At 30.2% G+C, this 230,686-nt stretch carries 236 protein-coding genes (2 of these 236 cut by a window edge); 170 read left to right on the forward strand and 66 right to left on the reverse strand.

Going from position 1 to position 230,686, the window contains the following annotated elements; translation table 11 throughout:
- From ACY2IJ_RS02285 to ACY2IJ_RS02345, 13 genes are all read left to right on the forward strand, one after another.
- A protein-coding gene (locus ACY2IJ_RS02285) for a TolC family protein (RefSeq protein ID WP_476725552.1) crosses the window boundary here: on the forward strand, window positions 1-315 show its 3' end. It extends 1,008 nt beyond the left edge of the window; the window shows 315 of its 1,323 coding nt (coding positions 1,009-1,323); the start codon falls outside the window, past its left edge; its stop codon occupies window positions 313-315.
- 56 nt (window positions 316-371) lie between these two features.
- Entirely contained in the window at window positions 372-1,556 is a 1,185-nt protein-coding gene (gene xerA / locus ACY2IJ_RS02290; RefSeq protein WP_476725553.1) for a site-specific tyrosine recombinase/integron integrase, read from the forward strand.
- A 1,260-nt stretch (window positions 1,557-2,816) separates the two neighbouring features.
- Window positions 2,817-3,530, forward strand: coding sequence for a RipA family octameric membrane protein (locus ACY2IJ_RS02295; RefSeq protein WP_476725554.1), 714 nt, complete (start codon window positions 2,817-2,819; stop codon window positions 3,528-3,530).
- 824 nt (window positions 3,531-4,354) lie between these two features.
- Window positions 4,355-4,837 (forward strand): hypothetical protein, encoded by a 483-nt coding sequence (locus ACY2IJ_RS02300; RefSeq protein WP_476725555.1) that lies wholly within the window; start codon window positions 4,355-4,357, stop codon window positions 4,835-4,837.
- Between the two features lie 829 nt (window positions 4,838-5,666).
- Window positions 5,667-5,942, forward strand: coding sequence for a hypothetical protein (locus tag ACY2IJ_RS02305; protein ID WP_476725556.1), 276 nt, complete (start codon window positions 5,667-5,669; stop codon window positions 5,940-5,942).
- Window positions 5,943-7,028: 1,086 nt separating this feature from the next.
- Window positions 7,029-7,670 (forward strand): hypothetical protein, encoded by a 642-nt coding sequence (locus tag ACY2IJ_RS02310; RefSeq protein WP_476725557.1) that lies wholly within the window; start codon window positions 7,029-7,031, stop codon window positions 7,668-7,670.
- Between the two features lie 255 nt (window positions 7,671-7,925).
- Window positions 7,926-9,119, forward strand: coding sequence for a TlpA family protein disulfide reductase (locus ACY2IJ_RS02315; RefSeq protein ID WP_476725558.1), 1,194 nt, complete (start codon window positions 7,926-7,928; stop codon window positions 9,117-9,119).
- A 214-nt stretch (window positions 9,120-9,333) separates the two neighbouring features.
- Window positions 9,334-10,431 carry an Lnb N-terminal periplasmic domain-containing protein gene (locus tag ACY2IJ_RS02320; protein ID WP_476725559.1) on the forward strand — a complete coding sequence of 366 codons (1,098 nt, stop codon included), beginning with the start codon at window positions 9,334-9,336 and terminating at the stop codon, window positions 10,429-10,431.
- A gap of 1,371 nt (window positions 10,432-11,802) precedes the next feature.
- Window positions 11,803-12,642, forward strand: coding sequence for a hypothetical protein (locus tag ACY2IJ_RS02325; RefSeq protein ID WP_476725560.1), 840 nt, complete (start codon window positions 11,803-11,805; stop codon window positions 12,640-12,642).
- A 223-nt stretch (window positions 12,643-12,865) separates the two neighbouring features.
- On the forward strand, window positions 12,866-13,867 hold the full coding sequence (locus tag ACY2IJ_RS02330; RefSeq protein WP_476725561.1) for a hypothetical protein: 1,002 nt from the start codon (window positions 12,866-12,868) through the stop codon (window positions 13,865-13,867).
- 271 nt (window positions 13,868-14,138) lie between these two features.
- Window positions 14,139-15,143 (forward strand): IS30 family transposase, encoded by a 1,005-nt coding sequence (locus ACY2IJ_RS02335; protein ID WP_476725562.1) that lies wholly within the window; start codon window positions 14,139-14,141, stop codon window positions 15,141-15,143.
- A 71-nt stretch (window positions 15,144-15,214) separates the two neighbouring features.
- Entirely contained in the window at window positions 15,215-16,273 is a 1,059-nt protein-coding gene (locus ACY2IJ_RS02340; protein ID WP_476725563.1) for a type I restriction endonuclease, read from the forward strand.
- A gap of 214 nt (window positions 16,274-16,487) precedes the next feature.
- Window positions 16,488-17,162, forward strand: coding sequence for a hypothetical protein (locus tag ACY2IJ_RS02345; RefSeq protein WP_476725564.1), 675 nt, complete (start codon window positions 16,488-16,490; stop codon window positions 17,160-17,162).
- A 238-nt stretch (window positions 17,163-17,400) separates the two neighbouring features.
- Here the strand turns inward: ACY2IJ_RS02345 and ACY2IJ_RS02350 are convergent, their stop codons facing one another.
- The 15 genes from ACY2IJ_RS02350 to ACY2IJ_RS02420 all read right to left on the reverse strand — a co-directional run bounded on the left by ACY2IJ_RS02350 (window position 17,401) and on the right by ACY2IJ_RS02420 (window position 33,448).
- Entirely contained in the window at window positions 17,401-18,141 is a 741-nt protein-coding gene (locus ACY2IJ_RS02350) for a Mom family adenine methylcarbamoylation protein (RefSeq protein WP_476725565.1), read from the reverse strand.
- Between the two features lie 173 nt (window positions 18,142-18,314).
- On the reverse strand, window positions 18,315-21,455 hold the full coding sequence (locus ACY2IJ_RS02355; RefSeq protein ID WP_476725566.1) for a phage tail protein: 3,141 nt from the start codon (window positions 21,453-21,455) through the stop codon (window positions 18,315-18,317).
- Between the two features lie 6 nt (window positions 21,456-21,461).
- Entirely contained in the window at window positions 21,462-21,776 is a 315-nt protein-coding gene (locus ACY2IJ_RS02360; protein WP_476725567.1) for a hypothetical protein, read from the reverse strand.
- Window positions 21,776-23,539, reverse strand: a complete 1,764-nt coding sequence (locus tag ACY2IJ_RS02365) for a phage head spike fiber domain-containing protein (RefSeq protein ID WP_476725568.1) — start codon at window positions 23,537-23,539, stop codon at window positions 21,776-21,778. Before ACY2IJ_RS02365 ends, ACY2IJ_RS02360 begins: the two co-directional genes overlap by 1 nt.
- Before the next feature lie 73 nt (window positions 23,540-23,612).
- Window positions 23,613-24,527 (reverse strand): hypothetical protein, encoded by a 915-nt coding sequence (locus ACY2IJ_RS02370; protein WP_476725569.1) that lies wholly within the window; start codon window positions 24,525-24,527, stop codon window positions 23,613-23,615.
- Window positions 24,517-27,978, reverse strand: coding sequence for a hypothetical protein (locus ACY2IJ_RS02375; RefSeq protein ID WP_476725570.1), 3,462 nt, complete (start codon window positions 27,976-27,978; stop codon window positions 24,517-24,519). The genes ACY2IJ_RS02370 and ACY2IJ_RS02375 overlap by 11 nt, the downstream gene beginning before the upstream one ends.
- Complete coding sequence (locus ACY2IJ_RS02380) at window positions 27,978-28,172, reverse strand: hypothetical protein (RefSeq protein WP_476725571.1); 195 nt, start codon at window positions 28,170-28,172, stop codon at window positions 27,978-27,980. Before ACY2IJ_RS02380 ends, ACY2IJ_RS02375 begins: the two co-directional genes overlap by 1 nt.
- A gap of 11 nt (window positions 28,173-28,183) precedes the next feature.
- On the reverse strand, window positions 28,184-28,666 hold the full coding sequence (locus ACY2IJ_RS02385; protein WP_476725572.1) for a hypothetical protein: 483 nt from the start codon (window positions 28,664-28,666) through the stop codon (window positions 28,184-28,186).
- A gap of 1 nt (window position 28,667) precedes the next feature.
- Window positions 28,668-29,168, reverse strand: a complete 501-nt coding sequence (locus ACY2IJ_RS02390) for a hypothetical protein (RefSeq protein WP_476725573.1) — start codon at window positions 29,166-29,168, stop codon at window positions 28,668-28,670.
- 26 nt (window positions 29,169-29,194) lie between these two features.
- The gene (locus ACY2IJ_RS02395) at window positions 29,195-29,656 is read right to left on the reverse strand and encodes a hypothetical protein (RefSeq protein WP_476725574.1); all 462 of its coding nucleotides are present in this window, start codon (window positions 29,654-29,656) and stop codon (window positions 29,195-29,197) included.
- Window positions 29,653-30,228: a hypothetical protein gene (locus ACY2IJ_RS02400; protein ID WP_476725575.1), complete on the reverse strand. Its 576-nt coding sequence runs from the start codon at window positions 30,226-30,228 to the stop codon at window positions 29,653-29,655. The genes ACY2IJ_RS02395 and ACY2IJ_RS02400 overlap by 4 nt, the downstream gene beginning before the upstream one ends.
- Window positions 30,225-30,701, reverse strand: a complete 477-nt coding sequence (locus ACY2IJ_RS02405) for an N-acetylmuramoyl-L-alanine amidase (RefSeq protein WP_476725576.1) — start codon at window positions 30,699-30,701, stop codon at window positions 30,225-30,227. Before ACY2IJ_RS02405 ends, ACY2IJ_RS02400 begins: the two co-directional genes overlap by 4 nt.
- Window positions 30,701-31,186: a phage holin family protein gene (locus ACY2IJ_RS02410; RefSeq protein WP_476725577.1), complete on the reverse strand. Its 486-nt coding sequence runs from the start codon at window positions 31,184-31,186 to the stop codon at window positions 30,701-30,703. Before ACY2IJ_RS02410 ends, ACY2IJ_RS02405 begins: the two co-directional genes overlap by 1 nt.
- Before the next feature lie 59 nt (window positions 31,187-31,245).
- Window positions 31,246-32,367: a hypothetical protein gene (locus ACY2IJ_RS02415; RefSeq protein WP_476725578.1), complete on the reverse strand. Its 1,122-nt coding sequence runs from the start codon at window positions 32,365-32,367 to the stop codon at window positions 31,246-31,248.
- A 61-nt stretch (window positions 32,368-32,428) separates the two neighbouring features.
- The gene (locus tag ACY2IJ_RS02420; protein ID WP_476725579.1) at window positions 32,429-33,448 is read right to left on the reverse strand and encodes a hypothetical protein; all 1,020 of its coding nucleotides are present in this window, start codon (window positions 33,446-33,448) and stop codon (window positions 32,429-32,431) included.
- 173 nt (window positions 33,449-33,621) lie between these two features.
- Here ACY2IJ_RS02420 and ACY2IJ_RS02425 point away from each other — a divergent pair, with 173 nt between their 5' ends.
- The 6 genes from ACY2IJ_RS02425 to ACY2IJ_RS02450 all read left to right on the forward strand — a co-directional run bounded on the left by ACY2IJ_RS02425 (window position 33,622) and on the right by ACY2IJ_RS02450 (window position 39,843).
- Window positions 33,622-34,080: a transcriptional regulator gene (locus tag ACY2IJ_RS02425; protein ID WP_476725580.1), complete on the forward strand. Its 459-nt coding sequence runs from the start codon at window positions 33,622-33,624 to the stop codon at window positions 34,078-34,080.
- A gap of 1 nt (window position 34,081) precedes the next feature.
- The gene (locus ACY2IJ_RS02430) at window positions 34,082-35,611 is read left to right on the forward strand and encodes a hypothetical protein (RefSeq protein ID WP_476725581.1); all 1,530 of its coding nucleotides are present in this window, start codon (window positions 34,082-34,084) and stop codon (window positions 35,609-35,611) included.
- A gap of 2 nt (window positions 35,612-35,613) precedes the next feature.
- Window positions 35,614-36,024: a phage protein Gp36 family protein gene (locus tag ACY2IJ_RS02435; protein WP_476725582.1), complete on the forward strand. Its 411-nt coding sequence runs from the start codon at window positions 35,614-35,616 to the stop codon at window positions 36,022-36,024.
- A gap of 1 nt (window position 36,025) precedes the next feature.
- On the forward strand, window positions 36,026-38,686 hold the full coding sequence (locus ACY2IJ_RS02440) for a phage portal protein family protein (RefSeq protein WP_476725583.1): 2,661 nt from the start codon (window positions 36,026-36,028) through the stop codon (window positions 38,684-38,686).
- A 138-nt stretch (window positions 38,687-38,824) separates the two neighbouring features.
- A complete protein-coding gene (locus ACY2IJ_RS02445; RefSeq protein ID WP_476725584.1) occupies window positions 38,825-39,331 on the forward strand; it encodes a phage virion morphogenesis family protein in 507 nt (168 codons plus the stop codon).
- A 2-nt stretch (window positions 39,332-39,333) separates the two neighbouring features.
- Window positions 39,334-39,843 (forward strand): hypothetical protein, encoded by a 510-nt coding sequence (locus ACY2IJ_RS02450; protein WP_476725585.1) that lies wholly within the window; start codon window positions 39,334-39,336, stop codon window positions 39,841-39,843.
- Here ACY2IJ_RS02450 and ACY2IJ_RS02455 read toward each other — a convergent pair.
- The 18 genes from ACY2IJ_RS02455 to ACY2IJ_RS02540 all read right to left on the reverse strand — a co-directional run bounded on the left by ACY2IJ_RS02455 (window position 39,840) and on the right by ACY2IJ_RS02540 (window position 50,204).
- On the reverse strand, window positions 39,840-40,157 hold the full coding sequence (locus ACY2IJ_RS02455) for a hypothetical protein (RefSeq protein WP_476725586.1): 318 nt from the start codon (window positions 40,155-40,157) through the stop codon (window positions 39,840-39,842). The two genes, ACY2IJ_RS02450 and ACY2IJ_RS02455, sit on opposite strands and share 4 nt — an antisense overlap.
- A 214-nt stretch (window positions 40,158-40,371) precedes the next feature.
- Complete coding sequence (locus tag ACY2IJ_RS02460; protein ID WP_476725587.1) at window positions 40,372-40,551, reverse strand: hypothetical protein; 180 nt, start codon at window positions 40,549-40,551, stop codon at window positions 40,372-40,374.
- A gap of 118 nt (window positions 40,552-40,669) precedes the next feature.
- Complete coding sequence (locus ACY2IJ_RS02465; RefSeq protein WP_476725588.1) at window positions 40,670-41,230, reverse strand: DUF4468 domain-containing protein; 561 nt, start codon at window positions 41,228-41,230, stop codon at window positions 40,670-40,672.
- A 251-nt stretch (window positions 41,231-41,481) separates the two neighbouring features.
- Window positions 41,482-41,859 carry a hypothetical protein gene (locus ACY2IJ_RS02470; protein ID WP_476725589.1) on the reverse strand — a complete coding sequence of 126 codons (378 nt, stop codon included), beginning with the start codon at window positions 41,857-41,859 and terminating at the stop codon, window positions 41,482-41,484.
- Between the two features lie 124 nt (window positions 41,860-41,983).
- Complete coding sequence (locus tag ACY2IJ_RS02475) at window positions 41,984-42,196, reverse strand: hypothetical protein (protein ID WP_476725590.1); 213 nt, start codon at window positions 42,194-42,196, stop codon at window positions 41,984-41,986.
- 8 nt (window positions 42,197-42,204) lie between these two features.
- Complete coding sequence (locus ACY2IJ_RS02480) at window positions 42,205-42,534, reverse strand: DUF7220 family protein (protein ID WP_476725591.1); 330 nt, start codon at window positions 42,532-42,534, stop codon at window positions 42,205-42,207.
- Window positions 42,524-42,787 carry a hypothetical protein gene (locus tag ACY2IJ_RS02485; RefSeq protein WP_476725592.1) on the reverse strand — a complete coding sequence of 88 codons (264 nt, stop codon included), beginning with the start codon at window positions 42,785-42,787 and terminating at the stop codon, window positions 42,524-42,526. The genes ACY2IJ_RS02480 and ACY2IJ_RS02485 overlap by 11 nt, the downstream gene beginning before the upstream one ends.
- A gap of 109 nt (window positions 42,788-42,896) precedes the next feature.
- The gene (locus ACY2IJ_RS02490; RefSeq protein ID WP_476725593.1) at window positions 42,897-43,352 is read right to left on the reverse strand and encodes a hypothetical protein; all 456 of its coding nucleotides are present in this window, start codon (window positions 43,350-43,352) and stop codon (window positions 42,897-42,899) included.
- The gene (locus ACY2IJ_RS02495) at window positions 43,349-43,666 is read right to left on the reverse strand and encodes a hypothetical protein (RefSeq protein ID WP_476725594.1); all 318 of its coding nucleotides are present in this window, start codon (window positions 43,664-43,666) and stop codon (window positions 43,349-43,351) included. Before ACY2IJ_RS02495 ends, ACY2IJ_RS02490 begins: the two co-directional genes overlap by 4 nt.
- 162 nt (window positions 43,667-43,828) lie before the next feature.
- Window positions 43,829-44,446: a hypothetical protein gene (locus ACY2IJ_RS02500; RefSeq protein ID WP_476725595.1), complete on the reverse strand. Its 618-nt coding sequence runs from the start codon at window positions 44,444-44,446 to the stop codon at window positions 43,829-43,831.
- Between the two features lie 12 nt (window positions 44,447-44,458).
- On the reverse strand, window positions 44,459-44,839 hold the full coding sequence (locus ACY2IJ_RS02505; RefSeq protein WP_476725596.1) for a hypothetical protein: 381 nt from the start codon (window positions 44,837-44,839) through the stop codon (window positions 44,459-44,461).
- A gap of 137 nt (window positions 44,840-44,976) precedes the next feature.
- Complete coding sequence (locus ACY2IJ_RS02510; RefSeq protein ID WP_476725597.1) at window positions 44,977-45,645, reverse strand: hypothetical protein; 669 nt, start codon at window positions 45,643-45,645, stop codon at window positions 44,977-44,979.
- 3 nt (window positions 45,646-45,648) lie between these two features.
- The gene (locus tag ACY2IJ_RS02515) at window positions 45,649-46,293 is read right to left on the reverse strand and encodes a DUF3164 family protein (protein WP_476725598.1); all 645 of its coding nucleotides are present in this window, start codon (window positions 46,291-46,293) and stop codon (window positions 45,649-45,651) included.
- A complete protein-coding gene (locus ACY2IJ_RS02520; protein ID WP_476725599.1) occupies window positions 46,284-46,673 on the reverse strand; it encodes a helix-turn-helix domain-containing protein in 390 nt (129 codons plus the stop codon). Before ACY2IJ_RS02520 ends, ACY2IJ_RS02515 begins: the two co-directional genes overlap by 10 nt.
- Window positions 46,666-47,055 (reverse strand): hypothetical protein, encoded by a 390-nt coding sequence (locus ACY2IJ_RS02525; RefSeq protein WP_476725600.1) that lies wholly within the window; start codon window positions 47,053-47,055, stop codon window positions 46,666-46,668. Before ACY2IJ_RS02525 ends, ACY2IJ_RS02520 begins: the two co-directional genes overlap by 8 nt.
- Window positions 47,055-47,924, reverse strand: a complete 870-nt coding sequence (locus tag ACY2IJ_RS02530; protein WP_476725601.1) for an AAA family ATPase — start codon at window positions 47,922-47,924, stop codon at window positions 47,055-47,057. Before ACY2IJ_RS02530 ends, ACY2IJ_RS02525 begins: the two co-directional genes overlap by 1 nt.
- Window positions 47,925-47,983: 59 nt before the next feature.
- Window positions 47,984-49,990: a hypothetical protein gene (locus ACY2IJ_RS02535; RefSeq protein ID WP_476725602.1), complete on the reverse strand. Its 2,007-nt coding sequence runs from the start codon at window positions 49,988-49,990 to the stop codon at window positions 47,984-47,986.
- Window position 49,991: 1 nt separating this feature from the next.
- Window positions 49,992-50,204: a hypothetical protein gene (locus ACY2IJ_RS02540; protein ID WP_476725603.1), complete on the reverse strand. Its 213-nt coding sequence runs from the start codon at window positions 50,202-50,204 to the stop codon at window positions 49,992-49,994.
- Window positions 50,205-50,283: 79 nt separating this feature from the next.
- Between ACY2IJ_RS02540 and ACY2IJ_RS02545 the strand changes: the two genes are divergently transcribed.
- From ACY2IJ_RS02545 to ACY2IJ_RS02740, 40 genes are all read left to right on the forward strand, one after another.
- Window positions 50,284-50,985 (forward strand): S24 family peptidase, encoded by a 702-nt coding sequence (locus ACY2IJ_RS02545; RefSeq protein ID WP_476725604.1) that lies wholly within the window; start codon window positions 50,284-50,286, stop codon window positions 50,983-50,985.
- Between the two features lie 1,118 nt (window positions 50,986-52,103).
- Window positions 52,104-53,681, forward strand: a complete 1,578-nt coding sequence (locus tag ACY2IJ_RS02550; protein ID WP_476725605.1) for a tetratricopeptide repeat protein — start codon at window positions 52,104-52,106, stop codon at window positions 53,679-53,681.
- A 1-nt stretch (window position 53,682) separates the two neighbouring features.
- The gene (locus ACY2IJ_RS02555) at window positions 53,683-53,904 is read left to right on the forward strand and encodes a hypothetical protein (RefSeq protein WP_476725606.1); all 222 of its coding nucleotides are present in this window, start codon (window positions 53,683-53,685) and stop codon (window positions 53,902-53,904) included.
- Between the two features lie 211 nt (window positions 53,905-54,115).
- The gene (locus tag ACY2IJ_RS02560; protein WP_476725607.1) at window positions 54,116-54,862 is read left to right on the forward strand and encodes a DKNYY domain-containing protein; all 747 of its coding nucleotides are present in this window, start codon (window positions 54,116-54,118) and stop codon (window positions 54,860-54,862) included.
- Window positions 54,863-55,708: 846 nt separating this feature from the next.
- A complete protein-coding gene (locus tag ACY2IJ_RS02565) occupies window positions 55,709-56,527 on the forward strand; it encodes a hypothetical protein (RefSeq protein WP_476725608.1) in 819 nt (272 codons plus the stop codon).
- Between the two features lie 38 nt (window positions 56,528-56,565).
- Window positions 56,566-57,369 carry a hypothetical protein gene (locus ACY2IJ_RS02570; RefSeq protein ID WP_476725609.1) on the forward strand — a complete coding sequence of 268 codons (804 nt, stop codon included), beginning with the start codon at window positions 56,566-56,568 and terminating at the stop codon, window positions 57,367-57,369.
- A gap of 226 nt (window positions 57,370-57,595) precedes the next feature.
- Window positions 57,596-58,231, forward strand: a complete 636-nt coding sequence (locus ACY2IJ_RS02575) for a hypothetical protein (protein WP_476725610.1) — start codon at window positions 57,596-57,598, stop codon at window positions 58,229-58,231.
- A gap of 218 nt (window positions 58,232-58,449) precedes the next feature.
- Window positions 58,450-59,136: a hypothetical protein gene (locus ACY2IJ_RS02580; RefSeq protein WP_476725611.1), complete on the forward strand. Its 687-nt coding sequence runs from the start codon at window positions 58,450-58,452 to the stop codon at window positions 59,134-59,136.
- 206 nt (window positions 59,137-59,342) lie between these two features.
- Window positions 59,343-60,053: a hypothetical protein gene (locus ACY2IJ_RS02585; protein ID WP_476725612.1), complete on the forward strand. Its 711-nt coding sequence runs from the start codon at window positions 59,343-59,345 to the stop codon at window positions 60,051-60,053.
- Between the two features lie 1,406 nt (window positions 60,054-61,459).
- Window positions 61,460-61,795 (forward strand): hypothetical protein, encoded by a 336-nt coding sequence (locus tag ACY2IJ_RS02590; protein ID WP_476725613.1) that lies wholly within the window; start codon window positions 61,460-61,462, stop codon window positions 61,793-61,795.
- Window positions 61,796-61,802: 7 nt separating this feature from the next.
- Window positions 61,803-62,084: a hypothetical protein gene (locus ACY2IJ_RS02595; protein ID WP_476725614.1), complete on the forward strand. Its 282-nt coding sequence runs from the start codon at window positions 61,803-61,805 to the stop codon at window positions 62,082-62,084.
- A 2,083-nt stretch (window positions 62,085-64,167) separates the two neighbouring features.
- Window positions 64,168-64,761 (forward strand): hypothetical protein, encoded by a 594-nt coding sequence (locus ACY2IJ_RS02600; RefSeq protein ID WP_457829572.1) that lies wholly within the window; start codon window positions 64,168-64,170, stop codon window positions 64,759-64,761.
- A gap of 829 nt (window positions 64,762-65,590) precedes the next feature.
- Window positions 65,591-66,439 carry a phosphoribosyltransferase-like protein gene (locus ACY2IJ_RS02605; RefSeq protein ID WP_476725615.1) on the forward strand — a complete coding sequence of 283 codons (849 nt, stop codon included), beginning with the start codon at window positions 65,591-65,593 and terminating at the stop codon, window positions 66,437-66,439.
- 4 nt (window positions 66,440-66,443) lie between these two features.
- Window positions 66,444-66,758 carry a hypothetical protein gene (locus ACY2IJ_RS02610; RefSeq protein WP_476725616.1) on the forward strand — a complete coding sequence of 105 codons (315 nt, stop codon included), beginning with the start codon at window positions 66,444-66,446 and terminating at the stop codon, window positions 66,756-66,758.
- 165 nt (window positions 66,759-66,923) lie between these two features.
- Window positions 66,924-67,958 carry a reverse transcriptase family protein gene (locus ACY2IJ_RS02615; RefSeq protein ID WP_476725617.1) on the forward strand — a complete coding sequence of 345 codons (1,035 nt, stop codon included), beginning with the start codon at window positions 66,924-66,926 and terminating at the stop codon, window positions 67,956-67,958.
- Between the two features lie 220 nt (window positions 67,959-68,178).
- Complete coding sequence (locus ACY2IJ_RS02620) at window positions 68,179-69,012, forward strand: hypothetical protein (RefSeq protein ID WP_476725618.1); 834 nt, start codon at window positions 68,179-68,181, stop codon at window positions 69,010-69,012.
- 751 nt (window positions 69,013-69,763) lie between these two features.
- A complete protein-coding gene (locus tag ACY2IJ_RS02625) occupies window positions 69,764-70,447 on the forward strand; it encodes a hypothetical protein (protein ID WP_303457010.1) in 684 nt (227 codons plus the stop codon).
- 236 nt (window positions 70,448-70,683) lie between these two features.
- Window positions 70,684-71,382: a hypothetical protein gene (locus ACY2IJ_RS02630; protein WP_476725619.1), complete on the forward strand. Its 699-nt coding sequence runs from the start codon at window positions 70,684-70,686 to the stop codon at window positions 71,380-71,382.
- A 1,342-nt stretch (window positions 71,383-72,724) separates the two neighbouring features.
- On the forward strand, window positions 72,725-72,952 hold the full coding sequence (locus ACY2IJ_RS02635) for a hypothetical protein (RefSeq protein ID WP_476725620.1): 228 nt from the start codon (window positions 72,725-72,727) through the stop codon (window positions 72,950-72,952).
- 2 nt (window positions 72,953-72,954) lie between these two features.
- Window positions 72,955-73,317, forward strand: a complete 363-nt coding sequence (locus tag ACY2IJ_RS02640; protein ID WP_476725621.1) for a hypothetical protein — start codon at window positions 72,955-72,957, stop codon at window positions 73,315-73,317.
- Between the two features lie 171 nt (window positions 73,318-73,488).
- Window positions 73,489-74,196, forward strand: coding sequence for a DUF1963 domain-containing protein (locus ACY2IJ_RS02645; RefSeq protein ID WP_476725622.1), 708 nt, complete (start codon window positions 73,489-73,491; stop codon window positions 74,194-74,196).
- 259 nt (window positions 74,197-74,455) lie between these two features.
- Window positions 74,456-75,136, forward strand: coding sequence for a 2'-5' RNA ligase family protein (locus tag ACY2IJ_RS02650; protein WP_476725623.1), 681 nt, complete (start codon window positions 74,456-74,458; stop codon window positions 75,134-75,136).
- 1,461 nt (window positions 75,137-76,597) lie between these two features.
- Window positions 76,598-77,344, forward strand: a complete 747-nt coding sequence (locus ACY2IJ_RS02655; RefSeq protein ID WP_476725624.1) for a DKNYY domain-containing protein — start codon at window positions 76,598-76,600, stop codon at window positions 77,342-77,344.
- Window positions 77,345-78,160: 816 nt separating this feature from the next.
- Window positions 78,161-78,769, forward strand: a complete 609-nt coding sequence (locus ACY2IJ_RS02660; protein WP_476725625.1) for a hypothetical protein — start codon at window positions 78,161-78,163, stop codon at window positions 78,767-78,769.
- Between the two features lie 1,006 nt (window positions 78,770-79,775).
- A complete protein-coding gene (locus tag ACY2IJ_RS02665; RefSeq protein WP_014798146.1) occupies window positions 79,776-80,099 on the forward strand; it encodes a helix-turn-helix domain-containing protein in 324 nt (107 codons plus the stop codon).
- The gene (locus ACY2IJ_RS02670; protein WP_476725626.1) at window positions 80,096-81,094 is read left to right on the forward strand and encodes a DNA cytosine methyltransferase; all 999 of its coding nucleotides are present in this window, start codon (window positions 80,096-80,098) and stop codon (window positions 81,092-81,094) included. Before ACY2IJ_RS02665 ends, ACY2IJ_RS02670 begins: the two co-directional genes overlap by 4 nt.
- Entirely contained in the window at window positions 81,087-82,136 is a 1,050-nt protein-coding gene (locus ACY2IJ_RS02675; protein ID WP_476725627.1) for a DNA adenine methylase, read from the forward strand. Before ACY2IJ_RS02670 ends, ACY2IJ_RS02675 begins: the two co-directional genes overlap by 8 nt.
- Window positions 82,084-83,250 (forward strand): HNH endonuclease, encoded by a 1,167-nt coding sequence (locus ACY2IJ_RS02680; RefSeq protein ID WP_476725628.1) that lies wholly within the window; start codon window positions 82,084-82,086, stop codon window positions 83,248-83,250. The genes ACY2IJ_RS02675 and ACY2IJ_RS02680 overlap by 53 nt, the downstream gene beginning before the upstream one ends.
- Before the next feature lie 914 nt (window positions 83,251-84,164).
- Window positions 84,165-85,259: a DUF695 domain-containing protein gene (locus ACY2IJ_RS02685; protein ID WP_476725629.1), complete on the forward strand. Its 1,095-nt coding sequence runs from the start codon at window positions 84,165-84,167 to the stop codon at window positions 85,257-85,259.
- A gap of 745 nt (window positions 85,260-86,004) precedes the next feature.
- Entirely contained in the window at window positions 86,005-86,727 is a 723-nt protein-coding gene (locus tag ACY2IJ_RS02690; protein ID WP_476725630.1) for a peptidase associated/transthyretin-like domain-containing protein, read from the forward strand.
- 848 nt (window positions 86,728-87,575) lie between these two features.
- Window positions 87,576-89,009, forward strand: a complete 1,434-nt coding sequence (locus ACY2IJ_RS02695) for an MBOAT family O-acyltransferase (protein WP_476725631.1) — start codon at window positions 87,576-87,578, stop codon at window positions 89,007-89,009.
- Window position 89,010: 1 nt separating this feature from the next.
- Window positions 89,011-89,919, forward strand: a complete 909-nt coding sequence (locus tag ACY2IJ_RS02700) for a hypothetical protein (protein WP_476725632.1) — start codon at window positions 89,011-89,013, stop codon at window positions 89,917-89,919.
- A gap of 851 nt (window positions 89,920-90,770) precedes the next feature.
- Window positions 90,771-90,992, forward strand: coding sequence for a hypothetical protein (locus tag ACY2IJ_RS02705; RefSeq protein WP_476725633.1), 222 nt, complete (start codon window positions 90,771-90,773; stop codon window positions 90,990-90,992).
- Entirely contained in the window at window positions 90,992-91,294 is a 303-nt protein-coding gene (locus tag ACY2IJ_RS02710; protein WP_476725634.1) for a type II toxin-antitoxin system RelE/ParE family toxin, read from the forward strand. The genes ACY2IJ_RS02705 and ACY2IJ_RS02710 overlap by 1 nt, the downstream gene beginning before the upstream one ends.
- Window positions 91,295-91,533: 239 nt before the next feature.
- Window positions 91,534-92,283, forward strand: a complete 750-nt coding sequence (locus tag ACY2IJ_RS02715) for a hypothetical protein (RefSeq protein ID WP_476725635.1) — start codon at window positions 91,534-91,536, stop codon at window positions 92,281-92,283.
- 962 nt (window positions 92,284-93,245) lie between these two features.
- On the forward strand, window positions 93,246-93,605 hold the full coding sequence (locus tag ACY2IJ_RS02720; RefSeq protein ID WP_476725636.1) for a hypothetical protein: 360 nt from the start codon (window positions 93,246-93,248) through the stop codon (window positions 93,603-93,605).
- Window positions 93,606-93,647: 42 nt separating this feature from the next.
- Entirely contained in the window at window positions 93,648-93,851 is a 204-nt protein-coding gene (locus ACY2IJ_RS02725) for a hypothetical protein (RefSeq protein ID WP_476725637.1), read from the forward strand.
- 316 nt (window positions 93,852-94,167) lie between these two features.
- Window positions 94,168-94,545, forward strand: coding sequence for a lipocalin family protein (locus tag ACY2IJ_RS02730; RefSeq protein ID WP_476725638.1), 378 nt, complete (start codon window positions 94,168-94,170; stop codon window positions 94,543-94,545).
- 64 nt (window positions 94,546-94,609) lie between these two features.
- Window positions 94,610-95,056, forward strand: coding sequence for a hypothetical protein (locus ACY2IJ_RS02735; protein WP_476725639.1), 447 nt, complete (start codon window positions 94,610-94,612; stop codon window positions 95,054-95,056).
- A 514-nt stretch (window positions 95,057-95,570) separates the two neighbouring features.
- Window positions 95,571-95,972, forward strand: coding sequence for a hypothetical protein (locus tag ACY2IJ_RS02740; protein WP_476725640.1), 402 nt, complete (start codon window positions 95,571-95,573; stop codon window positions 95,970-95,972).
- 230 nt (window positions 95,973-96,202) lie between these two features.
- Here the strand turns inward: ACY2IJ_RS02740 and ACY2IJ_RS02745 are convergent, their stop codons facing one another.
- Both ACY2IJ_RS02745 and ACY2IJ_RS02750 read right to left on the reverse strand, forming a co-directional pair.
- Entirely contained in the window at window positions 96,203-96,634 is a 432-nt protein-coding gene (locus ACY2IJ_RS02745; RefSeq protein WP_476725641.1) for a hypothetical protein, read from the reverse strand.
- Window positions 96,615-97,061: a hypothetical protein gene (locus tag ACY2IJ_RS02750; RefSeq protein WP_476725642.1), complete on the reverse strand. Its 447-nt coding sequence runs from the start codon at window positions 97,059-97,061 to the stop codon at window positions 96,615-96,617. Before ACY2IJ_RS02750 ends, ACY2IJ_RS02745 begins: the two co-directional genes overlap by 20 nt.
- A 335-nt stretch (window positions 97,062-97,396) precedes the next feature.
- On the opposite strand from ACY2IJ_RS02750, the gene ACY2IJ_RS02755 reads away from it, so the two are divergent.
- The 40 genes from ACY2IJ_RS02755 to ACY2IJ_RS02950 all read left to right on the forward strand — a co-directional run bounded on the left by ACY2IJ_RS02755 (window position 97,397) and on the right by ACY2IJ_RS02950 (window position 134,659).
- A complete protein-coding gene (locus tag ACY2IJ_RS02755; RefSeq protein ID WP_302885371.1) occupies window positions 97,397-97,636 on the forward strand; it encodes a ribbon-helix-helix domain-containing protein in 240 nt (79 codons plus the stop codon).
- Window positions 97,629-97,916 carry a type II toxin-antitoxin system RelE/ParE family toxin gene (locus ACY2IJ_RS02760; protein WP_476725643.1) on the forward strand — a complete coding sequence of 96 codons (288 nt, stop codon included), beginning with the start codon at window positions 97,629-97,631 and terminating at the stop codon, window positions 97,914-97,916. Before ACY2IJ_RS02755 ends, ACY2IJ_RS02760 begins: the two co-directional genes overlap by 8 nt.
- A 262-nt stretch (window positions 97,917-98,178) precedes the next feature.
- Entirely contained in the window at window positions 98,179-99,087 is a 909-nt protein-coding gene (locus ACY2IJ_RS02765) for a hypothetical protein (RefSeq protein WP_299782894.1), read from the forward strand.
- 1 nt (window position 99,088) lies between these two features.
- The gene (locus ACY2IJ_RS02770; RefSeq protein WP_299782896.1) at window positions 99,089-99,616 is read left to right on the forward strand and encodes an SLATT domain-containing protein; all 528 of its coding nucleotides are present in this window, start codon (window positions 99,089-99,091) and stop codon (window positions 99,614-99,616) included.
- A gap of 1,523 nt (window positions 99,617-101,139) precedes the next feature.
- Window positions 101,140-102,057: a DNA adenine methylase gene (locus ACY2IJ_RS02775; RefSeq protein WP_476725644.1), complete on the forward strand. Its 918-nt coding sequence runs from the start codon at window positions 101,140-101,142 to the stop codon at window positions 102,055-102,057.
- The gene (locus tag ACY2IJ_RS02780; protein WP_476725645.1) at window positions 102,041-102,874 is read left to right on the forward strand and encodes a type II restriction endonuclease; all 834 of its coding nucleotides are present in this window, start codon (window positions 102,041-102,043) and stop codon (window positions 102,872-102,874) included. Before ACY2IJ_RS02775 ends, ACY2IJ_RS02780 begins: the two co-directional genes overlap by 17 nt.
- 9 nt (window positions 102,875-102,883) lie before the next feature.
- Complete coding sequence (locus ACY2IJ_RS02785; RefSeq protein ID WP_476725646.1) at window positions 102,884-103,144, forward strand: hypothetical protein; 261 nt, start codon at window positions 102,884-102,886, stop codon at window positions 103,142-103,144.
- Window positions 103,144-104,022, forward strand: a complete 879-nt coding sequence (locus ACY2IJ_RS02790) for a DNA-methyltransferase (protein ID WP_476725647.1) — start codon at window positions 103,144-103,146, stop codon at window positions 104,020-104,022. Before ACY2IJ_RS02785 ends, ACY2IJ_RS02790 begins: the two co-directional genes overlap by 1 nt.
- A 283-nt stretch (window positions 104,023-104,305) precedes the next feature.
- A complete protein-coding gene (locus tag ACY2IJ_RS02795; RefSeq protein WP_476725648.1) occupies window positions 104,306-104,773 on the forward strand; it encodes a DinB family protein in 468 nt (155 codons plus the stop codon).
- 1,136 nt (window positions 104,774-105,909) lie between these two features.
- Entirely contained in the window at window positions 105,910-106,422 is a 513-nt protein-coding gene (locus tag ACY2IJ_RS02800) for a DUF6933 domain-containing protein (RefSeq protein WP_476725649.1), read from the forward strand.
- Window positions 106,423-106,676: 254 nt separating this feature from the next.
- Window positions 106,677-106,940 carry a hypothetical protein gene (locus ACY2IJ_RS02805; protein WP_476725650.1) on the forward strand — a complete coding sequence of 88 codons (264 nt, stop codon included), beginning with the start codon at window positions 106,677-106,679 and terminating at the stop codon, window positions 106,938-106,940.
- A gap of 569 nt (window positions 106,941-107,509) precedes the next feature.
- Window positions 107,510-107,836, forward strand: coding sequence for a hypothetical protein (locus ACY2IJ_RS02810; RefSeq protein ID WP_476725651.1), 327 nt, complete (start codon window positions 107,510-107,512; stop codon window positions 107,834-107,836).
- On the forward strand, window positions 107,833-108,219 hold the full coding sequence (locus ACY2IJ_RS02815; protein ID WP_476725652.1) for a hypothetical protein: 387 nt from the start codon (window positions 107,833-107,835) through the stop codon (window positions 108,217-108,219). The genes ACY2IJ_RS02810 and ACY2IJ_RS02815 overlap by 4 nt, the downstream gene beginning before the upstream one ends.
- 1,491 nt (window positions 108,220-109,710) lie before the next feature.
- Window positions 109,711-110,004 (forward strand): nucleotidyltransferase family protein, encoded by a 294-nt coding sequence (locus ACY2IJ_RS02820; RefSeq protein ID WP_476725653.1) that lies wholly within the window; start codon window positions 109,711-109,713, stop codon window positions 110,002-110,004.
- Window positions 109,997-110,347 (forward strand): HepT-like ribonuclease domain-containing protein, encoded by a 351-nt coding sequence (locus ACY2IJ_RS02825; RefSeq protein ID WP_476725654.1) that lies wholly within the window; start codon window positions 109,997-109,999, stop codon window positions 110,345-110,347. The genes ACY2IJ_RS02820 and ACY2IJ_RS02825 overlap by 8 nt, the downstream gene beginning before the upstream one ends.
- Window positions 110,348-111,190: 843 nt before the next feature.
- The gene (locus ACY2IJ_RS02830; protein ID WP_476725655.1) at window positions 111,191-111,814 is read left to right on the forward strand and encodes a hypothetical protein; all 624 of its coding nucleotides are present in this window, start codon (window positions 111,191-111,193) and stop codon (window positions 111,812-111,814) included.
- An 816-nt stretch (window positions 111,815-112,630) separates the two neighbouring features.
- Entirely contained in the window at window positions 112,631-113,929 is a 1,299-nt protein-coding gene (locus ACY2IJ_RS02835) for a Fic family protein (protein WP_476725656.1), read from the forward strand.
- A 1,369-nt stretch (window positions 113,930-115,298) separates the two neighbouring features.
- A complete protein-coding gene (locus ACY2IJ_RS02840; protein WP_476725657.1) occupies window positions 115,299-116,270 on the forward strand; it encodes a hypothetical protein in 972 nt (323 codons plus the stop codon).
- Window positions 116,271-117,009: 739 nt separating this feature from the next.
- On the forward strand, window positions 117,010-117,576 hold the full coding sequence (locus ACY2IJ_RS02845; protein WP_476725658.1) for a hypothetical protein: 567 nt from the start codon (window positions 117,010-117,012) through the stop codon (window positions 117,574-117,576).
- A 528-nt stretch (window positions 117,577-118,104) separates the two neighbouring features.
- The gene (locus ACY2IJ_RS02850) at window positions 118,105-118,764 is read left to right on the forward strand and encodes an ATP-binding cassette domain-containing protein (RefSeq protein WP_476725659.1); all 660 of its coding nucleotides are present in this window, start codon (window positions 118,105-118,107) and stop codon (window positions 118,762-118,764) included.
- Between the two features lie 841 nt (window positions 118,765-119,605).
- Window positions 119,606-119,908 carry an antibiotic biosynthesis monooxygenase family protein gene (locus ACY2IJ_RS02855; protein WP_476725660.1) on the forward strand — a complete coding sequence of 101 codons (303 nt, stop codon included), beginning with the start codon at window positions 119,606-119,608 and terminating at the stop codon, window positions 119,906-119,908.
- On the forward strand, window positions 119,898-120,233 hold the full coding sequence (locus ACY2IJ_RS02860) for an avidin-fold protein (protein WP_476725661.1): 336 nt from the start codon (window positions 119,898-119,900) through the stop codon (window positions 120,231-120,233). The genes ACY2IJ_RS02855 and ACY2IJ_RS02860 overlap by 11 nt, the downstream gene beginning before the upstream one ends.
- A 241-nt stretch (window positions 120,234-120,474) precedes the next feature.
- Window positions 120,475-121,242 (forward strand): hypothetical protein, encoded by a 768-nt coding sequence (locus ACY2IJ_RS02865; protein ID WP_476725662.1) that lies wholly within the window; start codon window positions 120,475-120,477, stop codon window positions 121,240-121,242.
- A gap of 214 nt (window positions 121,243-121,456) precedes the next feature.
- Window positions 121,457-122,071, forward strand: coding sequence for a peroxiredoxin family protein (locus ACY2IJ_RS02870; protein ID WP_476725663.1), 615 nt, complete (start codon window positions 121,457-121,459; stop codon window positions 122,069-122,071).
- A gap of 210 nt (window positions 122,072-122,281) precedes the next feature.
- Window positions 122,282-122,716, forward strand: a complete 435-nt coding sequence (locus ACY2IJ_RS02875) for a PH domain-containing protein (RefSeq protein ID WP_476725664.1) — start codon at window positions 122,282-122,284, stop codon at window positions 122,714-122,716.
- 277 nt (window positions 122,717-122,993) lie between these two features.
- Window positions 122,994-123,227 carry a hypothetical protein gene (locus ACY2IJ_RS02880; RefSeq protein WP_167897024.1) on the forward strand — a complete coding sequence of 78 codons (234 nt, stop codon included), beginning with the start codon at window positions 122,994-122,996 and terminating at the stop codon, window positions 123,225-123,227.
- Window positions 123,211-123,516 (forward strand): type II toxin-antitoxin system RelE/ParE family toxin, encoded by a 306-nt coding sequence (locus tag ACY2IJ_RS02885; RefSeq protein WP_476725665.1) that lies wholly within the window; start codon window positions 123,211-123,213, stop codon window positions 123,514-123,516. Before ACY2IJ_RS02880 ends, ACY2IJ_RS02885 begins: the two co-directional genes overlap by 17 nt.
- A 955-nt stretch (window positions 123,517-124,471) precedes the next feature.
- Entirely contained in the window at window positions 124,472-124,783 is a 312-nt protein-coding gene (locus ACY2IJ_RS02890) for a nucleotidyltransferase family protein (RefSeq protein ID WP_476725666.1), read from the forward strand.
- The gene (locus ACY2IJ_RS02895; protein WP_476725667.1) at window positions 124,773-125,108 is read left to right on the forward strand and encodes a HepT-like ribonuclease domain-containing protein; all 336 of its coding nucleotides are present in this window, start codon (window positions 124,773-124,775) and stop codon (window positions 125,106-125,108) included. Before ACY2IJ_RS02890 ends, ACY2IJ_RS02895 begins: the two co-directional genes overlap by 11 nt.
- A gap of 719 nt (window positions 125,109-125,827) precedes the next feature.
- Window positions 125,828-126,055 (forward strand): PH domain-containing protein, encoded by a 228-nt coding sequence (locus ACY2IJ_RS02900; protein WP_476725668.1) that lies wholly within the window; start codon window positions 125,828-125,830, stop codon window positions 126,053-126,055.
- A 285-nt stretch (window positions 126,056-126,340) separates the two neighbouring features.
- Window positions 126,341-126,907 (forward strand): hypothetical protein, encoded by a 567-nt coding sequence (locus ACY2IJ_RS02905; protein WP_476725669.1) that lies wholly within the window; start codon window positions 126,341-126,343, stop codon window positions 126,905-126,907.
- Between the two features lie 348 nt (window positions 126,908-127,255).
- The gene (locus ACY2IJ_RS02910) at window positions 127,256-127,501 is read left to right on the forward strand and encodes a helix-turn-helix domain-containing protein (RefSeq protein WP_476725670.1); all 246 of its coding nucleotides are present in this window, start codon (window positions 127,256-127,258) and stop codon (window positions 127,499-127,501) included.
- 162 nt (window positions 127,502-127,663) lie between these two features.
- Window positions 127,664-128,512 carry an IS3 family transposase gene (locus tag ACY2IJ_RS02915; RefSeq protein WP_476726530.1) on the forward strand — a complete coding sequence of 283 codons (849 nt, stop codon included), beginning with the start codon at window positions 127,664-127,666 and terminating at the stop codon, window positions 128,510-128,512.
- A 130-nt stretch (window positions 128,513-128,642) separates the two neighbouring features.
- The gene (locus tag ACY2IJ_RS02920; protein WP_476725671.1) at window positions 128,643-129,101 is read left to right on the forward strand and encodes a hypothetical protein; all 459 of its coding nucleotides are present in this window, start codon (window positions 128,643-128,645) and stop codon (window positions 129,099-129,101) included.
- A gap of 261 nt (window positions 129,102-129,362) precedes the next feature.
- The gene (locus ACY2IJ_RS02925; RefSeq protein ID WP_476725672.1) at window positions 129,363-129,884 is read left to right on the forward strand and encodes a hypothetical protein; all 522 of its coding nucleotides are present in this window, start codon (window positions 129,363-129,365) and stop codon (window positions 129,882-129,884) included.
- Between the two features lie 256 nt (window positions 129,885-130,140).
- Window positions 130,141-130,302, forward strand: a complete 162-nt coding sequence (locus tag ACY2IJ_RS02930) for a hypothetical protein (RefSeq protein WP_157359368.1) — start codon at window positions 130,141-130,143, stop codon at window positions 130,300-130,302.
- Window positions 130,295-130,903, forward strand: a complete 609-nt coding sequence (locus ACY2IJ_RS02935) for an ATPase (protein ID WP_476725673.1) — start codon at window positions 130,295-130,297, stop codon at window positions 130,901-130,903. The genes ACY2IJ_RS02930 and ACY2IJ_RS02935 overlap by 8 nt, the downstream gene beginning before the upstream one ends.
- 873 nt (window positions 130,904-131,776) lie before the next feature.
- Window positions 131,777-131,998: a hypothetical protein gene (locus ACY2IJ_RS02940; protein ID WP_167899306.1), complete on the forward strand. Its 222-nt coding sequence runs from the start codon at window positions 131,777-131,779 to the stop codon at window positions 131,996-131,998.
- Window positions 131,998-132,315, forward strand: coding sequence for a type II toxin-antitoxin system RelE/ParE family toxin (locus ACY2IJ_RS02945; protein WP_476725674.1), 318 nt, complete (start codon window positions 131,998-132,000; stop codon window positions 132,313-132,315). Before ACY2IJ_RS02940 ends, ACY2IJ_RS02945 begins: the two co-directional genes overlap by 1 nt.
- Window positions 132,316-134,443: 2,128 nt before the next feature.
- The gene (locus tag ACY2IJ_RS02950; protein WP_476725675.1) at window positions 134,444-134,659 is read left to right on the forward strand and encodes a hypothetical protein; all 216 of its coding nucleotides are present in this window, start codon (window positions 134,444-134,446) and stop codon (window positions 134,657-134,659) included.
- Here ACY2IJ_RS02950 and ACY2IJ_RS02955 read toward each other — a convergent pair.
- On the reverse strand, window positions 134,643-134,882 hold the full coding sequence (locus ACY2IJ_RS02955) for a hypothetical protein (protein ID WP_476725676.1): 240 nt from the start codon (window positions 134,880-134,882) through the stop codon (window positions 134,643-134,645). The two genes, ACY2IJ_RS02950 and ACY2IJ_RS02955, sit on opposite strands and share 17 nt — an antisense overlap.
- Window positions 134,883-134,902: 20 nt before the next feature.
- Here ACY2IJ_RS02955 and ACY2IJ_RS02960 point away from each other — a divergent pair, with 20 nt between their 5' ends.
- Together ACY2IJ_RS02960 and ACY2IJ_RS02965 are read left to right on the forward strand one after the other, a co-directional pair.
- Window positions 134,903-135,097: a hypothetical protein gene (locus ACY2IJ_RS02960; RefSeq protein ID WP_476725677.1), complete on the forward strand. Its 195-nt coding sequence runs from the start codon at window positions 134,903-134,905 to the stop codon at window positions 135,095-135,097.
- A gap of 175 nt (window positions 135,098-135,272) precedes the next feature.
- On the forward strand, window positions 135,273-135,503 hold the full coding sequence (locus ACY2IJ_RS02965; RefSeq protein WP_476725678.1) for a hypothetical protein: 231 nt from the start codon (window positions 135,273-135,275) through the stop codon (window positions 135,501-135,503).
- Here ACY2IJ_RS02965 and ACY2IJ_RS02970 read toward each other — a convergent pair.
- Complete coding sequence (locus ACY2IJ_RS02970) at window positions 135,487-135,732, reverse strand: hypothetical protein (RefSeq protein WP_476725679.1); 246 nt, start codon at window positions 135,730-135,732, stop codon at window positions 135,487-135,489. The two genes, ACY2IJ_RS02965 and ACY2IJ_RS02970, sit on opposite strands and share 17 nt — an antisense overlap.
- Window positions 135,733-136,421: 689 nt before the next feature.
- Between ACY2IJ_RS02970 and ACY2IJ_RS02975 the strand changes: the two genes are divergently transcribed.
- The 19 genes from ACY2IJ_RS02975 (at window position 136,422) to ACY2IJ_RS03065 (ending at window position 151,781) form a co-directional block, all read left to right on the forward strand.
- Complete coding sequence (locus tag ACY2IJ_RS02975) at window positions 136,422-137,624, forward strand: toll/interleukin-1 receptor domain-containing protein (RefSeq protein ID WP_476725680.1); 1,203 nt, start codon at window positions 136,422-136,424, stop codon at window positions 137,622-137,624.
- 262 nt (window positions 137,625-137,886) lie between these two features.
- Window positions 137,887-138,225: a type II toxin-antitoxin system RelE/ParE family toxin gene (locus ACY2IJ_RS02980; protein ID WP_167899352.1), complete on the forward strand. Its 339-nt coding sequence runs from the start codon at window positions 137,887-137,889 to the stop codon at window positions 138,223-138,225.
- Between the two features lie 2 nt (window positions 138,226-138,227).
- A complete protein-coding gene (locus ACY2IJ_RS02985) occupies window positions 138,228-138,512 on the forward strand; it encodes a helix-turn-helix domain-containing protein (RefSeq protein WP_302885337.1) in 285 nt (94 codons plus the stop codon).
- Between the two features lie 343 nt (window positions 138,513-138,855).
- Window positions 138,856-139,935, forward strand: a complete 1,080-nt coding sequence (locus ACY2IJ_RS02990; protein ID WP_476726531.1) for a Fic family protein — start codon at window positions 138,856-138,858, stop codon at window positions 139,933-139,935.
- Window positions 139,936-140,749: 814 nt separating this feature from the next.
- Window positions 140,750-141,346, forward strand: coding sequence for a hypothetical protein (locus tag ACY2IJ_RS02995; RefSeq protein ID WP_476725681.1), 597 nt, complete (start codon window positions 140,750-140,752; stop codon window positions 141,344-141,346).
- A 275-nt stretch (window positions 141,347-141,621) separates the two neighbouring features.
- Window positions 141,622-142,014, forward strand: a complete 393-nt coding sequence (locus tag ACY2IJ_RS03000; protein WP_476725682.1) for a transposase — start codon at window positions 141,622-141,624, stop codon at window positions 142,012-142,014.
- Window positions 142,015-142,028: 14 nt separating this feature from the next.
- Entirely contained in the window at window positions 142,029-142,877 is an 849-nt protein-coding gene (locus tag ACY2IJ_RS03005; protein ID WP_476726530.1) for an IS3 family transposase, read from the forward strand.
- A 130-nt stretch (window positions 142,878-143,007) separates the two neighbouring features.
- The gene (locus ACY2IJ_RS03010) at window positions 143,008-143,466 is read left to right on the forward strand and encodes a hypothetical protein (RefSeq protein WP_476725671.1); all 459 of its coding nucleotides are present in this window, start codon (window positions 143,008-143,010) and stop codon (window positions 143,464-143,466) included.
- Window positions 143,467-143,764: 298 nt separating this feature from the next.
- On the forward strand, window positions 143,765-144,058 hold the full coding sequence (locus ACY2IJ_RS03015) for a type II toxin-antitoxin system HigB family toxin (RefSeq protein ID WP_457829685.1): 294 nt from the start codon (window positions 143,765-143,767) through the stop codon (window positions 144,056-144,058).
- A gap of 2 nt (window positions 144,059-144,060) precedes the next feature.
- Window positions 144,061-144,417, forward strand: coding sequence for a helix-turn-helix domain-containing protein (locus tag ACY2IJ_RS03020; protein WP_457829684.1), 357 nt, complete (start codon window positions 144,061-144,063; stop codon window positions 144,415-144,417).
- 261 nt (window positions 144,418-144,678) lie between these two features.
- A complete protein-coding gene (locus ACY2IJ_RS03025; RefSeq protein ID WP_476725683.1) occupies window positions 144,679-145,071 on the forward strand; it encodes a transposase in 393 nt (130 codons plus the stop codon).
- 14 nt (window positions 145,072-145,085) lie between these two features.
- A complete protein-coding gene (locus tag ACY2IJ_RS03030) occupies window positions 145,086-145,934 on the forward strand; it encodes an IS3 family transposase (RefSeq protein ID WP_476726532.1) in 849 nt (282 codons plus the stop codon).
- 46 nt (window positions 145,935-145,980) lie between these two features.
- Window positions 145,981-146,562 (forward strand): Crp/Fnr family transcriptional regulator, encoded by a 582-nt coding sequence (locus tag ACY2IJ_RS03035; RefSeq protein WP_476725684.1) that lies wholly within the window; start codon window positions 145,981-145,983, stop codon window positions 146,560-146,562.
- 194 nt (window positions 146,563-146,756) lie between these two features.
- Window positions 146,757-147,143 (forward strand): YybH family protein, encoded by a 387-nt coding sequence (locus tag ACY2IJ_RS03040; RefSeq protein ID WP_476725685.1) that lies wholly within the window; start codon window positions 146,757-146,759, stop codon window positions 147,141-147,143.
- Between the two features lie 15 nt (window positions 147,144-147,158).
- Window positions 147,159-147,527, forward strand: coding sequence for a DoxX family protein (locus ACY2IJ_RS03045; RefSeq protein ID WP_476725686.1), 369 nt, complete (start codon window positions 147,159-147,161; stop codon window positions 147,525-147,527).
- Between the two features lie 80 nt (window positions 147,528-147,607).
- Entirely contained in the window at window positions 147,608-148,084 is a 477-nt protein-coding gene (locus ACY2IJ_RS03050; protein WP_476725687.1) for a hypothetical protein, read from the forward strand.
- Window positions 148,085-148,090: 6 nt separating this feature from the next.
- Window positions 148,091-149,086 (forward strand): MBL fold metallo-hydrolase, encoded by a 996-nt coding sequence (locus ACY2IJ_RS03055; protein WP_476725688.1) that lies wholly within the window; start codon window positions 148,091-148,093, stop codon window positions 149,084-149,086.
- A 161-nt stretch (window positions 149,087-149,247) separates the two neighbouring features.
- Window positions 149,248-149,658 carry a hypothetical protein gene (locus ACY2IJ_RS03060; RefSeq protein ID WP_476725689.1) on the forward strand — a complete coding sequence of 137 codons (411 nt, stop codon included), beginning with the start codon at window positions 149,248-149,250 and terminating at the stop codon, window positions 149,656-149,658.
- A gap of 365 nt (window positions 149,659-150,023) precedes the next feature.
- Entirely contained in the window at window positions 150,024-151,781 is a 1,758-nt protein-coding gene (locus tag ACY2IJ_RS03065; protein WP_476725690.1) for a PAS domain-containing sensor histidine kinase, read from the forward strand.
- 56 nt (window positions 151,782-151,837) lie between these two features.
- On the opposite strand, the gene ACY2IJ_RS03070 is transcribed toward ACY2IJ_RS03065, so the two are convergent.
- Window positions 151,838-152,191, reverse strand: coding sequence for a winged helix-turn-helix transcriptional regulator (locus ACY2IJ_RS03070; protein WP_476725691.1), 354 nt, complete (start codon window positions 152,189-152,191; stop codon window positions 151,838-151,840).
- Between the two features lie 156 nt (window positions 152,192-152,347).
- Here ACY2IJ_RS03070 and ACY2IJ_RS03075 point away from each other — a divergent pair, with 156 nt between their 5' ends.
- The 3 genes from ACY2IJ_RS03075 (at window position 152,348) to ACY2IJ_RS03085 (ending at window position 155,544) form a co-directional block, all read left to right on the forward strand.
- Window positions 152,348-153,301: a 2OG-Fe(II) oxygenase family protein gene (locus ACY2IJ_RS03075; protein ID WP_476725692.1), complete on the forward strand. Its 954-nt coding sequence runs from the start codon at window positions 152,348-152,350 to the stop codon at window positions 153,299-153,301.
- A 255-nt stretch (window positions 153,302-153,556) separates the two neighbouring features.
- Complete coding sequence (locus ACY2IJ_RS03080) at window positions 153,557-154,162, forward strand: Crp/Fnr family transcriptional regulator (protein WP_476725693.1); 606 nt, start codon at window positions 153,557-153,559, stop codon at window positions 154,160-154,162.
- A gap of 80 nt (window positions 154,163-154,242) precedes the next feature.
- Complete coding sequence (locus ACY2IJ_RS03085; RefSeq protein WP_476725694.1) at window positions 154,243-155,544, forward strand: T9SS type A sorting domain-containing protein; 1,302 nt, start codon at window positions 154,243-154,245, stop codon at window positions 155,542-155,544.
- Window positions 155,545-155,552: 8 nt separating this feature from the next.
- Here the strand turns inward: ACY2IJ_RS03085 and ACY2IJ_RS03090 are convergent, their stop codons facing one another.
- Entirely contained in the window at window positions 155,553-157,892 is a 2,340-nt protein-coding gene (locus ACY2IJ_RS03090; protein ID WP_476725695.1) for a hypothetical protein, read from the reverse strand.
- 53 nt (window positions 157,893-157,945) lie between these two features.
- Window positions 157,946-158,317 (reverse strand): nuclear transport factor 2 family protein, encoded by a 372-nt coding sequence (locus ACY2IJ_RS03095; protein WP_476725696.1) that lies wholly within the window; start codon window positions 158,315-158,317, stop codon window positions 157,946-157,948.
- A gap of 246 nt (window positions 158,318-158,563) precedes the next feature.
- On the opposite strand from ACY2IJ_RS03095, the gene ACY2IJ_RS03100 reads away from it, so the two are divergent.
- The 10 genes from ACY2IJ_RS03100 to ACY2IJ_RS03145 all read left to right on the forward strand — a co-directional run bounded on the left by ACY2IJ_RS03100 (window position 158,564) and on the right by ACY2IJ_RS03145 (window position 166,247).
- Window positions 158,564-158,917, forward strand: coding sequence for a hypothetical protein (locus ACY2IJ_RS03100; RefSeq protein WP_476725697.1), 354 nt, complete (start codon window positions 158,564-158,566; stop codon window positions 158,915-158,917).
- A 29-nt stretch (window positions 158,918-158,946) separates the two neighbouring features.
- Entirely contained in the window at window positions 158,947-159,573 is a 627-nt protein-coding gene (locus tag ACY2IJ_RS03105; RefSeq protein ID WP_476725698.1) for a Crp/Fnr family transcriptional regulator, read from the forward strand.
- Window positions 159,574-159,644: 71 nt separating this feature from the next.
- Window positions 159,645-160,094, forward strand: coding sequence for a DMT family transporter (locus ACY2IJ_RS03110; RefSeq protein ID WP_476725699.1), 450 nt, complete (start codon window positions 159,645-159,647; stop codon window positions 160,092-160,094).
- The gene (locus tag ACY2IJ_RS03115; RefSeq protein ID WP_476725700.1) at window positions 160,091-160,825 is read left to right on the forward strand and encodes a GNAT family N-acetyltransferase; all 735 of its coding nucleotides are present in this window, start codon (window positions 160,091-160,093) and stop codon (window positions 160,823-160,825) included. The genes ACY2IJ_RS03110 and ACY2IJ_RS03115 overlap by 4 nt, the downstream gene beginning before the upstream one ends.
- Before the next feature lie 268 nt (window positions 160,826-161,093).
- The gene (locus tag ACY2IJ_RS03120) at window positions 161,094-162,731 is read left to right on the forward strand and encodes an ATP-dependent nuclease (protein ID WP_476725701.1); all 1,638 of its coding nucleotides are present in this window, start codon (window positions 161,094-161,096) and stop codon (window positions 162,729-162,731) included.
- Window positions 162,732-162,733: 2 nt separating this feature from the next.
- On the forward strand, window positions 162,734-163,861 hold the full coding sequence (locus ACY2IJ_RS03125; protein ID WP_476725702.1) for a UvrD-helicase domain-containing protein: 1,128 nt from the start codon (window positions 162,734-162,736) through the stop codon (window positions 163,859-163,861).
- 144 nt (window positions 163,862-164,005) lie between these two features.
- Complete coding sequence (locus ACY2IJ_RS03130) at window positions 164,006-164,446, forward strand: hypothetical protein (RefSeq protein WP_476725703.1); 441 nt, start codon at window positions 164,006-164,008, stop codon at window positions 164,444-164,446.
- 26 nt (window positions 164,447-164,472) lie between these two features.
- Window positions 164,473-164,877, forward strand: a complete 405-nt coding sequence (arfB, locus tag ACY2IJ_RS03135; RefSeq protein WP_476725704.1) for an alternative ribosome rescue aminoacyl-tRNA hydrolase ArfB — start codon at window positions 164,473-164,475, stop codon at window positions 164,875-164,877.
- A gap of 94 nt (window positions 164,878-164,971) precedes the next feature.
- Entirely contained in the window at window positions 164,972-165,787 is an 816-nt protein-coding gene (locus ACY2IJ_RS03140; protein WP_476725705.1) for a DUF6597 domain-containing transcriptional factor, read from the forward strand.
- Between the two features lie 85 nt (window positions 165,788-165,872).
- Window positions 165,873-166,247, forward strand: a complete 375-nt coding sequence (locus ACY2IJ_RS03145; protein WP_476725706.1) for a VOC family protein — start codon at window positions 165,873-165,875, stop codon at window positions 166,245-166,247.
- Between the two features lie 87 nt (window positions 166,248-166,334).
- Here ACY2IJ_RS03145 and ACY2IJ_RS03150 read toward each other — a convergent pair whose 3' ends face one another.
- From ACY2IJ_RS03150 to ACY2IJ_RS03160, 3 genes are read right to left on the reverse strand one after another with little or no spacing between them, the layout of a single operon-like run.
- Complete coding sequence (locus ACY2IJ_RS03150; protein ID WP_476725707.1) at window positions 166,335-166,790, reverse strand: hypothetical protein; 456 nt, start codon at window positions 166,788-166,790, stop codon at window positions 166,335-166,337.
- Window positions 166,791-166,803: 13 nt separating this feature from the next.
- The gene (locus tag ACY2IJ_RS03155) at window positions 166,804-167,181 is read right to left on the reverse strand and encodes a hypothetical protein (protein WP_476725708.1); all 378 of its coding nucleotides are present in this window, start codon (window positions 167,179-167,181) and stop codon (window positions 166,804-166,806) included.
- Between the two features lie 6 nt (window positions 167,182-167,187).
- Complete coding sequence (locus ACY2IJ_RS03160; protein ID WP_476725709.1) at window positions 167,188-167,751, reverse strand: RNA polymerase sigma factor; 564 nt, start codon at window positions 167,749-167,751, stop codon at window positions 167,188-167,190.
- Between the two features lie 235 nt (window positions 167,752-167,986).
- Between ACY2IJ_RS03160 and ACY2IJ_RS03165 the strand changes: the two genes are divergently transcribed.
- The 5 genes from ACY2IJ_RS03165 to ACY2IJ_RS03185 all read left to right on the forward strand — a co-directional run bounded on the left by ACY2IJ_RS03165 (window position 167,987) and on the right by ACY2IJ_RS03185 (window position 172,733).
- Window positions 167,987-169,810 (forward strand): DEAD/DEAH box helicase, encoded by a 1,824-nt coding sequence (locus tag ACY2IJ_RS03165; RefSeq protein WP_476725710.1) that lies wholly within the window; start codon window positions 167,987-167,989, stop codon window positions 169,808-169,810.
- Between the two features lie 102 nt (window positions 169,811-169,912).
- The gene (locus ACY2IJ_RS03170) at window positions 169,913-170,389 is read left to right on the forward strand and encodes a DUF6452 family protein (RefSeq protein ID WP_476725711.1); all 477 of its coding nucleotides are present in this window, start codon (window positions 169,913-169,915) and stop codon (window positions 170,387-170,389) included.
- The gene (locus ACY2IJ_RS03175) at window positions 170,370-171,122 is read left to right on the forward strand and encodes a DUF6048 family protein (protein WP_476725712.1); all 753 of its coding nucleotides are present in this window, start codon (window positions 170,370-170,372) and stop codon (window positions 171,120-171,122) included. The genes ACY2IJ_RS03170 and ACY2IJ_RS03175 overlap by 20 nt, the downstream gene beginning before the upstream one ends.
- A 5-nt stretch (window positions 171,123-171,127) precedes the next feature.
- A complete protein-coding gene (locus ACY2IJ_RS03180; RefSeq protein ID WP_476725713.1) occupies window positions 171,128-172,087 on the forward strand; it encodes an isopenicillin N synthase family dioxygenase in 960 nt (319 codons plus the stop codon).
- Window positions 172,088-172,382: 295 nt separating this feature from the next.
- Window positions 172,383-172,733 carry a translation initiation factor gene (locus tag ACY2IJ_RS03185; RefSeq protein ID WP_476725714.1) on the forward strand — a complete coding sequence of 117 codons (351 nt, stop codon included), beginning with the start codon at window positions 172,383-172,385 and terminating at the stop codon, window positions 172,731-172,733.
- Here the strand turns inward: ACY2IJ_RS03185 and ung are convergent.
- Window positions 172,706-173,416 (reverse strand): uracil-DNA glycosylase, encoded by a 711-nt coding sequence (ung, locus tag ACY2IJ_RS03190; protein WP_476725715.1) that lies wholly within the window; start codon window positions 173,414-173,416, stop codon window positions 172,706-172,708. The two genes, ACY2IJ_RS03185 and ung, sit on opposite strands and share 28 nt — an antisense overlap.
- 73 nt (window positions 173,417-173,489) lie before the next feature.
- Here ung and ACY2IJ_RS03195 point away from each other — a divergent pair, with 73 nt between their 5' ends.
- From ACY2IJ_RS03195 to ACY2IJ_RS03205, 3 genes are all read left to right on the forward strand, one after another.
- The gene (locus ACY2IJ_RS03195) at window positions 173,490-175,700 is read left to right on the forward strand and encodes an endonuclease MutS2 (protein WP_476725716.1); all 2,211 of its coding nucleotides are present in this window, start codon (window positions 173,490-173,492) and stop codon (window positions 175,698-175,700) included.
- A 45-nt stretch (window positions 175,701-175,745) separates the two neighbouring features.
- Window positions 175,746-178,568 carry a TolB family protein gene (locus tag ACY2IJ_RS03200; RefSeq protein WP_476725717.1) on the forward strand — a complete coding sequence of 941 codons (2,823 nt, stop codon included), beginning with the start codon at window positions 175,746-175,748 and terminating at the stop codon, window positions 178,566-178,568.
- A 264-nt stretch (window positions 178,569-178,832) separates the two neighbouring features.
- The gene (locus tag ACY2IJ_RS03205; RefSeq protein ID WP_476725718.1) at window positions 178,833-179,579 is read left to right on the forward strand and encodes a hypothetical protein; all 747 of its coding nucleotides are present in this window, start codon (window positions 178,833-178,835) and stop codon (window positions 179,577-179,579) included.
- Between the two features lie 161 nt (window positions 179,580-179,740).
- Here the strand turns inward: ACY2IJ_RS03205 and ACY2IJ_RS03210 are convergent, their stop codons facing one another.
- Together ACY2IJ_RS03210 and recF are read right to left on the reverse strand one after the other, a co-directional pair.
- Complete coding sequence (locus tag ACY2IJ_RS03210; RefSeq protein WP_476725719.1) at window positions 179,741-180,061, reverse strand: DciA family protein; 321 nt, start codon at window positions 180,059-180,061, stop codon at window positions 179,741-179,743.
- Window positions 180,061-181,143 (reverse strand): DNA replication/repair protein RecF, encoded by a 1,083-nt coding sequence (gene recF / locus ACY2IJ_RS03215; protein WP_476725720.1) that lies wholly within the window; start codon window positions 181,141-181,143, stop codon window positions 180,061-180,063. The genes ACY2IJ_RS03210 and recF overlap by 1 nt, the downstream gene beginning before the upstream one ends.
- Before the next feature lie 138 nt (window positions 181,144-181,281).
- On the opposite strand from recF, the gene ACY2IJ_RS03220 reads away from it, so the two are divergent.
- From ACY2IJ_RS03220 to ACY2IJ_RS03260, 9 genes are all read left to right on the forward strand, one after another.
- Complete coding sequence (locus tag ACY2IJ_RS03220; RefSeq protein ID WP_476725721.1) at window positions 181,282-182,058, forward strand: tetratricopeptide repeat protein; 777 nt, start codon at window positions 181,282-181,284, stop codon at window positions 182,056-182,058.
- Window positions 182,058-182,537 (forward strand): 6,7-dimethyl-8-ribityllumazine synthase, encoded by a 480-nt coding sequence (ribH, locus tag ACY2IJ_RS03225; RefSeq protein ID WP_476725722.1) that lies wholly within the window; start codon window positions 182,058-182,060, stop codon window positions 182,535-182,537. Before ACY2IJ_RS03220 ends, ribH begins: the two co-directional genes overlap by 1 nt.
- A gap of 72 nt (window positions 182,538-182,609) precedes the next feature.
- Window positions 182,610-182,891, forward strand: coding sequence for a hypothetical protein (locus ACY2IJ_RS03230; RefSeq protein WP_476725723.1), 282 nt, complete (start codon window positions 182,610-182,612; stop codon window positions 182,889-182,891).
- Window positions 182,892-182,905: 14 nt separating this feature from the next.
- A complete protein-coding gene (mutL, locus tag ACY2IJ_RS03235) occupies window positions 182,906-184,786 on the forward strand; it encodes a DNA mismatch repair endonuclease MutL (RefSeq protein WP_476725724.1) in 1,881 nt (626 codons plus the stop codon).
- A 5-nt stretch (window positions 184,787-184,791) separates the two neighbouring features.
- A complete protein-coding gene (locus ACY2IJ_RS03240; RefSeq protein WP_476725725.1) occupies window positions 184,792-185,511 on the forward strand; it encodes a rhomboid family intramembrane serine protease in 720 nt (239 codons plus the stop codon).
- Between the two features lies 1 nt (window position 185,512).
- Window positions 185,513-186,361, forward strand: coding sequence for a rhomboid family intramembrane serine protease (locus ACY2IJ_RS03245; protein WP_476725726.1), 849 nt, complete (start codon window positions 185,513-185,515; stop codon window positions 186,359-186,361).
- Between the two features lie 3 nt (window positions 186,362-186,364).
- Window positions 186,365-187,372, forward strand: coding sequence for an endonuclease/exonuclease/phosphatase family protein (locus ACY2IJ_RS03250; RefSeq protein ID WP_476725727.1), 1,008 nt, complete (start codon window positions 186,365-186,367; stop codon window positions 187,370-187,372).
- Between the two features lie 14 nt (window positions 187,373-187,386).
- Entirely contained in the window at window positions 187,387-187,773 is a 387-nt protein-coding gene (locus tag ACY2IJ_RS03255; protein WP_476725728.1) for a hypothetical protein, read from the forward strand.
- A gap of 10 nt (window positions 187,774-187,783) precedes the next feature.
- Entirely contained in the window at window positions 187,784-188,584 is an 801-nt protein-coding gene (locus ACY2IJ_RS03260) for a carboxypeptidase-like regulatory domain-containing protein (RefSeq protein WP_476725729.1), read from the forward strand.
- Here ACY2IJ_RS03260 and ACY2IJ_RS03265 read toward each other — a convergent pair.
- Window positions 188,577-189,254: a DUF2461 domain-containing protein gene (locus ACY2IJ_RS03265; protein WP_476725730.1), complete on the reverse strand. Its 678-nt coding sequence runs from the start codon at window positions 189,252-189,254 to the stop codon at window positions 188,577-188,579. The two genes, ACY2IJ_RS03260 and ACY2IJ_RS03265, sit on opposite strands and share 8 nt — an antisense overlap.
- 290 nt (window positions 189,255-189,544) lie before the next feature.
- On the opposite strand from ACY2IJ_RS03265, the gene ACY2IJ_RS03270 reads away from it, so the two are divergent.
- From ACY2IJ_RS03270 to ACY2IJ_RS03285, 4 genes are all read left to right on the forward strand, one after another.
- A complete protein-coding gene (locus ACY2IJ_RS03270) occupies window positions 189,545-189,814 on the forward strand; it encodes a substrate-binding domain-containing protein (protein ID WP_476725731.1) in 270 nt (89 codons plus the stop codon).
- A 156-nt stretch (window positions 189,815-189,970) separates the two neighbouring features.
- Entirely contained in the window at window positions 189,971-191,302 is a 1,332-nt protein-coding gene (locus tag ACY2IJ_RS03275; RefSeq protein WP_476725732.1) for a cytochrome ubiquinol oxidase subunit I, read from the forward strand.
- Between the two features lie 3 nt (window positions 191,303-191,305).
- Entirely contained in the window at window positions 191,306-192,379 is a 1,074-nt protein-coding gene (gene cydB / locus ACY2IJ_RS03280; RefSeq protein WP_476725733.1) for a cytochrome d ubiquinol oxidase subunit II, read from the forward strand.
- Window positions 192,380-192,627: 248 nt separating this feature from the next.
- On the forward strand, window positions 192,628-192,927 hold the full coding sequence (locus tag ACY2IJ_RS03285; RefSeq protein WP_476725734.1) for a hypothetical protein: 300 nt from the start codon (window positions 192,628-192,630) through the stop codon (window positions 192,925-192,927).
- An 80-nt stretch (window positions 192,928-193,007) separates the two neighbouring features.
- Here ACY2IJ_RS03285 and ACY2IJ_RS03290 read toward each other — a convergent pair whose 3' ends face one another.
- The 11 genes from ACY2IJ_RS03290 to ACY2IJ_RS03340 all read right to left on the reverse strand — a co-directional run bounded on the left by ACY2IJ_RS03290 (window position 193,008) and on the right by ACY2IJ_RS03340 (window position 207,114).
- Window positions 193,008-193,313, reverse strand: coding sequence for a DUF3817 domain-containing protein (locus tag ACY2IJ_RS03290; RefSeq protein WP_476725735.1), 306 nt, complete (start codon window positions 193,311-193,313; stop codon window positions 193,008-193,010).
- Window positions 193,310-193,774, reverse strand: a complete 465-nt coding sequence (locus tag ACY2IJ_RS03295; protein ID WP_476725736.1) for a hypothetical protein — start codon at window positions 193,772-193,774, stop codon at window positions 193,310-193,312. Before ACY2IJ_RS03295 ends, ACY2IJ_RS03290 begins: the two co-directional genes overlap by 4 nt.
- A gap of 67 nt (window positions 193,775-193,841) precedes the next feature.
- Window positions 193,842-194,432 (reverse strand): TetR/AcrR family transcriptional regulator, encoded by a 591-nt coding sequence (locus ACY2IJ_RS03300; protein WP_476725737.1) that lies wholly within the window; start codon window positions 194,430-194,432, stop codon window positions 193,842-193,844.
- A gap of 58 nt (window positions 194,433-194,490) precedes the next feature.
- The gene (gene hemG / locus ACY2IJ_RS03305) at window positions 194,491-195,036 is read right to left on the reverse strand and encodes a menaquinone-dependent protoporphyrinogen IX dehydrogenase (RefSeq protein WP_476725738.1); all 546 of its coding nucleotides are present in this window, start codon (window positions 195,034-195,036) and stop codon (window positions 194,491-194,493) included.
- Window positions 195,037-195,334: 298 nt separating this feature from the next.
- On the reverse strand, window positions 195,335-197,155 hold the full coding sequence (locus tag ACY2IJ_RS03310) for a leucine-rich repeat protein (protein WP_476725739.1): 1,821 nt from the start codon (window positions 197,153-197,155) through the stop codon (window positions 195,335-195,337).
- A gap of 214 nt (window positions 197,156-197,369) precedes the next feature.
- Entirely contained in the window at window positions 197,370-199,079 is a 1,710-nt protein-coding gene (locus tag ACY2IJ_RS03315; protein ID WP_476725740.1) for a cytochrome-c peroxidase, read from the reverse strand.
- A 188-nt stretch (window positions 199,080-199,267) separates the two neighbouring features.
- A complete protein-coding gene (locus ACY2IJ_RS03320) occupies window positions 199,268-200,821 on the reverse strand; it encodes a hypothetical protein (RefSeq protein WP_476725741.1) in 1,554 nt (517 codons plus the stop codon).
- Between the two features lie 316 nt (window positions 200,822-201,137).
- A complete protein-coding gene (locus ACY2IJ_RS03325) occupies window positions 201,138-202,949 on the reverse strand; it encodes a cytochrome-c peroxidase (protein ID WP_476725742.1) in 1,812 nt (603 codons plus the stop codon).
- Window positions 202,950-203,056: 107 nt separating this feature from the next.
- A complete protein-coding gene (locus ACY2IJ_RS03330) occupies window positions 203,057-204,574 on the reverse strand; it encodes a PhoX family protein (protein ID WP_476725743.1) in 1,518 nt (505 codons plus the stop codon).
- 306 nt (window positions 204,575-204,880) lie between these two features.
- Window positions 204,881-206,467 carry a phosphoinositide-specific phospholipase C-related protein gene (locus ACY2IJ_RS03335; protein ID WP_476725744.1) on the reverse strand — a complete coding sequence of 529 codons (1,587 nt, stop codon included), beginning with the start codon at window positions 206,465-206,467 and terminating at the stop codon, window positions 204,881-204,883.
- 296 nt (window positions 206,468-206,763) lie between these two features.
- On the reverse strand, window positions 206,764-207,114 hold the full coding sequence (locus ACY2IJ_RS03340) for a 4Fe-4S dicluster domain-containing protein (protein ID WP_476725745.1): 351 nt from the start codon (window positions 207,112-207,114) through the stop codon (window positions 206,764-206,766).
- A 76-nt stretch (window positions 207,115-207,190) separates the two neighbouring features.
- Here ACY2IJ_RS03340 and ACY2IJ_RS03345 point away from each other — a divergent pair, with 76 nt between their 5' ends.
- From ACY2IJ_RS03345 to ACY2IJ_RS03355, 3 genes are all read left to right on the forward strand, one after another.
- A complete protein-coding gene (locus ACY2IJ_RS03345; RefSeq protein WP_476725746.1) occupies window positions 207,191-208,261 on the forward strand; it encodes an acyl-CoA reductase in 1,071 nt (356 codons plus the stop codon).
- A gap of 84 nt (window positions 208,262-208,345) precedes the next feature.
- Complete coding sequence (gene serC, locus ACY2IJ_RS03350) at window positions 208,346-209,404, forward strand: 3-phosphoserine/phosphohydroxythreonine transaminase (RefSeq protein WP_476725747.1); 1,059 nt, start codon at window positions 208,346-208,348, stop codon at window positions 209,402-209,404.
- Between the two features lie 32 nt (window positions 209,405-209,436).
- Complete coding sequence (locus ACY2IJ_RS03355; protein ID WP_476725748.1) at window positions 209,437-210,387, forward strand: D-2-hydroxyacid dehydrogenase; 951 nt, start codon at window positions 209,437-209,439, stop codon at window positions 210,385-210,387.
- 73 nt (window positions 210,388-210,460) lie between these two features.
- Here ACY2IJ_RS03355 and ACY2IJ_RS03360 read toward each other — a convergent pair whose 3' ends face one another.
- Complete coding sequence (locus tag ACY2IJ_RS03360) at window positions 210,461-211,381, reverse strand: family 16 glycosylhydrolase (RefSeq protein WP_476725749.1); 921 nt, start codon at window positions 211,379-211,381, stop codon at window positions 210,461-210,463.
- Window positions 211,382-211,453: 72 nt separating this feature from the next.
- On the opposite strand from ACY2IJ_RS03360, the gene ACY2IJ_RS03365 reads away from it, so the two are divergent.
- The 9 genes from ACY2IJ_RS03365 (at window position 211,454) to ACY2IJ_RS03405 (ending at window position 220,384) form a co-directional block, all read left to right on the forward strand.
- Window positions 211,454-212,173: an NYN domain-containing protein gene (locus ACY2IJ_RS03365; RefSeq protein ID WP_476725750.1), complete on the forward strand. Its 720-nt coding sequence runs from the start codon at window positions 211,454-211,456 to the stop codon at window positions 212,171-212,173.
- A gap of 49 nt (window positions 212,174-212,222) precedes the next feature.
- Window positions 212,223-213,254 (forward strand): agmatine deiminase family protein, encoded by a 1,032-nt coding sequence (locus tag ACY2IJ_RS03370; RefSeq protein WP_476725751.1) that lies wholly within the window; start codon window positions 212,223-212,225, stop codon window positions 213,252-213,254.
- Between the two features lie 117 nt (window positions 213,255-213,371).
- Window positions 213,372-214,256: a carbon-nitrogen hydrolase gene (locus tag ACY2IJ_RS03375; RefSeq protein WP_476725752.1), complete on the forward strand. Its 885-nt coding sequence runs from the start codon at window positions 213,372-213,374 to the stop codon at window positions 214,254-214,256.
- Between the two features lie 119 nt (window positions 214,257-214,375).
- The gene (locus tag ACY2IJ_RS03380) at window positions 214,376-214,693 is read left to right on the forward strand and encodes a GIY-YIG nuclease family protein (RefSeq protein ID WP_476725753.1); all 318 of its coding nucleotides are present in this window, start codon (window positions 214,376-214,378) and stop codon (window positions 214,691-214,693) included.
- Between the two features lie 286 nt (window positions 214,694-214,979).
- Complete coding sequence (locus tag ACY2IJ_RS03385) at window positions 214,980-216,263, forward strand: chloride channel protein (RefSeq protein WP_476725754.1); 1,284 nt, start codon at window positions 214,980-214,982, stop codon at window positions 216,261-216,263.
- 126 nt (window positions 216,264-216,389) lie between these two features.
- Window positions 216,390-217,583 (forward strand): saccharopine dehydrogenase family protein, encoded by a 1,194-nt coding sequence (locus ACY2IJ_RS03390; protein WP_476725755.1) that lies wholly within the window; start codon window positions 216,390-216,392, stop codon window positions 217,581-217,583.
- 83 nt (window positions 217,584-217,666) lie between these two features.
- A complete protein-coding gene (nspC, locus tag ACY2IJ_RS03395) occupies window positions 217,667-218,803 on the forward strand; it encodes a carboxynorspermidine decarboxylase (RefSeq protein WP_476725756.1) in 1,137 nt (378 codons plus the stop codon).
- A gap of 107 nt (window positions 218,804-218,910) precedes the next feature.
- Complete coding sequence (locus ACY2IJ_RS03400) at window positions 218,911-219,102, forward strand: cold-shock protein (protein WP_167187329.1); 192 nt, start codon at window positions 218,911-218,913, stop codon at window positions 219,100-219,102.
- 160 nt (window positions 219,103-219,262) lie between these two features.
- On the forward strand, window positions 219,263-220,384 hold the full coding sequence (locus ACY2IJ_RS03405; RefSeq protein ID WP_476725757.1) for a PAS domain-containing sensor histidine kinase: 1,122 nt from the start codon (window positions 219,263-219,265) through the stop codon (window positions 220,382-220,384).
- On the opposite strand, the gene ACY2IJ_RS03410 is transcribed toward ACY2IJ_RS03405, so the two are convergent.
- A complete protein-coding gene (locus ACY2IJ_RS03410) occupies window positions 220,377-220,886 on the reverse strand; it encodes a flavodoxin (protein WP_476725758.1) in 510 nt (169 codons plus the stop codon). The genes ACY2IJ_RS03405 and ACY2IJ_RS03410 overlap by 8 nt on opposite strands.
- Window positions 220,887-221,045: 159 nt before the next feature.
- Here ACY2IJ_RS03410 and pflB point away from each other — a divergent pair, with 159 nt between their 5' ends.
- The 4 genes from pflB to ACY2IJ_RS03430 all read left to right on the forward strand — a co-directional run bounded on the left by pflB (window position 221,046) and on the right by ACY2IJ_RS03430 (window position 226,554).
- Entirely contained in the window at window positions 221,046-223,274 is a 2,229-nt protein-coding gene (pflB, locus tag ACY2IJ_RS03415) for a formate C-acetyltransferase (protein ID WP_476725759.1), read from the forward strand.
- A gap of 105 nt (window positions 223,275-223,379) precedes the next feature.
- Complete coding sequence (gene pflA, locus ACY2IJ_RS03420) at window positions 223,380-224,168, forward strand: pyruvate formate-lyase-activating protein (RefSeq protein WP_476725760.1); 789 nt, start codon at window positions 223,380-223,382, stop codon at window positions 224,166-224,168.
- Between the two features lie 12 nt (window positions 224,169-224,180).
- A complete protein-coding gene (locus ACY2IJ_RS03425; RefSeq protein ID WP_476725761.1) occupies window positions 224,181-225,437 on the forward strand; it encodes an L-lactate MFS transporter in 1,257 nt (418 codons plus the stop codon).
- A 112-nt stretch (window positions 225,438-225,549) separates the two neighbouring features.
- On the forward strand, window positions 225,550-226,554 hold the full coding sequence (locus ACY2IJ_RS03430; RefSeq protein ID WP_476725762.1) for a P-loop NTPase family protein: 1,005 nt from the start codon (window positions 225,550-225,552) through the stop codon (window positions 226,552-226,554).
- Window positions 226,555-226,645: 91 nt separating this feature from the next.
- Here ACY2IJ_RS03430 and lgt read toward each other — a convergent pair whose 3' ends face one another.
- From lgt to ACY2IJ_RS03460, 6 genes are all read right to left on the reverse strand, one after another.
- The gene (gene lgt, locus ACY2IJ_RS03435) at window positions 226,646-227,458 is read right to left on the reverse strand and encodes a prolipoprotein diacylglyceryl transferase (protein WP_476725763.1); all 813 of its coding nucleotides are present in this window, start codon (window positions 227,456-227,458) and stop codon (window positions 226,646-226,648) included.
- Window positions 227,459-227,466: 8 nt separating this feature from the next.
- On the reverse strand, window positions 227,467-227,709 hold the full coding sequence (gene yidD / locus ACY2IJ_RS03440) for a membrane protein insertion efficiency factor YidD (protein ID WP_476725764.1): 243 nt from the start codon (window positions 227,707-227,709) through the stop codon (window positions 227,467-227,469).
- A 7-nt stretch (window positions 227,710-227,716) separates the two neighbouring features.
- On the reverse strand, window positions 227,717-229,195 hold the full coding sequence (cysS, locus tag ACY2IJ_RS03445) for a cysteine--tRNA ligase (RefSeq protein ID WP_476725765.1): 1,479 nt from the start codon (window positions 229,193-229,195) through the stop codon (window positions 227,717-227,719).
- Window positions 229,196-229,315: 120 nt separating this feature from the next.
- Window positions 229,316-230,011, reverse strand: a complete 696-nt coding sequence (locus ACY2IJ_RS03450; protein WP_476725766.1) for an FKBP-type peptidyl-prolyl cis-trans isomerase — start codon at window positions 230,009-230,011, stop codon at window positions 229,316-229,318.
- Window position 230,012: 1 nt separating this feature from the next.
- Window positions 230,013-230,540, reverse strand: a complete 528-nt coding sequence (locus ACY2IJ_RS03455) for an FKBP-type peptidyl-prolyl cis-trans isomerase (protein ID WP_476725767.1) — start codon at window positions 230,538-230,540, stop codon at window positions 230,013-230,015.
- On the reverse strand, window positions 230,530-230,686 hold the 3' portion of the coding sequence (locus ACY2IJ_RS03460; protein ID WP_476725768.1) for a DHH family phosphoesterase. It continues 875 nt past the right edge of the window; only the last 157 of its 1,032 coding nucleotides appear in the window; the start codon falls outside the window, past its right edge; the stop codon is at window positions 230,530-230,532. Before ACY2IJ_RS03460 ends, ACY2IJ_RS03455 begins: the two co-directional genes overlap by 11 nt.

Below are 230,686 nucleotides of genomic sequence, written 5' to 3' on the forward strand. Positions count from 1 at the left end.
TTAGAAAACGAAAAACTATCTAAACAAAATATTTTGATAGAAATAGAAAGAGATTTTAACAATGCGTGGGAGGATTATCACAATAAATATAAAATTTATCAAGTACAAGAATTAAATATCAAAACAGCTCAAAATAATTTTGATAGAACCCAAGAAAAATTCAAATTAGGACAAGTTAATTCTATTGATTTTAGACAAGCACAACTCAATCTATTAAACGTACAATTAAACAAGAGCCAAGCAAAATATCAAGCCAAACTTGCCGAACTACAATTGTTGTTTTTAAGTGGAGATTTGTTAAATCAACAATTTTAAACACTGATAGACAGTAACTAAATCTTCTTTTTAGTATCTTTAGAAATATGGAGACTATGAAAAAGACTGAAATAACAATAGACATTTCAAAACATAAAAAACAAAGTGTATATACTTTGTCTTTTGTGTTTGATTATGAATTGAAAGAAATTTGTAGAACATCTGGAGCAAAGTGGAGTTTTAGCAAAAAGATTTGGTATTTTTCTATGAATGAAATTACCAAAGAAGAATTAATAGCTTTGTTTAAGAATAAGGCTATTTTAAAATTTACACCCATTTTTAAAACCGATGCATCTAAATTAAATTTATCGCCTTTAAAAACTCAATTATCAGAAAAGCAAAAAAAGCATTTAAATAGTTTTTACAAATACCTAAAAGGGAAAAGATTTAGTGAAAGCACCCTTAAAACTTATTGCTATTTAGTGGCCGAATATTTGTTAGCAAAAGAAACAAACACAGACATTACTACAAGATCAATAGAACAACATGCAGAGAATTATTTAATACCCAAAAAAGTATCCGTAAGTACCCATAGACAATATATAAGTGCTATGAAACACTACTTACATTTTACAAATTCCAATGAAGAAATTGATTTTTCTGCATTAGCTCCAAAAAAAGATAAAAAACTGCCCAATGTACTATCTAATAAAGAAGTTATTGAACTTATTAGAGTTACCAAAAATTTAAAACACCGATTGTGTATTGCTCTAATATATTCCTCTGGTTTACGAATTGGCGAGTTGATTAATTTAAAATTATCGGACTTTGATTTAGACAGACAATTATTAAAAGTAGTAAAAGGAAAAGGTAGAAAAGACAGATATGTTCCTATTGCACAAGTGATTGCTCCCCTATTACAAAATTATTTGGTTACGTACGAACCCAAAACTTATTTAATTGAAAGTCTAGATAAAGGGACTAAATATTCTCCAGAATCTATCAGAAAAATATTAAAAACCAGTTGCTCTAAAGCTAAAATACACAAAAGGGTTACTCCACATACATTAAGACATAGTTACGCTACTCATTTACTAGAAAACGGAACCGATATTAGGTATATACAAGAACTATTAGGTCATTCTAGACCCGAAACGACGATGGTTTACACACATGTTAGAAGTCAGGATTTACAAAAAATCACCAATCCGTTAGATTTATTTGTTAAACAAATTGAACAACAGCAAAAAAATACTATTTTTATCCAAAAAGAAACACCAAAAGGTACTGATATCCTGTAAATAAAATTGTTATTCAGTACCTTTTAGTGGGATATAACAAGTTAACTTTAACAATAGTAAAATTCGGTCGAATTTTTAGCAGTTTCAGAAATCATAAAAATTCTTAGAAACTTGAGACCACGTCTCGCCTACTTTTTTTCTAAACTTTTTACTTGCTGATAATTCATAAATATAAAACCTAATAACTTTTTTACTTATTGAGAAAGTTAAACTTACTGAAAGATTTCTTCTTCTAAATCTTGATTACGCTGAATTTTAAAGTAGCAACGCTGAAACAACTCTTGCGTTTAATGAAACAGTAGCAATGCAAAAAATTATGCTTTGAAAGTCTTTTAAAAATGAAAATGAAAAATTTAATAAAACTATAATTTTGCTGAAATTACTCTTTCAGCTTAATGAAGCAGTAGCAACGCTGAATTTTTAGTAACTACACTAAGTTTCAATGAAAGTTCAAAATAAAATGAAACTTATAAAATTGCAAAAGTTAACAACGCATAAAAACAATTTGGGTTTGGTTTCTTTCCCAATGTTCTGTACTTTTAAACTATAAAAATCGCTCGGTTCGAAAAGTCTGCGACGTTTTCTCCCCAAACTGATTTTTATACAAAACCGTTGGTGTTTAATATCTCCGAAGCTAAGGACTCCCCCATTTTTTTAGCTTCTATCGAAGGTATGTGATAACGAAGCCACTCTTTTTATCTTTTGATAGGTAAAATGAAGAATGAATTTACCTATCATCAAACTGTTCGATTGCATCGTTGAGAGCTCGCTCTCAGTACGTTGGAACGTACAACAGTTTGAAGTTATTCAATAAATATTTAAAAATCAAGTATTTATAGTTTTATAACAAGATTATTTTTTATTGAATAAAATTGAAAAGATAAAAAGAATGGCATAAATGTTAGTAGCCTTCGATAGAATTTTCAGCAGACATTCCTTATTCCTAAATAAAGAATATATACTGAAAAGTAAAAACTTGGGGAAGCGTTTTATAGCTCGTAGCAACGTGTTCGGAGATACTCCGTATCAAATAGATAAAAATAATGTCTTCGACAAATGAGAATAGTGACATGATACTAAACACAACAGTGTATATAAAAAATAGCGGTATTCCTGTGATATCAATGGTTTATTTTTCTAAATTTATACTATATATAGTAACGAAAAGTTAGTGCTTTAAAATTCGCTACTTTTCATATACTTTTAAGTTGGCAACAAGGAAAAAAATCATTGCTTTATTAATTAAAACTACTACTACAATTGGATATTAAAACTAAAATTGAAAAAATTATTTCTATAATATTTCGAAAGAGATATTTATATAATATATTGGAAAATGAGATTTATTATAAAAGTTTTGGTATTGAAAAAAATCAAACAGGAGAATATAAAGTAAAAAATGAAATATTATTAGGAAAAGCATACCAAAAAGCCTGGGACAACAGAGACTTTGAAATAAATAAATTTTGGACAAGAGCTGCTTATTTTTGGGGATTTATTGTATTAATTTTTGGAGGTTTAATAACTCTTTTAACTTCAGAACATAATGAAATTGCTATTAACTTACGATTAGATTTATATCTAATTGCCCTCGGATTAATATTTTCAATAGCTTGGTATTTAGTAATGAAAGGAAGTAAGAGTTGGCAAGAAAATTGGGAAGCTCACATTGACTTTTTAGAAAATTATGTTTCTGGACCAATCTATAAAACCGTTCACTACAAAGGAAATAGATTTTATTCAGTATCAAAAATAAATGAATTATTAGCTTTACTTGTAATTTTGGTTTGGTTAAGTTTTTTTATTCAATATTATTCTGAAAACTTCATCTTTTCGTTAAACTTTAAAGAAATAGACTATCAAGCGACAATAACTTTATTTGTTACTATTGCTTTTACATCTTCTATGAGGTTTGGGTATGCCTTAGGAATTTATAAAACAAAAAAAACTGGATTTTTAGACAGATGGTCATAAAAACCCAGTTGCCAACACCGGCTAAACTTCATGCGGGTTTTGTTCCAACTTCAAAGTTTTGTGTATATTTACCAAGTCGCCAAATCTTGTTGATTTGGCTTTGTGAAACCAAAGAAACAAATCCAAACAAAAAGCTTCGGCTTAGTACGTGTTCGAAAATCTTGTCGATTTTCTTCCCGCACAAAGCCTAGCCAAAACCGTTGGTGTTTAATATCTCCGAAGCTAAGGACTCCCCCATTTTTTTAGCTTCTATCGAAGGTATGTGATAACGAAGCCACTCTTTTTATCTTTTGATAGGTAAAATGAAGAATGAATTTACCTATCATCAAACTGTTCGATTGCATCGTTGAGAGCTCGCTCTCAGTACGTTGGAACGTACAACAGTTTGAAGTTATTCAATAAATATTTAAAAATCAAGTATTTATAGTTTTATAACAAGATTATTTTTTATTGAATAAAATTGAAAAGATAAAAAGAATGGCATAAATGTTAGTAGCCTTCGATAGAATTTTCAGCAGACATTCCTTATTCCTAAATAAAGAATATATACTGAAAAGTAAAAACTTGGGGAAGCGTTTTATAGCTCGTAGCAACGTGTTCGGAGATACTCCGTATCAAATAGATAAAAATAATGTCTTCGACAAATGAGAATAGTGACATGATACTAAACACAACAGTGTATATAAAAAATAGCGGTATTCCTGTGATATCAATGGTTTATTTTTCTAAATTTATACTATATATAGTAACGAAAAGTTAGTGCTTTAAAATTCGCTACTTTTCATATACTTTTAAGTTGCCAGTAATAAGACCAAAATCGAGAAATGATTAAACTGATTTTTATTTTTATTGTAATTGAGGTTCTTTTCTTGATACCCTCTTACTTTTTATACAGAAAAATTTTAAAAAGAAAATCTGGAACTAAGAACTTGAAGTTTTACTCTTTTTTGGCAACACTATTGATGCCTATTATATGGACAGCATTGTTAATTGGAATCTGCTACGGAATAATAAATCCAATATTGAGGTCGAAAGATTTTAATTCAGAAGACTGGATTGAAAATACAAACTCTAGATACAGAATGGTTAACGACTTAAAAAAAAACGTATTAATCGGAAAGAACAAAACAGAAGTTCTTGAAATTTTAGGCAAGAATGACGGAGAATGTGGATACAAAACAAGCCCGAACACAATTTGTTATCTTGTGCCTGAACCTGATAATATTGGAGTTTTAGATCATTATGAATTAGTTATTCTGTTTAATGAATTTGGAGAAGTTGTTGAAGTAACTTCCGAAATGATTTAAAAGCGGAATAAAAACTACTGGCAACAACGGCTAAAGTTAATGTGGGCTTGATTTCTAATCCGATGTTTTGTGTATATTTACTAGGTCGCTAAATCCTTTTCGATTTAGCTTTTGATAACAAATTAAAAAACTAAACAAAAAGGCTTCAGCTTAGTGCGTGTTCGAAAATCAATGATTTTCTTCTCCCACACTAACCTTAAGCCAAAACCGTTGGTGTTTAATATCTCCGAAGCTAAGGACTCCCCCATTTTTTTAGCTTCTATCGAAGGTATGTGATAACGAAGCCACTCTTTTTATCTTTTGATAGGTAAAATGAAGAATGAATTTACCTATCATCAAACTGTTCGATTGCATCGTTGAGAGCTCGCTCTCAGTACGTTGGAACGTACAACAGTTTGAAGTTATTCAATAAATATTTAAAAATCAAGTATTTATAGTTTTATAACAAGATTATTTTTTATTGAATAAAATTGAAAAGATAAAAAGAATGGCATAAATGTTAGTAGCCTTCGATAGAATTTTCAGCAGACATTCCTTATTCCTAAATAAAGAATATATACTGAAAAGTAAAAACTTGGGGAAGCGTTTTATAGCTCGTAGCAACGTGTTCGGAGATACTCCGTATCAAATAGATAAAAATAATGTCTTCGACAAATGAGAATAGTGACATGATACTAAACACAACAGTGTATATAAAAAATAGCGGTATTCCTGTGATATCAATGGTTTATTTTTCTAAATTTATACTATATATAGTAACGAAAAGTTAGTGCTTTAAAATTCGCTACTTTTCATATACTTTTAAGTTGCCAAACATTAAACTGAAATCTTGAAATTAAACAAACCACATCTAAAATTACATAAAATAGATAATCAACTTGTACTTGATATTGATACGTGGGAGCTAACAAATATTATAGACGATTACTTAACTGAAGAAGCTGATATTGTTTATGAATTTTATAAAGAACTACCAACTCAAGAATATAGAAAATTTCGACTTTTCTTTGCCGAAAAACATTCAGAAACTAAACTTTTAAAAATTTTAGAAGATTATACAGATAAAGAACTTATTGATATTGTGAAGTCTCAACAAAATAAATGAATTGTATTTTACGTGTTTCAATTAGCGTAATGCTCCATTAATAATTATTTGATAAATTATTATAATATGAAAAATGGTGTCCAATATTATGTTATAGAAACTGTGAGAAATTTACTTTTCTTGAAATTTTCTATTAACAAAATAACTTTTCTAGTCTTTGAAAATTGATTTACAAGAGTAATGCGTAAGAAATTATTGTAGCTCTGGGAAACTTAAAAGTCTTTGAAAACCTTAAATTAAAAACTAAATATTTTAATTCAAAAACAACGTTTGAAAAAAACGTTAGGCAACACCGGCTAAACTTCATGCGGGTTTTGTGCTAACTTCAAAGTTTTGTATATATTTACTAGGTCGCCAAATCTTGTTGATTTGGCTTAGTTTAACTAAAAAATACAAACCCAAACAAAAAGCTTCGGCTTAGTCCGTGTTCGAAAATCTTGTCGATTTTCAAGCCCGCACAAAGCCTAGCCAAAACCGTTGGTGTTTAATATCTCCGAAGCTAAGGACTCCCCCATTTTTTTAGCTTCTATCGAAGGTATGTGATAACGAAGCCACTCTTTTTATCTTTTGATAGGTAAAATGAAGAATGAATTTACCTATCATCAAACTGTTCGATTGCATCGTTGAGAGCTCGCTCTCAGTACGTTGGAACGTACAACAGTTTGAAGTTATTCAATAAATATTTAAAAATCAAGTATTTATAGTTTTATAACAAGATTATTTTTTATTGAATAAAATTGAAAAGATAAAAAGAATGGCATAAATGTTAGTAGCCTTCGATAGAATTTTCAGCAGACATTCCTTATTCCTAAATAAAGAATATATACTGAAAAGTAAAAACTTGGGGAAGCGTTTTATAGCTCGTAGCAACGTGTTCGGAGATACTCCGTATCAAATAGATAAAAATAATGTCTTCGACAAATGAGAATAGTGACATGATACTAAACACAACAGTGTATATAAAAAATAGCGGTATTCCTGTGATATCAATGGTTTATTTTTCTAAATTTATACTATATATAGTAACGAAAAGTTAGTGCTTTAAAATTCGCTACTTTTCATATACTTTTAAGTTGGGCTTAATTTATGAAAAAATACAGTTTTCTTACAAAGATTAATGCATCTCAATATATAATGGATATGTATGAAAATGAATATCTTTATTTTAAACCACTTAAAGATTTTAGAAGTCCAGTAAATGATAAAACAGGAAGATTAGATCCTAGAGAGCTTAATTTAAAAAACATTCAAGTAAATAATTTAACTATAACTTCTGAAGAAAAACCAATTGAATTACATAAAATATTTAAAGATTTTAAGTGTCAATATACTGAACAACTAAAAAACCCTAAAATTAATTGCTGTTCTTTATTTTGGTTCGAATTAGAAACTAACAAAGAAAATAAATCATTCCATTTTGAACTTTTAGAACTTGGAGATAAAGCATTGATAATTCATAATATTAGTGAATTTTTTAAAATACTTGATGAATCAATAGAAAAAGAAAATTTAGAATACTCTAGAAAAAAAGTTTCATATTACTCTCCATATTCACATAATGGAGAAATTACACTTCACGATAAAGATGAAAAATATCAATATCAAAATGAATATAGAATTCTAATAACTCAAACTAAAGAAGAAGCGATAAAGATAAGCATACCTGGATTAAAAAAAATTAGTCTAGTTATTGACTCGAAAGATTTAAATAAGTTAATAATTAAGTAAAAACTAAGCCCAACACCGGCTAAACTTCATGCGGGTTTTGTGCTAACTTCAAAGTTTTGTGTATATTTACTAAGTCGCCAAATCTTGTTGATTTGGCTTAGTTAAACCAAAAGAAACAAAACCAAACAAAAAGCTTCGGCTTAGTACGTGTTCGAAAATCTTGGCGATTTTCACCCGCACAAAGCCTAGCCAAAACCGTTAGCATAAATAGCTCACTCAAAATCTGAATTGAAATAAGAAACTACAATTAAATAAATGAAAAAAACCTTAATCACTATATCTAAAATCATATTAGGTATTTTCTCAATAGCTCTTCCCTTTTTCATTATTGTATTCCTATTAACTAATTTCATACGGATATATGAATACGACCAATTGAAATGGATTGCATTATTAATTTGCGCAATAGGATTTTACATTTCTGGTTTAATAAATAGAAAAACACCTTTAAAGCTTGTTCCTTTACTTTATATATCACTTCTCATATTTATTCCAATGAGGTGCTTTTATTTTCCTCTAATTTATTTTCTTGTCTTATTTGCAACAATAAGTTTATTAATAACTAGAAAAGAGGTTAATAAAACAATGAAATTAGCTTCAATCACAGTAATGAGCGGACTATTTGTATATTTCCTTTTTTCACAACCTCTAATTATCAGACAAGGAGAATCAATAAAATTAGACCAATATGGCGAATTAATAAACGGAAAGAGAATTTGGGATTTTACTGAAAAGAAGAGCAACTTGTTACCAGAGTCAGTTTTTTTAGATTCACAATCTAAATCGTTTGACATAAAATCTTTGAAAAACAAAACATTATATATTTCGTTTTGGGCTACTTGGTGTGGACCTTGTCGTGCAGAAAAACCAGAACTTGAAAAACTAAAAGCAAATTTCAAGAATAATTCAGATATAGTGTTTATAGACATTTCTGTGGATGGAGACGAAGATAAATGGAAAGAACATATTGTATCAAATAAACCTTCAGGAATTCAACTAATATCAAAAGACTATGCAAAAACAAGAAATTTATTCAGTTTATCTGGAATTCCTGCTCATCTAGTTGTTAACACGAAAGGAGAATTTGGAAAAGCAAGAAGTATTGAAAACGCATATTCTCTTTTATCAGATTCTGTTCATCTGAATAAATTTATTTATAGAAAATTAACAAAAAAAACAAATTCATTTGATATTGATAATTATAGAATGGTAAAATATGTAGAATTAGATTCTACAAATACAATATACTATACAACGAATGAGAAAAATAGATTATTAGCTACTCAATTAAATAATAATCTAGATACAATGAGAAAAAAGGAGAAATCAAAATTCATAAATCTATTAATTGAAAAATTTCCAACTCAAAATAACGATTCGCTTATTTATAAAGTTATTTTTAGTAAAAGTAACATAGAAAATGTTGAATTAGAATCGGAAAATGAATAAACTAAATACAAAACTACTTATGCTAACACCATATATAATTTATTGCTGGCTACTCGCCTACTTACGAAAATCCTCGCGGACTTTCTTTGTCGGTAATTATTTACTAAATTAGTTGCTTAAACCACGCAACAAACCATATACAAACACGTTGCCAGTAATGGTAAAAAAATGAGAGGAAATAAAAATCTATAACCAAATTGAATTTGAAACAAACTTGAAAAAATTATTATTATTTACACTTCTGATTAGTCAATTAAGCTTTGCCAATGACTCTATCGAAATAAGTATCTTAACTTGTTCAGCTGGTCAAGAAGTCTATTCTGTTTTCGGACACTCTGCAATTAGAGTGATTGACAAAGAAAAAAACATAGACCAAGTTTATAATTTTGGAATGTTTGATTTCAATACACCAAATTTTGAATATAAATACTTGAAAGGAAAATTAAAATACTATATCGGCATTCAAGAGACACAAAACTTTATTAAAATCTACACTCACGAAAACAGATTAGTTTCAGAGCAAATTTTAAATCTAACATCACAGCAGAAACAGAATCTTTTCAGTAAACTTCAATTTTTATACAGACCAGAAAATAGATATTATCTATACTCTTTTTTAGACAAAAATTGTTCCACAGAAATTCGAGATTTATTAAACCAAGTCGGAATATTTTTCCAAAATAGTGAACTTAAAGAATCTAATAGAGATTTAATTAGTTCATACTTATTTGAAATGCCATGGCTTAAATTGGGAATCAATTTGGTGTTAGGAAAATCATTGGACGGAAATTCTACTCGTAAGCAAAGTATGTTTCTGCCAGACTATCTACAAAAAGAAATTGGTGCTTTTGAGTTAAATGGAGAAAAACTAGTAAAATATAAACAAACACTAAACTTATTAGAAAGTAAGAGTACATATAATATTCAGAAAACATTCTCACCAATATTAGTCTTTTCAATTTTAACTTTGTTATTTCTATTTTGGTTTCCTATTCCTATTAGAATAATAACCAGTTTCAGTGTTGGAATTATTGGCTTATTCATCCTTGGATTATGGCTGTTTTCTGGACACGAAGAAGTCAAATCTAATCTAAATATTATTTGGTGCAATCCTTTGTATCTACTATACATTCCTTTACTAATCAAAAACAAAACTAATAGAATATTGAGTTTGACATTAATGGGCACATTGAGTATTTCTGTACTAATTTGGATTTTCAACGTACAAATTTTTGATGTATCAATATTACCAATATTAACGCTTTTGGGGATTTTAAACTTTATAGAAATAAAAAAAACAAGAACGGAATAAACATTTAACAAACGGAATCTAAAAACCACTACAGGCAACACCGTATAAAATTAATGTGGGTTTTTATGGTTTTCCCAAAGTTTCTGGCTTATTTACAAGGTCACTTATTCTTATTTAAGTATTTTTAGGTCGACAAGATAAAAACATAAAATAAGTATAAGCTTGTGGATCGGCTGACAATTTTTCGATTGTCTACCTCCCACACTAATCTTATACAAAAACGTTAACTTTAACAATAGTAAAATTCGGTCGAATTTTTAGCAGTTTCAGAAATTATAAAGATTCTTAGAAAATTGAAACCACGTCTCTCCTACTTTTTTACTAAACTTTTTGCTTGCTGAAAATTTATAAACTTAAGATCTAATAACTTTTTACTTGTTGAGAAATTTTAACTTACTGAAAGATTTCTTATTCTAAATCGTGGTTACGCTGAATTTTAAAGTAGCAACGCTGAAATAACTCTTGCGTTTAATGAAACAGTAGCAATGCAAAAAATTATACTTTGAAAGTTTTTTAAAAATGAAAAATTTAATAAAACTATAATTTTGCTGAAATTACTCTTTCCGCTTAATGAAACAGTAGCAACGCTGAATTTTTAGTAACTACGCTAAGTTTCAATGAAAGTTCAAAATAAACTGAAACTTATAAAATTGCAAAAGTTAACAACGCATAAAAACAATTTGGGTTTGGTTTCTTTCCCAATGTTCTGTACTTTTAAACTATAAAAATCGCTCGGTTCGAAAAGTCTTCGACGTTTTCGCCCAAACTGATTTTTATACAAAACCGTTAACTTTAACAATAGTAAAATTCGGTCGAATTTTTAGCAGTTTCAGAAATTATAAAGATTCTTAGAAAATTGAAACCACGCCACTCCTACTTTTTCACTAAATTTTTTGCTTGCTGAAAATTCATAAACTTAAAAACTAATAGCTTTTTACTTGTTGAGAAATTTTAACTTACTGATAAGTTTCTTTTTGTAAATCGTGGTTACGCTGAATTTTAAAGTAGCAACGCTGAAATAACTCTTGCGTTTAATGAAGCAGTAGTTAAGTAAAAAGTTATGCTTTGAAAGCCTTTTAAAAATGAAAAATTTAACAAAACTATAATTTTGCTGAAATTACTCTTTCCGCTTAGTGAAGCAGTAGCAACGCTGAATTTTTAGTAACTACGCTAAGTTTCAATGAAAGTTCAAAATAAAATGAAACTTATAAAATTGCAAAAGTTAACAACGCATAAAAACAATTTGGGTTTGGTTCATACTCCAAAGTTCTGTACTTTTAAACTTAAAAATCGCTCGGTTCGAAAAGTCTGCGACGTTTTCGCCCAAACTGATTTTTATACAAAACCGTTGTAAAATATATTCAAAAAATAATGAAAGAAATTTTAAAATCATTTATTGAAGTTTCTAATGAAAGAATTAAAAATCCTTTGATAGGAACTTTTATTTTTTCATGGATTATAATAAACTGGCGACCAATAATCATACTTTTCTCTTCAGAAAAAAATATAACAGAACGAATTCAAATAATTGATAATAATTACTCCTCTATATCAACATATCTAATAATACCATTATTTATTTCATTGTTCTATGTAGTTGTAATTCCTTACTTAATGTGGGGGATTGATAAAATAATTAAAAGCTCAACAATAGGGAGAAAGGAAAACTTAACTGATCAGATAATTAAAGATTACGAGGGCAAACAAAAAATTGCAGTTGAGGAGAGTAAATTAGAGGACATAAAATCTAACTATCGAGATAAATCAAATCTCAATAAACAAATTGAAAAATTACGCTTACAATTAGATGAAAGAGATGAAATACTCAACAGTCAAAATTCTGAACTAGAGTTTTTGAAAAGTGAAAACAATGAATTAACAAAACAAATTAATAATATTAATCAAGAGAAGTCAAAAAATGAGACTAATGAGTTGCATGAATTGTATTTTGATTTTATGAATTCTGATTTATATAACCAATTTAAAAACATCGGTATAAATATTAGAAACAAACAAGATTTTCCAAAATCCACAGACGAGATTTTAAAAGAAAAATATTTAATGGAAAATATTATTCGAGAAATAAATGACGAAAACAATTTTGGTTATGAATTCACTGAAAAAGGTTTGTTTTTTTGGAAAGAATACTTAAAACGAATTAAATCCGAAGAAGATTCAATAAAAGCTAATATAGACGATTTACCATTTTAAAAAAATACATTTTACAACACCGGCTAAACTTCATGCGGGTTTTGTGCTTACTTCAAAGTTTTGTGTATATTTACTAAGTCGCCAAATCTTGTTGATTTGGCTTTGTGAAATCAAAAGAAACAAAACCAAACAAAAAGCTTCGGCTTAGTACGTGTTCGAAAATCTTGTCGATTTTCAATCCCGCACAAAGCCTAGCCAAAACCGTTAGCAATAATTAAATTCTATGAAAATCATAAAAATCATTACTGTGAAATTTGACACTTCTCCACCAGGTTTAACAGATTTCAATTATTTAATTGATGATATTTTAATTAGATTTCATAGTACTTATAAAACCGAAAAAGAGGAATATTTTATTTTTTCTGCTGAACTAAAAAAAATAGATTTTTTAATAGAATCTGAAACTATAAAAATCGAGGAAAACATAATTAATAATCTTAATAAAAATTTAGAAGACACAATAAACTTAATTTCCTTAAGTTCAAATACAGGTAAAAAAATATTTTCATCAAAACCTTCTATATTTCTTGAAAATGAAGATAAAAATGATATTGAGATACTTGAAAATTTAAAAAAAATCGCTTTTATAAATATAATAAGTCTAGCAAGCTACAATATTCAACATACTTTCAATTTAAATTTTTGTTCAACAAATTTAAATGATAGACTTGATGGAGTTAAAATATATTCAGAAGCAAAATCTTCAAAAACTTCATCTGGAAAATTTAGAGAATTAATAAGACTATTTGAAAAAGGATTTAAGAGTTCAAACAGTGGTTTAATTAAACCTCTTTCAGAGTTTTTGCTATCGCAAACAAAATTAAATTATAAAAAATCAGAAATAGAAAGGTGGATTAATATGAGAAATAAATCTGTTCATGCTACTTGTAAAGATGGTTTTTTAATTGATAGAGAAGTAATTTCTTTAATTCCACGATTAGAGCAAGCTGCAATTGATATACTTTTTAATAAATCTATATGGGGTGATAGATCTATAAGCAGGAGAGATTTATTTGAGTTTAAAAAAGGTATTTATGACTCTGACAATACGATATTTATTCCTCCTGAGACTAATGAAAACTTAAGTTTAATTTTCTTTGATGAAAGTCAAACATTTCCAATAAACCTAAAAGCTAATTTTGACGATAAAATGATACCCAAAAATTGGTGGTATCAGAAAGAAGAATTTCATCTTTTTAAAAATACAATTAAAATAATAAAATAACTATTGCTAACACCGGCTAAACTTCATGCGGGTTCTGTGCTTTCTCAAAGTTTTGTGTATATTTACTAAGTCGCCAAATCTTGTTGATTTGGCTTTGTGAAATCAAAGAAACAAATCCAAACAAAAAGCTTCGGCTTAGTTGCGTGTTCGAAAATCTTGTCGATTTTCAATCCCGCACAAAGCCTAGCCAAAACCGTTGCCAAAAATTTAAACCAAGAGGGCTCTATTCAATAACTTAACGCAACAAATCTAATTTTATAGATTTGTTATTATGGAAGTAAAAAAACATAGAAGACTTACCTTAAAAGAAAGGGTCCAAATTGAGACTCTTTTAAATGAAAATAGATCCAAAGCTTACATCGCTAAACAGCTCAATAGATCAAGATCAACAATCACCAGAGAAGTAAATAAATTAGTTATTAATTCTAATGATAAATATGATGCTCATTTATCTCATTGGTGTGCTAAAGATGATTACTTAAACAAAAGAAATCTAGATAAAATCAGTACACATAAACCTTTAAAATATTTTGTATATAAAGGTCTTTTGTCTGAATGGACTCCTGAGCAAATAGCTGGTAGAATTAAGGAACTTTACCCTAATGATCCTATCATGTCTATTTCTCATGAAGCCATTTATAGACACATTTACACTAGACCACAAGCTAGTTTAAACAAAAAACTTATCAAACTGCTAGTGCGCAAAAAAACAAGACGTAGACCTGTTAAAAAGAAACGTGGAACTGGTAGTAAAATAATCAACCAAATCAGTATTGACAATAGACCTAAGCATATTGAACTTAGAGAAGAAATAGGACACTGGGAAGGTGATTTAATGATTGGTAAAAATCAAAAATCTGCTATTGGAACAATTGTAGAACGAAAATCCAGGTATACTTTAATCGTAAAACTAAAAGCTAGAAATTCAAAAGAAGTTGCTAAAATGTTCTCTAAAATTCTAAATAAACTAAACCCTATATTCAAAAAAACGATGACTTACGACAACGGAATTGAAATGGCTAGACACGAAATAATAACACAAAAAACAGGTATGGAAATATACTTTGCTCACCCCTATTCTTCGTGGGAAAGAGGAACTAACGAAAACACTAATGGACTCATCAGAAGATACCTCCCAAAAGGAACAGATTTTAATCTAATTGATGAAAAATTACTCATCAAAATTCAAGATAAACTTAACAATAGACCTCGAAAAATAATTGGTTATAAAACACCTAAAGAAATTATGGATTTTGAACTAAAAAACGTAGCTTAGTTTCAATCAAAAAAAAGCAACGTTTGTTGCGTTACAACATTGAATGCAGCATAATTTAATAAAAAATAGATATGGAATTACACTCTCAATTAAAAGGATTGTCTGAGAAAATTGAACAATTAAAAGATAAAATTGAAACAGAAGAAGCTACAAAAAATGCTTTTATTATGCCTTTCATAAACATTTTAGGCTATGATATTTTTAATCCTACAGAAGTAATACCAGAATTTACAGCAGATTTAGGATTAAAAAAAGGTGAAAAAGTAGATTATGCTATTTTCCAAAATGAAAATCCTATTTTAATTATTGAGTGTAAAAATTGGAAACAAGATTTAAATATTCATAACTCTCAATTGTTTAGATATTTTCACGTTACTAAAACAAGATTTGCACTTCTTACAAATGGAATTATATACAAATTTTACACAGATTTAGATGAAACAAACAAAATGGACGAAAAACCATTTTTAGAATTTGATATAACTAAACTTAAAGACAATACAATTAAAGAAATTGAGAAATTTCATAAATCAAAATTTAATGTTTCACAAATTGTAGATAATGCAAGTAATCTTAAATACACTAGAGAAGTTAAATCTTTAATTGATGAAGAAATTACTAATCCTACACAAGAATTTATAAAATTATTCGCTAACAGAACTTATGGTGGTCGTTTAACAGCTAAAATAATGGAAGAATTTACAGAAATAGTAAATAAAGCTTTCAACCAAATTATTAGTGAAAAAGTTAATGATAGATTAAATTCTGCATTAAACAAGGAACAAGAAAAACAACAAGCGGAAGAAGAAGTAATTGAAGAATCTCCAAAAAGTAAAATTGAAACTACTGAAGAAGAAATAGAAGGTTATCAAATTGTAGTTGCAATATTGAGAAGAAAATTACCAAAAGCTAGAATTGTATACAGGGACACACAATCATATTTTGGAATTTTATTAGACGATAATAATAGAAAGCCTATTTGTAGACTTCATTTAAATGGAGGTATAAAATATATAAGTTTATTTGATCAAGACAAAAATGAACTAAAGGAAAAAATTGAAACAATTGATGATATTTACAATTTTGAAAATCAATTATTAAATACAATTGACAATTACATAAATGAATAAAAAACTTTTGGCAACACCGGCTAAACTTAATGCGGGTTCTTTGCTTTCTCAAAGTTTTGTGTTTATTTACTAAGTCGCCAAATCTTGTTGATTTGGCTTTGTGAAATCAAAGAAACAAATCCAAACAAAAAGCTTCGGCTTAGTCCGTGTTCGAAAATCTTGTCGATTTCCTTCCCGCACTAAGCCTAGCCAAAACCGTTGGCAAATATAAAAAATGAAAAAACTACTGATACTATTATTCTTTATTTCAAGCTTCTCATTTGCTGAAAGTATAAAAGATTCTCTACAAATAATTGAACTAAAAAACGAAATTCATATTTTAAAAAACCAAGTTGATACTTTAGAAAATTCAACCGACAGAATATTAAATAGTCTTTATGTTACAATTGGTTTTATTCTTGCTGCTGTACTTGGATTGAATATTTGGAATCTGATTGTATATAATAAAAAACAAAACAGTTTAATAAAGAACGAGATTGAGGATGCTAAAAATAAATTGAATAACACTATAAAAGAAAAAACTTCAAAAATTCCAGATATAATAAGTGACTCTCAAAAAAGAATAATGAAAGAGCATTTCAGAGATTTTAGTGAATTAAAACTATCGGAACTATCTAAACATTCAAAGCATATTGAATACGACTTAACTCAAACAGAGAGTGATTCTATTATGAAATTTTTAAGACTAGCTAAAGAAAGAGATGAAAACCTTGGCTATGGAGAGTTTTATGTTAAAAAAGGGTTACTTGCACTAGAAAGTTACTTGAAGTCAAATGGTTATATATATCATACTGATGTTGACTCACTACTAAAAGAATTAAAATCAGAAAAATATAACGATTATGAGAATTATACAAATAAAATAATCGAACTATTAAAATCAAAATAACATTTGCCAACACCGGCTAAACTTCATGCGGGCTTCTGTCCTACTTCAAAGTTTTGTGTATATTTACTAAGTCGCCAAATCTTGTTGATTTGGCTTTGTGAAACCAAAAGAAACAAACCCAAACAAAAAGCTTCGGCTTAGTCCGTGTTCGAAAATCTTGTCGATTTTAAAAACGCAAAAACCACATGTACCAAAAAATCCGAAAAATAAAAAACTAGATGTCCTAAAACAAAAAACACTACTCAGGTAGTGCTTTTATCATTGTACAAAGCCTTTCTTTTATCTTTGCTTTATCTCTAGCCCAACAGACTTTCTCTTCTCCTTTTGAATACTCAGGGTATGGAACTTCTTTAAATTTATGAAATACGACTTTTTTACAAAACGGGTAAATATACCTATGTGTTTTTACTTTAAATTCCTCTGTCTCTCCTGACAAATAAGCTAAATTATTTCTCATATATCCTCTTGGAGAAGTAGTATTGGTTAATATTTGCTGATGTACAACCTCATTAGTTCGTTTGTTTCTTAAAAATACTGTGTAGTGAAAACCATAATATTTGAAATTGGAAGCCTTATAAATTGTTCCGCAACCTAAACGACCATCTGCAAATGATTGTACTGCTACGATGTTCTTATCCATCTTTTTAAGCAACTTTAAAGAGTTTCCAATCAGTATAGATTCTGAATTGTGTGTTAATTCATCACTAATCCACATTCTATTAAGCTCAATCATCCAAGCATCTTTGTTAGGGTGTCTAAATAAATCTGCTTTTAAATTTTTCATATATCCATAAGAAGCAACACCTAAACATTTTTCTAAATTATCTTGCTTAAATATTCCAAAGTTATATTTACCAAAACCTGCATTATTCCATTTTTTAGAATAGTGATTTTTTATTATTAATTCTTTTGCTAATTGTTTAGCTATTGGTTTTATAACTAAAAACCCCATTCTTTTTGACCAAATTTGTTTCTCCATTGTTTTAATTATTATATACATTTGTAAAGCCAAACCTTACAAACACAAAGAACCCAAGAACAACTAGAAGACATTTGTCCTCCAGTAGCTCTTGGGCTCTGTGTTTAAAAAGGTTTGGCGACTATTTTAAAGCTGGAGGACTTTTATACTTACACCTCCGTTAAGTGTTTGGTTTAACCATTGATATATTGAGCTATCCAGTAAATACCATCATATATAAACATCCATGCATCTCCCCATCCAACATGTATTCTTTCTATTATTTGATTGCTAAACAAATCAACACCATTCCCATACACATAAACACTTTCATTTAAAGCTCTCTTTACATAGTGAGTTTGTCCTTTTTTTGGATTAAGCGGTAAGTAAACGTTTGATGTTGTATTAGGATAGCAACTCAACCAAACAGTTTCTTCATCAATTGTATAAGATGTGGCTGAAGTTCTTTCTGTTTTTAAAAATAATCCGTTTACTAATAGTTTGTCAAACCTACCTCCAAATGCATCGCTCTGCCCGTTATGACCTCCGTAAACTCCATACTTTTTATAGTTACCTGTTCCGTACACAACACCCGAAACGCCTGCTAAAAAATTAGTGGGATTAATTATTTGACCTATTGGGTGATGGCCAATACCAGCGATTGACGTTCTTGAAGGGTTAACTGAGCTTCCTCCTTGTGTAAGTAGAATATTTCCTCCGTTTGTCACAATACCACCTCTCTCAATTCTTGAAATCCTTCCCGATGTATCATTTATTATTATACTCCCGATACTAGCGTCTAATTCAATGTCTGGCTCAGTGGTGTTATCCGATACAATTTTACCATCTTGAATAATCCAATCTCCTATATTAGCACCGTTGGCAAAAAGAGTGTTAGTTGCAATGCTTTCAAACTGTGCTCCAAAATCATCCCAATCAGCAGGAACGTATGAACTTGGAGAAGTAGCATTTGTACCAATGTATAGTTTATAGTCAGAACCATATTTTACAACGTCTTGACGTTTAGAATTGTTATAATAGGTTTTACTTGTGTCAAAAACACCTCTAAAAACTATCGCAGCACCAGCACTTCCTGTGTCTCCTGTATCACCTTTTATTCCTTGAATACCTTGTTCTCCCTTTTCGGCTGAAATCACCCAATTACTCGTGGTTGGTAAACTAGAACCAGGAATTGCAGAATTATAAGTATAAGTTGCTCCGTTATAACTTACTTGCTCGTTTTGGTAGTAAGTTCTTACTGGATCATATTCACCTGTAAAAACAGTTACTGAAAAAGTATCTCCGCTAAGTGATTTTAGTTTAACATTCAACAATGTTAATTGATTAGCTTCTGTAACATTCCAATCTAAACTACTTTGTGTATTACCTAATTTAAAAGCATTACCTTCTAAATCAAAGAAGTTTAAGCCATCAAAAGATTGAATTTTACCTGTTTTAATCGTTCCACCGTTAATAAAAGTCATTCCTTTGGTAAAGTCATAATCTCTACGACCATCAGCAACGTTGTAAAGTATTCCTAAATTAAAGATATAATAACCTGCTTCGCTTTCAGTTTCTTTAGGAGTTTCTGACAGTTCCCAAACACCTGTTAAAGCTACTTTACTACATTTTGCATAAACGTAATAGTTTTTAGTAGAGTTTAATGAAGTAAAAGTTTCTTCTGACATTTCCCATACATAACCTAAGCCATCTATTTCAATTTCATAGTGTACTAATTGGCCGTTTGAAATTTTAAAACTGTTTACATTACCTTCAAAATTCGCTTGAATAGTTACTTTATTTAAACCAAAATTTTGAGACTTAGCTCCAGCAGTTAACATTAAAGTAGAAATGCTTTCGGGCTTAATGTGTTCTGGATCAAAATATCCATCTGGATCATAAACCAAACCTTGCAATTGACGTGTTCTATTTACTGCTTGTCTGTAATTTTCAGCCTGTGTTCTATCTACGTTATTGGTAGTAATTTTATTGACTACTGTTTGTTTGATTAATCTATCGGCAGTACTATAATTAATTTCATCAGAAATTGTAGCAGTTACATTGTATTCATTTGATAAAGGATATGATAGTTCGGTAACTCTTAAATTAGTATCTACTCCTAAATCTTCATCTACTAAATTAACTACATAACCTACTTTTAAATCAATACCGTTATCACGTAAGTACTTTTCATCATTCGCTAAATTATAGCTTACTTTTGGTTGACTGTTTTGGTTTAAATACTCAAGCGTTTTGGCTTCTAATTCCGTTTCTGCTGTATCAATGTAGCTTTGTGGCATATTGATATCAACCAACGTGTATTCATCGCCTATAGCTGGTTTGTTAAGTGAGTTTGGAAGCACATAATCGTTATCTTCTTCAAAATAATTGAAAGTAATTTCCTTAGTTGAATGATTATAGCTATTAATCTCAAACTCATAACCAGCCAAATCTCCTGTTTTAAAAACTATTTTTGCAACTACTCCTTCAAGTAAATAATCATTAATATTAAAATCAATAGAAGTATCTATAAGTTTATTTTCTGAAGAAGTAGATGTAATTGTTCCTGTTCTTTGTGGATAAATTGTATCATCAGTAAAAACACCTTCTTTTACTCCGTATAAATCAATGTTGTTCTCTAGGAATAAGTCCTCAAAAACAAGTCTTTTCTTACCGCTTCTATAATCGTATTTTAAGTTTTTTTCGGCTCCAAAACCATAAACACGAGTTACTACGTTTTCATTATCAATAGCTTCCCTTGTAAGTCCTGTCAACCCTTTTTGCCTACCATATTCAAATACAATAGAAGTTGTAGTTTCAACTTTCTCAACTAAAGATATTTCTTTCCCAACTACATTGAATTCTAGTTCAAAAGTTTCTGCAATTGTATTTAAAGCACCTCTACAGTTTAAGTTGGTGTAAGTAATAGTTTTACTTTCAGTTGTGTCTACAGTTCCTAAAGTCCAACCAGCATCAATTGTATTTATGTTAGTTAACAATAAGTTTAAATGGTCTGTAGCGTTTCCATGATAAGAAAACTCACTTGCTCCCTCATCCATAAAAAGCTTATCATACAATGTGTAAACTCCAGCTTCAAAAACAATAGTGTATTTGTAACTTATGGTACTAATTTTCTCCATTAACGGAGGTCTATTAATAGAATAGTTGTTCCCTTTATGAACTATGTAGTCTTTTATTTGAATATCAATAGGTGAAGTAGTGTAAAACGTAGATGTGATTTTATGTTCTCCCATTAGTTTTTGGGAGAACTTTGTATTCTTATCTATGCTTACACTTGCTACTTCTACACTATTTCTTAATATGGATAGGTTCATATTGATTTACTCATGTTTATTCGTTAAATAATCTAAACCAGCTATATTTATTTGGCAGCCCCCTTTTGGCTCTACTCTATAATTAATCATGTAGTTAGGCTGTGTATTTCCTATATAAATTACATCAACCATTAAACCTTGCTCATCAAAAACAGCAGGTTGCGTTACTTCTCCTTGCTCGTTAATTACAGCTTCTGAAATTTTAAACTTACCTGTAATAATTTGAGTGAAAATATCTTCACTCTCTAATTGTTCTATAATTGTATTAGCTTGACTTTCATCTTCAAACCAATACTTCGCTATTTTGTAGTTGTTTTTCATTATAAAATTGTTTTGTCTATTGCGAAATCATCTCCCACAGCGTAGTTGTAGGTAGATATCTTGTTTAAAAAAATATCTCCCTTTAATCTTAAATTTTCAAAAGGTAGCTCTGAAACGCCTAAATTCTCTTTCACCTTAATACCATTCAAATAAACAGATATCTTTCCTAGGCTTATAGATAATAGCATTTTGAATTTATTGCCGGTAATAAAAGTGCTATTCTCAGTAGTTACCCCTCCAATTCTTAATGTAAATTTACCATCTCCAATAGCTATAACATCATTTAAGCTACTGTTATTTCTAAGCATTACATCGTAGAAGGCTCCTGATATTGGCGTATACTTCTCAACATCAATAAAAAATGAAAAAGCATCTTGTGAAAACACCTCATATGTCACTAAATCAGTAAAATAAAGCTCACTCTCTAGAGATCTATTTAAAAGTAAATCATTGTCAATCTCAGCAGTGAAAGTTAAGTTTTGTTCTAACTTAGCATCGTCAATCAATAATCCTTTGTTTACATCTCCCAAGTAAATAGAAGATGCTCCATTATGGGCGTATATTCTCGTAGAAATGATATTGGTTGCGTCAGACAACCCTCCAACAATTACTCTCTTCCACCCATTACCTCTATCTAACACGTGGGCTGTAGCGTTTGAGAAATTTCCTTGCGTGTCGATAGTGTATGTGTCGTTTATTAAATCAAAAACAACATCTATTCGATTAGCAATGCTATCTCCTCTTAATCTAACTTGTGCAAAATTTCTACCGTTAGGCTTTACGTTATAACCTGTAAAATACTGCTTAGAGGTAGTATCCTTGGTGTTTTGTTGTTCAATCTGGTGCGTTGATGTAGTAGCAGTTTCTTTTAAAAACGTTGCAGATTGACTACCTCTTGGAGAAACAGCATAGTTAGGTACTATATTAAAATTAGTTTTCAACCATCTGATGTCCGTAAAATCTCTATTTTTTAACAATAAGTTCATAGATAATGGAGATATCCTTATACAAGCTTTTCCAAAAGAATAATCTAAAGGCACTTCATCAATAGCCTTAGATGTTAAAAAACCATTTCTTGAAAACTCCCATTCTGTAGATGCCCTAGTAAAAACACCATCACTGTTATATTTTTTAAATGATGGGACTAAAGCTTCCGCAGAAGTGTAAGGCAACACAATGATAGATGCGTTATTTTCATCATCTAATTCTTTAGAAATTTTATAAAAGTCAACTGTTTTACCGACAGCCAAGGCATCAACTCTCTTAGCGTGAGCATAAGCATCTGAACCTGTTAACAATATTTGTTCTCTAGCATTATTTAACTGTGCTTCGGTTTCTAAATCATCAGCAACAATAGCAATATTATCTTCATTAGTATCAACATCTTCAATTACATCATCAACTTGACCTTGCTCCGCTTTCGTGTTATACAAATCATTCACGCCATTCATTGCAGAAGTAGCAAGCCCCCATACATCATTAATCGCATCAACAATACTTGTTTTAATAGTTGTTAATAAACTAGCCTTATCTCCAACATCTAAAATCAAGTCATCTACCTTATCATCTAAGTCATCGTGGTTCTGTTCTATATCTGCCAATTGAGCATTGGTATCTGGAGGAGTATTTGCTACCTTATCACGCTCTGCATTTGTGTAACGTTTGGTATTTGTTCCCTCGGCCAAATCATCGGTAGTAAACAAATTCCAAAGCTTTTGAATTGTTGTGTGTTCGGCAGCACCTGTATCAACGTTACCAACCATAAGCTTATCAGTCTTTTTAAGACTAATACGCTCGAACATTCCTAACCAAAATTCTTTTATTCCTGACATAGTTTTATCCTTTTACTGTTATATTACCTCCGTTATTATCTGTGATTAAATCTCCAAAATTGTCCGCTAAATTGAATTGAACATCTTTTAGCCAATCATTATCATTCAAGCACAATTCAACATCTATAAGAGCTACTGCAATGTTGCTTCCTACTTTTATGTTTTTAACCTTAAAACCATCAATTGCCCAAGCCTCACGACCTGTATTATCAATGTTGATTTGTCTTAGTCCCTCACTAGCCAATTGCTTGTGTAAAATGCCTATGCTAGTGGTTAATTCTGATATAGTACTCTTGTGAGCAACCAACGTAATACTTGCTTTATGTAAGGCTGATTTAGTCAACTGAAAACCTTCATATCCATAAGTAGAATAGTTTTGCTTTTTAATAGCCATTCTATTCATATTGTCCTCAATCTTTTGAATAAACATTCCTAAAGATTGAAATGGCACTCCATCTATTCCGTATACTTGGTAATCCGTTGGTTCTGGAATGGTTACATCAGGAATCTCTACCACTGGCTCACGGAAAGTGATATTTACTTTTGCCCAACCATTATTGATATAATCTACTTTGATTTCGTCTTTAACATACACATCAAAAGTTCCGTACGGAGTTTCAAAAGGAACCCTATCAGTAAAACCATTTAAAACCTTATAAAAGTCTTTTAAACGATATACTACATCTGCTCTATCAATCGCTTTAAATAAAGCCGAAAATTCAATATCTCTACCATCAAAAAAAATCTCATCAGAACTTACATATGGCTCAACTCCATTATGATCTCCCCAATTGTGGTAGGTTTTCTCTATACGTTTTGGCATATCCAAAAAACCACCAATAGCCAAATTAGAGCCAGCAATTCGCCCAGGAATAAATCCGTAAGTAGATATATCTATATTGTTTATTTTATAAACCATAACCGCTATCTCTTGTTGTGGTTGAACCTCCTTGAGTATTTGTCTTGATTGCTCTTAATTCTGTAATAGCCAAATCTAACCTTGCAACTGTGTTGGCTGTGTTTACTTCCGTATTGGCGGAATGTAACAACAATGAGTTTAACACGTTAAATCCTTTTCTACTGATGTCTAAATTCTCTTGTGAAATGGTTTTAATTTCTTTAGTAACATCATACTGACCTCTAAAAAGACCTGTTAACTCGCTTCCAGTTTCTTCTGTTAACTCTCTCCTTATTGCTCCTGTTAAACCTTGAGAACTTGTAGATCCCGACAAATCTATTCCTGATTGATTAAAAGCGTCTATGTATTCATTTCCAGCCTGTACAACTTCGTTATACATAGCCTCAAATTTGCTTCGTTCACTTTCATCTATTACACCATCTTCTAAAAACTTAGCCAACTCATCTTGTAATAATTGCATCTTAGGTTGTATAATGGCATTGTCTAAACCTGCCAGCATAGCATCTTGTAAAATACTAGTAATATCATCTCCAAAGTCTTGAAGGGTTCTTTTACCATTTGCAAAACCCTGTTTTATACTATCACCAATGGCACGGGCGGTATTCCCTACAACTTCATTTTGTAGATCTATTTGTAGGGCTCTTTGTGCCTCCTCAATACTTCCATACTCCTCACGTAATTTTACCAACTGATCATAAGCCTCTTTAGCATCACCAGTTAAAGGAGTTTCTGAGTTTATTTTTTCTAATTTTTCAAACAACTCGTCCGTTATTTCTACATCTTCGGGCTCAAACCATTTTATAGTTTTTGTAATTGTTGTTGCTTTACCTCCACCTCTTACAACTTTATCGACTTCTTTTTCTAACCATTTTCCTGCTCCAATTAATTCAGCTACAGACTTCTTAACCTCTACAACTCTTGTTTTTCTCCCTATGCCTAAAAAACCACCATACTTTTCAGTATACTTATCTGTTACAGTTTTAGATTTTAACAGTTTGTCAAAAACATCTTGCTGATCCTTTAAATTACTTTCTGCATTTTTTTTGTTCGTCTCATACTCTTCCTTAATAATCTCTACTCTTGATTGGTACAAATCATTAATTTTAGCTTCATTAGTTAACCTTTCTCTTAACTTGGCATTGTAAAGTAATTGAGCGTTAAATATTTCATCTTGCCATTGTTTCAGTTCCTCACGTGCTTGCCTCTCACTTTCTCTAGCAGCTTTTGATATATTTAGTATTCCTGTAATGGCTCTTATTCCTGACTGAATACCACCAACAACATCTCCCGACATAAACGAAGCTACAGAAGAGGCAGCATCTAAACCTACATCGGCAACTTGCCCCATTGTACTTATGGTATCTCCTAAACTTTCATCAAAACCACTTACAGCATCGCCTAAGGGTTCAAATTCACTTGTAATAGCAGAAATGGAACTTGCTATTTTAGAAAACTTATCTTGTGTACCACTACCAACCGCATCCTCAGCCTTTTTAATTTTATCTAAAATTTGTTTGGCTGCTTGTTCCGATATTCTTCCTGCAGCTAGCAATGAAGCAACCATTTGCTTGGCAGACTTAATTACTGTTTTTGCTGCCTTAACAGATAAATCTTCTACTCCGTTAATTAAAGCTTTGTACTCTTTGGTTTCTTTTACATGAGCATCGTCTAAATTGTTAAGTGTCTTTTTTTCTTTGGCATTTAAAACTTCTAATTCTGCAGTATTTCCATCCGCTATAAGTTGTTTTCTTATTTCCTGAAAATCACTTATTATTTTATTTCTCTTGGTCTCATAACCTTGTAAAGAAGCTAACAGATCATTGTATTTTTTTTCATCGGTTGCTTTGGCCTCATCACTAACGCCCGATAACAATTGCACACGTTCTGTTTGTCCACCTGTGGAAGCTCCCGTATTTACAGCTATAACTGCCTTTTGGTTTTCAGCAACTTTACTGTTTACATATTCCAAATAGCTATCAAACTCCCCGAGCTCTTCTTTGTACTTTTCTTTAGCCTTTTGAACACCAAACTGTTTTTTATACGTTTCGTAGGCTTCATATAATTTCTTTTTTTCCTCTAAATCTGTTTTTAACTTATCCGTTTCTTGGCGGTAGGTTAAATCTTGTAATGCTTTGGTTTCGGTAGCATTTAAACCCGATATACTTATTTGCTTATCCTTGTTTTTTGGATCTGCATTAAATTTTTCTACTTCGGCTCTAATCTTGGTAAACTTGTCTTTTAAAGCCTGTATTTCCTCTTCATTACTGGTAAAACCTTTACGGGCATATTCTTTATCAATAGCTTCTAATTTCTCTAATAATTTAGTGTGTTCATCAACTATATTTTGTGTAGAACTTCCATCTAAATTCAACCCAAATTTATTTTTAAGCTTGTCAATTTTTGTTTCAAAATCCTGCTTCATTTTCACATCGTTGTCCAATATTTCAGCCTCTTCTTTTTGCAAGGCTTTTCGTTTTTTAATGGTTGCTGCTAATACAGCTAAATTTCCATATTTGCTATTCCTTGATGTTACACGTTTGTTTTTTTCAAAAAAGGCTAAAATTTCTTCGTCAGACATCCCGTTTAATCCCTCTACCTTATCATTATTTTGTTTAAGGGATAATTCTTCATTTTCTAGCTGATTTTGTTTCTTATGATTTTCAGCTAAATTTTTAGCAGCTTCATTTAACAATACCGTTGCTGCAGCTTTGTATAATGTTGCTTTTATGTATGCTGGAGCTTTTTCATTTAAGTTTTTTTCGGCAGTTGCCAAATCATTAACTTTTCCTAATGCATTTCCTAAACTTTCATTGTATTTATCTACTGCTGTTTTTTTATCAAGCAATCCTTTTCTTGCTGCATCAACATGAGACTTTACAGCTATAAAGTTTTGAATTGCTTTTTGGTACTCTGTATTATCAAAAGCATTAGCCAAAGCTTCTTGGCTTTTTTTAACGCTATCCAAAGCATCTTTTCCTTTTAACAGGCTACCAATCCAGTTTCCTATTTCTTTACCGTAAACAGTTAATAGTGTTATTCCTACAGACAACACCGTTTGCCAACTAAACCCAGCTTGTAGTAATTGTTTCCAAATTGGTACTGCTTTTTGACCCGATGCAGTTAAAGCTTGGTTTTGAGCCCTTAATCGGGTAATTTCATCAGCAAGTATTGGAATGTTGTTAGAAACTGCCATAAAACCAGTTTGCATGGAATAGGTAAACGCTGGCAGTTCTCTAGTTAATTGGTTAATGGAGTTTTGCATTCCATTCCACTGGGGTTTGTTATTTGCCAGTGCTTTAGTTTGAGCCTCTATGGATCTATTGGCACGTTCAACGCTTTCCTCGGCACTTTGGGCAGCACCCGAAATACTGTTTTTAACGTTTTTAGAAGCTCTATCTACCTCCTTATCGTTAATTAAAAACGCTACATCTATTGGCTCAAAATTATCCATTAACCTCTTTGTTTTCTTCGTTTAAGTAGTTCTTTACCTGTTTCTTGTTTTGCTACCTCTTTTACATGCTTAAAGTTGCTTCGGTCAGCCATCATTAATAAAATATTGGCTCTTGATACTTTCCACATAGCCTCATGCCACGTTAAATTGGTGTCTTTAAAAATTTGAAACTTTAATCCCCAAGGGCTATGCATTCCTGTTTGGACTAACTCCCCTGTGCTTTTTGACCCAGTGTTGGTGTCGTAATCTTCATTTTGCGAACCAATTTGGTAGTATTCATAAAATCCTCTGTTCCGCTATGCAACACTAGTATTTTTACCATTGTTAACATATCTACTGGCTGACAGTTCCACAACAGGTATTTTGCCAATGGTTTGGTGAACAACCATCCTGTTACATACCCATTTAAAATGGCTACAGCTACACACTTTGCAATGGTTTTTCCGTGCTTGGCTCTTAACTCCATCGCTTTTTCTATACTAATACTATCTAACTCATCTGCTGTAATACCTGTGCTTAAATAGTAGCTAGAAAATCTCAACATAGTTCCCTCGTAAGGGCTTGTAATGGTTAACTTTATAGTCTTTTTAAAGAGCCTTAAGAAAAAAGGCGATCGGATAGGAATCTTTACGCCTTTTTGCAATAAGGTATCTGCAGTTCTTTTTTCTACACTAGTGTTTTCTTGCATACTAAACCTCCTCAATAGTTACTGGGGCTGAATCATCAACTGGCAATAATGGAATAAATGTTGTCTTTAACATTTCTACATCAGAATCGTTTAGTTTTCTATCAAACACTGCTACCACACAAGCTCGTTTATAAACAATCTCTACATTGTCCTTGGTTACAAACTTTACTTGCTTTTCTATAACCTCCTGCTTAGTTGCTTTTTCTAAAGTAGTTTTTCCGTCTACAGTTGCGGCAGTTCCTCCCTTTAACAAGGCTACATTTTCTAAGCTTAAATCAAAGAACGATACAACTCCAGTTTCCTCTCCAGCTTCTGTTAAAATAACTTTTGGTACTGTTTTACCCTCCGAATAATGTGGAGTTCTTGTAGGGTCAGCCTCAATAATTTCTAAGGTTTTTTGATACACAAATTTTGTTAAATCCACAGGGTTAATTGGCGTAACTCCATCAGCATCTAAGTCGCTAACTATTAAGGATTTTAAACCATATCTATACTTTGCCATAATTTCTAATAATTTTTAAGGTTGTTTTATTCTGTTTTGTTTGCATCCGTAGTGTCTCCAGTTCCGTCTCCTTCAGTAGCATCTCCAGTTACATCATCGGCATCTACATCAATGTTGTCTGTCAATACTTTTACACGGTCTTCAATCAACTCAAATAGCCCCTTACGCTTCTGACCATTTGTTTCTGCTAATTTTAAACGCTCTAACTCCTCTAGGGTTTTAATTCTTTTAATTACAGGTGTTAATTGCGGAATTGATAAACTTAAAGTTGCTTTAAACTCTATCTCCTTTCCATCTTTATTTTTAGTACTTCCCACAAATTCCGCTCTTTTACAGTGTTGTACTTTTTTGTCTATTAAAACTCCAGCGTGACTTTCGGCAGCATTTACATTGGTGAATCCTTGCGCATCACTGGTTACGTGTAACTCATCAATATTTGGATGGTTCTCAAACATTTTTTTGATTTTCTCTTCTCTTTGATTTTTCATTTTATCAAGGTTTTAAAAGGTTTTAAAATTGTTTTTAAAGGGGTGAAAAAATAGGACACTATGAACACCACTATTGCCAAAATGGTTGCAATGAGCCAAAAGGGTATTTTCCATTGTTTCCGCTCATTGGTACTGACAACAGCCTCTTTACTGGTACTATTTTCTTGTGTTGTTTTAATAGCTTTTTCTTTTTGGCTATTTTGTCGCACCACCTTTGTTTTGGTAGTACTTGTAGGTTTAGAGGCCGCCTTGTAGCTTACTCCTGTTTTTGTAATGCTTATATCTAAAGTTTGTCCGCCACTTTCAACGGCAACCACAACAGGCTTGTCTGTTAATTCGGGCAATGGAAAGTTTCCTTCTAGTGTTCCGCCATAATTGGTTGTTTCAGTTTCTAAGCTGGTAATAGCAGTAGAATCTTTTTCAACTAACAGGGTTTCATCAATTTTAAGCGTAGCTTCTTTTTGACTATCTAAAGTCTTTTTATGAGAACCACAGCTCATCATTATTCCTGACGCTAAAATCACGGCCATCGTTTTACCAATAGAACCACATCCTATTATTACTGTTTTCATTGTTGTAAATTTTTGTATTCGGGAATAGCATCAAAAGAGGGACACTCTTTAGAGCGTTCATTTGGCTCAATAATTCCGTTATGGTTTAAGTCTGGAGACAAATCTCTATGTCCCAATATTTGCACCTCGGCAGGATTACCTCCATTGGCTTCAATCCACTCTTGGGCTTCCATAATACAGCTTAGAATGGCAAACTTTTGTTCCTCCGTTCTAGTATCTTTGGCCACTTTGTAATTATCAGGATCTACTCCACCTATGTATGAAATATGTATAGACTCATGGTTATGGCCTTTAACACCATTGGTTACATGGCTAAAATCATATAGCTTGTGAATAGTTCCATCAACAGCTATTACTCTGTGATATCCACCAGTACGCCAACCTTTAGATTTCCAGTAAGCTTGTATAGAGGCTAAGTTTCCAAAACCAGCTGTACAATGAATTACTATTTTTTTAACGGCTGTTGCTTTCATTACCCCATTATTTTTGTTAATAGATTTCTTATTTTTTCGGCTAGTTTTTTAATCACATAAGTAACCGCATCAAACTCTGCCAACTCCTCTCCTGTATAAATAGAATAGCTATTGGCTACGCAAGAATATCCCTCTGCTACTACCAAAGCAGCTAACAAAGTGTTTACTACTTTTAAAGCGTTTTCTTTGTCAAAAACACCCCAAACAACACCAGCAACTACAGGAATAACAAACATGACTATCTTTGCTAAAATGCCCTTTTTCGCTTTTTTAGAAGTTGGGTTTTCTAGTGTTTTAACCACCGAGGACTTTCCCCAGCCTAAAAACATATCCAATATTTGTAAGCCTAACAAAGCGTAAAAAACATAAGGATCAATTCCCTTGCTACTTAACCATCCATAAACAAGTGGAAACACATACACCACGGATTTTAACATTCCTAAAAAGGAAGTATCTGTTTTTAACATGGCGGTTTCTGTTTTCATTTAAAGGAGGGTTTCAAAAAAAGCTCTAGCCCTTATAACCGCTAGAGCTTTTTATTTATTTAGGCTGTTTTAGCTTGTTTTAACAAAGCAATTCCTGCGTAGTCTGCTCTACGAGCTCTACCTCCTGAACGAGCCAAGAATGAGTACACATCTCCGTACATGGTTGGGTCTCCTAATTGCTCAAAAGCTTCAACACCACCATAAGCAAACTCTACTGCTTTTTCGTACCAAAACAAACTTGCTTCATCATCCGTAGCAGAACCAACTGCCTCAGGTGCTAACAATTCCCCTGCATTGTCTAAACGAACAACAGATTGTCTTGTCATAAACTTAAACCCTTGAGCAACATACATCACACCCTTTCTTCTTTCCTCTTCGGTTACCTTTTGCATTGCAGTTGCTGTTACAAGGTCGTTTGCTGGGAACATTTCCGCCTCCATTTCTGCTGTTAACAATGCATACATTTTTCCATTTTTCCAAGTACCTTGCTTTGTGAAAAAAGTTTTCATCTTTTGTGCATCGGTTAAAGTAGCTTTTTTACGAGTTCCTGTAGCAGCTGGGGCTGTTGCTGGAGTTGATTCTCCTGAAGTTTCTAATACACTTGTACTTGGCAAAGCACTTGCAGCATACCCAGTTGTAGCAGGAGAACGTAACCAGTTTTGTAAGGTTTCTTCTGCAACTACTTGTCTCAACTTATCCATATCTTCCCCTAAGACTGAATCACGCTTGTCATAAGACAATTCTTGCGTATCTGCATTAGGAATTAATACAGGGTCTGTAGTATATTCATCTAACACATACACTACATCAGTATCAGTACGTTTTCTAATATTTGCTGGTAATGTACCTCTGTTTTTTACCACGTTCCCACTTCCTCCTGACTGTGGTATATGTACAACTTTTGAGGCAATAACATTTTGATCTGCATCATGGGAATGCCTTAAAAATTCGTTGTCTTTAAAAATTTCCTCTTCAATATGGTTTTGCCAAATTTCAACTTGAATTGCCATAAAAGCAATGTTGGGCATTTCTACAAAACTCAAAACCGTTCCTGTAGCAAATGCTACTACTGGAGCAGCTGCCATTACTGTTGGACTAACACCTACCGTTAAAAACGCCACAAACAGCACCATCAACAAGTTATAGGCATAGTTTTTAATTTTAAAATTCGCTTTTTTCATAATATCTACTTTGTTTAATAATTGTTTTAAAATGTTTTTAAAGCCTTATAAATACTAGCTTTTACTTTTCTTGCCAGTCTTTGTCAAACTCTTCTTTGTACTTGGTTTTAAACAAGTCAAAATTGTCGGCCTTTAATTTTACCAACAGTCCTTGTTTGTCTAATTCTTTCCACGAAAGCGTTTGCATTTTGTCCTCCGTTGCTGGTTTTTCAATAGTCCCCATGACATCAGGATTTTTTGCCATTCCGTCTAAAACAGCCTTTGTACCATCATAATCTTTGGTGGCTAATTTTACCCAGCCTTCCTTTTGGTCTGCCGTAATTTTTTTATCGTCAAAAGCATCATCTACCAACGTTTGAATTTTGGTATCCATTTTCAACTTTACTTCAGCCTTGTACTTGGTTTCAAACTCGGTGGCATTGTCCTCCGCAGCTTTCTTTTCTTGGCTCAATGTGGCAATGGTATTTTTTTGCGTTGCAGCAAGCGTTACCAATCCATTAATTTTTGCCAAAAACTCTTCATCTTTAGCATCTTCGTTTAAACCAAGCTTTACCGCCAAGTCTGATGCTTTTAATTGAACTAGTTTCATATTTGTATCGGGTTTTAAAAATTGTTTCTCTATTTGAGCCAAAGACAGCGTGATGAGATTATCGCTCGTGTCGTACAATGCTATTTCTACAGCTCCAGCGTTAGAACTTATATCCACAATACTGATCTCTTTTAGTACCGACCTTACCAGCCATAACTCACCATCTATCTTTTTCCATTCCAACGGAAGCAATCCAGCCGATAAAGCTCTAAGCGTTCCGTTCTCTAGTTTTTTATAAAGTGTTAATGCAAAATCGTCCGTATCATCTAAGGTTAAGGCACAGGTTAATTTGTTGGCCTCAAACTTTAAATCCAAAGCATTACCAACGGGTAAAATTTCTGTTTTTACATCGCCTTTTGGACGTTTATGCATCCATAAAAGAACTGGGTTGCCATTGTATTCATCAATTTGAATTCCTGAGGTTAATACATGAAAACCATCCATGTTTTTACGCTCATCAGACACCACATATCTTTTGTTTACTTTTTTCATTTACGTGCTATTTACACAGCAAATTAATGGGGCTTTTTAGCCTAAAAAAAATTCAGAATTTGTAAGCATGTAGTAACTGTATGCTAAGCATACACTGTGGTGTATGCTTACAGAAAAGCAATTTTAAAACAGCCTGTTGTTAGTGCAACTTTGTGCCATATATAGTTACTGTTATGGCAAAAAAAAGACTTACAAAAGATGAAATTAGAGCCCGTTTAGACTGGGCTAAAACAGAAATTACCCGAAACAATTTAAGTCAAAAAGAAGCCTCCGAAAAAGTGGGACTAAGCGTAGTAACTATTAATAAATATTACCACGAAGAGAACTGGGAGAAGTACAAAAAAAACCTATTGCTTACCCGTGAAGAGCAAATGGCCAATTTGTACGATGAGTTAACCGAAATTAACGAGTATATTAAAACATTGCCCGAAGGTCAACGCTTTGCCGACAGCAAACTAGGAGATGTACGTAGAAAACTGGTAAAGGACATTAAGGAATTGGAAACCACTGCCAGCCTGCCCGAGATTATTCATGCCTCTCAAAAAATAATGGAGTTTATCCGAAAAATAGATTTAACCAAAGCACAGGAGTTTTCGGGCTATGTAGATGCTTATATAAAATCCCAATTGTAACATGAGTAAAGTAGATGACAAAAGAGCTCTAGACCAATGGGAGAAGTATTTAAAAGCATTAAAACGTGCTACTGTAATAGATACTACCGAAACAGCCGAAGAGCGTTTAAAAAGAATTGAATATTTAGAAGCCAACCCTGAAGAATGGTTTAAATATTACTTTCCTAATTATTACAGTTCCGAACCTGCAGATTTTCATAAAAAATCTACTAAAAGAGTTTTAAACAATCCTGAATATTACGAAGTACGTGTATGGTCTCGTGAGTTGGCAAAATCTGCTCGTACCATGATGGAATTTACCTATTTAGCTCTTACAGGTAAAAAACGTTTTTTCATCATTGCATCGGCCAGCGAGGGAGCAGCTACCAAATTATTAAAGCCTTACAAACTCAACTTTGAAAATAACCAGCGTATTATAAACGATTATGGTAAGCAACAAACGTTGGGAGATTGGACAGACAGTGCTTTTACCATAAAAGCTGGTGCCACCTTTATTGCTTTAGGTGCTGGACAATCGCCTCGTGGATTGAGAAACGAAGAAATTAGACCCGATGCCATTTCTGTAGATGATTTTGATACGGATGAAATTTGTAGAAATCCCGATAGAGTGCAACAAAACTGGGATTGGCTAGAACAAGCCCTGTTTGCCACCCGATCTATTTCTAAACCTTTATTAATTATTTTCTGCGGAAACATCATTGCCGAGGAATGTTGTATGAAAAAAGCCGTTAAGGTTGCAAAAAAACTAAAAACAGGCGGACATGTACAAGTAGTAAATATTAGAGATAAAAACGGAATATCTACATGGCCAAACAAAAACACAGAAGCAAACATAGATCGTGTGCTCTCTTTAATTTCTTGGTCATCGGCACAAAAAGAGTATTTCAATACACCTATTACAGAGGGTAAAGTATTTAAAAAACTACACTATGGTAAAATAAAGCCATTACACATGTATAAGTTTTTAGTAGCCTATACAGACCCTAGTTACAAGAAAAAAGGAGATTACAAAGCCACCTGTTTAATTGGTAAATGGAAAGATGAGTATCACGTAATTAAAATGTACTGTGCCAAAACTACCACCGCCAAAATGATTGACTGGTACTATGAAATAAAAGCCTTTGTAGGCGATAAAGTTCCCGTGTATTACTACATAGAATACCCTTGGATTGATGAACCGCTAAAAATAGAATTAAAGGCAGCAAACAAAAGACATGGAACATTTATAAATCCTGTGCCCGATGAACGTAATAAGCCTGATAAATACTATCGTATTGACACCAATTTAGAGCCTTTAAACCGTAACGGTAAATTGATATTTAATGAAGATTTACAAGGCACGGAAAATATGGAAGCAGCCGAAGGTCAGTTTTTAGCACTTAGCCCAAACAGCAGCAACAAAGTAAACGATGATGCTCCTGATAGTGTGGAAGGTGGTAAATACATAGTAGATTCTAAAACCATGAGCAACGCAACCATGATAGATGCCATAGGACATCACAGAGGAAGTATCAACGCTAAAAAATATTAATCATGTTACAAATACAAGATTTTAACACACACCTATACACCGAAGTCATTAACGTTATTAGCCGTGATGATAACCAAGTATTGCAAACTGCCATTAACGCTGCAGAAAGCGAAGCTAAAGGCTATTTATCAAGATACAACATAGAAGAACTGTTTAATGCTACTGGAGAAGATAGAGATCCAATTCTTTTAATGTTTTTAAAAGATATGGCTATATGGCATTTTATTGTAGTCGCAAACCCTAGTGTAGATATTGAGTATAGAAGAGACCGCTACAACGATGCTAAAGATTGGCTGGTAAAAATTCAAACAGGAAAAGTAAGCCCCGTAGGCTGGAACTACGCAAACAATACCGAAGAGCCTGCTCCTGAAATACATGTAACATCAAGTCCTAAACGAGAAACCCATTTTTAACATGAAAACCGAAAAAAAAATAAACGTAAAAAAAGCTGGAGAAGCTCCAAAAAGCGTTGTCGTTCAGCAAATAGATGTTAGACCTAACAACAGAACCACACAAGACGTACCCAAATGGCGAAGCGCTTTACAAAGTGCCGAAGCTCGTACGCCTCGCAGAACCTTGTTGTATGATTTGTATGCTGATACTGTATTGGACGATCAGGTAATAGCTGTATGGGGAAAACGTTTAGATGCTGTTACAACAGCAAACTGGCAGTTTTTAGACAGTGATGGTGTTCCTGTTGACGCTATCAATCAAATGATAGATTCTATTGGTTTTGATGAATTGTTAGAAGAAATTTTAAACGCTAAAGCTTGGGGATATTCTATGTTTGAGCCTAAATTCTTTTTAAATCCTAGCGGAAAATGGGAAGTTACGCCAAACTTAATTCCTCGCCTAAACATGAGACCCGAAAAAGGAATTGTGGCATATCAAGCTACAGGCGATGATGGTATTAATATTCGTGAAGGAAATTACACCAAAACCATTATGGAGGTTGGAAAAGAAAAAGACTTAGGTTTATTACTTCCTGCTAGCTTACCCGTAATTTTAAAACGTGGTGGTATTGGAGATTATGCTATGTTCGTGCAAGTATTTGGTAGCCCCATAGTAGATGCTCTTTGGGATGGATTTGATCCTAAACAAAGACTTGAATTGTTAAACGCCATTAAAGAAATGGGAAATGGTGGGGCTTTAATAAGACCACAAGGAACTGAAATAAAGCTGCTAGAAAACAAACAAGCTGGTAACGAGCCACACAGCAACTTTTTAAACTTTTTAAATAAGTGTATTAGTAAGGTATTATTAGGAACTACAGAAACTACCGAGAGCAGTAATACAAGTGGTTACGCACAAAGTAAAACCCACGAAAACCAAGACAACAAAAAACACGATGCTGACATTACATTTGTCCGTAAGGTATTAAACTCACGTTTTATTAAGGTATTAGAAGCTCATGGCTTTGATACTGCAGGTGGAGAGTTTGATGTAAAAGGAGAAGATACCAGTCTAACTACTAAGGAAATGTTTGAAATGTACATGGAAATGAAAGCAAAAGGAATTCCTATTGATGATGATTTCTTTTACGAAACCTTTGGTGTTCCCAAACCTGATAATTACGACGCACTAAAAAAACAACATCAAGCAGCACCTCCTGAACCACCAAAAAACAAAAAGGTAGATGTTACTGGTAAAGAAGCTAAAAAAGAACCCAAAGAAAAAGAGGTAAAACTTAGCTGGAAACAACGTTTTATAAACTTATCAAGTTTTTTTCTAAACGCCCCAGCGGAAACGACTGGGGCGAACAAACCGACATGTTGTGGAAATCACCACATGATTAAATTAAGTGCTTCAGACAGTTTTAAAAACGCTGAACTGATCAACCGAATTGCAGATAGTAATGGAACATTAACGTTTGACAAAAATTTGTTTGATTTTACCAGCAGTACCCTTTTAAAAGCTTTTTATAAAGGTTTTAAAAAGGAACTAGAAACATTGGCCTACAACGTTGGTTTTGAGTTTGACACCGATGATCCTGCCATGCTTACTGCGTTTGAACAAAACCTTTTTCGCTTTGCAGGAACTAAGTCTTTAGCATTAACACAAGAACTAAATCAGTTGTTTAGAAACGCTAAAAACTTTGATGAATTCTATCAGCAAGCTTTAGCAAGAACGGATGTACACAATAAAATGTGGCTGGAAACAGAATACAACACCGCTTTGTTAACTGGAGAAGCTGCAGCAACGTATCATAGGCTAATGGCACAAGCCGACATATTTCCATATTGGGAATACAAAACCGTAGGCGATGATAGAGTAAGAGCCGAACACCAAAAATTAGACGGAATAATTCTGTCAGCTAAAGATGAACGTTGGAACAAACTATTTCCTCCTAACGGATGGAGCTGTAGATGTTATATTGTACCTAGATTACGTAATGAGGTTACAGATGAAAAGTTAACAGAATCTAAACTAAAAGCCGATAACTACTTAAAAAGCAAAACATTTGCTAAGGAGGTAGAAACGGGCTGGGGTGTTAATAGAGCTTTATTAAAAGAAGTCTTTACAGCCAATCAAATATACATGGTAAAACATCCAAATAAATCATCTAAAAACATCAACAATTTAGGAGCTAATGATTTTAATTTAAAAAGTTACAGTCAAGCTAAAAAAATAGCAAGTGAAAATTACCCAAAGTACCAGGGAACTAGTCAACAGTTTTATGATGCATTAAATGAATTTAATGGGGTAAAAATAATCAGAGATTACAACAACAGACCTCTCCATATTGTAAGAGACGATTACGAAAGGCACATTAACAAAACAGATGACAGAGTAATTCTTTTAAATGCTTTACAAGACACGTTACAAAATCCTGATGAAGTATGGTCTTTAGCAGACAGACCTCAGAAAGCAGTTGAAGCTGAGAAAAAAGAAAAAAAGTACAAGGCTAAAATTTACAATGAAGTAACCTATTTAAAATACTATTTAGACGAAACAATACTTGTAAAAACACATTTAAGAAATGGAGTGCTTGAAATTAAAACATGGGTAAACCTATGGGAAAAGAAAAAGATTATAGAAAGCTACAGAAAAGGGCTATTGATTCAAAACAAATAAAAAAGGCCTTGTACTAATACAAGGCCTTTATGGGTTGACTAATTTACCTCACGACTCTATGCACAATGAAACCTCCATAACCCACTAGGTTGATTTCATCTCACCAAGATAAAAAAGCTTATCACAAAGATACACAAAATGAGTGCACAACAACAAATAAACAATTGGTTTGCAAACTGGGAACACAAGTTTGAAACTGCTGTACCTAATATTATTGCAGAAACTGCTACAGAATATTATCAGGAAAGCTTTAAAAAAGAAAATTGGAACAATGTGCCTTGGCAACCATTAAACCCTAAATACGCAAGTAAAAAAACTCGTGGAGCGGGCAGAATATTAACCGCTAGTGGAATTATGCAACGATCCATTAGGCCAACAACAGTTACCAGTGCAAAAATTGTAATATCTGCAGGTAACAGCAAAGTACCATATGCTAGGCTGCATAATTTTGGTGGCAGACAAAGAGGAACTCGAAAAGTACGTAGTTACACCAATACAAATTTTATGGGTAAAGGTAAACGAGTAAACATTAGAGCACACACCCGAAACGTCAACTACATTGTTCCTAAACGTCAATTTATGGGACATAGTAATATTTTAAATCAAAGAATTATAACTCGCCTTAAAACGGCTTTTAATCAATAACTATGGAGAATTTATACATCATTATTATAGAACGTTTAATTTTTGCTTTTCCCGAGCTAAAATGGATTGATATTAATAAGGGACAAATGAGAGAAGAAAGGCCTCCTGTGGCTTTCCCTTGTGCTTTAGTAAACATCAATATGCCTAATTGTAAAAACTTAAACGATGTACAACAACATTGCAAAGCTTTTGTAACCATTGATCTTTGTTTTGATTTTACTGCCAACAGATCTGCCAGTGCTTTTTCTGTTGAAGAACGCAAAAAAAGTTTTGAATACTTGGCTTTAAGCCGTAAGCTATATCAAAAATTACAAGGTTGGGAAGCGGAAGGACTTAGTCCTTTGAGTAGAGTTAGTACAGACGAGCCGTTAATTAGAAATGGTTATAAAATAACTGCTAGTACTTTTGCTGTAGAGTTTAAGGATGAAAGTTTTAAACCTTTGTATTTGTCAGATAATTTTGGAAACCAAATAAACAACGGAGGTTTTCCAATACAAGTAAACACCATTTAAGACCAGTTAAACCAAGGGTATAACTTTTTTAATTCTGTGGTACTAGTTTGATTTTCTATCAGCTCTTTTATCTGTTGCTCCTGTTCCATTAAAATCCCTACAATGGTATTGGGAGTAATATAAAATTCATTGTACAAAGCCATTAAACAATCATCGTAAAGCTTTCGAAGTATTTCTGCATGATAGTAGTACCTACACCCCATAATAATGGCTCTACGCTCTAACGATGCGTTTCTTTGACTCTTTTTACCAATATTATCAGGTATAGAGCTTTTTATTAATTGTGTATGTAGTTTGTGTTTTCCTCTAGTCATGGCTACTACAAAAATAAGCCAAGAACTTTGGGAGTAAAAAAAGAGTTACACAACAAAACTGCCTGTTTTTACAAAAACCTAGTGTTTACATGGTTTACAGCGTTTTTTACTGCACATACCCCTATGTTTTGGGTAGTATAAAAGCACAAAACCCCTTGTTTTATAAAACCCATAAAAAAGCAAAAGCCCCTACTTTCGTAGAGGCTTTTTTTATTTAAGTAAATTCACACAATATCCAATGTCCAATATCAACTTGATCTGTTACATAAACTTCGAGACCTAAAAAGGGATACTTCATTTTAGTGTAGCTTTCCATTTTTTGAGGTTGCTTATTTAAGGTATGGTTCATTATAACACCATATTTTAATACTTCATCAGGTTCATTATAACTCATAGCAAGCGATGAGATGTATTTGAAGTCTAAAGGATGACATTTTAAGTATGTAGGTCTCTTAAAGTGTTTTTCCATATAATCCAATTTAGCCTGTGTAACTGATTGAAATGTTAATTGTTTACCACTCATTTTTTTGCTGATTAAAAATTGCTTTTAAAAAACTTAGTTCTTTGTTTGCAAATGTATTTAAATCTTCTAGAGCTTTCTTATACTTTACAGATCCATCTTTATTAAACACTCCAAACCTGCTTCCAGACATTGAAAACTTTTGATATCCAACGTACATGGTTTGCAATTCGTCTCTTGTAGAATAAGTTGTCATATTACAAATGGGAGCTTCCACCTTCATTTTTCCATCTTTAAACTGTAACATGAGGTTGTATTTATTTTCAAACGTATGAAAAGAGTTTCTTCTTATTCTTTGATTATCTATTGCATGAATGTTTACAGATTCACTTTCTACTACGCTTAAAACATCTTTTGAGGACTTAAAAACGCCATTATAAGCTATCAAAGTAGCCTTATATATCTCCTCCTTGGTTTTGTTAGGAAATTCTAACACCACATAATCTTTTGTAGGATCTTGCTCATTTACAAAGCCCGCAGGAGTTAATTTAAAGGTTTGAGCATTCATAAATAAGCTCATTAAACCAAATACAACAATTATTATACTTTTCATAATACTATTTTTTTTCAAAGTTAATACTAAAATCTAATTATGCTATTTAGCATATATTTTGTTTTATATGCTGATTAAGGTATATTTATTAAATGAATAATTTTAGACAAAACAGACATTACGTAGGCTTAATAGGAGTTATTATATTAATAATACTTAGCTTACTAGCTGAACTATATAAGTGGCTGTTTTAAAAAAAGGTATTGTTATCCGTTGTTCAAGCCAATTAATTAAAAAAGGCTGAATCGTAGCTACTCTTTAAAATCTAATTCAGTTTGATTTATTTCTAATTCTATATATTTTTTACAAATCAAAACAACTTGCTCCCAGTAATCATCTTCAATAGCACTTTCGAAACTGTCAAACAAATCTGAATCACCCTCACAAAGAACGCAATTACTATCATTCTCCAAATGTCTTCTGTAAACTTGAAATGAATAATGTTTACCATAAAAAGTAGATTCAAAAAAATAAACCTCTCCTTTTATGTCTTTTGGCTCATCCCAATCATTAACATTTACATGTTCTAATTTAATTGTTAAGTTTTCACTCATTTGAAACCTAGAACATAATAAGTCTAAAGGCTCATTAAAATTGTTAAACGCTTTTTTTAATACTTCTAATTCCATGATTTATTTTTTTAAGTTATTTAAGTTGTTATGCATTTGGCTTTCTACGGCAGCCACAGCCTTTTTTAATCAACTGGCAAGAACACCGCATAAAAAACATTTCACGATTTTTTATACATGTCAGTTATACACCACTTAACCAATCAACATCAATCGGTTGATATAGATAATCACTTTCAGTTACTTTTCTACGCTTACACCACTTGCATTCATAATATTTATTGATTACACCTCTTTGATATATCCAATTGTGGATTCCAATTTTACAAAAACGATGTATAACAAATGCTGTAATGCAAGCCTTGGTTTGTGCAGATTTGGTGAGTAATCTTTTCATACATTCAATTATTTAGTTTTTAAAGTCTCTTTTAGCTCTTTAATTTCAGCTCTTAACACCTCCATTTCTCCAAGTGTTTGCAATAGTTTTTTGTAGTACGTTAAATTCATTTCTGCACTTTTGCCCTTACTACAAGTTTTCTTATTAAACCACCTTCTAATTACATAACCCCTTATAATGCTTATTATGGTATAAAAAACAGTAATACCAACGTTTTTAATGGGAGAGCTTTCAAAGCCAAATAAGGGCATTACAAAAAAGGTACTGGCCAAGCTTACTATAAAACCTACACCAGTATTGGTGCAGGTTTCTATAATTGATTGTTTTTTAGTTTGCATTTGTTACAAGCTTTAAATTCGTGCATCTAACACCATAAATAGCAACCTTAGTTAAAGGATCTATAACATCAAACATGTATTGGTTTAAGTTTTCTCCTTTTTCTATTATTCGTTGAGATTTACCAGTTATAGCAACTGTTGTATTCTTTAGAATAGTCTCTCCTCCAATATTACTTACATCTTTAAGTAATATTGCTTTTACACCCTCCCAATTAGACGATGATTTTCCTTTGTAAATTGATTCTTTTATCATTTATTTTTTTTTTAATCGTTAAACATGATATCTAAAGCCAGTAATATAAAAACCGCTAACGCAACGGCTATCTCTGGATATTCATTAAGTAGTTCAAAAAAATTTCTCATCAGCCTAGTGTATTAAAATCATCTTCAAACATTCTTTTGTTTAAAAACGTTGCTGGATAAGCTTTGTCTATGGTTTTTTTGCGGTGCAAGTACCCATCATACTCTTTTATTTTTTTTAGAGCTGTTAACTTATCGGCCTTACTTAGTCTATTCCAAGCCTTTTCTGCCGTGTGTTTAGATACTTTTTTATTGTAAAGGCTGTAAAAAGCCTCAAAACTTATATCAGGTTCCCCCTTTATTACCTCTAAATTTTTAAGAGGAATTATATGAGAATTCATATCTCTTTCTAAATATGGAAAACGTTGGGGTTGAAAAAGCCATTGTACTTGTTTAGGGCTTAACTCTCCCTCTTCCAATATCCATTCCTTTAAAAAGCCGTTTAAATCGTATTTAAACACCCAAACATTAGGAAAGTTTTTGCCTTTTACGGTGTAAGTGGTTAGTAAATCTTTCATGCTGTTAGTTGGTTTATTTTATCGGTTACCATTCTTACGGTGTTGCGTTGGTACTCCGTGTTACACAATTCAAAACTATTTCTAAGAAGTTGCTCAAATACAATGGCTTCGTACACCTCGTAGGTTATTTTAAACTCGCCTACCTTATAGGTTCTGTCTACCTGCCTTTTTCTAAGTTTTTGTATTAACTGCTTGGCTATTGCGTGGTTTTTGGTTTCTTCTTGTGTTTTGGGCAAGGCCTTTAAAGCTTGGTCTAAAATGTTTATCACAATAGCCAATTTGCTTTCATCGTATACTATTTTAATTTTTTCCATTTTCTACTTTTTTAGGTGGTGGTTGAAAAGCCGCTAAATATCCATCGGGGTAAACAAGCACATAGCTTTCTAGTTTACACCTAAGCGGGAGCGTTCTTATTAATATTTGGTCTACTGGTACCAGTTCCGCTGTTTTACTGTTGTTTCTAAATAATTTTATCATTACAGGCCTTTTATTAGTTTATCTACTTCTATTAAAAATTCGTAATTACCCATTTTTTGTATAGCCTCTGCCGTATTTTTATACCCCAAATACTTGGCACAAACTGTGTTTACCTTTTCCTTGGTTTTGGCATTAATAATGGCCTCTTTAAACACTTTTTCGGGCTTAGTAATATAGTGTTGCTTAATTCGTAATATTGTCATTTGGCTAGTGTTATAGCTTTTTGCAATGGCCAATAATGTTTCCCCCTTTTTTATTCGCCTTAAAACTATTGGCAAATCAGCATCTTTAATCTTTGAGGTTTTATGTCTTTTGGTTCTACTGGTTCTAACTCTAGAACCTTGCTTGCCCCAAAATAAATTGGTGTGATGATCGTTATCGGGATTAAAATCTTTACGTTGTATGGTAAAGCTTAAATCGGGTCTCATATCATTGTAACACTCACACACTAATTTTGCCACACTATGCGTTCTACCCATAAAGTGCACATTTCTGTAGGCGTAATTGTTTCTGCCTTTTTTATGATAAGTTCTAGGAACTAAAGGCTTGTTTTTGTAAATGATTTCTGTACCATCTTCATTTACTTGTAAATCTTGTATAATTGGATGTTGTTTCATTTTTAAAAGGTTTTAAATGCTTTCTAAAAAGCTTTTATACATTTTCTCGAACACACTTACTACTTTGGGTAAATCTTGCAAAGGAATAGCGTTTAAAGGTTTGTGAGGGGTTGTATGCTTTACACACCAGCTGTCTATTCTTTTTATATCTACACTTCCATTGGACAACTCCCAGCTCATTTCATGAGCCATGGATAATATTTTGTTAACCATTTTATCTTTTTTACTAATACCGTTTAGCTCCTGTATTAAAGCTTGCGTTTCTTTATGGTTTAAGTTTTCTAGCTTGGTGGTTCTACCGTTGCTAAACCTGCGTGCCATGTTTATTTCTTCGGATGGAATTCCCTCTTTATACAAGAGAACTCTAACATATTTTACTTGTTTTTCGGTCATTTTTAATAAATCTTAGTGTTTACAAGGGGTGTAGCGTTTTTTATTGCACATACCCCCTTGTTTTCAGTTCCTTTTTTATACAAAACCCCTAAGTTTTGGCGGGGCTGTATTGCTTTTAGCCTAGTAGTTTGGCTAAGTTATTTTGCTAAGTTTTTGGTAAAAAACAGCGGGTTTCTGTGTCTAGCTTCCTGCTCCCAAACTACGTATGGCTCTGTACCTCCATATCTGTTTTTTTCAGGAAAAATAATATAGTCTTTTGCTAAAAAAATAGTTCCTCCATCAAAGGCTACTCTCTCACAAATACGCTTCTTAAAAGTTCCATTTTTAGAAGTATGCATTATAAAAACAAAACCTTTTTTATGCCCATACTTTTCCTTTAAAAACCTATAATCTTCCCAAGTAAAACCTGTATAATCAAAACTGTCTATAAATATATAATCCTCACTATTTCTCTTTTTTAACCTACTATCTAAATCTTCTAGTAGTGACACTCCATTTGGTATGTTTCCCAATGGATCTACAACTAAAAAATTACCATTGTGTTCTTCCATATTATTACGTATTGTCGCTAATTGCAAATCAGCTCCATGACGTTGTTCATAGCTCAACCACAACACTTTTCCTTTTGTCGCTAATAGCTTTGCAAGTTTTATACATCCTTCAGTTTTTCCATTTCCAGAAAAACCTCCAATAGACAAAATAAACGATGTTGTTAAGCTCCCCAGCAAGCCTTTAAACTCACTACCTTCTAAGTCTAAAAACTTAAATTTCTTTTGATGAAATTGCTTTATTCCTAATACTTTCATGGTCTATAAACTTGAAAATTGTAGACTGATATCATGCCATTTATCCATGTCATCTTTGTTGTAAGCTCTTAGGTAAAGTGCTGTGCCCACCACTACTTGATTTTCCTCTATAATCTTAAAATTCTTAGTTAATACAGGATCGTTAATTTTATTGACTTCAGCTCTTAGCTTAGATAGTAGTTTAGGATCGTAATCTCCAGCTCCATTTTTAGCCAAAATGGTATCTAAAAGGCTATATGCTACTTTAGAACGCTGTTCAAACTTGTCCTTAAAATATTCCTTAACCCCTTGTATTCCTACTAAAGCCTCTTCATTAAAGCCCATGCGTTCGGCTCTATCTACCACCACTTTTAAAGTTTTTGATTTGTTGGTTAAGCTAAATTGCTTTTGTTCTTTGGGCTCGGCATCTTGCAAATCAAACATTTCATTCCATAGAGCGTTCCCCTCTGTAACAGCATCTTTTTTAAGGTCGCTCATAATTTGCTGTAAGTCCATAAACTGAGACACCACCTCTCTTACAAAGTTTTCTTTTTTTTGCTCAAAGGCTTTTACTTTTTGCTCCTTAGCTTTTTTTTCTTGTTGCTCTACTTTTGCTAGGGCTTTTGCTAAATCTTCTTTACTTACTGATGTTAAATCTACTACTGACATTGTTTCTTTAATTTATAGTTAATACTTTCTAATTCTTTTTGTTTCTCGTATACAATGGCTGGCTCTTTACATATATTGGCGGTTAAAAAAGCTTCTAGTTCCTCCTTTTGTTTTGTTAATATACTTTGCTCTATACTCATGGCTTTTTGCTTAAATTTTGGATAGGTATTAATGTAAAATCCCATATCTCTAATGGCATCATACACGTAAACTCTGTCTATATTTAAAAGTGTTGCTATATACTTTTTACTTGCCGTGTTTCTTAAAAAATAACAGACCATTTTACGAACTTCGGGCAAATCTCCCTTTCGGCTTTTCCCTTTCAAATCCTGATACGTTACACCATAATAATTGGCTATTTCTATAATAATATCAAGCATGCTTTATTCTTTTAAATACAACTTCCGCCATCATGTGAGCATAGCTTTTTTCTAAGTGCAGGTTTGTTTGTGAAAAAATGTAACTATTGGGATTATTAAACTCTAGGTAAAATGCGTAGGTCTGTAGCTCCTTAGGCATGCTTAAAAACCTTTGGTCTCTTTTATGCCAATGGTTTTTCCACCAAGACCAAAACTCTTTGATTTCCGCCACTTTCTGAGTTTCTGAGTAATTACCCTCGGTTTCTAAATTTAAATAGCTAAAACCCATGTTAAACTGAATTCTACAATATTGCTCATGTGGTATACTTACAACCTGTTGAACTTGATCTTTTACCGACAAACTGCGTTGTTTTACGGCCTGAGTATGTGTGATTGTTTTCATTATGCAGACATTTTTAAATAAGCCATTACTTTAATTTTTACACTTCTTAAATCCCCCTCTGATGAATTGTATATTTCTGTGATAGTTTCCTCGTTGTATACTCCATTAGCTTTGCATACAGCAGCTACATCGTTCCTATTTGGTTTTGGCACTACCAAAAACAGCCTACCTATACGAGAGTGTATTTCGGGATACCCTTTTTTACCTTTTAAAACCCCATCTTCTATGCGTTTACGAAGGAACTCGGTTGCCTGTATAATTAGCCCACATTTATCTTCTAAGGCATTGTATAACGATATAAAGAAGTACAGTACCTTATCGTTTAACTTATCTGCCTCATCAATTATAATTAAGGGCTGTTCCAGCTTTAGCAAATGTTTAATAATGGCATTCATCATTTGAGCCAAGCTTTGTCCGTAGCCATTCTTTCCCATAAGGTTTAAAATTTCCTCTAAAAAAGTACGTGGTGTAAAATACTCGTTGCTCTTTATAACAAATACGTTACCCTCTGTTTGTGCTACTGCTGGAGTGGTTTTTCCATGACCCGTAGAGCCTACAATACCTAAGGTTTGAGAGTTTAATCTTGCGGCTGCATATGCTTGCTCTAAAAATAAATACCCCCTAATCGGTGCAATGTTCCACCCGTTACGAACCGACACCTGTTTTTGTAGGTTTCTCCAAGCATCATCACTTAAAGCTTCCCACTTTTTATTAAGTATTTGGCTTATATAGCTATTACTTACATTGGTTAACAATTTTGATGCTTTGTTGGCAGAACCCCCAGCCACATTTGCAATGTAGTTGCGTAAATCGTTGGTAATTTGTTCTTTGATTTCATCAGAAATCACTTCATTTGTAGTGTAAATCATTTTTTTACATTTTATTTGGAGTAGCTACTTGGCGGAGTAGCTGCTCTGTTAATAATTAATTATCTTCCGTACATCTGCTTGTAGATGTCTGTTTCTTCCTCTTCCTCGCTGGGCTTTATATCAATAACTTTTGCCCCGTTATTCATGGCCGTAATTACTTTTTGATCTTGGTGAGTAACTTCTTTTACCAGTACCCCTGCTTGTAGCCTACTTTCGGCATTTATACCTTTTCGTTCTAACAATGCCTTTCTATCATCAATTTGGGCTTGTAAAAGTGGCATAATGCTCCTTTTATCTTCTAGTAACTGGTTCAAACGCTCCTTATCTCCCTCCTCAAAATCTGCAATTGCAGAGGGCAACAATTCGTAATTATGAGCTAAAAACCTCAATCCTTTATGATCCGTAACTAGTACAGTGCTTAAGTTGGTTTCATCGTAAATTACTTGTACTTTTTTACCTGCATGCTTTAAAATAATTTCTTGAGACAGCTCATAAATCAACTCCTGCCCATTAATGGTTGGAGTAATTCCTGCAGCGGTTATTCCGTTTAAATAATTGTGTGTTTTACCATATACCTCTAAATATTTTTCTGTGCTTAAAACTCTCTTTTTAGCTTTTTCAGAAGTTAAAAAAGCCTGTACCCATTCTTGTTGTCTAGTCAATTCAGAGCCTTTACGCTTGGTGGTTCTCATAGCGTTTATAAAAGCTTCTATTTGTTTTGGGGCTTCGGATACATGAGGAAAGTATGCAGGCTTTAAATTATCTGCATTTAATTTTTGCTTTGCAGTAATGTTGTGCCCGCTGTAGTTGCTTGGAAACATACGTTTTAATACCGAGTGCCACACCGTACCAAAAGAACGCTCTACATATTTTGCCTGTGAATTACTTACTCCTGATGGAGTAAATACAGCCATGCTATTGTAAAACTTTTGTAATTCGGTTGGTTTTTTAGGGTTTGGAGATACATGCCAGCGGTCTGTATTAATTTGTTGCCATGTATATAAATCTCCAGTAAGTGCTGCCACATGTCTTTGTGCATTACGATATGCTTCTTTTACCAGTTCATCGGTAACGGTATCGCCTATTGCATATCCTAAAATATAATCGTTAAAGGCATCTATTACTACATATAAAGAAGGTCTGTACCAATCATTAGTAGCCGTTTTATAAAACAAATCTAGTACGTTATCATCAGAGTTTATAAGTAACAAAGGGGCTGATGGTCTTTTTCTACGTGCCTGCTTAGACAATAAGTTGTAAGTTTTACCCTTACCCTCTCGCTCTAATAAAAGTTCATTTTTCCATTTTTTTCGCCAATACCCCACAGCTTCGGGTGTAATGGTTTTGTAGCCGTTTTCACTAGCCCACCTGTTGTACTCTGCAGCAATAATAACATCAGAGTGTTTATTACGCATGGCTAACATTTCCTTTAAATATGCTTGCGGTACTCCTTCCTCTATTTTTATACTAAAACTGTTACCAAACTTGTGTGTTTCTATTAAAAACTCGTAACCATTTTCATTATATCCCTTTATTTTTTCACGTAATCGCTTAGGAGTTTTAGGCAAACTCACCTGTCTTGTTTTAATTAAATCTATAACCGCATCCCAAAACTTTGCTATGCTAATATTTAACTCCTGTTTAATCAGTTTTTTATCTGCAGTTAACTTAATTAACATGTTTAACCATTCTGCAGCTTCGGTATATCTTCTTACATAGTTTATTTGTGGTTTACCCTGTAAACTATAATCAGAACTTGGCAACATTTCGCCATTAGGTAGTATATAGCCCCTGTAAAAAGTATCTGCCTCATGATCCTTTATTATATGTTCTAGCAAAGGCTGTTTACAAACGTATGAGTACGGACAACCATAATAATCTTTAACCATACCCCTATGCTTTACTGGCATCGTTTCGTATTCTATGTAAACGGTTCTACCATTTCCCCCAGTTCCATGAGTGGTGTAGTTATTCTTTTTCTTGTGATAATCGTAAATATCCTTCGTAACCACTACAGGAACTAACTCGCTATAGGCCAAACAAAGCTTTCCGTCTAAATACACCATACTACAAGTTTTTTAATTTATAAATGAGTAAAGACTTATGCTCGTTAGCAATTTCATCTATTGCACGAATGGTTTTAGCCTGCACGCTATTCCTGTTTGATGTACGTGCAGCTTTTACTGTAACAACAGAACAGCCTAAAATATCAGCTATCTCACTTTCAGAAACAGCGTAATTTTTAGGACATCTAGTTTTTTTTATTTTACTTTTGCTCATATTTGTATACCATTGAGTATACAAATATACAAACAAGTTTGTGTTAATCAAGCATTATTGAATTTTAAATCAAATATATTTGAAAAAAGATACTAACATATTTGAAAGAATAGAAATTGTAGCAGCTAAAAACGGATTTAGCTCTATCAATAAATTTTGTCTAGAGGGATTAAAATATAAATCTTCAGAAAAGATAAATAGACTAAAAGACCCTAACAAAAAGCCCTCATTTGATATACTTGAGGATATAGTTAATAACTTCAATGTAGATGCTAATTGGCTAATAACTGGAGAAATCGATTATAAGGATACATCAACTTTTCAGGAACCTGAATTCGTATACGAATCTAAAACAGACATCAAGATAGCATCTCAAAAGATACCTTTATATGATGCGGAAGCTGTTGCGGGTATTGTTCCAGTATTTGAGGATTTTAATACACAAACCCCTGTAGACTATCTTCAAATACCCAACTCTCCAAAGTGTGATGGAGCGATGTACGCCACAGGTGACAGCATGTACCCTATAGTTAAAAGTGGAGATATCCTAGGATATAAAGAAATCAAAGATTTACAACACGATATCTTTTGGGGTCAAATATATATACTATATATTGAAGTTGCTGGAGACATTCTAAAAACAGTAAAGTACATACACAAAGGGTCAGATGCACATCATGTAAAGCTTGTATCAGAAAACAGACACCACGAACCAAAAGAAATACATCTAAAAAAAATAAAGGCAATTGCTCAAGTAAAATTAACAGTTAGATTGAATTAAAAACTTACAATACCCCTACCTAAAACAAATACAAACAAGTTTGTATTTGTAAGTTTTATACCTATAGCCCTACCCCTAAAACATTATTTTCAACATGAAACTCCGCCCAAAAACTCCGCCCAACCCTCCGTGCAACTCTCGTTTTTGAGTGCATTACCCAATCTCCATATTATTTATAAACAACATATGACCTAAATAAACACGGCTAGCCCTTAAAAGGCTTTTTAAAACAAAAAGTCCTGCAAAACATAGCTTTACAGGGCAATTTATAGTATGGCTTTAAAATGCTTTTAAAAAGAGTTTAACAATCCTTTTAAAACTTAAAGCAATATTTAAGCAAATTTAAGTAAATAGTACATGTTGTTTTTTAGGCAATTTTATAAAAACCCTTATTTTATTGGGAGTTTCGGGCATTTTTATACTATATGTTTTGGTACATCTTGTTTTATCCCCCTTAATTTTCTTCCCGCACAAAGCCTAGCCAAAACCGTTAGCTTTAACAGACAGTAAAATTCGGTCGAATTTTTAGCAGTTTCAGAAATTATAAAAATTTATAGAAAGTTGAAACCACGTCTCGCCTACTTTTTTACTAAACTTTTTACTTGCTGATAATTCATAAATGTAAAACCTAATAACTTTTTTACTTGTTGAGAAAGTTAAACTTGCTGAAAGATTTCTTCTCCTAAATCGTGGTTACGCTGAATTTTAAAGTAGCAACGCTGAGATAACTCTTGCGTTTAATGAAACAGTAGCAATGCAAAAAGTTATTCCTTGAAAATCTTTTAAAAACTGAAAATGAAAAATTATACTCTACCGAAAATCACCCTTGCGTTTATGAAAGTAGTAGCTCTCTCAAATTTATTGTTTCAAAATACTTTTTTATAAGCTGAAAATGAAAGTTATTTTAAAATTCAGTAATTACGCTAAGTTTCATCGAAAGTTCTAAATAAAATGAAAACTGGAAAGCTGCAAAAGCTAACAACGCATAAAAACAATTTGGGTTTGGTTTCTTTCCCAATGTTCTGTACTTTTAAACTATAAAAATCGCTCGGTTCGAAAAGTCTCCGACGTTTTCGCCCAAACTGATTTTTATACAAAACCGTTGGCAAAACATTTATATGAAAAATAAAACAAAAAATCTTATAATAATTTTTTATACAATAGCTTGTAGTTTATATGCTCAATCTAACTTTTCTATTGGGTTTGACAAAGGATATAAAGAAGGTTATTGTCATGATAAAGGAATAAACTGCATTGAACCTATTTCCCCCATAGCTCCTATACCAAAAGTAGGTGAAGATATGGATAGTTACACAGATGGTTATAATAGAGGATTTCAGATGGGGTTAACATCAAACAAGAGTAACACATCTTCACAATTATCAAATATTACTACTAGAATCAAGGCAACTCCTGGTATTGTTCAAGAAGGACTTTTTTCAAAAAAAAATAACTTTAAAAATGATTCTAAAGAAAAATATCTTTATAATCTTTTTGAAAAAATGAATAACGATTATGAAAATGATAATTTTGAAAACATGTTATCAAATGCAAATAAAATCATAAAAATTGTTCCTTCTTTAGGAATTACATACTATTACAAAAGTGTGGCTTTATATGGCTTAGGTCAAACATTAGGTGCTTATAACAATTCAGTTAAAGCAATAAAAAAAAGAGAAGTAACTTCTAGCATGAAAGATGGATACAGTTTTATGCATAAAGAAATGAATGAGTATTTAAAGAATCTAATGTCTCAGAATAAATTTATTGAAGTAATAAATACTACAAAAGGTTTTTGGTTTGACACAACTTTAAAAAATTATTACAGAGGTTTTGGTTACTATTTTTTGAATGATTACAAATCAGCAAAAAAATATTTTAAAAAAGTAAAAAACAATGAATTAATTGAAAGATATTTAATTAGTATTAAAAATAAAGAATACTTACCGAATCCTTTTACTACATCAAAAGTTACAAATTCTAAAAATAATTCGAGTTTATCCAATAGTAAAGAAATACTTTCGAAAGCTTATGAACTATTGAAAATAGGTAAGTATAGTGAAGCTATCAGCAAACTTAAACCTTTAGAGAGTCAAATTCAAAATAGTACTATAATAGATGAAAAAATTGTCTATTATACATATTATCTTCTAACAGAATGTTTTAAGAATCAAAATGACACGATAAAAATAATTGAATATTCAACTAAGGTTATTAATCATAAGATTGACGATAAAGTTGGCTCTTATTATTTTTTGCGAGCAATAAATAAAAGTAAACTTAAAGATTATTATGGTGCTAATAATGATTATCAATATTTAATTGATAACTATAAGAAGATTGACTGCAAAATTGACTTATCTACTTTATATAATAATATAGCTTACAATTTTGTATTAATGAACAAACTTCAAAAAGCAAAACCTATGATTGATAAAGCATTGTCTCTTAATAAGAGTCTGAACTATATTTGGGATACTAAAGGTGAATTAGAGTACAAACTTGGAAACTATGAAAATTGTATAAATGCCATGGCAAAAGCTATATCAATAAAACCAGACTCAAACTCACATTATTACAAAGGTCTTGCTGAAATAGCTTTAGGTTTAAAAGAAAAGGGTTGTAACGAATTGTCAAAATCAGGAGAAATGGGTAATGCTAAGGCATATTTAATAATAAATGAAAAATGTAACTAAAATGAATAATTCAGAATTTTCAAAGAGATACTGGTCTGAACTAAAAGTATTAGTGAATAATATGATATCTAATTCTCCTCTTCATTCAAATAAAGAAAAATATATAACAGAATGCTGGACTATTTTAAAAGACAAACTTGAAAGCTATAATCTTGAGGAAAATGATTTTAAAGAAATTTACGTCAAATTAAGAAAACAAATTGAAAGGGGAATTCTTAAATAAAACGTTTGCCAACACCGGCTAAACTTCATGCGGGTTTTGTGCTTACTTCAAAGTTTTGTGTATATTTACTAAGTCGCCAAATCTTGTTGATTTGGCTTAGTTAAAACCAAAGAAACAAATCCAAACAAAAAGCTTCGGCTTAGTCCGTGTTCGAAAATCTGGCCGATTTTCAAGCCCGCACAAAGCCTAGCCAAAACCGTTGTATGTAATTATGACAAAAAAAAGTGCATTCAAAATATTTATCTTTTTAATAGTAACACTATCACTCACGGGTTGTTCTCCATATGATATTCGTGAGGACGGTGTATATTTTATAGAATGGAATGCTGCACAAGGTAGAGTTGAGAAAAAAATTAACAGAGCCGATAAAAATTCTTTTAAGCACATAAGTGGTAGTTATGGAAAAGATAAAAATTTTGTCTTTTTTAAAAGAAAAATTATTAATGGTGCCGATCCAAATTCATTTAAAAGAATAAAAAGAGGATACTCTATCGATAAAAATAGAGCTTATTATTATGGTGATTCAATAGCAAATTCTAGTAGCAAACAGTTTGAAATAATCGATAATTATTACTCCAAAGATTATAAAGATATCTATTATAGAAATCAAGCTTTAAATGTTTGTTCTGTTGAGAATTTTGAGTTTGTTTTTCACGACAGTATTGAAAATAAGTATAGACGTTGGACAAGAGATGGTTGTAATTATTTCATTAATAATATCAAAGTGCCATCATCCGAATATGATAATTTAAATGTATATCCTAAAAGCGGAGGAATTTCTTCGGATTCTAAAAATGTTTATCACTATAATAGAAATATTTGTTACGACTCTAAAGGAATAAAAATATTAGACACAGTTGATATTAAAACCTTTGAAGTGTATGGATTTATTAAGTGTCGAGATAAATACGGTAATATTAACTTATATAATACTATGAAACAAATCAGATTAAAATAACTACACACAACACCGGCTAAACTTCATGCGGGTTTAGTGCAAACTTCAAAGTTTTGTGTATATTTACTAAATCGCCAAATCTTGTTGATTTGGCTTTGTGAAAACCAAAGAAACAAATCCAAACAAAAAGCTTCGGCTTAGTCCGTAATCGAAAATCTGGCCGATTTTCAATCCCGCACAAAGCCTAGCCAAAACCGTTGGTGTTTAATATCTCCGAAGCTAAGGACTCCCCCATTTTTTTAGCTTCTATCGAAGGTATGTGATAACGAAGCCACTCTTTTTATCTTTTGATAGGTAAAATGAAGAATGAATTTACCTATCATCAAACTGTTCGATTGCATCGTTGAGAGCTCGCTCTCAGTACGTTGGAACGTACAACAGTTTGAAGTTATTCAATAAATATTTAAAAATCAAGTATTTATAGTTTTATAACAAGATTATTTTTTATTGAATAAAATTGAAAAGATAAAAAGAATGGCATAAATGTTAGTAGCCTTCGATAGAATTTTCAGCAGACATTCCTTATTCCTAAATAAAGAATATATACTGAAAAGTAAAAACTTGGGGAAGCGTTTTATAGCTCGTAGCAACGTGTTCGGAGATACTCCGTATCAAATAGATAAAAATAATGTCTTCGACAAATGAGAATAGTGACATGATACTAAACACAACAGTGTATATAAAAAATAGCGGTATTCCTGTGATATCAATGGTTTATTTTTCTAAATTTATACTATATATAGTAACGAAAAGTTAGTGCTTTAAAATTCGCTACTTTTCATATACTTTTAAGTTAGGCACAAGCTAAAAAAAAATCTCGCTGAATAAGAAAATATAATTTTAACTATGATTTGTGAATTACATAAAGAAAATTCTGAATTAAGAGAAAGTCATATAATCCCTAAATTTGTATACAAATGGATGAAAAAAACAGGAACAAGCAGATTAAGACAAGTAAAAAATATTAATATTCCACTTCAAGACGGAATAAAAAAATATATGCTATGTCAAGATTGTGAAAACCTATTTTCAAAACCTGAAAAATGGTTCAGTGAAAATGCTTTTTATCCTTACTTAAAAGACAATAATTTTAATTTACCAAATAATGAGAATTTAAAATACTTTATTACTTCTGTGCTTTGGAGAGTACTTAAATACTTCAAAGACGATGGAAATAATTATAATTTTAAATCCGATTTAGATAAAGCAGAAAATATTTGGAAAAATTATCTTTTAAACGACAATACAATTTTTGAATATAATAATATGCATTTAATCTTAGTTGATAATTCAACTTTCATTACCAAAGAAGCAGATTTATATTTTTCACGAGCTGTTGATATTGATATTGCAGAAAATGACGAAATATGTTTTGTTTATGCTAAATTTTCTAAATTCATTCTTATTGGAGAAATTATAGGATTTAACGATAAATCTTTTGAAAGGACTAATATTTTAAAAGAAAAAGAATTTTCTTCATCAAATCAGGAAATTAATGATAATAGAATTTTAGATTTTTTTAAAAGTAGAATTAACCAATCTCCTAACTACGAAGATTTATCTGAAAATCAAAAGAAAAAAAATGATAAATATCACGAGAATAGACTTGAAAATTATTCAAAAAGTGAATACAAAAAAATCGTAAATAAATACAGAACCATTTAATAAAAACGGTTAAAAATAAATTAAAATTAACAAGCATAATGAATTCATTAAAAAATCACTTTGTACTATTTGTTATATTAATGGCAACAAATACGAGTTTTAGTCAAGACAGAACTAACACAAAAACAATATCGGAAGTAAAAAACACTAATTTTCTAAAAAAAGTTAAAGGATGGTATTTTGACGATGATAATGGTAAATGGATAGAAAATCAGAATATGATTTATTATAAATCAGCATCAATGAGATATTCATTTGCTCATAGAAATTTAGATTCAATGACAATAAATAAAATATTATTAAAAGATATTCCATATTATGTATTACTAATTAATAAAGAATCTGGATATTATGAATACCCAACAATAAAAGAAGATTGGAAATCTACAAGAAGTGTCAAATATCTTATATTTGATAAAGCTGAATACATAAAAATCAAAAATTCACTAAACGAATACAATGAAAAAGTCGTTTTAATTGATATTTTTTCAGACGGAGAATTAGATGACCGATTTGACAAATTATCTAATAAAAGGATTTTAATAGATATTGAAAATAATATAAAGAAAGTTGAATCCGAAATACAAATTTTTAAAGAAAAATGGGACAAAAGTAAATCTCTAAGAAGGAGAAATAAAAATGATTTTAAAAAATATTACTATGAAAGTAATTATAAAGCTTACAGACACTATTTTCCAATTTCAAATCAAATAATTGATAATAAAAAAATAATCAGATTTTTATTTATTCTGGATGATTATGATGTTAAAAATTATGATATTCTAAAAGAATATTATTTTGAAACAGAGCAACTTGAATTTAAAAAAATATTCATTGAATAATAAAGCCAGTGCCTAACACCGGCTAAACTTCATGCGGGTTTTGTGCTTACTTCAAAGTTTTGTGTATATTTACTAGGTCGCCAAATCTTGTTGATTTGGCTTTGTGAAATCAAAGAAACAAATCCAAACAAAAAGCTTCGGCTTAGTACGTGTTCGAAAATATTGTCGATTTTCACCCGCACAAAGCCTAGCCAAAACCGTTGGGCAATATTAGAAAAAAATAATAATGAGTAATTTACCAAAAAACAATAAAAACGATATTATTATTAGTGTTGCAAAATCTATTGGAGGAATAGTTCCTTTTGCAGGAAGTCTTATCGGAGAAATTGTTGAATTGGGTCTGAAACCAAGATTAACAACAGGAATGGATATCTGGATGAATGAAATTTCTGAACGTATAGAATTAATTGAAGGTGAAAATTCAAAAACAATTATTGAAAAACTATCTAAGAATGAAGAATTCATATCAATTTTAATTGAAGCTTCACAAAGAGCCGCGAAAACACATTTACCTAAAAGAAAATTAATTCTACAAAATATTGTTGTAAACTCATTGAAAGAAAAATATTCTTTTAATAAACAAACTTTATTTTTAACCTACCTTGACAGAATATCAGAAATACATATCATTATTTTATATTACTTAAACGAAAACTATAAATTCGTTAATGGTGAAATAAAAACAGGGTTTGAAGGTAAAGAAATTGATAAATTAACTTCTCCTAACAATTCAAGTATTAGTTATCATCTGAGACAAGAATTGTCTAATTTAGTTTTTATAGATGTTACAACAATTAATGAAGTGGGATATCCTTATCTAAGTATTCATGGAAAAGAATTTTACGATTATATAATGTCGTAAAACATTGCCCAACACCGGCTAAACTTCATGCGGGTTCTGTGCTTACTTCAAAGTTTTGTGTATATTTACTAAGTCGCCAAATCTTGTTGATTTGGCTTTGTGTAACCACAAAAAACAAATCCAAACAAAAAGCTTCGGCTTAGTCCGTGTTCGAAAATCTTGTCGATTTTCAAGCCCGCACAAAGCCTAGCCAAAACCGTTAACTACAAGCGAATAAAATGAAATTCGAATTAGACAAAGTAGTTCCTTGGGGACGAAATTTAAAAGAATATAAAGAAATGTTTAATCTATCTGAAAATGACTTAGATAAAAACATAATTAGTTTTGGAGATGGTCCTGCTAGTTTTAACTCTGAATTAAATAGCATTGGAAAAAAATGTGTTTCAGTAGACTTAATATATCAATACTCTGAAAATCAACTTAAAGAACGTTTTGAGGTCGTTAGAAAACAAGTAATGAAACAGGTTAAAAATAATCCTAATAATTTTACTTGGAAGAATATTAAAAATCCTGATGAATTAGAAAGTTTAAGAATAAATTCTATGAATGACTTCTTGAAAGATTTTTCAAAAGGAAAAAAAGATGGAAGATATATACACCATGCTTTACCTGAAAAACTAACTTTTAAAGAACAAATATTTGACTTAGGTTTAAGTTCTCATTTCCTATTATTATATCCGAATCTTGGAATTAACTTCCATATTGAAGCTTTGGAGGAAATGTTGAGAGTCTGTAAAGAAGTTCGAATATTTCCTATATTGAATTTAAATGCTGAGAAATCAGAAATGTTAGATGATATTATTTTACATTTTGAAAAAAATTATTTACTAAAAATCGAAAAAGTAAATTATGAATTTCAGAAAGGAGGAAATGAAATGCTCATAATAAAAAGAAATAGCCAGTAGTTAACACCGGCTAAACTTCATGCGGGTTCTGTGCTTTCTCAAAGTTTTGTGTATATTTACTAAGTCGCCAAATCTTGTTGATTTGGCTTTGTGTAACCACAAAAAACAAATCCAAACAAAAAGCTTAGGCTTAGTCCGTGTCCGAAAATCTTGTCGATTTTCACCCGCACAAAGCCTAGCCAAAACCGTTGGGGTACATTAAAAAAATGAGAAAGACATTATACATTTTAGTTTTTTTAATTTTATCTAGTTTTCAATACTCTAATGAAAATATAGATTTAGAAAAGAAAATAATGTCTGACATTTTTTTCGAAATATTGAAACAAATCATTCCACCACCTCCACCACCATCTCCTCCTAACGCTGGTTATTTTCAAAGAATTAAAGCAAAAGATGGGACATATTATTACGCAGATGTTACCGATAGACCTATACCTAAAAAGAGTGATAAAAGATTAATACTTATTGTTGATAGCATTCAAGAAATTTCAGATAATGAAACACAAATTATTAGAGAAAAAATGAATATCAAATTAAATAAATATTCTGAAGAAGATTTAATTTGGAAATATGAAAAAGAACACAAATCAGAAATTAAATTTTATAGAAACCTTGAAAACATAAATTTGAATTATAAAATTGACTTAAAAAAATTCAATCATTCTAAACTTTTTAAATTTGACTATAGTTCTAAATATCCTCCTGAAAATTTAATTTGGGAATGGAAAAAAGAGAATAATTCAAACCTAATAGCTTGTATAAAATTCTCAAAAATCATATTTAATAAAGATAAAAATTATGGTTTTTTAATTACTCAAATTAATTACGGAAATGAAGATGATAGAAAAGTGATTTTTATAATTAAAAAAGACGTAGACAGATGGATTATAGTAGATAAATCCTTTCTAATTTCCTGAATAAAAAAACGTACCCCAACACCGGCTAAACTTCATGCGGGTTTTGTGCCAACTTCAAAGTTTTGTGTATATTTACTAAGTCGCCAAATCTTGTTGATTTGGCTTTGTGAAACCAAAAGAAACAAATCCAAACAAAAAGCTTCGGCTTAGTCCGTGTCCGAAAATCTTGTCGATTTTCAAGCCCGCACAAAGCCTAGCCAAAACCGTTAGTTTTAACAATAGTAAAATTCGGTCGAATTTTTAGCAGTTTTAGAAATTATAAAGATTCTTAGAAAATTGAAACCACGTCTCTCCTACTTTTTCACTAAACTTTTTACTTGCTGAAAATTTATAAACTTAAGATCTAATTGCTTCTTACTTGTTGATAAATTTTAACTTACTGAAAGATTTCTTTTTGTAAATCGTGGTTACGCTGAATTTTAAAGTAGCAACGCTGAAATAACTCTTGCGTTTAATGAAACAGTAGCAATGCAAAAAATTATGCTTTGAAAGTCTTTTAAAAATGAAAAATTTAATAAAACTATAGTTTTGCTGAAATTACTCTTTCCGCTTAGTGAAGCAGTAGCAACGCTGAATTTTTAGTAACTACGCTAAGTTTCAATGAAAATTCAAATAATGCTGAAACTTAAAAAATTGCTAAAAACTAACACCGTATAAAAACAATTTGGGTTTGGTTTCTTTCCCAATGTTCTGTACTTTTAAACTATAAAAATCGCTCGGTTCGAAAAGTCTTCGACGTTTTCTCCCAAACTGATTTTTATACAAACCCGTTGGTGTTTAATATCTCCGAAGCTAAGGACTCCCCCATTTTTTTAGCTTCTATCGAAGGTATGTGATAACGAAGCCACTCTTTTTATCTTTTGATAGGTAAAATGAAGAATGAATTTACCTATCATCAAACTGTTCGATTGCATCGTTGAGAGCTCGCTCTCAGTACGTTGGAACGTACAACAGTTTGAAGTTATTCAATAAATATTTAAAAATCAAGTATTTATAGTTTTATAACAAGATTATTTTTTATTGAATAAAATTGAAAAGATAAAAAGAATGGCATAAATGTTAGTAGCCTTCGATAGAATTTTCAGCAGACATTCCTTATTCCTAAATAAAGAATATATACTGAAAAGTAAAAACTTGGGGAAGCGTTTTATAGCTCGTAGCAACGTGTTCGGAGATACTCCGTATCAAATAGATAAAAATAATGTCTTCGACAAATGAGAATAGTGACATGATACTAAACACAACAGTGTATATAAAAAATAGCGGTATTCCTGTGATATCAATGGTTTATTTTTCTAAATTTATACTATATATAGTAACGAAAAGTTAGTGCTTTAAAATTCGCTACTTTTCATATACTTTTAAGTTGTATGTAAGTGCGCAGAAAAATTATTTAAAACAGATTTATGAAATTATATACACATTGTAGATCATGCAGAGAGGAAATAAAAGTTAAATCATTTTCTCAAACTAGACATGATTTACAAATGGAAAAATCTAGAGAATTTGATATAAACTGCCCACATTGCGGAGTCGTTGAGAAAATACATATCAATGATGTCAAAGCTCAAAATAATAAAATGATTATTGTACTTGGAATTCTTACTGGAATAGTTGTTACGATTGGATTATGGATGTATTTTGGTGCAATTGGGACAATTAGCTTTATTATTCCAATATTATTTTGGAATCAAGAAAACAGAGCCGTGAAATCCTTTAATTCATACTTGATAAAGAGATAGGACATCTATGAATGGACATTTTTCACAGTTTCAAAAAAGAAATGCAGCCCAAGAAAATCATAAAAAATCTCTTTTATATAGAGCTCGCAAAAAGAGAAAACTTTATTTTGGAGAGAAAGAACCGTCAGAGGATTTTGATTTTTTAAAAATGTCGGATGATGAACTTATAAAATTTAAGAAAAAAACTAAGGCTAAGGCAAAGATTAAAAACAGAATTATTTGGACAATAACGATTATAATTTCTATACCGATAATCTATTATTATTTAAAACTAACCGATTCCATATAAACACCTACATACAACACCGTATAAAGTTAATGTGGGTTTTTATGGTTTACTCCAAAGGTTTGTGTCTTTTTACTATGTCACTTCTACTTATTTAAGTATTTTTAGGTCGACTAAGATAAAAACACAAAATAAGTATAAGCTTAGTGCTAGGCTGATAATCTAGCGATTATCAACTCCCACACTAACCTTATACAAAAACGTTGGTGTTTAATATCTCCGAAGCTAAGGACTCCCCCATTTTTTTAGCTTCTATCGAAGGTATGTGATAACGAAGCCACTCTTTTTATCTTTTGATAGGTAAAATGAAGAATGAATTTACCTATCATCAAACTGTTCGATTGCATCGTTGAGAGCTCGCTCTCAGTACGTTGGAACGTACAACAGTTTGAAGTTATTCAATAAATATTTAAAAATCAAGTATTTATAGTTTTATAACAAGATTATTTTTTATTGAATAAAATTGAAAAGATAAAAAGAATGGCATAAATGTTAGTAGCCTTCGATAGAATTTTCAGCAGACATTCCTTATTCCTAAATAAAGAATATATACTGAAAAGTAAAAACTTGGGGAAGCGTTTTATAGCTCGTAGCAACGTGTTCGGAGATACTCCGTATCAAATAGATAAAAATAATGTCTTCGACAAATGAGAATAGTGACATGATACTAAACACAACAGTGTATATAAAAAATAGCGGTATTCCTGTGATATCAATGGTTTATTTTTCTAAATTTATACTATATATAGTAACGAAAAGTTAGTGCTTTAAAATTCGCTACTTTTCATATACTTTTAAGTTGGTGTTTAATATCTCCGAAGCTAAGGACTCCCCCATTTTTTTAGCTTCTATCGAAGGTATGTGATAACGAAGCCACTCTTTTTATCTTTTGATAGGTAAAATGAAGAATGAATTTACCTATCATCAAACTGTTCGATTGCATCGTTGAGAGCTCGCTCTCAGTACGTTGGAACGTACAACAGTTTGAAGTTATTCAATAAATATTTAAAAATCAAGTATTTATAGTTTTATAACAAGATTATTTTTTATTGAATAAAATTGAAAAGATAAAAAGAATGGCATAAATGTTAGTAGCCTTCGATAGAATTTTCAGCAGACATTCCTTATTCCTAAATAAAGAATATATACTGAAAAGTAAAAACTTGGGGAAGCGTTTTATAGCTCGTAGCAACGTGTTCGGAGATACTCCGTATCAAATAGATAAAAATAATGTCTTCGACAAATGAGAATAGTGACATGATACTAAACACAACAGTGTATATAAAAAATAGCGGTATTCCTGTGATATCAATGGTTTATTTTTCTAAATTTATACTATATATAGTAACGAAAAGTTAGTGCTTTAAAATTCGCTACTTTTCATATACTTTTAAGTTACCCTACATAGTCGAAAAAATTCCAAAAATAAAGTTTGGGAATCAGTGTGGGTAAATTCCAAAAATTAATATTTCTAAGCTTTGAAACTTTTTCTACAATACGTATTCAAATTTCCATTGCTTGTTGGTTCAGTAATTTCTCCTAAAATTCTTTTCACGATAATTTTCTAGAAAATAAATAGTTCTTAAGTCCACTGTTTAAGTAGCTTTGCTGAATTTTTAAAACTTTTACTTGAAAGTTTATCACAAGATAAAAAAGAACTTTAAAAACGCTGAAAATGAATTCGTAGCTACGTTGAGTTTTAAGAATTTTGCTTCCAAAATAGTTAGTTTTTAATGAAAGGTTTTTATTCCTTGAAAACTGAAAAGAATTTTCTTTTAAATAAGAAATTAAAACTTCTCGAAAATTAAAATTAGTAACTCTCCTAATATTTCTATTTACCGAAAAATTCCAGTAGTTAAAATACGATAGGGTAACACCGGCTAAAGTTCATGTGGTGTCTGTTTTTAACTTCAAAGTTTTTTCTATATTTACTAGGTCGCTAAATCCTTTTTGATTTAGCTTTTGACAATAAAATTTAAAACTAAAAAAAAGGCTTCAGCTTTGTGCGTTCCTGAAAATCTAGCGATTTCCCGCACCACACAAACCATAGCCAAAACCGTTGGCTGTAATTAAAAACGACCGAAAAATGACTCCAAAACAAGTCGAAAGAATTCAAAATAAAATCAAAAAAATTAAACATGAACTTGCTGCAGATAAAAAACATTGGGGAGGATTTTATCATGACGGTAGAGGACTTAGATATTTACCACCAGAATTATATTTAAAATTAAACGATTATTCTGGAGCTCTAAGATATTTTAATTGGTTTGACAAAAACTTCCCTGAAGATTCTGGATTTCCAATATTTCTCTTTGAATGGACAATTACCCTTTTCAAAAAGAAAAAAATTAAACTTGCTGAGAAAAAAGCTTTAGAAACATTTTATTCTAATACTTATTTAATTGACATGTTTTTAGGAAATGAATTACTACACTTTGATAAGTCCGAAAGTTCAAATTGGGAATACTCAAGTTTAGTAGAAAATTTAAAATATTCGAAAAACCAAGAAGAACTCAATGATTTTACTAAATGGTTGAAAAACTTTACAACAACTGAAACATTTTACGATTTTGCTAATAAATTCATTAAAATTGAAACAGAATTAAAAAATGAACCTGTCGGAAAGAAAAGATCAAATCTTGTTAATGAAAAATACAAATTACTCGAAAATCTGAAATAAAAAACTACAGCCAACACCGGCTAAACTTCATGCGGGTTTTGTGCTTACTTCAAAGTTTTATGTATATTTACTAGGTCGCCAAATCTTGTTGATTTGGCTTTGTGAAACAAAAAGAAACAAAACCAAACAAAAAGCTTCGGCTTAGTTGCGTGTTCGAAAATCTGGCCGATTTTCAAGCCCGCACAAAGCCTAGCCAAAACCGTTGGTGTTTAATATCTCCGAAGCTAAGGACTCCCCCATTTTTTTAGCTTCTATCGAAGGTATGTGATAACGAAGCCACTCTTTTTATCTTTTGATAGGTAAAATGAAGAATGAATTTACCTATCATCAAACTGTTCGATTGCATCGTTGAGAGCTCGCTCTCAGTACGTTGGAACGTACAACAGTTTGAAGTTATTCAATAAATATTTAAAAATCAAGTATTTATAGTTTTATAACAAGATTATTTTTTATTGAATAAAATTGAAAAGATAAAAAGAATGGCATAAATGTTAGTAGCCTTCGATAGAATTTTCAGCAGACATTCCTTATTCCTAAATAAAGAATATATACTGAAAAGTAAAAACTTGGGGAAGCGTTTTATAGCTCGTAGCAACGTGTTCGGAGATACTCCGTATCAAATAGATAAAAATAATGTCTTCGACAAATGAGAATAGTGACATGATACTAAACACAACAGTGTATATAAAAAATAGCGGTATTCCTGTGATATCAATGGTTTATTTTTCTAAATTTATACTATATATAGTAACGAAAAGTTAGTGCTTTAAAATTCGCTACTTTTCATATACTTTTAAGTTACCTGCAAGCGCAAGAAAAATAGAGAAATTTGAAAAAAAAAATACATATTGATATTGTAATGAAATTATATTCTTTGTTTTCTGACAAGAAATGGAATGAAATTGACGGAAATCAAAAAGTTTTTGAGAATTTTTGCAAGTTAACCGACAACTTATCAGAGGAACAAACAGAATTAATTTTTGAATTGACTGAACGTTATAAATGGATTACTTTAAACGAATATAATTCTAGGTTAACGAAAATGCTCAAAGGTCTTTATGAAAAACAATTAGACGGTATAAAAACAATTTACTTATTCCCTATTATAAAACCAGAGGATGAGGAAAAAATAAAAAGTGGGAACACTATTATATATATGATTCGTGGGATAAAACCATTTTTAGATGAATATGATAAAATAAATTTTAAAGAGTTAAATAAGTTTGATTTAATAAAAGAAGAAAATTTAAAGTTAAAAGAAAATGAATTACTTCTCTTAGTAGATGACTATGTCGGTTCAGGTGAAACATTAAAATCGACTTTGAATGAAGTATTAAAAAACAAATCAGTTTCAAATAAAAATGTTGTAGTTGCTTCAATTATGCTTCAAGAAGAATCATTAGAACACTTAAACTCACTTAATATCAACTCGTATTCTAGTGATATTGTTAAAAAAGAAATATCTCAACATTATAAATCTCCTATTTTAGAAGAAAAAACTAGAATAATGGAAGAAATTGAAAAATTAATACCAGGCGGTAGTCATTTCTCATTTGGTTATGAACAATCAGAAGCTCTAGTAACAATGATTAGAACTCCCGACAATACATTTCCTATTTTTTGGAAAGAACATAAGAAAAATGGTGAGAAATTTAAAGCACCATTTCCTAGAAGTTAATACAATGGAAGAACATAATTTATATACATTATTGAATATCATTAAAAGTAATGGTGATATAAAACGGTTAACACGCAAAGGATTAACCTTTAAAGAAATTGCAGAATTAACTAAACTAGCTATAACAAAAGAATTTATTAGTTATGAAAATAGTTTAGTAGCAATCTCAGATAAAGGACTAAAAAAAATAAAAGAACTAGATGAAAGATACAAGGTAATAAACAAAGATTTATGGATAGAGGCAGAAAACAATAGTAAAATCCCAAAATTGGAAAAAGATTTTATATTTTTGCCTAATCAAAATGAAATTCATTTTTGAATCCATATGAAATTTGGGTGGTGATGTCACTTACCCGTATTGTGAACATAATTTCAAGCTTAAGGAGCTTTTAAAATTTTAAAATCAGAGATATTTAAAATTTCAAAATCTCCTTTATTCCGAACGGGGGCTCTGTGTAGTCCCCCGCTCTAAAGGATTTAAATAATGAATAATAATTTTAATAAATATAAAAAAGGATTTACAGAAAAAGCTATTAATAATGGCTATTCAGAAGATAATATCCAAAAGTGTTTAGCCTATGCTGAACCAATAATTTCAAAAGGATTTCCAGTAATTTATAATACTTCGCACTTAAGTTCTTTAGTTGGTTACAATAAAAACTATCTAAAAAGGGCTGTTCTTCATACAAAGTATTTTTACAGAAAATTTAGTATTACAAAAAAAAGTGGTGGAACTAGAACCTTATTAGAACCACTTCCTAGCTTGAAAGAAATTCAAAATTGGATATTAACTAATATTTTATACCAACATAAAGTAAGCAAATATGCAAAAGGATATATTCCCAATAGAAGTATAAAAGACCACGTTAAATACCATACAAACGAGAAAACTGTATTGACACTTGATGTCAAAAAGTTTTTCAATACAATTTCATTCAGTCTAGTAGAAAATATTTTCTTAGAAATTGGATATTCTAAAATAATCTCTAACCTATTAACTAAACTTTGTTTTTTAGAAGGTGAGTTACCGCAAGGAGCTCCAACTAGTCCATATATTTCTAACATAGTACTTATAGATTTTGACAATACAATATCAAAGTATTGTGCTGAAAATGAGCTAAAATATACCCGATACGCAGATGATTTAGCATTTTCTGGCGAGATTAAGAAAACTGCATTAATAAAATTAGTAAGGTCAGAACTAAAGAAATTAGGTTTGAAATTAAATAATGATAAAATAAACTTGATGAAACAAAATCAACCTCAAATCATTTCAGGTATTGTCGTCAATAAAAAAGCTCAAGTACCTAAATACAAACGTAATAAAATTAGAAATGAAATGTTTTATATTAAGAAATTTGGTCTTGAAAATCATTTAATTAAAACAAAAGAGTCTAAGTCATATTATTTAAAAAACTTAATTGGTAGAATAAACTACCTCTTATCAATTAATTCAAAAGACACAGAATTTATAGAATACAAAGCATATTTAAACGAGCTAGGAAAAGCCAGCAGGTAACAATGTATAAAAATAATAAGGGTCAAGTGCCAAACCCAAAGTTGGTTCATATTAACAAAGTACGCCAAATTTACAATTTGACGGTTAAAAGAAAAATAACAGTAAAATTGTAAATTTGGCTAAGTGCTAAACCGAAAGTAAGTGCATTTTTAATCCCTTACTATTCTTATACTAACCGTTACCTACAATTAAATAACGAAAAAAACAAAGTGAAATTTTTATGAAAAAAAAGAAATTATTTATTACAATATTTAGTCTTTTACTAATTGTATCCTGTGATAATGAAGATAACTTAACGAATGAAGAATTTAATAATCTTGAAAAATATAATGAAGAAATAATACAAATTATTGTTCCTAATACATCTGAAATAAAAATTGGTAGCATATATAATTTAGGGTCAGATAAATTTCGTCCTAATTTAATTAATGAAATTGAATCTGAATCTTATAATATTGAAGGTGGATCATTTGCTGGAAAAAGTGGACCTGATGCATATACTAATATGGAATTATTAGAAAGATTAAAATTAAATAGAGCTAATCATATTCCTGAAAATGATAATATTATAAAAAAATTCGAAATAGATTACACAATAAATAACTCTCTGAGAAAACATCTATTTGAATTAGACCCTAATAATTCAACTATTCTTTTTAATCATTTAAATATGAAAGGGTTTACTGAAAAATTAACTAATGATACTTCTATTTTAGCTAGTAATGACTACTATGTTAATTCAATATTAAAAGGCCTTCAAATAGTATATATCGAATATTATCAAGTAAATCCAAAACACAAACTTGGTATAGAAGGTATAAAAAAAGCTTTACAAAAAAGATTTGCTAGTAGTTCATTAGCAGAGGAAGAATATATTGAAATAGAAAACACTTTAAAATCTGATGGAGTATATTGTAAAAAAGTATTATTTTCTACAATAGATAATTCTGAGATACGAAAAATAACATCTATGAAATTGTACGAAGAGTACATGAAAAACACAAATCACAGTATTGTTGATTTTAAACCTATCAAATTAATTTTAACTAAATAAAAGTAGGTAACAACGTATATAAAAAATAGCTCACAAAGTGCAAGACATAAATTTTTGCACTTTTTTATTACTTTAGTTTTAATATTGAAAATATAGCAACTCAACACGCAACTTTTCATATACAAACCCGTTGGTGTTTAATATCTCCGAAGCTAAGGACTCCCCCATTTTTTTAGCTTCTATCGAAGGTATGTGATAACGAAGCCACTCTTTTTATCTTTTGATAGGTAAAATGAAGAATGAATTTACCTATCATCAAACTGTTCGATTGCATCGTTGAGAGCTCGCTCTCAGTACGTTGGAACGTACAACAGTTTGAAGTTATTCAATAAATATTTAAAAATCAAGTATTTATAGTTTTATAACAAGATTATTTTTTATTGAATAAAATTGAAAAGATAAAAAGAATGGCATAAATGTTAGTAGCCTTCGATAGAATTTTCAGCAGACATTCCTTATTCCTAAATAAAGAATATATACTGAAAAGTAAAAACTTGGGGAAGCGTTTTATAGCTCGTAGCAACGTGTTCGGAGATACTCCGTATCAAATAGATAAAAATAATGTCTTCGACAAATGAGAATAGTGACATGATACTAAACACAACAGTGTATATAAAAAATAGCGGTATTCCTGTGATATCAATGGTTTATTTTTCTAAATTTATACTATATATAGTAACGAAAAGTTAGTGCTTTAAAATTCGCTACTTTTCATATACTTTTAAGTTGGCAAACAGTAAAAATCGTTCTAATGAAAAAGAAGATTATATTTTTAACATTATCGATTTCAATTTTATTTTCTTGTAATCGGAAAAATGAGGAGTTAAAACTTCAAAATGATATACTGACTAACAAAATATCAAAACTTGAGAATATAATAGATTCACTGAATTTATTACCCACAGTCAAATTTGAGAAAATAGCAATAAAAGATAAAATTCTAGATTCAATTCTTGATTTAAAGAATCAAAAATATGTGAAAGATTTGAATCTTAATTATTTGAAAACAAAAGATTCTATTATCTCGAGTGAGTACTTAAATTTTGCGAAAGAAAATAAGAAGTCTATATTATCATTATTAGCGTTCCAGCGGATTAAGAATATTGATTTTAAACAAAGCATGATCAGTTATAATCAGCTTAACGGAAAATGGAAACTTGATAGCATCTCTGGAATTTGTTTTAACGAAGATTATAAGACAAAAACTAGTGAAGAAATAATTTTCACGAAAGACAAAAAAATCAAGTTTATCAAAAACAATAAATTGATTAAAGAGAGTAAATTTTATTTAAAATATTCACGTCTTTGGGGAGCCGAATTACACTTTTTAGAAAAAAAAGCACCTCTATATATAAATATTAAAGAAAATGGAATACTATCATTAAGTCGATTTGCAATTGGAGCAGGAACTAAAAATTATGAAAGGGTTAAATAAAACACCGTTAGCCAACACCGGCTAAAATTAATACGGGTTTTGGTGCTTACTCAAAGTTTTGTGTATATTTACTAAGTCGCCAAATCCTTTTTGATTTGGCTTTGTAATAAGAAAATTAAAACCAAAAAAAAGGCTTCGGCTTAGTCCGTGTTCGAAAAGGCTATGCTCCTTTTCTTCCCGTACTAATCCTAGCCAAAACCGTTGTATGCAATTTGACCAAAAAAAATTGAATAAATATGAAAATACCGAAGTGGCTTAAAATTGTTTGGTGGATTGTTCTAATCGGAATTACCACACGAACACTTCAATTAAGATATGAAGATATTATTTCAGGGAAATCCGTTCCCTTTGATGTTTTTGTATTTATAATTTGGGTCTCATTGATGTTAGCACCATTATTTCAAGAGATAAGTATTTTCGGAATTAAGTTAAAGCAATCAATTGACGAACTTAAAAGTCAAATTAATGAAGTGAAAAATGAGATAAGCAATAAAAACACATTTAATCCGACAATAAACTTAACACCAACCGCTGACAATAAAATTCAAGATTTAGAAGATAAATACTCGAAAATTTTAGATAATATCCTTAAAAATAAAGGAATAAATCCAGAATCTAAACCGAAGAATACTTTTAATGTGCCAGAATCGAATCAGTTTCTATTTGCAACAAGATTCAGAATTGAAAACGAGTTGAGACGAATATGGGAATATTCAATTGGAAGTCAACAAGAAAGACGAAAAACTTCAGTTACACATATTTTGAGAGATTTGACAGATAACAGAATAATAACTAAAGATGTTTACTATCCATTGAGGGAAGTCATTGCAATTTCGAATTACGGAATTCACGGAGAAGATGTATCTGAAAAGCAAGTAGATTTTGTGAAAGATATTGCACCGAAATTAATTGCGACATTAGAAGAAATTGAATAAAAAAACTGCATACAACACCGGCTAAACTTCATGCGGGTTTTGTGCAAACTTCAAAGTTTTGTGTATATTTACTAAGTCGCCAAATCTTGTTGATTTGGCTTTGTGTAACCACAAAAAACAAATCCAAACAAAAAGCTTCGGCTTAGTCCGTTCTCGAAAATCTTGTCGATTTATCAACTCCCACACTAAGCTTAGCCAAAACCGTTAACTTTAACAATAGTAAAATTCGGTCGAATTTTTAGCAGTTTCAGAAATTATAAAGATTCTTAGAAAATTGAAACCACGCCACTCCTACTTTTTCACTAAATTTTTTGCTTGCTGAAAATTCATAAACTTAAAAACTAATAGCTTTTTACTTGTTGAGAAATTTTAACTTACTGATAAGTTTCTTTTTGTAAATCGTGGTTACGCTGAATTTTAAAGTAGCAACGCTGAAATAACTCTTGCGTTTAATGAAGCAGTAGTTAAGTAAAAAGTTATGCTTTGAAAGCCTTTTAAAAATGAAAAATTTAACAAAACTATAATTTTGCTGAAATTACTCTTTCCGCTTAGTGAAGCAGTAGCAACGCTGAATTTTTAGTAACTACGCTAAGTTTCAATGAAAGTTCAAAATAAAATGAAACTTATAAAATTGCAAAAGTTAACAACGCATAAAAACAATTTGGGTTTGGTTCATACTCCAAAGTTCTGTACTTTTAAACTTAAAAATCGCTCGGTTCGAAAAGTCTGCGACGTTTTCGCCCAAACTGATTTTTATACAAAACCGTTAACTTTAACAATAGTAAAATTCGGTCGAATTTTTAGCAGTTTCAGAAATTATAAAGATTCTTAGAAAATTGAAACCACGTCTCTCCTACTTTTTTACTAAACTTTTTGCTTGCTGAAAATTTATAAACTTAAGATCTAATAACTTTTTACTTGTTGAGAAATTTTAACTTACTGAAAGATTTCTTATTCTAAATCGTGGTTACGCTGAATTTTAAAGTAGCAACGCTGAAATAACTCTTGCGTTTAATGAAACAGTAGCAATGCAAAAAATTATACTTTGAAAGTTTTTTAAAAATGAAAAATTTAATAAAACTATAATTTTGCTGAAATTACTCTTTCCGCTTAATGAAACAGTAGCAACGCTGAATTTTTAGTAACTACGCTAAGTTTCAATGAAAGTTCAAAATAAACTGAAACTTATAAAATTGCAAAAGTTAACAACGCATAAAAACAATTTGGGTTTGGTTTCTTTCCCAATGTTCTGTACTTTTAAACTATAAAAATCGCTCGGTTCGAAAAGTCTTCGACGTTTTCGCCCAAACTGATTTTTATACAAAACCGTTGGCAATAATATATGACATTCGAAGAACAGAAAATAAAATTTGTTGAAATTCTTACTGAAAGTAAAGAATATAATAAAGATGTTGCACTTCAAAGAATCGTTGAAATTATTAAGTCAATCAATACTTTGAAAGTTTTCAAAAAAGAAAAAAAACTAATAAATAGAATAGCAATTGACTCTGTAGAAAATTGGAATACAATTGAATTAATTTTGAATTTTACCGAAAATATAGATTCTTAAAAATGAAATATAGTATTCCAAACAAACGAGAATTGACAAAATACGAAATTGAATTTCTGACATACTTGTTTGAAAAAGAAAAAGCGGAATGGACAAATCTAATCGGAAATCTGAAAGTAATTGCAAGATGTGGTTGTGGAAAGTGTCCGACTGTAATATTTGGAAAAACATTTGACTCGGAAATTCAAAACGGAAATTTAATAATAGATTACGCTGGAAAAGGTAAAAGCGGAGAATTAATTGGAATATCATTATTCGGAACTGACAAAATGCCGACTGAATTAGAATTTTACTCAATTGACGGAAAATCTGAAACTATAGAAATTCCAAAAATTGAAACTCTAAAAAATTTAAAAGAAATTTGAATTAAATAAAAAATACTATTGCCAACACCATATATAATTTATTGCTGGCTTTTTGCTTACTTACGAAAATCCTCGCGGATTTTCTATTCGGTTTTTATTTGCTAAATTAGGTGCTTAAACCACGCAACAAACCATATATAAACAAGTTGCCAGTAATAAAAAAGAGCGAAATTGACAATTAAGGAAGTAAAAGATAAAATTTCAAAAAACACTACTGTTTTTACTGTTGGAGGATTTAGACCTGAAAATACCATTCAAGAAAGTTGGATTGGAAAAGTTTCAGCATACAAAGCAGAGGAAACTATTCCAACCGACAAGAACGGAGAATTAATGTTTCCTTTGGCTCAAATTTATATCCCGAATTTACCATTCATTCATCCGAAAATATCGAATACAAAAATATTAACTGTTTTTATCTCAAATGAATATCCAGAATGTTTAGAAAAAATGGGAGAAAATTGGGTAATAAGAGAATACAATAGTTTAGACGAAATTGAGAATAAAGATTTATCAAATCCAAAATCTTTTATTAATCCATTTCCTCTAAAAGCCGAAAAAAGGCAAGATTGTCCTATTTGGGATGGTGGTGGTTTATCAGACGAATTAGAAGACAAAATAATCGAACTTGAAAACAATGGAGAAATTGAAGATTATTATGATATAGCTGACTTTCATCAGTATGAACATAAAATAGGTGGATTTCCTTCCTATTGTCAATCTGGAATTGGAATTTACGATGGATTTGGAGACGGATTTGAATTTGTATTCCAAATAACATCTGACGAAAAAATAAACCTTAATGTAATCGATAGTGGAAGTTTAATGTTTGCTAAAAACGACCAAACTAATGAATGGAGTTTATATTATGATTTTTACTAAACGAATAAAAAAAACTACTGGCAACACCGGCTAAACTTCATGCGGGTTTTGTGCCAACTTCAAAGTTTTGTGTATATTTACTAAGTCGCCAAATCTTGTTGATTTGGCTTTGTGAAACCAAAGAAACAAATCCAAACAAAAAGCTTCGGCTTAGTCCGTGTTCGAAAATCTTGGCGATTTTCAACCCCGCACAAAGCCTAGCCAAAACCGTTAGGCTACATTAAAAAAACATCCGTAATAATTTGAAATTTTTTGATTAATGAATCTGGAAAGTCACTATAAAAAACTTTATAATGAATCAATAAGTAAAATCTCTTCCGAAAACTACGAAATTGATAATTTAATAGATTCTAACAAAGACAATAGGTTTGGAATAACTCTCTTAATAAGACCTCCAACTGAAATAAAGAATAGAATACAGAGGTTTATTAAAGATATTAAGGAAATTGAACCTAATCAATATTTTTATCCAAATTCTGATATCCATATTACTGTTATGTCAATCATTTCTTGTTATGAAGGATTTGATATAAGTACTATTGATTTAGAAAAATATATTGAGTTGACCAAAAAGTGTCTTATTGAAAAGAAAGATTTAAATATATCTTTTAGAGGAATTACTGCCTCGACTTCTGGAATTATGATTCAGGGATTTATGGATAATAACGAACTAAATGAAATTAGAGACAGGTTAAGAAAAGAATTTAAAAACTCTAATTTGGAGCAAAGTATAGACAAAAGGTATTCAATACAAACAGCTCATTCTACGATTGTGCGATTTAGAAAGGAATTAAGTCAAAAAAGGAAATTATTAAATTTTTTAGAAGAAAATGTTAATTACGAATTTGGAACTTTTAAAGTAAATGAATTTGAACTTGTTTATAACGATTGGTATCAAAGAAAGAAATACGTGAAAGAAATACATAAATTTATTACATGAAATAACGTAGCCTAACAACGGCTAAACTTAATGTGGGTTTTTATTCCTTTCTCTAAGTTTTGACTTCTTTACTTTGTCCGCTTAAACTTATTTGATTAGTTTTAACTGACGAAGATAAAAACTAAAATAAGTCTAAGCTAAGTGGCTCGTCCGATAAATCTTTGATTTATCAACTCCCACACTAAGCTTAGCCAAACCCGTTAGCCAGCATAGGTCAGAACCGCTAAAACTAAAAGTAAACCACTTCCCTACTTTATTATTCTCTTTATATAAAAAATTTAATAGCTGAAAGATTTTTACAATTATTTTGAAAAAGTCGTTTAAAGGTATTTTTCGGTTAGCTCGCTGTTTTTTTATTCAGTTGTTTAAGAACTTGTTGATAGTTTATTTCTAATCGATAAATATCTTTATAAATCGTTGCTAAGCAAAAAAGTAGTCGAGAAAACATTATTTCATTGAAAGTTTTTTAAACACTGAGAAAGTAGTTTAAAATAAGCTTGAGAAGTTTTTATTTATACAAAGTTGTTTCTTAATCGATAGATTATTTTTGAAAATTAGTGTTGAAATTTAATTTAAGAGTATTTTAAACGCTGATCATAAAATCAATAAAGCTAATTCTAAAAAAGAAAACCCAAAAAAGAAATCTTAAAAGCTGAAAGTTTAAGTTTTTAATTCTAAAAAATTATCTCTTGCTGAAATATTTTTCAAAGATTGAAAAATACGCAGGCTAACACCGCATAAAAACAATTTGGGTTTGGTTCGTACTCCAAAGTTCTGTACTTTTAAACATAAAAATCGCTCGGTTCGAAAAGTCTTCGACGTTTTCTCCCAAACTGATTTTTATACAAAACCGTTGGTGTTTAATATCTCCGAAGCTAAGGACTCCCCCATTTTTTTAGCTTCTATCGAAGGTATGTGATAACGAAGCCACTCTTTTTATCTTTTGATAGGTAAAATGAAGAATGAATTTACCTATCATCAAACTGTTCGATTGCATCGTTGAGAGCTCGCTCTCAGTACGTTGGAACGTACAACAGTTTGAAGTTATTCAATAAATATTTAAAAATCAAGTATTTATAGTTTTATAACAAGATTATTTTTTATTGAATAAAATTGAAAAGATAAAAAGAATGGCATAAATGTTAGTAGCCTTCGATAGAATTTTCAGCAGACATTCCTTATTCCTAAATAAAGAATATATACTGAAAAGTAAAAACTTGGGGAAGCGTTTTATAGCTCGTAGCAACGTGTTCGGAGATACTCCGTATCAAATAGATAAAAATAATGTCTTCGACAAATGAGAATAGTGACATGATACTAAACACAACAGTGTATATAAAAAATAGCGGTATTCCTGTGATATCAATGGTTTATTTTTCTAAATTTATACTATATATAGTAACGAAAAGTTAGTGCTTTAAAATTCGCTACTTTTCATATACTTTTAAGTTGTGTGTAATTATGACAAAAAAAAGTGCATTCAAAATATTTATCTTTTTAATAGTAATACTATCACTCACGGGTTGTTCTCCATATGATATTCGTGATGACGGTGTATATTTTATAGAATGGAATGCTGCACAAGGTAGAGTTGAGAAAAAAATTAACAGAGCCGATAAAAATTCTTTCAAGCACATAAGTGGTAGTTATGGAAAAGATAAAAATTTTGTCTTTTTTAAAAGAAAAATTATTAATGGTGCCGATCCAAATTCATTTAAAAGAATAAAAAGAGGATACTCTATCGATAAAAATAGAGCTTATTATTATGGTGATTCAATAACAAATTCTAGTAGCAAACAGTTTGAAATAATCGATAATTATTACTCTAAAGATTATAAAGATATCTATTATAGAAATCAAGCTTTAAATGTTTGTTCTGTTGAAAATTTTGAGTTTGTTTTTCACGACGGTATTGAAAATAAGTATAGACGTTGGACAAGAGATGGTTGTAATTATTTCATTAATAATATCAAAGTACCATCATCCGAATATGATAATTTAAATGTATATCCTAAAAGCGGAGGAATTTCTTCGGATTCTAAAAATGTTTATCACTATAATAGAAATATTTGTTACGACTCTAAAGGAATAAAAATATTAGACACAGTTGATATTAAAACCTTTGAAGTGTATGGATTTATTAAGTGTCGAGATAAATACGGTAATATTAACTTATATAATACTATGAAACAAATCAGATTAAAATAACTACACACAACACCGGCTAAACTTCATGCGGGTTTTGTGCTAACTTCAAAGTTTTGTGTATATTTACTAAGTCGCCAAATCTTGTTGATTTGGCTTTGTGAAACCAAAGAAACAAATCCAAACAAAAAGCTTCGGCTTAGTACGTAATCGAAAATCTGGCCGATTTTCAAGCCCGCACAAAGCCTAGCCGAGACCGTTGGTGTTTAATATCTCCGAAGCTAAGGACTCCCCCATTTTTTTAGCTTCTATCGAAGGTATGTGATAACGAAGCCACTCTTTTTATCTTTTGATAGGTAAAATGAAGAATGAATTTACCTATCATCAAACTGTTCGATTGCATCGTTGAGAGCTCGCTCTCAGTACGTTGGAACGTACAACAGTTTGAAGTTATTCAATAAATATTTAAAAATCAAGTATTTATAGTTTTATAACAAGATTATTTTTTATTGAATAAAATTGAAAAGATAAAAAGAATGGCATAAATGTTAGTAGCCTTCGATAGAATTTTCAGCAGACATTCCTTATTCCTAAATAAAGAATATATACTGAAAAGTAAAAACTTGGGGAAGCGTTTTATAGCTCGTAGCAACGTGTTCGGAGATACTCCGTATCAAATAGATAAAAATAATGTCTTCGACAAATGAGAATAGTGACATGATACTAAACACAACAGTGTATATAAAAAATAGCGGTATTCCTGTGATATCAATGGTTTATTTTTCTAAATTTATACTATATATAGTAACGAAAAGTTAGTGCTTTAAAATTCGCTACTTTTCATATACTTTTAAGTTAGCCACAATTTGAAAAATAGCATTGGAAAATTTAAATAACATAGAAACTTACATAAAGGTATTTGTTGGAATAATTGGAGTAATTGCTGCATTTGGAAAATTAAGAGAAAGTTTTGCCTCTATAAAAAGAAAACAGGAACTGAAACTTGATTTAGAGATTTTGGAAAAATTAAAATCAAATGACAAATTTGAGAGCTCCGAAATTGAAGAGAAAATAAATTATAAGCTTAAAAAAGCATTTGAAGACCGAACTGAAAATTTGACAAATTTTTTTGTTGGAATTGCGGTATTTGTAGGTTTCGGATTTTGGACTCTTGACATATTTAAAAGCTCCAACGAATTTAATGGTTGGATAATTTTGACTTTATTTTGTTGTTTAACTGGACTAACTTTGATTTTTAGTAGCGACAATAAAAAAGAAAAAAAAGGAATTTTCTATCAAATTGGTTTTTATGACAAAGAAAATTTTAGAATCGGAATAGTAATTACACTTTTGACTGGAATTATGACAATCATTCTAATTTGGAAACTAGATGGATTTTCATTTTGGCAATTCCTTTCGGGATTATTTTTTGTAATTGGAATTGGAAGTCTGATAAAAAATATAAAACGAATAAAAAACGGTGGCTAACAACGGCTAAAGTTAATGTGGGCTTGATTTTATTCTCGATGTTTTGTGTATATTTACTAGGTCGCTAAATCCTTTTTGATTTAGCTTTTTGACATAAAATAAAACTAAAAAAAGGCTTTAGCTTAGTGCGTGTCTGATAAATCTCTGATTTATCTACTCCCACACTAACCCTAGCCAAAACCGTTGGTGTTTAATATCTCCGAAGCTAAGGACTCCCCCATTTTTTTAGCTTCTATCGAAGGTATGTGATAACGAAGCCACTCTTTTTATCTTTTGATAGGTAAAATGAAGAATGAATTTACCTATCATCAAACTGTTCGATTGCATCGTTGAGAGCTCGCTCTCAGTACGTTGGAACGTACAACAGTTTGAAGTTATTCAATAAATATTTAAAAATCAAGTATTTATAGTTTTATAACAAGATTATTTTTTATTGAATAAAATTGAAAAGATAAAAAGAATGGCATAAATGTTAGTAGCCTTCGATAGAATTTTCAGCAGACATTCCTTATTCCTAAATAAAGAATATATACTGAAAAGTAAAAACTTGGGGAAGCGTTTTATAGCTCGTAGCAACGTGTTCGGAGATACTCCGTATCAAATAGATAAAAATAATGTCTTCGACAAATGAGAATAGTGACATGATACTAAACACAACAGTGTATATAAAAAATAGCGGTATTCCTGTGATATCAATGGTTTATTTTTCTAAATTTATACTATATATAGTAACGAAAAGTTAGTGCTTTAAAATTCGCTACTTTTCATATACTTTTAAGTTGTAAGTAATGCGAAAATCGAGCTAAAATTGAACATTTGAACTAAAAAAGCCAACCACACAAACAGCACATTTATTTTTTTGCCAACGCGAAAAGCCAACGCTTAAAAAAAATAAAAGAGCTATTTCTTCCCACCACAAAAAAACAACAAACTTGATATAAAAATCGCAAATTATTATTACATTTGCTAAAAATAGGTCAAATCATTTTTTGATAAAACTATAAATATGGCAAGTTTCGGACATTTTATTAAAACGGAAAGAGAAAAGAGAGAGTGGACACAAACTGAATTTGGAGCTAAAATCGGAATTAATTCAAGTGCAATCAGCAGAATTGAGAACGGAACTCAAAAGTTTAGCAAATCCAAATTGAAATCACTCGCTACTTTATTCGAATATGAGTTGCAAAACATAACGGACTTATTCTTTGCCGACAAATTTGCAAGAGAAGCTTTTAAATACAAATGTTCAGATTCTATTTTTTCAGTAGCAGAAGACACAGCAAATTACATTAAAAATACCAACGTTAAACAAGCTGAATTAGATTTATGAAAACTACATTAAAATACATAGACTTGTTTTCCGGAGCTGGTGGCTTCTCTTTAGGTTTTGATAACAAAGGTTTTCAAAATGTTTTCTCTATTGATATTGAGTCAAGTTTTTGTGAAACATATAAACACAATTTTTCGAATCATCAACTTATTGAAAAAGACATTTGTGATTTATCCGACTCTGAATTAAAATATCTCAAAGAGTTTGACGAAATAGATGTTGTAATTGGTGGACCACCTTGCCAAGGATTCAGTATTGCAGGAAATATTGGTCGAAAATTTGTTGACGACCCAAGAAATAGATTATTTAAAGAATTTGTAAGAGTTGTAAAAATTATTAAACCAAAATTCTTTGTAATGGAGAATGTTGCAAGATTATACACTCACAACAAAGGTGAAACAAGAAACGAAATAATAAAAGATTTTGAAAAACTTGGATATAAAGTGGACTGTAAGATTTTAAATTCAGCAGATTACGGTGTTCCTCAAGTTAGAAAAAGAGTAATATTTATTGGCACTTCAACAAATCAAAAAATAGAATTCCCACAAAAAGAAGTAGAAAACTATGTTTCTGTAAAAGAAGCATTGTCAAAATATCCAAAATTAGAATCTGGTGAGGAATCTTCAATTCCTAACCATATTGCAATGTCACATTCAGAACAAATGCTTACCAAAATGAGTTATGTTTCTGATGGTGGAAATAGAAATGAAATTCCTGTAAAAATTAGACCAAAGTCCGGTGATGTTAGAAAATATATAAAATACGCAAGTGACAAACCTTCGGTTTGTGTTACTGGCGATATGCGTAAAATCTTTCATTATGAGCAAAATAGAGCATTAACAGTCCGTGAACTTGCAAAATTACAGTCTTTTCCTGATAACTTTATTTTCAAAGGAAATAGAATATCACAACAACAACAGGTAGGTAATTCTGTTCCGCCTAAAATGGCAGAAGCAATTGCAAAAGTAATTATCAAAATGAGTAAAAATGTTTAAGTATCCTAAAGTCAACTATATTGGCAATAAAGAAAAAATTGCACAATGGATTTGTGACCAATTCCCAAAAGATGCTGAAACACTTTTTGATGCTTTTTCTGGAGGTTGCTCTTTAAGTTATGAAGCCAAATGTAGAGGTTTAGAAGTTTATACAAATGACATTTTAAAAATAAATTATCATATTGCTAATGCTTTAATCAAAAACAATAAATCTCTTTTAACCAAAGAGGATATTGATATCATATTTTCGGGCAAACCTTTTGAAGGTTTTATGTTCGATAATTATTCGGAAGTATATTTTTTTCCAGAAGAATGCAAAGAACTTGATTTATATAGAAAGAATATTGAAAAGTTAGATTCAGAAGAAAAAAAATCATTGGCTTTTTCTTTAATAAGAAGAGCTATGATAAGAAAAATGCCATATTCTCGCTTTAATCTTAATTGGGACAAAATTGTTCAATTACGTGATGAAGAATACAGTTATGAAAAGTACAAACGAAGAAGAGCTTATCACAATCAACCATTCAAATTTCATTTCTTAAAAAATTTAGATGACTATAACAATGCTGTATTTAATAACAACAAAGAAAACAAAGCATATAATGATGATGTTTTTAATTTATTAGATACAGTTTCAGCAGATATTATTTATTTAGACCCACCATACACAGGTACAATGAATAATTACTTTGGCTTTTATGGATTAGTTGATGATTTTATTACTTCAAAGAAAACAAAGCCTTTCGAGAATAATTTTATCAATAAAAAAATTGCAGTTGAGTTGTTTGACAATTTATTTTCAAAATTGTCAAATTTCAAGTATTGGTATTTAAGTTATAATAATTCTTCCTATCCTTCAAAAGATGAACTTCTTTATTTGTTAAAAAAGTATTCAGATAATGTACAAGTGATTGAAAAAAAACACGTTTACAAAATCACAGGAAAAGAAAAAAAAGAAACGAATAAGGAGTACTTATTTATAGTAGAAAATGAGTTTTATAAAAAAAATATTAAAAAAGATTATGCCACAGCAGAATTATGAAGAATATTGGAAATTGACTTTGGAATATACTGATTTCAATGATGATAAATTTCTAACAACTCTACAACTTTTAGTAAATAAAGTAGACGAACTTAACTCTGACGGAGATTATGTTTACAATTCCCAAGATTATAAGGACTTACAACGAGCTGTTTTAAATGCAGTGCCAAAAAGTTCTTCTAACATAAACAATCAACTTGGTTCTACGCGAAAAGCGATTAATCAATGTATTAAATTAGGTTTTGTAAATCCCGAATTTAAATCTTATCATCCAAATACAAAAGATTATTTAACAGCACGTTCCAGTAGAAGACGACAGACTTTATTTTCTAAAATAGTTTATTCTAATGCAAAATTCAATAGTTCAATTACAAATTCACATAATTGGAGTCAGATAAATTTTCTATTAAAAACATTAGAAGAAATTGGTAAACTAACTAAAAAAGATATCATTGCCTTAATGACAATTGATATTGCAAACTACGAAAGGGAATATGTAACCGAAAGCGAGTTAAATAGTATTCGTCAAGAAGCAGAAAGTAGTGGTTTTATAGAAAGAAAATATAATCAAATAGGCTACTTAAATAATATATTAAACAAGTTAGACGATGTTGTTTTCATAAGAAGAGGAAGAAGTGATTATGAACTCTATTTTGAAGAAGATGCTGTAATTATATTTGGAGCTGATTACAAAGACAAAGCTTATCTTAAACACATTGAGAAGAAAAGAGACCCATACCTACATAGATTATACAAAAATCAATTACAAGAAGAATGTGAGGAAATTTACGGAAACCCAAAATGCGTTTTAGAAAGGTTATCATATCCTGTTTTAATTGCCAGCCATATTAAACCTTTCATTGATTCAAATGAAATTGAAGCTTATGACCCTGACAATGGATTGTTATTAAGTCGAACTATTGATTCTCTATTTGATTTAAAATATATCTCATTTGAAGATAATGGAGATATGATTTTTTCTAATAGAGTTTCAAGAGATGTAAAAGATTTTTGGGAAGATTACAAACTTGAAAATACTATTTTGAATGAAAAGAGAAAAGAATATCTGGCACACCATAGAAACTTAATGGCTGAAATAGATGCCAGAGCTTAAAGCCATACACATTCGCAATTCGCTACAGCCAACGCTACGCCAAAAATCGCAAAAGAGTATGTCTTGCCAACGCTCACATTTGAACTAAATAACAAACATCGGAAAACCAAGCAGAACGTGAAGCACTACTTACAACAACGTGTATAAAACATAGCTATTACAGGCTTTCCGAGAGGTTTTTGTATATTTACAAAGTATGCCAAATTTTTTATTTGGTTATATTTATAAAAGAAAATTAAACATAAAAATAAAAAATTCGGCTCGTGTAAAATCCGAAAAGTTAGTGTCTTTTTACACGCTACGTTTCATACACAAAACCGTTGCCCAACACAATGTCGAAATCATGTCTGATTTCCCGCAGTTAACAGGAAAAGTCAACTATTCTAAGGAAATTTAGTCATCACGCTGCTCGCAAAATTATCATTGAAAGTTAAGTTTTAATAGGATAGTTTAACTTAAAATTGAAAAGACAGTCGAAACGCTAAAAATTGTAGCTCTGTAAATGAATCACTAACAACGCTGAATGAAATCAGTTGGCTACGAAAAAATAAACCAGTAGAAGCGCTGAAAAACGCAACTTCGTGAATAAATCAGTCGCAACGCTGAACGAAAAGTAGCTGTGAAGAATAAATCTTCAAGCTCACAAAGCATTATTAATAATTTAATAAACACGAAAACTGAGCAGTAACTGTGTTTTAAAAGTGTAAAACGGTGAAGTGAAAACGTAGCTGCGGAAATTGCGTAGGGCAACACCGTATAAAAACAATTTGGGCTTGGTTTCCTTCCCTAAGTTCTGTACTTTTAAACTAACTAAATCAGCACGGTCCGAAACTCTTGCGAGCTTTCTCCCCAAACTGATTTTTAATACAAAACCGTTATGTGCAAGGCGAAAAAAAATCCGAACTAATAAGAAGATGAGTTTTTTAAAATCAATATTTAGCACTAAACAAGAACCTATAAATTCATACTCTGATTTTTGGAATTGGTTCGAACAGAACGAAAAAAAATTCCATAATGTTCTAAAAGACCAAGGAAATATAAACAAAGTATTTTTTGACAAACTTGCCCCAAAACTGAACGAATTAAAAGATGGATTTTGGTTTCTTGCAGGTATGTACGATGAAAATACAGCAGAATTGATTTTAACAGCCGATGGAATAATAAAAAACATTGCGTTTGTTGAGGAATTGGCACAGTCTGCACCGAAAATGAAAGGTTGGAAAATTACAGCACTCAAACAACCCTCTGACTTAAATCAATTCGGAATTGAAATGGACGGTTATAAATTTGACGAAAGTAAAATGAGCTTTTATTCAACTGACCATAAACAAATGCCAGACGAAATAGATATTACAATTGCTCATAAAGATTTCAGCGAAGAAAACAGAACTGTAATGACAAATGGCGTTTATCTTGCTTTAGATAATTCTCTTGGCGAATTGAATTCAGTTACCACGATTGACAACGTGAATATAATTAATCCGAAAGATGCTACTTCAGACTTAATCCCATTAGAAAAACTAAAGGACTTTTTGACTTGGCGAGAAAAAGAGTTTGTTGAAAAATATAAAGGTTTCAGACACAACACAGAAAACGATAACTATTCTGGACTCGAAGCGACTTTAAAAAACGGACTTCCATTAGTTGCGGTTATCAACACAGATTTATTGAATTGGGACAGTAAAGCATCTCATCCTTGGATTGCAGTAATGGAAATAAAATATGATGGGAAAAATAACAATGGTATGCCTGACGATTCCACTTATCAACTTCTCAACGAAATTGAGGATAAAATAATGGCAGAATTAAAAGATTCAAATGGCTATTTAAATATTGGTAGACAAACGGCAGATTCAGTTCGAGAGGTTTATTTCGCTTGTGTTGAATTTAGAAATCCATCAAAAATATTACACGAAATAAAAAAAGAATATAAAAATAAAATCGAGCTGGACTTTGACATTTATAAGGACAAATATTGGCAATCATTTAACCGATTTAATCCGAATTGAAAAAAGCCCAGCACATAACAATGGCTATAAGTAATTGCTTGTTCTCGCCTACTTCTGAAAATCCTCGCGGATTTTCAGTTTGATGTCTACTTGCAAAGTTTAACGCTAAACCACGCAACTACTCATAGCCGAGACCGTTGGTGTTTAATATCTCCGAAGCTAAGGACTCCCCCATTTTTTTAGCTTCTATCGAAGGTATGTGATAACGAAGCCACTCTTTTTATCTTTTGATAGGTAAAATGAAGAATGAATTTACCTATCATCAAACTGTTCGATTGCATCGTTGAGAGCTCGCTCTCAGTACGTTGGAACGTACAACAGTTTGAAGTTATTCAATAAATATTTAAAAATCAAGTATTTATAGTTTTATAACAAGATTATTTTTTATTGAATAAAATTGAAAAGATAAAAAGAATGGCATAAATGTTAGTAGCCTTCGATAGAATTTTCAGCAGACATTCCTTATTCCTAAATAAAGAATATATACTGAAAAGTAAAAACTTGGGGAAGCGTTTTATAGCTCGTAGCAACGTGTTCGGAGATACTCCGTATCAAATAGATAAAAATAATGTCTTCGACAAATGAGAATAGTGACATGATACTAAACACAACAGTGTATATAAAAAATAGCGGTATTCCTGTGATATCAATGGTTTATTTTTCTAAATTTATACTATATATAGTAACGAAAAGTTAGTGCTTTAAAATTCGCTACTTTTCATATACTTTTAAGTTGTATGTAACTATGAAAACTAAAAAAAAATCTTTATCATATTGCTGTTCTGAATCATTTGATTCAATGACAACTGTAGGAATTGACATTAAATTATGTTCTCAATGCAACGAAAATGTTAATGATTATACGAAATTTAATAATATCACAAATGAAAAAGGTTGTGGTAGGTTCAATTTGAATCAATTAGACTCTATTAAAAGGATTTACAAGACTTCAATTTATTCTGCGCCCATAACATTACTTGCTTTTCTTGGATTAGTAGTAACTGATATGAAAGCTGAAAAATTAAATGAAATATGCACTGAATCTAATATCATTGATCAAAAAAAGACAACTTCAATTACAGGAAAAATAACAGATAATAAAACAGGTAAAAAACTATCTCACATTGAAGTAACAGCAACAATAAATAAAAAAGTTATTTATTCAACGACTAGTGACACTGATGGTAATTTTAAATTAGAAATCGATACAAAAAAATATAATATAGCAGATATTTTTATTCATTTTGACTTTGTTGGTTTTAAATCTAATACGATAAATTATAAATCATTACCTCAAGATTTAGAAATAAAAATGGAGGCTAGTATTCATGAGATAAGCGAAACAACAATTTTTGCAACTGGAAGAATTGCTCCTATAGAAACCCTGAACCATAGAGAAATAGATTCAATAAATAATTCAATTGAATGGATTGAGGAATGCGAAGAGATTATTGAAGACGAAAAATAAAAGCTACATACAACACCGGCTAAACTTCATGCGGGTTTTGTGCCAACTTCAAAGTTTTGTGTATATTTACTAAGTCGCCAAATCTTGTTGATTTGGCTTTGTGAAACCAAAAGAAACAAAACCAAACAAAAAGCTTCGGCTTAGTACGTGTTCGAAAATCTAGCCGATTTTTAATCCCGCACAAAGCCTAGCCAAACCCGTTGGTGTTTAATATCTCCGAAGCTAAGGACTCCCCCATTTTTTTAGCTTCTATCGAAGGTATGTGATAACGAAGCCACTCTTTTTATCTTTTGATAGGTAAAATGAAGAATGAATTTACCTATCATCAAACTGTTCGATTGCATCGTTGAGAGCTCGCTCTCAGTACGTTGGAACGTACAACAGTTTGAAGTTATTCAATAAATATTTAAAAATCAAGTATTTATAGTTTTATAACAAGATTATTTTTTATTGAATAAAATTGAAAAGATAAAAAGAATGGCATAAATGTTAGTAGCCTTCGATAGAATTTTCAGCAGACATTCCTTATTCCTAAATAAAGAATATATACTGAAAAGTAAAAACTTGGGGAAGCGTTTTATAGCTCGTAGCAACGTGTTCGGAGATACTCCGTATCAAATAGATAAAAATAATGTCTTCGACAAATGAGAATAGTGACATGATACTAAACACAACAGTGTATATAAAAAATAGCGGTATTCCTGTGATATCAATGGTTTATTTTTCTAAATTTATACTATATATAGTAACGAAAAGTTAGTGCTTTAAAATTCGCTACTTTTCATATACTTTTAAGTTGTGCGTCATGGAGAAAAAACTCGAAAAACTTAAACATTTAGAATAAAAGAATGCTATTTAACTCTATTGATTTTGCAATATTCTTGCCCATTATATTTATTCTATATTGGTTCGTCACTAATAAGAACTTAAAGCTACAAAACTTATTAATTGTACTATCAAGTTATATTTTTTATGGATGGTGGGATTGGCGGTTTTTATCATTAATTCTTTTTAGTACTGTAATAGATTATTTAATTGGTATTAACTTATCAAAACAAGAAAGTCAAACTAAAAGAAAAATTCTATTATGGACAAGCATTCTTGTAAATCTTGGATTTCTTGGTTTCTTTAAATACTACAATTTTTTTCTAGATAACTTTATTACAGCTTTTTCCTTTTTTGGCACTAACATAAGTGCTAATTCTTTAAACATAATTTTACCTGTTGGAATTAGTTTTTATACCTTTCAAACATTAAGCTACACTATAGACGTTTACAAACGCAAACTTGAACCAACTAAAGACCTTATTGCTTTTTCTGCTTTTGTAAGTTTCTTTCCTCAATTAGTTGCTGGACCAATTGAACGAGCAACAAATTTATTACCTCAGTTTTACACCAAGCGTTCTTTTGATAATAAAAGTGCTATGATAGGCATCAGGCAAATAGTTTGGGGTTTATTTAAAAAAGTTGTGATTGCTGATACCTGTGCACAATATGCAAATGAAATATTTAATACTTATGAGATATATTCGAGTACAACATTAATCATTGGTGCTGTTTGTTTTACTTTTCAGATTTATTGTGATTTTAGTGGCTACTCAGATATCGCTATAGGATTATCAAGACTATTTGGATTTAAGCTTATGAAAAACTTTAATTACCCTTACTTTTCAAGAGATATAGCTGAGTTTTGGAGAAGATGGCATATATCATTATCTACTTGGTTTAGAGATTATCTTTACATTCCACTTGGTGGGAGTAAAGTAGAAAAGTATAAAGTCATTAGAAATGTTTTTATCATATTTATTGTAAGTGGGTTTTGGCATGGAGCAAATTGGACTTTTATTGTTTGGGGAACACTAAATGCCTTATACTTTCTTCCTTCAATGTTAAATAATAAAAACAGAAGGCATCTAAATATTATAGCAGAAAATAAAAATACCCCAAGTTTAAAAGAATTATTTTTTATGGCTAAAACTTTCATTTTAGTTGTTTTTGCATGGATATTCTTTCGAGCGGAAAATATGCAAACAGCTATTGCTTATATTAAGAAAATATTTGTTTTTAGTTTAGAAATCGAAAGATTACGAATAGAACGCTATTCTATTGAAATTTTTCCTTTAATTTTCTTATTAATCATAATAGAATGGTTTGGAAGGCATAAAGATTTCCCTTTGTTCAAGGATAACAAATATCAATTAAAAACAATCATAATTATTTTATTAATTCTAGTATTGGGTAATTTTTCGGATATGAATGATTTTATATATTTTCAATTTTAAAATGAAGATTTTTTTAAAAAACATAGCATTATTGTCTATCGCATTAATAATAATGAGTATCGTTCTTGACAAGAGCTATACATATATTCACTACAATGGAGCTCCGAGAAACATCCCAGATTACATAATGGGCTTACAAAAGAAAGATTCGTTTGATTACGTTGTTTTAGGTTCTTCAAGAGTTTTACATAATATAGATATTAACTTAATAGAACAAGAAACTACTAAAAAAGGATTTAATTTTGGAATTCCTGGTTCTAGCGTTTTTGAAATTAAGTTATCTGTACAACAAATTATAAAAAGAAAAATAACAAAAAACATCTATATTCAAATAGACTATATATGGAATGAATTTTATAGTGGTGGAGAATGTACTGTTGATTGGCTAACATACATTAACGAAAAGGATATATGGAATGAATTTCAAAAAATTGACAAGAATAATGAATATGTTCTTTATAAAAAAATTCCTTTTTTAAGATATTGTGAATATGGCTCAAAATTGGGGTTTAGAGAATTAATAATGTCGTTGTCCAACAGGAAAATGTCAGTTATAGATGACAGCAAAGGTTTTGTTCCTCTATTTGGAAAAATAAAAAACACTGAAGAAACAATGACATATATTTTAAAAGATGAATTTAACCCTCATCTAAAAGATATTATAGAGTTATGTGAAAAAGAAAATATAAGTTTATATTTTTTTACTTCTCCGATATACAATTTTAAAGGAAACAATAAAGTTCTGAAAAATAGTTTACCAAATTATAAAGATTTTTCAAACGTTATTCCAAATTCAAAATATTACCAAGATAATACCCATTTAAATAATAAAGGAAGTAAATACTTTACAAAACTGTTTATGAACGAATATTTAAAAGCACGAACGCACAACACCGCATATAAAAAATAGCGGTTTAATCGCTTAAACGAAATAAAATCAATAAATCAAAGGTCAGTTATAATCCGAAAAATTAGTCCACTAAACCCACTACTTTTCATATACAAAACCGTTAGCCAGCATAGGTCAGAACCGCTAAAACTAAAAGTAAACCACTTCCCTATTTTATTATTCTCTTTTTATGAAAAATTCAATCGCTGAAAGATTTTTACAATTACATTGAAAAAGTCGTTTAAAGGTGTTTTTCGGTTAGCTTCGTTGTTTTTTTATTCAGTCGTTTAACAACTTGTTGATAGTTTATTTCTAATCGATAAATATCTTTACAAATCGTTGCTAAGCAAAAAAATAGTCGCGAAAACATTATTTCTTTGAAAGTTTTTTAAACACTGAGAAAGTAGCTTAAAATAGGCTTGAGAAGTTTTTATTAATGAATATTTTTAATGTCTGATAGAGAATTTTATAATTCGTAGCTATCCTAAAATTATTATTGAAAAATAAATTTACTCTTAAAATATTTTTAAAAACCTCCAAGTTTTGAAAGCTTAATTCTAAAAACGAAAACAAAAAAAGAAATCTTAAAAGCTGAAAGATTAAGTTTTTAATTCTAAAAAAAACTATCTCTTGCTGAAATATTTTTCAAAGGTTGAAAAATACGCAGGCTAACACCGCATAAAAACAATTTGGGTTTGGTTCATACTCCAAAGTTCTGTACTTTTAAACATAAAAATCGCTCGGTTCGAAAAGTCTTCGACGTTTTCTCCCAAACTGATTTTTATACAAAACCGTTGTACAGCATTAAATAGTAACACTGAAAAACTATATTCAATTCGAAATTTCCTACTTTTGTAATAAATCTTTTAATTATGGATATACAAGCTGAAAAATTAGAATTAATGAAATTGTTGTTAAACACAAACAATCCTTCAATACTTGAGTCTATAAAAAATATTTTAAAGAAAGATAAAACTTCTGATTTTTGGGATGAACTTAGTTCTGAACAACAAAACGAAATCGATAATGCTGATATAGAGATATCTCAAGGAAAAACTACAAATTATGAAACTTTTATGGCTTCTCACAGATAATGAGTAGAACTGTAATTATTTCAAAAACGGCTGAGAAAAAACTTGAAAAACTATTTGAATTTCTTGTTGAAAATTGGAGCCTAAAAGTTAAATCTGACTTCATAAAGAAGCTGGATAAAAACATAAACTTAATAAAAATTAACCCTGAAAGTTTTCCTCAATCTGAAAAGAAAGTTGGGTTACATAAATGCGTAATTACAAAACAAACATCTTTATTCTACAGACATAACAGTAAAAAAATTACAATTGTTACGATATTTGACACACGTCAAAATCCTAATAAACTGAAAAAAGAAATATAAATAGTGAAATAACGCAGTACAACACCGGCTAAACTTCATGCGGTTTTATTTCTAACTTCAAAGTTTTGTGTATATTTACTAGGTCGCCAAATCTTGTTGATTTGGCTTTGTGATAACCAAAGAAACAAATCCAAACAAAAAGCTTCGGCTTAGTCCGTAATCGAAAATCTGGTCGATTTTCAATCCCGCACAAAGCCTAGCCAAAACCGTTGGCTATAATAAAAATGAACAAAAAATAAATGAATCTTGATTATTTTTACAAAGTAATTCAATTTGGTATACATTCATACGATTTTGATAAAGTTGAGTCCCCTATTGAACAATATTTTTTAAATCATTTAGAGAAATTTCTCAATTATGAGACGGAAGTTCAAGTACAATATCCATTAAAAACAATCAGTGGAAACTTTAGAGGAGACATAGCTTTAATTAATAATAATAAGAAAATAATTATTGAATGCGATGGTAAAGAATTTCACACAAAAGAAGATGATAAATGGTATGATGAATGGAGAGATTCATTAATCTTATTTGAAAAGAGAGCGGAAGCTATTTATAGATTTAAAGGAACAGACATCTATAACAATATCTATTCTCTAATATATTTACTTTATAAATATGAACCTGAATTTTTTGAAGAATCTTATATTAACAGAATTGAGAAAAAAGAAATCTTCGACTATTTAGGTTATGAGAAAACAATGGAAGGTTCTTATATTAATGATAATGAAGAAAATATAAAATTTCAGATAAAAGTCGAGAGAAAAAAATTAATCGAAGACTTTTCTCGTTATTGGTTAAAGTATATTTTATTTTCTATGGTTAATCCCGAAAAGAATATAAAAGAATTAATATCAATTATGAAAAATGAAATATATGGAGGAGAAACAGAAATTAATCAACTCATTGAAAAATTAATAATTAAATTTCCAGTATTTACAAAAACTAATGTTGAAGATTTATTAAAATCTGCTGTAACTGAAATATAACCTAATAATTACTATAGCCAACACCGGCTAAACTTCATGCGGGTTTTGTTTTAACTTCAAAGTTTTGTGTATATTTACTAAGTCGCCAAATCTTGTTGATTTGGCTTTGTGAAAACAAAGAAACAAAACCAAACAAAAAGCTTCGGCTTAGTCCGTGTTCGAAAATCTTGTCGATTTTCAACCCCGCACAAAGCCTAGCCAAAACCGTTACCTTACATAGTCGAAAAAATCGCAAAATAAAGTTTGGGAATCAGTGTGGGTAAACTCCAAAAATCAATATTTCTAAGCTTTGAAACTTTTTCAATCATACGTATTCAAATTTCCATGGCTTGTTGGTTCAGTAGTTTTTCCTAAAATCTTTTCACGATAGTTTTCTAGAAGATAAATAGTTCTTAAATCTGTTGTTTAAGTAGCTGTGCTGAATTTTTAAAACTTTTGCCTGAAAGTATATCACAATATAAAAATGTACTTTAAAAACGCTGAAAATGAATTCGTAGCTACGTTGAATTTTGAGATTTTTGCTTACAAAATAGTTAGTCTTTTAATGAATGGTTTTTATTCCTTGAAAACTGAAAAAAGTAGCAACGCTGAATTTTGAAACTTCAAAAAACTTAAAAGAATTTTATATTAAATAAGAAATTAAAACTTCTTGAAAATTAAAATCAGTAACAACGCTAATATTTCTATTTCCCGAAAAGTTCCAGTAAATAAAATACGATAAGGTAACACCGGCTAAAATTAATACGGGCTCCTGTCCTACTTCAAAGTTTTGTGTATATTTACAATGTCCGCCAAATCTTGTTGATTTGGCTTAGTCAAAACAAAATAAACAAAACCAAACAAAAAGCTTAGGCTCAGTCCGTTCTCGAAAATCTTTTCGATTTTCAATCCCGTACTAATCCTAGCCAAAACCGTTGGCAAATATTTTGAAAAAAACATAAATAACGTAATCGACAAACCATATGAAATTAGATGAATTCGTTTCTGAAACATTAAAATCTATAATAAAAGGAGTTAAAGAATCTCAAGAATTTGCTTTAGAAAACGGAGCAAGAATAAACCCTCATATCGACGAATGGGATATGAATAAAAATAATATTTTATCAACTTTTTATAAAAATGAAGATGGTTTAAGAACAATTTCTAAAGTTGATTTTGACGTAGCTGTAACAACTTCTAATGAACAAGAATCAGGAATCAATGGAGGTGTCAGTGTTTATTCTCTAAAGCTTGGTGGAAAATCTTCTGATGTTGATAAAAAAGAATCTATATCTAGAATTCAATTTTCTGTTAATGTTATTTTACCCAACACTAAACCCTAATAAAAATTGAAAATAAAATAATATATATATATAGAAAAAATCTTGTTGTTTGAAGACGTTACTTTAGAAAACTTATCTAATTCGAAAGCTAAAATTATATTGAATAAAGATAAATTACTCATAATCGAAAATAGATTAAAAAAAGAGCCTTCTGGCAAAATCATATTAAAAGAGTCAGGAAATACAATTGTTGTTGGTTTTTCTAAAGATTTGACAAGAGAAATTTCTCAGAGAATGTATAGCTAATTTATAATCAGTTATCTTTATTTAAGTTTAATAAAATACCTAAGTAAAAAATAGAATTATATATTGAAACTGAATTAAAAAAACATGCAGAAAAACATTAGCCAACACCGGCTAAACTTCATGCGGGTTTTGTGCTAACTTCAAAGTTTTGTGTATATTTACTAAGTCGCCAAATCTTGTTGATTTGGCTTTGTGAAAACCAAAAGAAACAAATCCAAACAAAAAGCTTCGGCTTTGTCCGTGTTCGAAAATCTTGGCGATTTTCTTCCCGCACAAAGCCTAGCCAAAACCGTTGGCAAATATTAAAAAAGAAACAATGAAAAAACTATTAACTTTAATATTTTTAGTATTTATACTTAATTGTGGTTACTCTCAAGATTCTAATAAACTAATTGGTACTTGGAAGTTTTCAGAAGTGACAACTTCAAATCCTAATTGTAAAGAGGTAAATTATTTTCCTGTTAATTCATTCCATTTTAATAATAATGGTACTGCGGAATTTAAATCTGGTGAAGTAACGGCTAAAGCGAACTATAAACTAGAAAATAGTAGCATTAAATTAACAGACTTATCTGAAAATGGAGTAAAACAAAAAGGGTCTGCAGAATTTAAAATAAAGAAAATAACTGAAACGACACTTACATTGAGTGTTCAATATGAATGCGGTAGTATTGACATAATCTTTAAGAAGTAATAATTTCAATAGTATTTATTATAAAATGAAATTTTTAAATTTTGTGTTACTAATGTAAAAAATCATGGAAAGACTAAAGTCAAAATTAATTATAATTGTTCTTTTATTCGGGATAAGTATCAACGCTCAAACTGACGATATCAATTTAATCTTTGGTAAATGGAAAGAAGCTGAAATTAATATTGACAATAAAATTGTTGAAATTGGAATTAGAAGAGGTGGAATTTCAAATATTGTATTCAATGAAGATAAAACGATAATTTATTCTGGAAGTTTCAATTGTGGCTTTGGCTCTTACAAAACAGGGATATGGAATTATAATGAACTTGAAAACATAATCAATATTGAATATTCGGATATTAAAGGATATAGGAATAACGAAAACGCTGTGTTGACAGAAGATACTAAACATCAAAATTTTAATATCATTAGATTAAATAAGTCAGAATTAATTCTTAATTATTTAAATGATTCTAATAAAAAACTATACTTCTTGAAAATTAAAAAATAAGACTAAAACATTAGCCAACACCGGCTAAAATTAATGCGGGTTTAGTTCTTACTTCAAAGTTTTGTGTATATTTACTATGTCGCCAAATCTTGTTGATTTGGCTTTGTGAAATCAAAGAAACAAAACCAAACAAAAAGCTTAGGCTTAGTACATGTCTGAAAATCTTGGCGATTTTCTCCCGCACTAATCCTAGCCAAAACCGTTGCCAAGCATTAAAATGAATGAAAAATATTATAAGAAATTTAAACATTATATCTCTATTTATTTTTATTGTTTGTATGATAATTGAACAGCTTAGATTTATTGGGGCTTATTTTTTTACATATGTAGTTATTTGGGTTTATTTAATTTTTTTAATAACTGAAATTAGATTTCTAATTTTAACTAAGCCAAAATTTGTGAATTATTTAAAAGAAAACCTAATTGGATTTATCGGATTAATTACTTTTCCTTTACTATACGTTGTACCAATATTGATCTAAGAAAATATTATAAATATAAAAAAACATCAATTTTGACTCTTGGAATTTTATTTACAACAATTAGTTATTACACATACGTCATGTATGATTTTACAAAAGGAGTCCAAACAGATATTAACAATAAGATAAATCATTTTCCAAGAGACTTTGAAGTGTTCGAAAAAATTAAAGATGGAACTTGGTTAAATCTAAATGATTCATTAGCAACTGTGAGAATTACTAAATATGAATGGATTTTTAAATATAAAGGTATCGCTATTGATTCTACGGATATCTATAATTACAATATAAAGACAAATAACAATTCTAAAACTCTATTATTAACAAATCGAAATGATACTCTTAAATATGTAATAGAGAATTTAACAACAGAAGATTTAGAAATTGTTTATTTACCTAGAGGGAATTTTCATAATTATAAGCGAATTGAATAAAACGCATGGCAACACCGGCTAAACTTCATACGGGTTCTGTGCTTACTTCAAAGTTTTGTGTATATTTACTAAGTCGCCAAATCTTGTTGATTTGGCTTAGTTTAACTAAAAAATACAAATCCAAACAAAAAGCTTCGGCTTAGTCCGTGTTCGAAAATCTGGTCGATTTTCAAGCCCGCATAAAGCCTAGCCAAAACCGTTGGCTAAAATTAAGTCGAAAAAATAAAAAGTTAACATTGATTTTCTAAGCAGTACAGCCTTATTTCTTCCAATGATTCTCTCGCTATTTCTAAATTACCATCTTCAATCATATAATTCTTATACCTAGAGCTATGACATATGTCGTATAAAGATTTATAACTAACCCATATTTCGTCATTTGTGTTTTTCTCGACAAAAAACTTCATTGATTCATGCGGTGTACCTCCTATAAACTTATTAAATATAGATTTATAATCATTGTATGAATTAAATTCAATCTTCTCTCCTGTTTTAGGATGAGGATAATCATTAGGAAACAAACAACCTTCAAAAAACTTCATTGAGGAATAAAAAGCTGTAGTAACTTCCCAATCTTTAAACTCTCCACTTTCTTTTAAAAAATTATGAGCTTTTAAGTTGTGAGAAGCATGGTCGTAAGCACTATAATTCTTCTTTCCCATACTTAAAAACAAAACCGTCTGAAATAATATTTTCCGTAACTATTTCAGAAGAATACGATATAATTGAAAAATCTAACTCTATCCTAGTATTAGTATTATTGATATTTCTAGCTGTGTTATAAGACTTGCTTCTTTTTGTTTTGTTAAAATAATCTTCATCATTTATAATCACTAAACACTTGAAAGTTTCAAAATCAACTATTTTTATAAACATTTCCTTAACGTCAATATCGAAATCCTTTAGTTTAGATTTTAATAAAGAAGATGAATGAGCAGCAGATTGAAGATTTTTTTGAAAATCTGAACTAATTTCATTTTTTAAATCTTCTCTACCTCTTGTATATGAGGAATGTAGTAACTCGCCAATAGAAACCTTATCTCCACCAACTATACCAAAATCCAAAAGATTGAAATTATCACTTATCATAAACAGTATTAAATATAAAATATTTACACCGACAAAGTTAATATAAAATCAATATTAATTAATTAGAATAATTCTAAATTAACTTCAGCCAACAACAGCTAAAAAACATAGCTTTTTTTGTGCTTAATCAAAGTTGGTCTTTTATTTATTTTGTGTAGTTTTAATTTGAAAACTAATCGACTAGTTTAAACGCTACGTTTCCTAGCTAAACCCGTTACCTGTAATAATTATAAAAAAATAAGTTGATAATAATTCCTGAAATTTTTAAAGATAATGATACATTTTATTTTGTCGAAAAATTTATTTGGTGTAAATTTACATCAAAATAGAATCTCATGACAAGACAAAGTATTTCATTTACACAACCAAATGATGAATGGTTAAAATCTCAAGTTGACAACAAAGAGTATTCTAGTAAAAGTGAACTTGTTAATGACTTGATAAGACAAGCTAGAAAGCAACAAAGAAAAATAGATTGGATAAGTGCCAAGCTTGAAAAAGCTGAAAATAGTGGATTTACAAATGACAGTAAAGAAGAAATTTTAGCACAATCGAAATCTTTGCTTAATGGCTAAATACAAATTAAGTAATACTGCTAAAGAAGACTTAGTGAGAATTCATCATTATGGAGTTGAAAAATTTGGAATGGCACAAGCTGACAAATATTTTGACTCTTTTTTTGAGTATTTTGAAATTATAGCTCAACGTCCGTTCTCATTTGAATCTATCGATTTTATAAAAGAAGGATATAGACGTTGTGCGTGTGGTTCTGATAGTATTTATTATAGAATTAATAATGACATTGTTGAAATTATGGCTATAATTGGAAAACAAGATTTGAATAATATCATTTAATACAAAAATTACAGTTGCCAACACCGGCTAAACTTCATGCGGGTTTTGTTTTAACTTCAAAGTTTTGTGTATATTTACTAGGTCGCCAAATCTTGTTGTCCCGATGCTTCGGGATGGCTTAGTTAAAACCAAAAGAAACAAAACCAAACAAAAAGCTTCGGCTTAGTCTGTGTTCGAAAATCTGGCCGATTTTCAAGCCCACACAAAGCCTAGCCAAAACCGTTAGCTGTAATTTACCACGAAACTCAAAATCAACCAATTAATGAATCAAAACAAAAATATTAGCGATTCTGAATTTAGGACTTATTACGAACCTCTACTAAAAGGTTATGCTGAAGAATTTAAATCTGTTATAAAACCTAAGAATGATATTGGTAAACTAATATTTACTGATTCAAAAACAATCTCAATAGAGAAACTTAAAAGTATCATTAAAAAAGAAAATGATATATACACAGAATCTTTGATTTATAGATTAATTGGTGTTAGAGAAATAATTTACTGTAGAGAAAACAAGCAAAAATTAAATATAAAGTACGTCTGGGAACTAATTTCAAAGTCAATTAAAATTATTCCAAACAATTATACTATTTCATCAATTGGTTCACAAGGTTTTTTATCTATTCCATTATATAAGTTTGATAAATCTTTAGAAAGTTTTGATTTTCTTAGATTACACATTTGGGATGATTCATTAAATCAATATATTGATTTAGAAAAATGTGAAAACTTTTCAGTTCATACACATACATTCTATGCAGAAAGTTGGGTAATAACAGGGAAAATAATCAATAATAGATTTGACTATAATATTAATTCAGACAATTCTAATCATTCGTTTTTTAAAGTAGTTTATAACGATTCATTAAACGAAGTAAATCAACACACTTCTAAGGCTGTAAATGAAAAAATAGATATAGAGCTTTACCAAACATCCAAAGAAATACATTTCGAGAACGGAAACTATAAAATAGAAGCTGGAAAATTGCATAAGTCAGGTCATACAAATTCACCTTTGACTTCTGCCACTTTTTTTTCTTTCACAGGAAAAAATGGATTGGATAAATCAATTGTAATTGGACCTAAGCATATTTCAGAATCTATTATAAATCGAAAAATGATTATCGACCCAACAGAACTATTAAATAAAATCGACCAACAACTTTCATAAAATGGAAAAGAAAAAAACTATGCTTTTAGATTGGATGAGAAAGGTTCACCAATTAGAATATGCTCATTGTTATCAATCTGAATATTATAGAAAGATTGAAAAAAGAATAGGAATTTCAGCTTTCGTTTTATCAACAATGGTCGCTTTTTCTTATAAATTTCCTTCAATAGAAAATGAATGGTTTAATACTTATCTGTTCTTTCTAAACAAAGAATACTTCTTACCTTTTCTTTTATTTGTTGTTGCGTTATTTACAGGTTTACAAACTTTTTTAAAGCCTAATGAAAAATCTGATATTCATAGAAAACTTGGTCTTGAATATGAAAAAATTAGACATACAATTGAAATAACTTTAACGAAAGAAGAATCTGAATTAAATATTGATAGAGAGATATTAAAAATAAAAAAAACTTGGGATTCTATGAATACAGTATATGTTATGGAAAGATATTTTATAGATGGAAAAAATAAAGTGAAATCACTAAAAAAATACCCAAAGGAATTAAGCTTTTTGGAAGATATAAAATAAAAACTACAGCTAACACCGTATATAATTTATTGCTAGTTCTAGCCTACTTACGAAAATCCTATCGGATTTTCTATTCGGTTTTTATTTGTTAACTTAGTTGCTTAACCACGCAACAAACCATATACTTTTAAGTTAGCCAGCATAGGTCAGAACCGCTAAAACTGAAAGTAAACCACTTCCCTACTTTATTATTCTCTTTTTATGAAAAATTCAATCGCTGAAAGATTTTTACAATTATTTTGAAAAAGTCGTTTAAAGGTATTTTTCGGTTAGCTTCGTTGTTTTTTTATTCAGTCGTTTAAGAACTTGTTGATAGTTTATTTATAATCGATGAATATCTTTACAAATCGTTGCTAAGCAAAAAAGTAGTCGAAAAAACATTACTTCATTGAAAGTTCTTTAAACACTGAAAAAGTAGCTTAAAATAAGCTTGAGAAGTTTTTATTTATACAAAGTTGTTTCTTAATCGATAAATTATTTTTGAAAATTAGTGTTGAAATTTAATTTAAGAGTATTTTAAACGCTGATCATAAAATCAATAAAAGCTAATTCTAAAAAAGAAATCTTAAAAACTGAAAGCTTAAGTTTTTAATTCTAAAAAAAAACTATCTCTTGCTGAAATATTTTTCAAAGATTGAAAAATACGCAGGCTAACACCGCATAAAAACAATTTGGGTTTGGTTCGTACTCCAAAGTTCTGTACTTTTAAACATAAAAATCGCTCGGTTCGAAAAGTCTTCGACGTTTTCGCCCAAACTGATTTTTATACAAACCCGTTGGTGTTTAATATCTCCGAAGCTAAGGACTCCCCCATTTTTTTAGCTTCTATCGAAGGTATGTGATAACGAAGCCACTCTTTTTATCTTTTGATAGGTAAAATGAAGAATGAATTTACCTATCATCAAACTGTTCGATTGCATCGTTGAGAGCTCGCTCTCAGTACGTTGGAACGTACAACAGTTTGAAGTTATTCAATAAATATTTAAAAATCAAGTATTTATAGTTTTATAACAAGATTATTTTTTATTGAATAAAATTGAAAAGATAAAAAGAATGGCATAAATGTTAGTAGCCTTCGATAGAATTTTCAGCAGACATTCCTTATTCCTAAATAAAGAATATATACTGAAAAGTAAAAACTTGGGGAAGCGTTTTATAGCTCGTAGCAACGTGTTCGGAGATACTCCGTATCAAATAGATAAAAATAATGTCTTCGACAAATGAGAATAGTGACATGATACTAAACACAACAGTGTATATAAAAAATAGCGGTATTCCTGTGATATCAATGGTTTATTTTTCTAAATTTATACTATATATAGTAACGAAAAGTTAGTGCTTTAAAATTCGCTACTTTTCATATACTTTTAAGTTGTGTTTCATACTGATCCAGCCGCATATTTTAGCACTTTCGGTTTTGCCACCACACAATTCCAACGCTAAAAAAACCAAAAGAGCTAAAATTTCCCAACGCTTGAATTGAAATTAATAATGTATTTTTACAGTTAAATGAACAGAGAAATATGACAAACATAATTGCAAAACCCTTTTTAAAATGGGCTGGTGGAAAAACGCAACTAATTGAACAAATTGAAAATCAATTACCTGAAAATATAATTGAAAACAATTTCACTTATATTGAGCCGTTTGTTGGTAGTGGTGCAGTTTTATTTTGGATGCTTGAAAAATTTCCAAATTTGGAGAATGCAGTTATTAATGACATAAACATAGACTTAACAAATTGTTATATCTCAATAAAAGAAGATGTAGAAAATCTGATAAATATTCTTTCAGAATGGCAAAGTGAATATTATCTTTTGGCTCAAAATGACGTAGAGAAAAAGGAATATTATTACGCTAAAAGAACACTGTTTAATTCAAGGAATTCAAATCAAACAACCCAAAGTGCATTATTCATTTTCTTAAATAGAACCTGTTTTAATGGCCTTTTTAGAGTTAATCGTAAAAATGAATTTAATGTTCCTATTGGAAGCTACAAAAAACCATTAATTTGTAATAGTGAAAATTTAAGAGCTGTTTCAAAAGTTTTACAAAGAGTAGAAATTTTAAATGGAGATTATTCAAAAACCCTAAATTTTGCTACAGAAAATACTTTTTTCTACTTTGATCCACCATACAAACCATTAAGCGAAACTTCAAGTTTCAATTCTTATGCAAAGGACGAATTTAATGATGCTGAACAAATACGATTAAAAGATTTTTGTACTGAATTAGACAACTTAAATCATCAATGGATTTTAAGTAATTCAGATGTTAAAGGAAAAAATCCAAATGACAATTTCTTTGATGATTTATATTCAGATTTTAGTATTCATCGAGTAAATGCTCGGAGAAGCATAAATGCAAATCCAAATAAGCGAGGAAAACTAACAGAGTTACTAATAACAAATAACAACAGAAAATATGCCCAAATCGTTTAATGATTTTTTATCACAATTAAGTACAACAAATTCAACACTTGATTTTTTTGTAGATTTTGAAAAAATCACAAGAAATGTAGATGCAATTTCTATAAAATTAAATCAACTAAATTATTTAATTGGTCAAGAAGATTTAAAAGAAGCAGTTAATAAACTATTTGAAGAAAATAAAAGTTGTTTTTCTGTTCTCGATATAATTATTGCAGTAAGAAATAATCGTCCAGTTTTAGATGATGATGGTAATATAAAAGAGCTTTACAGTTATTTTCAGACTTCTGAATTAGTTTATGAGTATTTAGAAAAAACTGGACTTGCTGATGTTTTCAAAAATAAACAAGTAAAAAACTTGGTAGATTATGTTTTTGGAATTGAAGTAGGTCTTGATACGAATGCACGTAAAAACAGAGGTGGTAAAAATATGGAAAAAGCTATCTCAAAAATATTCAACAAAAATGATATTCCGTTTCAAGCAGAAGTTAAACACACAACATTCCCAGAACTTATACATTTTGGTGAAGATGTAAAAAGATTTGACTTTGTAATTAAAACAAAAGAAAACACATATTTAATTGAAACCAATTTTTATAATGGTGGTGGTTCAAAATTAAATGAAGTCGCTAGGTCATACACAGATCTTGCACCCAAAATTAACCAGTATGATAAATTTGAGTTCGTTTGGATAACTGATGGTCAAGGTTGGTTTTCAGCAAAAAATAAATTGCAAGAAGCATTTGCACATATTCCACACGTTTATAATTTAAAAACTTTACCTATTTTTATAGAAAAGATAAAAAAAGAAGAAATTTTAAATTTTTAAAAACATATTATGGCTTGCAATAAGAATCACGATAAAACAGATAACATAGTTAAAGATTTACCAATCGGACAAGAAGGTGTTGGAAGACACAAATGCGCATCTTGTGCGTATGAAATTGGCTACGAACACGGAATTCAAAAAGCTGAAAATATTAATTTAGCAAATGTATTAAACAATTTAGAAGAAAGTCAAAAAGGAGACAGAAGACATAGAAGTCCACACGCTGCATATTCTTTAGGTTATTATAATGGTGTTGTAGACAGTTATTAATGATAAGTCCATACTACAAATCGACTGATAAAAAATTCTGTCTCTTAAAAGGAGATTCTATGGAATTACTTCCAAAAATCAATCATAAGTTTGATATGGTTTTTGCAGATCCACCTTATTTTTTATCTAATAACGGTTTGTCAATTCAAAGTGGTAAAATTGTTTCAGTAAATAAAGGAAAATGGGATAAATCACTTGGAACGGAACATATAAACAATTTTAATAGACAATGGCTTTCATTAGTTAGAGAAAATATGAAAGAAGATGCTACTATTTGGATAAGTGGCACAATGCACAATATATTTAGTGTTGGACAAATTCTTACGGAGTTAGACTTCAAAATATTAAATATTGTTACTTGGCAAAAATCAAATCCACCACCAAATTTTTCTTGTAGGTATTTCACACATTCAACGGAACAAATAATTTGGGCGAGAAAAAACGAGAAAACACCTCATTACTTCAACTATGAATTAATGAAACAACTCAATGGAGACAAACAAATGAAAGATGTTTGGAAACTTCCTGCAATCGCACCTTGGGAAAAAAGCTGTACAAAACATCCAACTCAAAAACCTTTATCAGTTTTAACTCGTTTAATTTTAGCATCGACAAAACAAAACGCTTGGATTTTAGATCCTTTTGCTGGAAGTAGTACAACAGGAATTGCGGCAAATTTGTCGAATAGACGTTTTTTAGGAATAGACCAAGAACAAGAGTATTTGGAAATTAGTAAAAATCGAAAACTTGAAATTGAAAACCCGAAAATTGCATCTAAATACAGACAAAAACTACAAGGATTTAACAATCAGAAAGAACTGGATTTATTTTTAGCGAAAGAACCAGAAGCTGAATACGGAACTGAATTAATTTTATGATGTGCCAACGCTAAAAGCCATACACATTTGCAATTCGCTTCAGCCATCACACAAGCCAAAAATTGCAAAAGAGTATGTCTTTGCCAACGCTACAAACTGAACAAAAAAAAGTACGAAAACACAACAACGTATATAAAAAATAGCGGTTTAGTCGCTTAATCGAAACAAAATGAATAAATTAGAGGTCAGTTATAATCCGAAAAGTTAGTGCATAAAACCCGCTACTTTTCATATACAAGACCGTTGGCTGTAACGTAAAAGGACATTCTAGAAAATAAAGAAAATGACTCAATCTGAACTCATAATTTTAAATTTTACTGAAATAAGGAGAAGAAGTATAAAACTTTGGAATGGGCTTCCTGAAAAATATTATAATTGGAAACCAGACGAAAAAGCAATGACAGCCATAGAAATGGTAAGACACGTTTTAGAAGCCGATTATGGATGGAATATTATAATAAACAAAAGAAGTATTACAAATTATAAAACTCCATGGGAAAATCGACCATTCATTAGTGTAACTGACGAAATTGAATTTGCAGAACCCTATAGAAAAACATTTATAGAAAGTGTTAGACAATTTTCAGATATAGAATTAAAAAATAATGAAATCGTTCATCCTGGAAATGGAGATAAAAAAATCCTTGGAGAGTATTTATTACGAATTGGATATCACGAATCTGTTCACGCTGGACAATTCCTTTCATATTTAAGAACAATGAAAATTAATAGACCTGAAATATGGGATTAAAAAAACACTACAGCCAACACCGGCTAAACTTCATGCGGGTTTTGTGCTTACTTCAAAGTTTTGTGTATATTTACTAAGTCGCCAAATCTTGTTGATTTGGCTTCGTGAAACTAAAAAGAACAAATCCAAACAAAAAGCTTCGGCTTAGTCCGTGTTCGAAAATCTGGCCGATTTTCAAGCCCGCACAAAGCCTAGCCAAAACCGTTGCCAAACATACCTCGTAGCTATGAAAGATGAAATAATTGCAATTATATTTTCTACAGTCATTTTATCTTCAATATCCTATTTATTAGTTTTTTTTAGAAAGTTTAAGTTTTCATATCAAATATTAATTGGAATATTCAATATCATAACGGCTTATATCTTTTTTTACTCTTCAATAAAAATCAATTTTATTAATTATTTTGCTTTATTTAATCTTGTACTTTCTATTGTTTTCTATTTTGAAAAATGGTTCATTAAAACTCGTATGTCCCGAATATTCACAATTTCAATAATGTGGATTGTGAACGTACTTAACTTGTTATTGTGTTTTTCTGGAATGGGTGCCATAGGTTTATTTTTTACGCTCCCATTTACTATTTTAATTGGTTTGCTATTACTTAAGAACAATGAAAAAAGTAGTCTTTATAGCTTAATTTTTAACTTATTGATTTCATGGGGATTATTAATAATGGTTTTAGCTTGGGAAATAAAACACTTATGAAAAACAGTAAATCCTAAACTCCTTTGAAAATCATAACAAATTTTAAATTTACAATTAGCACGAAAACTTATAGTTATGTTTGAATTTATCGTAGCCATTCGAATTAAAAAGTAACTCCGTTGAAAAACAATTGAGTTCTGAATAAGTAACAACATGAATTTAAAATGTTAGACTTCGGTTTGAATTTTTTGATATGAGTGCATTTTAAAGTCTGAAAAAACGTTAGGCAACACCGGCTAAACTTCATGCGGGTTTTGTGCTTACTTCAAAGTTTTGTGTATATTTACTAAGTCGCCAAATCTTGTTGATTTGGCTTTGTGATAACCAAAGAAACAAATCCAAACAAAAAGCTTCGGCTTAGTACGTGTTCGAAAATCTTGTCGATTTTCTTCCCGCACAAAGCCTAGCCAAAACCGTTACACACAAGCTGATGACTGAAATTTTTACTACTAAGAAACTTGAAAAAATAATTCATAAAAAAATTGAAAACAGTCATCTAATTGTTGAAAAAAATCTTGGAAATTGGAATGCAACAATTTTTTACATCGCAAAAAAGAAATGCATACTTATTTCTAATGCTGAAACATTTTTTTCTGTAGTAATTCCTAGATTTTCAATGAAAGATATTAATGTAATTGACAAACTATTCATTGAATGCTTGTACAATCAACTGGAATGCGAGAAAATAAATATTGAATTTGAGACAATTTCTTCAATGATTGGTAAAGTAAGGTTTCATTCAACTAATAACAATCGACAAATGACAGGTATTCTTAATTATAATGTTGAAAAAATGAATTATTTTAAATACGATTATCCTGTTTTTAACTCTTCTGTAATTCGAGAAATGACTGAAAAGCTTAATAAAACTCCTTTTAAACAATTAGGTTGGAAATCTCCTCATGAAGAAATGAAGTCTCTTTTGAAGAAAAATTTAAACTAAATAATATTGAAAAATATTCTAAGCTGAAAAAGCCAGTGTGTAACACCGGCTAAACTTCATGCGGGTTTTGTGCAAACTTCAAAGTTTTGTGTATATTTACTAGGTCGCCAAATCTTGTTGATTTGGCTTTGTGAAAACCAAAGAAACAAAACCAAACAAAAAGCTTCGGCTTAGTTGCGTGTTCGAAAATCTTGGCGATTTTCAACCCCGCACAAAGCCTAGCCAAAACCGTTACCAAACATTAAACTGAAATCTTGAAATTAAACAAACCACATCTAAAATTACATAAAATAGATAATCAACTTGTACTTGATATTGATACGTGGGAGCTAACAAATATTATAGACGATTACTTAACTGAAGAAGCTGATATTGTTTATGAATTTTATAAAGAACTACCAACTCAAGAATATAGAAAATTTCGACTTTTCTTTGCCGAAAAACATTCAGAAACTAAACTTTTAAAAATTTTAGAAGATTATACAGATAAAGAACTTATTGATATTGTGAAGTCTTAACAAAATAAATGAATTGTATTTTACGTGTTTCAATTAGCGTAATGCTCCATTAATAATTATTTGATAAATTATTATAATATGAAAAATGGTGTCCAATATTATGTTATAGAAACTGTGAGAAATTTACTTTTCTTGAAATTTTCTATTAACAAAATAACTTTTCTAGTCTTTGAAAATTGATTTACAAGAGTAATGCGTAAGAAATTATTGTAGCTCTGGGAAACTTAAAAGTCTTTGAAAACCTTAAATTAAAAACTAAATATTTTAATTCAAAAACAACGTTTGAAAAAAACGTTAGGCAACACCGGCTAAACTTCATGCGGGTTTTGTACTAACTTCAAAGTTTTGTGTATATTTACTAGGTCGCCAAATCTTGTTGATTTGGCTTAGTTTAACTAAAAAATACAAACCCAAACAAAAAGCTTCGGCTTAGTCCGTGTTCGAAAATCCGCAGATTTTCAATCCCGCACAAAGCCTAGCCAAAACCGTTGTAAAATATTTTGCAAAAAATTCTATACATATTAATAATATTTTGTTTTGGATTCAAATTCGCTGATAAAAATTGCGATTTGAATGACGGAAAATATAAAGTTATTTATGACAAACAGTTTTCTGACTACCCAAAATTTGAATTTGAAATAGTCGGACAAAACTTAACCGAAATAAACTCTGAATTGAGTCGTAGATATAAAATTGAAAATATTGGAGAGAATTCTTTTAGATTAAAATCTCTTGAAAAACAAAAAGACTCGTTAACTGAATTTCAAAAAATGTTAACGTCAAGTGGAAAACCATATTATGAGATTACAGATTGTAAAAATGATACAATTGATTTTACAATGCGAGTGAATTTACACGTGATTTCACATTCTGGAAAATTTGTACGTATAAAATGAGTTTATTTAAAACAACATATAACTATACTATTGATAATAATCATTTTGAAAAATTAAAAAGTAAATCGAATAATAATTTATCGAAAATATTTATACCTGTAAGTATTGGTAGAGCTGGAGATCAAAAAATTGAAACTTCAATTATTTCAAAAAAAACAAACGAAAATAAAATAAAACTTCAAATAACATCAAATATTAAGAAAATCAGTAATGGAATTATAATAGGAATAATTCTAATCACTTTATTCGTTGGATATTTATATAATGTAACTGCTTCTTTATCTTTATTGATATTTATCTTTTTACCAATAGCAATAATTTCTATTAATATAACTAAGTCAAAAGTTCAAAATCAAACAATTGAATATTTGAAAAACATATAAATAAAAACATTTTACAACACCGGCTAAACTTCATGCGGGTTTTGTGCTTAATTCAAAGTTTTGTGTATATTTACTAAGTCGCCAAATCTTGTTGATTTGGCTTTGTGAAAACCAAAGAAACAAAACCAAACAAAAAGCTTCGGCTTAGTCCGTAATCGAAAATCTTGTCGATTTTCAAGCCCGCACAAAGCCTAGCCAAAACCGTTAGTTTTAACAATAGTAAAATTCGGTCGAATTTTTAGCAGTTTTAGAAATTATAAAGATTCTTAGAAAATTGAAACCACGTCTCTCCTACTTTTTCACTAAACTTTTTACTTGCTGAAAATTTATAAACTTAAGATCTAATTGCTTCTTACTTGTTGATAAATTTTAACTTACTGAAAGATTTCTTTTTGTAAATCGTGGTTACGCTGAATTTTAAAGTAGCAACGCTGAAATAACTCTTGCGTTTAATGAAACAGTAGCAATGCAAAAAATTATGCTTTGAAAGTCTTTTAAAAATGAAAAATTTAATAAAACTATAGTTTTGCTGAAATTACTCTTTCCGCTTAGTGAAGCAGTAGCAACGCTGAATTTTTAGTAACTACGCTAAGTTTCAATGAAAATTCAAATAATGCTGAAACTTAAAAAATTGCTAAAAACTAACACCGTATAAAAACAATTTGGGTTTGGTTTCTTTCCCAATGTTCTGTACTTTTAAACTATAAAAATCGCTCGGTTCGAAAAGTCTTCGACGTTTTCTCCCAAACTGATTTTTATACAAACCCGTTAGCCAGCATAGGTCAGAACCGCTAAAACTAAAAGTAAACCACTTCCCTACTTTATTATTCTCTTTATATAAAAAATTTAATAGCTGAAAGATTTTTACAATTATTTTGAAAAAGTCGTTTAAAGGTATTTTTCGGTTAGCTCGCTGTTTTTTTATTCAGTTGTTTAAGAACTTGTTGATAGTTTATTTCTAATCGATAAATATCTTTATAAATCGTTGCTAAGCAAAAAAGTAGTCGAGAAAACATTATTTCATTGAAAGTTTTTTAAACACTGAGAAAGTAGTTTAAAATAAGCTTGAGAAGTTTTTATTTATACAAAGTTGTTTCTTAATCGATAGATTATTTTTGAAAATTAGTGTTGAAATTTAATTTAAGAGTATTTTAAACGCTGATCATAAAATCAATAAAGCTAATTCTAAAAAAGAAAACCCAAAAAAGAAATCTTAAAAGCTGAAAGTTTAAGTTTTTAATTCTAAAAAATTATCTCTTGCTGAAATATTTTTCAAAGATTGAAAAATACGCAGGCTAACACCGCATAAAAACAATTTGGGTTTGGTTCGTACTCCAAAGTTCTGTACTTTTAAACATAAAAATCGCTCGGTTCGAAAAGTCTTCGACGTTTTCTCCCAAACTGATTTTTATACAAAACCGTTACCTAACATTAAAAAATCTCGTTGATAACTTATCATCACTTAATTTTAATTATCTTTGAAATATGTTAATGATAGATAAAAATATAAAACGAGTTAAAACTTTATGTAAAAAACATAAGGTCGAAAAATTGTATCTATTTGGTTCTGCTACAAATGAGACATTTTCCGAGAATAGTGATATTGATTTTCTTGTGAAATTTAACGTATCTGACTTAAGTTTATATTTTGATAATTATATTTCTTTTAAGGAAAAACTTGGAAAAATATTTAAACGAGATATTGATTTAGTAGAAGAACAAACTCTGAAAAATCCTATTTTAATTAATTCAATTAATAAGAACAAAGAATTAATTTATGGATGAAAGAATACTTAAATGGTTGTACGATATCCATTTTGCTCTAGAAGAAATTGAATCTTATTTTGAAAATACTGAAAAAGACTTTTTTGAGTATAGAAAAAACACAATGCTTAAAAGAGCTGTGGAAAGAGATTTAGAAATTATCGGAGAAGCTGTTAATCGAATTTTAAAACGAGATCCAAACTTTGAAAAGTTAATCTCTAATGCAAAAGCTATAATTGGTTTGAGAAATCAAGTTATACATGCATACGATAATATCTCAGATGAAAATATTTGGTCAATTATTATAAATCATATTCCGAAACTTAAAAAGGAAGTTAAAAGTTTAATATCTGACAACAAATAAAAACGTTAGGTAACACCGGCTAAACTTCATGCGGGTTTAGTGCTTTCTCAAAGTTTTGTGTATATTTACTAGGTCGCCAAATCTTGTTGATTTGGCTTTGTGAAATCAAAGAAACAAAACCAAACAAAAAGCTTCGGCTTAGTCCGTGTTCGAAAATCTTGTCGATTTTCAACCCCGCACAAAGCCTAGCCAAAACCGTTGGCTCACATAAGTCTGAAATTCGGTCGAATTTCACGCAGTTAAAAGAATGCTGATACTTTTTCTCAAAAAAACCTGAAATTAAGTCTGACTCAAAATTTTTAAAAAAAGCATTTTTTCCAGCGAAAATTAACTCTTTTTCTAGCTGAATAATATTGAGGTTTAATCGTTCGTTTTATTTGCGTAAAAACTCTGTTTGAAAACTATTTATTCATTGATAAATTTTAATTGCTGATAAATAAATAAACTTAGGTTTCGTTCTAAACTGTTCGCTTAAATATAATTCTTTGATAAAACCTGTTTAAAATAAAAAATTGTGTCCTAAAGTTTCGTGTTGAACTGTACGCTGAAAAACCTTCGTTGATAAATTTGTTCACAGTCGATAAATATTTATTAGCAAAACGTAGAATTTATCGTAGTAACGCGATTTAAATGTCATTGTGTTCAATTTTGAAACTTGTAATTTCCATAGTAACATTTTTTAGTTGAGGAAATTACGTCAGCCAACACCGTTTATAACTTATTGCTAGGTTATTTATTTCCAAAAGTTTGTTCTTGTTTTATTATATTTGGTTAATGGCTGAAAAGTCGCTGTTTTTTAACATCGCAACAAGTCATAAACAAACACGTTAGGCATTATTAAAAATGACAGATAACCAAATTCACATATTAGTTGAAATAATAATACTTATATTAACACTATACTTAATTTTCTTTAAAAACTATTTTAAAAAGAAAGGAGAAAACTTAGCGACAAAAGAAGATATTGGAAATATTACTAGGAAAGTCGAATCTGTTAAAATAGAATACCAAAAAAATCTTGAGGAAATTAAATCTCAAATTAATATTATTAATAAAAGAAATGAAATTCTTCTAAAAGAAAAAATAAGAACATTTCTTGAAATTCAAAAAACTATAAACGATTGCAAAAAATATTGTGAAGCAAGATATGGAGATTATTTAGGAAGTGATTTTCATCCGAACACAGATTCTATTCCAGAAGACACTAATAAAGGTTTACTAACATACTCCACAGAGTTACATTATCAAGAGCGAGACAATTTTATTTTTTTAACTAAAAAATCGAGAAAACAAATTCAAAATGTAGTTTCTACATTAACCAGTTATTGTAATATGGAAATTGCAATTCTTGATAATGAGTTTGATGCTAAATACGGAGATAGTATAATGAAAAATTACAAGAAAATTGAAACGGAATTAGATAAATTACTTGAAATATTATTCGAAGAATTAAATAACAATGCCTAACACCGGCTAAACTTCATGCGGGTTTTGTGCTTACTTCAAAGTTTTGTGTATATTTATTAAGTCGCCAAATCTTGTTGATTTGGCTTAGTTATAACCAAAAGAAACAAATCCAAACAAAAAGCTTCGGCTTAGTACGTAATCGAAAATCTGGCCGATTTTCAATCCCGCACAAAGCCTAGCCAAAACCGTTGCCTTTAACAGCGCAAATTTCGTCCGAAATTTCGCAGTTAGCCGAACGGTTTCTTTTCTTAGAAACTTGAAATAACGTTACTCCGCATTTTTTTAAACCAAACATGAAAGTTCTCTCTTTTAAATGAGATTTAAACCATTCACTCTCTAAATCCTTGATATATTATTATAAACGATACATATTACTCTAGCTTCTTTTAAAATATCGTGACAACGCTGAATTTAAATTGTAAACGTTGAGAATTTATTAAAAACTGAAAACTAATACGCTTTGAGAATTTCTAACTGAGTGTTTGAATTTATATTCCAACGCTGAGTCTGGAATTATTGAGATTTACTCAATGAATTGTAAAGTAGAATCCCTGAAGAAAATGAAAAACTAAGAATTGAAAATTAATGATCCGTACTGCTAAAAGGCAACAACGCATAAAAACAATTTGGGCTTGGTTTCTTTCCCTAAGTTCTGTACTTTTAAACTAACTAAATCAGTACGCTCGAAAAGGCTATGCCCTTTTCTCCCAAACTGATTTTTATACAAAACCGTTAGCTTTAATTAAAAACCTATGTAAATTTGGTGACAACGGAAAACATTGTTATTTTTGAACTACAATTTAACAATGTTTAATTATGAAGCTTGAAAAACCACCAGTAGTAAAATTAGATTTAGAAATCTTAGAAAAAGTTACTTCTACAGAATATTCTGCTTTTTTAAATAAAACAGATTTACGTTATTTTTATTGGGATGAATTAAAATATAGAGATAATTTACCTTTAAATTCTCAAACAGAAAATTGGTCACTAGTTAAAACACATAGAAAATTAAAATACCAAAAACTAACATTTGGTAAACATGTTTTCAATTATTATTTATCATCTCATCAACTTAAAGAATTACATGAATTTGACTTAAAGCTAATTGGAGGACTAAAACAAAACCCCATAATGCCTTCTGATAGATTCGAATATTTTAAAAGTTCCATTTTACAAGAAGCAATATCTTCATCACAAGTGGAAGGTGCAGCTACAACAACTGAGGTTGCTAAGGACATGTTAAAAACAGGGAGAAATCCTAAAAATGAATCTGAACAGATGATTTTTAATAATCTAAAAGCAATTCATTTTATAAACGAGTTTATTGATCAAGAACTAGATTTTAAATTCATTATAGATCTACATAGTATCATGACTCTTAAAACTGAAGCTGAGAGTTGTGCGGGGGATTTTAGAACAAAAGAAGTTTTTGTTACAGACCATGTAGATGGTGAAATTGCTCACATACCACCACATCATGAAGAGGTACTGAATCTTATGTCTGAATTATGTCAATTTATTAATAATGACAATGAATTTATTCATCCTATTGTTAAAGCATCTATTTTACATTTTATGATTGGTTACATACACCCTTTCTTAGATGGTAATGGTAGAACTGCAAGAGCACTTTTTTACTGGTATTTAATTAAAAAAGAATATTCACTAATTAAGAGTATATCAATCTCAAAAGTAATTTTAGAATCTAGAACACAATATGATAAAGCATTTTTAAAAACTGAAAATGATGAAAATGATTTAAACTATTTCATTAATTATTCTATTAAAAATTTACGAGTTGCTTTTGAGAAACTATCTCAATACCGAGATAAAAAAATACGAGAGAGAGAACAGGCAAACTCTATAGCTTATAAACTAATTCAAAAAGGTCTTAACAAAAGACAAGCAGATCTTCTTGGGTATTTTTATATGAAAAACAAAAATTCTATTACGCTTAAAGATTATTCTGAAAAAAACGAAATAGTTAGACAAACAGCAAGTAAAGACATGAAAGAGTTAATTAAAATAGGATTAATTTTAGAAAATAAAAAAAATAAACCCATAAGATATGTCTTATCTTCAAATGAAAATATTAATAATTTTATAAATAACTAAAGCTAACACCGGCTAAAAAACATTTGGGCTTTCCTTCCTTTCCCCAAGTTTATTACTTTTTACTTGGTCACAAAAGCCTTTTACATTATTTTTAGTTACAAATAATTAAAAGGCTTTTGTTTGTTACGTGGCTGAAAATTCCGTTACTTTTTAACCCAAACATTCCCTAGCCAAACCCGTTAGTTTTAACAATAGTAAAATTCGGTCGAATTTTTAGCAGTTTCAGAAATCATAAAAATTCATAGAAAGTTGAAACCATGTCTCGCCTACTTTTTTTCTAAACTTTTTACTTGCTGAAAATTCATAAACTTAAAATCTAATAGCTTTTTTACTTGTTGAGAAATTTTAACTTACCGATAAGTTTCTTTTTGTAAATCGTAGTTACGTTGAATTTTAAAGTAGCAACGCTGAAATAACTCTTGCGTTTAATGAAACAGTAGCAATGCAAAAAATTATACTTTGAAAGTCTTTTAAAACTGAAAATGAAAAATTTAATAAAACTATAATTTTGCTGAAATTACTCTTTCCGCTTAGTGAAGCAGTAGCAACGCTGAATTTTTAGTAACTACGCTAAGTTTCAATGAAAGTTCATAATAAATTGAAACTTATAAAATTGCAAAAGTTAACACCGCATAAAAACAATTTGGGTTTGGTTTCTTTCCCAATGTTCTGTACTTTTAAACTATAAAAATCGCTCGGTTCGAAAAGTCTGCGACGTTTTCTCCCCAAACTGATTTTTATACAAACCCGTTGGTGTTTAATATCTCCGAAGCTAAGGACTCCCCCATTTTTTTAGCTTCTATCGAAGGTATGTGATAACGAAGCCACTCTTTTTATCTTTTGATAGGTAAAATGAAGAATGAATTTACCTATCATCAAACTGTTCGATTGCATCGTTGAGAGCTCGCTCTCAGTACGTTGGAACGTACAACAGTTTGAAGTTATTCAATAAATATTTAAAAATCAAGTATTTATAGTTTTATAACAAGATTATTTTTTATTGAATAAAATTGAAAAGATAAAAAGAATGGCATAAATGTTAGTAGCCTTCGATAGAATTTTCAGCAGACATTCCTTATTCCTAAATAAAGAATATATACTGAAAAGTAAAAACTTGAGGAAGCGTTTTATAGCTCGTAGCAACGTGTTCGGAGATACTCCGTATCAAATAGATAAAAATAATGTCTTCGACAAATGAGAATAGTGACATGATACTAAACACAACAGTGTATATAAAAAATAGCGGTATTCCTGTGATATCAATGGTTTATTTTTCTAAATTTATACTATATATAGTAACGAAAAGTTAGTGCTTTAAAATTCGCTACTTTTCATATACTTTTAAGTTGCCAACAATATGAGAAAAACTTTGAGACAGACATTAACATTAGGATTTTTATTAATCGGAATAGCTGTTTTTGGACAAGAATTTGAATTTGATATTCACAATACTTCACTAAATCAATATTTAGAAATGGAGAAAAAGTTGGGTAGCGAAAAAATTCCGAATATCAGAAATCACGTATCTTTTGATGGAACTGCTCAACCAATAAAATTTAAAAGAAAACAAAAAGTAATTTCTGACCTTGTTGCTTATTACTATTTCAAAGAAAAAGATTCTGTAATGTCTCATATACTTTATGAATGGGACGAAAGTTTACTAACGTTAAAGTCTAATACTAACGACAAAAAATCGAAGAAATATCAAAAAGCCCTAATCAAAAAACACAATGATTTAGAAAAGACTATTACAGATATTTATGGAAAACCTGAATCGGAAGGAGATTTATCAAATCTAAAACAAGCAAATGAAAAAGGCGGTTTAAAAAAGAAAGATAAATGGTTTCCGAATGATAGTACTGAAATCGAAATGTACACTTCTGTGTCAAACTATTACGAAAAGAGAGGAATGGTTACAATTGCACCAACTCATAGAATTAGATTGTACATTAGAAACACAAAAAAAGAAAAGAAAATTGAACCTAAATTAAGCGAGAAAAAGCTTGACACGTTGAAAATAATATCACAAGAATTTATTCAAACTTTAGGAAATAAAGATTTAGTAAAGTCAAAAGAATATTTATCAGAATTAATACTAAAAACTGTGACAGATGAACAGTTAAATATATTGATTGACAATTTAGACTTTAAAAGAGAAACGGAATTGATTTACAGCGGAATTCAAGCTGGACTTGATGGAAGCGTTTTTACAATGCTTCAATACAAATATAAAGATGACAACTCAAATCCACCGAACGAACTGATTAAAATAATATTTGACGATAAAAATAAAGTTGTTGGAATACAGCCAATTAAATTACAAGGAAAAACAAAGGATTAAAAAATACTGTTGGCAACACCGTGTATAATTAATGGCTGGTTCTCGCCTACTTACGAAAATCCTCGCGGATTTTCTATTCGGTTTTTATTTGCTAAATTAGGTGCTTAAACACGCCACTAATCATACACAAAACCGTTAGTTTTAACAATAGTAAAATTCGGTCGAATTTTTAGCAGTTTCAGAAATCATAAAAATTCATAGAAAGTTGAAACCATGTCTCGCCTACTTTTTTTCTAAACTTTTTACTTGCTGAAAATTCATAAACTTAAAATCTAATAGCTTTTTTACTTGTTGAGAAATTTTAACTTACCGATAAGTTTCTTTTTGTAAATCGTAGTTACGTTGAATTTTAAAGTAGCAACGCTGAAATAACTCTTGCGTTTAATGAAACAGTAGCAATGCATAAAGTTATTCCTTGAAAGTCTTTTAAAAATGAAAAATTTAATAAAACTATAGTTTTGCTGAAAATTACTCTTTCCGCTTAATGAAGCAGTAGCAACGCTGAATTTTAAAGTAGCAATGCTATGTTTTTTATTCTTTGAAAAATTTAAATAATGCTGAAACTTAAAAAATTGCTAAAAACTAACAACGCATAAAAACAATTTGGGTTTGGTTTCTTTCCCAATGTTCTGTACTTTTAAACTATAAAAATCGCTCGGTTCGAAAAGTCTGCGACGTTTTCACCAAACTGATTTTTATACAAAACCGTTGGCTAACATTTTTGAATCTCCGTAAATAAATGAAAAATACAGAAGAAAAAGTTGAACTAATATACCAACTCCTTAACGAAATGAAGCCTAACGAGATTTTTGATTTTAACTTTAGTATTCTAAGAAATAGAATATCATTAACTGAATACAAAGAAATTGAGGAAAAAATTTTAAATCTTGATGTAGTAAGAATCGTAAAACAACCAAACACTAATAAAACTATAAATGGTGTATCGTATTTTATCATAAAACAAAAAGGAATTGAAGTTCGGAAAAGTAAAAAATTAATCAAGAAGCTACTTGAAAACAAAAAGCCTTTAGATTGGTACAAAATTACCCCTATCATATTAACTATTATTTTTGGTTCTGTAACTGCTTATTATTTAAAATCAAATTACGATTTGAAAGCAAATGGATTGAATCTAATAAAGATAAATGACTCTCTAACAAAACACAACGATTTTTTAACAAAACACAACGTTGCTCTAGAATCTGAACTTTTAATTTATAAAGACTCTTTTGCTGAAACAACAAAAAACATAAAAGAATTGAAAATAAAGATGTTAGAAAATATTGAGTCCTCCAAAAACAATTGAAAAATTTTGAAATATATTTTATTTTCATAATAATTTGATATTTAATTTATCATTCATTGAAAACGGTTGAATGAATTTACCGCGTGAAAAACGATTAGCCAACACCGCATATAAAAACCAGCTTGTTTGTGCTTTCTCGTTATTTGTTGTTAATTTATTTTTTTTAATCTTGGCTGAATGGTCGCTGAATATCTAACGCTGATTTTCATATGCCAGAACGTTGGCTACCATAATGAAAATCATCAGGTTGATATTGATTTTTTATAGATTATATGCTTTTTTAAGTTTTATAATTAATCTCGCTTGTGTATCAATTATTAGCACATGGAGAATTAGAGGAATCACAGCAGTATTTTGGTTTAAAATATTCACATTGGGCTTTACTTACTACTATATAAATAATCATAAAAAAGAAGAGTTTTTTTATTATAAAAATCTTGGACTTTCTAAAAAAAACTTATGGATTTCAACCTTTACAATTGATTTATCTTTATTCATAACAATAATAGTTCTAACACTTAAATTCACATGAAAAATATTCTTGAAATAGATAGTGTTCTCCTTAAATTTAAATCTACAGTTATTCTAAATAATGTTTATTTAAAAAGTGAAACTGGAATAATAACAGGACTGTTAGGAAGAAATGGAACAGGAAAATCGTCTCTTATGAAAATTATATATGGAGAAATTATTCCTAATGATAAATCTATAAGAATTAATAATTCATCGTTATTTAAATCTGCTCGTTCTCCAAAAGATATTAGATATCTTCCACAAAATAAATTTATTCCTATGTATTTAACAGTGCAAAGGTTATTGAAAGATTTTAATCTAGATTTTTCAGATTTAACATCATTTTTTCCTGAATTTCAAAAGCATTACAAATCAAAACTGAAAAATTTATCTGGTGGAGAAAGAAGAATTATTGAAATTTATTTAATACTTGTTTCTAAAACTAAATTTTGCATGCTAGATGAACCGTTTTCTCAAGTAATGCCTATGCATATTGAAACAATTAAAAAACTAATAATTAGAGAAAAACAAAATAAAGGAATTATCATAACAGATCATATGTATGAACATATAACTGAAATCAGTGATAGTTTATATGTTATAAATAATGGGAAAACACATTTAACAAACAGTATTAAAGATTTACAAAAATTAGGATACATTAGAAATTCATAGAAAATTACGGTAGCTAACACCGGCTAAACTTCATGCGGGTTTTGTGCTAACTTCAAAGTTTTGTGTATATTTACTAGGTCGCCAAATCTTGTTGATTTGGCTTTGTGAAATCAAAGAAACAAAACCAAACAAAAAGCTTCGGCTTTGTCACGGCTCGAAAATCTTGGCGATTTTCTTCCCGCACAAAGCCTAGCCAAAACCGTTAGCTTTAACAGGCAGTAAAATTCGGTCGAATTTTTAGCAGTTTCAGAAATCATAAAAATTCTTAGAAAATTGAAACCACTTCTCTCCTACTTTTTTTCTAAACTTTTTACTTGCTGATAATTCATAAATATAAACCCCAATAACTTTTTACTTGTTGAGAAAGTTAAACTTACTGAAAGATTTCTTCTTCTAAATCTTGGTTACGCTGAATTTTAAAGTAGCAACGCTGAAATAACTCTTACGTTTAATGAAACGGTAGCAATGCAAAAAGTTATTCCTTGAAAATCTTTTAAAAAATGAAAATGAAAAATTATACTCTACCGAAAATCACCCTTGCGTTTATAAAAGTAGTAGCTATGTCAAATTTATTGTTTCAAAATACTTTTTTATAAGCTGAAAATGAAAGTTATTTTAAAATTCAGTAATTACGCTAAGTTTCATCGAAAGTTCTAAATAAAATGAAAATTGGAAAGCTGCAAAAGCTAACAACGCATAAAAACAATTTGGGTTTGGTTTCTTTCCCAATGTTCTGTACTTTTAAACTATAAAAATCGCTCGGTTCGAAAAGTCTGCGACGTTTTCGCCCAAACTGATTTTTATACAAAACCGTTGTGTGTAAGTCAAAAAAAAACTAAAAATGATATTAGAAGTAGCAATACTCAACGTAAAAAACAATCTTCAAGAGAAATTCGAGAAAGATTTTGTTGAAGCTAGTCAATACATTAGCTCAATTGAAGGTTATAAAGGACATACTTTAAAAAAATGTGTTGAAATTAAGAATCAATATATTCTTCTTGTTAATTGGATAGATATCGAAAGTCATGAAATTGGTTTTAGAAAATCTGAACAATATTTTAAATGGAAAGAATTATTGCATGATTACTACGATCCTTTCCCTACTGTAGAACACTATGAAACTATTTACAAAAATGAATTATAACGGGAAAAAATTTAAAGCTATTAGTAATACTAAAAATGGAGAAACATCTGAAGAAACTATATTTGAATATAAACAAGTAGAAAACATTTTGACTTCAGAATATTCTGGTGGAAAAATTAAAACAGGTCATTTAATCGGAGTAATTTCTAAAAATGGAAATATTGAAATGAGATATCATCAATTAAACTACGAAAATGAATTAATGACAGGAATATGTAAATCTACACCTGAAATCTTACCAAATGGAAAAATTCGTTTATATGAAGAATGGGAATGGACATCAGGAGATAAATCAAAAGGTAAATCAATAATAGAAGAAATATAAAAATAAGAGATTAGAAAACCTACACACAACACCAGCTAAACTTCATGCGGGTTCTGTGCTTACTTCAAAGTTTTGTGTATATTTACTAAGTCGCCAAATCTTGTTGATTTGGCTTTGTGAAACCAAAGAAACAAATCCAAACAAAAAGCTTCGGCTTAGTACGTGTTCGAAAATCTTGTCGATTTTCAATCCCGCACAAAGCCTAGCCAAAACCGTTGGTAGTAAATTGAAAAAAAAAATTATGATAGAAAATTATATATGGATTTCTAACCATGAAATTAATAAAGAAGACAAAACTTCAATAGATAATTTCTTAAAAAAAGTTAATCATTTAAAAGGTTTGAGAACTAGACCTAACTTGAGATTTACATTCTATCCAGTTTCAAAAAACGAGGTTAATAATAATTTAAAAATATGGGATTATATAAATAAAAACAAAAATTCATTAAACGATGAATATTACATATTTAACTTAGGACTTCCTGAAAATATGTTGAATTTTTTAAAGTTTTCAAAAAGAACAAAATTATTTAACCCTATCATTCTTGGAATTGCTACAAAATATGTTCTCGATTATGATAAAAGAGAAATAATGAGAGAGCAAGTTTATGAACCTATATTTGATAAAGCATTAAATTTAGTAGATAAATATTTTTCAGACTTTTTAATTAGCAGCGAATTTCATGAAAAATATTGTTATGATTTCCCTGAATATTATAATACAAAATTGAAATCTCAATTTGATAAAGCTTTTAAAGAATATGTAGGTGATTCTTCAATACTACCTTTTATTTGTCCGTGGAAAAATAATAAAAAATATGATACAACTATTTTTGAAACTGGTGAATTTGATTTAAAAATCCCTATTGCATATATGACAAAAAAAGACTGGGACGTTGTTGTTATTACTGGTGAAAAAGATACACTTGAACGAGCAGAAAGTAGAGCTGATGTATTTTATATGTGGAAATATGATTTACCAAATAATCATGTTGGATTAGAAATATAAAATCTACTACCAACACCTGCTCATAGTTAATGCGGGTTTAGTGTTTTCTCAAAGTTTTGTCTATATTTACTAAGTCCGCCAAATCTTGTTGATTTGGCTCTGTGATTAAAAAGAAACAAATCCAAACAAAAAGCTCTGGCTAAGTGCTTGTCCGAAAATCTGTCGATTTTCAAGCCCGCACTAACCATAGCAAAATACGTTACAAGCAAGCAAAATGAAAAAAATAATATTCATAATATGTTTGACATTTAGTTTAACTTCTTGTCGAAATGAAAAAAAGCGAGAAATAACTCCCAAATTAGTTCATAAAAATGTTGATCTTAACGATAAATATGTTGACTTTTCAATGAAAGATGAAAACAGAAAAACTAGATGGGTTTCTGACTTAAGAGATGAATATACTTTATTAGAATTTTGGTCTTCATCATGTACTCCATGTAGAATGCAAAATCGTGAACTTGTGAAAGTTTATGAAAAATATCACTCTAAAGGATTTGAAATTATTAGTGTTTCCTTAGACAAAAACAAAAAAGAATGGTTAAAAGCAATCAAAAAAGATAAATTGAAATGGATAAATTTAAATAACTTGAAAGGATGGAAATCTCCTGTTTTTAAATCATATTACGATAGAGGAATACCTTTTAGCTACTTAATCGGCCCTAATGGAAAAATTATTGGAAAAAAACTACATCCTAAATCATTGAATGAAGCTTTAGAGATATTAATAGATAAAAAAGGACTCGACAGATTACCATACATTAGAACTCGCAAAAAAATGTATACTAAAAAAATTGATACTTTAATCTATTTAAAAAAAGCCAGCTTGTAACACCGGCCAAAATTAATACGGGCTCCTGTCCTACTTCAAAGTTTTGTGTATATTTACTAAGTCCGCCAAATCTTGTTGATTTGGCTTAGTCAAATAAAAAGAAACAAATCCAAACAAAAAGCTTAGGCTCAGTCCGTGCTCGAAAATCTTGTCGATTTTCACTCCCGTACTAATCCTAGCCAAAACCGTTGTACATAAGCATAGAAAAAAATGAAATTTAAAAGTAGAAAAGCTACCTTTTTCAAGTTATTTACTGGATTTTTTGTAGCATTAATGTTAGTATTAACTTTTGTAGAAGTTTATTTTAGAGGCTTAAATGAACCCATAAATATCTTTGTGACTATATTGATGTTGTCTACAGCGGGATTAATTCTTTGGACTTATTTTGGAACTATATATGAATTAAATAAAACTGAATTTAAATATAAAAGTGGTCCTGTTAGTGGTAAAATGAAAATTGAGAAAATAACCGAAATAATTCTTAATGGTAATACATTTGTTGTAATAAAGCCTGCAACAGCTTCGAATGGTTTAATTATAAAATGTGGAATCTACGATGAAGTTTATATTACTCCTGAAACTAATGAGCTTTTTATTGAAAAAATCCTTGAATTAAATAATAAAATCAAAATAACGAGAAAATAAAGTCTCTAAAAAAGCCAATGTACAACACCGACTAAACTTCATGCGGGTTTTGTGCTAACTTCAAAGTTTTGTGTATATTTACTAAGTCGCCAAATCTTGTTGATTTGGCTTTGTGAAAACCAAAGAAACAAATCCAAACAAAAAGCTTAGGCTTAGTCCGTGTTCGAAAATCTTGTCGATTTTCAAGCCCGCACAAAGCCTAGCCAAAACCGTTGGGTAACATTAAAAAGTAGCACCGAAAAACTATATTCAATTAGAATTTTATTACTTTTGAAATATGGAAATGAATATTCAAAATACTAAAATAGAATTAATACAGTGGTTAACAACTCTTAACGACAAATCACTGATTGAGAAAATATTAGAGCTTAGAAAATCTGAGACAGCAGATTGGTGGAATGAAATTTCTGAATCTGAAAAAAAATCTATTGAAAAAGGTATTATAGATGCTGACAATGGAAATCTAAACTCTCACTCTGAAGCTAGAAAGGTATATGAAAAGTGGTTATAAGGTTGAATGGACAGATAACGCTTTAAATGAATTAAAGGAAGTTTTTGAATATTTAGAGTTAAAATGGACTGAAAGAGAATCTAAAAAACTTTCTCAGAAAATTGAAACTACAGTTAAACTAATAGCTGAAAATCCTTCTTTATTTCCTCAGTCTAAACATTTAAAGGTTAGAAAAGCTGTAGTACATAAATTGAATACTATCTATTACAGAGAAAATAACAATAATAAAACTGTTCAAATATTATCTTTTTTTAGTAATCGAAAGAACCCTAATAAATTGAAAGTATAAAAACGTTACCCAACACCGGCTAAACTTCATGCGGGTTTAGTGCTTACTTCAAAGTTTTGTGTATATTTACTAAGTCGCCAAATCTTGTTGATTTGGCTTTGTAAAAACCAAAGAAACAAAACCAAACAAAAAGCTTCGGCTTAGTTGCGTGTTCGAAAATCTGGCCGATTTTCAAGCCCGCACAAAGCCTAGCCAAAACCGTTAGCCAGCATAGGTCAGAACCGCTAAAACTAAAAGTAAACCACTTCCCTATTTTATTATTCTCTTTTTATGAAAAATTCAATCGCTGAAAGATTTTTACAATTACATTGAAAAAGTCGTTTAAAGGTGTTTTTCGGTTAGCTTCGTTGTTTTTTTATTCAGTCGTTTAACAACTTGTTGATAGTTTATTTCTAATCGATAAATATCTTTACAAATCGTTGCTAAGCAAAAAAATAGTCGCGAAAACATTATTTCTTTGAAAGTTTTTTAAACACTGAGAAAGTAGCTTAAAATAGGCTTGAGAAGTTTTTATTAATGAATATTTTTAATGTCTGATAGAGAATTTTATAATTCGTAGCTATCCTAAAATTATTATTGAAAAATAAATTTACTCTTAAAATATTTTTAAAAACCTCCAAGTTTTGAAAGCTTAATTCTAAAAACGAAAACAAAAAAAGAAATCTTAAAAGCTGAAAGATTAAGTTTTTAATTCTAAAAAAAACTATCTCTTGCTGAAATATTTTTCAAAGGTTGAAAAATACGCAGGCTAACACCGCATAAAAACAATTTGGGTTTGGTTCATACTCCAAAGTTCTGTACTTTTAAACATAAAAATCGCTCGGTTCGAAAAGTCTTCGACGTTTTCTCCCAAACTGATTTTTATACAAAACCGTTAACTGCAAGCGAATAAAAAAACATTAAAAATTAGAAAATCATTTAAATAATGTAAATTTGTATCTAAAGCTGAATAATTATGATACAAAAACTTCTTTCTAATAAAATTAATGAACTACGAAATATTTGTAGTTCACTGAAAGTTAAAAAGTTATATGCTTTTGGCTCTGTTGTATCAAATCAATTTAAACCAGAAAGTGATATCGACTTTTTAATAACTTTTGATGATAATATTTCAGTTGAACAATACACCGAAAATTACTTCTCTCTTCACTATAAATTAAAAGAAATCTTTAATAGAAAAATTGACTTAGTTACTGAAAAATCATTGAAAAACCCATATTTCATTGAAAGTATTAATGAATCTAAAGAATTAATATATGAAGCGTGAAGTTAAAAAGTATCTTTACGATATAAAAATATCGATAGAATCTATTAATGAATATTTAGGAAATGAAAGAGATTTCTTCAAATACGAAGAAAACAAGATTCTGAGAAGAGCTGTTGAACGTGAAATTGAAATTATTGGAGAAGCGACTAATCGAATATTAAAAATTGAACATGAAATAGTAATTGAAAATGCACGGAAAATAGTTGACACTAGAAATTGGGTAATTCATGCTTATGGCAGTGTTGACAATACTATAATTTGGGGAATAGTAACAATTCATTTGCCGAAACTTTTAATAGAAGTTGAACAATTACTAGAAAAATAAAAAGCCAGCAGTTAACACCGGCTAAACTCCATGCGGGTTCTGTGCTAACTTCAAAGTTTTGTGTATATTTACTAAGTCGCCAAATCTTGTTGATTTGGCTTAGTTAAAACTAAAAGAAACAAATCCAAACAAAAAGCTTCGGCTTAGTCCGTGTCCGAAAATCTGGTCGATTTTCAATCCCGCACAAAGCCTAGCCAAAACCGTTGTAAACAAGCAGTAATTGAAAAATGGGATTAAAGAAAATATTCGAAAAACCTGAAAATGGATTGTTTTTTGGAACATGTTACCGTTTAGGAAAAAAACATAATATTAACCCTAACGTTTTGAGAGTTCTATTTACAATTCCATCTATATTGTTCATCTTCCCTATTTTAATTTACACAATTATAACATTTATTAACGTCTATACTCCTAAAACGAAAAACGAATATGTGATACGACTTGTTCTTTGGTTTATTATTGCACTAATATTCTATAAATTAACTAACCCTATGATAATTGCATTATTATATGTAGTTGCAAATTATATTCAATAACCATAAAACAATTAAACCACCATGAAATTTAAGAGTAGAAAAGATTTATTCATGAAAATTTTCACAATTGGAATGTGTGGGTTTTTAACAACAATTCTTTTAATTGGAATTAATATTGAGTGATATAATAACTTGAATTTTATTTTTCTAGACTTATCAATTTTAGCAGTAATCGGATTCCTATTGTGGTTATATTTTGGAACTGAATATGAATTGACCAAAACTGAATTAAAATATAAAAGCGGACCTCTAAAAGGATTGATTAAAATCGAAAAAATCACTAAAATAATTGTTAGAGGAACGCTTTGGTCAGGAGTCAAACCTGCTACAGCACTAAATGGATTAATAGTAAAAGTTGGAGGTTTTGATGAAATCTATATTAGTCCTAAAACTAATGAATCATTTATTTAATGAAATTTTAAAATTGAATACAAACATAAAAGTAACGAGAACATAAATTCGAGAAAAGCCAGTTTACAACACTGGCTAAACTTCATACGGGTTCTGTGCTTACTTCAAAGTTTTGTGTATATTTACTAAGTCGCCAAATCTTGTTGATTTGGCTTAGTTTAACTAAAAAATACAAATCCAAACAAAAAGCTTCGGCTTAGTCCGTGTTCGAAAATCTTGGCGATTTTCTTCCCGCACAAAGCCTAGCCAAAACCGTTACCTAACACTAAAAAACTAGACAATAATTTGAAAATAAAGATTGAAACAGGAAATCTAATAATGCATTTAGTTGTGTTTATAGTATTTGTTGGAATTTTATCATTTGGGATAGGGAAAGTCAATATATATACTATAGCATTCCCATTATTTTTTACTCTTATTAACATCTATTTTGAAGAGGTATATTATCATAAAGTAACATCTAAAAGAAGGAAGAAAATTTATGAACTAATCTCTGAAAAGTATGGTAATGGAAAAATTACTAAAAATGAATATTTTAAGAGTCTAATTGAAAATAGGAACATTCTTTTCTACTATCATAGTTCAATTTATAAATTTAGAATAAATAATTTTTTATCAATATACATTGATATATCAGATTTAAATGAAAACATTAAACAATTTTGTCGAATTCATTTCCATTGTAAAAAAATAGAAGGCCGAGACTATATTTGTTCTAATGCGAGTTCTTCTTTATTCAGTAATTCGTTGAAAACATTAACTAAAAATTCTGAAAAATCAATCAAGGATATTATTATGAAAAGTGAAAAATATATTGCTGAAAAGGAACAACAAATACATAATAAAAGTTAGGAATTAGATTCATATCTTAGTAAAACAATTTTGAAACACTATGTATTAAAAGTTAACATTTCCTACGTTCTGAATAAAGCATTAGGTAACACCGGCTAAACTTAATGCGGGTTTCTGTCCTACTCCAAAGTTTTGTGTATATTTACTAAGTCGCCAAATCTTGTTGATTTGGCTTAGTTAAAACCAAAAGAAACAAATCCAAACAAAAAGCTTCGGCTTAGTCCGTAATCGAAAATCTGGTCGATTTTCAATCCCGCACAAAGCCTAGCCAAAACCGTTGGTGTTTAATATCTCCGATGTAAAATCCTGAAATAGGTTGACTAAAAATTCATCAATAATTAGTCACTTATGGAAAGTAAACAAAAACAACCCTGCCGAAAAAAAACGTACACTAAAGTAGGTTTTGAACTCAAATTATTCATTATTGACCAAATTCAAAATGGTCAAATTTCTACCAATTTTGCTGCTAAAAAATATAACGTTCCAAGATCTTCTATCGATTATTGGATTAAAAAATATAGTACTTTAGACCAAAAGAAAAAAGCAATGAGCAAACAGGACGAAATCAAAAAATTGAAAGAAAAAAATTGCTGAACTTGAATTCGTAAAAGATTTTCAACAAGACATCATCGCTGATATGGAACTCATCACTGGAGCCGAATTGTCAAAAAAGTCATTGCCCAAAACATTAGCAGACGAGATTCAGAAAAAGAAACAAAACCGTTTAAAAGAAAATGGTTAACTCAATGTTTTGGGATTAGTAAACAAGCTTTCTACAAACGCTTGAAAAATCATCAAAAGCAACTACATAACGAACAAATTATTATCAAACTTGTAAAGGAGTGTCGTAACAAAATTGGACAGTTTTTAGGAGCTAAAAAACTGTATCATGAACTCAAAAATAAGTTCAAAAACCTTGGAATTAAAATTGGAAGAGATAAGTTTTTCACACTTCTTAAAAACCATAAACTACTGATTAAGAGAAACAAAAACTATCATGTAACCACCAATTCAAAACACATGTTTTACAAATACAAGAACTTAATTAAAGACAAAACACCTACCAGAGCCGAACAAGTTTGGGTTACGGATATCACATACATTAAAACAGATAAAGGACATGCATACCTGGCACTCGTAACAGATGCTTATTCTAAGCAAATTATGGGTTATAAGATAGATAATAACATGAAAACTGAACTCTGCTTAGATGCACTTAAAATAGCTATCAACAATAGAAAATATCCTAATCAAAAATTGATTCATCACTCTGATAGAGGTTTCCAATACTGCAATCCTACCTACACTAAGTTTGCGGAAGATAATGGAATAACAATGAGTATGACTGAACAATACGACCCTTACGAAAATGCAATTGCAGAAAGAATGAACAGAACTTTAAAATATGAATATGGACTAAAACATGTCATAAAAAATCTTAAATTAGCAAAAGCGATCACTAAAAAGGCGGTCCATATTTATAACAATCTTCGTCCACATTGTAGTCTTGATTTATGCACTCCGAAACACGTGCACCTAAATCAAAATATAAACTACAAATCGTACCGAAGAAATAAAAACAAACTGGAATTATTAACCTTTTAAATAACCAAAAAAAGGTCAACCTATTTCAGGACAATACAACCATCTTCAAAAAATGAACATCGATTTTTTTAGCTTATTAGAATTCTTATTTCATTCTTTCATGTTATTTGTAATTCTTCTAATAACTACAATGATTCTAAGAATACTCTTTTTTTCACATATTAGACAAAGAATCGTGATACTCTCAGCTTTTTTAATATCTATCACATTTGGGATATACAAAGGTTGGAGAGTTACAAACCCTCCTGATAGTAGATATATTTATCTATATGAAAAGTGGACAAACACAAAACTACCTAGTAATGTAAATGTTTTGAAAAAAGATATTCTAAATGGTTTTAACGATGGCTATGAATCTGCAATCTTAGAATTAAAAGATACTTTGACAATAAGAAGATTAATGAATGAATCCGTTAAATCTGAAAAAATTAGAATTGAACAACTCGATAAAAAATTTGGCCATTTTCACTCAGGAATTTTAAAAAATGAAAACATAGATTTTGATTTAGTAATTTATAATGAAAAAATATATTCTAAAACAGGATTTTCTTTGAAACAAAAAAAAATAGTCATTGAAAAATTTTATTAAAGTTTTTAAAAAATAGAATCTGATAGAAAACCTACACACAACACCGGCTAAACTTCATGCGGGTTTTGTGCTTTCTCAAAGTTTTGTGTATATTTACTAAGTCGCCAAATCTTGTTGATTTGGCTTTGTGAAAACCAAAGAAACAAATCCAAACAAAAAGCTTCGGCTTAGTACGTGTTCGAAAATCTTGTCGATTTTCAAGCCCGCACAAAGCCTAGCCAAAATCGTTGTAACTAAGTTTGAAAAAAAATAAATTGAATAATGAATACAGTATTTGAATTAGTAACTTTTGACAAGAAAAAAACAAAATATATAAAATACCTCTTGAGTTCTTTAATGCCAGCTTTTGTTCTTACATTGATTCTTAAGAGAACAGAGAATGAAACGATTGTAATTATTGGGTTTATTGTTGTTTTAACTATCTTTTTATTAACAGTAGCAGCGTATTTTTTTATAAAACCATATGAAAAACAAGGAAAAATAACTTTGAATCAAGAATTATTGAAAATTGAAGAAAATGAGAATATAATAGAATTTAAGTTGTCTGAAATAGAAAAAATGGATATTGAATATTTAACTGGTAAGAAAGGTGAAAAAAGACCAATAATTACTCAGTATAATAGAAATTTTATCAGATTAAAAGATTATCAGAATAAGGAAAAATCATACTCATTTCTTATTGAGAATAATATTTCTGCTAAAAATATTTTTAAATTAGAAAATATTTTAAATGAAAAATATAACCAAATAAGAGTTCGAAATGTTTATGGTCAAAACGGATAAAACCTAGTTACAACACCGGCTAAACTTCATGCGGGTTTTGTGCCAACTTCAAAGTTTTGAGTATATTTACTAGGTCGCCAAATCTTGTTGATTTGGCTTTGTTAAAACCAAAGAAACAAAACCAAACAAAAAGCTTCGACTTAGTCCGTAATCGAAAATCTTGTCGATTTTCAACTCCGCACAAAGCCTAGCCAAACCCGTTGGCAAATATTTTCGTGCAAGATTTTTTGAAATATTTTTTTTGTAAATTTGCTGTATGAGTAAAAAAGAAGACATACAAAATTATATCTCTAATCTGAAAAATAGATTAAAAGATGAACTTCCTCGAATTTCAGAAGAGATTCGTGTCTATGAAGAAAAACTTGCAGAAGGAAAATTAAATCCTAATCCTACACCAGGACCTCAATTTAATGGATAAACCAAAATTATTAGTAATTGCTGGTTGTAATGGTTCTGGAAAATCTTCTTTTTCGAAAGCTTTCACAGAAGGAGGAATAAAACCTTATGATTATGATAAAGTCTATAAAGAAAAGTATGAATCTCTAATTGATACTGAATTTAGAGATAGAATGGCTCATAATCTTGCTAGAAAAGATCTAGAAAACACAATAAAATCTTCTATAAAAAACAGAACTGATTTCTGTTATGAAACAAACTTCAACTCTACTCCACTATATTGGCCTGAGGTTTTTAAATCTGAAAATTATAGAATCGAAATAGTTTTCTTCTGCCTAGATTCAATTGAAAAAGCAAAAGAAAGAGTTCGTATTAGATTTGAGAATGGTGGACATTTTGTACCAGATAATGAAGTCAAAGAAAGATATGAATTAGGTTATAAACACTTAAATGAAAATTGGAAGTTTTTTGATTCTGTTACTCTTTTTGAAACAAGTAAATACAATGATACTCCTAATCACTTATTTACAATTGAAGAAGAACAATTTATATTAAAAAATGATTTTCCTAAATATCTAGAAAAATTCATTCCTAGCATAAAAGAGTTAAATAAAAAACATTAGCCAACACCGGCTAAACTTCATGCGGGTTTTGTTCCAACTTCAAAGTTTTGTGTATATTTACTAAGTCGCCAAATCTTGTTGATTTGGCTTTGTGAAACCAAAAGAAACAAAACCAAACAAAAAGCTTCGGCTTAGTACGTGTTCGAAAATCTAGCCGATTTTTAATCCCGCACAAAGCCTAGCCAAACCCGTTGGTGTTTAATATCTCCGAAGCTAAGGACTCCCCCATTTTTTTAGCTTCTATCGAAGGTATGTGATAACGAAGCCACTCTTTTTATCTTTTGATAGGTAAAATGAAGAATGAATTTACCTATCATCAAACTGTTCGATTGCATCGTTGAGAGCTCGCTCTCAGTACGTTGGAACGTACAACAGTTTGAAGTTATTCAATAAATATTTAAAAATCAAGTATTTATAGTTTTATAACAAGATTATTTTTTATTGAATAAAATTGAAAAGATAAAAAGAATGGCATAAATGTTAGTAGCCTTCGATAGAATTTTCAGCAGACATTCCTTATTCCTAAATAAAGAATATATACTGAAAAGTAAAAACTTGGGGAAGCGTTTTATAGCTCGTAGCAACGTGTTCGGAGATACTCCGTATCAAATAGATAAAAATAATGTCTTCGACAAATGAGAATAGTGACATGATACTAAACACAACAGTGTATATAAAAAATAGCGGTATTCCTGTGATATCAATGGTTTATTTTTCTAAATTTATACTATATATAGTAACGAAAAGTTAGTGCTTTAAAATTCGCTACTTTTCATATACTTTTAAGTTAGCTAAAAGCTTGAAAAAAACTTTTTTAAAGACAAAATCGTTTACAAAATTAGATTTTTGTATTTTTGAGTAAATAATTTTATTATGGATATACAAGGTAGAAAATTAGAATTTATTGAAGAATTTATAAAAATTCAGAAAGAAGATGTATTAGCTCGTTTTGAAAATCTTTTAAAGAAAGAAAAATCAGTTGAGTTAAAACCTTTTTCTATCGAAGAATTAAATAACAGAATAGATAAATCTGAAAACGACTTTAATAATAACCGATTCAAAACAAGCTCTCAAATATTAGCTAAATATCAATAATGAAATATACTGTCATTTGGTCTGATTTCTCAGAAAAACAATTAGATGAAATATTTGAATACTATTGTGATGAAGTAAATAAAAGAACTGCTAAAAAAATTGTTAAACAAATTTTAACGGAGCCTAAAATACTTGAAAACAATCCTTTCCTTGGACAAATTGAAAATTCATTAACTCATCGAAAAATTTCTTATCGATACTTAATTTGTAATAATTATAAAATTATTTATTCAGTAGATGAAAACGAATCTCTCATAAAAATAGCTGACGTTTTCAATACCTTACAAGATCCTATTAAAATTAACCGAAACGAATAAACGCCATTAGCTAACACCGGCTAAACTTCATGCGGGTTTTGTGCTTAATTCAAAGTTTTGTGTATATTTACTAAGTCGCCAAATCTTGTTGATTTGGCTTTGTGAAAACCAAAGAAACAAAACCAAACAAAAAGCTTCGGCTTAGTCCGTAATCGAAAATCTTGTCGATTTTCAAGCCCGCACAAAGCCTAGCCAAAACCGTTAGTTTTAACAATAGTAAAATTCGGTCGAATTTTTAGCAGTTTTAGAAATTATAAAGATTCTTAGAAAATTGAAACCACGTCTCTCCTACTTTTTCACTAAACTTTTTACTTGCTGAAAATTTATAAACTTAAGATCTAATTGCTTCTTACTTGTTGATAAATTTTAACTTACTGAAAGATTTCTTTTTGTAAATCGTGGTTACGCTGAATTTTAAAGTAGCAACGCTGAAATAACTCTTGCGTTTAATGAAACAGTAGCAATGCAAAAAATTATGCTTTGAAAGTCTTTTAAAAATGAAAAATTTAATAAAACTATAGTTTTGCTGAAATTACTCTTTCCGCTTAGTGAAGCAGTAGCAACGCTGAATTTTTAGTAACTACGCTAAGTTTCAATGAAAATTCAAATAATGCTGAAACTTAAAAAATTGCTAAAAACTAACACCGTATAAAAACAATTTGGGTTTGGTTTCTTTCCCAATGTTCTGTACTTTTAAACTATAAAAATCGCTCGGTTCGAAAAGTCTTCGACGTTTTCTCCCAAACTGATTTTTATACAAACCCGTTAGCCAGCATAGGTCAGAACCGCTAAAACTAAAAGTAAACCACTTCCCTACTTTATTATTCTCTTTATATAAAAAATTTAATAGCTGAAAGATTTTTACAATTATTTTGAAAAAGTCGTTTAAAGGTATTTTTCGGTTAGCTCGCTGTTTTTTTATTCAGTTGTTTAAGAACTTGTTGATAGTTTATTTCTAATCGATAAATATCTTTATAAATCGTTGCTAAGCAAAAAAGTAGTCGAGAAAACATTATTTCATTGAAAGTTTTTTAAACACTGAGAAAGTAGTTTAAAATAAGCTTGAGAAGTTTTTATTTATACAAAGTTGTTTCTTAATCGATAGATTATTTTTGAAAATTAGTGTTGAAATTTAATTTAAGAGTATTTTAAACGCTGATCATAAAATCAATAAAGCTAATTCTAAAAAAGAAAACCCAAAAAAGAAATCTTAAAAGCTGAAAGTTTAAGTTTTTAATTCTAAAAAATTATCTCTTGCTGAAATATTTTTCAAAGATTGAAAAATACGCAGGCTAACACCGCATAAAAACAATTTGGGTTTGGTTCGTACTCCAAAGTTCTGTACTTTTAAACATAAAAATCGCTCGGTTCGAAAAGTCTTCGACGTTTTCTCCCAAACTGATTTTTATACAAAACCGTTGGTGTTTAATATCTCCGAAGCTAAGGACTCCCCCATTTTTTTAGCTTCTATCGAAGGTATGTGATAACGAAGCCACTCTTTTTATCTTTTGATAGGTAAAATGAAGAATGAATTTACCTATCATCAAACTGTTCGATTGCATCGTTGAGAGCTCGCTCTCAGTACGTTGGAACGTACAACAGTTTGAAGTTATTCAATAAATATTTAAAAATCAAGTATTTATAGTTTTATAACAAGATTATTTTTTATTGAATAAAATTGAAAAGATAAAAAGAATGGCATAAATGTTAGTAGCCTTCGATAGAATTTTCAGCAGACATTCCTTATTCCTAAATAAAGAATATATACTGAAAAGTAAAAACTTGGGGAAGCGTTTTATAGCTCGTAGCAACGTGTTCGGAGATACTCCGTATCAAATAGATAAAAATAATGTCTTCGACAAATGAGAATAGTGACATGATACTAAACACAACAGTGTATATAAAAAATAGCGGTATTCCTGTGATATCAATGGTTTATTTTTCTAAATTTATACTATATATAGTAACGAAAAGTTAGTGCTTTAAAATTCGCTACTTTTCATATACTTTTAAGTTAGCAAACATTTTAAGCAAAGTAGCAAAAGAAAGAATTTGTATGAGTAAGGGAATGAAGAAAGTAGTACTAAAAGAATATATATCTGAAAAATCAATAGAATTTATATTGAAAATGTACCCTAGATTAAATAGGGAAAAAGAGATATATAAATTTCTAGGATATGAAGATTATAACGAAGCTAGAATTATAAGAGAAGAATTAAGAAGTAATGGATTAATAGTACATAGACATGGAGAATATCCAAATACAGAATATTATTCATTAGAAGTAAAAGGAGTTGAGTACATAAAACAAGAAAATAAAGATTGGATTAAAAATCAGATATAACATTTTCGTTTTTCCAACTAGTTTGTTCTCTACCTTGAAAATAAAATGAATTTAAAATATTTTCGTCGTGATAACATTTATACATTAAGTCTTTAAATATATCAGACCTTTTTTTACATCGAGGATTTCCAGTAGGGCTTAAAACTTCTTTTCTAACCGTACCATCTTTATATATGATTACGAAAATATGATTGTCAAAAGTAATATCGTGTCTTTTAGGCATAACTAAAATAATTTAAAAAAATGGAAAAAACTAGGTTTTACTCAATAAACGGAAAAGGGAAATATTTAATAAATGAAAAACTAACACCAGATAGCAATGGAATGATTAAAGCATATAATTTTAATACAAGTAAAAATGAACTAGTTAAGAAGTCTTTACTTCGTCCGTGGAAGAATCCTGTAGGAGTAGAGATTTTACGTGGCGGACGATATTAATACCTGTTAATTCTTCATATTTATTAGCAAAGAAAACATCATCTTCTAGTTTTTGAATATGATCATTATCAATTATTCTAAAATAACTTGATTTATTAATTAAGAACGTTAAAAAACGAATAAACAAATCTTGAAAAAAATAAATAATAATCATAATATAAATAATTTTAAAAAAATGGAAAAAGAAATAGTAATTGAAAAAATACACAACTTTTGCTTCGCTGAAACTTTAGAAGAAAAACAAGAAATTAAAAAAGAACTTGAATTATTAGTTAATGGAATGGAAATAGGAAAGTTGAAAAAACCAGCTTTTAAAATAGCTTTAAAAGCTCATATAGACTTTTTCGACAATAAGTACGAATCTAACAATAAAATGAAAAACAATTTAATTAGCATGATTCTTTAACATATAATTTAATAGAATCTTCAAATCTGAAAATTTCTAATGAATCATTTTCTTTTTGCTCTTGATTAATATCATCTATAGTTTTTTCAATAAAACACATTTTTGATATAATTAAATCAGACATCTGTTTAACTGTTTTATCGAACTCTAATTTATTATTAGATACAATAGAAATGGTAATCGCAGTTCTATTGTTTGAATATTTTAAATTCTTATCACTCATTCCCATAATTAAAACGATTTAGCTAACATCGTATATAAACCATTAAAACGGTTCATATACATAAACGTTAGCCTAAACAGGAAATTTCGGTCGAAATTTCCGCAGAAAAATTAATTCTTAACTTTTCTTGAAACATTTTGAAATCAATCTTAACGCAAAAAATTAAAGTCTGAAAATTTTCTGTAAACCGATAATTTATTGACTTTTTTTAAGAAAATTATTTGTGAAAAAATGTCCTTTTTTGTAGCTGAAAATTATTGAGTTTTCTCAACTCCTAAAAAATAATGTGCTGAATTGTGTGTGAAAAAGTGAATAAATTTTCATTCTTAATTCTTTGAAAAAAAATCTATCAAAATAAAAATTGTGTTAAAAATTGCGTGCTGAACTGTACGCAAAAAATGTTTCATTGATACTTTTTTTATGCCGAAAAATATTAACAAACAAAACGTTGAATTTTATCGTAACAACGCGATTTGAAAAGTAGCAACGCTGAAAAAAATAAGGATAATGCATTTTTTCAATAAAAACATTTTCGTGGCTGAAAAACTGCATAGGCTAACAACAGCTAAAAAACAAAGCTTTTTTGTGCTTTCATAAAGTTGGTTTTCTTTTTATTTTGTGTAGTTTTAAGTTTGAAAATTAATCGGCTAGTCTAACGCTTCGTTTCCTAGCTAAAACCGTTGTGTAACATAAAAATGAAAAATAAAATATTTATTAGCCACTCGTCGAAAGACATTCTAATTGTTGAGAAATTTATTGAAAAAATTTTATTACTTGGATTAAATATTCCTCGAGAAATAATTTTTTGCAGTAGTATGGAAGGGCAAGGTGTTTATAGTGGAGAATATATTCCTGATAGGTTAAAAGAAGAAATTAATAAGAGTCGTTTAGCATTTTTATTTATTTCTGAAAACTATAAAAAAAGTGAAGTTTGTTTAAATGAAATCGGAGCTGCTTGGGCAATTTTAGATAAACAAAATGTAATCCCTATCTTGTTACATAATATAGGTTTTGAAAAACTCGGTTTTTTAAATTTAAATACACTCGGTTTAAAAATAGATAATGAATCCTCTATTTTTAAATTAGTTGAAGACTGTTCTGAAGCATTAAAAATTCAACATAAACCAACAGTTCTTAACAAGCAAGTCAAGAGTTTTTTGAATTTTTATAATAAATCCGAAAAGAAATTAGAACAACCATCTAAAAATATTGAGGTTAAACCAATTTCGGAATGGGAAAATTGTTTTGAAAAAAACTTATATCCTTTTGATGAAATGTTAAGAAAATCTCTCCCAACAAAAAGTGATGGTATCTATCAAATAGATGATAAAAAAATTCAAAACAGAATACTATTAAACCTAAGTAATAGTAAATTTCTAAACAGTTTATTGTATCGTCACTCTGGAGGTGATTTTTATGTTAAAAAAATTAGTCAACTTTCTAATGGTAATTGGATATATTCAGATTTTAATAACGAAATAAATATATCAACAATGTGGGTTTCAATGGATAGTGAATTGTCTAATCAATTTATACTAATACATTCAGAGTCTCAAGAACCATTTAAAATTGATTCTGATGTTAAAGGCGAAAGTTATCAAATTGGAATTTTACCAAATGGTACAACCGTTAGTCACAATGAATTTTTAAATAGTTTTGCAGAAATTAATGGAGAAGTAATTGATTTATATAAAGAAAATTGCCAACCGAGAGAACGTAGTAAAAAATCAAAATGGATATTTTTTGTAAGTGACTATCATAAATTTGGATCAAATCCTGATGAAACTATTCAATTTTGTAAAGATCTTGATTCTAATAAAATAGATTTAACTTCTGATACACTAAAAAAAACATTAAGAAACTTACCTAGTTGTCGAACAGTACAAAAATATAGATAATTACGTTACACAACACCGGCTAAACTTCATGCGGGTTCTATGCTTTCTCAAAGTTTTGTGTATATTTACTAAGTCGCCAAATCTTGTTGATTTGGCTTTGTGAAAACAAAGAAACAAATCCAAACAAAAAGCTTCGGCTTAGCACGTGTTCGAAAATCTTGTCGATTTTCAATCCCGCACAAAGCCTAGCCAAAACCGTTGGGCTTCATAAAAAAATTCTTAAAACGAAACATAATTGTAACGAATTAGTTACATTTGTAATATGAGAGAAATAGATATTACAGAGGAATGTCTTGAATTTATAGATAATCAGGATAAAAGAGTTTCATTGAAATTTTTCCAACTCTTAGAAGTTATTGGTGAAGTGAAAGTTGTTAACTCTAACTTTCTGAAAAAACTCCAATCAACACAATTCTATGAACTGAGAATTAAAGCTGGAAACGAATACAGAATTGTAATATTTGCTATCGATCATTTGAATTTTGCTGAATGTAATAAAGCTGTTTGTCTTTATGGCTTTCAGAAAAAATCAACGAAAGATTATAACAAAGCGATAAAACAAGCTGAAAGAATTTTAGTCGAATATTTAAAAGAACAATAGTCATGGGAAAATCAATAAATGCAAAAAAATTAATAGCTGAAAGATTTGGAAAAGAAGGAACTAAAGAGCGTGAGCAATTTAGAGAAGAAGCTTTTTCTTATTATTTTGGAGAAATTATAAAAAACAGAAGAAAAGAACTTCATATGAGTCAAGAAAATTTGGCTGAAAAAGTTGGAAAAAAAAGACCATATATTTCGAGAATTGAAAATGGTGAAGATATTAAATTATCAAATTTTGCTTTGTTAGCGAATGCTTTAGGTTTATCAATTCAATTAACAACTGAATAAAATTACGAAAGCCCAACACCGGCTAAACTTCATGCGAGTTTTGTGCTTACTTCAAAGTTTTGTGTATATTTACTAAGTCGCCAAATCTTGTTGATTTGGCTTTGTGAAAAACAAAGAAACAAAACCAAACAAAAAGCTTCGGCTTGTGCATGTCTGAAAATCTTGTCGATTTTCAAGCCCGCACAAAGCCTAGCCAAAACCGTTGGCAAAAATACCTTAGCACGCTGAAAAATTTAATGTAAAGAATTCTTAAAAATCTTTACATATACTTTTTATATGTAAAGAAAAATCAATTTTCTTATCAAAAGAATTATCTTTGTAAAGAAAAACAGATTTTCTTATCATTATGAATAATTTCAAACTAGAAAAATTACCACTTACAAAAGACATTGAAACTAAAAATGTTTTAAAGAAACTTAATGAAGCACATAGAGCTTTAGCTGAATTAAAAGGTTTAGTATCTAGTATTCCTAATGAACATATTTTAATAAATACTTTAGGACTTCAAGAAGCAAAAGATAGTTCTGAAATTGAAAATATTATTACTACTCATGATGACCTTTATAAAGCTGAGTTAAATCTTGACGGTTTAAAATCATTAGATGCTAAAGAAGTACAAAACTATATCTCTGCATTAAAAATAGGATATTCACTAATTTCTAAAAGAAATATATTAACAAACAATAACATTATTGAAATTCAAGCTGAACTTGAAAAAAATAATGCAGGATTTAGAAAAGTTCCTGGTACTGCTTTGAAAAATGCAACTACAGGAGAAGTTGTTTATACGCCTCCTCAAGATTACGAGACAATTAAAGAACTCATGACTAATCTTGAACAATTTATTAATGATGATAGTTTATCAAACTTTGATCCTATTATAAAAATGGCAATTATTCATTTTCAATTTGAAAGTATTCATCCTTTTTATGATGGAAATGGAAGAACTGGTAGAATCATAAATGTACTATATCTTGTTATGAAAGATTTGCTCGATTTACCTATACTCTATCTAAGTCGATACATTATAGAAAATAAAGCTAAATATTATGAATTATTACAGGAAGTAAGAAATACAGGTAATTGGGAAAATTGGTTATTATATATTATTCAAGCTGTAGAACAAACTTCAAAACAAACAATTTCTACAATTAAAGAAATTCAAACTTTAATGTTAGAGTACAAACATTTAATAAGAAATAATTATAAATTTTATAGTCAAGATTTATTAAATAATTTATTTCAACATCCTTATACTAAAATTGAATTTATAGAAAAAGATTTAGGAGTATCTAGAATAACAGCAGGTAGTTATTTAAATAAATTAGCTAAAGACGGAATCTTAATAAAACAAAAATTAGGAACAGGAAATTATTATATCAATCATAAATTATATACGATTCTGACAAACAAAGTACTTTAGCCAACACCGGCTAAACTTCATGCGGGTTTTGTGCAAACTTCAAAGTTTTGTGTATATTTACTAAGTCGCCAAATCTTGTTGATTTGGCTTTGTGAAAACCAAAAGAAACAAATCCAAACAAAAAGCTTCGGCTTTGTCCGTATTCGAAAATCTTGGCGATTTTCTTCCCGCACAAAGCCTAGCCAAACCCGTTGGTGTTTAATATCTCCGAAGCTAAGGACTCCCCCATTTTTTTAGCTTCTATCGAAGGTATGTGATAACGAAGCCACTCTTTTTATCTTTTGATAGGTAAAATGAAGAATGAATTTACCTATCATCAAACTGTTCGATTGCATCGTTGAGAGCTCGCTCTCAGTACGTTGGAACGTACAACAGTTTGAAGTTATTCAATAAATATTTAAAAATCAAGTATTTATAGTTTTATAACAAGATTATTTTTTATTGAATAAAATTGAAAAGATAAAAAGAATGGCATAAATGTTAGTAGCCTTCGATAGAATTTTCAGCAGACATTCCTTATTCCTAAATAAAGAATATATACTGAAAAGTAAAAACTTGGGGAAGCGTTTTATAGCTCGTAGCAACGTGTTCGGAGATACTCCGTATCAAATAGATAAAAATAATGTCTTCGACAAATGAGAATAGTGACATGATACTAAACACAACAGTGTATATAAAAAATAGCGGTATTCCTGTGATATCAATGGTTTATTTTTCTAAATTTATACTATATATAGTAACGAAAAGTTAGTGCTTTAAAATTCGCTACTTTTCATATACTTTTAAGTTGTATTAAATTTGAAAACTCTCCTGAATGAACCAATCTTTAAAGAATGAGTTAGCTTCTAAAATCGGACTAACTGAATTAACAACTGCTGGAGAAAATATATTACGTAATGAAAAAGGATTTCGAATAAATCAAGAAGATATTGAATATTTCTGGATAGTTGATTACAATCATAATTATACAGTTGGGAATCAAGTTTTCAACCTTTTTACAATCAAATTCAATTCTTCTACTTTTAGAAATTTAAAAAATTCTGAAAGAATAATGAGTGGTGTATTTCTTTACAAAGAGAATGAAATAGACGAAAATAAAATCAATATAACCGATATTTTTTTTGAAACAAATGATGAAAGGTTTGAAGACAAAATATCCGAATGTTTGAATAGTCTTCCTATATTCTATAAAGGAGATACTGAGAAAATAATACCAACTTTTATTAATGCCGTAATTGAAACCAAAGGAATTAGTATGAAATTTAATTCAGTTGATATATTAAATGATAAATGGAGAAATTTAAGTGACCAAATTGTTGAGTTTGGGAAATATTTTTCTGAAAAATCTAATAATTCAAAACTAATTGAAAATATTGATATTTACTCATACTATGAAAATAACTATGAATAAATAAACTTAATACAACAACGGCTAAAGTTAATGTGGGCTTGGTTTCTAATCCGGTGTTTTGTGTATATTTACTAAGTCGCCAAATCTTGTTGATTTGGCTTTGTGAAAACCAAAAGAAACAAATCCAAACAAAAAGCTTCGGCTTAGTTGCGTGTTCGAAAATCTGGCCGATTTTCAAGCACGCACAAAGCCTAGCCAAAACCGTTGGTGTTTAATATCTCCGATGTAAAATCCTGAAATAGGTTGACTAAAAATTCATCAATAATTAGTCACTTATGGAAAGTAAACAAAAACAACCCTGCCGAAAAAAAACGTACACTAAAGTAGGTTTTGAACTCAAATTATTCATTATTGACCAAATTCAAAATGGTCAAATTTCCACCAATTTTGCTGCTAAAAAATATAACGTTCCAAGATCTTCTATCGATTATTGGATTAAAAAATATAGTACCTTAGACCAAAAGAAAAAAGCAATGAGCAAACAGGACGAAATCAAAAAATTGAAAGAAAAAATTGCTGAACTTGAATTCGTAAAAGATTTTCAACAAGACATCATCGCTGATATGGAACTCATCACTGGAGCCGAATTGTCAAAAAAGTCATTGCCCAAAACATTAGCAGACGAGATTCAGAAAAAGAAACAAAACCGTTTAAAAGAAAATGGTTAACTCAATGTTTTGGGATTAGTAAACAAGCTTTCTACAAACGCTTGAAAAATCATCAAAAGCAACTACATAACGAACAAATTATTATCAAACTTGTAAAGGAGTGTCGTAACAAAATTGGACAGTTTTTAGGAGCTAAAAAACTGTATCATGAACTCAAAAATAAGTTCAAAAACCTTGGAATTAAAATTGGAAGAGATAAGTTTTTCACACTTCTTAAAAACCATAAACTACTGATTAAGAGAAACAAAAACTATCATGTAACCACCAATTCAAAACACATGTTTTACAAATACAAGAACTTAATTAAAGACAAAACACCTACCAGAGCCGAACAAGTTTGGGTTACGGATATCACATACATTAAAACAGATAAAGGACATGCATACCTGGCACTCGTAACAGATGCTTATTCTAAGCAAATTATGGGTTATAAGATAGATAATAACATGAAAACTGAACTCTGCTTAGATGCACTTAAAATAGCTATCAACAATAGAAAATATCCTAATCAAAAATTGATTCATCACTCTGATAGAGGTTTCCAATACTGCAATCCTACCTACACTAAGTTTGCGGAAGATAATGGAATAACAATGAGTATGACTGAACAATACGACCCTTACGAAAATGCAATTGCAGAAAGAATGAACAGAACTTTAAAATATGAATATGGACTAAAACATGTCATAAAAAATCTTAAATTAGCAAAAGCGATCACTAAAAAGGCGGTCCATATTTATAACAATCTTCGTCCACATTGTAGTCTTGATTTATGCACTCCGAAACACGTGCACCTAAATCAAAATATAAACTACAAATCGTACCGAAGAAATAAAAACAAACTGGAATTATTAACCTTTTAAATAACCAAAAAAAGGTCAACCTATTTCAGGACAATACAACCATCTTCAAAAAATGAACATCGATTTTTTTAGCTTATTAGAATTCTTATTTCATTCTTTCATGTTATTTGTAATTCTTCTAATAACTACAATGATTCTAAGAATACTCTTTTTTTCACATATTAGACAAAGAATCGTGATACTCTCAGCTTTTTTAATATCTATCACATTTGGGATATACAAAGGTTGGAGAGTTACAAACCCTCCTGATAGTAGATATATTTATCTATATGAAAAGTGGACAAACACAAAACTACCTAGTAATGTAAATGTTTTGAAAAAAGATATTCTAAATGGTTTTAACGATGGCTATGAATCTGCAATCTTAGAATTAAAAGATACTTTGACAATAAGAAGATTAATGAATGAATCCGTTAAATCTGAAAAAATTAGAATTGAACAACTCGATAAAAAATTTGGCCATTTTCACTCAGGAATTTTAAAAAATGAAAACATAGATTTTGATTTAGTAATTTATAATGAAAAAATATATTCTAAAACAGGATTTTCTTTGAAACAAAAAAAAATAGTCATTGAAAAATTTTATTAAAGTTTTTAAAAAATAGAATCTGATAGAAAAACCTACACACAACACCGGCTAAACTTCATGCGGGTTTTGTGCTTTCTCAAAGTTTTGTGTATATTTACTAAGTCGCCAAATCTTGTTGATTTGGCTTTGTGAAATCAAAGAAACAAAACCAAACAAAAAGCTTCGGCTTAGTCCGTGTTCGAAAATCTGGCCGATTTTCAATCCCGCACAAAGCCTAGTCAAAACCGTTGCCAAACATTATCTAAAAAAATCCCAATACGGTAACTTTTTTCTTATATTTGCAGAAAATAAGATTATAGTGAGAGTAATTTCTAAGAAAATTTTACGAGACTTTTGGACTAAACATGCAGATTCAGAAGAACAATTAAAAGCCTGGTTTCGTGAAACTGAAAAAGCAAAATGGATTAATATTAATGATTTAAAATCTGAATATCCAAGTGCTAGTATATTGAAAGACAACAGAATTGTATTCAATATTAAAGGAAATAACTATAGGCTGATTGTGAAATTTAATTTTGAATATCAAATTTCATGGATAAGATTTATAGGAACTCATGCTGAATACGATAAAATTAACGCTAACGAAATTTAATTATGGATATATCACCTATCAGAAACGAAAAAGATTATCAAAAAGCTCTTGAAAGACTTGAGTTAATTTTTGATGCAAAAAAAGATTCTAAAGAAGGAGACGAATTAGAAATATTATCAATGTTAATTGACAAATATGAAAATGAAGTTTATCCTATTGGGATGCCAGATCCTATTGAAGCCATAAAATTTAGAATGGAACAAATGGGTATGAAACAAAAAGACTTGGCAGAAGTTATGGGGTTTAAAAGCAGAGTAAGTGAAATATTAAATAAGAAAAGAAAATTAACACTTGAAATGATTCGAAAATTAAGCTTGACTCTTCATATACCTACTGAAGTATTAATTCAAGATTATTAAATAAAAAACGTTAGGCAACACCGGCTAAAAAACATTTGGGGTTTCCTCCTTTCTTTAAGTTTATTTCTTTTTACTTGGTCACAAAAGCCTTTTATATTATTTTTAAAAACAAATAATATAAAAGGCTTTTGTTTGTTTCATGGCTGAAAGTTCCGTTACTTTTTAGCCCAAACATTTCCTAGCCAAAACCGTTGGCAGCAACCTGAAAACTGTAAAATCCTGAAATAGGTTGACTAAAAATTCACCAATAATTAGTCACTTATGGAAAGTAAACAAGAACAACCCTGCCGAAAAAAAACATATACTAAAGTAGGTTTTGAACTCAAATTATTCATCATTGACCAAATTCAAAACGGTCAAATTTCTACCAATTTTGCTGCTAAAAAATATAACGTTCCTAGATCTTCTATCGACTATTGGATTAAAAAATATAGTACCTTAGACCAAAAGAAAAAAGCAATGAGCAAACAGGACGAAATCAAAAAATTGAAAGAGAAAATTGAAGAGCTTGAATTCGTAAAAGATTTTCAACAAGACATCATCGCTGATATGGAACTCATCACTGGAGCCGAATTGTCAAAAAAGTCATTGCCCAAAACATTAGCAGACGAGATTCAGAAAAAGAAACAAAACCGTTTAAAAGAAAATGGTTAACTCAATGTTTTGGGATTAGTAAACAAGCTTTCTATAAACGCTTAAAAAACCATCAAAAACAACTAAATAACGAACAAATTATCATCAAACTTGTAAAGGAGTGTCGTAACAAAATTGGACAGTTTTTGGGAGCTAAAAAACTGTATCATGAACTCAAAAATAAGTTCAAAAACCTTGGAATTAAAATGGGAAGAGATAAGTTTTTCACTCTTCTTAAAAACCATAAACTACTGATTAAGAGAAATAAAAACTATCATGTAACTACCAATTCAAAGCACATGTTTTACAAATACAAGAACTTAATTAAAGACAAAGTACCTACCAGAGCTGAACAAGTTTGGGTAACGGATATCACATACATTAAAACAGATAAAGGACATGCATACCTGGCACTCGTTACAGATGCGTATTCTAAGCAAATTATGGGATATAAGATAGATGATAACATGAAAACTGAACTATGCTTAGATACACTTAAAATGGCTATCAACAATAGAAAATATCCTAATCAAAAATTGATTCATCACTCTGATAGAGGTATCCAATATTGTAATTCTACCTATACAAAGTTTGCCGAAGAGAATGGAATCATCATGAGTATGACAGAACAATATGATCCTTACGAAAATGCAATTGCAGAAAGAATGAACAGAACTTTAAAATATGAATATGGACTAAAACATGTCATAAAAAATCTTAAATTAGCAAAAACAATCACCAAAAAGTCGGTCCATATTTATAACAATCTTCGTCCACATTGTAGTCTTGATTTATGCACTCCCAAACACGTGCACATAAATCAAAATATAAACTACAAATCGTACCGAAGAAATAAAAACAAACTGGAATTGTTAACCTTTTAAAAAACACAAAAAAGGTCAACCTATTTCAGGACGATACATGAAAAATATGAATACGGAACCAATCATAAATTACTTTTCCAATATTTTACCACTTAAGAAAAAGGAAATAGATGCTCTAGAAAAAGTATTTAGACAACGTAGAATTAAACGCAAACAATTTATTCTTCAAGAAGGCGATATCTGTAAACTAAACACGTTTGTTGTTGAAGGATGTTTTAGAATGTATTTTATTGATGAAAAAGGTAAAGAACATAACATCCAATTTGCAGTAGAAAATTGGTGGATTGGTGATATTGGAAGTTTTCATTCTGAAGAACCAAGCAAATTATATATTGAAGCTATTGAAAATTCTGTAATACTTCAAATAAAAAAACAAGACCAATTAGATTTGTTTGTGAATCACCCCAAATTTAATAGGATATTCAGAGTTTTTACTGAAAATGCTCTAGTTTCTTATCAAAGACGTGTTTTACAAAACATAAGCTCTACGGCAGAAGAACGTTATCTTGATTTCATGAACCGTCACCCATACTTCTTTAACCGCATTTCAAACGTTCAAATTGCATCTTTCCTTGGTGTTACACCAGAATTTTTAAGTACTATTCGTAAAAAAATAGCAAAATCTTAATCTACATTAAGAAGTATTCTTAATCTACCTTATAGGTACATCTTATCATTACATCTCATCTTTGTGGTATTAAAAATTAATACTAACAATCAATGAAAAAACTTCTACTCATTTTAATAGCATCAACGCTATTAGCTTCTTGTGTAAACACATCAAAAAAAACAAATAAAAAAAATCTTCAAAACACACAAACAATGGAAAAATTAGCAAAGCAAAAAATCGAAAGTTTATTAATGACTTACAAAGAAACATTAAACACATCTAATGCAGAAAAAGCAACAACTTTATATACTAAATATGGTGTTTTTATGCCTAGTGGTGCCCCCTCAGCAATAGGAACAGAAAACATTAAAAAAGCTTACGACTTCGTGTTTTCTCAAATACAATTGAACATCGAGTTTTATATTGAAGAAATTACAATTGAAAACACTTTTGCTTATGCCGTTACAAGTTCTAAGGGGACTACATTAATACATGCAAATGGCAAAACTATTCCTGAAGAAAACAGAGAATTATTTGTTTTCGAAAAAGAAGATGGCTCTTGGAAAATAGCTCGTTATATGTTTAATAAAACGAAATAATTAAAAGCAACAGACATGAAAATTATTTTATTTAAGACAAGCATAATAGGCAAATATCTATATGCAGTGCCTATGATAATTTTTGGACTATTCCACTTTTTAAATGGCAATACAATGGCAGGAATGGTTCCAATACCTGGTGGCATTTTTTGGATTTACCTTACAGGAGTAGCACTTATTGCTTCAGGAATAAGTATACTACTTAAGAAATTAGATGATTGGTCTAGTTTTCTACTAGCTGTTTTGCTATTAGTATTTGCTCTTACAATGGATTTACCAGGAGTTTTAGCTGGCGGTAAAATGACTCAAACATACACTTTTGGTTTACTAAAAAACATTGCACTAGCAGGCGGATCATTAATCTATTTAAACTCTAAAAAATAAAAATAAGTTATATCGCTATTGTTTTATTATGCTGCTTCAGTTGTGGCAGGAATAAAACATCTAATACAACTCAAAACAAAATGGAAAATAAAATAGAAAAGATGACTCCTACACAAACCGTACAAGAATTACTAAAAAAACCTACAAACCTAGAACATACTTATAAATATTTGGCTGATGATTTTGTATATGTTTCATTAAACTATAAGAACGATGATTTAAACAAAATAATGCCATGGGCAGGTACACATTTTGGTCCAAAAAGTTTTTCTGAAGTCTTTAAGGGTGTATATAAACAGTGGACTGTAGACGAATTCGTTCCTGAAACAGCCTTTGACAATGGTGTAGATGTTGCCATATTTGGTCATTTCACATTAAGATCAAAATTATTAGATCGTGCTCGAAAATCTCCTTTTGCAATTTTTGCAAAAGTAAATACTGAAGGAAAAATAACTTACTTCCAATATATGGAAGACACTTTCGCAACAGCCGATACATTTAAAAGCGGTGGTGAATGGACTTTTCAAACATTACCTAAAAAAGAAGTTAAAATTTAATACAGAATGAAAAACATAATAACATTAGTAGCAATAATTGCTATATCAATACAAGCATACACGCAAAAGTCCTTAGAAAGCTATAAACCAGTTCTAAAAAGCACATTAGAAAAATCTATAAAAGTTAGCTATGAAAAAGGCTATGCCATTGAAGAAGTAAAACCAAATATTTATGTGTTAACAGATGGAATATGGCAATCTGCCATGATCGTAACTTCTGATGGTGTTGTTTTAATTGATGCACCTGAGAGTTTTGGTAAAAATATTGAAAAAGCTGTTAAAGAAGTAACAAATGAACCAATTAGAACATTAGTCTATACACATGGACATTCAGACCATATTGGTGGTTCTCAATATTTATCCAATATCAAAGATTTAGAAATTATATCGCAAACTGGAGTAGCTGATTTTTTGAGAGAACAGAATGATTCGAGAAGATTGATTCCCAATAAAACTTTTAAAGGTGCTTTAGTTTTAAGAAAGGGAGACAAACAGATTCACCTTTCAAATCACATGAATTACCACTCAAATGAAGGAGATTTATTTGTATCTATTCCTAAAGACAAATTTTTAATGGTAATAGATGTTTTAGCACCTGGTTATGTGCCTTTTAAAAATCTCGATTTGAGTAATAATGTACACAATTATTTAAAAGTGTTTGACCAAATTTTAGCTTATGATTTTGATGTATTTATTGGAGGGCATTTAACAGGAATAGGAACTAAAGAAGATGTTCTATTGACTAAAGCCTATGTGTATGATTTATATGAAACAGTTAAACGAATTCATAGTTCAACAAATATGTTGGAAGTAATGAGTGCTTCGGCAAAAAAAATAGGCTGGGACAATAAATACCTATTATTTGACACCTTCCTAAACAAAGTAATTGAAGATAGTTATAATGAAATTGAGTCACGTTGGATTACTCAATTGGCTGGGGTCGATGTGTTCACAAAAAGTCATATCTCAACTATGTTAAATTATGTTCGATGGGATGATTAATTTAAAATAGACTACCTACAACTACGTATATAAAAAATAGCAGTTAAGACCTAAATTAAAGTTTGGTTCTTTTCTGCTATCTTTATTTCTAACTAAAAAATAATGCATATAAATTAGCTACTTTTTATATACAATCCCCTTACCTTTCATTAAAGAAAAAAATGAAAATCAAATCTACTATTAAACTAACAAATTTAAACCAGAATGTTTTAATCAACATTTTAGAAAACAACAACCTTAAAGTCACTGTACATAATAGTTTAAAATTTCAAGAAATAATAAAACCTAATACTCCAAATGGTTACTACATTTTTAAACCAATATTAAGCGGTGAATTCTATAATAACGAATGGAAAATACATATTAACTCTATTCTGTACAAATCTACTTTAGTCAGCTTAGCTAGTTATATTTTCTTTTGGGCAAATGGAAGTGAAATAAAAACTCAAATTATTATCTCTATAATTTCTTTTATTATCAATTATTGGATAAATAAAAAAATTATTGAAAACAGAATTGAAAATTTAGAGTTTGAATTCAAAAAAAAATCTAAAAAAAACATGGATAACTAAAAGAAAATATTCCATTTTTCAGTACAAAGAAAACTACTATTAATATAAATTCAACTCATAAAAAACAAAAGCTAACACCGGCTAAACTTCATGCGGAGTCCTATCTTACTCCTAAGTTTTTTGTATATTTACTAGGTCGCCAAATCTTGTTGTCCCGATGCTTCGGGATGGCTTAGTTAAAACCAAAAGAAACAAAAACAACCCTGCTAAAAAAAACGTACACCAAAGTAAAAATATACTCAAAAAGTATATAAAAGACTTTTGAAATAGTTATTATTGAATTTTAATTTCTCTAAAAAAGAAATACATTTAATCAACATTTGTTTCTATTTTAAGTAAATAGATCAATTTGTAAAAACAAACAGATGCCCTACATTGATCTTAAAACAATTTACTTTAGTTATATTTTAATTAATATTATTAATTTAATTTTAAGCGGATACCTCTATTTTCAAATTAAAACCAGGTTTCCAGGTACACTTTTAATAGTCCTTAGTATGCTTATGACTACTACAGGAAATGTATTGGTCTTTTTCAGAAACAGTATTCCTGATTGGCTTTCTATTCCTATAGCCAACGTACTAATTGTAGCCTCTATACTTACATTACTTATAGGGTTAGAGCATTTTGTTAAAAAGAAAGGACCCCAAATTCAAAACTATATTTTAATTTTTATCTTTTTTTTAATACATAGTTATTTTACTTATATAGTTCCTGATTTAAAAGCTAGGCACATTAACATTACCGTTGCATTTGTATTACTTAGTATGCAAATAATGCATTTAATGTTTGTTAGAACACCTACAAACATGCGTAATATAACTCGTCCAATGGGTTATGTATTTACAATTGTTTTTATTACACAAATTATACGACTCATCTATCTTACTCAAAATCCAGAAGCTTTAAGCTATAATCATCGGTCAGAATCTATTGAGTCTTTGTTTATTTTAAATTGGGAGCTTATTGTAATAATACTTGCCTATAGTCTTTCTTTAATGTATAATAAAAGATTAATTGTTGATGTTAACAATCAAGAAGAAAAGTTTTCTAAAGCTTTTTATGCAGCTCCTTTTGTGATACTGCTTTCCAAATTTAGTACCGGAGAAATTTTTGAAGTCAACAATAAAATTCAATCTATTTGTGGTTATTCGCCCAATGAATTAATCGGTTATAAAACCATAGATTTAAAACTTTGGGCATTTCCTAAAGACCGTTTAAAGTTTATAACATTACTAAAATCTGAAAATCAAGTTGTAGAACAAGAATATCAATTTCGTAAAAAATCGGGTGAATTATTTTATGGATTAATTTCTGCTAAAATTATTAACATTAATGGACAACAATGTATTCTATCTATTATAAATGATATTACGATTAGAAAAACAGCCGAACTTAATCTTAAAAAAAGTGAAGCATCTTTAAGACAATCTAACTCTACAAAAGATAAGTTTTTTTCCATTATTGCTCATGATTTAAAAAGTCCTTTTAATGGTATTTTAGGCTTTAGCCAACTACTAAGTGAACAAGTAAAAAACAACGATTATGAAAGTATTGCTGAATATGCAGAAATTATACATGACTCCTCTAAACACGCTGTAAATTTACTCTCTAATTTAACAGAATGGTCGATGGCTCAAACAGGTAAAATGGAGTTTCATCCTGAATATGTTGATATGGTTCTTATGATAAAATCTACCTTAGATTTGCTAAAAATAGCTTCGGATCAAAAGGAAATTCATACCCATATAAATTTACCCTCAAATCTTATTTTATATGTAGATAAAATAATGATTGAAGTTGTTTTAAGAAACCTTATTTCCAATGCTATTAAATTTACTCACCAAAAAGGAGATATTTACATTAATGTTCAAGAAAAAGAAAAAGAGTTTATATTTTCTATTATAGATACAGGTATAGGTATTCAAAAAAACAATCTAAATCAATTATTTAGAATTGATAGCACCTATTCAACCACAGGTACAAACAACGAAAGAGGAACTGGTTTAGGTCTTATACTTTGTAAAGATTTCATCAATTATCATAAAGGAAGAATATGGGTAGAAAGTGAATTTAACGTAGGCAGTAAATTCTATTTTTCTTTACCCAAACAATATTGCTAAACTCCAAAACTTAGCAATACATATACTCTATCCAATCGTTCAATACAACAAATCTACTAAACAGATTTCTCAGCCACAGAATCTCCCCAATCCGCAATAGATTGAACTAACGGAATTAAAGTTTTACCAAAATCTGTTAACGAATATTCTACTTTTAATGGTGGTTTAGACACATAAACCTTTCTTTTAATCAAACCATCTTCTTCTAATGCCTTTAGTTGTAAACTCAGCGTTCTTTCCGTAACTGTGGGCATACATTTTCTTAACTCATTATACCTTAGTTTATCTGTCATCAAATGATAAAGAATAACCGTTTTCCACTTCCCTCCTATAACCCCCATAGTTAAGCTTGCACAACAAGGGTATTCACTCCCTCTAAACTTTAACATTTTTTGTTTTGCTGTTTTCATAAATTATATACTATCATTTTTGACCGTTATTGCAAAGGTACAAAACTATACTTAATTTTGTAACTATATTTTTTATAGTATTTAATAATCAGCATACTATATAAAACAAACAATTAAAAAAACATTGAATTTAATAACAAACAAAAAATAAAAAAAATGAAAACTACTAACGCTCTTGCACAGGCTCGTGCACTAACTTTACCCTCTCGTCAAGCTTCACTTCAACGCGATGCTTCTGTTTCACAATTCTGGAATGAACATAAAAATCTACTTGAAAATGCATGGGCAGAATGGGAAGTTGAAAACAAAAACAATTTATTAATTCCTGATGAAACCCTTCTTGATTCACGTTTACGACAAGCAATTAATGATGCTTGGGAAAACCCTGAAAAAGAAAATGCTGTTGCAGATTTATGGGAAGAAATTATCCCTGGAGTGTATTCTGCACAGTTTTTTGATCTTGAACGTTTAAAAGATTTTCGTGAATATTTAGAAGCAGTGGCAAATTCACAAATTCCAAAACGTGCCCCATACGGTATTCAGCTAAATCGTTATGGAATGATGCTAGACCCACGTTCAGAAGGCTATCTTGCAGCACCTAATTTTCAAAAATTTTACAACGATATGATGGATCGTTACATGCGACCTATTGCTCGTTTATTACTTGGTACATATGGTTATGATCGTCAAACTTTTGGTTTTTCTATTCAGTACAACCCCGATAAAGACAAAGATTTACGTGCACATACAGATGCTTCTGCTGCTACTTTAAATATAAATACAAACTTGCCCAATGAAACATTTGAAGGTTCTCAAGTAGATTTTTATGACCAAGCTAGTGGAAAAACTGTACAAACAATTTTTGAACCAGGTAAAGCAATCATTCATCGTGGAAATGTGCCACATGCTACACATCCTATTACAAGCGGACAACGTAGTAATTTAGTTGTTTGGCTGTATGGTGATCGTATGCAAATACCTAGAGGTAATTCTAGTAGTTATGGAACTATTGATAATTCAATAGCTGCTATTGACACACCTACTAATGTTTCCGCTAAGGAGCGTTGGAGTATTCCTGGTGGATCTAAAGATACTTTTGCTCCATTTTAATAAACCAACTGAATAAAACTAGTTTGTAAAATAATATATTTAAAAGATAGTGGTTCTTAACCAAAACAAAAGGTTATGTTGGAACTGCTATCTTTATTTATTTAAAAAACATCTATTGACAAGCTCTTTTATAAATACTTCAAAAACATCTCCCTAAAATAACTATCAATCATACTAAAGAAATAAACTTAAGTTTGTAGTTTTATCTTTATAACATTTGTTGCCTTATAACACTTAAAAAGCAACTAGAACATGATGAATTTAAGTATCACTGATCAAGAAATATTATATACATTTTTTCAATCAGCTTGTTCTCTTACAAAAGAAACATTTCAGGAAATAGAAACATACTTTATCAAACGTTTGTACAAAAAAGGAGAATTTATTTTACAAACAGGTGAGGTGGAAACAAAGGCAAATATTGTTGTTAAAGGAGTGGTTCATCAATATATTTTTGATGAAGGAGAGTCTAAAACCGTAAATATTACTCCCAAAGGATTGGGTTTTAACAATCTTAAAAGCTACATAGTTGGTTCTCCATCTACCGAAGTTCATGAAGCAATAACCGATGTTGAAATTATTTCCATAGATAAGAAAGAGATAGAAGCATTAGCTCAAAAAAACCATGAATTCAGTTATCTTATGTTTAAAGTTTATGAAAAAATTCTTCTCGATCGTGAAAACAGAATGATGCTATTGCAAAATAAAAATCCTTCAAAACGATTTTCTCTTTTTTATGAAACCGTAGAAAGATCTAATTGGATTTTAAAAGATACTCCAGACAAATACATAGCTAGTTATTTAAATATGACTCCACAGCAATACAGTAAAGAAAAAAGTTTATTTCTAAAACAAAATTAATTTAATAAGTTATCCTGAGGCAACATTTTTTTTACCTACAAAATCTACTTTTGTGTAAAGTTAAATGAATCATTTAAGACATGTTTAAACTCTTAATTTTTACACTTATAAGTTTTCTTAGTGCTCCTTTTGTATGTAGCCAAATTATACGTAATTCCAACATTCCCAAAGCAAAACAAAGTCTAGATAGTATTATTGCTTACAGAAAAAACAACTTAACTGGTAAGTGGGATCAAAAAAGCTTTAAAGAATCTTTTTCTTATAACAATTATAAAGACACTTTAGTTGAAAAATATAGTTGGGACAGTGAAAATAACAAATGGAAAATTAGAGTAAAGGAAATAAAAGAATACAATAACCAAAATAACATCATACGCTATGAACATCATCTAATTTCAAAATCAAAAAAGAGAATAGATTATACTTATACCCATAAGGGAGATGTGGCAGAGGTTATAAATAGTAAATGGTTAGTTGATTTAGGAATATGGTTGCAAATTGAAAAAACGACAAAACACTACAATTCAAAAGGGCTGTTACAAGTAGATACGTCCTACACCAAATATACCGATTCTGATGCATGGGTATTAAAATCTAGAAAAGTATATACGTATGATACCGAGAATCATATTTTGGCCGATACAACTTATATCAAACAAAAAAACGAACTTGAATGGCAAAAATTTGGTTGCACTAACTATGAATACAATTCTGGACATTTAAAACACGTAATTTTTTCAAGATGGAATGTAGATCTTTCTCAATACATACCAACTACTAAAGAAGAAACACTTTACAATACCCACAATTGGAAAGTACTTGAAACAAATGAATACAAATGGGATAAGACCACTGACGAATGGGTAATTGCCTCAAAGCATACCTTTGGTTTTAATTCTGATGAGCCTTTGAACTCAATTACCAATAAATCTTTTGATAGTGACATCAATGTTACTAAAAACGTTTTTAGCTATGACTATTCCACTTTAAAAGATGAACTAATACTGCCTTCATCTTACACTAATTCTGCTACCTTTCATCATAAAATTACAAGTAATGATTATTTAAATCTTGAGATGGAAAAATATAGAGAAACTAAATTTTATTACTCAGAAACAGAGAGTTTATCAAAACCAGATAATACCCCTCAATCAATTTTAGGAATATACCCCAACCCAGCCAAAGAAAATGTTTTTGTAAATTTATCCAACACACATCATCAAGCATTGTTTGAATTGTATGATATGAGTGGAAAAAAAATAATGTCTTTAACTACTCGTAATAACCAAAAAATAAACATCCAAAAACTAAAAAAAGGATTCTATATATTTAGTATTACTTGCAAACAAAATAGAAGTACAGGAAAACTAATTAAAAACTAGCTTTATAATTACTTTTCTATTTCTAGCAACAAAACACCATGCACTCCAAGTTCAAAATTAGTTCCTAAAGATTCTCTTGTAAGCATGTTTGTACACTTTACAGTGTCTCCGTTTTTCATAGATACTTTTAATTGTGCTTTGTTTTTACCTAGGTTCACAATTGTCATCATATACCCGCCTTTTCCGTTAGGAGCAACTCTCCATACACATCCTTTTTGTGCCAATCCGTTAGATTCTGATAAAACAACTTTTGGCAACTTGGCATCTACCAATTGCAATGCCAATGTCTTTAAATCTTGGTGTTTGTTAGTGTTTAAAATGTGTAATTTTCCTTTATTGTTTTTTAAAGTCGTTGAACGTTTATGACCATATTCGTCCATAGAAAGACTAGTCTTGTTGTCTAAAATAACAGTTCCTCCATTATCTAAATATTTCTGAAGTTCATCAAATTCAGAATCTGTAACATATGGTGTTTTGTAAACCAAAACGACATCCCAATTTTTATGGTTTTGTTTTTTGATAATCTTTTCGGTTGCATAACCTACAGGAAAACCTTCAAAAAATAACGATTCATAAAGAGGATATTGTTCTGACATATGATGTTTTTTATTGATAGCCGATGTTTCTGAATGAAACAACCTTATAGGTCTTCTTTGACGACGTAGAGCCATTATTTCTTCTGAAAAACTATTCAAATCCATCATTACCTGCGTAAGTTCATTGGCTACCTGAGGCTGCATATTTACCGAAGCTGCAAAAGATTTCTGTAAGGCATTGTCCGAAGAGTGAACGTTATTTTCGAATCTTGCTTCTGGTGAACCATCTGGATCTCTAGCCCAAAACCAAGACAAACCAGCATCCATTCCAAACAAAGTTGCCAACCAAAAATTATTTCTAATGTACGCTGGAGAGGTATCTAATTTACGCCAAGCAACACTAGACAAAAAATGGGTTTCTGAATTTACATGTATTTTTTCAAGAGCTACAGATTCCATAAAATCGTACGAAACACAAAGCTCTTCCCAATGATATGAATAATATTTTTCCCATGGTTCTGTTCTATTGTATCGCATATCTTTTTCTCTAGTTTTGGCATCATCACCAATCATTGTAGTCAGTTCAGTAAGCGATTCTATATCAATTCCATGAGAACGATCATCATCCGAAAAAAAGTGCGGTTGTAATTTTATATGCGTATCTCCATTCGGATTGGTTTTGTGCAATTCTGTTTGTAAAAAAGCAAACCACTCTATTGCTCTATCCATGTTAAAACGATCCCAATCGTACCTTAACGGTGTTCCTTTTGTTTCTTTTCTTAATGGAAACTCAAAAGCTACATCATCAAACGATTTAAAATTTGTGTTCCAGTTTTGATTAAGTTTAGTAATGTTCTTTTTATACTTTACACTTAACCAATGCTTGTATTTTTTTAGAGTATACGATGAAAGGTCATTCATTTCACCTAGCTTATAAGCCCAACTCCCTTTTTCAGAAAACCAATGTGGTTCATTAGCCAATATGTATCCCAATTGCACTGTTTTTTTTCCTTTGGTTACCTCTCCTGCTTTTTTTATAATATCGCTCCAAACATCACGCATTAGCGGATTATCAATATCAAAACCAACAAAAGTACTCCTTCCTTTGGTTACTTCTGGTTCTTGTTCTTTAATCCATTTAGGAACATTTGTATTCCAAAGTAAAAGGTATCCTGCTTTGGTATTAGGATGATGAATAGCTTTGTTAAGAGCATATGCATTAAAAGTTCTGTCTTCTTTTAAAGAACTAGATGAAAAACCTCCAATATGGTCTATATTTCCTAAATGATCGTTATAAATACTGGGATCAGAAGTAGGGTTCCCCATTGATTTTGAAAAATAATCATATAAAAATATTGGTTTCCCATTACTGGTAAACTGATCATTTTCAACCTTTATGTGTTCCCAATCTACTTTTCTTACAGGTCTTCTTACAATGGTTCCTTTCACTACTTTTGTAAGATTGTCAATACCTTGGTCTAAAATCTCAATTACTTTTGTTCTTTCAAACTTTGGTAGCTCTTTAGCCATTTGAGCTTTGTCTCCTTTTATTGGGGTAAATTTTTCAAAAGACTCCTGAATAAAATCGGTATGATTTTCATCCCACTTGGCTATTTTTAAAAACTCTTTAGAAAACCAAACAATGGTTTCTTCTCTTGTAACATCAAACCCTTTTTTTTGGGCTTTGGTCATTAATTTTTCTAGTTGTGTAATTTTTTTCTTTGCTTGTTTGTTTAATTCTTGAGCATTTACAGAAAAAAACTGCACAAATAACAGCATTACTAAAAGATAGGGTTTGTTACTTCTAATCATTATAATTTAAGCTTTAAGTGGTGAGTCTTGTTTATAAGCGTTTTAATAAAACCTTATAATTGTTCTACTAGTTTTCTGGCAGTAACGGTATCGTATATAATTTTTAGCTTACAAATCTTGTTTTCAGCATCAAACTCAATAATATCTACCACATCAAATTCTACTTTTTGATTGTTTTTTAAAGTCCATTTGTAAGTAAAATAAAGTGCTAAATTGCCCGACTCATTTTCTTCAAAAATTCCTTTTACATAAAGATCAGAATTTGAAGTATCGTTATTCAGTATACGATAAAATTCATCTGCTTGTTTGATTCCATATAACGGTGATTCAACAATTCCATCTGCTCTAAATAAAGCTACTATTCCATCAACATTTCCTTTCTCTAGGTCAACTATATACTGCTTTGCTACTTCTTTTTTATTCATTTTTTTTGTTTATAAACTTTAATTTTTCTAGTTAAATACAACAGCTAATAGCTGTTATTAAGTACAACTATCAAATATACAAAACATTCACAACGGATTTTTACAACATCAAAAAAAGCCTACTTTTAATCAATTTTGTACTAAAAAAAAATTTAAAGGTATTTGTTGTTTTACCAATTTTTTATTCGGTTTTAGTGTAGCAACCTTTTAAACAATTTGCATCTACATTGCAAACAACACAATTAAATGAAAAAAATAATAACCTTACTTTTTGTAGCCTACTTCTTAACATTTTGTAGTAATAAAACAAAAGATGAACCCATATTTGTTTGTCGTGTTTTAGAACCAACGCTAGAACTACCATGGATTAAAGAACAAATAAACAATGCAGATGAATACACTTATTTTAAATCTGCCTTGTACAAAAATGAAACTGTGTTTATAGACCAAAACTGCAATCCTTTGGTTAATTTTCAATCTAACGTTTACAATTGTTATGGAGAAATTTTGGGTAGCACCAACGAACTCTATGAATATTTAACTGAAATTAAAATAATTTGGCAACACCCAGAAAATAAATGTGATTTAGACAAACCATAAACAATCATCTTATTTAATGTATTTTAGCTTTGTATAAACATATAAGTAATAATCAATTGCATTTAAAGGAACATAATTATATTCTAAAATTAAAACTAAAGTTTGAAAGTTATTCTCTAATTTCTAAAGAAACATGGTCGTTAATAGAATCTATCATCTCTTTTAAAACCTTAGAAAAAAATGAAACTTTACTTAGGAATGGTCAAGTTTCTAAAAACATTTATTTTATTTGCAAAGGAGCTTTAAGAGCCTACATAACTGATTATAACGGAAACACTTATAATAAAAATCTTTTTCTTGAAAATGATTTTGCAGGCTCAACCGTATCGTCTATTTTAAACAAACCTTCTGATTTTACCTTAGAATCTCTTGAAGACACCCTACTGATTTGTATAAACTACAAAAAATACAGACAATTTATTGAACAAAATATAGAGTTAAAAAACTTTTACATTGCCTATTTAGAAAAAAACTGGATTATTGACAAAGAAAAAAGAGAGGTATCTTTAGTAATGGACAATGCTACCGAAAGATATTTAAAACTACTTCAAGAACATCCAAATATTGACAAAAAAATACAAAAACTACACATTGCATCTCATTTAGGTATTACCCCTACTCAATTAAGTAGAATTATAAAAAATATAAATTCTTAAAATCAACATATGTAAAGTTGTAACTTTTTGGATCCATCTATTTTTGTTTCAACAATGAATCAAAACAGACAATGAACCAAATTTCACTATTTACATTAGCAATTTTAGGAGGTGTATTTTTAGCAGCTCAAGGTGCTTTAAACTCCACATTAGGTGTATGGTTAAAAAACCCTTTGCTAGCCTCTGTTTTTGCCTTTTTAAGCAGTAGTGTTTTTGCCATTGTTCTTGTTTTACTAACAAGCAAATCATATATATTAGAACTAAATTTTAAACAAATTCCTAAATATTTATGGTTTACTGGTGCATTGTTTAGTGTAGTAGGAATTAGTTTGTATTACTACACCATACCTAAATTAGGAATAGCCACTATGATTTCTTTAGGTTTATTTGGACAACTAACTTTTTCTATAATTGCAGGACATTTTGGATGGTTAGGTTTGCCCACAGAACCTATTTCTATTAAACGAGTTATAGGTTTTGCTATTATGATGTCAGGAATTATTTTAATCAACACAAAATGAAAACAACAACTAATTTAGCAAATGCCAATATTGATAATTTAATAAACCTTTGGCAAACAGTAGGAGAATCTTTTAATTCTTATTACCAAACAAACAATATTAGTTACTGTGTAATTAGCCAATCTGAATGGCCAAACAGGTTGTGGCTACACCAACACATTAATTCTGAAATTATTTCTGAAATTAAGAATGTACTATCTACAATTCCAACAAGTATAACAATTCCTATTTGGAACCAGCACAATAAAAATGAAGAAACAATTTTAGAGAACAATGGTTTTCGTTTAAAATTTGAGCAAATTGCAATGTATTTAGAACTAAACAAACCTTTAAAACCTAAAAACAATGTTGTCATTCGTCCGGTTTTAAACAACCTTGATGCAGCGCTTTGGTCAGACATTTTTCTAAAATCATTTAAATACAATATAAGCACTACTACCCTTCTTAAAACTTTAAAAACAGTGAATTACTATATTGCATATTGCAATAACACTCCTGTTGGCACTGCTATATTACACACAACAAATAATATTGCTGGAATTCATGCAGTTGGTGTTCCTCCAGAAATGAGAAAAAATGGTTATGCTAAAGAAATTATGAAGTTATTAATTAACAAAGCCATTGCAAAAGACCATAAATATGTAACCTTACAAGCCTCTAACATGGGAAAAAACATGTACTTAAACCTAGGTTTTAAGCCACAATTCACCATTAAAAACTATACTGTATAACTGGCTAACACTTTAAACCTATTCTTTTAAATTTCTAATTTTACAGTTATTGTAAAACATACCCACAAGTATTTTAACACAACAATTCTCTTTTTACAAACAATCCTACTCATTTTTTTAGTAGGATTTTTTTGTACCTATCATTTGTTAAGAACTTTTATAGTTTGTGGAAAAGTAAGCTTATGATTCACGAATGCAAATACGTAATTTTATAAAAACCAAATTGAAGAATAATACAACATCGTGTTGTTATTTTAAAAAAAGAAAAATGCATATTGAGAAAATAAAAATCAAAAATTTCAAATGCTTTAAAGAAGAATTTGAATTAATTTTAAATGAAAATGTCAATATAATTGTTGGTGATAATGAAGCTGGTAAATCAACTATTTTAGAAGCCATAAACCTTACTTTATCAGGATGGTTTAAAGGTAGATATATCCAAAATGAATTAAATGAATATCTTTTCAACAAAGAAACAATAAAGGAATATATATTAAGCTTAGAAACAGATAAACCTTTAGCTCCCCCATCAATTAAAATTGAAATATTTTTATCACAAGATACTTCATCAATCTTTAAAGGAAATAAAAACTCTGAAAAATCCGATTTAATAGGTCTATCATTTAACATAGAGTTTGACGAAAAATATTTACCCGAATATCAAATCTTAACCAAAAACAAAAGTATTAAAAGCTTACCTATTGAGTATTATAATTTTTATTGGGAATCTTTTGCTAGAGATGAAAGGATAACACCTAAATTAATACCTATAAAGCCTGCTTTAATAGATTCTTCAAATGGAAGATTACAAAATGGTTCTGACATTTATATCAGTAGAATTATTAGAGATTTTTTAGACAAAAAAGAAGTTGTTGATGTTTCTCAAGCACATAGAAAGATGAAAGATGTCTTTATGGAACAAGATTCAATAATTAATATTAACAAAAAAATACAAACTGATTCAAATATCTCTAGTAAAAAAGTTGAATTATCAGTCGAATTGTCTTCTAAAAATTCTTGGGAAAATTCATTAGTGACATATCTTGACGATATACCTTTCCATCATATTGGAAAAGGAGAGCAATGTATAATAAAAACAAAACTGGCTTTGTCACATAAAAAAACATTAGAATCTAATGTCCTTTTAATAGAAGAGCCAGAAAACCACTTATCACATACAAAATTAAATGAATTAATTCATGACTTGAAAAAAGGTGCAAAAAACAAGCAAATTATTGTAACTACTCATAACAGTTTTATTGCAAATAAATTAGGTTTAGAAAGTGTTATTCTTTTAAACTCTCAAAAAACAATAACATTTAATGATTTGGATAATGAAACATACACCTACTTTAAAAGATTAGCTGGTTACGATACTCTTAGATTAATATTAAGTAAAAAATCAATACTTGTAGAAGGAGATTCAGATGAGTTGATTATTCAAAAAGCATATTCTCAAAAACATAAAGGTAAACTACCTATTGAAGACGGAATAGATGTTATTTCAGTAGGAACTTCTTTTTTAAGATTTTTACAAATAGCTGAAAAAATAAATAAACCTGTTACTATTATTACCGATACAGATTGGAGTCTTGAACAACTTGAAAATAAATACAAAAATTACATAAGAGAAAATTCAAAACCAAATATTATAATTTCTTACGATAATATCGTCGACGAAGGAGATTTTGAAATCTATGATAAACCTTTTAATTATAATACACTTGAGCCTAAACTACTAAAGTCTAATTCAATCGAGTTATTTAATTCAATTCTTGGTAAAGAGTTCACTAATGAAAATGAGTTTCACAAATACATGAAACTTAATAAAACTGAATGTGCCTTGAAAATATTTGAAACAACAGAAGTAATTCAATTCCCCGAATTTATTTACAATGTACTTTAATCATGACAAATGAAATCATCATTGCCTCAGCAGGTTCAGGAAAAACAACAACTTTAATCAATAAGGTATTATTAATTCCTCAGAAATCAATTTTAATTACAACATATACAGAATCAAATGCTTTAGAAATTAAGAATAAATTTATCCAATTAGTTGGTTATATCCCTTCTAACGTTACGATTTCTACTTGGTTTTCATTTTTAATAAAACAATGTATCAAACCTTATCAAGCTGTTTTATTTGAACATAAAATAAAAGGATTACTACTTGTAAATGAAAAATCCGGAATAAAATATGTAGATAAAAAAAATGGCAGGAAAATACCATATGCAGAAGAAGAAAATTTTCATAAATTTTATTTTTCCGAAAACAATAGAGTTTATTCTGATAAAGTATCAAAGCTTGCTATCAGAGTTAATCAAGAAACGGGAGGAAAAATAATAAATCGACTTTCCGAAATATACGATTATATATTAATTGACGAATCCCAAGACCTGGCCGGGTATGATTTGGATATTTTAAAAATCTTTGCAAAATGTGATTTAAATTTAACTTTGGTATGTGACCCAAGGCAAGTTACATATTTAACACATAACTCAGCTAAGTATAAAAAGTATAGAAATGGGCTCCTAAAGAATTTTATAACTACTGAATGTAAAAATATCAATTTTGTAATTGACGAAACCTCCTTAGCATATTCATATAGATGTAATAAACAAATTTGTGACTATGCTAATAAACTTTATCCACAACATAGTCAATGTGATTCAAAACAAAAAAAGACAACAGGTCATGATGGGGTTTTTCTTATTACAAAAGATAAAGTAAATGATTATTTAGAAAAATATAATCCAATTCAATTAAGATGGTCTTTATCAACAACAAACATAAATCCTGATTATAGTATTATGAATTTTGGACAATCAAAAGGCTTAACATTTGAGAGGGTTCTTATATACCCTACTAAAAAAATGCTTGAATGGATAAAAAACAATAATATCACTATTGAAAAATTCAGCAATGAAGCTAGAGCTAAATTATATGTTGGATTAACAAGAGCTAAATATAGTGTTGGAATAGTTTGTAATAAAATAGATAATTCTATGACAGAAGGACTTAATGTATATTAATAAAAATAATCACCTATAGAAACTACTCTATTTAGTTCTAATTATTACTACTAAATACTTATTCAAACACAAAATAAAACATAGCAACTAATTTATAACTAAACTAAAACTTTTACTTTAGTTTGGTATTAAAACTTAAAAATAATGAATATTAAACATGTTATTATACTATTACTACTTGGGTTTACTACCAACTCCTTTTGCCAACATAAAAATGAGTTGTTAATTCTCCCTGAAAAAGGAAAGCTAGTTTATCAATTTAATGGAGACCTTTTAACAGATACAAAAGCTGTTTACGCTACCTTAAAAGCAAATGGACATTCTGCTGTTCAAACTCATTTAATATCTTATAAAAAGAAAAATAAAACAAGTGATGTTTTTTGGGGAATTGGTGGTGGCTTTTTAGGTATTTGGTTATTGAATGAATTTGCTAATAAAGAATTTCATTCTTCTAACGGAAAAGATGTTGCTTGGAAATCTATAGTAATTGGAACCACTTTAAGTTTTTCTATATCTGCTCACCTTTTTAGAAAATCAGCAAAAAAAGAATTGCTACTAGGTGTTGAACAATTTAATAAGCAATAAAAAACACCCCCTAACATTCATTGCCTATGAACACAGAAATATTAACAAACGAACTAACATTTAAAGCTAGCAGAAGTTCTGGTGCAGGAGGACAACACGTAAACAAAACATCATCTAGAATAGAAGTGTTTTTTAACATAAACACCACACAAGCACTTACCCAAAGAGAAAAAGAAATGATTCTCTTAAAACTAAAAAACAGAATTAGCAAAGAGCAAACCCTTAGTATTAGTTGCGAAGAAACAAGGTCTCAGCACAAAAACAAAGAACTAGTTACCAAGCGTTTACTAGCTTTGTTAAAAGCTAGTTTGGTTCGTCCTAAAATTAGAAGAGCTACAAAACCCACCAAAGCATCGGTAAAACGAAACACAGAAATTAAAAAAAGACAAGCCTCTAAAAAAGACCTGCGAAAACCTCCTAAATTAGATTAAAAAAACATTGTTTCCCCACCCACTCTTCATTAAAATGTAGTATGCACACGTTATTGTTATTTTAAGTATTTTTAAAGTCTTAAAAAAACAGGCTATGAATCCTAAAATTTATCAACCCCAACAAAATTTAAAGGAATGGGTAAAATGTTATTGGACTCTAGAAAGTGCTTATAAAGATACTCCTCAAAAAAACTCCATTATTCCAGATGGAACCATGAAACTTATTTTTCATTACGGAGAAACTTACAAGCATCACCCCAACAATAACGAGAGTATTATTTTACCTAAATGTTTTTTAATAGGGCAATTAACACGTCCGTATGTTGTAGAACCTTTGGGAGTTACCGGTTCTTTTGTGGTACGCTTTCAACCCAATGGATTTTTACCTTTTGCCAATGTATCTTTAAAAGAAATTCAGAACACTGCAGTGCCCTTGGAACAGCTTTTTGGTGAAGAAGGAATTAAAATTGGTCAGCAAATTTTAAATGCCAATTCTACTACCGAAAGAATCAATTATATAGAACATTTTTTACTAAAACAACTTACCAACAAAGAAAACATAGACCATATTGTAAAAAATACGGTTGAAATAATGTTAAATGCCAACGGACAATGTTCTGTAAACGAACTTTCTAAACAAAACAATGTAAACCGAAGACAATTAACTCGTAAATTTTCTTCTACCATTGGACTAAGCCCAAAACAACTTTCTAAAACCATTAGAATACAAAACACCCTAAAAACACTCCTAACCCAAAACATTAGTAGTTTAACCGATTTGGCTTATGAAAACGAATACTTTGATCAAGCTCATTTCATCAAAGATTTTAAAGAGTTTACAGGCTTAACTCCTAAAGAATTTTACGGTGATGATTTAAAAATGTCTTTAATTTTTGATCGCAAAAAATAGGCATGTCCCATTTTTACAATTTTTAATTGTACTACTGTTGCACTTTTGTATAGCAATAACGCAACAAATAATAAAACAAATAAAAATGAAAAATGTAAATCCTGTAAACTGGTTCGACATCCACGTATCTAACTTAGAAAATGCTAAAAAATTTTACGAAACTGTTTTTAACATTCAACTTGTAGACTTTCCAATTCAGTTTGGAAAACAAGCAGGTTTCCCTTTTGATCCTAATGGTTTAAACATAACAGGGGCACTTGTAGAAAAAGAAAATTTTGTAGCAGGCAACAACAATACAATTGTGTATTTTGAGTCTGAAGATTGCAGCACACAAGAAAATTTGGTAGAAAAAGCTGGAGGAAAAATTATAAAGCCTAAAATGTCTATTGGTGAATTTGGTTTTGTGTCTATTTTAATGGATATAGATGGCAATACAATTGGATTGCATTCTAGAAAATAACCCAATTCTAAAAAGAAACACACCTACCAATTTCTATAAAGTGGGTGTAAAAAAAGCGATTTTGATTTAGCATCAAAATCGCTTTTTTTATTCTATTTTATGTTCTTCTTTGTTTCTTTCATGAAATCTTTCTTTAAACCTATGATCATGATCAAACTCACCGTGCTTGCCTCTTCTCTCGTGCATCAATTTCATTTGTTCTGGGGTTAATGTTTTTCTAAATTTCTCTTTGGCCTCCCTTAAACGCTCTCTGTGTGCAAACATTATTTTTTTTTGAGCTTCGCTAAAAGTAGCCATCATTGCTTGTTTTTTTTCTGACCTACTTAATGTTTTGTTTTCTATAATTTTTACCTGTTCTTTAGACATGCTTGCTCTTAGCTCTTCTCTACTTATTCGAATCAATTCTCTTTGTTCGTGCAGCATTTTTTTCTGGCTTTCTGTTAAAATGCTATCCTCAACGCATCTGCCCTCTTGTGCATGGGCAGAAACCAAACCTAGCATAAGTACAAACAATAGGGAGTATATATGTTTTATCATGTTCATAATTAAATCATTATTAGTTTATAGGATTACTTTCATCATACAATTCTTCTAACATATAAGCATCCGATAATTTGTCTATTTTTTGATCGTTCATAAAAAGAGAAGATATCAATACTTTGGTTTCTTCATCATTTAACGTTACGGTTTCGTTGGCTGTACTAGTAAAATTTAAGGTAGAAAAAAAGAACATCAACATTGCTGCTACAGAAACATAACTTATGCTTTTTACAACTCTTAATCTTTTATTTTTCACCACTGTTTTTGCTAAAATAGCATTCTTGTTTTTTAAAAAATAATCATCAGGAATGTTGTACCCTAATTCTTGAATATGCTTTTCTTTTCTTTTGTTATCAAAAGAAATATTTTTATTAAAATGTATATCAGACTTCATAATCGTTTATCTTTTAATTTCTAATTGTGTTACTTGTAACATAGATTTTTCTATCTGTTTAGCAGCACTATAGTATATGGTTTTTACGGTATTTTCTTTTATTTCTAACACATCAGCTATTTCTCTAAACTTTAGATCATCATAATATTTCATCTGAAAAATTTTTCGGTGTTTTTCAGACAATTTAAAAAGACTTTTCTGTAATTTTAATTGTGCTTCTTCTCCATCAAAATAAGAATCGCTTACCAAATTATCCAAATGCCTTTCTTCCAAACCTTCTATAGAAAAAAACGTTTTGTTTTTCTCTTTTTCTAAAAAACGTATCGATTCGTTATACGCTATTCTATACATCCAAGTGTGTAACGAACTTTGTTGTTTAAAATTTGACAAACTTTTGTATACTCTTATAAATGTGTTTTGCAATACATCATTGGCATTTTCATGACTAACTACCAATTTACGCACATGCCAATACAAACGCTCCTGATAAAGGTCTAACAACTTTGTAAAAGCCCTATCTCTTTGTTTTGGGTTTAACAGTTTTTCAATAAAATCGGCTTCGTTTTTCAAAAAAAATTATTTAACTATGTTCTTAAAATATCCCTTTACATTTCTTTGACCCTTAATTGCTAAAATAGTTTGTTTTGTAGAATTAAAAAATTACAATAACAAAAGTAGTTCTAATCACCTAACAATGTTTAAAGTCTTTTAACTAGGTCAATCTAATTAAATAACGTACTTTTGCATCTTTATAATCAGATTTGCAAACTAGTCGTATAGGTTTGTGGATCATAAACAAACTTATATGTCGACATTTAGCGAATTAGGGTTGAGAGAAGAAATTCTTTCGGCTTTAACCGATATGGGGTATGAATCTCCATCAGAAATTCAAGAAAAAGCAATTCCACAAGTAATTTCATCTACCGATGATTTAAAAGCTTTTGCACAAACAGGAACAGGAAAAACTGCAGCTTTTAGTTTACCTATTATTCAACAAATAGACGTTGATAACAACAATGTACAAGCTATCATTCTATCGCCAACGCGTGAATTGGCTGTACAAATTGGAGACCAAATTCAAAAATTTTCTAAAAACATTAGAGGTTTAAAAGTTGTAACTGTATACGGAGGAGCAAGTATTGAAGATCAAACTAGAAAATTAAACAGAGGAGCACAAATTGTTGTGGGAACTCCTGGTAGAACTGTAGATTTAATTAGCAGAAGAAGATTAAAACTAGACAACTTACAATGGTTAGTTTTAGATGAGGCTGACGAAATGTTAAACATGGGATTTAAAGATGATTTAGATGCTGTGTTAGAAGCAACTCCATCTACCAAACAAACGTTATTATTCTCTGCAACTTTTCCTAGAGAAGTAGAAGCCATTGCTCGTAATTACATGCACCAACCGGTAGAAATTTCTGCAGGTACCAAAAACACAGGTTCTGATGATGTAAGTAATGAATATTATGTAGTAACAGAACGTAACCGTTATGCGGCTATTAAGCGTATTGCAGATGTAAACCCTGATATTTACGGAATTATTTTCTGTAGAACAAGACGTGAATGTCAAGAAGTATCAGAAAAATTAATTGCAGACGGATACAATGCAGATTCTTTACACGGAGATTTATCGCAAGCACAACGTGACAACGTTATGCAAAAATTCCGTAACAAAACCGTACAAATGTTAGTAGCAACAGATGTAGCGGCTCGTGGGTTGGACGTAAACAACTTAACACACGTAATTAACCATAAATTACCAGATCAGAACGAAGCTTATACACACCGTAGTGGTCGTACAGGTAGAGCTGGTAACAAAGGTACTTCTATCGTATTAGTTACTTCTAGAGAAGTAGGAAAACTAAGACCTATTGAACGTAAAATTCAAAAGAAATTCATTAAAAAAGAAGTTCCTAGCGGAAAAGAAATTTGTGAAATTCAATTGTTTAAATTAGTAGAAAAAGTTAAAAACACAGAAATTAACACCAAAGAAATTTCTGAATATTTAGACAATATTTACGAACAATTTGAAGGATTGTCTCGTGAAGAGTTGATTCAAAAATTCATATCTGTTGAGTTTAATGCATTCTTAGAATACTATTCTAAAGCCAATGACATTAACGACAACAGACCTGCTAGAGAAAGAGACGATAGAGGTAAGAGAAGAGACGATGAGAACATGTCTCGTTTCTTTATCAACATTGGTAGAAAAGACAATTTAACGCCACCTCGTTTAATGGGATTGATCAACGATCAGAACATTACCAACAACGTAGAAATTGGACAAATTGAAATTTTAGATACTTTTTCTTTCTTTGAGTTAGACAAAAACTTTGAAAAAGAAACATTAGATGCTTTCTTAGCAAACTCTCCTGAATTTGAAGGAAGAAATGTAAATGTAGAAATTACCAAAAAACGTCGTTCTGGTGGTGGCGGAGGTCGCGGAGACAGAAGACCACGTAGAGATGGTGGAAACTTTAGAGGTGGAGACAGAAACAGCAGACCACGTAAAGAAAGCGGAGACTTTAAAGGTAGACGTAGAGAAGGTGGAAATAGAGATAGAGAAAGTAGAGGAAATGCTTCTTCTCGAGTTCAGAATAAAAATTGGGGTCGTAAAAGAGACTAATTCACATTACCAAAAAGGGTTGCTAAAAAAGCAACCCTTTTTTTATACGAACATTTTAAATTCATCGTTTAATTTTCTATAGAATCTATTATCTTTGAACGCATGAAGAAACTATTACTTTTCTTGTTAGTCGCAACCTCTTTTATAGCTTTTAACAGTTGTCAAGATGAGTTTTGCTTAGAGGCAACAACCCCTAGTTTAGTTATTGAATTTTACAACAATTCAGAAAAAGATTCTTTAAAAGAAATTAAATTAATTGTGTGGGCCAACAGCACAATGGATACTATTTTTAATGGTACCGTTACCACTAGTGGTAATTTAACACTTCCAATAGACACTCAAAACAATACTGTCGTTTATCATTTATCTATGCAAGATGAACTTGGAAACGGAACCGTAGAAGACCTAACTCTTAACTACACCGTTCAAGATGTATTTGTTTCTAAAGCCTGTGGTTATAAAAGTATTTTTAACAACGTTAGCATTGCAACTACCAAAAACAGTTGGCTTTTAGATAGCGAAACAACCACACAAAGTATTACCAACGAAACAACTGCTCATGTTAAAATATATCATTAGTTTTTTAGGGCTTTTTTTGCTACAACAAACAACCATTGCTCAAAAAAAAACAGCTACAGAAATTGCAAACAAAGTAGTTACAGACACAACAAATCTTAATGTTGCAAAAGACAGTGTAAGTGAATTTTACAACCCTAAAACATATGGTCTTAGATTTGGTATAGACATTATTAAACCTATTTTAACTTATTCTTGGGATGGAGAATTTAAAGGAGGAGAAATTGTGGCAGACTATAGAATAAATACAAGATTATTTATGGCTGCAGAAGCCGGTTATTCTAACAGACGTTTAGAAGAAGATACCTTTAACAACACTGTAAAAGGAAGCTATTTAAAAGCCGGAATAAATTACAATTTGTACACCAACTGGTTAGACATGGACAATGAATTGTATTTAGGAGCTAGATATGGTTTTGCTACGTTTACCAACCAATTAAACAGCTATACTATTTTTCAAGAAGGAGAATATTTTGAACCTAAAGAAGTTACAACACCTACAGAATACAAAGGTTTAAACGCACATTGGGTTGAGCTTGTTGCTGGGATTAAAGTAGAAGTTTTAAAAAACTTTTTTTTAGGATTTATGGTAAATATTAACAAAATAATTACCTCTAAAGAACCCTCTAATCTAAAAAACACCTATGCCCCTGGTTTTGGTAAAATTACTAAAAACGGTTCTGGAGCCAACATTAACTACACGTTAACCTATAGAATACCACTTTATAAAAAATAAAAATCATGCAAAAAATTCCATCTGTAGATCTTCAATTATTTTTATCAGAAAACGAACAACAAAAGCAAGATTTTGTAAATCAAATTGGTACAGCTTTTAACACTATTGGATTTGTTGCTTTAAAAGGTCATTTTTTGTCTGATGATTTGGTAGAAAAACTTTACACAGAAGTACGCAACTTTTTTAACCTGCCTCAAGAAATAAAAAACAAATACGAAATTGATGGTCTTGGAGGACAACGTGGTTACACTTCTTTTGGAAAAGAAAGTGCCAAAGGTAAAAAAGAAGGAGATTTAAAAGAGTTTTGGCATTTTGGGCAATATGTAAACAATTCAGAAGAACTTTCAGAAGTTTTACAAAAAGTATTAATTCCTAATGTAATTGTAGAAGAACTTCCTGAATTTAACAAAGTAGGGAAAGAGGTTTTTAAACAATTAGAAAAAACAGCCAAGTATGTTTTACGTGCTTTAGCTATTTATTTAAATATTAATGAGTTTTATTTTGATGAATACATTTACAATGGAAATAGTATTTTAAGACCTATACACTACCCTCCTATTCAAACAGAACCTAAAGGGGCTGTAAGAGCAGCTGCACATGGAGATATTAATTTAATCACTCTGTTAATGGGAGCCCAAGGTAAGGGGCTACAAGTTCAAAATTTAGAAGGAAACTGGATAGATGCCATTGCACAACCTGATGAGTTGATGATTAATGTAGGAGATATGTTGGCTAGATTGACCAATAACAAACTAAAATCAACCATTCATCAAGTTGTAAACCCTCCAAAGGAACTGTGGGGAACATCTCGTTATTCCATTCCATTTTTTATGCACCCAATACCTACAATGGATTTAACATGTTTAAGCAATTGCGTTACCTCGCAAAATCCAAAACAATATACCGACACAACTGCAGGAGAATTTTTAACAGAAAGACTAAAAGAGTTAGGATTGATTAAGTAATACTTGATTTTTATCATCTTTTTCCTAATTTTGAAAAAAAAGAAGAGAAAAAGATGAGTGTGTCCTCTAAAAGACGAAAAAAATACAAACGTAAAAAGGTTAAAAAAAACAAATTAAACACCTTTAAACTTTTTTTAATCCTAATAGGTTCTGTTTTTATCCTTTTTGGAATCCTTATTGGAGATTTAAATATAGATCTTATAAATATACCTTCCTACGTATCTATTGCCATAGGATTGGTTTTTCAAATCATAACTATTTATATCTTTGTAAAGCAAAAAACAATACAAACATAATGGCCAAAAAATTAAACGATTTATCTGCTCTAGGTAGTTTTGCATATTCTACCAACGATGATGTTTATTACGACAACGGAGAAACTGAACAAGAAACCCTTCCTAACAATCAACAAAACTTAGAGGCCATATTTTCTAACAAAGGACGAGGAGGAAAAACAGTAACCATTGTTAGAGGATTTGTGGGTACAGAAACCGACTTAAAAGCACTAGGTAAATTGTTAAAAAACAAATGTGGTGTTGGTGGTAGTATTAAAGACGGTGAAATTATTATACAAGGAAAACACCGAGATAAAATTATGGATATTTTAAAAAACGATGGTTACAAGGTAAAAAGAGTTGGTGGTTGATTGTTATTTTTAACAGCCCACTGTATTTCTTTTTTTCCTTTTTGCTTTAAATACTCATTGGTTTTAGAAAAATGTTTGCACCCAAACCAACCTCCTTTATTTGCTCCTAACGGAGATGGATGTGTTGCTTTTAAAATTAAATGTTTGGAAGAGTCTATTAAACTTTCTTTTTTTTGAGCAAAGCCCCCCCATAATAAAAACACCAATCCTTCTTTTTCTGAAGACAATGTTTGAATTACAGTATCTGTAAATTTAGTCCATCCAAACTTTTGATGACTGTTAGGTCTCCCCTCTTGCACTGTTAATGTGGCATTTAACAACAACACACCTTGTTTAGCCCAAGCACTTAAATCTCCATTGGTTGTTGGCATTTCTACTCCTATATCTGTAGAAACTTCTTTGTAAATATTTTTAAGGGAAGGAGGAAATTTTTGAGCATGCACATAAGAAAAGGACAAACCATTGGCCTGTCCTTTTCCATGGTACGGATCTTGTCCTATAACAACAACCTTAACATTTTTAAAGGCACAATAATTAAATGCATTAAACACATCTTTTTTTAGCGGATAAACTGTGTTTTCTGCATAAGCTGCTTCTACTTTTGTAGTTAATTGCAACCAATAATCTTTGGTAAATTCCTCTTTTAAAATTTGTTTCCAATCATTTGAAAGTAGACTCTGCATATTTATATTTGAATGTGTATTTTTGTGATGCTTACAAAATAACAACATCTACAGTAAGTACACAATTAAAAGCATGAGTCAAATACATAGCAAAACCTTACAAGATTTAGAGTTTTCCATTATTTTAGAAAACATTTCGCAACACTGTACATCACAACAAGGAAAAGATCAGGTATTAAACATTGTTCCTTTTTCTAACAAACCTGACTTGAAAACAGCTTTGGCTCAAGTTCACGAATATTTAGGTTCTTTGGTTAGCGAAAATAGAATTCCAAATCATTATTTTGATGATATTGAAAAAGAAATTAAACTTCTTAAAATAGAAAACAGCAAACTACTACCCGATGCTTTTTTAAAAATTGCCAATATCGCAACTACTTCAAATGAACTAATTGTTCATTTTAAAAAATTTAAAGACTACTACCCTACTTTAAGTCTGTTAACAGATACTATAGAGTACACCAAAAGTATTCCTGAAATTATTTTTAAAACCATAACTAATTATGGGGAGGTACATGCCAAAGCATCTGAGTTATTAAATAAAATTCGTAAAAATTTAAATGAAGTTCGCAGTCAAATAACAGCTTCTTTTAACAGCGAAATGGCAAAATACCACAAAGCTGGTTTTTTAGATGATATTCGAGAATCTATTATAGAAAATCAACCTGTATTAGCTGTTCAATCCATTTACCGTAAAAAAGTAAAAGGAAGTATTTTAGGAACCTCTAAAACAGGAAGTATTGTTTTTATTGCACCGCAAAGCACCTTAAACTACCATAGACAACTACAAGAATTGCTCCTTGAAGAAAAACAAGAAGTTGATAGAATTCTTAGATTGCTAACACACAACATTAGACCTTACACTCCTTTAATTAAAGAATATTTAAATCTTTTAATTGCTTTAGATGTATTAAAAGCAAAAGCGTTGTATGCTAAAGAAATAGATGGTGTAAAACCAAATTTTTCTAACAATCAGGCAATACATTACATTAATGCTTACCATCCTATTCTATTACAAAAAAATAAGTCTTTACAACTACCTGTAATACCTCAAACATTAAACTTAGATAAGAATCAACAAATTATTGTGATTTCGGGTCCTAATGCTGGAGGAAAAAGTATTACTCTAAAAACCATTGGTTTGTTGCAGGTAATGATACAGAGTGGAATTTTAATTCCGGTACATGAAAATAGTACAACTCATTTCTTTGATCATATTTTAACAGACATAGGAGACAATCAATCTATAGAAAATCAATTGAGTACCTATAGTTACCGATTGAAAAACATGCGTGGTTTTTTAAAAAAATGCACCAACAACACCTTGTTTTTAATTGATGAATTTGGAACAGGATCAGATCCTGAATTGGGAGGTGCTTTGGCTGAAATTTTCTTAGAAGAATTTTATCGTCAAGGAGCTTATGGAATTATTACTACTCATTATACCAATCTTAAAGTATTGGCCGATGAACTAGAAAATGTAGTCAATGCCAATATGGCTTTTAATAGCAAAACACTAGAACCTATGTTTACCTTGTTAATAGGGCAACCTGGTAGTTCTTTTACATTTGAAGTGGCACAAAAAAATGGAATTCCATTCAGCTTAATTAATAGAGCTAAAAAGAAAATAGACAAATCTAAAATTCGTTTTGACAAAACTATTTCTAAACTACAACAAGAACGTAACAACCTACAAAAAAACACTTTAGATATGGAGCAACAAAGCTCTAAAGCTAAAGAACATGCAGATCAGCTGGCAGAAAAGGAATCTAAAATTCAGGAAAAATTAGAAAGTTTTCAAACGTTATATGACACCAATCAAAAAATACTAAGCATTGGTAGAAAAACAAATGAATTGTTAAACAAATACTTTCAAACCAATAATAAAAAAGAGTTTAAAACAGAGTTTGACAAATGGGTGTTGATTGAAAAAACCAAATACAACGAAGCACATCCGAAAGTCAAAAAAACCAAAGCAAAAAAACAAGCCGAACAAAAAGCAAAGAAACAAGCTGAACACGTTTTAAAACAGACTGAAAAAGAAGTACTAAACAAAGTTGTAGAAGTTAGAAAGGAAAAAGAAAAAGAACAAAAAATAGCTGCAGAAAAAAAAGCTAGCTATGTGTTTAAAGTAGATGATAAAGTGAGATTAATAGATGGTAGAGCTTGTGGAATTATAGAAAAAATTGACAAGAAAAAAGTAACCATTAATTATGGAATGTTTACCACCACAACTACTTTAGACAAAATAGAATTGGTGGTTGCTGCTAAAAGAAAAAAATAAAATTACACACAGAAAATTCAACCATTTCTGTTCAAAAAAATTGCCATGTTGTTTCAAAGAATCATTACACATTTACTGTATCTATTCCCTTTATTTATATGGGCTCAAGATCAGCATGAACCTCAAAAATGGGAAAAACTAAAAAGTACCTATGTAAATGTTATTTATAAAATTGGACAAGAAAAAGAAGCAAAACAAATTGTAAATACAATTCACTATATTCAAAAAAACAATAGCAAATCTATAGGTTATCACTACCAACCTATTACTATTGTATTAAGAGCAAACTCTGTAGATTCCAATGGTTTTGTAACTTACAGCCCTTTTAGAAGTGAGTTTTTTAACACTCCACCTCAAGAATTTAAATCGTTAGGTTCTACCAACTGGATTAGTACATTGGCCATTCATGAATACAGACACGTACAGCAATTTTTAAATCATAAAAAAGGGCTTACCAATGTGTTGTATTATTTATTTGGAGAGTCTGGGTGGGCAGTAGGTAGCATTACCTCCATTCCTAACTGGTATTTTGAAGGAGATGCAGTGGTTATGGAAACCGCCTTGAGCGAAAGTGGTAGAGGACGTTTGCCTTATTTTACAGCCTTGCAAAGAGCATTATATAAAGATGATAAAATTTACAACTACTCTAAACTTAGAAATGGTTCTTACAAAACCTTACTTCCAAACCATTACCAAACAGGTTATCAAATTTTAAATTATTACCGCAATCATTTTGATGCTAGTAAGTTAGATAACATTGCAGGTAAAGCGGCCGGATTTCAATTTCCTTTTTATGGATTTAGTGTTCAGTTAAAAAGAGAAACTGGTTTAGGAACCCTAAAAATGTATCAAAAATCAGCAGAAGAAAATCAGCGTTTATGGGCAGCACAAAGAGATTCTTTATCGGTTCAAAACTATACCCAACTTAGCCCAAAAACAAATAAAGTTGCTAGTTATCAATATCCGCAGGTAATGGAAAACGGAACTGTTATTGCTTTAAAAAATTCATTTGACAAGATTCCTACTTTTTATCAAATAGACACTTTAGGAAACGAAACCAAAATAACAACATCTATACAAAATATAGATTCTTATTTTAATTACAATCAACATCAATTGGTGTATACTGGATTTTCTTTAAACCCTAGGTACAACAACTCTAGCTATAATGATGTGTATGTGTATGATCTATTATCAAAATCTCAAAAAAGAATTACGCATAAAAAAAGATACTTTTCTCCAAGTTTTAACAAAAACAATCAAAAAATAATTGTTGTAGAAGTCAACCAAAACAAAAGCAAGTTAGTTGTTTTAAATGCTAGTAATGGAACCCTTTTAAAACAAATTCTTGTTGATGGTTTTGTGAGTAGACCTCAATTTATAGATGAACATACGTTTGTTTATATAAAAAAACAACAACACCAATTGGCTATTTTTAAAATGGATAAAAATGCTAAGGAAACCCAACTAACTAACTGGACCAGTCATGTAATAGACAATATAAGAGTATATAAAAACAGCGTGTATTACAGTGCTTCTTTTAATGGTATTGACAATATTTACGAAACTCCATTAAACGGAAGTTTAACAACCAATCAAATTACAAATGCCACTATTGGAGCCTACCATCCGTTTGTAAAAAACAATAGAGTATATTTTACAGAACCTACAAGTAACGGTTCTAAAATTTCTTTTACAAAACTTCAGAAAAAGGAATTTAAATACCTAGAACCTGTACTAATGAATTGGAACAACTCCAAAACAGTTGCTTTTGAAAACGGAAATATTTTAAACAAAATAGACACTAAAAAAAGTTATACGAATGCTTACAACTCTGTTTTTGAAGATGTAAGATTTCACGATTGGGGATATCGTCTTAGCGATCAAAAAGTTTCTATAAACACAATTGCTACCAATCTTTTAAACGATTTTAGCATGAATGTTTTTACCGATGTTTATTTAAACGAAAACAATTCTTTTCTTATGGGTGCTGTGGCATCATACAAAAAATGGTTTCCTGTTCTTAACTTAGGCTTAGAATACGGATATAGGAATTTTAACACGCAAATTCTTAACACAAACGACAACACATATTACCTAGGAGCTATTAGTTACAACAACATAAAGCTGAGCCCTAGCATTACAATTCCTTTAGCACAAGTAAGTGGAAACTATACACACAATTTTCAATTTGATGTTGGTTATGAGTACAACAAAAGTTTTGACTCTAAATTTACGTTAGACAATTCAAACCAATCAACATCTTTAACCAATTTGGAGTTTTCTGCCTTTAGTACACAATTGTTACTTTCTTCTAAAAAACAAAAAGCTACCCAAAACATCAACACAAGAAAAGGATTTACAAGTTTAAACAACTACCACAAAGGTATTTCTGGGAACAATGCTACTTATATATCTACAGTAAACAAGTTGTTTTTACCAGGAATATTGGCAACACACAACAGTTATTTTTCTTTTAACTACCAAAGAAATGATAATCAGTTGCAAACCGATACTTTTACTTATGCTAGAGGATATTCTGACATTCCATCTGTAGAAGCAAATCGTATATCTTACACTTACCAATTGCCTTTGTTTTATCCTGATTTTGGAGTTTTGGGAATTACTTACTTTAAAAGAATTAGAGCTAATTTATTTGCAGATTTTAGCACACTAAAACTACCTAACCAACAAATAACCAAGCAAAATTCAATAGGACTTGAAACTATTTTTGATAATACATTTATCAATATTAATCAGTTAGAAATAGGAATTGGTTACAGGGGTAGCTATTTATTAAAAAAAGACATTCAAGCTCCTAATCGTACTTTTGTACATAGCATTTTTATTAGCACAACCTTATTTTAACACCGTTTTGTATAGTTAATTTACAAAGCTTTGTACAGGTGTTTCTTAATTAAGAAACACCTGTACAAAAATCTATCACAAATAAACCCCTATAAAAACTTACCTACACAACTTATTAAAACTAATTACTACACTAAAACAATATTTACAGAAAGAATTAACAACACAATAATTAAACATTAATTCTATTGAATTACCCATGATTGTTTAAAACTTATTCATTAAATCAATACGTTTGTTACAAATAATAAAATTTATTAAATAATGAAAAACTACTTTAAACTTAACCTAGGTATTGTTACTTGTTTATTGTTATCTTTTATTTCTTGTGATAATGATGATAAACTTGGAAGCGGATTTATAAAACCCGAAATTACAGTTGAAAATATCGCTAAAAAATGGTCTATTAACAATATTCATCTTATTAATGGGGTTAAAGATGTTAATCTTGCTTCAATCGTAGATGGTCAACCGTCTACTGAAATAGTGGGAACTGCATCTTTTAATTATTCTGCATTAGTTAATGGAACAGGAAACTATACTTTAGATTTATCTCAAGACAACAAGGTTAGTGTGGAAGAAGGAACCTTTAGTTTAGGTGAATTTACAATTTACAACAATGGAACTATTCCTGGTATTAGTGGAGTTGGAAGTGTTATTTCTAGACCAACCTCTACTACTGAATACGCTACTTTATTTGTTCAAGATTCTTTTGAAGGTTTAACAGATGAACAAATTATTGCATTAAAAACAGGAACATGGGCTTTAAATGATGAAAAGTTAATTATTTCAACTACCAGTGGTAAAAAAGTTGCTGATATTTTATATTCAAATGGAAGTACCTTAAAACTAAGAATACCTTATACCGATTTTGTAAGATTCTATGGAAAAGATGTTTTAACAAACACAAACTCTTTATCAGGAATTAACGCAAAATATGCTTTAATAGCTACAGAGAACAATCCTACTTCTGGTGAAATTCTTTTAGATTTAACAGTAGTAATTGATTAAGAAATCTAGTAGAATTTTTAAGTGGAAAGAATGAGGTTGTATATTTAACAACCTCATTTTTTAGTTCTCATACTAATTTTATAATTGGCTTTTAAGTAAATTGCCTGTTGTAAATCCTCAATTTTATCAGAAAATACTCCTTGAGTTTTTACAACTTTGTTCTAGTTTAAAATAACCTTTGTAATGGTGTTTTCTCCCAGAGCTTCATTCATCATGCTTTGTATTTTTTCTTTTCCATAACTTAGTTCTGTACGCAATGCTGCTGATGATATTTTAACAATTAACGTTCCTCCTTTTAAACTAATTTTTTCTGTATAAGATTTTACACCAGGTCCCATTAATTTAGCCCATTCTTCTTCTACATTCATTTTTTGAATGCCTTTTTCTAAATTATTTACCTTAATAAAGTGTTTCATTAAAGCACTCATAGGGTTGGCTTCACTTTGTCTTACTGCTCTTTGGTCTATTTTACGCTTTGCCATTACAAGTGAAATATTTTATAGGGTTGATTTGTTTTTTTTACTACATTTTCGGTTCTATCGCTATGCGTATCGGTAATAAATATTTGCCCAAAATGATCTTTATTCACCAAGTTTATCACTTGAGTAACTCTGTGTTCATCCAATTTATCAAAAACATCATCAAACAACAAAATGGGTTTTTTTCCGGTAACTTGTTTCATAAACTCAAACTGAGCCAGTTTTAATGCAATTAAATAAGATTTTTGTTGACCTTGAGAACCAAACTTTTTTATAGGATAATCATTTAGTTCAAATTGCAAATCATCTTTATGAATTCCTACCGATGTATATTGCAAAACTCTATCTTTAGGCAAATTTTCATCAAACAACGCTAACAAAGATTTTTCATGCAACTGTGTTTTGTACAACAGTTTTACATCTTCTTTAGAATTGCTTATTTCTTGGTAACATTGATTGAAAATAGGCGTAAATTCATTTAAAAACCAAGTTCTTTTTTCATAAATATAACTACTTAAATCAGACAACTGATCATTGTAAACACTTAAGTTTAAAGCATCAAAAGTACGATTGGCTGCAAAATACTTTAACAACGCATTTCTTTGTGTAAGCACTTTGTTATAATTCATTAACTTTTGTAAATATGCTCTGTCTTGCTGAGAAATAACACCATCCATAAACTTACGTCTGGTTTCACTTCCTTCTACAATTAAGTCTCTATCAGAAGGAGAAATAATCACCAAAGGGTAATTTCCTATATGGTCCGAAAACTTTTCGTACACTTTTCCGTTTCTTTTAACCAGCTTTTTAGTTCCTTTTTTTAAACTACAAACAATTTTTTCTACTCTTTCATCTTCTACCAAATACTCTCCCTCTAACATAAAAAAATCTTCACCATGCTTTATATTTTGAGTAGCCACCGCATTAAAATAACTTTTGGTATAAGACAAATAGTAAATAGCATCTAGCACATTGGTTTTTCCTACTCCATTGTTGCCTACAAAACAGTTGATCTTAGCATCAAAAACAAAATTTTCTGATGAGAGATTTTTATAATTTACCAAAGATAATTTTTGAAGATGCATTTTAATTTTAAGCTTAGTTAAAAAGGTTTCGCAATTTATCATTTTTTTGGCGATTCCTCTGTTTTGATATTCAATTAAAAAAACTATTTTTGTCCAACTCACATAAAAAAATTAATCAATAAAATATTATATAATTCCATGGCTACATACCAAAAACGAGGATACAAAAAGACGATTGAAAATGAAGAAGAAGTAATCGTAGACAACAACGGAAGTGCAGAACACAGTACCACTGCAGAGGTATTTAACACGTTAGACGAAACGGCTAACAAATCTGAAAAGTGGATAGAAAAAAATAGCAAACCCTTATTTATAGGTTTAATTGCTGCTGTTGTTATTATTTTTGGATACATGGGATACACACAATTTATTGAAATCCCAACACAAAAAAAAGCTGCCAATGCTTTGGTGTACGCTAAACAAGAATTTACAAAAGCAACTAGTAGCAACAATACAGAAGCATTTAAAACTGCTTTAGAAGGTGCAGAAGGTAACTTTGGATTGATTGATATTGCTAAACAATATGGAAGTACAGAAGCAGGAAACTTAGCAAAATATTACGCTGGTATTTCTTATTTAAATTTAAAAGAATACAACAAAGCTATAGATTATTTAAAAGATGTTGTTAGTAACGACAATGTATTAAACACTGTAATTAAGGGTAGTATTGGAGATGCTTACTTAGCAAACAACAACAACGAAGAAGCTTTAAATTACTATGCAAAAGCTGCAGAATCATCAGACAATAAAGCCGTGGCTCCTGTTTATTTGTTAAAAGCAGGAAAATTAGCATTGTCTTTAAAAGATTATAGCAAAGCAGAAGAGTTATTTACAAATATTAAAGAAAATTACCCAACATCTTCTCAGGCAGGAAATATAGATTTATATATCAACCAAGCAAAATACGCTAACTAATGGCAACTACAGATTTATCTGCTTACGACAAAGAAAGTTTACCCAATGTAAAAGGATACCGTTTTGGAATTGTAACTTCTGAATGGAATCCTGAAATTACAGAAAACTTAACTTTAGGAGCTATAGACACTTTGTTAGACAATGGTGTGGCTCAAGAAGATATTATTACTTGGAAAGTTCCTGGTAGTTTTGAATTGATTTACGGTTGCAAAAAAATGCTAGAAAGCCGTAATGTTGATGCAATTATTGCTATAGGAAACGTAATTCAAGGAGAAACCAAACATTTTGATTTTGTTTGCGAAGGAGTAACTCAAGGAATTAAAGATTTAAACATACAATACGATACTCCTACTATTTTTTGTGTATTAACAGACAACAACAAACAACAATCTTTAGACAGATCTGGAGGAAAATTAGGAAACAAAGGAATAGAGTGTGCGGTTGCCGCTATTAAAATGGCTGAGTTAAACAAACGCTAATCCTTCTATAAATACAAAACATTATTGTCGAATTTTTCGTAAATTTGATTATAATGTTTTTTCTTTTACACTATGTTTAAAACTCCATTTAAGCCCACAGGGCACTACGTATTCAATTACAAACCTCGTTATTATGATGAGCGTAAGGAGCGTTTGGAGGCTTTAGAACAACGCTACAAACAAGAAAAGGCCTCTAATGATGACGGTGAATTTCAAGTTACCTTGTCTAAAAACAATTTAAAAAACGAATGGTCTAGAACTAGATCCAATGCCAAAGCAGATAGTAAATCTACTTATAGGTTAGCTTTAATTATTGCAATATTAACCGGTATTGCCATGTACATACTAAAATAACCCCCTATTTTTTAATGTCTGACATTATACAATTATTACCTGATCATGTCGCGAATCAAATAGCAGCTGGAGAGGTGGTTCAAAGACCCGCATCTGTAGTTAAAGAACTTTTAGAAAACGCTATTGATGCAGGTGCCAAAAACATACACCTAATTCTTAAAGATGCTGGAAAAACGTTGATACAAGTTATTGATGATGGTTCTGGAATGTCTGAAACCGATGCCCGTTTGTGTTTTGAACGTCATGCTACTTCTAAAATTAGACAAGCCGAAGATTTGTTTAACCTAAACACCAAAGGATTCCGTGGAGAAGCTATGGCCTCTATTGCGGCCATTTCTCAAATAGAAATGAAAACCAAATTGGCTTCACAAGAACTAGGAACCTGCATACAAATAGAAGGAAGCAAAATTACCAATCAAGAAGTAAGCTCTACTCCTATTGGTACCAATACTGCTGTTAAAAATTTGTTTTTTAACATTCCGGCCAGACGAAATTTTTTAAAATCTGATGCGGTAGAAACCAGACATATTATTGATGAATTTCAACGTGTGGCTTTGGTACACGAAAACGTTCATTTTATTTTAAATCACAACAATTCAGAAGTTTTTAATTTACCATCCGGAAATTTAAAACAACGTATTGTTAACATATTTGGTCACAAAACCAACGAACGTTTAATTCCTATTAACGAAGATACAGATGTATTAAGCTTAGATGGATTTATTATAAAACCTGAATTTTCTAAAAAGAAACGTGGAGAACAATTCTTTTTTGTAAACGATCGTTTTATCAAAAGTCCATATTTACACCATGCCATTAATGCAGCTTTTGATGGGTTGATTGAAAGAGGATGCCATCCGGGTTATTTTTTATATTTAAAAGTTCCCACCAATACCATAGATATCAACATTCACCCTACCAAAACAGAGGTTAAATTTGATAATGAAAAAGTATTGTACGAAATTATTAGAGCCGCTGTTAAGCATAGTCTAGGACAATTTAATGTAGTCCCTTCTTTAGATTTTACAAGAGATAAAACCTTAGAAACTCCTTATAATTACAAAGACAAACCTATTAGCGAACCTAAAATAGAAGTTGACCCTAATTTTAACCCTTTTAAAACAGAAACCAATTTTAATCCTTTTGAAACGGAAAAACCAAAAGCAATTAACAATGGTTCTTCTATAAAACCGAATCACAAGTATTCAGCTCCTAAAAAAAATAAAGATTGGGAGGTTTTATACAACGGAATAGAATCTGTTGCCAATACCGAAGTTGATACTAAAAAATTAACTCCACAATTGTTTGAAACTAAAGAAACCAAATTAATTAAAGATACGTTTCAAATTCAAAACAAATACATATTGTGCAATTTAAATACGGGTACTTTTTTAGTACATCAACATTTGGCACATCAAAGAGTGTTGTATGAAAACTTTTTAGAAAACATTACGGTAAAAGAAGCTTCTAGTCAGCAACTATTGTTTCCAATAAGCATCAATTACAGTCAGCAAGAAATTCATGTGTTAAAAAACATTAAAATGGAATTGGAAAGTACAGGTTTTATGTTTGATGAAATCACCAAAGACAATGTAATTGTGACAGGAATTCCAACAACCATTAGTGAAAGTCAGATTAGCATGGTTTTTGAACAATTGATAGAAGATTTTCAGGAAGACATTCAAGAAAATAGTTTTAGCCAATTAGACATGATTGCAAAATCGTTGGCAAAAACTTTGGCTATAAAAACAGGAACCAAACTTTCTGAACCAGAACAAGAAGTATTAATTAACGATTTATTTGCTTGTAAAGAAGCTAAAATATCTCCTTTTAGAAAAAAAATATACACTAGTATAACTAATAAAAAACTAGATGTAATTTTTAATTTAGAATAACAACTATGAATAAAATTCCAGAAACTATAAAGCACATCATCATTATAAACGTATTGTTTTTTGTGGCTAAAATAGGAATCCAAAATGTTGATTTGAGTGAATTGTTTAATCTACACTATTTTGAAAATCCCAACTTTAGATACTGGCAATTGGTAACGGGAATTTTTATGCATGCGGATATTGGTCACCTATTTTTTAATATGTTAGGTTTGTATTTTTTTGGTTCACCTTTGGTACAACTATATGGTAGAAATAAGTTTTTGTTTTTCTATTTTTCTGCCGGTATTGGTGCTAGTCTAATTTATTTATTCGAAAGACAAATAGAATTTACCAGTGCATTAGATACATTGCAAAATATGGGAGCTAGTAAACAAGAAGTATACGATTTGTTTAATATGACCAAAGTATATGCGGATGAACATTTACAGACAGCCAACAGCATTTACAACATGAGATTGTTAGGAGCTTCTGGAGCTATTTTTGGTTTGTTAGCTGCCTTTGGATGGAATTTTCCTAACTCTAAAATGTTTTTAATTTTTTTACCAATTCCTATTGCTGCAAAATATTTTATTCCCGTAATTGTACTAGCAGATTTGTTTTCTGGAATTACAGGCCAACCATTACTTAGCCCTGTAAATACAGCTTATTTTGCTCACGTTGGCGGAGCTATTATTGGTCTAATTATTGCCATTATTTGGAAAAAAAATCAGTACAGAATGTATTAATATGAAAGATATAATTACTCAACTAAAGCATAAATATCAAACAGGTAGTTTGGTTGAAAAACTTATTTTTATAAATATTGGACTTTTTATTCTTACCTATTTTATTGGAAATTTAGGTTGGTTAATGGGAGCACAAGGAAATGTTTTTTTTGAGTGGTTAGCTTTACCTGCAGATTTAAATTCATTTATTACAAAGCCCTGGACTATTATAACCTATGGTTTTATGCACAGTGGCTTTATTCACATTCTATTTAACCTTATTTATTTATTTTATATAGGTAATTTATTTACCGATTATTTTATTCCTAAAAAGTTGCTAAACTTTTATTTAATGGGAACTATTTTTGGAGGAATTTTATTTATGGTTAGCTATAGCTATTTTCCAGCGTTGCAACAACAAAATGCAACTTTAGTAGGTGCTTCCTCTGGAATTATGGCTATTTTAATTGGGTTAACTACTTATATGCCTAATTATCAATTAAAGTTTAGATTTATAGGCTATGTAAAATTATGGGTGATTGCTTTAATTTTTGTAGGGTTAGATTTAATCAACTTAGCAGATAACAATACGGGGGGACATTTGGCACATTTAGGAGGAGCTTTGTATGGTTTTTTAGCCATCTATTATCAAAATAGCTTTAAATTAAAAAATCCTTTTAAAGATTTGTTTAAAAAGAAATCTACATTAAAAACTAGCTACAAATCAACTACCAAAAAAAATAATAGACAAACAAATAGTGGAAATACCCAACAAAAAATAAATAGCATTCTAGATAAAATTAGCAAATCTGGCTACGATTCTCTATCTAAAGAAGAGAAAGAATTTTTGTTTCAACAAGGGAAAAAATAAACCATGAAACGCTTACATTTTTTAGACAAGTTTCTTTTTTTAACAAATAGTATTGTTGCTGCTTTACTTATTGTTACTTACATAGTTCCCTATATTAGTCCTATTAACTATCCTAGTGTTGCTATTCTAAGTTTGGCATACCCTACTCTATTAATTGCCAATTTGGTTTTTATTATTTTATGGATTTTAAAATTAAAAAAGCAATTTTTATTATCTACTATTATTATTCTTATAGGTTTTAACCACACAAAAGCTCTATTTTCTTTTGACAAAAAGGAACTTAACAATAAAAATGACATTACCTTATTTAGCTACAATGTTAGACAATTTAACAGATACAAGTGGATTAAATCTAACACCATTAAACAAGACATTTGTTCATTAATTAACCAGCAAAATCCAGATATTGTTTGCCTTCAAGAATATAGAAATGCAAAAAACCTTACTCTTAACTTACCTTATAAAAAAGAAGTAAAAACCAAAGCAAGTGGCTTGGCTATTTACACCAAACATAAAATTGTAAACTCTGGAACTTTAAACTTAGTAAACACATCTAACAACATTATTTTTGCCGATTTAAAAATAAACAACCGCATTCTAAGAGTTTACAACATTCATTTACAATCTTTTAGTTTAGACACTCAAAAAGAACATTATGGGGTACAAAACAACGAAAATCTGTACAAAAGATTTAAAGATGTTTTTAAAAAACAATCTGAACAAATTTTACAACTAAAAGCACACATAGCCAAAAGTCCACATCCAACTATTTTGGCAGGAGACTTTAACAACACTGCTTTTTCTTGGAACTACAAACAACTTATAGAAAATCATAAAGATGCTTTTGTAGAAGCAGGAAAAGGCTTTGGAAAATCATACGATTATATCATACCTTTTAGAATAGATTTTATTTTGCCAAGCAATAATATGGACGTAAATTCGTTTACATCATTTAAAACCAAAATGTCTGATCATTTTCCTATAATGGCAAAAATCAACTTGAATAATTAGTTTATATTTATTGAATGAAACACAATTACATTTACCTAACTAGTTTTTTGTTTTTCTTGGTTTCTTATCAAGCAATTTTTTCACAAAAAAAAACAGCTCAAGAAATTAAAGAAGAAAAGGAGTATACTGTTTTTAATGATTTTAGAGTTCCTGTTAGAGAAAACATTAATGAATCTGACTTATTGTATGATGGATGGAAAACTGACCCTGGTAGATATGCCTTTAGATGTAAAGACGGAAAAAGAGTTAGATTAACCTTGTGGTATTTAGACAAAGGAACCCCAGAAACTATAGGTTCTGAATTTATAAACGTAACCAAAGAGCTAGATAAATGTTCTAAAAACGACCCTGAATACATAGCACCTGCATACAGAAAAAGAAGAGCAAAACTTCTGAATTAAATACCCAAACATGAAAAAACATTACCTATACATCACTTTTATTTTATTGCTTACATGTAACTTTAGCTTTTCTCAAGAGTTGATGAAGTTTACTTTAAAGGGTAAAATATCTAGCGCTATTGACAGTACTTCTATTTCTGGAACCACACTTTTAAACTTAAGTACTATAGACGGAACCATATCTGACAAAGAAGGTTTGTTTGAAATTGACATTAAAGAAAGTGACACCTTGTTAGTATCTCATATTGGATATGAATCTATTAAACTTAAAATTACTAGAGATTTATCTAAAGGAACAGAACTAAATATAGAATTACATCCTAAAATAGAAAACTTAGATGAAGTTGTTATTGGTCACAAATTAATTGGAGTATTAGATATTGATATTAAAAACGTTCCTAAAGACAAATACAACAGAATTCATATTAACGGATTGCCACAAACCTATGAAATAAGAAAAAATAACAATTCTGTTTCTAGTTTTGGTAACATTATAAAATCTTTACAAAACCCTGTAGATGGTATTTATAATTTATTTGGAAAGAAACCAAAAAAATTAAAAGATTTAAAAGAACTGAAAGAGAAAGATGCAACTCGTGAAATATTGACTCAAAGATTTGATAGAGAAATTATTTTGGATTATTTACAAATGGATTTGAATCAATTAACAAATGTTTTATCTGAGTGTAATTACTCTCCTTATTTTATAAACAAAGCTACAGATTTACAATTAATAGAGGCTGTTTTAGAATGTTACGAAAGTCACAAAGCAATTAAAAAAGGACACACATTTAAACAAGAATCTAAATAATAGATTCTCCGTTTAAATTCGTAGTTAACACATCACTCATATAATCTAAAAAAGGTCTAGCTGTTTTAAAAGATAGTAATACTTGGTTGTAAAAATCATCTGACAACACTTCTTCGTCAGTAAATTTACGCAACAACATAAAATCTTTCTTTCTAATCAACTCAATAGCCTCGTGTTCTTTGTCAAAACCTTTGGGTGCTGTTTTTAACGATTCACCTTTGTGAAAACCTCCAAATATTTTTTGTACGGCTACAGAATTTATAATCTCATTAATTTCGCTAGCATCTAACTCAAACTCTTTTCTAATTCTTAGCAAATCCTCTTTATTGGGTTGCCAAAAACCACAAGCTACAAAAGAACCTCCTGGAGTAATTTCTACATGATATCCCCCTCTTAGAGCCTCTGTTGCTCTTTTATAACTACAACTTCTATAAGTTTTATAGGGTGATTTGTCTTTAGAAAAACGAACGTCTCTATATATACGATACGCTTTCATACTCTCAATATCATCCTCTTTTTTTAAGCCCTCCATTACATGGGTAAAAAAGGTTTTTAATTTTTCTTCTTCTTCAACAAACCAAACTTTATTATCTGCAAACCATTCTCTGGTATTATTCTCTTTTAACGTACTTAAAAATTCAAAAATAGAGGGTTGAATTGTAATAGACATAAATTGTTTTTTTGTTGTTTAATGATTGATTTAAAAGTACAATCGATATTATAGAATTACAAAAAAATTAGAACTTAATTCTTAAACTCACATTGGGCATTAATCCTAACGATTTATGATGGATTACAACAATTCTATCTATATTTTTGGTCTTTATTTAATACTCCCATTCTCCCATAAACAATTAAGACTATTTATTTATACGATTATCCCATCTAACATAAGGCAATTGTTCTTCTCCTGCAATAGCTATATTTCAATACCAATACTGTTTTTTGCATTATAGATAATTGTGCCGTGGGTGCTATGCAAACTTTAAAAAAAGTAACTTAAAAATTCGTGAAAACATTTCTATTGTAGGCTTTAGTAACTCTTTATCTTCTCTAATTGTTAATCCACAAACTACTACCATCAATCAGCTTAGAATTGATATAGGACAAACCGCTATAAGTTATTTAATTGATGAAATAGACCCCAAAAAAGACAATTATATGGACTATAAAAACGTAGAAATAAAAACACGTTTAATTGTAAAAGAATCGTCTATAAAAAATGATTAAAAACAGGACTTTTATGTAACAAAAGTAACCGTTAAACAAAGTAAATCTCGTAAATTTATACTTACATTTTTAAAAAGAAAATCGCTTATTTTAGTTGATTTTTCATGTTAAAAATGAGTTCACTTTTTTTTAACTTTTGCTTACATCTATCTCCCAATGGAAGACATGATTTTTTACGATCGATTGCAGTTTGCATTTACGATTACATTTCACTACATTTTTCCCCAACTTACCATGGGACTTTCTTTAATTGTATTGTTTTTTAAAGGATATTATCTAAAATCTAACAAAGAAATTTACAATGATGCTGCTAAATTTTTTATGAAAATTTTTGCCATCAACTTTACCATGGGAGTTATTACAGGAATTCCAATGGAGTTTCAATTTGGAACCAACTGGGCTAAGTTTTCGGAATTAACAGGTGGTATTATTGGCCAAACCCTAGCCATGGAAGGAACGTTTTCTTTCTTTTTAGAATCGTCTTTTTTAGCGCTTTTTATTTTTGGTGAAAAACGCATGGGACAAAAATTGCATTTTTTAACTGGTTTTTTAGTGTTTTTAGGTTCTTGGGCAAGCGGATATTTAATTTTAGCCACCAATGCTTGGATGCAACATCCTGTAGGTTACGAAATTATAGAAAATGGAAAGTTTGTACTAAACAATTTTTCAGAGTTATTTAGCAATCCGTGGTTACTTCCTGCTTTTTTACACAATCAAATGGCTTCTTTAGTAACCTCTTCTTTTTTGGTTGCTAGCATTGGTGCTTTTTATTTGTTAATTAAAAAGAACGAAGCACATGGAAGGCTATTCTTAAAAACAGGGGTTGCTTTTGGTTTTATTTCTGCAATGTTGGTTGCTTTTCCTACAGGAGATTTAAACGCTAAGAACGTTGCCAAATATCAACCTGCTGCTTTTGCTGCTATGGAAGGAATTTTTGAAACTGAAGAAGCTGGAGCAGAAATTGTATTGATTGGTCAGCCTAATATGGTAGAAAAAAAATTAGACAACAAAATAGCTGTTCCTAATGTATTAAGCTTTTTAACCTACCAAAATTGGCATCAGCAAATACCTGGAATGGATCAGTTTGACAAAGAAGAATTACCAGACAACATTCCTGCCTTGTACTACTCTTATCATATTATGGTAGGATTGGGGACCATTTTTATAGGAATTATGTTGGCTGCCATTGTATTATTGTATTTAAAAAAACTATATACATTTACACCACTTTTATGGACTCTATTGTTAGCGGTTCCCTTTCCTTTTATTGCCAACATTACAGGTTGGTATGTAGCAGAATTAGGTAGACAACCTTACTTGGTTTATGGTTTATTAAAAACCGTAGATGGAGTTTCGCCAACTGTATCATCGGGTAATACATTGTTTACTTTATTAGGCTTTGTTGCTCTATATTTAATTTTAGGACTTTTATTTTTAATCTTAGTTGGTAAAACTATTTACCACGGACCTCAACCTCAAAAACACTAAACCATGGAAATATTTTGGTTCATTATTATTGCACTAATTGTAACCGTCTTTTTTATTCTTGATGGTTACGATTTTGGAACAGGAATTATTCATTTATTTTTTGCCAAAAAAGAGAAAGACAAAGAAGTAATTGCCAAAGCTGCTGGTTTGTTTTGGGATTCTAACGAAGTTTGGTTGGTAGCAGCAGGAGGTTTAGTATTTATGGCTTTTCCTACCCTATACGCATCTGTGTTTAGCGGATTTTATTTGCCCTTAATTATCGTTCTTTGGCTTATGATTTTTAGAGCTTTAGGTTTAGAATTAAGAGGACAATTTCATCATACAATATGGAAATCTTTTTGGGATGCTTCTTTTGGAATTTCTAGCTTACTTTTGGTTTTGTTTTTTGGAATTGCTTTGGGAAATATGGCTAGAGGTGTAAATTTAGGAGGTGTAGAAAACGGTATTTCTGCTTATGAAGCCCATTATTTCTTTTTGCCTTTGTGGGATGCTAGTTTTAGCCCCACTACTACACACCCAGGAGTTATAGATTGGTTTACCATTGTAATAGGTATTATTGCTGTAGTTACAATGGCTATACATGGTGCTAATTGGATTGTTCTAAAAACCAATTCAAGCATCAATTTACAACTTAAAAACGTAAGCTTTTTGTTAAATATTGTATTGGCTGTTTTAACCATTTTTTCGGTGAGTATTTGGCATTTAATAGAACCTCATCCTTTGGCTAATTATTTAAAACATCCTGCTTTTTTAATTTTTCCTATGTTGTATTTTGCAGGATTAACAGGACAGTTTTTTGTCAAAAAGTTTAAAAAAGAAGTTTATGGATTTGTCTGTTCTTGTTTAATGATTATTGGAGGAATAACCTCTACCCTAGCAACCATGTTTCCAACCTTATTGCCTTCTACACACACAGAAAGTCCAGATTTAACTATTTACAACACCGCTACTAGCCAATACGGAATGTCTGTAGCTGTACCTTGGATGATTATTGGCTTGATTCTAATTGTTGTGTATTTTGTGGTTCAGAAAAAATTGAATGCTGGAAAAATAGATGATATGGATTATGGGCATTAGTTTTTTAAGAATTAATATAAAACATAGTTCATCAAGCCGAGTAGGCATACAATGCTTAAGTAATATCAAAAAATAGATAGTAATACTACTTCTCGACTCCGCTCGAATACCTTAGAGAAGTTTGGAATGAATTATAAAATATAAAAACGGGGCATCAAGCGGAGTAGATATGAAATAAAAACACAACTCCATCACCACGTAAAAAACCTGAATACAACCTGAATACAAACCGAATGAAAACTTAAAAAATGACAGAAACTCTACTTTCTTTAGTAAGTATTTTAGTTGGAATTTTAGGAGCTTTAATTTTTGCAAAGTTCAAGCCTAATTTTTCTTTTGGTTTTACTGGAAATTGTATGATAGGAGTTTTTGCTAGTATTTTTATAATCAAATCTTTTGGGAGACTTGGTTTTGCTCCCAATTATATCATCACCAACCAACAAGTAAACTACGTTCTTTTACTTGTCAATTTGAGTAGTTCTCTTTTTACGGGTATGCTAGGATTGTTCCTCGCTTTTAAACTCAAACAGAAACTACCTGATTCCTAATAAAAAACTCCATCAAAAATTGATGGAGTTTTTTATACACCTATCTCTTGATACTATCATATGACACTATCAAAAACGGATCAAGAGATTTTTTTTAGTATTGTTTTATCTATATAAAAAGTACCGAAAGGAATAAAACAAGCCAGAATAATTTTCCAAGTTGTGGTTTTAAATTTCCAGTTTTGCTCTACTCCTACACTTAGGGTGTTAAATAGAAATAATAAAAACAAAGCTCCGTGTATAGGGCCTAAAGAACTACTTAAATTAGGATTTCCAAAATAGTATTTTAAAGGCACTGCTATAAAAATCAGTACCAAAAGAGAAATACCTTCTAAAAAGGCAAGGATGCGTAATCGGCCAATGTTGGTGTAGCATAATTGTATCATAAGCTTCTAAAATAAGGTCTGTTTGCTAAGGGTGAAAACGGCCAAGGAATGGCTATTAAAATAATGAATAAGGCTATAGAAAACCAAAGCAGCATGGTTTTAAACTTTTCTAGATCTGTTGCTTTTCTTTTAGACAACCCAGAACCTATAGTAATCACTACAATGGCCACTAGCATTAATATTAAATGTATGATTCCAAAAAATGTTGTATCTAAACTTTTAGTGGCTACAAATGTATTTTTCCAAAAATAATTAATAATGGGACTTTTACTATACAATAGAATCCCCAGCATTAACTGAATATGAGCAATGGTGGCTGTCCAATGCCTAATAAGATTGTGTTGTTTAGAAAACTTTAACTTTAGAAAAACACCTTTATAAGCTGTATAAATAGCATATATAAGACTTATTAGCACTAACCAACGTACTAAGGAATGAAAAAAAATAAGGGTTTGATACATTGTTGTATGATTCAATTATCCTACAAAGATAACCAAAACATACCAACTAGTATGTTGATTGTTTTACTTATTTTAAAGTGTCTAAATAGCTCTTTAATTCTAACAAGTAATCGTCATAACAATGGGTACTGTTGTACACCTTTCCAAAATTACGAATCCCCCAATAGCTAGAAATTACAAAATAAGCCACCTGTTTTGCATTTACCGACTTGCGTATCTGTCCGTTTTGTAAAGCTCTTAAAAGACTCCCTTCTATGGCTGTTTGCCAACTTGTAATAAGTTGATGTAACGCTTTGGAAAACCCAGCATTCCAAGGAGTCATTTCTTGAGCTAAATTACCTGCAGGGCAACCATATTCTAATTTTAAAAAGCTATTTTCCAACAATAAAGATTGAGTCATGGTATAAATTTCTGCAAGAGGATCTAGAGTGGTTTGTAAAGGAGTAATGTAGGTACGCTCCATTATAGGTTTTACAATTTCGTTAATAATTGCAATTCCCATAGCGTCCTTAGTTTTAAAATGATAATAAAAAGCTCCCTTAGTTACCTGGGTAGTTGCAATAATTTCATCAATACTGGTAGCTTGATAGCCTTTTTGGTAAATTAATTCAAAAGATTTATCAAGAATAGTTTGTCGGGTATTGGATGCTTTTGCCATAAAAATACTGATTGGTATGATAGGCAAAGTACACAAAAAACAATAAGATTTAAGAAGTCTAGGCTATTGATTTTTTTAAATCATTACTTATTCTTAAACCAAAACTTTCTACGCTATTCCAATTTGTAAATTCTATAGGTTCTACGGTTTTGGTAGGGCCATCTGTTAGTTTCATAATCAACTTGATCATGACTCTGTCCCAAAAAGAATAAGATTTATAATCTAGCTTACCTGCAAAGACTGCTAAATACGTTGCTTTCCAGTTAATTTCTTTTAAAAACTTAATTAAATAAGGATTGGTGTTTGCTGAATTTTTATCTTCTTTTCTAGCGACCAAATTAACAGAAAAGAATGCTGTTTTTATAGTATCCAATTGAACTCTGTTCGTTTCTATAAACTCATACACCTTTTTATGATGTTTTCCGTAGCGAATACTCGCACCAATAATTAACAAAGTAAAATCAGACAAATTTCCTTTAAAACTTTCTATTATACACATTTCCGTAGGAATGCCTTTACTAATAAAAATCTTCTGTAATTGGTGGCAAATTTTTAAGGTTTGTCCGTCTATAGTAGCATATATAATTCCAATTTTTTGCCCCATAACGTGTCTTCTTTTAAGAATTGATAACGTTTTTAGAAATAAAATACAACCCAAATAATAGGTACGGTACTCCTACTCTAAAGTTAAGGAATTCTATTAAAAGAATGTTGGTTTTACCTAGGTTTGATTAAGGTATAATTATTTTATGTTTCATAAAATATTCTTCCATTTATAATTTATTCCAATGATGATTTTCATACTCTGAATGAATTCTAAAACCTTTTATTTATAATAAAAAACGCTTCACTAATTAATAATGAAGCGTTTTGGTTTGTATTTAGAACCTGTTTAACAATAATTATTGTTTGATTACTTTTTTAACAAACCCTCCTCTATTGGTACTTATATTTAAAATATAAATACCTTTTGAAAGTACCGAAATATCAATTATTGATTGATTGGTTGTTTTTACAATAGCTCCTGTTGCATTCAACAAGTTAATTTCTGTAACCTCAATACCATTATTTGCTTGTATAGACAAACTATTTTGTCTCAATACAATGTTAAAATTATTGTTAAAGTTATCTGTTTTTGTACCTAAAGATATAGACTCATTAATAGTCGTAAAATCTTGCCAAAGAGTAGCTGCCTGGTAATCGGCTTTGGCACCCTGTGGTACTGTTAAAATAGCGTTCGAATTAATATCAGTAAAAACACCAGCACCTGAACCAAAAACTACAGGTGAAGGATTTTCTACAATAACTTCAGACAAACTAGAACAACCATAAAAACAATAATCTAAAATACTTGTTACCCCACTTGGTAATGTTATGCTCTCAATTTCAGAACAAAAAGCAAAAGCTGCAAAACCTAAACTTGTCACTCCACTTGGTAAAGATATAGCCGTTAAACCTGTTTCAAAAAATGCTTGTTCACCAATAGTCGTAACGCCACTTGGTAATGTAATTGATGTTAAACTTTCACACCCACTAAACAAATTTTCATTAATTTTAGTAAGTCCTGCAGGCAAAGTAATACTAGATAAGTTTGTACAACTTTCAAAAGCACTATCTCCAATAGTTGTTACACCATTTGAAATTGTAACACTTGTTAAGTCCTCATTTTCATAAAAAGTTTTTTTAGCAATTTTTGTAACACTATATGTTACAGATTCATTAATTACAGAACTTGGAATAGCAATATCTCCTTCATATTTATTTTCTGAATCTAAAGGAACAACGATTACTGTAGTACCATCAAAACTTAAATAACGAATTCCATTTGCTACAAAATACTTAGCCTCTGTAGAAGTTATAATAGAAAAATCACTCCATCCATCAGCACCTTCGTAAGCACTTACACTCCCGCTTGGAACCAATAAATAGGCTAAGCTTGAAATATCATAAAAAACATCGTCTCCAATAGTATATGGTGTTGCATTTTCAACTTGCACTTTTTCTAAATCTGAACATCCATCAAAAGCACTATCTTCAATAGAGGTAATACTGTTTGGTAAAGTAATTGTTGTTAAACTCTCACAATCACTAAAAGCATTTTGTCCAATAGTTGTAATACTATTTGGCAATGTAATTGCTGTTAAACTACTACATCCACTAAATGTACTTTTATTAATTTCTGTAAGTCCAGCAGGTAAAGTAATACTTGCTAAAGAACTACAACCATTAAAAGCTTCTCTTTCAATACTTGTCACCCCACTAGGTATAGTAACACTTACTAAGTTACTACAACCTTCAAAAGTTTGATCTTTGATTTCAGTAACTCCATCTGGAATCACTACGTTTGTTAGTGCTGAACATCCATAAAAAGCAGTAGAACCAAGTCCTGTAAAACCTGCAGGCAATGTGAAATTAGTTAGTTTTTTACAACTTAAAAAACCATTTTGACCTATATATAAAAGTCCTGTAGGAAAAATGATACTTGTTAACTCTTCATTTTGATAAAAAGCAGCATTCCCAATTCCTGTAACGGTATAGGTTATAGAATTATGAGTTACTGTATCAGGAATTGTAATAGCTCCAGTATATTTACCCGAAGATAGTGCAGCCACTTCTACAGTGTTTGTATCAGTAGTATTGTAACGGATTCCGTTGGACTCAAAGTATTCAGCCTTAGCAAATGCAAAGGTCAATAAACATGTTAAAAGTAATTTTAATTTCATTTTTTGGGATTTTGTTTTGACTTTGTAAAACTAGAGAAGCCAACAGTATTCTAATAGCCCAACAAGACAAATCAATAGCCCAATAAGGTAAATTTTATAATACTTAACTATTAAATCAACAAAAAAAAGGAATAAAGCCGAAGCTCTATTCCTTTTTTAATTTTTAGTGTTCTACAATACGTATGTTCCCGTGTTATTGTGCAAGCAAAATTGGTTAATACTCTTTATCTAAAGGTATATCTGTCAGTGTATTTAAAAACGCAATAATGTCTTTTATTTCTGTTTCCGATAAATTCAACTTATCAAAAGGTAAGGTCTGGTTAGGTACATCAAAACCTAAACCTGCTCCTCCTCCTTTATTGTAAAAATCTAGTACTTGTTCTAAAGTATTATAAGCTCCGTTGTGCATATAAGGAGCCGTTAAAGCTATGTTTCTAACTGTAGGTGTTTTAAACATTCTCTTATGATATTCTTGATTGTAGGCATTATAGAATCCTAAGTCATTATCTATTTCTTTGTTTTTAAAAGTCTTTGCCACTCCAATAGCTTCTTTTTCTGTATCGGTAAAAAACGGAGGAACCGTACCATTGGTTAAAGGCATAAAATGACAAGTGGCACATAAGGCTTTTCCCATAAATAAATTGAATCCGTTCTTTTCGGATGCTGTATAGGTGTTTTCTTCTCCTCTAATATTTTTATCAAATTTAGAATTAAAACCATTTAAAGTTCCTACATAAGAGGCAATAGCTCTCACAATATCATGATTGCTTTTGGGTACTTTTCCATAAGCTTTTTTAAAAAGATTAATATAAGTGGTATCTACCAAAATTTCATCAGAAAATTGATGTACGGTTACATTAAACTCTTTATCATTCGCAAATACATTGCTTATTTGCTCATTTAAATTTCCTGATTTTCCGTCCCAAAAAAATGCTTTTTGAAAAATAGAATTGATCAATGTTGGAGAGTTTCTTAACACTGGTTTTCCTGTATTGTCTTTTGAAAATTGCAAACCATCTGCATAGCCTTTTTTAGGATTGTGACAACTCACACAAGACAATTTTCCTCCTTTTGAGATGTTGACATCGTTAAATAACTTTTGTCCTAACTGAATTTGTGCTTTTGTTGAATTTTGATTTTTAGGAGAAGCAAAATGATTGACATCCCAACTATCGTTTTCAAAAAAAGTAGGAGCCTCTAAATTAAAAGGATACACTCCGCTATTTTTCCACAAGTTGCTTTCTTTTTTAACTTTAACCCAAGTTCTTGTTATAGGATTTATATAATCTCTTATATAAGAAAACCGATCAAACTGATTAACGTTTACATTTGGTTTAATAAAATTGACAGCATTTTTTATATTCTGTATTAATTCTTTATCCAACGTTGGATTTTTATCAACAATCATTTTTTGAATACTATTTTGATAAACAAATAATAGACTTTCTAATGATATTTTAGCCTCGTTAATTCCCCATCCACTAACAGGTGTATCAAACCCAGCCATAGAAAAACTAATAATTCTTAATAACTGTTGATGTGTGGCAACAAAAAAACGTTTGGCATCTACTTTATAGTACAGCACTTCTTTTTTTACTGTACTTAAAATTCCTTTTGTAACGCTTATATTGGTTGCAAAATCTTTTAGTTCTGTGTCTCCAAGAAATATAGATTCTTCTAACCTTTGCAACCCTATAGGTTCTAACAATTTTCCGCTATTTTCTCTAAATACAGGTAGTGCTGGTCCATTTACTTTATGACCCGATTTTGGGTTTAAATAAGAAACATAAGGTTCGCATTTTTTAAAAGCTGTTCTTATTTTTTTAAAGACTTTTTGGTTATTATCAGATTGAACATGTAATGTATCCAAATCATTTAACAAAGCAATAGTAGTGTTTAAGTTGTCTACATAAAAGTTGTGCACAACAGACCAATTTATAGTTGTTGTTTCCTCTTTTTTTGTATTACAAGAGAACAGTGTAAGAAAAAATAAAGTTAAAACGAAAAGGTTTCTTAAATTCATGATCACAATTCTTATACGCGTTTAAAAGTTGTTCCCAAAAGACAAATATGCCTTTTGGGAACAGACTTAAAATATTAATTTTTATTAGCTTATTGTTCTAATCCTCTTAAGATTACAATTTGAGAAGCTCTGTCTGATTCTCCAGGACCATCATGTCCATCTAAAGCTTTAAAAGCATTGTCTTGCCAATATTTAACTTGTATGTTTAATAAAAAAGTACCTGGCACTCCTACTTTATCAGACACATCTGTTAAAGCTCCAAACTCTCCACTTTCTACAATACTTAAACTATTATTTCCTAAAGATTTTACTTTAAGATCTAATAAATTTTTAACATTGTTTCCTTCTAAATCTGCTTGATAAATAGAAGCTGCGTGCCCTCTGTTCCAAGTACCTCCGTTAGGATCTTCTTGAATGTATACATAGTTTTCTGTTACACAAATATTGTCTGGACTTTGTAAAGGTCTTAAATACCCTTCTTTACCTTTATCGCTATCGTTCCCACTAATTAATTTGGTTAATTTACCTGTTAAAGGAGAATCTGCATCTAACTCTAATTTATAAACCGTTCCTTGATCGTTAACGGTTCCTCTTCCTGCTCCTTTTCCAGTTACGGCAAAGTAAATATTACGTGCGTTTGCATCACTTCCTTTTTGATAATCTAAATCTTCCATTCTTACAAAAGAAGTAGCAAACAATGTGTTTTTGTAATAGTTAGATGTTTCGTTTGTACTTAAGTTTTTAGCATTTGGAATTTCTAAAAACTCTACATCATACGTGTTTTTTAAGTCAAAATCACTTTCATCATGTCTTTCTCCAGCAGGAGCATCAATAATTCCACCTGCACCATCAGAAATTTGTTTGGTACGCAATACGTACACTTTTCCGTTGGTTCTGTCTACATCTCCATTTTCTGACATGTATAATATTGGCTGACCTCCATCAAGATCATTTCCTCCTAAAATAACTGTTTTACCTGGATACGTGTTTTTAGGTAATGGCACTGCATTTTCCCATAAAAATTGTCCTAATGCCTTGTTTCCATAATCTCCTGTAGGATTTGGTGTTTCTACTCTAGGATCAAATTCTTTAACTACGTTACTTACAGATTCTTCTGATGCTGATAAGAATACATCTTTATCTCCTCCATGAATTTCTTTTTCCCACATAGTACCCGAACATTGTCTAGAATAATCGGCAACTCCAGAGTTTAACAAATAATCTCCAGAAATAGGATTTAAGTTTTTATCTAACCTTAAACGAGCAACGGCTTTTGCATCTTCACAATTTACAACATAAATAAAACCGTTTTCTCCATCTTTAATTAAACCTGCACCATCTACAGTACTTGCAATTTGAAAGTTGTCTCCAACAACATCTACAGATGTAAGCAAAGAATATGCTTTTACACCACTAAAACTAGGGTTGATATCTACCAATGGTTCAATAATAGATTTGTTAAAGAACATGTCATTGTCTTCTAAAGCTGGAGTTAAATCTTTTCCATTTTCACCATCTTTTCCATCAAGACCATTTGTTCCGTCTTTTCCGTTTAAACCATCTAATCCATCTTCTGAACAACTAGTGGTTGCTATTGCTAGTGACATACACACTAACAAAAGAGGTAATTTTAAAATTTTCATTTTTGTTTGTTTTTTAAAGTTTGACCGCAAAACTAGTTTTCACTTTATGGGAAAAGGGGTAAAAATGTATTAAAAGGTGGAATTATTTGTTGATTTATAGCACTATTTAGACCATAAAAAGCACTAAATATATCATAATATTTACCTAACATTTAAGAGTGGTTTTCTTTACTTTAAACAATAGATACGTTTGTTTACTTTTAAAGCTATTAGTACAAATACAAAAGGAACCGTTGTTTCCAACAATTCCTTTTGTATATCATATTGTTTCCGTTTTTCTACGAAAAACAATTAAATTTTAAATGTATTTTACCAATTAATAGATGTTATCCTCAGGTACATCTGTAAGTGTATTTAAAAACGCAATAATGTCTTTTATTTCTGTTTCAGATAAATTCAACTCATCAAAAGGTAAGGTCTGGTTAGGTACATTAAATCCTAAACCTGCTCCACCTCCTTGGTTGTAAAAATCTAGTACCTCTTCTAACGTATTGTACACACCATTGTGCATGTAAGGTGCGGTTAAAGCTATGTTTCTAACAGTAGGTGTTTTAAACATACCATCGTGAATTTTTTCTTGATACACCCAATAAAAACCTTTGTCTTCATCTAATTGTTTATTGTCTGCTGTTTTAGGTACACCAATAATTTCTTTTTCTGTTTCTTTAAAAAACGGAGGTACAGTTCCGTTAGTTAAAGGCATAAAATGACAAGTGGCACACAAGGCTTTTCCCATAAACAAGTTGAATCCTCTTTTTTCTGAGGCTGTAAACGTGTCTTCTTCTCCTCTAATATTTTTATCAAATTTAGAGCTAAAACCGTTGAGCGTAGAAATATAAGTAGAAATAGCTCCTATAATTTTAGTATTCTTTTTAGGTACAGCTCCATACAACTCTTTAAATATAGGTATATAGGTAGAGTCTGTTAAAATTTCATCAGAAAATTGATGAATTTCTGTGTTAAACTCAGACTTATTTTTAAAAACTAAACTGATTTGATCATTTAATGTACTAGACCTTCCATCTAAAAAGAAATTCTTTTGAAAAGCAACATTTATAAGTGTTGGTGCATTACGTAAACTTGCCTTACCATTATTGTCTAAACTTGTTTTTAAACCATCTGTATAAGCTTTATTAGGACTGTGACAAGTGGCACAAGACATAGTATGATTGGCTGACAACTTAGGATCGAAAAATAATTTTTTACCCAAGGCAATTTCCTTTTCTTTTGGATTTCTATTTGATGGTTTTCTAAAATAGTTAACATTAAAACTATTGTCTTCAAAAAAAGTAGGAGCATCAAAATTAAAAGGAGAAGTTACCTTTGGTGTCCATATATTTAACGTTTTTCGTATAGTTACCCAATTTCTAATAATAGGATTAAAATATTTTTTTAAGAATAGATATCTATCAAATATTTCAAAATCTGAGTTTTTTTCTAAAAACTGAATAGCTTCTTTAGTTGAGTTTATAAAACTTTCATCTAAAACAATATCTTTTTGTTTCGTTAATGTTTGTAAACTTACTTGGTATATATACAATAAACTTTCTAGAGATACTTTGGTTTCTTGTAATCCTAGTTGACTTATAGGAGTATCAAAACCTGTAATTCCAAAACTTACAACTCTAAATAACTGTTGATGAGTAGCTCTAAAAAAACGTTCTGGATTTAAAGCTCGTAACTCTATATTACCTTGTAATACCTTTAACAATCCTTTAGTTAATCTTAATTCTTCTTGATATTCAAACTTACTTGTTCCTCCTTCATAAATAGATTCTTCAATTTTTTGAAGCCCAATAGGATTGAGTACTCTTTGAGTATCATCTGTAAAATGAGGCAATGCTGGTCCATTTGCTTTATGACCAACTTCAGGGTTTAAATAAGCAGCATAGGGTTCTGCCTTTTTAAAAGCAATTCTTAGTTTTTTAAAAATTGATTTTGCCTCTGCATCATTTGCCTGATACATAGCCAAAGAATCTATATAAACAATTGTTTCTTTTATATGATAAAGGTAAAACTCCTGTGCTTTTGTAAAATCAACTTTTGGTGTATCTGTAGTTGATTTTTCTTGTTTGCATGATGTGACAGTAAAAAGAAAAACTACAACCAATAACTTAAATATTCTCATTGTAACTATTTTAGTACATACTACTTTATAAAATAAGGTTTGTATGTGTATAGGAAAGAGCCTCCACTTAAGTGGAGGCTCTTTAATTATTAAAAACTTTGTGTAATTTATCTAGGTAACCCTTTTAATAAAACTACTTGTCCTCCTTGGTTATGAGGAAATGCATTTCCTTTTACAAAGTCAGAATTTTGCCAGTAGTGAGGCTGTAAGTTTAACATAAAAGTATCAGGTTCACCTAATTTATCAGAAACATCTGTTAATGCTCCAAACTCTCCACTTAATCCTGTAGATCCATCAGCAGCTAAGTTTTGCTCTACTTTTAATTCTAATACAACTTTAGCATTGTTACCATCTAAATCTGTTTGGTGAATGTAAGCTGCATGTCCTCTAGAAAAAGAGTTAGGATCTTCTTGTGTATAAATAAAGTTTTCTGTTACACAAATGTTATCAGGACTTTGCAAAGTAGCAATGTTTCCATCATTGTTGTTAGAATCTGTGTTTCCACTAATTACTTGTGTTAATTTTCCTGTTAATGGAGATGCTTCATCTAACTTTAAGCTATACACAGTTCCCCAATCGTTATAAGTACCTCTTCCTGGTCCACGACCTGTAACAGCAAAGTATACATTTCTTCCGTTTGCATCAGAACCTTTTTGGTAATCTACATCTTCCACTCTCATAAAAGCAGAAGCTTGTACAGCTACACAAGCATCTTCCATTTCAGATTTAGTCATGTCTTTACCGTTTACAATTTCCACAAATTCTACATCGTACGTTTTTTGAAAATCTAATTGTCCTTCGTTGTAAATTTGTCCTGCAGTTACTGCTGTAGTTACACCAGCTTCAGAATATTGCTTTAATCGTAAAACATAAATTTTTCCGTTCTCTAAATCTTGATCTCCATTTTCAGAGTAATACAATACTACTTGCCCCTCAGATCCACTAGAATCATCATCACCTCCAATAATAACTGTTTTACCAGCATATGCATCTTTAGGTAATGGCACTGCATTTTCCCAAGAAAACTCTCCTAAAGCATCCAATCCAAAATCAGCAGTTGGTGTAGGCTCCATGTAAGGATCAATTCCTTTAACATCATATGCTATATTTTCAGAAGCAGATAAGAAAATATCTTTTGTACCTCCGTGAATATCTTTTTCCCACATAGTTGCAGAACATTGACGAGCTCTATCTGCAACCTCTCCGTTTAATAACCACTCTCCTTTAATTGGATTCATGTTTGCATCAAAGTATACACGAGAAACAGAATAATCGTCTTCTGCGTTAGATAAATAAATGTACCCATCACTATCTGGATCATTTAACAATCCTGCACCATCCTGAGCACCAAACATTTGAAACCCATTAGATAATACATCAGAAGTACTAATTAAAGAGTATGCCTCTACACTAGAAAAATCGTTATGCATTTTTACCAAAGGCATTAAGTTAGATTTGTTCTCAAAAATAGTTTCTGTAGTAGGAGGTGTAAAATCTTGACCATCTTTTCCGTCAGCTCCGTTTGCACCATCTACTCCATTAATTCCGTCTAAACCATCTTCTCCACAAGAAATTGCCAAACCAGCAATTAAAGCTAATGATGATAATTTTAATAATTTTTTCATTTTAAAAAGTTTGTTTTGTTTTTGTTACCCCAAACTTAGTTTGTAAGTAAAACAAACCATGTAAGAGAACCCTTAACAAAACCTACTCTTTTTGTTAGTTATATGTAAACATTGTTAAGTAAAGTTTAAGACAAAACACTACAACAAACAGCATCTAACTATAAAACAAAGGATTAGAATGTTAATTTACACAACAGTACTTATTTAGAATAAACAAAAACAATAAAACAAGTACCTAAAAAAACTCCTAACTTTTGAGGATTAGGAGTTTTTTATGATAAAACTTTAGCTTCTTAAACCTAATTATTATTGAATAATAATTTTTTTGCTTGTATCAAACCAATCAAAACCTTCTATAGAAAGTATATACATACCTTTATTTAATAATGAAACATCTATAGTATGCGTTGCCCCTCCTTTTAATCCGTTTGCAACTAAAATTACTTTTCCTGTGGTATCTTTTATCACTACAGATACTCTATCAAATTCTGAAGACACAGCAATTTCTAATTTTTGATTAGCAATAGGATTTGACAATATTTTTATAGCCTCTATAGATGATTCTTCTTTATAATTTTCATCTAAGGTAATTAACTCTTTTGTTCTATTTAAAGAATTATGTGGCTGTGCTGTAAATGCAATAGGATATGTTATTTTATTATTTCCTCTATAACTATGCAAATCTATATACTTAGGTGCTATATGATATGTGCTATGAGAAATTCTTAAAAACCTTTTTCCTGAATAATAAATACTGCTACTTTGTGGAACTGGAAAAGACCACATTCCATTCCAATTACTTTCTACAAACAAACTACTATAAGCACCCGAACCTCTTGCTCCTATTTTGTGAGTACAGCCAGTAGAAACTTGATCACACAAAGATCCTTTAACATTACCAATAGACTGGCCGTTATAGGTAAAATTTCCTCTAATTTCATTGTGTGTATTTACACTACGTATTTGATTCATTGCATTGGGCTGACCTGAATCTACCAAATTAGAAAAATCGACCGCTACAGAAGGTCTTTTTCCAAATTTTAACCAAGATTGCATGGCTTTTTCGTAAACTCTAGTATTTGCCTCTTTAGATTTATTTTTATCTCCTACTCCAAAAGGTTTATCTATTGCAAAATGATTTACTGTTAAAATTCCCATATCATCTTGTCCTCTGTGTTTGGTAAATTTATTCCCCTCCCAAAGATGTGATACTTGAGATGCACTATAATTATTTTGTAATGTATAATTAAACTCTTTTCTATATTTAGGATGCTCTCCATTATAACCAGGAATGCTCTGTTCTACAAAAATCATTAACCTTTTATTTTTTTCTTGCATTTCTCCTATAAACGGATATCGTTTTTTTGTATGTACATTCCCCATAACACCATAAGCATATGTATTGTCTATAGTATTGTTTTCATTATATATGTAAGAAGCTAAATTTTTATATCCATTACTACTACTCTGAAACAAAATATCAAAATATTGAATTCCTAAATTTGGTCCATTCTGTATGTGTAGCGTTATTATATCGTTGCTATTATTTTTTAAAAGTTTTTCCAACAAATTATTAAAAGTCTTTCCATCCATCATACAACTATTTGGACTTCCGTGTTTTAATTTAATTTGTCCGTTAACCAAGTGAATATCTACCATAAATTTACGTACTCCGTAATTAAATTGCTCTTCTATGCTTAGTTCCTGATTGGCACCTCCTAAACAAAAACCTCCAGGTCCATCTTTTCTATTGTTATTGGCATTGTGAGAAATTAACCAACTTACTTCATCATATCTTCTATTACGTGGAAAATCTACATTTGCTTTTTGGGCTTCTATGGTACTTGTACCTAAAAGCACCACCATTAATAGTTTTAAAAAGTTTGTTTTCATTGTATTTGTTTTTTTTAATAAAACTAAATTTTGGTGCTTTTAAAAAAGGGAGAATATTGTATTTCTACAGGTCACAATTGTTTCATTTTAGAGTGTTTTTAATCTAAAAATCACCCCTATAGTTATTCTAACTTTTAAATAACTTAGATTTAAGCTAAAATTTACACGCAAAATTAAAACAACTAAATTGCTTTTATTCATTTAAACAAAATGTCAATTTCGTTTAAATGAATAAAAAAACTCCAAACAACTTAATGTTTGGAGTTTTTTTATTTCTTAAAATTCTACTAAAAGAACTACTCTTTGTGTAAAAAAGCTTGTTTTGCTAACAATTCTTCTTCTGTTTCTTCAATATCTTCATCAGGCACACAACAATCTACTGGACAAACAGCAGCACATTGTGGCTCATCATGGAATCCTTTACATTCAGTACACTTGTCTGGTACAATATAGTATACTTCATCAGAAATAGGTTCTTGTTCTTCATCTGCATTTCCTGTATGTCCATTTGGTAATACAAAATCTCCTTCTAAAGAAGTACCTTCAGAGTACTTCCACTCTTCAGCACCTTCATATATAGCATTGTTAGGACATTCTGGTTCACATGCCCCACAATTAATACATTCGTCTGTTATTATAATTGCCATCGTTCTTTTTTCTTTAAATTTGTGCCACAAAAATAATACATTTTGTATTCATTCAAAACCTACAAACTAACTTATAATGAGTTTAGATAAGAGAAAACAAGCATTTATCCATTTAGGAGACTTTTTAAATCAATTTAGCAGTACAGGTATTATTAAAAAAGAAAAAGTATTACATAACGACTTATTTTTTGATGCCTTTAAAACTCAAATAAAAAGAGCTCACGAATACAATAGTTGGTTTACAGAAGATAATGTAGTTTTTGCTATTGAAAGCTGGTCAAAAGCTTTAACCAAAGAAAACATAAACACTTGGTTAAGTGCTTACAACATAGACCAACAATTTACAACTAACAATCAAAAAACCATCGCCATTATTATGGCAGGAAATATTCCTTTGGTAGGCTTTCACGATTTTTTATGCGTAGCCATTACAGGAAATAATGTTTTGGCTAAACTTTCTTCTAATGATAAATATTTTATTCCTTTAATTGCTAAATATTTAGAATACATAGAACCTAGTTTTAAAGGTAAAATTCTTTTTACCGAAGAAAAACTACAGAATTACAATGCTGTTATTGCCACTGGTAGTAACAATACTGCTCGTTATTTTGATTATTACTTTGGAAAACACCCACATATTATTAGACAAAGCAGAAATGCCGTTGCGGTATTAGATGGTACTGAAACCCACGAACAATTAGAAGCTTTAAGTAATGATATTTTTAGATATTATGGATTAGGGTGCAGAAGTATTTCTAAAATTTTTGTCCCACAAAATTATGATTTTGACTTGTTATTTAAAGCAGTCTACAAACACAAAGACATTATTAAATACATAAAATACGCAAACAATTACGATTATAACAAAGCAGTATATTTAATGAGTTTGTTTGACATGAAAGAAAATGGCTTTTTAATGATGAAAGAAGATAAAAGTTATGCCTCTCCTATTGCCACACTATTTTATGAGTTTTATGATGATTTAGAGACTTTAAAACAAAAATTAAAGAACGATGCTTCTAAAATACAATGCATAGCTACAGAGCTAAATATTGAAGATTCTGTAAAATTAGGGCAAACTCAAGCCCCAAAATTATGGAATTATGCAGATAATGCAGATACTGTTAAATTTTTATTAGAATTGTAAAAAAACGTTAAAAATAAATACTTAAACGTAAAGGTAAAGCGAGTAGATTTTATAAATTTGTGCTTTCCAAAAATTAAATATATAATGAAAAAACATAATTTTAGCGCAGGTCCTTCAATATTACCTCAAGAAGTATTTCAAAAAGCTAGTCAAGCTATTTTAGATTTTGACAATACTGGTTTATCATTAATTGAAATATCACACCGTAGTAAAGAATTTGTTGCTGTTTATGATAAAGCGGTTGCATTAGTTAAAGAAATTTTAAACGTGCCCGAAACTCACGAAGTATTGTTTTTACAAGGAGGAGCTTCTACTCAGTTTTTAATGACCGCTATTAATTTAATAAAAGTAGATGGTGGTAAAGCAGCATACATTAACACAGGTGCATGGAGTAACAAAGCGCTTAAAGAAGCTAAAAACTTTGGAGAAGTCGTAGAAATTGCCTCTTCTGCAGACACCAACCACAACTATATTCCTAAAGGATACCAAATTCCTTCTGATGTAGATTATGTTCACTTTACATCTAACAACACAATTTTCGGAACTCAATTTAAAGAATACCCAGAAACAGATGCTGTTTTGGTAGCAGATATGTCTTCTGATATTTTTTCTAAACCTGTAGATGTTTCTAAATTTGGAATTATTTATGCTGGTGCTCAAAAGAACTTAGGTCCTGCTGGTGCCACTTTGGTAATTGTTAAAAAAGATATTTTAGGAAACACAGGAAGAACTATTCCTTCTATGTTAGACTACCAAATCCATATTAAAGGAGAAAGTATGTTTAACACTCCTCCTGTTTTTGCTATTTATGTTTCTATGTTAAACTTAGAATACATGAAAGCTCAAGGTGGTTTAGAAGCTATTGCAAAGAAAAACGAAGAAAAAGCAGCCATGTTATACAACGAGATTGACAACAATCCATCGTTTGTAAACAATGTAGCTAAAGAAGACCGCTCTTTAATGAACGTAGTTTTCTTATTAAATGATGCAGAAAAAGATGCAGAATTTTTAGCAGCTTGTACAGAAGCAGGAATTAGCAATGTAAAAGGACACCGTTCTGTAGGAGGTTTTAGAGCTTCTATTTACAACGCAATGCCAAAAGAAAGCGTACAAGCTTTAATAGATGTAATGAAAAAATTTTAACGCTTAATTTTTAAGCAAAAAACAATAATTAAATGAAAGTTTTAGCAAACGACGGTTTAGCACAATCTGGTGTTGATGCCTTAGAAAAAGCAGGATTTGAAGTAATTTTAAACACAGTTGCTCAAGATCAATTAGAAAACTACATCAACGAAAACAATGTAGATGTAATTTTAGTAAGATCTGCAACTACTGTAAGACAAGAATTAATTGATGCTTGTCCATCTTTAAAAATCATCGGACGTGGTGGTGTAGGAATGGATAACATTGATGTACAATATGCTAAGGACAAAGGATTACACGTAATCAATACTCCAGCTGCTTCTTCTCACTCTGTAGGTGAATTGGTTTTTGCTCACTTATTTGGATTGGTACGTTTCTTACAAGACTCTAACCGTAACATGCCTTTAGAGGGTGATTCTAAATTTGGAGCTTTAAAGAAATCTTACGCTAAAGGAGTTGAATTAAAAGGACAAACTTTAGGAGTTATTGGTTTTGGACGTATTGGACAAGCTACTGCTAAAATTGCTTTAGGATTAGGTATGAAAGTAATTGCTTACGATCCTTTCTTTGAAAAAGTAGATTTAGGTTTAGAGTTCTTTGATGGACAAAAAGTAAACTTTACAATAGAAACTACTTCTAAAGAAGAAGTGTTAAAGAATGCAGATTTTGTAACCCTACACGTACCTGCTCAAAAAGACTACGTAATTGGAGCTGCAGAATTAAAAATGATGAAGAACACAGCTATTTTATTAAACGCTGCTCGTGGTGGTGTAATTGATGAAGTTGCCTTGGTTGAAGCTTTAGAAAGTGGAGAAATTGCAAAAGCTGGTTTGGATGTTTTTGAAAACGAACCAACTCCTTCTATGAAAGTATTAATGAACCCTAACATTTCATTAACTCCACATATTGGTGCTGCTACTTTAGAAGCACAAGACCGTATTGGTACTGAATTAGCAGATCAAATTATTTCTATTTTAAAGTAATTCTCTCTAATTTTTAAAATATAAAAACCCCTTATTTCTAAGAAATAAGGGGTTTTTACTTGTATTTAGCATCTTATTTAATTCCTAAATAATCTTCTGCATACTTTTTACTTTGTCTTTTTAATGGTTTTCCTTTACTCCAATAACGGAAGTATTTTACTCTAAACTCTTCATCTAACTTACTTTTATCAGAAGGTAAAGCCCCAAACCATTTGTTAGATTCGTTGTTAAAATTAATTTGTAATGGTTGATGCCAATGTGTATTTTCTGCCTCTCTAAACAATACTCCATCTATATAAAAGCGAATAAAATCTTCATCCCACTCTACTCCCCACACGTGGTAATCATCGTGTAAATTAAAAGGAACTTTGTATTTTTTGTTTCTGTTAAAGTGTTTGGTTACTCCGCCATATTCTTTTGGAGATCGGAACACGTGAATGTTGGAATTTAAATCGTTTTGTTGATTTTTAGTCGCTGGTGAATTTTCACAAAAATCAATCTCTGTCCACCAATCTTTAGTTCCTAAACTTGCCCAAAAACCAGAAACCCATGTGTCATTCATCAATTTCATTTCTGCTTCAAAATAACCGTACAAAACTTTTGCTTTACTCTTTATAAATCCTGCTGTATGTGTGTAACCTTCTGGTAATTCTTCTCTTTTGTTGTGTTGATTAATTTTAAACACCAATTCTCCATCACTTAAGCTTACATTGGATGCATGAAAATAGGTAGGCTGCCTTCCTTTCCACCCAGGATTGTTTGGATGCCATTTTTTAGTGTTTAATTCTTTACCATCAAACTCATCACTTAATTTGTTTGACAACACCCATTGTTTGCTATTCATTTGATCGGACAATGGATACTCTTGATGTATTCTTTTAGGAGCTTCTAAAAAATCAATAGTATTGGTAAAACTATATTTTGGTTTTGTTTGTGCTGTAATATTACAAACAATAACAACCATTAAAAGAATTGTTTTTTTTAACTTGTTCATTATTTACTGAATCTAATTATTTATACTTTATAAATATATAAAACCCCACCCAATTATAAACCAATCAAAAAAATGAGTTTAAATCTTGCTGTACTAATTGACGGAGACAACATTCCATCTGCTCCTATTAAAGAAATGATGGAAGAAATGGCCAAATACGGAAACCCAACTATAAAAAGAATTTATGGAGATTGGACCAAACCTAATTTAGGAAGCTGGAAAGAGGTGTTGTTAGAAAATGCCATTACTCCTATTCAACAATACGCATACACTTCTGGTAAAAACGCAACAGATTCTGCCATGATTATTGATGCCATGGACATTCTATATTCTGAAAAAGTTGATGGTTTTTGTTTGGTTTCTAGTGATAGTGATTTTACAAAACTAGCAACCAGACTTAGAGAAGCTGCCATGTTGGTAATTGGTATTGGAGAAAAAAAGACTCCTACTCCCTTTATTGTTGCTTGCGATAAATTTATTTATATAGAAGTGTTAAGAAAAGACAAAAAAGAGACCAACAACACAAAAAATAGCAAAGATGAATATGAAGCTATTACTCCTAAAATTATAAAACTTATAAAAAGTAGTATTTCTGACGTTTCTGATGATGATGGTTGGGCTTTTTTAGGAGATGTAGGTAGCTTAATTCAGAAAAAAAGAAAAAGTTTTGATTCTAGAAATTATGGTTTCGAAAAATTAACACCTATGATGGATGCTATTGATGAGTTTGAAATTGAGAGAAGAGAAACTCCTAAAAGTAGACACAAACTTATTTATGTAAAAAATAAATAATCAATTACAAAAAACAATTACATTTGCTCGGTTTTAATGAATTTTAAACATGTTAACAAATAGACGGTTTCCTGCCGAATGGGAACCACAAAGTTTTATACAATTTACTTTTCCGCACCCAGAAAGTGATTGGGCTTATATGTATAATGAGGTAGTTACTTGTTTTGTTGCTATTATAAATGCTACTGCAGAATTTCAGCCCGTTTTAGTGGGTTGTTTCAACACACAAATTGTTCAACAACATTTTACTAAAAACACAAAACATCCTATATATTTTGTACAAGTTCCTTCAAACGATACTTGGGCAAGAGACCACGCTGCCATTACTGTTTTACAAGATGAAAAACCTATTTTGTTAGATTTTATATTTAATGGATGGGGACAAAAATTTAAGGCTGATTTAGATAATCAAATCACCCAAAACTTAAAAACTTCTGTCTTTAAAAACACTAATATCAAAACCATAGATTTTGTTTTAGAAGGTGGAGCCATTGAATCAGACGGAGAAGGAACTTTATTAACCACTTCGGAATGTTTGTTGTCTAAATTTCGTAACCCTAACATGACTAAAAATCAAATTGAGAATTATTTAAAAGAAATCTTTGGATTGAAAAAAATATTGTGGTTAGACCATGGCTATTTGGCGGGTGATGACACTGACTCTCATATTGACACTTTAGCAAGGTTATGCAATCCAACCACTATTGCCTACGTAAAATGTAATGATAAAAATGATGAGCATTTTGAAGCCTTACAAAAAATGGAAACTCAATTAAAAACATTTAGGAACAGTAATAATCAGCCATACAACCTAATTCCATTGCCTTGGCCCAATGCTTGTTTTGACAATGATGGAGAACGTATTCCGGCAACCTATGCTAACTTTTTAATCGTAAATGGTGGAGTGTTGGTTCCTACCTATAATGTTCCTCAAGATCAAGAAGCTTTAGATATTATTCAAACTATTTTTCCTAATAGAAAAGTTGTTGGGTTAAATTGTAAAGCATTAATAGATCAACACGGGTCTTTGCATTGTATTAGCATGCAATATCCTGAAAAAGTGAAATTAAATATTTCTTAACACCTAAAATCTATTGTATATTTAAAATGTCAGTTCAAGTAATTTAGAGGCACGATAAATTGTATCGAGAACTCACCTAAATTGACATCTTTTTTATAAAAGTATAACATTCCTATCATGAGCAAATTAAACGTTGGAATTGTACAACAAACCTGTACAACAAACAAACAAGATAATATTGATAAGTCTATTGCAGGTATTAAACAATGTGCAAAAGACGGAGCTGAACTAGTTGTTTTACAAGAACTACACACAGGAATCTATTTTTGTCAGGCAGAAGAAGTAGCTATGTTTGATTGGGCTGAACCTATTCCTGGACCGTCTTATAACCAGTTTGCTGACATTGCTAAAGAATTAAACATTGTTTTGGTTACTTCTTTGTTCGAAAAAAGAGCACCTGGAATTTATCATAACACTGCTGTGGTTTTTGAAAAAGATGGAACCGAAGCAGGTCGTTATAGAAAAATGCACATTCCGGATGATCCTGCTTATTACGAAAAATTCTACTTTACTCCTGGTGATTTAGGTTTTAACCCTATACAAACATCCGTAGGTAAATTAGGCGTTTTAGTTTGTTGGGATCAGTGGTACCCAGAAGCAGCAAGACTAATGGCTATGGCTGGAGCAGAAATGTTAATTTATCCAACTGCCATTGGATACGAAAGTACAGATACCGAAGAGGAAAAAGCACGTCAACGTGGAGCTTGGATGATTTCTCAAAGAGGACATGCAGTTGCTAACGGATTGCCTGTAATTGCGGTAAACCGTGTGGGGTTTGAAAAAGACTGGACAGGTGTTACTAACGGAATTGAGTTTTGGGGAACTAGTTTTATTACAGGTCCACAAGGAGAAATATTATGGGAAGCCAATCAAAAAGATGAACTTACCAAAGTTATAGAAATAGACAAACAAAGAACTGAAGATGTAAGACGTATTTGGCCTTTCTTTAGAGATAGAAGAATTGATGCTTATGGTGATATTACCAAAAGATATATAGATTAACCTACATACAAAAAATAGTTTTCGACAAGCTTAGACTGACTCTAAGAATAAAATTCTTAATATAAATAATGTCACACTGAGCCTGTCGAAGTGCGAGTTTTATTTATTATTCTAATGCAATGTTTTATTATGTATACATCCTAAAATGCTCAGATAACAGTTTTTATATTGGTATTACCAACAACATTACACGAAGACTAGAAGAACATCAATCTGGAAAACATTTTAATAGTTACACATATAGGAGACTTCCTGTAGAATTAGTATGGTTACAAGAATTTACAAATCCTGAAATAGCTATTGCTAAAGAAAAACAACTAAAAGGATGGAGTAGACGTAAAAAACAAGCTTTGATTGATGAAGATTATCAAAAATTAGTTCATTTTTCTCAAAATAGTCTTCGACAGGCTCAGACTGACAATCCTAAAAAGGAATAAACATTTTATAATAATAAACTGTTATACTAAGCTCGTTGAAACATAAAAACCTTACTTCATTCTAAAATGTCACGCCGAACTAAGCTTGTATTGAGTTAACCGAAGTATCGAAGCATAATATTCAACAATTAAACTTTATCATATAAAATTAGTCTTATTGAATCATGAAAAAAATTACAGCTGCATATTAAAAAAAATCAATTAGTACTTCTTAAAAACTACTATTAAAGAAGCCTTATACATTTTTTAAATCCATTACCTTTACAGCCTTAAATTTATCTTTATCATGAGAAAAGAAGTGATTAGAAAAGGATACTACAACCTAATATTAAACTCTATTTGGGTTGGGATTTTAGCAACTTTATTAGGAGTTTCCTTAAAAAACAGCACCGCTTTTTTTGAAGAATCTTTATTAGAAAACATAGAACATTTTCCTGTACTCTATATATTTTTACCTTCAATAGGAATCACTATTATTTATTTTACCAGAAAGTATTTATTTAAAGGAAAACAGAATAAAGGGATTAAAGAAATTTTTAACACCCTTGAAAAAAGAAAAGATGAATTGCCTTTTTATAAAATTCCATCACATTACATCAATGGGTTTTTAACTGTAGTTTTTGGTGGATCTACTGGAATAGAAGTTTCTACTGTAGTAGCAACGGCTGCCATTGGAAGTAGTGTTTATAAAAAAGACAAAGTAGCCAATGCTTATAAAACAGAATTAATATGCTCAGGAGTTGCAGCAGGAATTACAACTTTGTTTGGTAGTCCTATTGCTGGTTTTTTATTTACTATAGAAGTTATTTCTAGAAAAGTAACTAAAACTTTATGTATTAGTTGTGCTATTGCAATAAGTATTGCTCAAACTTTTATATACTTTTTTGACAATCATAAATTATTTGATTTTAAAGTTTTTAACTGGAACTATCAAGCCATTCCTTACATGATTTTATTAAGCATTTTAGCAGGAACAATTGCTGTATTTTTTACAAAGACAGTTATTTTTATCAAAGCAAAATTTGCCAAAATAAACAACAACTTTATACGTGTAAATACTGGAGCTCTTTTAGTAGGCACAACTATTTTTATGTTTCCTACATTATATGGTGATAGTTACCATGCCATACCTGAACTATTATCTATTCCTAATTACAAAACTTTTTCCATAGGTTTTATGGCTTCCATAAGCCTTATTGTCTTTTTAAAACCAATAGTTGCTTCCTTAACTTTAGGAGCAGGTGGTGATGGTGGTGTATTTGCTCCAAGTATTGTAACAGGAGCTCTTTTAGGAATATTTATAGCGTTATTTTGTAATCATTTTTTTAATACAGAATTAATTGTATTAAACTTTGCTCTAATTGGAGCTGCCGCTATGTTAAGCGCAGCCATCCATGCTCCATTAACCGCTCTATTCCTAACTTGTAATATTGTAGATAATGGTTTTGCTCTTTTTATTCCATTGTTGATAGGTGTTTACATAGCTAAATATATCGCTATATTTTTGTGTAATTACAATGTGTACACCTATGAAAAAGGAAAGAAAAAACTTTCTATCCAACTAAAGTAATTAGTGATTGACTATCAATAAAATAGCTAATATTTTTTCATCAAAAAAAATTAACTATTTTTAAGCGTAGTTTGAAAAAAAAATTACATTTGCGCAAAATTATAAATCAATTTAACAACATTAAAAATGTCTAGAGTTTTAATCATTGGTGCTGGTGGAGTCGGTAGCGTTGTTACACAAAAGTGTGCTGCTTCTCCTGAAGTTTTTTCTGAAATTATGTTAGCAAGCAGAACTAAATCTAAGTGTGATGCTATTGCTGATTTAATTACTAATAGAAAAATTGAAACCGCACAAGTGGATGCGGATAGCGTACCTGAATTGGTAGCGTTATTCAATGAGTTTAAACCTGAATTGGTGATCAACGTTGCGTTGCCTTACCAGGATTTAACCATTATGGATGCTTGTTTAGAAACAGGTGTTAACTATTTAGATACTGCTAATTACGAACCTAAAGACGAGGCTAAGTTTGAGTATAGCTGGCAATGGGCATATCAAGATAAGTTTAAAGAAAAAGGATTAACTGCTATCTTAGGTTGTGGTTTTGATCCTGGAGTAACTAGTATCTATACTGCTTATGCAGCCAAACATCACTTTGATGAAATTCATTATTTAGATATTGTGGATTGTAATGCAGGAGATCATGGTAAAGCATTTGCTACCAATTTTAATCCAGAAATTAACATACGTGAGGTAACTCAAAAAGGACGTTACTGGGAAAATGGACAATGGGTAGAAACTGAACCACATGAAATTAAACAAGCTTTAAATTATCCAAATATTGGAGCTCGTAATTCTTATGTTATTTATCACGAAGAATTAGAATCGTTGGTTAAAAACTTTCCAACCTTAAAGCGTGCTCGTTTCTGGATGACATTTGGTGATGAATATTTAACGCACTTACGTGTGATACAAAATATTGGTATGGCTAGCATTGAGCCTATTCTATACAAAGGTGTAGAAATTGTTCCATTACAATTCTTAAAAGAAACTTTGCCAAAACCAGAAGAATTAGCTGATGGTTATACTGGTGAAACTTCTATTGGATGTAGAATTAAAGGAATTAAAGACGGACAAGAAAAAACCTACTACATTTGGAACAACTGTAAGCACCAAGAAGCTTTTGAAGAAACCTCTTCTCAAGGAGTATCTTACACTACTGGTGTACCAGCTATGTTAGGAGCTATGATGTTTTTAACAGGAAAATGGAGAAAACCAGGAGTATTTAACGTAGAAGAATTCAACCCAGATCCATTTATGGAACTAATTGGTCAATACGGGCTACCTTGGCAAGAAGAAATTAATGGTGATTTAGAATTGTAATAAAAGTATTCAACACACTATAATATATAGGTAGTAAGTACTTCTTTTCACAAAGACACTTACTACCTTTTTTAATTTATACTATGGACTACAAACAACTACCCTCTTCTGCTTTTGTTTTAGAGGAACAATTGTTACGCAACAATTTAAGTTTAATAAAAAATGTGCAAGACCAAGCAGGAATAGAAATTATACTAGCTTTTAAAGGTTTTGCCATGTGGGGAGCTTTTCCTATTATTCGTGAATATATTAAAGGGGCTACTGCTAGCTCTTTATACGAAGCTCGTTTGTGTTTTGAGGAAATGAAAACCAAAGCACATGTATATGCTGCTGCTTATGTTCCTGATGAGTTTGAAGAATTAATGAGTTATAGCTCACACATTGTATTTAACTCTGTAGCACAATTCAACAAATACTATCCTCAGACCTTAACTGCAGATCACAAAATTTCTTGCGGAATAAGAATCAACCCTGAACAAAGTGATGTAGAAGTAGATTTATACAATCCTAGTTCTCCAAAATCTAGATTAGGAGTTTTAAAAGATTTTATGCCCGAGGCTTTGCCTGAGGGTGTAGAAGGATTACATTTTCATGTATTGTGCGAATCGGATTCTTATAGCTTAGAAAAAACATTAGCTGCCTTAGAAAAAAGATTTGGAGAATATTTACATCAAATTAAATGGATCAATATGGGAGGTGGTCATTTAATGACTCGTAAAGGGTATGATACCGAACATTTGATTCAACTCCTTAAAGCCTTTAAAGAAAAGTACAACCTCCACATTATTCTAGAACCAGGAAGTGCTTTTGCATGGGAAACAGGAGTCTTAACCGCTCAGGTTTTAGACATTGTAGAAAGTAGAGGTGTTAAAACAGCTATGTTAGATGTTTCTTTTACAGCACATATGCCCGATACTTTAGAAATGCCTTACAGACCTAAAATTGTTGGAGCTTCTGATCCTGATGAAAACAGCAAATTTGTGTACCGATTAGGGGGAACTAGCTGTTTGGCGGGTGATTTTATGGAAAACTATGCCTTTGAAAACGAATTGAACATAGGAGATTTAATTATTTTTAAAGATATGATCCATTATACCATGGTAAAAACCACCATGTTTAATGGAGTTAAACATCCAGATATTTGTATTTGGACTACAGACAATAGCCTTAAAACGCTACGTAAGTTCAACTATGCTGATTATAAATCTAGACTATCTTAACACCTTTCTGATTTTCAATAATTTATAATTAAAAATAAAACACTTTTTATAGTTGTGAATGATTTATTTAATCTACCTTGCGGCTTTAAAATATACAATTTATTATTATGAGTAACGGTACAGTAAAATTTTTCAACGATTCAAAAGGTTATGGATTTATTACTCCAGAAGATGGAAGTAGAGATGTGTTTGTTCACATTAACGGATTAACTGATGAAATTGCAGAGGGAGACAAAGTTTCTTATGACGTTGAAGAAGGTCGTAAAGGATTAAACGCAGTAAACGTACAAGTTATCTAATTTGATTCCTTTACTATAAAGTTTAATAAGAGCCTATCATTAATTTGATAGGCTTTTTTTATTTCATAACCTTCTGAGTAAAAACAAAGTATAATTCAAAATAAAAAGTTAAATTACAAGCATATATAAATTTACTTGAAGTTAACTTTAAAGAACGATTATGGAAACAGACAACATCCAAAATCTTCTAAACTCAGAATTTATTCAAAATACAATCATAGATCAGTCCCCTACTGCAATCATTATCGCCACAGCCCCAAAAGGCGAAATTGTATATGGAAATAAAGCCGCGTGGGATTTTAGAGGAGAAAGTACAGACAAAAACACCTCTATCAATATCAACTCCTGGAAAGCATATAACAAACAAGGAAAATTATATGCTTTTAACGAAAGACCAATTATTAGATCTTTAACAAACGGAGAAATTGTCTATGGAGAAGAAGTACTCATAAAGCTTAATAATTCTACCAAAAAATGGGTACTAGCATACACAGCACCTATATATCAAGAAAATAAAATTATAGCAGCCATTGCAATATTTTCAGACATCACTCAGCACATTCAATCAAAATTAAAATTAGAAGAGTTAAACGAAACAAAATTAAAAATACTTGGTGTTATCGCTCACGACTTAAAAACACCTTTTAATGCACTTATTGGTTTTTCCGAGTTGCTAATAGAAAGCATTCAAAACAAAGATTTAGAAACGGCAGAACAATATGCACATATTCTAAAAAATGCTGCAAATACAGCTTATTTAATGACTCACGATTTAATTGAATGGTCTAATTATAGAGAAACTGTCGATTCTGATATAAAAGAACACAACTTATTAAATTTTGCACAAAAAATAACCAAACAACTACAAGTTAATAGTACTCAAAAAAACATTTTAATCCTTATAGATGTATCAGAAACTATTTCCGCTTATTTTGATGAAAACACATTAGGAATCGCTTTTAGAAATTTACTAAGTAATGCAATTAAGTTTTCGCACAAGAACAGTACTATTGAAGTAAATATTAAAGAAAAAAACGCTCACATCGTATTTTCTATTACAGATTACGGAATAGGAATTCCTCCTGCAAAGTTAAAAACCCTTTTAATCAATCCTAAATTAAACAACAGCACACCTGGTACCAATGGTGAAATTGGCTCTGGATTAGGACTGTGCATTTGTTTAGAAATGATTCGCAAACATGAAGGAAAAATATGGGTAGAAAGTGAACTTCATAAAAAAACAACCTTTTACTTTTCTTTTCCTAAAACACTAACTACATAAATTCCTTTAACAACTCAATCCACTTTTCAATCCTTTCTTCATTTAAATGTGATTCATTGTCGTTGTCTAAAGCCAATCCATAAAAATACGCTTCATCATTTGGAATAATTGCTTTTGAATCCGTGTGTCTATACCCTTCTACTGGCCATTTACCAATTACTTCTCCACCATTTTCTATGACTACTTCTGCTAAAATCCCCACTCCATCAATAAAATATTCTGCATAACCTATTTGATCTCCTAAACCATAGATTGCTACTTTTTTTCCTGTAAAATCAATCGTTTTAAAATCTTCAAAAAAAGTTTCCCAATCACTTTGTAAATCTCCATCATACCAAGTAGACAAACCAATTATTATATACTTAAAAGGTTCAAAATCTTGTGTGCTAGCTTCTGATATTTCTTTGACTTCTACCTCATCAAATCCATCTACAATATCATGTGTTATTTCCTCTGTTATTCCTGTATCCGAACCAAAAAACAATCCAATAGTAGTACTCATATTATCTATTTTTAGAGATCAAAGATAATAGTTTTTATTTAGAACAAATAAAAACTATTAAAATATTAAATCCTTTTCTATATGATGATAAAAATCATAAAATAAAAGACTATATAATCTTTTATTTGTAGTATACTAACAAAGTAATACTATAGCAGCATGAAAACTTTAAACATTCAATCAGAATTAGACAACAATGTCGTCAGTGTAAAAGAATTTGTATACAAAAACATTAGCCCTTTTTATGGAGATGATAGCTTTTTGGTAGGCCCAAGTAAAAAAACACAAATACTATGGGATATTTGTAAAAAAGCCATGCAAGAAGAAAGAGAAAACAATGGGGTTCGTGCCATAGATACAGAAACCATTTCTGGTATTGCTAATTTTAAAGCTGGATATATTGATAAAGAAAACGAAACAATTGTAGGGCTACAAACCGATGAGTTGCTTAAAAGAGCCATGAAACCTTTTGGGGGTTATAAAGTAGTGGTAAAAGCACTACAAGAACACGGATTAGAGCCAAGTAAAGACATACAAAATTTATTTACTAAATATGTTAAAACCCATAACGATGGTGTTTTTGATGCTTACAATGCAGAAATAAAAAAATATAGATCTCTTGGATTTTTAACCGGTTTGCCAGATAATTATGCTCGTGGTAGAGTTATTGGAGATTATAGAAGAGTTGCTTTATTTGGAATAGATAAATTAATTGCCGATAAAAAAGCAGATTTAGAAAATATTACAGGGCCTATGTGCGATGCTACAATTCATTTAAGAGAAGAAGTAGCAGAACAAATAAAAGCTTTAAAGGACATGATTCTTATGGGAAATCATTACGATTTAGACCTAAGTCGTCCTGCACAAAATGCTAGAGAAGCTGTACAATGGACATACATGGCTTATTTAGCAGCTGTAAAAGAACAAGATGGTGCAGCTATGTCTTTAGGAAATGTATCTACATTTTTAGACATTTTTATTGAAAAAGACTTAAATGATGGATTGATTACTGAAGAAGAAGCACAAGAGTATATTGATCAGTTTGTAATGAAATTAAGAATGGTTCGTCATTTACGTATGGCTGCCTATGATGAAATTTTTGCTGGGGATCCTACTTGGGTTACAGAGGCTATTGGTGGAATGTTAAATGATGGTCGTAGCAAAGTAACCAAAACAGCTTTCCGTTTCTTACACACATTGTACAACTTAGGTCCATCTCCTGAACCAAACATTACCGTGCTATGGTCTCCTTTACTTCCAGAAAACTTTAAAAAATTCTGTGCTAAAGTAGCAATCGACACATCGTCAATTCAATTTGAAAATGATGATTTGATGCGTACCTCTAGAGGGTCTGATGATTATGGAATTGCTTGTTGTGTGTCTTACCAAGAAATAGGAAAACAAATCCAATTCTTTGGAGCAAGAACCAACCTAGCAAAAACATTATTATTAGCTATTAATGGTGGTAAATGTGAAAATACGGGAACATTAATGGTAGAAGGTATTGAACCTTGTGATGCTGATGAATACCTAGATTTTGAAAAAGTGATGTACAATTTTAAAATTGCCATGAGACATGTTGCTGGTGTTTACAACGATGCTATGAATATTATTCACTACATGCACGATAAATACTATTATGAAAAAGCTCAAATGGCTTTAATAGACACCAATCCACATGTAAACATTGCTTATGGTATTGCTGGTTTATCTATTGTAGCAGATTCTTTATCTGCTATTAAATATGCCAAAGTAAAACCAATTAGAAATGATGAAGGTTTAACAGTAGATTTTGAAATTGAAGGAGATTTTCCAAAATATGGAAATGATGATGATCGTGTAGATGTATTTGCAAGCAATGCTGTAAGAGATTTTAATAACGAACTAAAAAAGTTGCCTGTTTACAAAAATGCAGAAGCTACCATGTCTGTATTAACCATTACCTCTAACGTAGTATATGGTAAAAAAACAGGAGCTACACCCGATGGTCGTAAAAAAGGAGTTCCGTTTGCACCTGGAGCAAATCCAATGCACGGACGTGATACCAATGGTGCACTAGCTTCTTTAAACTCTGTTGCTAAAATTGATTATAACGATTCTCAAGATGGAATTTCTAACACATTCTCTATCATCCCTAAATCATTAGGAGCTAGTAAAGAAGACAGAATAGACAATTTGGTTGCTACGTTAACCGGATATTTTAACAACGGAGCACAGCACTTAAATGTAAACGTATTAGATAAAGAAACTTTATTAGATGCAATGGAACATCCTGAAAATCATCCACAGCTAACCATCCGTGTTTCTGGATATGCTGTTAATTTTATCAGGCTAACCAAAGAACAACAGTTAGAAGTAATTACGCGTTCTTTCCATGAGTCTATGTAAACAAAACCATAAGTAGTAGTATTAGTTGTTATTAGGGATTCAAAAAATAAAACTGACTCTTTATTAGAGCCACTTTTTAAAAATAAAAAGTACAATCGGTATTTTTTGAATCCCTTTTTTTTAACATTAAATCCCCCTTTACCTATCAAAACTACAAACCACACACTAAACGTACATTCTATAGAATCTTTTGGAACTCATGACGGACCAGGTATAAGAATGGTTGTCTTTTTACAAGGCTGCAAACTAAAATGCTTGTATTGCCACAACCCTGATACCATAGACACTCACGGTGGTTCTGAATATGAAATTGAAAATTTGGTACAACGTGCCATTCGGATGAAATCTTATTTTGGAAAAAATGGAGGTGTTACCGTATCTGGTGGAGAACCTATGTTACAAGCCAAAAACCTGATTACTTTTTTTAAACGTTTAAAAGAAGAAGGTATACATACCAATATAGATACCAATGGTAGAATTTTAAATCATCCTGCCAAAAAACTTTTAGACAATTATGCAGACTTGGTTATGCTAGATATTAAGCACATGACCGAAGAAGGCTATCAAAAAATAACAGGAGTAAAAAATAAAGAAACCACGTTTCAGTTTGCAAAACACAGAGAAATTTCTGGAAAAAAAATGTGGTTACGCTATGTACTAATTCCAGAAATTACAAATACACCAGAACTCTTACATGCCTTGGGTAATTATTTTAAAAATTATAAGCATATAGAGCAAATAGAACTGCAGCCTTATCACAAATTAGGAATTCATAAATGGGAGGCTTTAGGGTGGGAATACGAATTGAAAAATGCAAGGGAAAATACAGAAGAAGAACTACAACAAGCAGCCCATATTTTAAGCAACTATTTTCAGAAAGTAAAAATTAATTAAAAACGAACATAGATGAAATCACAAAAAATAAAAAATCGATGGCTCATTGCAGCTTCAGCAGTAGGAATTCATATTTCCATTGGTTCTGTATACGCATATTCAGTTATGACAAACCCTGTAAAAGATGTGTTTGGTGTAGAAGGTAGTGTGATTAAATGGGCATTTAAAATTGCCATTTTATTGTTAGGATTGTCTGCTGCCTTTTTAGGTAGATGGGTAGAAAAAGTAGGACCTAAAATTAGTGGTACAACTGCAGGGTTATTTTATGGTATTGGTATTTTAGGGTCTGGAGTTGCTGTGCATCTAGAATCGTTAACCTTATTTTATATCTGTTATGGTGTTATAGGTGGTATTGGGCTTGGTTTAGGATATATTACCCCTGTAAGTACCTTGGTAAAATGGTTTCCAGACAAACGTGGTTTGGCAACAGGAATGGCCATCATGGGTTTTGGTTTTGCTGCTCTAATTTTTGGACCTGTAATGGCTAAATTATTTGAATCTGTTGGGGTTGCCAATGCTTTTTATGTTTTAGGAATTATTTATATGATACTAATTCTTTCATCTGCCAGATACATAGAAAGACCTCCGGAAGGATATGTTCCTAATGGTTTTAAAGCAGGAGCACAAAAACACATCAAACAAGATTTGTCTAACAGTAGTGCCAACGAAGCTCTAAAAACTTCTAGATTTTATTACATGTGGATTATGATGTTTATCAACATCTCTTGTGGAATTGCTATTATTTCTGCTGCTAGCCCAATGATGCAAGAAAAACTAAACTACACTCCTATGCAAGCTGCTGCTGTTGTTGGTTTTATTGGTGTATTTAACGGCTTGGGAAGAATTACTTGGTCTACATTGTCCGATTATTTAGGAAGAGCTAATACGTTTATCATCTTCTTTTCTTTTCAAATACTTGCGTTCTATTTTTTACCTAAAATTGGAGTAGAAAGTGTATTCTTAATTGTACTATTTACCGTAATTACCATGTATGGAGGTGGTTTTTCTACCTTGCCTGCCTTTTTAGGTGATTTGTTTGGAACTAAGCAATTAGGAGCAATTCACGGAATGGTATTGGCTGCATGGGGATTGGCTGGAGTTATAGGACCAACCATTTACGATGTGGTTAAAACCAAAACAGGTTCTTTAGATACCACATTAATTATTTTTTCAAATTTATTCATAATTGCTCTTGTGTTTTCAATTTTAATGAAAATACAAATTACCAAAGCATCAAAAGCAAAGGAGCTTGTAGTCGCTCCCGTTTAATTTTCTTTATTTTTTTGAATAAAAGCCGTTTTTATAAACGGCTTTTTTTTATAGCCATTATTAAAATAAATACATAACTTAATAACGCTATAAAATGAAGAACTTATAAACTATGACTAAGATTAATTTTAAAACTTTTATCAAACAACTTATTGTAATCGATTTTTTAGGAAAAGATTCCTATAGAGGCGTTAGCCTTACCTATGCTTGGCTAGCTAATCAACTAGGACACTTTACTTTAGGACTATTCCCCAGCATTGTTCTTAGCGTAATTTTTACTAAAACACCTCCAATGGTTTTTAGCAAATGGGTAGCTATTTCTTGGTTTAGTTTTGAATTTTTAAACCTAACTATGCCTTTGTTTGCTTCTAAAAAAGATCGTGTTTTTAAACCCGATTGGAAGAATTTAATTTACGATACCATTACAGACGTTTTGTATTTTGTTTTAGGAGCTATGTTTTCTGCTTTATTAATTTCTAAACCCACTCCCCCATATTTAATTTGGATCAATTTAGGGTTGGTTGCTTTATTATTATACCCATTTATAGATTGGTACACTATGAGAATTTATCAGCAGTATGCTTATTTTCCTTTTCAGTTTAGATTGTCACAGTGGAAAGGTGAATTTTTAGATGACGAAGAAAAAGCCATTGTAAACAACTACATTCACAAAGGAAAGAAAAAAAACACCCAAGGAAATCATCTTTTAATATATGGAAGTGTACACGAAGGTAAATGTAATTTAGGGGTTGCTATTGCCAATGAATTAGCTTTGTGCAAACAAACATGTACTTATATGACGGCTACTAAATTATATAGTCATTTTTTTGAACCTTATGAAGCTCCTGAAACACTTTGGAATTGGAAAAACTCTAAATTTTTAGTTATTGATGACATCAATCCTGATAAATTAAAAATTACCAAACCCAAAGATTTTTTACACTATGTAGATACATTTACCTCTATAAACAAAGAAAACCGAGAAATTCTAAGAACTAAAAATATTATTTGGGTGTTGGGTGTAAATGAGCTAGACCAAAAAGAAGAATGGACAAGTTTACTTACAACTATAGGTGTAAATTTAGACAATATTAATATTGTAAACTTATCTTACTAACCATAAATTGATTCTATACAAACTAGTATATTCCCAAAAAAGTACTAATTACAAATCCTAAAAAAAGCCTAATCAAATGATTAGGCTTTTTTTATTTCTTTTTAGCTTTTATAATAAAATAGACTCCTATTAATATTAATGGTATACTTAACCATTGTCCTGTGTTTAATGCCCAATTTGCTCGTTCATCAACCTGAGCTTCTTTAAAAAACTCTACCACAAATCTTACAGACCATAGTAGTGTAAAGAAAACTCCAAATATCAATCCTAATTTTTCTTTAGCATTGGTTTTCCAAAACATATAAAAAATAACAGCAAAAACTATTAAATACCCAAAAGATTCATACAACTGTGTAGGGTGCCTTGGAAAATCTTCTCCTAAGGCTTTAAAAATAAAACCGTAATCTGTTCCTGTAGAATGTCCTATAATTTCTGAGTTCATTAAATTCCCTAAACGTACAAAAACTCCTCCACTGGCAATGGTTAAACTTACTCTGTCTAAAATATACAACAAAGGTTTTTGCAATACTTTTTTAGAAAAATACCACAATGAAGCAATAATACCAATAGCTGCACCGTGACTGGCCAATCCTGCAAAACCTGTAAACTTAAATTCTAGTTGAAATTTTACAGGTAATAATATTTCTTCTGGGTGTTGACTAAAGTAAGCCCAATCGTAAAAGAAAACATGTCCTAACCTTGCTCCTAAAATAGTAGCAAAAACAACGTACATTAATAATTTATCTAACTTTTCAAGTTCTATGTTTTCATGAATAAATATTTTTTTCATGATTTGATACCCCAAAGCAAAGGCGATTACAAACATTAAACTATAATACCTAATGACAAAAAAACCAAGGTCTAAACCTAACGAAGGATCCCAAGTAATTGCTAATACATTCATACTTCTTTTTATTTTTTTTTATTTGGAACAGGATCGTAACCACTACCTCCCCAAGGGTGACAACTAAAAATTCTTTTGATAGCCAACCAACCTCCATAAATAATGCCATGCTCTTGCAAAGCCTGAATACTATAACTAGAACATGTAGGCTGATATCTGCAAGTAGCAGGTGTAAAGGGAGATATAGCTCCTTGATAAAAACGAATCAATAAGACAAAAGGAAAAATAATTATTTTTTTTAATTGATTCACTGTTCGACTATTCTACTATAAATGTGGTTCCTTCTTTGCTATCTTTTAATTGTATTCCTAAGGCTTTTAGTTCATCTCTAATTTGATCTGACATGGCCCAGTCTTTATTATCTCTAGCTTGTTTTCGCATTCCTATTAGCATATTTACAACACCTTCTAATTTGTCTGAACCTTGCTCTGTTGTTTCTGTTACCAAACCTAACACATCATAAACAAAAGCATGTAAAGTGTTTGTAAACAAATCTAAATCTATTTGAGTTAAACTAGCTTTTCCTTCTTTTAACAAGTTAATTTGCTTTACGGCATCAAACAAATTGGCTATTAATACAGGTGTATTAAAATCATCATTCATAGCATCGTAACATTCTTGTATCCATCCGGAAACGGCAAAAGTAGATGTTTTACCTGCCTGAACAGACGTTAAATTTTTAATAGCTTCTACCAATTTATTATATCCTTTTTCAGATGCTTCTAATGCTTCTGATGAAAAATCTAAAATGCTACGATAGTGTGCTTGCATCATAAAGAAACGCACAACGGCTGGAGCAAAAGGTTTGGACAAAATATTGTTTTCTCCTGTAAAAATTTGATTTGGTAAAATGTTATTCCCTGTAGATTTAGACATTTTTTGTCCGTTTAAGGTTAACATGTTTGCATGCATCCAAAAATTAACAGGATTATGTCCGTTGCAAGCTTCTGCTTGTGCAATTTCACATTCATGATGAGGGAATTTTAAATCCATTCCTCCTCCATGAATATCAAACTGTTCTCCCAAATATTTTGTACTCATAGCTGTACACTCTAAGTGCCATCCAGGAAAACCAATTCCCCAAGGAGATGGCCAACGCATAATGTGTTGTGGACTGGCATTTTTCCACAAAGCAAAATCTTGTGGGTTTTTCTTTTCCGATTGTCCGTCTAAAGCTCGGGTATTGTGAATAGCATCTTCTATTTTTCTTCCCGATAAAACTCCATAAGTTTTGTTTTCATTGTATTTAAGAACATCAAAATAAACAGAACCGTTTACCTCATAGGCTAAACCTTTGTCTAAAATGCTCTTAATAATTTCTATTTGCTCTATAATATGACCTGTGGCTGTAGGTTCTATACTTGGAGGCAAATTGTTTAATTTTTCTAAAATAGTATGAAAATCCAACGTGTATCGTTGTACAACTTCCATAGGTTCTATTTTTTCTACTCTTGCTTTTTTAGCTATTTTATCTTCTCCCTCATCAGCATCATCTTCCATATGTCCTGCATCGGTTATGTTTCTTACGTAGCGTACTTTATATTCTAAGTGTTGCAAGTAACGATAAACCATATCAAAACTCATAAAAGTACGTACGTTTCCTAAGTGCACATTACTATAAACTGTAGGTCCACATACATACATTCCCACTGCACCGGGAGTAACCGTGGTAAATAATTCTTTAGTTTTAGATATTGAATTGTATATTTTTAAAGGCTGATCTTTAAATAAACTCATGAAGTTCTTTTTAATTTTAAAAACGTAAAGATAAACTTTATACTTGTATTATTACAACAAGAAAAAGCCCAATTAGTAATTAACCAATTGGGCTTTTGTATTTGTATTTATGATTGTTAATTACTTAACAATTTCTAATAATTCTACTTCAAATACTAAAGGCATATAAGCTTTAATAGGTCCGTTTCCGCCTTGAGGTGCATTAGCTCCATAAGCCAATTCTTGTGGTACATAAAACTTGTATTTAGAACCTACAGACATTAACTGTACTCCTTCTGTCCATCCTTTAATTACTCTATTTAATGGGAATTCTGCTGGAGTTCCTCTATCTACAGAGCTATCAAAAACTTCTCCACTTGGAGTAGTTCCGTGGTAGTGTACTTTTACAGTACTAGTTTCTAATGGTTTTTCCCCAGAACCTTCTGTTAAAACTTCATATTGTAATCCACTTTCTGTTACTACAACACCTTCTCTTTTTTTGTTTTCAGCTAAAAAAGCTTCTCCTTCTGCTTTTACAGACTCTCCTTTTTTCTCTGCAATTTTTTTAGTGTATGCAATTAAAATTGGAGCAATATCTTTTTGAGCAATTAATGATTTAGCAGTGTCTTGAGACTCTGTTAATGCTTGGTTAAAAACGTTTAAATCTAAATCTTTAAAATCTTCGCTTACTCTAAAGTTTCCATTAATATAGGCACCTAAAGCATAACTTACAGAATCCATTTCTGTTGTTAAAGCTGTTTTTTTTGGTGCTTGTTGATTACAAGATACCATTCCTGTTACTGCTAATCCTAAAGCTAATCCTTTAATGATGTTCATCTTAATTGTCTATTTTTAAAAGTTTAATATTTACTACTATTGGAGTATGACTCCCAATTTTATTTTTATCTCCACTTAAACCGTGGGCTACAAATGAACTAAAAATAAATTTAATTTCCTCATCTTCTTGCATTAATTTAAGTCCTTCTTCTATTCCTTTTATCATATTTGATTTTCCGTATTGAACCTTAACAATTTCTTTAGGATATATTTGTGTATTGTTTAAAGAATAGACTGTTTTTGAAAAGGTTAGCACCGATTTTTTATGAATAATTTTAGGGTCTTTTGATGAAGAACTTATTACTGCATAGGCAAACCCATAGGGTGAATATTGATAGTTTAAAAGAGAATCTTTTTCTATATAATTTTTGATTAATTGTTCTTGAATACTATTAATTTGTTTGTTGTATATAATAGAATATTCTACCTTTTTATGAGTGTTTCTATTCTTATTAATAGGTCTTCTTGGTGTAGACTTTGTACATGAAACAAAAAACATTCCAAAAATAATTAACCAACTATATTTCATAAGAAACTAATAATTCTTGTTTGTAACTAGGTACTATTGATAAAAATTTAGCTACGGTTTCTTCTAATGTGGTGGTTGATCTTGCTCCTGCTGCATTGTCGTGTCCTCCTCCATCAAAATAATTTCTAGCAAATTGATTTACAGAA

The organism is Wenyingzhuangia gracilariae, from assembly GCF_056387575.1.

Excerpts from the sequence above, each read along its gene's own strand:
- ACY2IJ_RS02455 (WP_476725586.1), bottom strand. The coding sequence starts at position 40,157 with ATGACTAGAGGAAAACACAAACTACATACACAATTAATAAAAAGCTCT.
- ACY2IJ_RS03150 (WP_476725707.1), bottom strand. The coding sequence starts at position 166,790 with ATGAACATGATAAAACATATATACTCCCTATTGTTTGTACTTATGCTA.
- ACY2IJ_RS02650 (WP_476725623.1), top strand. The coding sequence starts at position 74,456 with ATGAATCTGGAAAGTCACTATAAAAAACTTTATAATGAATCAATAAGT.
- hemG (WP_476725738.1), bottom strand. The coding sequence starts at position 195,036 with ATGGGGCAAAAAATTGGAATTATATATGCTACTATAGACGGACAAACC.
- ACY2IJ_RS02495 (WP_476725594.1), bottom strand. The coding sequence starts at position 43,666 with ATGGAAAAAATTAAAATAGTATACGATGAAAGCAAATTGGCTATTGTG.
- ACY2IJ_RS03450 (WP_476725766.1), bottom strand. The coding sequence starts at position 230,011 with ATGAACATCATTAAAGGATTAGCTTTAGGATTAGCAGTAACAGGAATG.
- ACY2IJ_RS02325 (WP_476725560.1), top strand. The coding sequence starts at position 11,803 with ATGAAAGAAATTTTAAAATCATTTATTGAAGTTTCTAATGAAAGAATT.
- ACY2IJ_RS03295 (WP_476725736.1), bottom strand. The coding sequence starts at position 193,774 with ATGTATCAAACCCTTATTTTTTTTCATTCCTTAGTACGTTGGTTAGTG.
- ACY2IJ_RS03120 (WP_476725701.1), top strand. The coding sequence starts at position 161,094 with ATGCATATTGAGAAAATAAAAATCAAAAATTTCAAATGCTTTAAAGAA.
- ACY2IJ_RS02330 (WP_476725561.1), top strand. The coding sequence starts at position 12,866 with ATGAAAATCATAAAAATCATTACTGTGAAATTTGACACTTCTCCACCA.
- ACY2IJ_RS02580 (WP_476725611.1), top strand. The coding sequence starts at position 58,450 with ATGAAATTCGAATTAGACAAAGTAGTTCCTTGGGGACGAAATTTAAAA.
- ACY2IJ_RS02875 (WP_476725664.1), top strand. The coding sequence starts at position 122,282 with ATGAAATTTAAAAGTAGAAAAGCTACCTTTTTCAAGTTATTTACTGGA.
- ACY2IJ_RS03410 (WP_476725758.1), bottom strand. The coding sequence starts at position 220,886 with ATGAGTACTACTATTGGATTGTTTTTTGGTTCGGATACAGGAATAACA.
- recF (WP_476725720.1), bottom strand. The coding sequence starts at position 181,143 with ATGCATCTTCAAAAATTATCTTTGGTAAATTATAAAAATCTCTCATCA.
- ACY2IJ_RS03370 (WP_476725751.1), top strand. The coding sequence starts at position 212,223 with ATGTTAACAAATAGACGGTTTCCTGCCGAATGGGAACCACAAAGTTTT.
- ACY2IJ_RS02760 (WP_476725643.1), top strand. The coding sequence starts at position 97,629 with ATGGCTAAATACAAATTAAGTAATACTGCTAAAGAAGACTTAGTGAGA.
- ACY2IJ_RS02430 (WP_476725581.1), top strand. The coding sequence starts at position 34,082 with ATGAGTAAAGTAGATGACAAAAGAGCTCTAGACCAATGGGAGAAGTAT.
- ACY2IJ_RS03240 (WP_476725725.1), top strand. The coding sequence starts at position 184,792 with ATGAATAAAATTCCAGAAACTATAAAGCACATCATCATTATAAACGTA.
- ACY2IJ_RS03065 (WP_476725690.1), top strand. The coding sequence starts at position 150,024 with ATGCCCTACATTGATCTTAAAACAATTTACTTTAGTTATATTTTAATT.
- ACY2IJ_RS02570 (WP_476725609.1), top strand. The coding sequence starts at position 56,566 with ATGAATTCATTAAAAAATCACTTTGTACTATTTGTTATATTAATGGCA.
- ACY2IJ_RS02440 (WP_476725583.1), top strand. The coding sequence starts at position 36,026 with ATGAAAACCGAAAAAAAAATAAACGTAAAAAAAGCTGGAGAAGCTCCA.
- ACY2IJ_RS02355 (WP_476725566.1), bottom strand. The coding sequence starts at position 21,455 with ATGAACCTATCCATATTAAGAAATAGTGTAGAAGTAGCAAGTGTAAGC.
- ACY2IJ_RS02640 (WP_476725621.1), top strand. The coding sequence starts at position 72,955 with ATGAAATATAGTATTCCAAACAAACGAGAATTGACAAAATACGAAATT.
- ACY2IJ_RS03145 (WP_476725706.1), top strand. The coding sequence starts at position 165,873 with ATGAAAAATGTAAATCCTGTAAACTGGTTCGACATCCACGTATCTAAC.
- ACY2IJ_RS03070 (WP_476725691.1), bottom strand. The coding sequence starts at position 152,191 with ATGAAAACAGCAAAACAAAAAATGTTAAAGTTTAGAGGGAGTGAATAC.
- ACY2IJ_RS02365 (WP_476725568.1), bottom strand. The coding sequence starts at position 23,539 with ATGGTTGGTAACGTTGATACAGGTGCTGCCGAACACACAACAATTCAA.
- ACY2IJ_RS02565 (WP_476725608.1), top strand. The coding sequence starts at position 55,709 with ATGATTTGTGAATTACATAAAGAAAATTCTGAATTAAGAGAAAGTCAT.
- ACY2IJ_RS02345 (WP_476725564.1), top strand. The coding sequence starts at position 16,488 with ATGAAAAAACTACTGATACTATTATTCTTTATTTCAAGCTTCTCATTT.
- ACY2IJ_RS02300 (WP_476725555.1), top strand. The coding sequence starts at position 4,355 with ATGATTAAACTGATTTTTATTTTTATTGTAATTGAGGTTCTTTTCTTG.
- ACY2IJ_RS02785 (WP_476725646.1), top strand. The coding sequence starts at position 102,884 with ATGGCTTGCAATAAGAATCACGATAAAACAGATAACATAGTTAAAGAT.
- ACY2IJ_RS02735 (WP_476725639.1), top strand. The coding sequence starts at position 94,610 with ATGGAAAGACTAAAGTCAAAATTAATTATAATTGTTCTTTTATTCGGG.
- ACY2IJ_RS02575 (WP_476725610.1), top strand. The coding sequence starts at position 57,596 with ATGAGTAATTTACCAAAAAACAATAAAAACGATATTATTATTAGTGTT.
- ACY2IJ_RS02970 (WP_476725679.1), bottom strand. The coding sequence starts at position 135,732 with ATGGGAATGAGTGATAAGAATTTAAAATATTCAAACAATAGAACTGCG.
- ACY2IJ_RS02525 (WP_476725600.1), bottom strand. The coding sequence starts at position 47,055 with ATGAAAACAATCACACATACTCAGGCCGTAAAACAACGCAGTTTGTCG.
- ACY2IJ_RS02410 (WP_476725577.1), bottom strand. The coding sequence starts at position 31,186 with ATGAAAACAGAAACCGCCATGTTAAAAACAGATACTTCCTTTTTAGGA.
- ACY2IJ_RS02530 (WP_476725601.1), bottom strand. The coding sequence starts at position 47,924 with ATGATTTACACTACAAATGAAGTGATTTCTGATGAAATCAAAGAACAA.
- ACY2IJ_RS02715 (WP_476725635.1), top strand. The coding sequence starts at position 91,534 with ATGAATCTTGATTATTTTTACAAAGTAATTCAATTTGGTATACATTCA.
- ACY2IJ_RS02850 (WP_476725659.1), top strand. The coding sequence starts at position 118,105 with ATGAAAAATATTCTTGAAATAGATAGTGTTCTCCTTAAATTTAAATCT.
- ACY2IJ_RS02550 (WP_476725605.1), top strand. The coding sequence starts at position 52,104 with ATGAAAAATAAAACAAAAAATCTTATAATAATTTTTTATACAATAGCT.
- ACY2IJ_RS02505 (WP_476725596.1), bottom strand. The coding sequence starts at position 44,839 with ATGACCGAAAAACAAGTAAAATATGTTAGAGTTCTCTTGTATAAAGAG.
- ACY2IJ_RS03220 (WP_476725721.1), top strand. The coding sequence starts at position 181,282 with ATGGCTACATACCAAAAACGAGGATACAAAAAGACGATTGAAAATGAA.
- ACY2IJ_RS03050 (WP_476725687.1), top strand. The coding sequence starts at position 147,608 with ATGGAAAATAAAATAGAAAAGATGACTCCTACACAAACCGTACAAGAA.
- ACY2IJ_RS02985 (WP_302885337.1), top strand. The coding sequence starts at position 138,228 with ATGGGAAAATCAATAAATGCAAAAAAATTAATAGCTGAAAGATTTGGA.
- ACY2IJ_RS03140 (WP_476725705.1), top strand. The coding sequence starts at position 164,972 with ATGAATCCTAAAATTTATCAACCCCAACAAAATTTAAAGGAATGGGTA.
- ACY2IJ_RS03020 (WP_457829684.1), top strand. The coding sequence starts at position 144,061 with ATGGATATATCACCTATCAGAAACGAAAAAGATTATCAAAAAGCTCTT.
- ACY2IJ_RS02615 (WP_476725617.1), top strand. The coding sequence starts at position 66,924 with ATGAATAATAATTTTAATAAATATAAAAAAGGATTTACAGAAAAAGCT.
- ACY2IJ_RS02710 (WP_476725634.1), top strand. The coding sequence starts at position 90,992 with ATGAGTAGAACTGTAATTATTTCAAAAACGGCTGAGAAAAAACTTGAA.
- ACY2IJ_RS02890 (WP_476725666.1), top strand. The coding sequence starts at position 124,472 with ATGATACAAAAACTTCTTTCTAATAAAATTAATGAACTACGAAATATT.
- ACY2IJ_RS03035 (WP_476725684.1), top strand. The coding sequence starts at position 145,981 with ATGAATACGGAACCAATCATAAATTACTTTTCCAATATTTTACCACTT.
- ACY2IJ_RS02400 (WP_476725575.1), bottom strand. The coding sequence starts at position 30,228 with ATGAAAACAGTAATAATAGGATGTGGTTCTATTGGTAAAACGATGGCC.
- ACY2IJ_RS03285 (WP_476725734.1), top strand. The coding sequence starts at position 192,628 with ATGACAGAAACTCTACTTTCTTTAGTAAGTATTTTAGTTGGAATTTTA.
- ACY2IJ_RS02585 (WP_476725612.1), top strand. The coding sequence starts at position 59,343 with ATGAGAAAGACATTATACATTTTAGTTTTTTTAATTTTATCTAGTTTT.
- ACY2IJ_RS02340 (WP_476725563.1), top strand. The coding sequence starts at position 15,215 with ATGGAATTACACTCTCAATTAAAAGGATTGTCTGAGAAAATTGAACAA.
- ACY2IJ_RS03245 (WP_476725726.1), top strand. The coding sequence starts at position 185,513 with ATGAAAGATATAATTACTCAACTAAAGCATAAATATCAAACAGGTAGT.
- ACY2IJ_RS02360 (WP_476725567.1), bottom strand. The coding sequence starts at position 21,776 with ATGAAAAACAACTACAAAATAGCGAAGTATTGGTTTGAAGATGAAAGT.
- ACY2IJ_RS02620 (WP_476725618.1), top strand. The coding sequence starts at position 68,179 with ATGAAAAAAAAGAAATTATTTATTACAATATTTAGTCTTTTACTAATT.
- ACY2IJ_RS02870 (WP_476725663.1), top strand. The coding sequence starts at position 121,457 with ATGAAAAAAATAATATTCATAATATGTTTGACATTTAGTTTAACTTCT.
- ACY2IJ_RS03325 (WP_476725742.1), bottom strand. The coding sequence starts at position 202,949 with ATGAGAATATTTAAGTTATTGGTTGTAGTTTTTCTTTTTACTGTCACA.
- ACY2IJ_RS02770 (WP_299782896.1), top strand. The coding sequence starts at position 99,089 with ATGGAAAAGAAAAAAACTATGCTTTTAGATTGGATGAGAAAGGTTCAC.
- ACY2IJ_RS02540 (WP_476725603.1), bottom strand. The coding sequence starts at position 50,204 with ATGAGCAAAAGTAAAATAAAAAAAACTAGATGTCCTAAAAATTACGCT.
- ACY2IJ_RS03400 (WP_167187329.1), top strand. The coding sequence starts at position 218,911 with ATGAGTAACGGTACAGTAAAATTTTTCAACGATTCAAAAGGTTATGGA.
- ACY2IJ_RS02930 (WP_157359368.1), top strand. The coding sequence starts at position 130,141 with ATGAGTAAAAAAGAAGACATACAAAATTATATCTCTAATCTGAAAAAT.
- ACY2IJ_RS02310 (WP_476725557.1), top strand. The coding sequence starts at position 7,029 with ATGAAAAAATACAGTTTTCTTACAAAGATTAATGCATCTCAATATATA.
- ACY2IJ_RS02510 (WP_476725597.1), bottom strand. The coding sequence starts at position 45,645 with ATGAAAGTATTAGGAATAAAGCAATTTCATCAAAAGAAATTTAAGTTT.
- ACY2IJ_RS02975 (WP_476725680.1), top strand. The coding sequence starts at position 136,422 with ATGAAAAATAAAATATTTATTAGCCACTCGTCGAAAGACATTCTAATT.
- ACY2IJ_RS02335 (WP_476725562.1), top strand. The coding sequence starts at position 14,139 with ATGGAAGTAAAAAAACATAGAAGACTTACCTTAAAAGAAAGGGTCCAA.
- ACY2IJ_RS02475 (WP_476725590.1), bottom strand. The coding sequence starts at position 42,196 with ATGAAAAGATTACTCACCAAATCTGCACAAACCAAGGCTTGCATTACA.
- cydB (WP_476725733.1), top strand. The coding sequence starts at position 191,306 with ATGGAAATATTTTGGTTCATTATTATTGCACTAATTGTAACCGTCTTT.
- ACY2IJ_RS02490 (WP_476725593.1), bottom strand. The coding sequence starts at position 43,352 with ATGAAAGATTTACTAACCACTTACACCGTAAAAGGCAAAAACTTTCCT.
- ACY2IJ_RS03100 (WP_476725697.1), top strand. The coding sequence starts at position 158,564 with ATGAAAAAAATAATAACCTTACTTTTTGTAGCCTACTTCTTAACATTT.
- ACY2IJ_RS03125 (WP_476725702.1), top strand. The coding sequence starts at position 162,734 with ATGACAAATGAAATCATCATTGCCTCAGCAGGTTCAGGAAAAACAACA.
- ACY2IJ_RS03255 (WP_476725728.1), top strand. The coding sequence starts at position 187,387 with ATGAAACACAATTACATTTACCTAACTAGTTTTTTGTTTTTCTTGGTT.
- ACY2IJ_RS03320 (WP_476725741.1), bottom strand. The coding sequence starts at position 200,821 with ATGAAAATTTTAAAATTACCTCTTTTGTTAGTGTGTATGTCACTAGCA.
- ACY2IJ_RS02765 (WP_299782894.1), top strand. The coding sequence starts at position 98,179 with ATGAATCAAAACAAAAATATTAGCGATTCTGAATTTAGGACTTATTAC.
- ACY2IJ_RS02960 (WP_476725677.1), top strand. The coding sequence starts at position 134,903 with ATGGAAAAAACTAGGTTTTACTCAATAAACGGAAAAGGGAAATATTTA.
- ACY2IJ_RS02555 (WP_476725606.1), top strand. The coding sequence starts at position 53,683 with ATGAATAATTCAGAATTTTCAAAGAGATACTGGTCTGAACTAAAAGTA.
- ACY2IJ_RS03060 (WP_476725689.1), top strand. The coding sequence starts at position 149,248 with ATGAAAATCAAATCTACTATTAAACTAACAAATTTAAACCAGAATGTT.
- ACY2IJ_RS02485 (WP_476725592.1), bottom strand. The coding sequence starts at position 42,787 with ATGATAAAAGAATCAATTTACAAAGGAAAATCATCGTCTAATTGGGAG.
- ACY2IJ_RS03045 (WP_476725686.1), top strand. The coding sequence starts at position 147,159 with ATGAAAATTATTTTATTTAAGACAAGCATAATAGGCAAATATCTATAT.
- ACY2IJ_RS02670 (WP_476725626.1), top strand. The coding sequence starts at position 80,096 with ATGAAAACTACATTAAAATACATAGACTTGTTTTCCGGAGCTGGTGGC.
- ACY2IJ_RS02860 (WP_476725661.1), top strand. The coding sequence starts at position 119,898 with ATGAATTATAACGGGAAAAAATTTAAAGCTATTAGTAATACTAAAAAT.
- ACY2IJ_RS03025 (WP_476725683.1), top strand. The coding sequence starts at position 144,679 with ATGGAAAGTAAACAAGAACAACCCTGCCGAAAAAAAACATATACTAAA.
- ACY2IJ_RS03265 (WP_476725730.1), bottom strand. The coding sequence starts at position 189,254 with ATGTCTATTACAATTCAACCCTCTATTTTTGAATTTTTAAGTACGTTA.
- ACY2IJ_RS03040 (WP_476725685.1), top strand. The coding sequence starts at position 146,757 with ATGGAAAAATTAGCAAAGCAAAAAATCGAAAGTTTATTAATGACTTAC.
- ACY2IJ_RS03405 (WP_476725757.1), top strand. The coding sequence starts at position 219,263 with ATGGAAACAGACAACATCCAAAATCTTCTAAACTCAGAATTTATTCAA.
- ACY2IJ_RS02920 (WP_476725671.1), top strand. The coding sequence starts at position 128,643 with ATGATTCTAAGAATACTCTTTTTTTCACATATTAGACAAAGAATCGTG.
- serC (WP_476725747.1), top strand. The coding sequence starts at position 208,346 with ATGAAAAAACATAATTTTAGCGCAGGTCCTTCAATATTACCTCAAGAA.
- ACY2IJ_RS02425 (WP_476725580.1), top strand. The coding sequence starts at position 33,622 with ATGGCAAAAAAAAGACTTACAAAAGATGAAATTAGAGCCCGTTTAGAC.
- ACY2IJ_RS02835 (WP_476725656.1), top strand. The coding sequence starts at position 112,631 with ATGAAGCTTGAAAAACCACCAGTAGTAAAATTAGATTTAGAAATCTTA.
- ACY2IJ_RS03430 (WP_476725762.1), top strand. The coding sequence starts at position 225,550 with ATGACTAAGATTAATTTTAAAACTTTTATCAAACAACTTATTGTAATC.
- ACY2IJ_RS02415 (WP_476725578.1), bottom strand. The coding sequence starts at position 32,367 with ATGAAAAAAGCGAATTTTAAAATTAAAAACTATGCCTATAACTTGTTG.
- ACY2IJ_RS02705 (WP_476725633.1), top strand. The coding sequence starts at position 90,771 with ATGGATATACAAGCTGAAAAATTAGAATTAATGAAATTGTTGTTAAAC.
- ACY2IJ_RS03080 (WP_476725693.1), top strand. The coding sequence starts at position 153,557 with ATGAATTTAAGTATCACTGATCAAGAAATATTATATACATTTTTTCAA.
- lgt (WP_476725763.1), bottom strand. The coding sequence starts at position 227,458 with ATGAATGTATTAGCAATTACTTGGGATCCTTCGTTAGGTTTAGACCTT.
- ACY2IJ_RS02895 (WP_476725667.1), top strand. The coding sequence starts at position 124,773 with ATGAAGCGTGAAGTTAAAAAGTATCTTTACGATATAAAAATATCGATA.
- ACY2IJ_RS03115 (WP_476725700.1), top strand. The coding sequence starts at position 160,091 with ATGAAAACAACAACTAATTTAGCAAATGCCAATATTGATAATTTAATA.
- ACY2IJ_RS03055 (WP_476725688.1), top strand. The coding sequence starts at position 148,091 with ATGAAAAACATAATAACATTAGTAGCAATAATTGCTATATCAATACAA.
- ACY2IJ_RS02350 (WP_476725565.1), bottom strand. The coding sequence starts at position 18,141 with ATGGAGAAACAAATTTGGTCAAAAAGAATGGGGTTTTTAGTTATAAAA.
- ACY2IJ_RS03335 (WP_476725744.1), bottom strand. The coding sequence starts at position 206,467 with ATGAAAACAAACTTTTTAAAACTATTAATGGTGGTGCTTTTAGGTACA.
- ACY2IJ_RS02800 (WP_476725649.1), top strand. The coding sequence starts at position 105,910 with ATGACTGAAATTTTTACTACTAAGAAACTTGAAAAAATAATTCATAAA.
- ACY2IJ_RS02965 (WP_476725678.1), top strand. The coding sequence starts at position 135,273 with ATGGAAAAAGAAATAGTAATTGAAAAAATACACAACTTTTGCTTCGCT.
- ACY2IJ_RS03155 (WP_476725708.1), bottom strand. The coding sequence starts at position 167,181 with ATGAAGTCTGATATACATTTTAATAAAAATATTTCTTTTGATAACAAA.
- ACY2IJ_RS02830 (WP_476725655.1), top strand. The coding sequence starts at position 111,191 with ATGACAGATAACCAAATTCACATATTAGTTGAAATAATAATACTTATA.
- ACY2IJ_RS02865 (WP_476725662.1), top strand. The coding sequence starts at position 120,475 with ATGATAGAAAATTATATATGGATTTCTAACCATGAAATTAATAAAGAA.
- ACY2IJ_RS03340 (WP_476725745.1), bottom strand. The coding sequence starts at position 207,114 with ATGGCAATTATAATAACAGACGAATGTATTAATTGTGGGGCATGTGAA.
- ACY2IJ_RS03130 (WP_476725703.1), top strand. The coding sequence starts at position 164,006 with ATGAATATTAAACATGTTATTATACTATTACTACTTGGGTTTACTACC.
- ACY2IJ_RS02880 (WP_167897024.1), top strand. The coding sequence starts at position 122,994 with ATGGAAATGAATATTCAAAATACTAAAATAGAATTAATACAGTGGTTA.
- ACY2IJ_RS03210 (WP_476725719.1), bottom strand. The coding sequence starts at position 180,061 with ATGGCAAAGCGTAAAATAGACCAAAGAGCAGTAAGACAAAGTGAAGCC.
- ACY2IJ_RS02700 (WP_476725632.1), top strand. The coding sequence starts at position 89,011 with ATGAAGATTTTTTTAAAAAACATAGCATTATTGTCTATCGCATTAATA.
- ACY2IJ_RS02825 (WP_476725654.1), top strand. The coding sequence starts at position 109,997 with ATGGATGAAAGAATACTTAAATGGTTGTACGATATCCATTTTGCTCTA.
- ACY2IJ_RS02730 (WP_476725638.1), top strand. The coding sequence starts at position 94,168 with ATGAAAAAACTATTAACTTTAATATTTTTAGTATTTATACTTAATTGT.
- ACY2IJ_RS03380 (WP_476725753.1), top strand. The coding sequence starts at position 214,376 with ATGTTTTATTATGTATACATCCTAAAATGCTCAGATAACAGTTTTTAT.
- ACY2IJ_RS02795 (WP_476725648.1), top strand. The coding sequence starts at position 104,306 with ATGACTCAATCTGAACTCATAATTTTAAATTTTACTGAAATAAGGAGA.
- ACY2IJ_RS02755 (WP_302885371.1), top strand. The coding sequence starts at position 97,397 with ATGACAAGACAAAGTATTTCATTTACACAACCAAATGATGAATGGTTA.
- ACY2IJ_RS03360 (WP_476725749.1), bottom strand. The coding sequence starts at position 211,381 with ATGAACAAGTTAAAAAAAACAATTCTTTTAATGGTTGTTATTGTTTGT.
- ACY2IJ_RS02630 (WP_476725619.1), top strand. The coding sequence starts at position 70,684 with ATGAAAATACCGAAGTGGCTTAAAATTGTTTGGTGGATTGTTCTAATC.
- ACY2IJ_RS03345 (WP_476725746.1), top strand. The coding sequence starts at position 207,191 with ATGAGTTTAGATAAGAGAAAACAAGCATTTATCCATTTAGGAGACTTT.
- ACY2IJ_RS02980 (WP_167899352.1), top strand. The coding sequence starts at position 137,887 with ATGAGAGAAATAGATATTACAGAGGAATGTCTTGAATTTATAGATAAT.
- ACY2IJ_RS02820 (WP_476725653.1), top strand. The coding sequence starts at position 109,711 with ATGATAGATAAAAATATAAAACGAGTTAAAACTTTATGTAAAAAACAT.
- ACY2IJ_RS02500 (WP_476725595.1), bottom strand. The coding sequence starts at position 44,446 with ATGAAACAACATCCAATTATACAAGATTTACAAGTAAATGAAGATGGT.
- ACY2IJ_RS02635 (WP_476725620.1), top strand. The coding sequence starts at position 72,725 with ATGACATTCGAAGAACAGAAAATAAAATTTGTTGAAATTCTTACTGAA.
- ACY2IJ_RS03170 (WP_476725711.1), top strand. The coding sequence starts at position 169,913 with ATGAAGAAACTATTACTTTTCTTGTTAGTCGCAACCTCTTTTATAGCT.
- ACY2IJ_RS03250 (WP_476725727.1), top strand. The coding sequence starts at position 186,365 with ATGAAACGCTTACATTTTTTAGACAAGTTTCTTTTTTTAACAAATAGT.
- ACY2IJ_RS02950 (WP_476725675.1), top strand. The coding sequence starts at position 134,444 with ATGTACCCTAGATTAAATAGGGAAAAAGAGATATATAAATTTCTAGGA.
- ACY2IJ_RS02945 (WP_476725674.1), top strand. The coding sequence starts at position 131,998 with ATGAAATATACTGTCATTTGGTCTGATTTCTCAGAAAAACAATTAGAT.
- ACY2IJ_RS02385 (WP_476725572.1), bottom strand. The coding sequence starts at position 28,666 with ATGCAAGAAAACACTAGTGTAGAAAAAAGAACTGCAGATACCTTATTG.
- ACY2IJ_RS03165 (WP_476725710.1), top strand. The coding sequence starts at position 167,987 with ATGTCGACATTTAGCGAATTAGGGTTGAGAGAAGAAATTCTTTCGGCT.
- ACY2IJ_RS02750 (WP_476725642.1), bottom strand. The coding sequence starts at position 97,061 with ATGATAAGTGATAATTTCAATCTTTTGGATTTTGGTATAGTTGGTGGA.
- ACY2IJ_RS02685 (WP_476725629.1), top strand. The coding sequence starts at position 84,165 with ATGAGTTTTTTAAAATCAATATTTAGCACTAAACAAGAACCTATAAAT.
- ACY2IJ_RS03010 (WP_476725671.1), top strand. The coding sequence starts at position 143,008 with ATGATTCTAAGAATACTCTTTTTTTCACATATTAGACAAAGAATCGTG.
- ACY2IJ_RS02690 (WP_476725630.1), top strand. The coding sequence starts at position 86,005 with ATGAAAACTAAAAAAAAATCTTTATCATATTGCTGTTCTGAATCATTT.
- ACY2IJ_RS03390 (WP_476725755.1), top strand. The coding sequence starts at position 216,390 with ATGTCTAGAGTTTTAATCATTGGTGCTGGTGGAGTCGGTAGCGTTGTT.
- ACY2IJ_RS03075 (WP_476725692.1), top strand. The coding sequence starts at position 152,348 with ATGAAAACTACTAACGCTCTTGCACAGGCTCGTGCACTAACTTTACCC.
- ACY2IJ_RS02995 (WP_476725681.1), top strand. The coding sequence starts at position 140,750 with ATGAACCAATCTTTAAAGAATGAGTTAGCTTCTAAAATCGGACTAACT.
- mutL (WP_476725724.1), top strand. The coding sequence starts at position 182,906 with ATGTCTGACATTATACAATTATTACCTGATCATGTCGCGAATCAAATA.
- ACY2IJ_RS03310 (WP_476725739.1), bottom strand. The coding sequence starts at position 197,155 with ATGAAATTAAAATTACTTTTAACATGTTTATTGACCTTTGCATTTGCT.
- ACY2IJ_RS03365 (WP_476725750.1), top strand. The coding sequence starts at position 211,454 with ATGAGTTTAAATCTTGCTGTACTAATTGACGGAGACAACATTCCATCT.
- ACY2IJ_RS03425 (WP_476725761.1), top strand. The coding sequence starts at position 224,181 with ATGAAATCACAAAAAATAAAAAATCGATGGCTCATTGCAGCTTCAGCA.
- ACY2IJ_RS02955 (WP_476725676.1), bottom strand. The coding sequence starts at position 134,882 with ATGCCTAAAAGACACGATATTACTTTTGACAATCATATTTTCGTAATC.
- ACY2IJ_RS03205 (WP_476725718.1), top strand. The coding sequence starts at position 178,833 with ATGAAAAACTACTTTAAACTTAACCTAGGTATTGTTACTTGTTTATTG.
- ACY2IJ_RS03230 (WP_476725723.1), top strand. The coding sequence starts at position 182,610 with ATGTTTAAAACTCCATTTAAGCCCACAGGGCACTACGTATTCAATTAC.
- ACY2IJ_RS02450 (WP_476725585.1), top strand. The coding sequence starts at position 39,334 with ATGGAGAATTTATACATCATTATTATAGAACGTTTAATTTTTGCTTTT.
- ACY2IJ_RS02910 (WP_476725670.1), top strand. The coding sequence starts at position 127,256 with ATGGAAAGTAAACAAAAACAACCCTGCCGAAAAAAAACGTACACTAAA.
- ACY2IJ_RS02790 (WP_476725647.1), top strand. The coding sequence starts at position 103,144 with ATGATAAGTCCATACTACAAATCGACTGATAAAAAATTCTGTCTCTTA.
- ribH (WP_476725722.1), top strand. The coding sequence starts at position 182,058 with ATGGCAACTACAGATTTATCTGCTTACGACAAAGAAAGTTTACCCAAT.
- pflB (WP_476725759.1), top strand. The coding sequence starts at position 221,046 with ATGAAAACTTTAAACATTCAATCAGAATTAGACAACAATGTCGTCAGT.
- ung (WP_476725715.1), bottom strand. The coding sequence starts at position 173,416 with ATGCAGAGTCTACTTTCAAATGATTGGAAACAAATTTTAAAAGAGGAA.
- ACY2IJ_RS02720 (WP_476725636.1), top strand. The coding sequence starts at position 93,246 with ATGAAATTAGATGAATTCGTTTCTGAAACATTAAAATCTATAATAAAA.
- ACY2IJ_RS02470 (WP_476725589.1), bottom strand. The coding sequence starts at position 41,859 with ATGGAATTAGAAGTATTAAAAAAAGCGTTTAACAATTTTAATGAGCCT.
- ACY2IJ_RS02445 (WP_476725584.1), top strand. The coding sequence starts at position 38,825 with ATGAGTGCACAACAACAAATAAACAATTGGTTTGCAAACTGGGAACAC.
- ACY2IJ_RS03085 (WP_476725694.1), top strand. The coding sequence starts at position 154,243 with ATGTTTAAACTCTTAATTTTTACACTTATAAGTTTTCTTAGTGCTCCT.
- ACY2IJ_RS03355 (WP_476725748.1), top strand. The coding sequence starts at position 209,437 with ATGAAAGTTTTAGCAAACGACGGTTTAGCACAATCTGGTGTTGATGCC.
- ACY2IJ_RS02695 (WP_476725631.1), top strand. The coding sequence starts at position 87,576 with ATGCTATTTAACTCTATTGATTTTGCAATATTCTTGCCCATTATATTT.
- ACY2IJ_RS02925 (WP_476725672.1), top strand. The coding sequence starts at position 129,363 with ATGAATACAGTATTTGAATTAGTAACTTTTGACAAGAAAAAAACAAAA.
- ACY2IJ_RS02775 (WP_476725644.1), top strand. The coding sequence starts at position 101,140 with ATGACAAACATAATTGCAAAACCCTTTTTAAAATGGGCTGGTGGAAAA.
- ACY2IJ_RS03000 (WP_476725682.1), top strand. The coding sequence starts at position 141,622 with ATGGAAAGTAAACAAAAACAACCCTGCCGAAAAAAAACGTACACTAAA.
- nspC (WP_476725756.1), top strand. The coding sequence starts at position 217,667 with ATGGACTACAAACAACTACCCTCTTCTGCTTTTGTTTTAGAGGAACAA.
- ACY2IJ_RS03455 (WP_476725767.1), bottom strand. The coding sequence starts at position 230,540 with ATGAAATATAGTTGGTTAATTATTTTTGGAATGTTTTTTGTTTCATGT.
- ACY2IJ_RS02935 (WP_476725673.1), top strand. The coding sequence starts at position 130,295 with ATGGATAAACCAAAATTATTAGTAATTGCTGGTTGTAATGGTTCTGGA.
- ACY2IJ_RS02590 (WP_476725613.1), top strand. The coding sequence starts at position 61,460 with ATGAAATTATATACACATTGTAGATCATGCAGAGAGGAAATAAAAGTT.
- ACY2IJ_RS02560 (WP_476725607.1), top strand. The coding sequence starts at position 54,116 with ATGACAAAAAAAAGTGCATTCAAAATATTTATCTTTTTAATAGTAACA.
- ACY2IJ_RS02815 (WP_476725652.1), top strand. The coding sequence starts at position 107,833 with ATGAGTTTATTTAAAACAACATATAACTATACTATTGATAATAATCAT.
- ACY2IJ_RS02370 (WP_476725569.1), bottom strand. The coding sequence starts at position 24,527 with ATGGTTTATAAAATAAACAATATAGATATATCTACTTACGGATTTATT.
- ACY2IJ_RS03275 (WP_476725732.1), top strand. The coding sequence starts at position 189,971 with ATGGAAGACATGATTTTTTACGATCGATTGCAGTTTGCATTTACGATT.
- cysS (WP_476725765.1), bottom strand. The coding sequence starts at position 229,195 with ATGAGTTTATTTAAAGATCAGCCTTTAAAAATATACAATTCAATATCT.
- ACY2IJ_RS02435 (WP_476725582.1), top strand. The coding sequence starts at position 35,614 with ATGTTACAAATACAAGATTTTAACACACACCTATACACCGAAGTCATT.
- ACY2IJ_RS02600 (WP_457829572.1), top strand. The coding sequence starts at position 64,168 with ATGACTCCAAAACAAGTCGAAAGAATTCAAAATAAAATCAAAAAAATT.
- ACY2IJ_RS02480 (WP_476725591.1), bottom strand. The coding sequence starts at position 42,534 with ATGCAAACTAAAAAACAATCAATTATAGAAACCTGCACCAATACTGGT.
- ACY2IJ_RS02520 (WP_476725599.1), bottom strand. The coding sequence starts at position 46,673 with ATGCTTGATATTATTATAGAAATAGCCAATTATTATGGTGTAACGTAT.
- arfB (WP_476725704.1), top strand. The coding sequence starts at position 164,473 with ATGAACACAGAAATATTAACAAACGAACTAACATTTAAAGCTAGCAGA.
- ACY2IJ_RS02885 (WP_476725665.1), top strand. The coding sequence starts at position 123,211 with ATGAAAAGTGGTTATAAGGTTGAATGGACAGATAACGCTTTAAATGAA.
- ACY2IJ_RS03290 (WP_476725735.1), bottom strand. The coding sequence starts at position 193,313 with ATGATACAATTATGCTACACCAACATTGGCCGATTACGCATCCTTGCC.
- ACY2IJ_RS02390 (WP_476725573.1), bottom strand. The coding sequence starts at position 29,168 with ATGGCAAAGTATAGATATGGTTTAAAATCCTTAATAGTTAGCGACTTA.
- ACY2IJ_RS02460 (WP_476725587.1), bottom strand. The coding sequence starts at position 40,551 with ATGAGTTATAATGAACCTGATGAAGTATTAAAATATGGTGTTATAATG.
- ACY2IJ_RS02420 (WP_476725579.1), bottom strand. The coding sequence starts at position 33,448 with ATGAAAAAAGTAAACAAAAGATATGTGGTGTCTGATGAGCGTAAAAAC.
- ACY2IJ_RS02675 (WP_476725627.1), top strand. The coding sequence starts at position 81,087 with ATGTTTAAGTATCCTAAAGTCAACTATATTGGCAATAAAGAAAAAATT.
- ACY2IJ_RS02535 (WP_476725602.1), bottom strand. The coding sequence starts at position 49,990 with ATGGTGTATTTAGACGGAAAGCTTTGTTTGGCCTATAGCGAGTTAGTT.
- ACY2IJ_RS03175 (WP_476725712.1), top strand. The coding sequence starts at position 170,370 with ATGTTAAAATATATCATTAGTTTTTTAGGGCTTTTTTTGCTACAACAA.
- ACY2IJ_RS02940 (WP_167899306.1), top strand. The coding sequence starts at position 131,777 with ATGGATATACAAGGTAGAAAATTAGAATTTATTGAAGAATTTATAAAA.
- ACY2IJ_RS02595 (WP_476725614.1), top strand. The coding sequence starts at position 61,803 with ATGAATGGACATTTTTCACAGTTTCAAAAAAGAAATGCAGCCCAAGAA.
- ACY2IJ_RS03180 (WP_476725713.1), top strand. The coding sequence starts at position 171,128 with ATGCAAAAAATTCCATCTGTAGATCTTCAATTATTTTTATCAGAAAAC.
- ACY2IJ_RS03375 (WP_476725752.1), top strand. The coding sequence starts at position 213,372 with ATGAGCAAATTAAACGTTGGAATTGTACAACAAACCTGTACAACAAAC.
- ACY2IJ_RS02855 (WP_476725660.1), top strand. The coding sequence starts at position 119,606 with ATGATATTAGAAGTAGCAATACTCAACGTAAAAAACAATCTTCAAGAG.
- ACY2IJ_RS02515 (WP_476725598.1), bottom strand. The coding sequence starts at position 46,293 with ATGTCAGTAGTAGATTTAACATCAGTAAGTAAAGAAGATTTAGCAAAA.
- ACY2IJ_RS02315 (WP_476725558.1), top strand. The coding sequence starts at position 7,926 with ATGAAAAAAACCTTAATCACTATATCTAAAATCATATTAGGTATTTTC.
- xerA (WP_476725553.1), top strand. The coding sequence starts at position 372 with ATGAAAAAGACTGAAATAACAATAGACATTTCAAAACATAAAAAACAA.
- ACY2IJ_RS03200 (WP_476725717.1), top strand. The coding sequence starts at position 175,746 with ATGTTGTTTCAAAGAATCATTACACATTTACTGTATCTATTCCCTTTA.
- ACY2IJ_RS02680 (WP_476725628.1), top strand. The coding sequence starts at position 82,084 with ATGAGTTTTATAAAAAAAATATTAAAAAAGATTATGCCACAGCAGAAT.
- ACY2IJ_RS02745 (WP_476725641.1), bottom strand. The coding sequence starts at position 96,634 with ATGGGAAAGAAGAATTATAGTGCTTACGACCATGCTTCTCACAACTTA.
- ACY2IJ_RS02405 (WP_476725576.1), bottom strand. The coding sequence starts at position 30,701 with ATGAAAGCAACAGCCGTTAAAAAAATAGTAATTCATTGTACAGCTGGT.
- ACY2IJ_RS03185 (WP_476725714.1), top strand. The coding sequence starts at position 172,383 with ATGGCCAAAAAATTAAACGATTTATCTGCTCTAGGTAGTTTTGCATAT.
- ACY2IJ_RS02610 (WP_476725616.1), top strand. The coding sequence starts at position 66,444 with ATGGAAGAACATAATTTATATACATTATTGAATATCATTAAAAGTAAT.
- ACY2IJ_RS03260 (WP_476725729.1), top strand. The coding sequence starts at position 187,784 with ATGAAAAAACATTACCTATACATCACTTTTATTTTATTGCTTACATGT.
- ACY2IJ_RS03385 (WP_476725754.1), top strand. The coding sequence starts at position 214,980 with ATGAGAAAAGAAGTGATTAGAAAAGGATACTACAACCTAATATTAAAC.
- ACY2IJ_RS03090 (WP_476725695.1), bottom strand. The coding sequence starts at position 157,892 with ATGATTAGAAGTAACAAACCCTATCTTTTAGTAATGCTGTTATTTGTG.
- ACY2IJ_RS03095 (WP_476725696.1), bottom strand. The coding sequence starts at position 158,317 with ATGAATAAAAAAGAAGTAGCAAAGCAGTATATAGTTGACCTAGAGAAA.
- ACY2IJ_RS03195 (WP_476725716.1), top strand. The coding sequence starts at position 173,490 with ATGAGTCAAATACATAGCAAAACCTTACAAGATTTAGAGTTTTCCATT.
- ACY2IJ_RS03110 (WP_476725699.1), top strand. The coding sequence starts at position 159,645 with ATGAACCAAATTTCACTATTTACATTAGCAATTTTAGGAGGTGTATTT.
- ACY2IJ_RS03330 (WP_476725743.1), bottom strand. The coding sequence starts at position 204,574 with ATGAAAAAATTATTAAAATTATCATCATTAGCTTTAATTGCTGGTTTG.
- ACY2IJ_RS02375 (WP_476725570.1), bottom strand. The coding sequence starts at position 27,978 with ATGGATAATTTTGAGCCAATAGATGTAGCGTTTTTAATTAACGATAAG.
- ACY2IJ_RS02395 (WP_476725574.1), bottom strand. The coding sequence starts at position 29,656 with ATGAAAAATCAAAGAGAAGAGAAAATCAAAAAAATGTTTGAGAACCAT.
- ACY2IJ_RS02655 (WP_476725624.1), top strand. The coding sequence starts at position 76,598 with ATGACAAAAAAAAGTGCATTCAAAATATTTATCTTTTTAATAGTAATA.
- ACY2IJ_RS02665 (WP_014798146.1), top strand. The coding sequence starts at position 79,776 with ATGGCAAGTTTCGGACATTTTATTAAAACGGAAAGAGAAAAGAGAGAG.
- ACY2IJ_RS02380 (WP_476725571.1), bottom strand. The coding sequence starts at position 28,172 with ATGCATAGCCCTTGGGGATTAAAGTTTCAAATTTTTAAAGACACCAAT.
- ACY2IJ_RS02780 (WP_476725645.1), top strand. The coding sequence starts at position 102,041 with ATGCCCAAATCGTTTAATGATTTTTTATCACAATTAAGTACAACAAAT.
- ACY2IJ_RS02845 (WP_476725658.1), top strand. The coding sequence starts at position 117,010 with ATGAAAAATACAGAAGAAAAAGTTGAACTAATATACCAACTCCTTAAC.
- ACY2IJ_RS02465 (WP_476725588.1), bottom strand. The coding sequence starts at position 41,230 with ATGAAAAGTATAATAATTGTTGTATTTGGTTTAATGAGCTTATTTATG.
- ACY2IJ_RS02625 (WP_303457010.1), top strand. The coding sequence starts at position 69,764 with ATGAAAAAGAAGATTATATTTTTAACATTATCGATTTCAATTTTATTT.
- ACY2IJ_RS03300 (WP_476725737.1), bottom strand. The coding sequence starts at position 194,432 with ATGGCAAAAGCATCCAATACCCGACAAACTATTCTTGATAAATCTTTT.